Source organism: Sphingomonas sp. Leaf9, from assembly GCF_001421355.1.
GTDB lineage: Bacteria > Pseudomonadota > Alphaproteobacteria > Sphingomonadales > Sphingomonadaceae > Sphingomonas.
This window is the reverse complement of sequence record NZ_LMKC01000002.1, coordinates 572,290-799,441: the sequence shown is the minus strand read 5'-3', so window position 1 is coordinate 799,441 and position 227,152 is coordinate 572,290. Positions and strand designations below refer to the sequence as shown.

General features: G+C 66.9%; 218 protein-coding genes, 2 tRNA genes and 1 pseudogene (2 of these 221 running past the window's edge). 96 read left to right on the top strand and 125 right to left on the bottom strand.

From position 1 onward, the window contains the following. Together ASE58_RS07695 and ASE58_RS07690 are read right to left on the bottom strand one after the other, a co-directional pair. Window positions 1–1,213, bottom strand: the 5' portion of a protein-coding gene (locus ASE58_RS07695) for a 3-methyl-2-oxobutanoate dehydrogenase (2-methylpropanoyl-transferring) subunit alpha (RefSeq protein WP_055763512.1). Its footprint begins 80 nt before the window's first position; only the first 1,213 of its 1,293 coding nucleotides appear in the window; its start codon is at window positions 1,211–1,213; its stop codon lies beyond the left edge, outside the window. A 141-nt stretch (window positions 1,214–1,354) separates the two neighbouring features. Then, the gene (locus ASE58_RS07690; RefSeq protein WP_055819392.1) at window positions 1,355–3,487 is read right to left on the bottom strand and encodes a M3 family metallopeptidase; all 2,133 of its coding nucleotides are present in this window, start codon (window positions 3,485–3,487) and stop codon (window positions 1,355–1,357) included. A gap of 103 nt (window positions 3,488–3,590) precedes the next feature. Here ASE58_RS07690 and ASE58_RS07685 point away from each other — a divergent pair, with 103 nt between their 5' ends. After that, the gene (locus ASE58_RS07685) at window positions 3,591–4,052 is read left to right on the top strand and encodes a hypothetical protein (protein ID WP_055763508.1); all 462 of its coding nucleotides are present in this window, start codon (window positions 3,591–3,593) and stop codon (window positions 4,050–4,052) included. A 124-nt stretch (window positions 4,053–4,176) separates the two neighbouring features. Here ASE58_RS07685 and ASE58_RS07680 read toward each other — a convergent pair whose 3' ends face one another. Genes ASE58_RS07680 through ASE58_RS07670 form a run of 3 tightly spaced genes read right to left on the bottom strand, consistent with a single transcriptional unit; the run spans window position 4,177 to window position 6,778 of the window. Continuing rightward, window positions 4,177–4,851: a DUF4893 domain-containing protein gene (locus tag ASE58_RS07680; RefSeq protein ID WP_235511940.1), complete on the bottom strand. Its 675-nt coding sequence runs from the start codon at window positions 4,849–4,851 to the stop codon at window positions 4,177–4,179. Beyond that, entirely contained in the window at window positions 4,829–5,614 is a 786-nt protein-coding gene (locus ASE58_RS07675) for a 3-hydroxybutyrate dehydrogenase (protein ID WP_055819389.1), read from the bottom strand. Before ASE58_RS07675 ends, ASE58_RS07680 begins: the two co-directional genes overlap by 23 nt. Window positions 5,615–5,617: 3 nt before the next feature. Next, the gene (locus tag ASE58_RS07670; RefSeq protein WP_082467802.1) at window positions 5,618–6,778 is read right to left on the bottom strand and encodes a patatin-like phospholipase family protein; all 1,161 of its coding nucleotides are present in this window, start codon (window positions 6,776–6,778) and stop codon (window positions 5,618–5,620) included. Between the two features lie 128 nt (window positions 6,779–6,906). On the opposite strand from ASE58_RS07670, the gene ypfJ reads away from it, so the two are divergent. The 4 genes from ypfJ to ASE58_RS07650 are packed head-to-tail and all read left to right on the top strand — an operon-like array spanning window position 6,907 to window position 8,881. Continuing rightward, window positions 6,907–7,776: a KPN_02809 family neutral zinc metallopeptidase gene (ypfJ, locus tag ASE58_RS07665; protein WP_055819383.1), complete on the top strand. Its 870-nt coding sequence runs from the start codon at window positions 6,907–6,909 to the stop codon at window positions 7,774–7,776. Further along, window positions 7,776–8,243 carry a GreA/GreB family elongation factor gene (locus tag ASE58_RS07660; RefSeq protein WP_055819380.1) on the top strand — a complete coding sequence of 156 codons (468 nt, stop codon included), beginning with the start codon at window positions 7,776–7,778 and terminating at the stop codon, window positions 8,241–8,243. Before ypfJ ends, ASE58_RS07660 begins: the two co-directional genes overlap by 1 nt. Further along, the gene (locus tag ASE58_RS07655; protein ID WP_055819378.1) at window positions 8,240–8,692 is read left to right on the top strand and encodes a YaiI/YqxD family protein; all 453 of its coding nucleotides are present in this window, start codon (window positions 8,240–8,242) and stop codon (window positions 8,690–8,692) included. The genes ASE58_RS07660 and ASE58_RS07655 overlap by 4 nt, the downstream gene beginning before the upstream one ends. Before the next feature lie 9 nt (window positions 8,693–8,701). Next, entirely contained in the window at window positions 8,702–8,881 is a 180-nt protein-coding gene (locus ASE58_RS07650; protein ID WP_055763497.1) for a hypothetical protein, read from the top strand. 144 nt (window positions 8,882–9,025) lie between these two features. Here ASE58_RS07650 and ASE58_RS07645 read toward each other — a convergent pair whose 3' ends face one another. Both ASE58_RS07645 and ASE58_RS07640 read right to left on the bottom strand, forming a co-directional pair. Then, on the bottom strand, window positions 9,026–10,015 hold the full coding sequence (locus ASE58_RS07645) for an NADP-dependent oxidoreductase (protein WP_082467770.1): 990 nt from the start codon (window positions 10,013–10,015) through the stop codon (window positions 9,026–9,028). Between the two features lie 105 nt (window positions 10,016–10,120). Then, window positions 10,121–11,428 (bottom strand): DUF2171 domain-containing protein, encoded by a 1,308-nt coding sequence (locus tag ASE58_RS07640; RefSeq protein ID WP_055819373.1) that lies wholly within the window; start codon window positions 11,426–11,428, stop codon window positions 10,121–10,123. A gap of 185 nt (window positions 11,429–11,613) precedes the next feature. Between ASE58_RS07640 and ASE58_RS07635 the strand changes: the two genes are divergently transcribed. The 15 genes from ASE58_RS07635 (at window position 11,614) to ASE58_RS07565 (ending at window position 25,192) form a co-directional block, all read left to right on the top strand. Continuing rightward, window positions 11,614–11,689: transfer RNA gene (locus ASE58_RS07635), tRNA-Ala, on the top strand. 191 nt (window positions 11,690–11,880) lie between these two features. Beyond that, window positions 11,881–12,129 carry a hypothetical protein gene (locus tag ASE58_RS07630; RefSeq protein ID WP_156347651.1) on the top strand — a complete coding sequence of 83 codons (249 nt, stop codon included), beginning with the start codon at window positions 11,881–11,883 and terminating at the stop codon, window positions 12,127–12,129. 113 nt (window positions 12,130–12,242) lie between these two features. Next, window positions 12,243–13,160, top strand: coding sequence for a serine O-acetyltransferase EpsC (gene epsC / locus ASE58_RS07625; RefSeq protein WP_055819367.1), 918 nt, complete (start codon window positions 12,243–12,245; stop codon window positions 13,158–13,160). A gap of 67 nt (window positions 13,161–13,227) precedes the next feature. Beyond that, complete coding sequence (locus tag ASE58_RS07620) at window positions 13,228–13,923, top strand: endonuclease/exonuclease/phosphatase family protein (RefSeq protein ID WP_055819364.1); 696 nt, start codon at window positions 13,228–13,230, stop codon at window positions 13,921–13,923. Next, window positions 13,920–16,217: a patatin-like protein gene (locus tag ASE58_RS07615; RefSeq protein WP_055819361.1), complete on the top strand. Its 2,298-nt coding sequence runs from the start codon at window positions 13,920–13,922 to the stop codon at window positions 16,215–16,217. The genes ASE58_RS07620 and ASE58_RS07615 overlap by 4 nt, the downstream gene beginning before the upstream one ends. Before the next feature lie 170 nt (window positions 16,218–16,387). After that, window positions 16,388–16,747: a lipopolysaccharide assembly protein LapA domain-containing protein gene (locus tag ASE58_RS07610; RefSeq protein WP_055819358.1), complete on the top strand. Its 360-nt coding sequence runs from the start codon at window positions 16,388–16,390 to the stop codon at window positions 16,745–16,747. Beyond that, window positions 16,744–17,421, top strand: a complete 678-nt coding sequence (pyrF, locus tag ASE58_RS07605; protein ID WP_055819355.1) for an orotidine-5'-phosphate decarboxylase — start codon at window positions 16,744–16,746, stop codon at window positions 17,419–17,421. Before ASE58_RS07610 ends, pyrF begins: the two co-directional genes overlap by 4 nt. Before the next feature lie 440 nt (window positions 17,422–17,861). Further along, the gene (locus ASE58_RS07600; RefSeq protein ID WP_055819352.1) at window positions 17,862–18,629 is read left to right on the top strand and encodes an SDR family NAD(P)-dependent oxidoreductase; all 768 of its coding nucleotides are present in this window, start codon (window positions 17,862–17,864) and stop codon (window positions 18,627–18,629) included. Further along, window positions 18,626–19,582: a glycosidase gene (locus ASE58_RS07595; protein ID WP_235513532.1), complete on the top strand. Its 957-nt coding sequence runs from the start codon at window positions 18,626–18,628 to the stop codon at window positions 19,580–19,582. Before ASE58_RS07600 ends, ASE58_RS07595 begins: the two co-directional genes overlap by 4 nt. Window positions 19,583–19,752: 170 nt before the next feature. Then, window positions 19,753–20,388, top strand: coding sequence for a phosphoribosylanthranilate isomerase (locus ASE58_RS07590; RefSeq protein WP_055819350.1), 636 nt, complete (start codon window positions 19,753–19,755; stop codon window positions 20,386–20,388). Between the two features lie 41 nt (window positions 20,389–20,429). Next, window positions 20,430–21,659: a tryptophan synthase subunit beta gene (gene trpB, locus ASE58_RS07585; RefSeq protein WP_055819347.1), complete on the top strand. Its 1,230-nt coding sequence runs from the start codon at window positions 20,430–20,432 to the stop codon at window positions 21,657–21,659. Window positions 21,660–21,713: 54 nt separating this feature from the next. Next, on the top strand, window positions 21,714–22,094 hold the full coding sequence (locus ASE58_RS17885; RefSeq protein ID WP_235513531.1) for an endonuclease domain-containing protein: 381 nt from the start codon (window positions 21,714–21,716) through the stop codon (window positions 22,092–22,094). Next, the gene (gene trpA, locus ASE58_RS07575) at window positions 22,091–22,891 is read left to right on the top strand and encodes a tryptophan synthase subunit alpha (protein WP_055819341.1); all 801 of its coding nucleotides are present in this window, start codon (window positions 22,091–22,093) and stop codon (window positions 22,889–22,891) included. The genes ASE58_RS17885 and trpA overlap by 4 nt, the downstream gene beginning before the upstream one ends. Next, window positions 22,888–23,739, top strand: a complete 852-nt coding sequence (accD, locus tag ASE58_RS07570; protein WP_055819337.1) for an acetyl-CoA carboxylase, carboxyltransferase subunit beta — start codon at window positions 22,888–22,890, stop codon at window positions 23,737–23,739. Before trpA ends, accD begins: the two co-directional genes overlap by 4 nt. A gap of 148 nt (window positions 23,740–23,887) precedes the next feature. Further along, window positions 23,888–25,192: a bifunctional folylpolyglutamate synthase/dihydrofolate synthase gene (locus ASE58_RS07565; protein WP_055819333.1), complete on the top strand. Its 1,305-nt coding sequence runs from the start codon at window positions 23,888–23,890 to the stop codon at window positions 25,190–25,192. Here the strand turns inward: ASE58_RS07565 and ASE58_RS07560 are convergent. Both ASE58_RS07560 and ASE58_RS07555 read right to left on the bottom strand, forming a co-directional pair. Beyond that, a complete protein-coding gene (locus ASE58_RS07560) occupies window positions 25,189–26,826 on the bottom strand; it encodes an AmpG family muropeptide MFS transporter (RefSeq protein ID WP_055819329.1) in 1,638 nt (545 codons plus the stop codon). The two genes, ASE58_RS07565 and ASE58_RS07560, sit on opposite strands and share 4 nt — an antisense overlap. Before the next feature lie 113 nt (window positions 26,827–26,939). Further along, a complete protein-coding gene (locus ASE58_RS07555; RefSeq protein WP_055763465.1) occupies window positions 26,940–27,374 on the bottom strand; it encodes a response regulator in 435 nt (144 codons plus the stop codon). Window positions 27,375–27,559: 185 nt separating this feature from the next. On the opposite strand from ASE58_RS07555, the gene ASE58_RS07550 reads away from it, so the two are divergent. From ASE58_RS07550 to ASE58_RS07540, 3 genes are all read left to right on the top strand, one after another. Continuing rightward, entirely contained in the window at window positions 27,560–29,116 is a 1,557-nt protein-coding gene (locus tag ASE58_RS07550; RefSeq protein WP_235513530.1) for a pseudouridine synthase, read from the top strand. After that, window positions 29,116–29,655, top strand: coding sequence for a 16S rRNA (guanine(966)-N(2))-methyltransferase RsmD (rsmD, locus tag ASE58_RS07545; RefSeq protein WP_055819326.1), 540 nt, complete (start codon window positions 29,116–29,118; stop codon window positions 29,653–29,655). Before ASE58_RS07550 ends, rsmD begins: the two co-directional genes overlap by 1 nt. A gap of 83 nt (window positions 29,656–29,738) precedes the next feature. After that, the gene (locus tag ASE58_RS07540; protein ID WP_055819323.1) at window positions 29,739–30,920 is read left to right on the top strand and encodes a GGDEF domain-containing protein; all 1,182 of its coding nucleotides are present in this window, start codon (window positions 29,739–29,741) and stop codon (window positions 30,918–30,920) included. A gap of 1 nt (window position 30,921) precedes the next feature. On the opposite strand, the gene ASE58_RS07535 is transcribed toward ASE58_RS07540, so the two are convergent. Together ASE58_RS07535 and ASE58_RS07530 are read right to left on the bottom strand one after the other, a co-directional pair. Beyond that, window positions 30,922–32,169, bottom strand: coding sequence for an MFS transporter (locus ASE58_RS07535; RefSeq protein WP_156347650.1), 1,248 nt, complete (start codon window positions 32,167–32,169; stop codon window positions 30,922–30,924). A 153-nt stretch (window positions 32,170–32,322) separates the two neighbouring features. Then, window positions 32,323–32,625, bottom strand: coding sequence for a UrcA family protein (locus tag ASE58_RS07530; RefSeq protein ID WP_156347649.1), 303 nt, complete (start codon window positions 32,623–32,625; stop codon window positions 32,323–32,325). A gap of 188 nt (window positions 32,626–32,813) precedes the next feature. Here ASE58_RS07530 and ASE58_RS07525 point away from each other — a divergent pair, with 188 nt between their 5' ends. The 6 genes from ASE58_RS07525 (at window position 32,814) to ASE58_RS07500 (ending at window position 40,195) form a co-directional block, all read left to right on the top strand. Continuing rightward, window positions 32,814–35,102 carry an ATP-dependent helicase gene (locus ASE58_RS07525; protein WP_055819315.1) on the top strand — a complete coding sequence of 763 codons (2,289 nt, stop codon included), beginning with the start codon at window positions 32,814–32,816 and terminating at the stop codon, window positions 35,100–35,102. A gap of 101 nt (window positions 35,103–35,203) precedes the next feature. Continuing rightward, a complete protein-coding gene (locus ASE58_RS07520; protein WP_055819312.1) occupies window positions 35,204–35,386 on the top strand; it encodes a hypothetical protein in 183 nt (60 codons plus the stop codon). 85 nt (window positions 35,387–35,471) lie between these two features. After that, window positions 35,472–36,296, top strand: coding sequence for an alpha/beta fold hydrolase (locus ASE58_RS07515; RefSeq protein ID WP_055819309.1), 825 nt, complete (start codon window positions 35,472–35,474; stop codon window positions 36,294–36,296). 192 nt (window positions 36,297–36,488) lie between these two features. Further along, on the top strand, window positions 36,489–37,817 hold the full coding sequence (locus ASE58_RS07510; RefSeq protein WP_055819306.1) for an MFS transporter: 1,329 nt from the start codon (window positions 36,489–36,491) through the stop codon (window positions 37,815–37,817). After that, complete coding sequence (gene cysK, locus ASE58_RS07505) at window positions 37,814–38,734, top strand: cysteine synthase A (RefSeq protein WP_055819303.1); 921 nt, start codon at window positions 37,814–37,816, stop codon at window positions 38,732–38,734. Before ASE58_RS07510 ends, cysK begins: the two co-directional genes overlap by 4 nt. Window positions 38,735–38,890: 156 nt before the next feature. Beyond that, window positions 38,891–40,195 (top strand): cell wall hydrolase, encoded by a 1,305-nt coding sequence (locus tag ASE58_RS07500; RefSeq protein WP_156347648.1) that lies wholly within the window; start codon window positions 38,891–38,893, stop codon window positions 40,193–40,195. Here ASE58_RS07500 and ASE58_RS07495 read toward each other — a convergent pair. Together ASE58_RS07495 and ASE58_RS07490 are read right to left on the bottom strand one after the other, a co-directional pair. After that, window positions 40,178–41,611, bottom strand: a complete 1,434-nt coding sequence (locus ASE58_RS07495; protein ID WP_055819300.1) for a PH domain-containing protein — start codon at window positions 41,609–41,611, stop codon at window positions 40,178–40,180. The genes ASE58_RS07500 and ASE58_RS07495 overlap by 18 nt on opposite strands. Continuing rightward, a complete protein-coding gene (locus tag ASE58_RS07490; protein ID WP_055819297.1) occupies window positions 41,605–42,081 on the bottom strand; it encodes a PH domain-containing protein in 477 nt (158 codons plus the stop codon). The genes ASE58_RS07495 and ASE58_RS07490 overlap by 7 nt, the downstream gene beginning before the upstream one ends. 128 nt (window positions 42,082–42,209) lie before the next feature. Here ASE58_RS07490 and purS point away from each other — a divergent pair, with 128 nt between their 5' ends. Together purS and purQ are read left to right on the top strand one after the other, a co-directional pair. After that, window positions 42,210–42,440: a phosphoribosylformylglycinamidine synthase subunit PurS gene (gene purS, locus ASE58_RS07485; protein WP_055763443.1), complete on the top strand. Its 231-nt coding sequence runs from the start codon at window positions 42,210–42,212 to the stop codon at window positions 42,438–42,440. Further along, window positions 42,437–43,105: a phosphoribosylformylglycinamidine synthase subunit PurQ gene (gene purQ / locus ASE58_RS07480; protein ID WP_055819294.1), complete on the top strand. Its 669-nt coding sequence runs from the start codon at window positions 42,437–42,439 to the stop codon at window positions 43,103–43,105. Before purS ends, purQ begins: the two co-directional genes overlap by 4 nt. A gap of 6 nt (window positions 43,106–43,111) precedes the next feature. Here purQ and ASE58_RS07475 read toward each other — a convergent pair whose 3' ends face one another. Next, on the bottom strand, window positions 43,112–43,861 hold the full coding sequence (locus tag ASE58_RS07475; protein ID WP_055819290.1) for a queuosine precursor transporter: 750 nt from the start codon (window positions 43,859–43,861) through the stop codon (window positions 43,112–43,114). A 56-nt stretch (window positions 43,862–43,917) separates the two neighbouring features. Here ASE58_RS07475 and ASE58_RS07470 point away from each other — a divergent pair. Next, window positions 43,918–43,994: transfer RNA gene (locus tag ASE58_RS07470), tRNA-Arg, on the top strand. A gap of 183 nt (window positions 43,995–44,177) precedes the next feature. After that, a pseudogene (locus ASE58_RS17880) lies at window positions 44,178–44,303 on the top strand (IS5/IS1182 family transposase); the annotation flags it as partial. Between the two features lie 418 nt (window positions 44,304–44,721). Here ASE58_RS17880 and ASE58_RS07465 read toward each other — a convergent pair. The 3 genes from ASE58_RS07465 to ASE58_RS07455 form a co-directional block, all read right to left on the bottom strand. Continuing rightward, window positions 44,722–45,738, bottom strand: a complete 1,017-nt coding sequence (locus ASE58_RS07465) for a sugar kinase (protein ID WP_055819286.1) — start codon at window positions 45,736–45,738, stop codon at window positions 44,722–44,724. Then, on the bottom strand, window positions 45,735–46,934 hold the full coding sequence (gene uxuA, locus ASE58_RS07460; RefSeq protein ID WP_235513529.1) for a mannonate dehydratase: 1,200 nt from the start codon (window positions 46,932–46,934) through the stop codon (window positions 45,735–45,737). The genes ASE58_RS07465 and uxuA overlap by 4 nt, the downstream gene beginning before the upstream one ends. A 169-nt stretch (window positions 46,935–47,103) precedes the next feature. Further along, window positions 47,104–49,827: a TonB-dependent receptor gene (locus ASE58_RS07455; protein WP_082467766.1), complete on the bottom strand. Its 2,724-nt coding sequence runs from the start codon at window positions 49,825–49,827 to the stop codon at window positions 47,104–47,106. 170 nt (window positions 49,828–49,997) lie between these two features. On the opposite strand from ASE58_RS07455, the gene ASE58_RS07450 reads away from it, so the two are divergent. From ASE58_RS07450 to ASE58_RS07400, 11 genes are all read left to right on the top strand, one after another. After that, complete coding sequence (locus ASE58_RS07450) at window positions 49,998–50,807, top strand: IclR family transcriptional regulator (protein WP_055819278.1); 810 nt, start codon at window positions 49,998–50,000, stop codon at window positions 50,805–50,807. Beyond that, complete coding sequence (locus ASE58_RS07445; RefSeq protein ID WP_200909312.1) at window positions 50,807–51,706, top strand: DUF6772 family protein; 900 nt, start codon at window positions 50,807–50,809, stop codon at window positions 51,704–51,706. Before ASE58_RS07450 ends, ASE58_RS07445 begins: the two co-directional genes overlap by 1 nt. A 2-nt stretch (window positions 51,707–51,708) precedes the next feature. After that, on the top strand, window positions 51,709–52,056 hold the full coding sequence (locus tag ASE58_RS07440) for a hypothetical protein (protein ID WP_055819275.1): 348 nt from the start codon (window positions 51,709–51,711) through the stop codon (window positions 52,054–52,056). Window positions 52,057–52,058: 2 nt separating this feature from the next. Further along, window positions 52,059–52,838 carry an SMP-30/gluconolactonase/LRE family protein gene (locus tag ASE58_RS07435; RefSeq protein WP_162233516.1) on the top strand — a complete coding sequence of 260 codons (780 nt, stop codon included), beginning with the start codon at window positions 52,059–52,061 and terminating at the stop codon, window positions 52,836–52,838. Next, window positions 52,835–54,100 carry an MFS transporter gene (locus ASE58_RS07430; protein ID WP_055819270.1) on the top strand — a complete coding sequence of 422 codons (1,266 nt, stop codon included), beginning with the start codon at window positions 52,835–52,837 and terminating at the stop codon, window positions 54,098–54,100. The genes ASE58_RS07435 and ASE58_RS07430 overlap by 4 nt, the downstream gene beginning before the upstream one ends. Next, window positions 54,097–54,852 (top strand): SDR family NAD(P)-dependent oxidoreductase, encoded by a 756-nt coding sequence (locus tag ASE58_RS07425; protein WP_055819267.1) that lies wholly within the window; start codon window positions 54,097–54,099, stop codon window positions 54,850–54,852. Before ASE58_RS07430 ends, ASE58_RS07425 begins: the two co-directional genes overlap by 4 nt. A 312-nt stretch (window positions 54,853–55,164) precedes the next feature. Continuing rightward, window positions 55,165–57,798 carry a TonB-dependent receptor gene (locus ASE58_RS07420; RefSeq protein ID WP_162233515.1) on the top strand — a complete coding sequence of 878 codons (2,634 nt, stop codon included), beginning with the start codon at window positions 55,165–55,167 and terminating at the stop codon, window positions 57,796–57,798. After that, window positions 57,750–58,568, top strand: coding sequence for a DUF1868 domain-containing protein (locus tag ASE58_RS07415; RefSeq protein WP_200909311.1), 819 nt, complete (start codon window positions 57,750–57,752; stop codon window positions 58,566–58,568). Before ASE58_RS07420 ends, ASE58_RS07415 begins: the two co-directional genes overlap by 49 nt. Then, a complete protein-coding gene (locus ASE58_RS07410) occupies window positions 58,565–59,275 on the top strand; it encodes an acid phosphatase (protein ID WP_082467762.1) in 711 nt (236 codons plus the stop codon). Before ASE58_RS07415 ends, ASE58_RS07410 begins: the two co-directional genes overlap by 4 nt. Window positions 59,276–59,286: 11 nt before the next feature. After that, entirely contained in the window at window positions 59,287–60,558 is a 1,272-nt protein-coding gene (locus tag ASE58_RS07405) for an MFS transporter (RefSeq protein WP_162233514.1), read from the top strand. A 45-nt stretch (window positions 60,559–60,603) separates the two neighbouring features. Next, window positions 60,604–61,770, top strand: a complete 1,167-nt coding sequence (locus tag ASE58_RS07400) for an ROK family transcriptional regulator (RefSeq protein ID WP_055819252.1) — start codon at window positions 60,604–60,606, stop codon at window positions 61,768–61,770. Between the two features lie 72 nt (window positions 61,771–61,842). Here the strand turns inward: ASE58_RS07400 and ASE58_RS07395 are convergent, their stop codons facing one another. Both ASE58_RS07395 and ASE58_RS07390 read right to left on the bottom strand, forming a co-directional pair. Beyond that, on the bottom strand, window positions 61,843–62,787 hold the full coding sequence (locus ASE58_RS07395; RefSeq protein WP_235515901.1) for a 3-keto-disaccharide hydrolase: 945 nt from the start codon (window positions 62,785–62,787) through the stop codon (window positions 61,843–61,845). Between the two features lie 101 nt (window positions 62,788–62,888). Beyond that, window positions 62,889–64,685 (bottom strand): glycoside hydrolase family 127 protein, encoded by a 1,797-nt coding sequence (locus ASE58_RS07390; RefSeq protein ID WP_235513539.1) that lies wholly within the window; start codon window positions 64,683–64,685, stop codon window positions 62,889–62,891. A 329-nt stretch (window positions 64,686–65,014) separates the two neighbouring features. Here ASE58_RS07390 and ASE58_RS07385 point away from each other — a divergent pair, with 329 nt between their 5' ends. The 4 genes from ASE58_RS07385 to ASE58_RS18185 are packed head-to-tail and all read left to right on the top strand — an operon-like array spanning window position 65,015 to window position 69,363. Then, window positions 65,015–66,475: an SWIM zinc finger family protein gene (locus tag ASE58_RS07385; protein ID WP_082467756.1), complete on the top strand. Its 1,461-nt coding sequence runs from the start codon at window positions 65,015–65,017 to the stop codon at window positions 66,473–66,475. Then, on the top strand, window positions 66,367–68,196 hold the full coding sequence (locus tag ASE58_RS07380) for a DUF5682 family protein (protein ID WP_235513538.1): 1,830 nt from the start codon (window positions 66,367–66,369) through the stop codon (window positions 68,194–68,196). Before ASE58_RS07385 ends, ASE58_RS07380 begins: the two co-directional genes overlap by 109 nt. After that, complete coding sequence (locus tag ASE58_RS07375) at window positions 68,193–69,203, top strand: VWA domain-containing protein (RefSeq protein ID WP_200909310.1); 1,011 nt, start codon at window positions 68,193–68,195, stop codon at window positions 69,201–69,203. The genes ASE58_RS07380 and ASE58_RS07375 overlap by 4 nt, the downstream gene beginning before the upstream one ends. A gap of 22 nt (window positions 69,204–69,225) precedes the next feature. Continuing rightward, window positions 69,226–69,363 carry a hypothetical protein gene (locus tag ASE58_RS18185; protein ID WP_200909309.1) on the top strand — a complete coding sequence of 46 codons (138 nt, stop codon included), beginning with the start codon at window positions 69,226–69,228 and terminating at the stop codon, window positions 69,361–69,363. An 8-nt stretch (window positions 69,364–69,371) separates the two neighbouring features. Here ASE58_RS18185 and ASE58_RS07370 read toward each other — a convergent pair whose 3' ends face one another. From ASE58_RS07370 to ASE58_RS07360, 3 genes are read right to left on the bottom strand one after another with little or no spacing between them, the layout of a single operon-like run. Then, window positions 69,372–69,740: a response regulator gene (locus tag ASE58_RS07370; RefSeq protein WP_055763400.1), complete on the bottom strand. Its 369-nt coding sequence runs from the start codon at window positions 69,738–69,740 to the stop codon at window positions 69,372–69,374. Beyond that, complete coding sequence (locus tag ASE58_RS07365; protein WP_055819246.1) at window positions 69,733–73,179, bottom strand: CheR family methyltransferase; 3,447 nt, start codon at window positions 73,177–73,179, stop codon at window positions 69,733–69,735. Before ASE58_RS07365 ends, ASE58_RS07370 begins: the two co-directional genes overlap by 8 nt. Then, window positions 73,172–73,729, bottom strand: coding sequence for a PAS domain-containing protein (locus ASE58_RS07360; RefSeq protein WP_055819243.1), 558 nt, complete (start codon window positions 73,727–73,729; stop codon window positions 73,172–73,174). Before ASE58_RS07360 ends, ASE58_RS07365 begins: the two co-directional genes overlap by 8 nt. 359 nt (window positions 73,730–74,088) lie before the next feature. Between ASE58_RS07360 and ASE58_RS07355 the strand changes: the two genes are divergently transcribed. Continuing rightward, a complete protein-coding gene (locus ASE58_RS07355) occupies window positions 74,089–76,668 on the top strand; it encodes an ATP-binding protein (protein ID WP_055819240.1) in 2,580 nt (859 codons plus the stop codon). Here the strand turns inward: ASE58_RS07355 and ASE58_RS07350 are convergent. Next, window positions 76,635–77,036: a YbaN family protein gene (locus tag ASE58_RS07350; protein ID WP_055819237.1), complete on the bottom strand. Its 402-nt coding sequence runs from the start codon at window positions 77,034–77,036 to the stop codon at window positions 76,635–76,637. The genes ASE58_RS07355 and ASE58_RS07350 overlap by 34 nt on opposite strands. A 94-nt stretch (window positions 77,037–77,130) precedes the next feature. Here ASE58_RS07350 and ASE58_RS07345 point away from each other — a divergent pair, with 94 nt between their 5' ends. Then, complete coding sequence (locus tag ASE58_RS07345) at window positions 77,131–77,625, top strand: GNAT family N-acetyltransferase (protein WP_055819665.1); 495 nt, start codon at window positions 77,131–77,133, stop codon at window positions 77,623–77,625. 92 nt (window positions 77,626–77,717) lie between these two features. Here ASE58_RS07345 and bla read toward each other — a convergent pair whose 3' ends face one another. Beyond that, window positions 77,718–78,584 (bottom strand): subclass B3 metallo-beta-lactamase, encoded by an 867-nt coding sequence (gene bla / locus ASE58_RS07340; RefSeq protein WP_055819663.1) that lies wholly within the window; start codon window positions 78,582–78,584, stop codon window positions 77,718–77,720. 107 nt (window positions 78,585–78,691) lie between these two features. Here bla and ASE58_RS07335 point away from each other — a divergent pair, with 107 nt between their 5' ends. Next, on the top strand, window positions 78,692–79,582 hold the full coding sequence (locus ASE58_RS07335) for a LysR substrate-binding domain-containing protein (RefSeq protein WP_055819234.1): 891 nt from the start codon (window positions 78,692–78,694) through the stop codon (window positions 79,580–79,582). Window positions 79,583–79,993: 411 nt separating this feature from the next. Further along, complete coding sequence (locus ASE58_RS07330) at window positions 79,994–80,512, top strand: cell wall hydrolase (RefSeq protein ID WP_055819232.1); 519 nt, start codon at window positions 79,994–79,996, stop codon at window positions 80,510–80,512. Between the two features lie 143 nt (window positions 80,513–80,655). Here the strand turns inward: ASE58_RS07330 and ASE58_RS07325 are convergent, their stop codons facing one another. The 4 genes from ASE58_RS07325 to ASE58_RS07310 are packed head-to-tail and all read right to left on the bottom strand — an operon-like array spanning window position 80,656 to window position 84,690. Further along, window positions 80,656–81,000 (bottom strand): hypothetical protein, encoded by a 345-nt coding sequence (locus ASE58_RS07325; protein WP_055819229.1) that lies wholly within the window; start codon window positions 80,998–81,000, stop codon window positions 80,656–80,658. 13 nt (window positions 81,001–81,013) lie between these two features. Next, window positions 81,014–82,420, bottom strand: coding sequence for an MBOAT family O-acyltransferase (locus ASE58_RS07320; RefSeq protein ID WP_055819226.1), 1,407 nt, complete (start codon window positions 82,418–82,420; stop codon window positions 81,014–81,016). Further along, entirely contained in the window at window positions 82,421–83,689 is a 1,269-nt protein-coding gene (locus tag ASE58_RS07315) for a GDSL-type esterase/lipase family protein (protein ID WP_055819222.1), read from the bottom strand. Next, on the bottom strand, window positions 83,689–84,690 hold the full coding sequence (locus ASE58_RS07310; protein ID WP_235515900.1) for an SGNH/GDSL hydrolase family protein: 1,002 nt from the start codon (window positions 84,688–84,690) through the stop codon (window positions 83,689–83,691). The genes ASE58_RS07315 and ASE58_RS07310 overlap by 1 nt, the downstream gene beginning before the upstream one ends. 289 nt (window positions 84,691–84,979) lie before the next feature. On the opposite strand from ASE58_RS07310, the gene ASE58_RS07305 reads away from it, so the two are divergent. Both ASE58_RS07305 and ASE58_RS07300 read left to right on the top strand, forming a co-directional pair. Further along, window positions 84,980–85,516, top strand: coding sequence for a TadE/TadG family type IV pilus assembly protein (locus ASE58_RS07305; RefSeq protein WP_055819215.1), 537 nt, complete (start codon window positions 84,980–84,982; stop codon window positions 85,514–85,516). 16 nt (window positions 85,517–85,532) lie between these two features. Next, entirely contained in the window at window positions 85,533–87,161 is a 1,629-nt protein-coding gene (locus ASE58_RS07300) for a pilus assembly protein TadG-related protein (RefSeq protein ID WP_055819212.1), read from the top strand. Between the two features lie 19 nt (window positions 87,162–87,180). Here ASE58_RS07300 and ASE58_RS07295 read toward each other — a convergent pair whose 3' ends face one another. Beyond that, the gene (locus ASE58_RS07295; RefSeq protein ID WP_162233513.1) at window positions 87,181–88,071 is read right to left on the bottom strand and encodes a PAS domain-containing protein; all 891 of its coding nucleotides are present in this window, start codon (window positions 88,069–88,071) and stop codon (window positions 87,181–87,183) included. Window positions 88,072–88,373: 302 nt separating this feature from the next. Here ASE58_RS07295 and ASE58_RS07290 point away from each other — a divergent pair, with 302 nt between their 5' ends. From ASE58_RS07290 to ASE58_RS07270, 5 genes are all read left to right on the top strand, one after another. Beyond that, window positions 88,374–89,546, top strand: a complete 1,173-nt coding sequence (locus ASE58_RS07290) for an SGNH/GDSL hydrolase family protein (RefSeq protein WP_235515899.1) — start codon at window positions 88,374–88,376, stop codon at window positions 89,544–89,546. A gap of 63 nt (window positions 89,547–89,609) precedes the next feature. Beyond that, window positions 89,610–90,302 carry a glutathione binding-like protein gene (locus tag ASE58_RS07285; RefSeq protein ID WP_055819655.1) on the top strand — a complete coding sequence of 231 codons (693 nt, stop codon included), beginning with the start codon at window positions 89,610–89,612 and terminating at the stop codon, window positions 90,300–90,302. Between the two features lie 118 nt (window positions 90,303–90,420). Then, entirely contained in the window at window positions 90,421–90,879 is a 459-nt protein-coding gene (locus ASE58_RS07280; RefSeq protein ID WP_055819206.1) for an EF-hand domain-containing protein, read from the top strand. A 74-nt stretch (window positions 90,880–90,953) separates the two neighbouring features. Continuing rightward, window positions 90,954–91,673 carry a response regulator gene (locus ASE58_RS07275; RefSeq protein WP_055763368.1) on the top strand — a complete coding sequence of 240 codons (720 nt, stop codon included), beginning with the start codon at window positions 90,954–90,956 and terminating at the stop codon, window positions 91,671–91,673. Then, window positions 91,670–93,028: a sensor histidine kinase gene (locus ASE58_RS07270; RefSeq protein ID WP_055819203.1), complete on the top strand. Its 1,359-nt coding sequence runs from the start codon at window positions 91,670–91,672 to the stop codon at window positions 93,026–93,028. The genes ASE58_RS07275 and ASE58_RS07270 overlap by 4 nt, the downstream gene beginning before the upstream one ends. A gap of 173 nt (window positions 93,029–93,201) precedes the next feature. On the opposite strand, the gene guaA is transcribed toward ASE58_RS07270, so the two are convergent. The 35 genes from guaA to ASE58_RS07095 all read right to left on the bottom strand — a co-directional run bounded on the left by guaA (window position 93,202) and on the right by ASE58_RS07095 (window position 118,180). Then, window positions 93,202–94,758 carry a glutamine-hydrolyzing GMP synthase gene (guaA, locus tag ASE58_RS07265; protein WP_055819652.1) on the bottom strand — a complete coding sequence of 519 codons (1,557 nt, stop codon included), beginning with the start codon at window positions 94,756–94,758 and terminating at the stop codon, window positions 93,202–93,204. Between the two features lie 53 nt (window positions 94,759–94,811). Next, window positions 94,812–96,935 carry a prolyl oligopeptidase family serine peptidase gene (locus tag ASE58_RS07260; protein WP_055819200.1) on the bottom strand — a complete coding sequence of 708 codons (2,124 nt, stop codon included), beginning with the start codon at window positions 96,933–96,935 and terminating at the stop codon, window positions 94,812–94,814. A gap of 165 nt (window positions 96,936–97,100) precedes the next feature. Then, on the bottom strand, window positions 97,101–97,523 hold the full coding sequence (gene rplQ / locus ASE58_RS07255; RefSeq protein WP_055763356.1) for a 50S ribosomal protein L17: 423 nt from the start codon (window positions 97,521–97,523) through the stop codon (window positions 97,101–97,103). 230 nt (window positions 97,524–97,753) lie between these two features. Beyond that, window positions 97,754–98,818: a DNA-directed RNA polymerase subunit alpha gene (locus ASE58_RS07250; RefSeq protein ID WP_055763352.1), complete on the bottom strand. Its 1,065-nt coding sequence runs from the start codon at window positions 98,816–98,818 to the stop codon at window positions 97,754–97,756. 93 nt (window positions 98,819–98,911) lie between these two features. Further along, entirely contained in the window at window positions 98,912–99,301 is a 390-nt protein-coding gene (gene rpsK / locus ASE58_RS07245) for a 30S ribosomal protein S11 (RefSeq protein WP_055763349.1), read from the bottom strand. A gap of 106 nt (window positions 99,302–99,407) precedes the next feature. Beyond that, entirely contained in the window at window positions 99,408–99,776 is a 369-nt protein-coding gene (rpsM, locus tag ASE58_RS07240) for a 30S ribosomal protein S13 (protein ID WP_055763345.1), read from the bottom strand. A 324-nt stretch (window positions 99,777–100,100) separates the two neighbouring features. Next, window positions 100,101–100,745 (bottom strand): adenylate kinase, encoded by a 645-nt coding sequence (locus ASE58_RS07235; RefSeq protein WP_055763343.1) that lies wholly within the window; start codon window positions 100,743–100,745, stop codon window positions 100,101–100,103. A gap of 25 nt (window positions 100,746–100,770) precedes the next feature. Next, complete coding sequence (gene secY, locus ASE58_RS07230) at window positions 100,771–102,138, bottom strand: preprotein translocase subunit SecY (RefSeq protein ID WP_055763340.1); 1,368 nt, start codon at window positions 102,136–102,138, stop codon at window positions 100,771–100,773. A 235-nt stretch (window positions 102,139–102,373) separates the two neighbouring features. Then, window positions 102,374–102,904, bottom strand: coding sequence for a 50S ribosomal protein L15 (gene rplO / locus ASE58_RS07225; protein ID WP_055763337.1), 531 nt, complete (start codon window positions 102,902–102,904; stop codon window positions 102,374–102,376). A gap of 99 nt (window positions 102,905–103,003) precedes the next feature. After that, window positions 103,004–103,180 carry a 50S ribosomal protein L30 gene (gene rpmD / locus ASE58_RS07220; protein WP_055763335.1) on the bottom strand — a complete coding sequence of 59 codons (177 nt, stop codon included), beginning with the start codon at window positions 103,178–103,180 and terminating at the stop codon, window positions 103,004–103,006. Window positions 103,181–103,186: 6 nt separating this feature from the next. Beyond that, entirely contained in the window at window positions 103,187–103,918 is a 732-nt protein-coding gene (gene rpsE / locus ASE58_RS07215; RefSeq protein WP_055763332.1) for a 30S ribosomal protein S5, read from the bottom strand. Window positions 103,919–103,921: 3 nt separating this feature from the next. Continuing rightward, complete coding sequence (gene rplR / locus ASE58_RS07210) at window positions 103,922–104,278, bottom strand: 50S ribosomal protein L18 (protein WP_055763330.1); 357 nt, start codon at window positions 104,276–104,278, stop codon at window positions 103,922–103,924. After that, window positions 104,278–104,811 carry a 50S ribosomal protein L6 gene (gene rplF / locus ASE58_RS07205; RefSeq protein WP_055763327.1) on the bottom strand — a complete coding sequence of 178 codons (534 nt, stop codon included), beginning with the start codon at window positions 104,809–104,811 and terminating at the stop codon, window positions 104,278–104,280. Before rplF ends, rplR begins: the two co-directional genes overlap by 1 nt. Next, the gene (gene rpsH, locus ASE58_RS07200) at window positions 104,811–105,206 is read right to left on the bottom strand and encodes a 30S ribosomal protein S8 (RefSeq protein ID WP_033921102.1); all 396 of its coding nucleotides are present in this window, start codon (window positions 105,204–105,206) and stop codon (window positions 104,811–104,813) included. Before rpsH ends, rplF begins: the two co-directional genes overlap by 1 nt. A gap of 11 nt (window positions 105,207–105,217) precedes the next feature. Continuing rightward, the gene (gene rpsN / locus ASE58_RS07195) at window positions 105,218–105,523 is read right to left on the bottom strand and encodes a 30S ribosomal protein S14 (protein WP_055763324.1); all 306 of its coding nucleotides are present in this window, start codon (window positions 105,521–105,523) and stop codon (window positions 105,218–105,220) included. A 59-nt stretch (window positions 105,524–105,582) separates the two neighbouring features. Continuing rightward, a complete protein-coding gene (rplE, locus tag ASE58_RS07190) occupies window positions 105,583–106,167 on the bottom strand; it encodes a 50S ribosomal protein L5 (RefSeq protein WP_055763321.1) in 585 nt (194 codons plus the stop codon). After that, window positions 106,160–106,474, bottom strand: coding sequence for a 50S ribosomal protein L24 (rplX, locus tag ASE58_RS07185; RefSeq protein WP_055819198.1), 315 nt, complete (start codon window positions 106,472–106,474; stop codon window positions 106,160–106,162). The genes rplE and rplX overlap by 8 nt, the downstream gene beginning before the upstream one ends. Next, the gene (gene rplN, locus ASE58_RS07180) at window positions 106,474–106,842 is read right to left on the bottom strand and encodes a 50S ribosomal protein L14 (protein ID WP_055763315.1); all 369 of its coding nucleotides are present in this window, start codon (window positions 106,840–106,842) and stop codon (window positions 106,474–106,476) included. Before rplN ends, rplX begins: the two co-directional genes overlap by 1 nt. Window positions 106,843–107,055: 213 nt before the next feature. Beyond that, window positions 107,056–107,328, bottom strand: a complete 273-nt coding sequence (gene rpsQ / locus ASE58_RS07175) for a 30S ribosomal protein S17 (protein WP_055763313.1) — start codon at window positions 107,326–107,328, stop codon at window positions 107,056–107,058. An 11-nt stretch (window positions 107,329–107,339) separates the two neighbouring features. Beyond that, entirely contained in the window at window positions 107,340–107,543 is a 204-nt protein-coding gene (gene rpmC / locus ASE58_RS07170) for a 50S ribosomal protein L29 (RefSeq protein WP_055763310.1), read from the bottom strand. Between the two features lie 2 nt (window positions 107,544–107,545). Then, window positions 107,546–107,977, bottom strand: coding sequence for a 50S ribosomal protein L16 (rplP, locus tag ASE58_RS07165; protein ID WP_055756910.1), 432 nt, complete (start codon window positions 107,975–107,977; stop codon window positions 107,546–107,548). Window positions 107,978–107,989: 12 nt separating this feature from the next. Continuing rightward, window positions 107,990–108,700 carry a 30S ribosomal protein S3 gene (gene rpsC / locus ASE58_RS07160; RefSeq protein WP_055763307.1) on the bottom strand — a complete coding sequence of 237 codons (711 nt, stop codon included), beginning with the start codon at window positions 108,698–108,700 and terminating at the stop codon, window positions 107,990–107,992. Further along, entirely contained in the window at window positions 108,700–109,077 is a 378-nt protein-coding gene (gene rplV, locus ASE58_RS07155; protein ID WP_055763305.1) for a 50S ribosomal protein L22, read from the bottom strand. The genes rpsC and rplV overlap by 1 nt, the downstream gene beginning before the upstream one ends. Then, complete coding sequence (gene rpsS / locus ASE58_RS07150; RefSeq protein WP_055763302.1) at window positions 109,077–109,355, bottom strand: 30S ribosomal protein S19; 279 nt, start codon at window positions 109,353–109,355, stop codon at window positions 109,077–109,079. The genes rplV and rpsS overlap by 1 nt, the downstream gene beginning before the upstream one ends. Before the next feature lie 3 nt (window positions 109,356–109,358). After that, window positions 109,359–110,210 (bottom strand): 50S ribosomal protein L2, encoded by an 852-nt coding sequence (gene rplB, locus ASE58_RS07145; RefSeq protein WP_055763299.1) that lies wholly within the window; start codon window positions 110,208–110,210, stop codon window positions 109,359–109,361. 1 nt (window position 110,211) lies between these two features. After that, window positions 110,212–110,529, bottom strand: coding sequence for a 50S ribosomal protein L23 (locus tag ASE58_RS07140; protein ID WP_055763296.1), 318 nt, complete (start codon window positions 110,527–110,529; stop codon window positions 110,212–110,214). After that, window positions 110,522–111,148, bottom strand: a complete 627-nt coding sequence (rplD, locus tag ASE58_RS07135) for a 50S ribosomal protein L4 (RefSeq protein WP_055763293.1) — start codon at window positions 111,146–111,148, stop codon at window positions 110,522–110,524. The genes ASE58_RS07140 and rplD overlap by 8 nt, the downstream gene beginning before the upstream one ends. Window positions 111,149–111,150: 2 nt before the next feature. After that, window positions 111,151–111,876 carry a 50S ribosomal protein L3 gene (rplC, locus tag ASE58_RS07130; RefSeq protein WP_055763659.1) on the bottom strand — a complete coding sequence of 242 codons (726 nt, stop codon included), beginning with the start codon at window positions 111,874–111,876 and terminating at the stop codon, window positions 111,151–111,153. Window positions 111,877–112,197: 321 nt separating this feature from the next. After that, entirely contained in the window at window positions 112,198–112,506 is a 309-nt protein-coding gene (gene rpsJ / locus ASE58_RS07125) for a 30S ribosomal protein S10 (RefSeq protein WP_033921125.1), read from the bottom strand. A 152-nt stretch (window positions 112,507–112,658) separates the two neighbouring features. Next, window positions 112,659–113,852: an elongation factor Tu gene (tuf, locus tag ASE58_RS07120; RefSeq protein ID WP_055763289.1), complete on the bottom strand. Its 1,194-nt coding sequence runs from the start codon at window positions 113,850–113,852 to the stop codon at window positions 112,659–112,661. A 201-nt stretch (window positions 113,853–114,053) separates the two neighbouring features. Further along, window positions 114,054–116,147, bottom strand: a complete 2,094-nt coding sequence (gene fusA, locus ASE58_RS07115) for an elongation factor G (protein WP_055763285.1) — start codon at window positions 116,145–116,147, stop codon at window positions 114,054–114,056. 95 nt (window positions 116,148–116,242) lie between these two features. Further along, window positions 116,243–116,713: a 30S ribosomal protein S7 gene (gene rpsG, locus ASE58_RS07110; protein ID WP_055763657.1), complete on the bottom strand. Its 471-nt coding sequence runs from the start codon at window positions 116,711–116,713 to the stop codon at window positions 116,243–116,245. Between the two features lie 99 nt (window positions 116,714–116,812). Then, window positions 116,813–117,184 carry a 30S ribosomal protein S12 gene (rpsL, locus tag ASE58_RS07105; protein ID WP_055757399.1) on the bottom strand — a complete coding sequence of 124 codons (372 nt, stop codon included), beginning with the start codon at window positions 117,182–117,184 and terminating at the stop codon, window positions 116,813–116,815. Window positions 117,185–117,423: 239 nt separating this feature from the next. Then, window positions 117,424–117,690, bottom strand: coding sequence for a hypothetical protein (locus ASE58_RS07100; protein WP_055819195.1), 267 nt, complete (start codon window positions 117,688–117,690; stop codon window positions 117,424–117,426). Between the two features lie 58 nt (window positions 117,691–117,748). Continuing rightward, on the bottom strand, window positions 117,749–118,180 hold the full coding sequence (locus ASE58_RS07095; RefSeq protein WP_055819193.1) for an MAPEG family protein: 432 nt from the start codon (window positions 118,178–118,180) through the stop codon (window positions 117,749–117,751). 76 nt (window positions 118,181–118,256) lie between these two features. Here ASE58_RS07095 and ASE58_RS07090 point away from each other — a divergent pair, with 76 nt between their 5' ends. Both ASE58_RS07090 and ASE58_RS07085 read left to right on the top strand, forming a co-directional pair. Continuing rightward, window positions 118,257–118,712, top strand: a complete 456-nt coding sequence (locus ASE58_RS07090) for a GFA family protein (RefSeq protein WP_055819188.1) — start codon at window positions 118,257–118,259, stop codon at window positions 118,710–118,712. 37 nt (window positions 118,713–118,749) lie between these two features. Continuing rightward, complete coding sequence (locus tag ASE58_RS07085) at window positions 118,750–119,400, top strand: peptidylprolyl isomerase (protein ID WP_443024643.1); 651 nt, start codon at window positions 118,750–118,752, stop codon at window positions 119,398–119,400. Between the two features lie 72 nt (window positions 119,401–119,472). Here the strand turns inward: ASE58_RS07085 and ASE58_RS07080 are convergent, their stop codons facing one another. The 4 genes from ASE58_RS07080 to ASE58_RS07065 form a co-directional block, all read right to left on the bottom strand. Then, complete coding sequence (locus ASE58_RS07080) at window positions 119,473–120,096, bottom strand: glutathione S-transferase family protein (protein ID WP_055819182.1); 624 nt, start codon at window positions 120,094–120,096, stop codon at window positions 119,473–119,475. Window positions 120,097–120,144: 48 nt separating this feature from the next. Next, window positions 120,145–121,017 (bottom strand): dienelactone hydrolase family protein, encoded by an 873-nt coding sequence (locus ASE58_RS07075; RefSeq protein WP_055819179.1) that lies wholly within the window; start codon window positions 121,015–121,017, stop codon window positions 120,145–120,147. Window positions 121,018–121,130: 113 nt separating this feature from the next. Further along, the gene (locus tag ASE58_RS07070) at window positions 121,131–121,790 is read right to left on the bottom strand and encodes a DUF1013 domain-containing protein (RefSeq protein ID WP_200909324.1); all 660 of its coding nucleotides are present in this window, start codon (window positions 121,788–121,790) and stop codon (window positions 121,131–121,133) included. Between the two features lie 128 nt (window positions 121,791–121,918). Then, window positions 121,919–122,917: an NAD(P)H-quinone oxidoreductase gene (locus tag ASE58_RS07065; RefSeq protein WP_235513525.1), complete on the bottom strand. Its 999-nt coding sequence runs from the start codon at window positions 122,915–122,917 to the stop codon at window positions 121,919–121,921. A gap of 111 nt (window positions 122,918–123,028) precedes the next feature. Here ASE58_RS07065 and ASE58_RS07060 point away from each other — a divergent pair, with 111 nt between their 5' ends. The 3 genes from ASE58_RS07060 (at window position 123,029) to ASE58_RS07050 (ending at window position 126,634) form a co-directional block, all read left to right on the top strand. Beyond that, on the top strand, window positions 123,029–123,178 hold the full coding sequence (locus tag ASE58_RS07060; protein ID WP_327196330.1) for a DUF1192 domain-containing protein: 150 nt from the start codon (window positions 123,029–123,031) through the stop codon (window positions 123,176–123,178). A 109-nt stretch (window positions 123,179–123,287) separates the two neighbouring features. Further along, window positions 123,288–125,606, top strand: coding sequence for an ATP-dependent Clp protease ATP-binding subunit ClpA (gene clpA / locus ASE58_RS07055; protein ID WP_055819173.1), 2,319 nt, complete (start codon window positions 123,288–123,290; stop codon window positions 125,604–125,606). A 122-nt stretch (window positions 125,607–125,728) separates the two neighbouring features. Then, window positions 125,729–126,634: a sensor domain-containing diguanylate cyclase gene (locus ASE58_RS07050; RefSeq protein ID WP_200909308.1), complete on the top strand. Its 906-nt coding sequence runs from the start codon at window positions 125,729–125,731 to the stop codon at window positions 126,632–126,634. Window positions 126,635–126,677: 43 nt separating this feature from the next. On the opposite strand, the gene pal is transcribed toward ASE58_RS07050, so the two are convergent. The 15 genes from pal to ASE58_RS06975 form a co-directional block, all read right to left on the bottom strand. Next, on the bottom strand, window positions 126,678–127,208 hold the full coding sequence (pal, locus tag ASE58_RS07045; protein WP_055763260.1) for a peptidoglycan-associated lipoprotein Pal: 531 nt from the start codon (window positions 127,206–127,208) through the stop codon (window positions 126,678–126,680). 74 nt (window positions 127,209–127,282) lie between these two features. Further along, a complete protein-coding gene (gene tolB, locus ASE58_RS07040) occupies window positions 127,283–128,590 on the bottom strand; it encodes a Tol-Pal system beta propeller repeat protein TolB (RefSeq protein ID WP_443024648.1) in 1,308 nt (435 codons plus the stop codon). A 27-nt stretch (window positions 128,591–128,617) separates the two neighbouring features. After that, on the bottom strand, window positions 128,618–129,625 hold the full coding sequence (locus ASE58_RS07035; protein WP_055819166.1) for a hypothetical protein: 1,008 nt from the start codon (window positions 129,623–129,625) through the stop codon (window positions 128,618–128,620). Window positions 129,626–129,628: 3 nt separating this feature from the next. After that, window positions 129,629–130,060 (bottom strand): ExbD/TolR family protein, encoded by a 432-nt coding sequence (locus tag ASE58_RS07030; protein ID WP_055819163.1) that lies wholly within the window; start codon window positions 130,058–130,060, stop codon window positions 129,629–129,631. Window positions 130,061–130,063: 3 nt separating this feature from the next. Then, complete coding sequence (gene tolQ / locus ASE58_RS07025) at window positions 130,064–130,753, bottom strand: protein TolQ (protein ID WP_443024642.1); 690 nt, start codon at window positions 130,751–130,753, stop codon at window positions 130,064–130,066. Continuing rightward, window positions 130,753–131,217, bottom strand: a complete 465-nt coding sequence (locus ASE58_RS07020) for a YbgC/FadM family acyl-CoA thioesterase (protein ID WP_055819160.1) — start codon at window positions 131,215–131,217, stop codon at window positions 130,753–130,755. Before ASE58_RS07020 ends, tolQ begins: the two co-directional genes overlap by 1 nt. A gap of 59 nt (window positions 131,218–131,276) precedes the next feature. Further along, window positions 131,277–131,618 (bottom strand): hypothetical protein, encoded by a 342-nt coding sequence (locus ASE58_RS07015; RefSeq protein WP_156360538.1) that lies wholly within the window; start codon window positions 131,616–131,618, stop codon window positions 131,277–131,279. After that, entirely contained in the window at window positions 131,615–132,634 is a 1,020-nt protein-coding gene (ruvB, locus tag ASE58_RS07010; RefSeq protein ID WP_055819155.1) for a Holliday junction branch migration DNA helicase RuvB, read from the bottom strand. The genes ASE58_RS07015 and ruvB overlap by 4 nt, the downstream gene beginning before the upstream one ends. Window positions 132,635–132,690: 56 nt before the next feature. Then, a complete protein-coding gene (locus ASE58_RS07005; RefSeq protein ID WP_055819152.1) occupies window positions 132,691–133,416 on the bottom strand; it encodes a hypothetical protein in 726 nt (241 codons plus the stop codon). 2 nt (window positions 133,417–133,418) lie between these two features. Continuing rightward, window positions 133,419–134,018 carry a Holliday junction branch migration protein RuvA gene (ruvA, locus tag ASE58_RS07000; RefSeq protein ID WP_055819150.1) on the bottom strand — a complete coding sequence of 200 codons (600 nt, stop codon included), beginning with the start codon at window positions 134,016–134,018 and terminating at the stop codon, window positions 133,419–133,421. A gap of 60 nt (window positions 134,019–134,078) precedes the next feature. Next, a complete protein-coding gene (gene ruvC, locus ASE58_RS06995; protein ID WP_055819147.1) occupies window positions 134,079–134,588 on the bottom strand; it encodes a crossover junction endodeoxyribonuclease RuvC in 510 nt (169 codons plus the stop codon). A 145-nt stretch (window positions 134,589–134,733) separates the two neighbouring features. Continuing rightward, window positions 134,734–135,477: a YebC/PmpR family DNA-binding transcriptional regulator gene (locus tag ASE58_RS06990; protein WP_055763231.1), complete on the bottom strand. Its 744-nt coding sequence runs from the start codon at window positions 135,475–135,477 to the stop codon at window positions 134,734–134,736. Window positions 135,478–135,505: 28 nt separating this feature from the next. Continuing rightward, the gene (locus tag ASE58_RS06985) at window positions 135,506–136,039 is read right to left on the bottom strand and encodes a DUF1003 domain-containing protein (RefSeq protein ID WP_055819144.1); all 534 of its coding nucleotides are present in this window, start codon (window positions 136,037–136,039) and stop codon (window positions 135,506–135,508) included. A gap of 26 nt (window positions 136,040–136,065) precedes the next feature. Further along, a complete protein-coding gene (locus tag ASE58_RS06980; protein WP_055763225.1) occupies window positions 136,066–136,302 on the bottom strand; it encodes a DUF2312 domain-containing protein in 237 nt (78 codons plus the stop codon). A gap of 73 nt (window positions 136,303–136,375) precedes the next feature. Further along, window positions 136,376–136,705, bottom strand: a complete 330-nt coding sequence (locus ASE58_RS06975; RefSeq protein ID WP_055819141.1) for a DUF1244 domain-containing protein — start codon at window positions 136,703–136,705, stop codon at window positions 136,376–136,378. A 71-nt stretch (window positions 136,706–136,776) separates the two neighbouring features. Here ASE58_RS06975 and pyk point away from each other — a divergent pair, with 71 nt between their 5' ends. Next, complete coding sequence (gene pyk, locus ASE58_RS06970) at window positions 136,777–138,243, top strand: pyruvate kinase (protein WP_055819138.1); 1,467 nt, start codon at window positions 136,777–136,779, stop codon at window positions 138,241–138,243. Window positions 138,244–138,353: 110 nt separating this feature from the next. On the opposite strand, the gene ASE58_RS06965 is transcribed toward pyk, so the two are convergent. The 4 genes from ASE58_RS06965 to ASE58_RS06950 all read right to left on the bottom strand — a co-directional run bounded on the left by ASE58_RS06965 (window position 138,354) and on the right by ASE58_RS06950 (window position 143,660). Next, window positions 138,354–139,145 carry a transglutaminase family protein gene (locus ASE58_RS06965; RefSeq protein ID WP_055819135.1) on the bottom strand — a complete coding sequence of 264 codons (792 nt, stop codon included), beginning with the start codon at window positions 139,143–139,145 and terminating at the stop codon, window positions 138,354–138,356. Further along, window positions 139,145–140,077 carry an alpha-E domain-containing protein gene (locus ASE58_RS06960; RefSeq protein ID WP_200909323.1) on the bottom strand — a complete coding sequence of 311 codons (933 nt, stop codon included), beginning with the start codon at window positions 140,075–140,077 and terminating at the stop codon, window positions 139,145–139,147. The genes ASE58_RS06965 and ASE58_RS06960 overlap by 1 nt, the downstream gene beginning before the upstream one ends. Before the next feature lie 7 nt (window positions 140,078–140,084). Then, window positions 140,085–141,566, bottom strand: a complete 1,482-nt coding sequence (locus ASE58_RS06955; protein WP_055819133.1) for a circularly permuted type 2 ATP-grasp protein — start codon at window positions 141,564–141,566, stop codon at window positions 140,085–140,087. A gap of 78 nt (window positions 141,567–141,644) precedes the next feature. Further along, window positions 141,645–143,660, bottom strand: coding sequence for a protein-disulfide reductase DsbD family protein (locus ASE58_RS06950; protein WP_055819130.1), 2,016 nt, complete (start codon window positions 143,658–143,660; stop codon window positions 141,645–141,647). Between the two features lie 53 nt (window positions 143,661–143,713). Here ASE58_RS06950 and ASE58_RS06945 point away from each other — a divergent pair, with 53 nt between their 5' ends. Continuing rightward, window positions 143,714–145,384 carry an alkaline phosphatase family protein gene (locus ASE58_RS06945; RefSeq protein ID WP_055819127.1) on the top strand — a complete coding sequence of 557 codons (1,671 nt, stop codon included), beginning with the start codon at window positions 143,714–143,716 and terminating at the stop codon, window positions 145,382–145,384. A gap of 7 nt (window positions 145,385–145,391) precedes the next feature. Here ASE58_RS06945 and ASE58_RS06940 read toward each other — a convergent pair whose 3' ends face one another. From ASE58_RS06940 to ASE58_RS06920, 5 genes are all read right to left on the bottom strand, one after another. Next, window positions 145,392–146,621, bottom strand: a complete 1,230-nt coding sequence (locus tag ASE58_RS06940) for a hypothetical protein (protein WP_055819124.1) — start codon at window positions 146,619–146,621, stop codon at window positions 145,392–145,394. A 47-nt stretch (window positions 146,622–146,668) separates the two neighbouring features. After that, complete coding sequence (locus ASE58_RS06935; RefSeq protein WP_055819121.1) at window positions 146,669–147,610, bottom strand: right-handed parallel beta-helix repeat-containing protein; 942 nt, start codon at window positions 147,608–147,610, stop codon at window positions 146,669–146,671. 88 nt (window positions 147,611–147,698) lie between these two features. After that, the gene (locus ASE58_RS06930; protein WP_055819641.1) at window positions 147,699–147,977 is read right to left on the bottom strand and encodes an integration host factor subunit beta; all 279 of its coding nucleotides are present in this window, start codon (window positions 147,975–147,977) and stop codon (window positions 147,699–147,701) included. 171 nt (window positions 147,978–148,148) lie between these two features. Beyond that, entirely contained in the window at window positions 148,149–149,852 is a 1,704-nt protein-coding gene (rpsA, locus tag ASE58_RS06925; protein WP_055763195.1) for a 30S ribosomal protein S1, read from the bottom strand. 414 nt (window positions 149,853–150,266) lie between these two features. Further along, on the bottom strand, window positions 150,267–151,943 hold the full coding sequence (locus ASE58_RS06920; RefSeq protein ID WP_055819118.1) for a DEAD/DEAH box helicase: 1,677 nt from the start codon (window positions 151,941–151,943) through the stop codon (window positions 150,267–150,269). A 166-nt stretch (window positions 151,944–152,109) separates the two neighbouring features. Between ASE58_RS06920 and msrB the strand changes: the two genes are divergently transcribed. Continuing rightward, on the top strand, window positions 152,110–152,595 hold the full coding sequence (gene msrB, locus ASE58_RS06915; RefSeq protein ID WP_055819116.1) for a peptide-methionine (R)-S-oxide reductase MsrB: 486 nt from the start codon (window positions 152,110–152,112) through the stop codon (window positions 152,593–152,595). Between the two features lie 63 nt (window positions 152,596–152,658). Here msrB and ASE58_RS06910 read toward each other — a convergent pair whose 3' ends face one another. Further along, entirely contained in the window at window positions 152,659–153,237 is a 579-nt protein-coding gene (locus ASE58_RS06910; RefSeq protein ID WP_082467744.1) for a CHAP domain-containing protein, read from the bottom strand. Window positions 153,238–153,575: 338 nt separating this feature from the next. Between ASE58_RS06910 and ASE58_RS06905 the strand changes: the two genes are divergently transcribed. Then, the gene (locus tag ASE58_RS06905) at window positions 153,576–154,127 is read left to right on the top strand and encodes a hypothetical protein (protein ID WP_055763185.1); all 552 of its coding nucleotides are present in this window, start codon (window positions 153,576–153,578) and stop codon (window positions 154,125–154,127) included. Between the two features lie 21 nt (window positions 154,128–154,148). On the opposite strand, the gene ASE58_RS06900 is transcribed toward ASE58_RS06905, so the two are convergent. Genes ASE58_RS06900 through ASE58_RS06885 form a run of 4 tightly spaced genes read right to left on the bottom strand, consistent with a single transcriptional unit; the run spans window position 154,149 to window position 158,168 of the window. After that, a complete protein-coding gene (locus ASE58_RS06900; protein ID WP_055819113.1) occupies window positions 154,149–154,886 on the bottom strand; it encodes an extensin-like domain-containing protein in 738 nt (245 codons plus the stop codon). Next, complete coding sequence (locus ASE58_RS06895; protein WP_055819110.1) at window positions 154,883–155,596, bottom strand: NUDIX hydrolase; 714 nt, start codon at window positions 155,594–155,596, stop codon at window positions 154,883–154,885. The genes ASE58_RS06900 and ASE58_RS06895 overlap by 4 nt, the downstream gene beginning before the upstream one ends. Further along, window positions 155,593–156,831, bottom strand: a complete 1,239-nt coding sequence (locus tag ASE58_RS06890) for a hypothetical protein (RefSeq protein ID WP_055819638.1) — start codon at window positions 156,829–156,831, stop codon at window positions 155,593–155,595. Before ASE58_RS06890 ends, ASE58_RS06895 begins: the two co-directional genes overlap by 4 nt. 8 nt (window positions 156,832–156,839) lie before the next feature. Next, complete coding sequence (locus ASE58_RS06885) at window positions 156,840–158,168, bottom strand: MFS transporter (RefSeq protein ID WP_055763177.1); 1,329 nt, start codon at window positions 158,166–158,168, stop codon at window positions 156,840–156,842. A gap of 131 nt (window positions 158,169–158,299) precedes the next feature. Between ASE58_RS06885 and cyoA the strand changes: the two genes are divergently transcribed. From cyoA to ASE58_RS06840, 9 genes are all read left to right on the top strand, one after another. Then, window positions 158,300–159,445 carry a ubiquinol oxidase subunit II gene (cyoA, locus tag ASE58_RS06880; RefSeq protein WP_200909307.1) on the top strand — a complete coding sequence of 382 codons (1,146 nt, stop codon included), beginning with the start codon at window positions 158,300–158,302 and terminating at the stop codon, window positions 159,443–159,445. A gap of 11 nt (window positions 159,446–159,456) precedes the next feature. Continuing rightward, window positions 159,457–161,457: a cytochrome o ubiquinol oxidase subunit I gene (gene cyoB, locus ASE58_RS06875; RefSeq protein WP_200909306.1), complete on the top strand. Its 2,001-nt coding sequence runs from the start codon at window positions 159,457–159,459 to the stop codon at window positions 161,455–161,457. 3 nt (window positions 161,458–161,460) lie between these two features. Then, a complete protein-coding gene (gene cyoC, locus ASE58_RS06870) occupies window positions 161,461–162,090 on the top strand; it encodes a cytochrome o ubiquinol oxidase subunit III (RefSeq protein WP_055819105.1) in 630 nt (209 codons plus the stop codon). Next, window positions 162,090–162,497, top strand: coding sequence for a cytochrome o ubiquinol oxidase subunit IV (gene cyoD, locus ASE58_RS06865; RefSeq protein ID WP_055819103.1), 408 nt, complete (start codon window positions 162,090–162,092; stop codon window positions 162,495–162,497). Before cyoC ends, cyoD begins: the two co-directional genes overlap by 1 nt. Continuing rightward, window positions 162,494–163,192: an SURF1 family protein gene (locus tag ASE58_RS06860; RefSeq protein ID WP_200909305.1), complete on the top strand. Its 699-nt coding sequence runs from the start codon at window positions 162,494–162,496 to the stop codon at window positions 163,190–163,192. Before cyoD ends, ASE58_RS06860 begins: the two co-directional genes overlap by 4 nt. Before the next feature lies 1 nt (window position 163,193). Continuing rightward, window positions 163,194–164,501 (top strand): ATP-binding protein, encoded by a 1,308-nt coding sequence (locus ASE58_RS06855; RefSeq protein ID WP_327196329.1) that lies wholly within the window; start codon window positions 163,194–163,196, stop codon window positions 164,499–164,501. Beyond that, on the top strand, window positions 164,498–165,028 hold the full coding sequence (locus ASE58_RS06850; RefSeq protein ID WP_055763166.1) for a response regulator transcription factor: 531 nt from the start codon (window positions 164,498–164,500) through the stop codon (window positions 165,026–165,028). Before ASE58_RS06855 ends, ASE58_RS06850 begins: the two co-directional genes overlap by 4 nt. A gap of 116 nt (window positions 165,029–165,144) precedes the next feature. After that, window positions 165,145–166,644 carry a L,D-transpeptidase family protein gene (locus tag ASE58_RS06845; protein ID WP_082467740.1) on the top strand — a complete coding sequence of 500 codons (1,500 nt, stop codon included), beginning with the start codon at window positions 165,145–165,147 and terminating at the stop codon, window positions 166,642–166,644. Between the two features lie 11 nt (window positions 166,645–166,655). After that, window positions 166,656–167,039 carry a hypothetical protein gene (locus tag ASE58_RS06840; protein ID WP_156347645.1) on the top strand — a complete coding sequence of 128 codons (384 nt, stop codon included), beginning with the start codon at window positions 166,656–166,658 and terminating at the stop codon, window positions 167,037–167,039. 859 nt (window positions 167,040–167,898) lie between these two features. Here the strand turns inward: ASE58_RS06840 and ASE58_RS18180 are convergent. From ASE58_RS18180 to ASE58_RS06820, 5 genes are all read right to left on the bottom strand, one after another. After that, window positions 167,899–168,057 (bottom strand): hypothetical protein, encoded by a 159-nt coding sequence (locus ASE58_RS18180; protein ID WP_200909304.1) that lies wholly within the window; start codon window positions 168,055–168,057, stop codon window positions 167,899–167,901. Window positions 168,058–168,248: 191 nt separating this feature from the next. Beyond that, window positions 168,249–168,512 (bottom strand): hypothetical protein, encoded by a 264-nt coding sequence (locus ASE58_RS06835; protein WP_055763162.1) that lies wholly within the window; start codon window positions 168,510–168,512, stop codon window positions 168,249–168,251. 89 nt (window positions 168,513–168,601) lie between these two features. Continuing rightward, window positions 168,602–170,065 carry an efflux transporter outer membrane subunit gene (locus ASE58_RS06830; protein ID WP_235513524.1) on the bottom strand — a complete coding sequence of 488 codons (1,464 nt, stop codon included), beginning with the start codon at window positions 170,063–170,065 and terminating at the stop codon, window positions 168,602–168,604. Between the two features lie 2 nt (window positions 170,066–170,067). Next, on the bottom strand, window positions 170,068–173,271 hold the full coding sequence (locus ASE58_RS06825; RefSeq protein WP_055819098.1) for an efflux RND transporter permease subunit: 3,204 nt from the start codon (window positions 173,269–173,271) through the stop codon (window positions 170,068–170,070). A 6-nt stretch (window positions 173,272–173,277) separates the two neighbouring features. After that, window positions 173,278–174,489 (bottom strand): efflux RND transporter periplasmic adaptor subunit, encoded by a 1,212-nt coding sequence (locus ASE58_RS06820; RefSeq protein WP_055819094.1) that lies wholly within the window; start codon window positions 174,487–174,489, stop codon window positions 173,278–173,280. Between the two features lie 105 nt (window positions 174,490–174,594). Here ASE58_RS06820 and ASE58_RS06815 point away from each other — a divergent pair, with 105 nt between their 5' ends. Next, window positions 174,595–175,266: a TetR/AcrR family transcriptional regulator gene (locus tag ASE58_RS06815; RefSeq protein ID WP_162233511.1), complete on the top strand. Its 672-nt coding sequence runs from the start codon at window positions 174,595–174,597 to the stop codon at window positions 175,264–175,266. Between the two features lie 80 nt (window positions 175,267–175,346). On the opposite strand, the gene ASE58_RS06810 is transcribed toward ASE58_RS06815, so the two are convergent. The 4 genes from ASE58_RS06810 to ASE58_RS06795 are packed head-to-tail and all read right to left on the bottom strand — an operon-like array spanning window position 175,347 to window position 179,897. Next, window positions 175,347–175,862 (bottom strand): GNAT family N-acetyltransferase, encoded by a 516-nt coding sequence (locus ASE58_RS06810; protein ID WP_235513523.1) that lies wholly within the window; start codon window positions 175,860–175,862, stop codon window positions 175,347–175,349. Then, the gene (locus ASE58_RS06805; protein ID WP_055819089.1) at window positions 175,859–177,217 is read right to left on the bottom strand and encodes an efflux transporter outer membrane subunit; all 1,359 of its coding nucleotides are present in this window, start codon (window positions 177,215–177,217) and stop codon (window positions 175,859–175,861) included. Before ASE58_RS06805 ends, ASE58_RS06810 begins: the two co-directional genes overlap by 4 nt. Continuing rightward, on the bottom strand, window positions 177,214–178,362 hold the full coding sequence (locus ASE58_RS06800; RefSeq protein WP_055819086.1) for an HlyD family secretion protein: 1,149 nt from the start codon (window positions 178,360–178,362) through the stop codon (window positions 177,214–177,216). The genes ASE58_RS06805 and ASE58_RS06800 overlap by 4 nt, the downstream gene beginning before the upstream one ends. Then, a complete protein-coding gene (locus ASE58_RS06795) occupies window positions 178,359–179,897 on the bottom strand; it encodes an MFS transporter (protein WP_235513522.1) in 1,539 nt (512 codons plus the stop codon). Before ASE58_RS06795 ends, ASE58_RS06800 begins: the two co-directional genes overlap by 4 nt. A 280-nt stretch (window positions 179,898–180,177) precedes the next feature. Here ASE58_RS06795 and ASE58_RS06790 point away from each other — a divergent pair, with 280 nt between their 5' ends. From ASE58_RS06790 to ASE58_RS06765, 6 genes are all read left to right on the top strand, one after another. Further along, on the top strand, window positions 180,178–181,950 hold the full coding sequence (locus ASE58_RS06790) for a M14 family metallopeptidase (RefSeq protein WP_055819083.1): 1,773 nt from the start codon (window positions 180,178–180,180) through the stop codon (window positions 181,948–181,950). 220 nt (window positions 181,951–182,170) lie between these two features. After that, window positions 182,171–182,881, top strand: a complete 711-nt coding sequence (locus ASE58_RS06785) for a response regulator (RefSeq protein WP_055763130.1) — start codon at window positions 182,171–182,173, stop codon at window positions 182,879–182,881. Then, window positions 182,878–184,215, top strand: coding sequence for an ATP-binding protein (locus ASE58_RS06780; RefSeq protein WP_055819080.1), 1,338 nt, complete (start codon window positions 182,878–182,880; stop codon window positions 184,213–184,215). The genes ASE58_RS06785 and ASE58_RS06780 overlap by 4 nt, the downstream gene beginning before the upstream one ends. 99 nt (window positions 184,216–184,314) lie before the next feature. After that, entirely contained in the window at window positions 184,315–185,010 is a 696-nt protein-coding gene (locus ASE58_RS06775; RefSeq protein ID WP_055763126.1) for a carbonic anhydrase, read from the top strand. Between the two features lie 121 nt (window positions 185,011–185,131). Next, a complete protein-coding gene (locus ASE58_RS06770) occupies window positions 185,132–186,724 on the top strand; it encodes a SulP family inorganic anion transporter (protein WP_055819077.1) in 1,593 nt (530 codons plus the stop codon). Beyond that, entirely contained in the window at window positions 186,721–187,356 is a 636-nt protein-coding gene (locus tag ASE58_RS06765; RefSeq protein WP_055819074.1) for a carbonic anhydrase, read from the top strand. Before ASE58_RS06770 ends, ASE58_RS06765 begins: the two co-directional genes overlap by 4 nt. A 235-nt stretch (window positions 187,357–187,591) precedes the next feature. Here ASE58_RS06765 and ASE58_RS06760 read toward each other — a convergent pair whose 3' ends face one another. Beyond that, window positions 187,592–188,395 (bottom strand): SDR family NAD(P)-dependent oxidoreductase, encoded by an 804-nt coding sequence (locus ASE58_RS06760; RefSeq protein WP_055819071.1) that lies wholly within the window; start codon window positions 188,393–188,395, stop codon window positions 187,592–187,594. A gap of 88 nt (window positions 188,396–188,483) precedes the next feature. After that, window positions 188,484–190,310: a glycoside hydrolase family 15 protein gene (locus ASE58_RS06755; RefSeq protein WP_055819068.1), complete on the bottom strand. Its 1,827-nt coding sequence runs from the start codon at window positions 190,308–190,310 to the stop codon at window positions 188,484–188,486. A 103-nt stretch (window positions 190,311–190,413) separates the two neighbouring features. On the opposite strand from ASE58_RS06755, the gene ASE58_RS06750 reads away from it, so the two are divergent. Then, window positions 190,414–191,544 (top strand): Gfo/Idh/MocA family protein, encoded by a 1,131-nt coding sequence (locus ASE58_RS06750; protein WP_055819065.1) that lies wholly within the window; start codon window positions 190,414–190,416, stop codon window positions 191,542–191,544. A gap of 137 nt (window positions 191,545–191,681) precedes the next feature. Here ASE58_RS06750 and ASE58_RS06745 read toward each other — a convergent pair whose 3' ends face one another. Together ASE58_RS06745 and gloA are read right to left on the bottom strand one after the other, a co-directional pair. After that, on the bottom strand, window positions 191,682–192,689 hold the full coding sequence (locus tag ASE58_RS06745) for a zinc-dependent alcohol dehydrogenase family protein (protein WP_055819061.1): 1,008 nt from the start codon (window positions 192,687–192,689) through the stop codon (window positions 191,682–191,684). Next, the gene (gloA, locus tag ASE58_RS06740; protein ID WP_055819058.1) at window positions 192,686–193,207 is read right to left on the bottom strand and encodes a lactoylglutathione lyase; all 522 of its coding nucleotides are present in this window, start codon (window positions 193,205–193,207) and stop codon (window positions 192,686–192,688) included. The genes ASE58_RS06745 and gloA overlap by 4 nt, the downstream gene beginning before the upstream one ends. A 140-nt stretch (window positions 193,208–193,347) precedes the next feature. On the opposite strand from gloA, the gene ASE58_RS06735 reads away from it, so the two are divergent. Next, window positions 193,348–195,738 (top strand): M1 family metallopeptidase, encoded by a 2,391-nt coding sequence (locus tag ASE58_RS06735; RefSeq protein ID WP_235513521.1) that lies wholly within the window; start codon window positions 193,348–193,350, stop codon window positions 195,736–195,738. Next, window positions 195,735–196,211, top strand: a complete 477-nt coding sequence (locus ASE58_RS06730; protein WP_055763102.1) for a DUF6702 family protein — start codon at window positions 195,735–195,737, stop codon at window positions 196,209–196,211. Before ASE58_RS06735 ends, ASE58_RS06730 begins: the two co-directional genes overlap by 4 nt. A 104-nt stretch (window positions 196,212–196,315) precedes the next feature. On the opposite strand, the gene ASE58_RS18125 is transcribed toward ASE58_RS06730, so the two are convergent. Next, window positions 196,316–196,744, bottom strand: a complete 429-nt coding sequence (locus tag ASE58_RS18125) for a TlpA family protein disulfide reductase (RefSeq protein ID WP_156348641.1) — start codon at window positions 196,742–196,744, stop codon at window positions 196,316–196,318. A gap of 60 nt (window positions 196,745–196,804) precedes the next feature. Between ASE58_RS18125 and ASE58_RS06720 the strand changes: the two genes are divergently transcribed. Continuing rightward, window positions 196,805–198,763: an energy transducer TonB gene (locus ASE58_RS06720; protein ID WP_055819056.1), complete on the top strand. Its 1,959-nt coding sequence runs from the start codon at window positions 196,805–196,807 to the stop codon at window positions 198,761–198,763. Here ASE58_RS06720 and ASE58_RS06715 read toward each other — a convergent pair. Together ASE58_RS06715 and ASE58_RS06710 are read right to left on the bottom strand one after the other, a co-directional pair. Beyond that, window positions 198,741–200,054 (bottom strand): sensor histidine kinase, encoded by a 1,314-nt coding sequence (locus ASE58_RS06715; RefSeq protein ID WP_235513520.1) that lies wholly within the window; start codon window positions 200,052–200,054, stop codon window positions 198,741–198,743. The two genes, ASE58_RS06720 and ASE58_RS06715, sit on opposite strands and share 23 nt — an antisense overlap. A 2-nt stretch (window positions 200,055–200,056) precedes the next feature. Further along, complete coding sequence (locus tag ASE58_RS06710; RefSeq protein ID WP_055819052.1) at window positions 200,057–200,722, bottom strand: response regulator; 666 nt, start codon at window positions 200,720–200,722, stop codon at window positions 200,057–200,059. Window positions 200,723–200,973: 251 nt separating this feature from the next. On the opposite strand from ASE58_RS06710, the gene ASE58_RS17875 reads away from it, so the two are divergent. Both ASE58_RS17875 and ASE58_RS06700 read left to right on the top strand, forming a co-directional pair. Continuing rightward, entirely contained in the window at window positions 200,974–201,630 is a 657-nt protein-coding gene (locus ASE58_RS17875; protein ID WP_156347643.1) for a hypothetical protein, read from the top strand. Between the two features lie 339 nt (window positions 201,631–201,969). Then, a complete protein-coding gene (locus ASE58_RS06700; protein ID WP_055819047.1) occupies window positions 201,970–203,241 on the top strand; it encodes an Hsp70 family protein in 1,272 nt (423 codons plus the stop codon). Window positions 203,242–203,465: 224 nt separating this feature from the next. Here ASE58_RS06700 and treF read toward each other — a convergent pair whose 3' ends face one another. After that, the gene (gene treF, locus ASE58_RS06695; protein ID WP_082467732.1) at window positions 203,466–205,058 is read right to left on the bottom strand and encodes an alpha,alpha-trehalase TreF; all 1,593 of its coding nucleotides are present in this window, start codon (window positions 205,056–205,058) and stop codon (window positions 203,466–203,468) included. A 78-nt stretch (window positions 205,059–205,136) separates the two neighbouring features. Further along, window positions 205,137–206,138, bottom strand: a complete 1,002-nt coding sequence (locus ASE58_RS06690) for a fumarylacetoacetate hydrolase family protein (RefSeq protein ID WP_055819044.1) — start codon at window positions 206,136–206,138, stop codon at window positions 205,137–205,139. A gap of 126 nt (window positions 206,139–206,264) precedes the next feature. Here ASE58_RS06690 and ASE58_RS06685 point away from each other — a divergent pair, with 126 nt between their 5' ends. Both ASE58_RS06685 and ASE58_RS06680 read left to right on the top strand, forming a co-directional pair. Then, window positions 206,265–206,714 carry a hemerythrin domain-containing protein gene (locus tag ASE58_RS06685; protein WP_055819041.1) on the top strand — a complete coding sequence of 150 codons (450 nt, stop codon included), beginning with the start codon at window positions 206,265–206,267 and terminating at the stop codon, window positions 206,712–206,714. Window positions 206,715–206,751: 37 nt separating this feature from the next. Beyond that, the gene (locus ASE58_RS06680; RefSeq protein ID WP_055819616.1) at window positions 206,752–208,041 is read left to right on the top strand and encodes an adenylosuccinate synthase; all 1,290 of its coding nucleotides are present in this window, start codon (window positions 206,752–206,754) and stop codon (window positions 208,039–208,041) included. 235 nt (window positions 208,042–208,276) lie between these two features. On the opposite strand, the gene ASE58_RS06675 is transcribed toward ASE58_RS06680, so the two are convergent. The 6 genes from ASE58_RS06675 to ASE58_RS06650 all read right to left on the bottom strand — a co-directional run bounded on the left by ASE58_RS06675 (window position 208,277) and on the right by ASE58_RS06650 (window position 213,032). Beyond that, window positions 208,277–208,579 carry a hypothetical protein gene (locus tag ASE58_RS06675; RefSeq protein WP_055819038.1) on the bottom strand — a complete coding sequence of 101 codons (303 nt, stop codon included), beginning with the start codon at window positions 208,577–208,579 and terminating at the stop codon, window positions 208,277–208,279. Window positions 208,580–208,721: 142 nt separating this feature from the next. Beyond that, window positions 208,722–209,789, bottom strand: a complete 1,068-nt coding sequence (gene aroC / locus ASE58_RS06670; RefSeq protein WP_055819035.1) for a chorismate synthase — start codon at window positions 209,787–209,789, stop codon at window positions 208,722–208,724. Beyond that, window positions 209,786–210,301, bottom strand: a complete 516-nt coding sequence (locus ASE58_RS06665) for a GNAT family N-acetyltransferase (protein WP_055819034.1) — start codon at window positions 210,299–210,301, stop codon at window positions 209,786–209,788. Before ASE58_RS06665 ends, aroC begins: the two co-directional genes overlap by 4 nt. A gap of 4 nt (window positions 210,302–210,305) precedes the next feature. Next, complete coding sequence (gene fabI, locus ASE58_RS06660; RefSeq protein ID WP_055763069.1) at window positions 210,306–211,109, bottom strand: enoyl-ACP reductase FabI; 804 nt, start codon at window positions 211,107–211,109, stop codon at window positions 210,306–210,308. Next, window positions 211,106–212,047 carry a YihY/virulence factor BrkB family protein gene (locus ASE58_RS06655; RefSeq protein WP_055763066.1) on the bottom strand — a complete coding sequence of 314 codons (942 nt, stop codon included), beginning with the start codon at window positions 212,045–212,047 and terminating at the stop codon, window positions 211,106–211,108. The genes fabI and ASE58_RS06655 overlap by 4 nt, the downstream gene beginning before the upstream one ends. Window positions 212,048–212,078: 31 nt before the next feature. Beyond that, window positions 212,079–213,032, bottom strand: a complete 954-nt coding sequence (locus ASE58_RS06650; protein WP_055819031.1) for a DnaJ C-terminal domain-containing protein — start codon at window positions 213,030–213,032, stop codon at window positions 212,079–212,081. Window positions 213,033–213,188: 156 nt separating this feature from the next. On the opposite strand from ASE58_RS06650, the gene ASE58_RS06645 reads away from it, so the two are divergent. Further along, a complete protein-coding gene (locus ASE58_RS06645; RefSeq protein WP_055819028.1) occupies window positions 213,189–213,872 on the top strand; it encodes a DUF4197 domain-containing protein in 684 nt (227 codons plus the stop codon). Between the two features lie 46 nt (window positions 213,873–213,918). Then, window positions 213,919–215,406: a flavin-containing monooxygenase gene (locus ASE58_RS06640; RefSeq protein ID WP_055819025.1), complete on the top strand. Its 1,488-nt coding sequence runs from the start codon at window positions 213,919–213,921 to the stop codon at window positions 215,404–215,406. Here the strand turns inward: ASE58_RS06640 and ASE58_RS06635 are convergent. The 4 genes from ASE58_RS06635 to ASE58_RS06620 all read right to left on the bottom strand — a co-directional run bounded on the left by ASE58_RS06635 (window position 215,392) and on the right by ASE58_RS06620 (window position 224,047). Continuing rightward, window positions 215,392–218,367, bottom strand: a complete 2,976-nt coding sequence (locus ASE58_RS06635; protein WP_156347642.1) for a ligand-binding sensor domain-containing diguanylate cyclase — start codon at window positions 218,365–218,367, stop codon at window positions 215,392–215,394. The genes ASE58_RS06640 and ASE58_RS06635 overlap by 15 nt on opposite strands. A 96-nt stretch (window positions 218,368–218,463) precedes the next feature. Next, window positions 218,464–219,336, bottom strand: coding sequence for a BadF/BadG/BcrA/BcrD ATPase family protein (locus ASE58_RS06630; protein ID WP_055819021.1), 873 nt, complete (start codon window positions 219,334–219,336; stop codon window positions 218,464–218,466). Continuing rightward, the gene (gene dld / locus ASE58_RS06625; RefSeq protein WP_235513519.1) at window positions 219,333–221,033 is read right to left on the bottom strand and encodes a D-lactate dehydrogenase; all 1,701 of its coding nucleotides are present in this window, start codon (window positions 221,031–221,033) and stop codon (window positions 219,333–219,335) included. The genes ASE58_RS06630 and dld overlap by 4 nt, the downstream gene beginning before the upstream one ends. Before the next feature lie 86 nt (window positions 221,034–221,119). Then, window positions 221,120–224,047 (bottom strand): TonB-dependent receptor plug domain-containing protein, encoded by a 2,928-nt coding sequence (locus ASE58_RS06620; RefSeq protein ID WP_235513518.1) that lies wholly within the window; start codon window positions 224,045–224,047, stop codon window positions 221,120–221,122. A 288-nt stretch (window positions 224,048–224,335) separates the two neighbouring features. On the opposite strand from ASE58_RS06620, the gene ASE58_RS06615 reads away from it, so the two are divergent. Both ASE58_RS06615 and ASE58_RS06610 read left to right on the top strand, forming a co-directional pair. Beyond that, window positions 224,336–226,654, top strand: a complete 2,319-nt coding sequence (locus tag ASE58_RS06615) for a penicillin acylase family protein (RefSeq protein WP_327196328.1) — start codon at window positions 224,336–224,338, stop codon at window positions 226,652–226,654. Beyond that, window positions 226,651–227,152: the 5' portion of an N-acyl-D-amino-acid deacylase family protein gene (locus tag ASE58_RS06610; protein WP_055819015.1), read on the top strand. The gene runs 1,088 nt beyond the window's last position; the window shows 502 of its 1,590 coding nt (coding positions 1–502); its start codon is at window positions 226,651–226,653; its stop codon lies off the right edge, out of view. Before ASE58_RS06615 ends, ASE58_RS06610 begins: the two co-directional genes overlap by 4 nt.

Here is a 227,152-nt window from a genome sequence, read left to right as displayed (position 1 = left end):
GCCACGGCATGTCCTCGAACACGCCGTCGAACAGCGTATCGAGTGGCTGGTGCAGGCCGTGGCCGAGGATGCCGTTGGCCTCCGCCGCCTTCTGCGCGGTGCGGACCTGTTCGGCGACCTCGCGGTCCATCGCCGCGTGACGTTCGTCGTCCCACGCGCCGATGTTGACAAGATGCGCCTTCAACCGCGCGATCGGGTCGCCCAGCGGCCACGCCGTCGGCTCACCGGCCGAACGATATTGCGACGGATCGTCCGACGTCGAATGGCCTTCGGCGCGATAGGTGAAATGCTCGATCAGGGTCGGCCCCTGATTGGTCCGCGCGCGCTCGGCGGCCCAGGCGGTCGCGGCATAGACCGCCAGCGCGTCGTTGCCGTCGACGCGCAAACCGGCGATGCCATAGCCGATGGCGCGTGCGGCAAAGGTCGTCGCCTCCGCCCCCGCGAAACCGGAAAAGCTGCTGATCGCCCACTGGTTGTTGACGACGTTGAAGATCACCGGCGCGCGGTAGACGGTGGCGAAGGTCAGCGCCGAGTGGAAGTCGCCCTCCGCGGTGCTCCCCTCCCCGCACCATGTCGCCGCGATCCGGGTATCGCCCTTCGACGCCGACGCCATCGCCCAGCCCACCGCCTGCGGATATTGCGTCGTCAGATTGCCGGAGATCGAGAAGAAGCCGAAGTCCTTCGACGAATACATGATCGGCAGCTGCTTGCCCTGCAACTTGTCGGCAGTATTCGAATAGATCTGGTTCATCATTTCGATCAGCGGATAGTCGCGCGTGATCAGGATGCCCTGCTGACGATAGCTGGGGAAGGTCATGTCGTCGCGGTCGAGTGCCATGGTTCCGGCAACCGCGATCGCCTCTTCGCCGGTGCATTTCATGTAGAAGCTGGTCTTGCCCTGCCGCTGGGCGCGGAACATGCGTTCGTCGAACGCGCGCACCGTCGCCATCTTCAACAGCATCCGCCGCAGCATGTCGGGGTCGAGCCGCGGGTTCCACGGGCCGACCGCCTGCCCCTGTTCGTCCAGCACGCGGACCAGCGTGTAGCTGAGGTCGTGAAAACTGTCGGGCGCGGCGGCGGTATCGGGCCGGGTCTGCGCGCCGGCCGGCGGCACGGCGACGTCGGCGAAATCCACCGCGTCGCCGGGACGGAATTTGGGTTCGGGCACGTGCAGCGCCAGGCGCGGCAGATTCGTGCGGCTATCGCCGGTCATGCACTCTCCATGTCCGCTGCGCTAACCCAGACGGGCACGCAGACTCGTTACAAACGCTTGTTATATAATTTCAACACGCTTGGCGAGAGGCTGGGAGCAATTGTTACGGGGTTTCCCCCGGCATTGACCGGGGGAAACCGGTCAGTTCGTCGGAAAACCGCGCCGCTTGAACAACGCCGTCACGTCCGGGTCGCGGCCACGGAACGCACGATAGGCTTCCTTGCGATCGGTTTCGTTACCGGTCGACAGCAACGTCTTGCGGAACCGGTCCGCCGTCGCCTTGTCCCAGACATTGCCCGTGGCCGTGAACGCGGCCCAGGTGTCGGCGTCCATCGTTTCCGACCAGAGGTAGGAATAATAACCGGCGGAATAGGCGTCCGAGGAGAACAGGTGATTGAACTGCGGCAGGCGGTGCCGCATCACGATCTCCTTCGGCATGCCGAGCTTCGCCAGCGTGTCGCGTTCGAACGCCGCGACATCGGTCACCGGCGTCTCACGGTCATGCAGTTCCATGTCGACGATCGCCGAGGACAGATACTCGACGGTATCGAAGCCCTGGTTGAAGGTCGACGACTTCTCGATCTTGTCGACCAGCGCCTGCGGCATCGGCTGTCCGGTCTGGTAATGCTTGGCATAGCGGTCCAGCACGTCGCGGGTCAGCAGCCAGTTCTCGTTCACCTGGCTCGGATATTCCACGAAGTCGCGCGGCGTGCCGGCCAGCCCCGGATAGGTCACGTCCTGCAACAGCGAATGGATCGCATGGCCGAATTCGTGGAACAGCGTCGACGCATCGTCGAGGCTGATGAGCGTCGGCTGCCCGGCCGCGCCCTTCACGAAATTATTGTTGTTCGACGCCAGCACGTTCGTCTCGCCGCCCAGCTTCTGCTGCCCGCGATAGCGCGTCGCCCACGCCCCCGACCGCTTCCCGCTGCGCGCGAAGCCGTCGAAATAGAACACGCCGACATTCCGGCCCGTCCGCGCGTCGGTGACGACGAAGGTGCGGACATTCTTTTCGAACACCGGGATCTGCCCGGTATTCTCGGTGAACTTCAGGTCATACAGCCGCCCCGCCGCGTAGAACGCCCCGGCGAGGATGTTGTCGAGCTGAAGATACGGCTTCACCTCGCTCTCATCGAGGTCGTATTTCGCCTTGCGGACCTTCTCGGCATAGAAGCGATAGTCCCATGGCGCGATGGTGATGTTGGTGCCGTCCTTTGCGGCCAGCGCCTGCATGTCGGCCACTTCCTCGCGCACCCGCGCCACCGCGGCGGGCCAGACGCGCATCATCAGCGCCTTCGCATTGGCCGGCGTCTCGGCCATCGTATCGTCCATCCGCAGATAGGCATGGTTGCGGAAGCCGAGCAGCTTTGCGCGATCCTGTCGCAGCTTCAGGATGGTGGCGATCGTCGCCTTGGTATCGTTGGCATTGCCATTGTCGCCGCGCATAACGAACGCGCGCCACACCTTTTCGCGCAAGGCCCGGTCGGTGGCATAGGTCAGCACCGGCGCGACCGACGAACGCGTGTTCACGATCGCCCATTTGCCGGCCAGGCCGCGCTCGTCCGCCGCCGCCTTCAGCGAGGCGACGAAGCTGTCGGGCAGGCCGGCAAGCTGCTTCGCGTCATCGACGACGATCCACGTCTCCTCATCGGCCAGCACCTTCTGGCTGAAGTCGTTATAGGCGACCGACAATTGCTGGTTCAGGCCCGTCACCTGCTGGCGCTGCGCATCGGTCAACAGGCTGCCGCGACGCACGAAGCTGCGATAGGTCCGCTCCAGCAGGCGCAATTGCTGCGGGTTCAGCTTTTGCGTGGCGCGGGTGTCGTACGCCGCCTTTACCCGCGCGAACAATTTGGGGTCGAGAAACAGTTCGTCGTTGAACGCCGACAGTTTCGGCGACCATTCGCGGTCGATCGCCTGCACCTCTTTCGTCGCCAGGTTGCTGGTGTAGACGCCCCACATCGACCCCACCCGGTCCATCATGTCGCCGGCCAGTTGCAGCGGTTCGATGACGGTCTTGAACGTCGCCGGTCGCTTGTCGTCGCGGATCGCGTGAATGTCGCGGCGCATCTCCGCCATCGCCACGGGGAAGGCGACCGGGAACATCGCCGGCGTCACCTTGTCCCACGGCGGCACCCCCTGATACGGCCCCGGCCATTTTGCGGTCAGCGGCGTTGCGTCGCGCGTGGCGGCGGGCGCCTGCGGCATCGACGCGGCATGCGCCGCGGGAACGAACAAGGTGGTGGCGAGCAGGGTGCCGATGCGCAGGATCATGCAACTATCCGATTTTCGGGGCTAATTCGTAACGAGCGTAACCATCGGGAGCCGCTTGGCAAGATCGGCGTTGATGCGGCAACGAAACGACACGGGGCTTTCCATGAAGATCACTTCGCTGACCGAACTCGACCGCGTGCGCGACGAAGCGCGCAAGCTGGTGACCAAGCGCGCGCTGGTGTCGGCGGGGGCGTCGGCGGTGCCCGTCCCCGGTGCCGACCTGATCGTCGACGCCAATATCCTGACCAAGCTGCTGCCCGAAATCAGCAACCGGTTCGGGCTGGATGAAAAGCAGGTCGAGGCGCTGGAGCCCGACCGCGCCAAGCAGGTGCTGCTGATCGCCGCCAATCTGGGGAACGGCGTCATCGGCCGGTCGATCACCCGGCGGATCATCACGATGCTGATCCGCAAGGTCGGCGCGCGGTACGCCAGCAAGTCGCTGCTGCGCTTCGTACCCTTTGCGGGACAGATCGCGGCGGCCGGGATCAGCTTCGGCGCGATGAAGCTGGTCGGCAATTCGCATATCGACGATTGTTACGAGACGGTGCGGCGGACGCTGGCGTAGGGGCCACAGACCGGCACTTTCCGTCACCCCGGGCTTGATCCGGGGTCCTGCTTTTCGCCCGATGGCAGAAGAAGAAGCGGGACCCCGGATCAAGTCCGGGGTGACGTGTATGGGGTGATGTTCCCTACTCCGCCGGCACCAGCTCGATCACGTCCAGCATGGATTCGAACCGGGGATAGGGCAGGACGAGCCGCCAGCGCCGCTCGCCGATCCGCTCCAATACGCCCGCCATGTCGCGGTCGCGGTCCTGGCCATATTGCAGGGCCGCCCGCTCATCGCCGAGCAGCAGCGTGCCGAGAAACACGGTGCGGTCGCCATCGGCGAACAGCAGTCCCACCGGCCGCTGCGATCCGCTTTCCTTGTAGAAGCTGCGGACCTGCCCTTCGTCGCTGATCCGGCAGTCGAACGCGGGATAGGCGGTGAAGTCGCGCATCGCGCTGCCAAGGCCACCCAGCTTGAAAACCCGACAGCGATAGCGGCCGGCCGGCGCCATCGGCCCGGCCAGTGCCGCATCCGGCGCGAACAGCGCGCCCTGCGCCGCGATCGCCGCCGGGTCGGCGGCGCGGGCGCGCGGCAGTGCCGCCATCCACGCATCGCGCCAGCGCCGCAACCGGTCGCGGTCGGCCGACGTCGCGACCCGCCGCCAGTCGTCCGGCCCCTGTGCCGGCGGTGCCGCCGTGGCCGAAGCAGACGACGCCACCCGCGCCCCGCCACAGGCCGCAAGCGCGCAACCGGCGAATACCGTCGCCAGCGACAACAGGCGGATCATGCCGCGATCACGCCGCAGTCCAGCCGCCATCGATCGACAGGTTCGCACCCGTGATCGCCTTCGCCTCGTCGCGGCACAGGTACAGCGCGAGGCTGGCGACCTGTTCGGCGGTGACGAATTCCTTGGTCGGCTGTGCCGCCAGCAGCACGTCGTTCATCACCTGCTCGCGCGTCAGCCCGCGCGACGCCATCGTGTCGGGAATCTGCTGTTCGACCAGCGGCGTCCACACATAACCGGGCGAGATGCAGTTGGCGGTGATGCCGCAGGTCGCGACTTCCAGCGCGACCGTCTTGGTCAGGCCGGCAAGCCCGTGCTTGGCGGTGACATAGGCCGACTTGTTGGGGCTGGCGACCAGGCTGTGCGCCGATGCGGTGTTGATGATCCGGCCCCAGCCCACCTTCTTCATGTGCGGCACGGCGGCGCGGATCATGTGGAAGGCGGACGACAGGTTGATCGCCAGGATCGCGTCCCATTTGTCGATCGGAAACTCCTCGATCTTCGCCACATGCTGGATACCGGCATTGTTGACGATGATGTCGACCGACCCGAATTCGGCCGCCGCCTTGTCGACCATTGCCGCGATCTGGTCGGGCTTGGTCATGTCGGCGGCGTCGTAGCGCGCTTCGGCGCCGCTGGTCTCCGCCAGTGCGGCGCGTTCCTTCTCGATCGCGTCTGCATCGCCGAAGCCGTTGATGACGACGGTCGCCCCTTCGGCCGCGAACGCCTTTGCATAGGCGAGGCCGATGCCGGACGTGGAGCCGGTGACGATCGCAGTCTTGCCTTTGAGGAACATTGCTTATCCTTGGCGTTGGTGAAGATGGTGGGTCAGGTCGAACGCGGCGGTGCGCCCGTCGAGGATGTTTTCGGCGACGACGCGGGCATTGGCCATCGTCTCGGCGATGGCGGCGCGGCCGGCGGCCCAATGCTCCTCCATCGCGCGCGCCGAAAATTCGAAATCGCGCGCGCCGCCTTCCCAGCGGTTCGCGCGGTAGATCAGGTGGACGAGGCTCAAGGGGTGTTCGTCGGCCATCGCCTCCAGCGCACGGACATCGGCATCGTCGCGCAGGTCGGCGGGCAGCTTGCCGACCAGCCGGCGGATCAGTTCGCGTTCCTGCCGCAACCGCAGCCGTTCGGCGGTCACCTGTCGCGTGCGGCTGGAAAAGCGGATTTCCTTTTCGCGGGCCACGACGTCGCCGATGGTGCGCGGGAGGTCGGCCTCGGCGGAGAACAGGTCGACCTGAAACACCAGCATCGGATCGCGCTGATGGTCGAGGATGTGGGTCAGCGGCGTATTGCTGACCAGGCCGCCGTCCCAATACCAGCGCCCGTCGATCTCGACCGGGGGCAGCCCCGGCGGCAGCGCGCCCGACGCGATGACGTGGCGCGCGTCGATCCGTTCGCGCGCGCTGTCGAAATAGACGAAATTGCCGCTTTCGATGTCGACCGCCCCGACCGACAGCCGCACCGGGCCGTCGTTCACCAGATCCCAGTCGACCAGCGTGTCGAGCGTTTCGCGTAAGGGTGCCGTGTCGTAATAGCTAAGCGCGCCCGGCGTGCCCGGCGCGGCGAATTGCGGGGGAACTCCACGCGGGCGAAAGAAGCCGGGCACGCCGGTCGCCAGCACGACTCCGGCCGACCATTCATGCACCCATTCGCGCACCCGGTCATTGGGCAGGATCGGGAACCAGGGCAGCACGCCCGCCGCCGTCTGCCAGAATTGCCGCAGCCGTTCGACCCGGCGTTCGGGCGGGTTGCCCGCCACGATCGCAGCGTTGATCGCGCCGATCGAGATGCCGGCGACCCAGTCGATCTCGATCTGCGATTCCCCCAGACGGTCGATCACGCCCGCCTGATAACTGCCCAGCGCCCCACCACCCTGCAGCACCAGCGCAACGCAGTCGGGCAAGGGCAGTCCGGCGGGAGATTGTCGACGCAAACGGGGATCAGCTTCGGCCATCGACGATACTTTGCGCATTATACGAACCGGGTTCAACGCCCCTTCAACCGATTTCATCGCGGCAGGTTGCAACATCGTGACCGTTTCGCGCATTTCAGTACGCAGCTTCAACGATTGGACCGCCGCCCATGCGCCTCGACGATCTCGATCCATCCAGTAATGTCGACGACCTTGGCCGCGGCGGTGGCGGGGGCGGCGGGCTGAACCTGCTGGGGTTCCTGCCGCTGCTGCTCGGACGCGGCCTTGGCTGTGGCACGATCGGCATCATCGCGATCATCGGTGTCGCGTTCCTGATGTTTTCGGGCGGCGGGGGCCTGGTCGGCGGCGGATCGCAGGCACCGAGCACGCAGCAGGGTTCGGCGCAGAACGTGCCGTGCGACACCGCCGAGGAACTGTTCGCCTGTCGCGTGCTGAAATCGACCGAGCAGGTCTGGGGCCAGATCTATGCTGATCAGGGCGCGCGCTACACGCCGCCGCGCCTGCGCTTTTATGAACAGGGTGCGCAGTCGGGTTGCGGCGCGGCGCAATCGGCGATGGGGCCGTTCTATTGCCCGCCCGATCGCGGCGTCTATCTCGACACCGGCTTCTTCCGCGAATTGTCGCAGAAATACGGCGCGGGCGGCGACTTCGCGCAGGCCTATGTCGTCGCGCATGAGGTCGGCCATCATATCCAGAACCTGACCGGACAGGCCGAAGCGGTCAGCCGCGCGCAGCAGACGCTGCCGACGGAGCAAGGGAATGCCCAGTCGGTACGGCTGGAGCTGCAGGCGGATTGCTATGCCGGCGTGTGGGCAAAGCGTAGCGGTCGGATGGAGCCGGGCGATATCGAGGAAGGGCTGCGCGCCGCCGAAGCGATCGGCGACGACCGGTTGCAGGGCAATCGCGCCTCGCCCGAAAGCTTTACCCATGGCACGTCGGCCCAGCGCGCCTATTGGCTCAAGCGCGGCTATGAAACGGGCGATCCCGCCCGGTGCGATACGTTTTCAGGGACGATTTGATGAGCGTAGCGTTTCGTAGAGAGGATGACGACGAACATAAGGAGCCGCGGTTCGAGCTCCCCCTGCCGCCCGGCCCGAACCTGGTGACCCGGCGCGGGCTGGCGGCGATGGCGGCGCAGGTCGCGCGGCTGGAGGGCGAGCTGGACACGGCGGATGGCGATGCCGAGCGCATCACCGCGATCAAGCGCGACCTGCGCTATTGGCGGACGCGGCATTCGACGGCGCAGATCGCCCCGATCCCGACCGACGAGGTCGCGTTCGGATCGCGCGTCACCTATACGCTGAACGGGCAGCGCAAGACGATCGAGCTGGTCGGCAGCGACGAGGCCGATCCGGCGGCGGGGCGCATCCCCTTCACCGCGCCGCTGGCGCTGGCGATGACCGGGCTGATGGCGGGCGAGACGGCCGATTTCGGCGGGCGCAGCGACGCGATCGAAGTGATCGAGACCGGCCCGATCGAGCCATGACCCGTATCCTGGTCGACGCCGATGCCTGCCCGGTAAAGGAGGAGGTGTACCGCGTCGCCGAACGGCATGGCGCCAAGGTATCGGTCGTCAGCAACAGCCATTTCCGCGTGCCGGTGCTGCCATGGGTCGAGCGGGTGGTGGTGTCGGACGGGTTCGACGCGGCGGACGACTGGATCGCCGGAGCGGCGGGTGCCGACTGCGTGGTCATTACCGCCGATATCCTGCTGGCGGATCGATGCCTGAAGGCCGGGGCGACCGTGCTGGCACCCACTGGCAAGCCGTTTACCGGCGCGTCGATCGGCGGCGCGATCGCGACGCGGGCGATCATGGCCGATCTGCGCGCGGGCGGCGATCAGCTGGGCGGGCCGGCGCCGTTCGGCAAGAGCGACCGCTCGCGCTTCCTGCAAGCGCTCGACGCCGCGCTGGTGCGGCTGGCCCGCCAACGATAGGAGACGCCCATGGCCGAAAAATTCGAACGTCACCGCCAGCCCTGGCGCCCCGATGAAATCCAGAAGCTGCACCAGCTGGCCGGGAAAGGCATGGCGCTGAAGGCACTGGCGAAGGCGCTGACGCGGAGCGAGGAGTCGATCAAGGATCGGGCAAAGGAAGACGGACTGAAGATCGCGAAATTGCGGTGAGTCCGCGTCCTCCCCGGCACGGGGAGGGGGACCAGCGAAGCTGGTGGAGGGGGCGCTCCGCTGACGCTGCGGTTCCGTGTGCTGACACCCCCCTCCACCGTCCTGCGGACGGTCCCCCTCCCCGCGCAGCGGGGAGGAGTTTGGTTATAGCTTTACGAGCATCTTACCCTTGTTCTGGCCGCTGAACAGGCCGAGGAACGCGTCGGGCATCCGCTCCAGCCCTTCCACGACCGTTTCCTCGCGCTGGAAATTGCCGCTGGCGACGATTTCGCCCATGCCCTGCTGGAACTCGCCGATCTGGCCGAGATAGTCGCTGACGATGAAGCCCTGGATACGGATGCGCGCGGCGATGACGCGCATCAGGTAGCGCAAGGCCGTCGGCTGCGACGCGTTATAGCCATCGATCATGCCGCAGATCGCGAAGCGCGCATTCTGGTTCGCATGGGCCAGCGCCGCGTCGAGATGATCGCCGCCAACATTGTCGAAATAGACGTCGATTCCGTTCGGTGCGGCGGCACCCAGCGCCTTCACCAGCGGCACATCGCCCTTGTAATCGATCACGTGATCGGCGCCGAGCGAGCGGACCCATTCGACCTTTTCGGCGCCGCCGGCCGAGCCGATGACGGTCATGCCCTTGGCCTTGGCGATCTGCACCACGACTGATCCGACCGCACCCGCGGCCGCCGAGACGAACACCGTGTCGCCAGGCTTGGCCTCGGCAACCGTCAGCAGGCCGAACCATGCGGTCATGCCGGTCAGGCCCAGCGCACCGAGAAATGCCTGTTCGGGCAAATCGATATCGGGCAGTTTTTGCACGCCCTTGGCCGGCACGATTGCCTCGTCACGCCACCCGGCCATGTGCTGCACGCGGGTTCCGACCGGCACGTCGGCCGCGCGGCTCTCGATCACCTCGCCCACCGCGCCGCCGTCCATCGGCGCATCCAGCTGGAACGGCGGAACATAGCTTTTCACATCGTTCATCCGGCCGCGCATATAGGGGTCGACCGACAGCCAGCGATTGGCGATGCGGACCTCGCCCTCGGCCAGTTCGCGCTGCGGCAGCTCGCGAAACGCGAAATCCTCCATCACCGGCATACCCTGTGGACGCCGAACCAGATGCCACGCCTTCGCCATGTTCAATGCTCCATATCAGTTTCGTAGCGCAACTTAAGCAGCGACCGCCCAAAAGCAAAGGGGCCCGGTTTCCCGAGCCCCTCCACTGTCATCGCTGCGAGCCGGTCAGTAGGTGCCGGGGAAGCTGCGATTGAGGTTGGTGTCGCTATCGGTGGTCGAACCCGACAGCCCGGTGCCGGTCGTGGTACCCGACAGCCCAGTTCCCGTCGTGGTACCCGACACGCCGGTCCCGGCCGTGGTCGAGGTACCCGCGCCCAGCGCCTGGCCGGTCGTGGTCGACGCGCCGTAGCGGTTGGCTTCGCGCGTACGGTCTTCGTTGCCGGTCTGGCTACCGAAGCGGTCGCTGCCATAGCGGTCGCTGCCATAGCGCTGCTGCGACTGATTGCCGAACATCGCCTGCTGCTGTTCCTCGTCGCGCCATGCCTGCTTGGCTTCGCTGGCGGTTTTGCGCAGCTTCACCTTGCCGTCGACCGACGATACCCAGCGCGACGGGATCGAATGGTGATGGCCACCGGCGTCCTTGTCAGTCTTCGTCAGGATGATGCGGTCGCCGCGCACCTTGTCCACCGTGCCGACATGTTCGTCGTCCGAACCGACGACTTCCATATGCTCGGTCACCTGGTTCAGGCTGTCGCGCTGCGTCTGCCGTTCGGTGCGGAACGCGCTGAATTCGCTCTGGAAACGCTGCGAATTTTCCTGGCGATATTCGTCATAGTCGCGGTCGAACGCGCTGACCTGCGTATCGCGCCACGACCGATAGGCGTGGTCGCTGTGACGGTCGTCATAGCGCGCCATCTGTTCGTCATAGCGCTGGTCGCGTTCGCGGCGGCGCTCTGCGTCCTCATCGCCGAACCACGACCGGACTTCGTCGCCGGCACGGGCGAGGAAACCGCGATCGGCGGCATCATAGTCGAGATTGTCGCGCTGGCGATCGCGGTCACCGCGGAGGCGGTCATTACCATAGCGTGCGCTGCGTTCGCCCTGATCGCCGAAACGGTTGCCGTCGGTCGAATAGCCACCGCGATACCGGTCACCCTGCGTGCCGTAGCTGCTGCCCTGCGAGCCATAGCTGCGCGATCCGCGATCGGCATGATCGAAGTCGCGGCTGCCATAGCTCCGGTCACGATCGTTGCCATAGCCCCGGTCGCGATCGGTGCCGTAGCTCGACCCGTAGGACGAGCGGCCGCCATAATAGTCGCGATTGCCCTGTTCATCGCGCTGCTGCGATCCGCTGCCATAGCTCTGGCTACCGTAACCACCCTGGCCACGATCGTCCCGGTCCCGCCAGCGGCTATCGTCGTTGCGGTTGTTGCGCGACCAGTCGTCGTCGCGCGAATTGCGATCATAGGCCATGAAAATCTCCTGCAGATGGTTCATGTTATCGCGGCGCGGCAGCAAGTTGGCTGCTGCCATGTCGTCTCCCAAGAAGCACCGACCCGGCGGATGGTTCCGGCACATCCGGTACGCGCACGACGAAGGGGCCTGCCGCAGCGACCGGTTGCGGCACCATGATTTTGATCCGGAAATGCGCGAGACCCGTTGCATCCGCATTTTGGGGCCGCTAAGGGATCGGCCCCGGCGAAGTCCGGGCACGGGGCGGGGCTGTAGCTCAGATGGGAGAGCGCTGCAATCGCACTGCAGAGGTCAGGGGTTCGATTCCCCTCAGCTCCACCACCCCGCCATTTTCCGACATCGCCATGATCCGGCTGCGTGCCAACGCACCGTCTACGCATGGCCCGTTGCCGTCCGTTGATAGCGGAGCAATACCCCACTAAAGTAATGGGATTATTCCCCGCCCCGCCCCGATGCCTACAACGGGCATCGACATCGCCGCGATCGGCGATTTTGAAACGGGGAGATCGGGTTTGAAGCCATTTATCGCACCGCTCGCGGCTGTTGCGCTGCTGGGTCTGGCGGCATGTTCGGGCAATAGCGCCGTCGAGAATGCCGCGATCGACAACAGCACGGTCGAGACGAACCTGACCTCGCTCGACGAACCGCTGGCCAACGACACCGCGCTTGGCAACGACGTCGCCCTGCCCGGCGACAATGTGGTGCTGAACGACGCGGCCCCCAATGCGGCCGATCCGGTGGCGAACGCCGCGGGCCTTTGAGTTTCGCCGCGCCCCGCGCGCGGCCTTCCGCATCGCTTTGGTTAGCTCCCTAAGCGCAACTCGGGCCGGACGGTGCATGCCGCCCGGCCCTTTTTATTCTGCGAGCCTGTTCGATGACCCTGCCCGATGACGACCGACGCCGCGCGATCGACCATGCGACCCGTGCCCTGTCGAGCGCGCGCATGGCATGGCGACAGGCGCAGCCCAGCCGACGCCAGCCGGGCGACTTTCCGCGCCGGGCACCGTTGGCGCGCACAGTCGAGCTGTTGGCGGCGGCGCTGTTCCCGGCGCGGATCGGCGGGTTCGTCGGCGATCCGGCGGCGGAGGATCATTTCGTCGCCGAACGGCTGACCGAGGCGTTCGCGCTGCTCGATGCCGCGATCGTCGCCGAATTCGCCTACTGGCGCGATGCCGCCGGGATCGAGGCCGCTGCCGACCGTCCGGCGGAGATCGTGCGGTTGTTCGCGGGCACGCTGTCGCGGGTGCGGGCATTGCTCGATACCGATGTGGCGGCGATCTTTCGCGGCGATCCGGCCGCGCGCAGCGTCGATGAAATCCTGATCTGCTACCCCGGCGCCACCGCCATCCTGCACCACCGGCTGGCGCATGAGCTGGATTCGCTGGGCGCGCCGATCGTCGCGCGGATCGTGTCGGAAATCGCCAACGAACGCACCGGCATCGACATTCATCCCGGTGCCACGATCGGGCCGGGCTTCTTCATCGACCACGGCACCGGCGTCGTGATCGGCGAGACGGCGGTCATCGGCGCGCGGGTGCGGCTGTACCAGCATGTCACGCTGGGCGCGCGCACCCCGCACCGGTCGCAGCCGCGCGGCGACAGCGGCCCCTTTGCCGAGCGGATTCCCCGCCACCCGATCGTCGGCGACGACGTGGTGATCTATGCCGGCGCGACGATCCTCGGCCGGGTGAAGATCGGCGACCGTGCGGTGATCGGCGGCAATGTGTGGCTGTTGAAGGATGTCGCGCCGCACACCGTCATCGTCCAGCCGGAGGCGGTCGCGGCGTCCTGATCTTTTGACGGCCTTTCGGGGACGCAGGCGAAACGAAATCGACCGCCCTGACGTTGAGCGGTGAACGATGATAAAGGTAGCCAGCTACAATATGCGCAAAGCGATCGGGACCGATCGCCGCCGCATGCCCGGACGCACGCTGGAGGTGTTGCGCGAGGTCGATGCCGACATCATCGCGCTGCAGGAATGCGATCGGCGGCTGGGCGAGCGCGCCGGGGTCATCCCGCTCAACATGCTGGACGACCACAGCCCGTGGAAGCCGGTGCCGATCGCCATCCGCGCACAGTCGATGGGCTGGCACGGCAATGCCCTGCTGGTGCGCAAGGACGCGACGATCAGCGCCCCTCGGCGGATCGAGATTCCGGCGCTGGAGCCGCGCGGCGCAGTGCGGGCCGATGTGACGCTGAACGGCATGACGATCCGGGTCGTGGGCATGCATCTCGACCTGTCCGGGTTGTGGCGGCGCAAGCAGGCACATGCGATCCTGCACGACGTCGATGGGTGCCAGCCGCCGCTGCCCAGCGTCCTGATGGGCGACCTGAACGAATGGACGCCGCAATCGGGATGCCTGCGCGATTTCGGGCGGAACCATCGTTTCGCCGAGACCGGCCCCAGCTTCCATGCGCGGCACCCGGTCGGGCGGCTCGACCGGATCATGGTGTCAAGCGGGCTGCGTGTCGTCGATTCGGGCACCCATCACAGCGCCGCCGCGCGCAAGGCATCGGACCATTTGCCGATCTGGGCGACGCTCGACGCGGCATGAGCGACGCGCCGCCCCCGCTCCACGACCGCGAATTGCGACTGGCGCTGGTCTGCTACGGCGGGATCAGCCTTGCGGTCTATATGCACGGGGTGGTCAAGGAGGTGTGGCATATCGCCCGCGCCAGCCGCGCGATGCAGGACGATGGCGATGCGCTGGGCGGCAGTGCCGGGGTGTACCAGGCGATGCTGCACGAGTTGGCGGCGCTGAGCGGCATCCGGCTGCGGGTGCTGGTCGATATCGTCGCCGGGGCGAGTGCCGGCGGGATCAACGGCGTGTTCCTGGCGCATGCGGTCGCGACCGGACAGTCGCTCGACCCGCTGACCGAATTGTGGCTGGAGGGCGCGGACATCGAGGCGTTGATCGATCCGGCGCAGGCCCCGGCGAGCGCGCTGTCGCGCCCCTGGGCACGGCCGATCGCGTGGATGGCGCTGGGCCGCGAGGGCGAGGACGTGTCAAGCGTCGACGTCGCCGCGCGCGACGAACTGCGCGCCAAGCTCGACCGGTTCGTGCGGGCGCGGTGGTTCGAACCGCCTTTCGGCGGGCGGGCGATGGTCGACATGCTGCTGAACGCGTTCGAGGCGATGGCGGCTGGGCCGGTCGGACCACGGCTGTTGCCGCCGGGCCAGCCGCTCGACCTGTTCGTCACCGTCACCGACTTTGCCGGGCACCCCGAACTGCTGCGGCTCAATTCGCCGAAGGAGGTGGTCGAGACCGAGCACCGCATCGTCATCGGCTTTTCCGACCATGGCGACGGGCCGCTCGCCGATCCCGCCGAACTGGTGTTCGCGGCGCGGGCGACGTCGAGCTTTCCCGGCGCGTTCCCGCCGTTCCGGGTGGGGGAGCTGGATACGGCGCTCAAGGACCGGGGCACCGACTGGCCGGGGCGCGAGGCGTTCCTGCGCCGGGTGCTGCCGCGACAGGCGGCGGTGGGCATGGTCGAGCAGGCGGCGCTGATCGACGGTTCGGTGCTGGCCAACGCCCCGTTCCGCCCGGCGATTGATGCGCTGCGCGAACGCCCGGCGCGACGGCAGATCGACCGGCGCTTCGTCTATCTGGACCCCGCGCCCAACCACAAGTTCGGGATCGGCCCGGAGACCAAGGGGCCGCCGACCTTTTTCCAGACGATTCTGGGCGCGCTGTCCGAACTGCCGCGCAAGCAGCCGATCCGCGACAATCTGGACGCGATCCAGCGCCGGTCGGAGCGGATCGAGCGGATGCTGGCGATCGTCGAGAAGCTGCGCGCCGGGGTCGAGGCGGAGGTCGAGCAGCTGTTCGGCTATACGCTGTTCCTCGACTGGCCGACGCCTTCGCGGCTGGCCGGCTGGCGACAGCGGGCGCAGGTGCAGGCGGCCAGGCGCGCCGGATATGGCCATGCCGCGTACGGCCTGCTGAAGATCGATCAGGTGCTCGACCGACTGGCCGATCGTATCGCGACGCTGGCCGACGACCCCTCCCCCGATCGCCGGCGGCGGCTGCGCGCGGCGTTCCACCGGATCGTCGTCGAGCGCGGTGCCGACCAGTTCGACGGCGACGGCGCGGCCACGGCATCGATCGATTTCCTGCGGGCGCACGACCTGGCGTTTCGCATCCGGCGGCTGCGGCTGCTGGTCCGGACCGTTTCGGCGATGGAGCCGGAACAGGATGCGGCGGCGCTGGCCCCGGTGCGCGAGGCGATCTTTGCCAGCCTGACCCCCTATCTGGCGTGCGAACATGCCGACCATTTCGCCGCCGTCCGGCAACAGGCCGCCGACAAGCGTGCCGATCCGGCCGAGTTGCTGGCGGCGATGGCGGCGGCGATGGACCTGGCGACGCTCGACGCGCGTGCCGAGGAGCATTTGTCGGCGGCGCTGTCCGCCGCCCCGCGTGAGATCCGCCGGCCGGTGCTCCTCGCCTATCTGGGCTTTCCGTTCTTCGACATCGCGACGCTGCCGCTGCTGGGCGGCGAAGGGCTGGACGAATTCGATCCGGTGCGGGTCGACCGGATCGCCCCCGACGACGCCCCCTCGATCCGCGCGGGCGGGGCCGAGGCGACGCTGAAGGGCATCCGGTTCAACAATTTCGGGGCGTTCTTCAGCCGGTCGTACCGCGAGAACGACTATCTGTGGGGTCGCCTGCACGGGGCGGAGCGGATGATCGATATCGCGCTGTCGACGCTGCCGGGTGATGTCCGCCTGCCGCCGGGCTGGATCACCCGGCACAAGCGCGCCGCGTTCCTCGCCATTCTGGACGAGGAGGAGCCGCGGCTGACGACGATCCAGCCGCTGTTCGACGAATTGCGCTCCGAGATCGGTTAGCGGCGACGGGCAAACCCCGCACAGAAGAAGCGGGACCCCGGATCACGTCCGGGGTGACGGTTGAGGCTGGCGGTGGTGTCCGACGAGCCTGCCCGCCGCTATTGGAAATTCCTGACCGACCGGCGTAAGGATAGGCCCCAAGCGAGCATAACGACGAAGGCGCACACCGCATGCAATTCCTGAAAACCCTCTTCTGGGCCTTGCTGGTCGGGGTGATCGTCGCCTTTGCGCTGAACAACATGACGATGGTCCCGCTGAAGCTGTGGGGGTCGCTCTATGCCGATGTGAACCTGCCGCTGCTGCTGCTCGTCACGTTCCTTGCCGGGTTCCTGCCGACCTTCGTCGCGCTGCACCTGACGCGGTGGCGGCTGCGGCAGCGGATCGTGGCGACCGACCGGACGCTGGCGGCGCTGCACCGGGCCGAGCCGGTGTCGGTCCCGGCCGATCCCGCGCCCATCCCGTCGCAGGTCGCACCGGGGGCCATCGCCGCCCCCGTTCCTTCGCCCATCGCACCGGGAGCCGCATTGTGAGCCGTTCGCCCATCTATGTCGCGATCGACACCCCCGACCTCGACCGCGCCAAGGCGCTGGCGCAACAGGTGCGCGGCCATGTCGGCGGGCTGAAACTGGGCCTCGAATTCTTCATGGCCAATGGCCGGGCGGGGGTGCGGACCATGGCGGATCTCGGCCTGCCGATCTTTCTCGATCTGAAATTCCACGACATTCCCAATACGGTCGCCAAGGCGATCCAGGCGCTGGGCCCGATGAACCCGGCGATCCTGACCGTCCATGCTGCCGGCGGGCGGGCGATGCTGGAGGATGCGAAGGCCGCCGCACCGGTGGGGACGAAGGTCGTCGCGGTCACCATGCTGACCAGCCTCGACGCGCATGACCTGTTGTCGATCGGCCTTGCCCCCGACCCGCATGAGCAGGTCGTGCGGCTGACCGAACTGGCCAAGAGCGCCGGGATCGACGGCGTGGTGTGTTCGGGCGCCGAGGTGGCGGCGGCGAAGAAGGCGTGGCCGCAGGGGTTCTTCGTGGTGCCCGGCGTCCGCCCGGCGGACGGCCCGGTCGGCGACCAGAAGCGGGTGGTGACCCCGCGTGCCGCGCTGGATGCCGGGGCGTCGGTGCTGGTGATCGGGCGGCCGATTACGCAGGCGGCGGACCCGGATCAGGCAGCTCGGGCGATTGAGGGGACGTTGTAGGACGCGCCGGGCAAGGTCGAGCGAAGCTCGACCGAGCCGCACGAGGCGCGTCCGGCCGGCGGCGCGAACAGCGCCGTCCGACGACGCGAGCTTTGCCCGCGGCGGGGCCTTGGGTGGGGCTGAAATCGTCACGCTCAATTAGCCCGCTGTTCTCCGATCGTAGAAGAAGAAGCGGGACCCCGGATCAAGTCCGGGGTGACGCGGTATTATAGGGCAGCCGACCCCGCGCAAATCCGCCGTTTTCGCGCCCAAAGTTCACAAAGTTCACACTCGCCACAGTCTTTCGCGATGGCTGCGCCACCCTGTCAAAACGCCTGCCGCTCACGCAGGCGCGACCATCGCGGCCACGCTGGCAGATCGTCCGTTTGTAGGAAAGCCGTTGCGCCCCTGAACCTATCCGCGTGCCTGGCGTTGCGGGCAGGGATATCTGCGGAGGAACCATGGACCGGCGAACCATCTTCGTGACCGGCGGCGAATCGGGCATCGGTGCGGCCTGTGCGGCGGCGTTCGGCGCCTTGGGCGACCGTGTGGCGATCGGCTATTATTCGGATGCGACGGCGGCGGAGGCCAGCGCCGATGCGGTGCGTGCGGCCGGGGGTGAGGCGATGACGGTGCAGGCCGACGTCGCCGACGAGGCATCGGTCGATGCCGCCTTTGCGGCGGTCGAGCAGGCCTGGGGTCCGGCGGGTGTGCTGGTCAATTCGGCCGGGCTGAACATGTCGGGCGTGACGGTGCGCGACATGACGCTCGACCAGTGGCGGCGGTTGATAGACACCGACCTGACCGGGGCGTTCCTCACCTCGCGGCGGTTCCTGACCGGGCGGGGCACCGAGCCGGGCGATGCGGCGATCCTGCACATCTCGTCGATCCATGCCTATGCAGTGCGTGCGGGTGGTGCGGATTATTGCGCGGCGAAGGGCGGGCTGTCGAACCTGGTCGAGACGCTGGCGATCGAGGAGGCACCGCGCCGCATCCGGGTGAACGCGATCGAACCGGGCATGATCCTGACGCCGATGAATGCGAAGGCGAGTGCGGACGCGACCTATCGCGCGACGCTGGAGCGCAACATCCCGCTCGGCCGCGCAGGCCGGGCCGAGGAGGTCGCCGATCTGGCGGTGTTCCTGGCGTCGGACAAGGCGCGCTATATCACCGGTGCGCGGATCGTGATCGATGGCGGGCTATCGCTGATGCAAGCGCTGGGCGCGTGATCGCCGCCCCCTCCCCCGTCGCCGATCCGCATCGCAAGGATGCCGTCGCCGACAGCCCCGTAGCGCTCGATTTCAACGTGAAGGCGATCGAGGACGTCACGATCGAGGGGCCGCCCGAGCTGATGGCGCGCGACCTGATGAGTCCGTTCGTCTGGCGCGAGGGCGACGGGCGCTATGCGATGATGGTGCGCGCGGTGGTGCCGCCGGGGCAGGAACTGGTCGATACCGGCGTGATCTGGGCCGGGTGGAGCGACGACGGGCAGCATTTCCGGATGCTCGACCGGCCGTCGATCGTGCCGGGGCCGGGCGACCATGACGCGGGCGGCGTGGAGGACCCGACGGTGGTGCAAACCGATGCGGGCTATGTCGTCTATTATTCGGGGGTGCTGGCGGATCATTCGCATGGCGAACTGTCCTATGCCGCTGGGCCGACGCTGGATGCGCTGACCAAGAGCGGGGTCGCGCTGGCGTCGTCCAAGTCGGAGGGTAATACCAAGGAGGCGACGGTCGATCGCACCGCTGATGGCGGCTGGCGGTTGTTCTATGAATATGCCGCCGACGAAGCGTCGCGGATCGGGCTGGCAGTGGGTGCCGATGTGGCCGGGCCGTGGGACGAACAGCCGACGCCGTTCACCCCGCGCGAAAATAGCTGGGACGACTGGCATCTGTCGACCGGGCCGCTGTTAACCGATGATCCGGCGCGGCCGGTGATGTTCTATAACGGCGCGACCCGCGATGCGCGCTGGCGGATCGGGTGGGTGGCGTTCGATGCCGAATATTCTCGCGTCGTGGCGCGCGGCATCCAGCCGCTGGTGACGCCACCGCCGGTCGATGACCGCACCGCGACCGACATTGCGTTCGCGGCGTCGGTGGTGGTCGTCGATGGGGCGATCTGGCTGTATTATTCGCTGGAGGACCGGCGGCTGGCGCGGGCGTTGATCCGGCGGAGTTGAGGGGTTCCGACCGCCGTCACCCCGGGCTTGACCCGGGGTCCCGCTTTCTTGCGGCGGCCGGTCGGAAGAAGAAGCGGGACCCCGGATCAAGTCCGGGGTGACGTTGGGAAGGGAGCGCGCGCACCAACTGATGGTTCTCTTTCCGCCCGCAACCTTCTAAGCCACGCGCCATGACCCTCATCAAGATTTGCGGACTTTCCACCCCAGAAACCCTGTCCGCCGCGCTGGGTGCGGGGGSGAGCCATATCGGGCTGGTGTTCTTCGCCCCCTCCCCGCGCAATGTCGGGTTCGACGTTGCCAGCGGTCTGGCGCAAGGCGTGCCGGGGCGGGTGGCGAAGGTCGGGGTGTTCGTCGATCCCGACGATGCGCTGCTCGATGCGGCGAGGGCGGCGGCGCGGCTGGACGTGGTGCAGTTGCACAAGACCGCGCCGGATCGCGTCGCGGCGATCCGTGCGCGAACCGGTCGTGAGACGTGGGGCGCGGTGGCGGTAAAGACGCGGGCCGATCTGGACGGTGCGCGGGCGTTGGCCGGGGCGGCCGACCGGGTGCTGTACGATGCCAAGACGCCGCCGGGTGCGGCGCTGCCCGGTGGGATGGGGTTGCGGTTCGACTGGGGGCTGCTCGACGGGTTCCGCCATCCGCTCCCCTGGGCGCTGTCGGGCGGGCTGGATGCGGGGAACGTCGCCGAGGCGATCCGCGTGACGCGCGCGCCGCTGGTCGATGTATCGTCGGGCGTGGAAAGCGCGCCGGGTGTCAAGGACCCGCAGCGCATCCTAGCCTTTTGTGCAAGCGTGCGCAGTGCCTGATCGATAGACATGGGCGCGCGTGCGGCGTAACGAGCGTCGCCATGAACGCCCCCAACAGCTATCGCGCACAGCCCGACGACCGCGGGCATTTCGGTGATTTCGGCGGCCGCTATGTCGCAGAAACGCTGATGCCGCTGATCCTCGACCTCGACCGCGAATACAAGGCGGCGAAGGCCGACCCGGCCTTTGCGGCGCAGTTCGACGATCTGATGACCCATTATGTCGGTCGGCCCAGCCCGCTCTATCACGCCGAGCGGCTGTCGGAGACGCTGCGCGCGTCGGCCGAACCGGGCATGGGCGCGCAGGTGTGGTTCAAGCGCGACGAGCTGAACCATACCGGCGCGCACAAGATCAACAACTGCATCGGCCAGATCCTGTTGGCGATCCGCATGGGCAAGACGCGGATCATCGCCGAGACGGGCGCGGGCCAGCACGGCGTGGCGACGGCCGCCGTCTGTGCCCGCTTCGGCCTGCCCTGCGTCATCTACATGGGTGCGCGCGATATCGAGCGGCAGCAGCCCAATGTGTTCCGCATGAAGCTGTTGGGGGCCGAAGTCCGGCCGGTCACCTCGGGCGCGGCCACGCTGTCAGATGCGATGAACGAGGGCCTGCGCGACTGGGTCGCGAACGTCCACGACACCTTCTACATCATCGGCACCGCCGCCGGGCCGCATCCCTATCCGGAGCTGGTGCGCGATTTCCAGAGCATCATCGGCCGCGAGGCGCGCGCACAGATGATGGAGCGCACCGGCCGCCTGCCCGACCTGCTGGTCGCGGCGATCGGTGGCGGGTCGAACGCGATCGGGCTGTTCCATCCGTTCCTCGACGATGCCGACGTCGCGATGCTGGGCGTCGAGGCGGCGGGCCACGGGCTGGACAAGGACCATGCCGCATCGCTGGCGGGCGGGTTCCCCGGCATCCTGCATGGCAACAAGACCTATCTGCTGCAGGACGAGGACGGGCAGATCGCCGAGGGGCATTCGATCTCGGCCGGGCTCGACTATCCGGGGATCGGGCCGGAACATGCGTGGCTGCGCGATATCGGGCGCGTCGAATATGACAGCGCGACCGACAAGGAAGCGCTGGATGCGTTCCAGCTGCTATGCCGGACCGAGGGAATCATCCCCGCGCTGGAGCCGGCGCATGCGATCGCCGCTGTGGCGCGGCGGGCCAAGACCATGCGGTCGGACCAGATCATCCTGGCGAACCTGTGCGGGCGCGGGGACAAGGATATCTTCACCGTGGCCAGCGCGCTGGGGGTCGAAATCTAAAAAAGCCCTCTCCCCTTCATGGGAGAGGGTTGGGAGAGGGTTGGGAGAGGGGCAGTGCGCGACGCTTCGTTGATCGAGCGAGCCAAGGCGGCGCGCAAGGTTCCTACCCCCGCCGAGCAAAAGCTGTGGTTCGCGTTGCGGGCGGAACGCTTCGCTGGCGTCAAGTTTCGGCGGCAGAAGGTGATCGGGCCGTATATCGCGGACTTTGCCTCGAACGCACCGAAGCTCGTGGTCGAGGTGGATGGCCATTTGCACGGCGATACGGTCGATTACGATGCCGAGCGCACCGCCTATTTGACCGAGCTCGGCTATCGGGTAGTGCGGTTCACTAATGCTGACGTGATGCATAATTTGGAAGGCGTGTTGCGCTTGTTGGAAGATGTCGTGAACAACCCCCTCTCCCAACCCTCTCCCCTTCAGGGGAGAGGGCTTTGACTCGTCTCGCTGCCGCATTCAGCAAGGGTCGCCCGGCGCTCGTCTGTTTCGTGACCGCTGGAGATCCGACGCCTGACGCCACGCCGGCCATCCTCGACGCGCTGGTCGCCGGCGGGGCGGACGTGATCGAGCTTGGGATGCCGTTCACCGATCCGATGGCCGATGGCCCCGCGATCCAGTCGGCCAATATTCGCAGCCTCGACGCCGGCACGCGCACCGCCGACGTGCTGCGCATCGCGACCGGGTTTCGGGAGCGGCATCCGCAAGTGCCGCTGGTGCTGATGGGCTATGCCAATCCGATGGTCCGGCGCGGGGCGGAGTGGTTCGCGCAAGGCTGCGTGGCGGCGGGCGTCGACGGCGTGATCTGCGTCGACATTCCGCCCGAGGAAGACGATAGCCTTGGCGTGCAGTTGCGCGCGCATGGCATTGCGCCGATCCGGCTGGCCACGCCGACCACCGACGCCGCGCGGTTGCCGGCAGTGCTGGAGGGAGCCGGCGGCTTCCTTTATTACGTCTCGGTCGCCGGGATTACCGGCAAGCAGCAGGCGGTGCAGGCTTCGATCGACGAGGCGGTCGCCCGGCTGAAGGCCGCGACCACCCTGCCGATCGCGGTCGGCTTCGGCGTGCGCACGCCGGAACAGGCCGCCAATATCGCCCGCGTTGCGGACGGCGTGGTCGTCGGATCGGCGATCGTCGAGATCATTGCCGAGCACGGCGCCAACGCCGCCGAACCTGTCCGTAGCTATATCGAAACCCTCGCCACTGCCGTCGCGCAGGCGAGCAAGGAACCCGCATGAGCTGGCTCAATCGCGTCCGCAACGCCCTCCCCTTCGTCGCGCGCAAGGAAACGCCCGACCATCTCTGGCACAAGTGCAAGGGATGCGGGCAGATGATCTTCACCAAGGAATGGGAAGAGAATCTGCACGTCTGCCCGAAATGCGACCATCACGGGCGCATCGGGCCGAAGGAGCGGTTCCAGCAGCTGTTCGATGACGGCAGCGTCCAGATCCTGCCGAACCCGAAGGTCGCCGAAGACCCGCTGAAGTTCCGCGACAGCAAGCGCTATGTCGACCGGCTGAAGACCGCGCGTACCGATACCGGCGAGCAGGACGCGTATCAGAACGCCTATGGCACGATCAACGGCAAGCCTTGCGTGATCGGGGTCCAGAATTTCGCGTTCATGGGCGGATCGATGGGCCAGTTCGTGGGCGAGGCGTTCATCGCCGGGGTCGAGGCGGCGATCGCGCGCGGGGTGCCATACATCGTGTTCACCGCCAGCGGTGGTGCGCGGATGCAAGAGGGCATTTTGAGCCTGATGCAGATGCCGCGCACGACCGTCGCGATCGAGATGCTGCACGATGCCGGGCTGCCATATCTGGTGGTGCTGACCGATCCGACGTCGGGCGGGGTCATGGCGGCCTATGCGATGCTGGGCGACGTGCAGATTGCCGAGCCGAAGGCGACGCTGGCGTTCACCGGGCGGCGCGTGATCGAGAGCACGATCCGCGAAAAGCTGCCCGACGATTTCCAGACCAGCGAATATTATCGCGACCACGGCCTGATCGACCGCGTGACGCATCGCCGTGATTTGCCGGGCGAGCTGGCGCAACTGATCGAGTTTCTGGGGCGCAAGGAAGCGGCTTGAACGGTTAGTTCCTCCCCGCTCGCGGGGAGGGGGACCAGCCGCAGGCTGGTGGAGGGGGATCGCCTCCAGACGCAACCGTCGTGGAGGTGGATAGCCCCCTCCACCATGCTGCGCATGGTCCCCCTCCCCGTGCCGGGGAGGATTTGGTTTGCCCGATTTTGCGATTTCCGCCGATCCTGCCATGCAGGCGCAGCTCGACCGATTGGTGACGCTTTCCCCCGGAGCCGACATTCTCGGCCTCGAACGGATCACGCGGCTGCTCGCCCGGCTGGGCGATCCGCACCTGCGGCTGCCGCCGGTCTTCCATGTCGCGGGCACCAACGGCAAGGGGTCGACCTGCGCGTATCTGCGCGCGGCAATCGAGGCGGCGGGCCACCGCGTCCATGTCTATGCCAGCCCGCATCTGGTGCGGTTCAACGAACGTATCCGGCTGGCGGGCACGCTGATCGACGATGCGGCGCTGGCCGGGTTGCTGGCGGAGGTGCTGGACGTCGCCGAGGGGATCGGGGCGAGCTTCTTCGAGATCACCACCGCTGCCGCGTTCGTGGCGTTCGCGCGGACGCCGGCGGATGCGTGCGTGATCGAGGTGGGTCTGGGCGGGCGGCTGGACGCGACCAACGTCCTGCCCGCGCCGGCCGTCTGCGGGATCGCGGCGCTGGGCATCGATCACGAGGCGTTTCTGGGATCGTCGCTGGTCGGGATCGCGGGCGAGAAGGCGGGGATCGCCAAGCCGGGCGTACCGATCGTCACCCTCGCCTACCCGCACGACCTAGCCACGCGGGTGGCGGAGACGGTGGCGGCGGCGGGCGGGGTGTTGCTGGCGAGGGGTGCCGCGTGGGACGCCATCGACGGGCGATATCGCGATGCGCGGGGCACCATCGACCTGCCCGAACCGGCACTGGCCGGGCTGCACCAGCGCGACAATCTGGCCTTGGCGGCGGCGATGCTGCGGCATCAGTCGGCGGTCGACGTACCCGATGTCGCGATCGTCGCGGGGGCACGGGCGGCGCGCTGGCCGGCGCGGATGCAGCGGCTGGCGGCGCAGGGACCGCTGACCGGGCGGGTCGATCCGCGCCACGGGGTGTGGCTGGACGGCGCGCATAACGAATCGGCGGCGATCGAGGTGGCGCGGGTGTGGCCGCGGATCAGCCGGGGCGAGCGATCGGCGCTGGTGCTGGGGATGCTCGCCAACAAGGACGCGGGCGCGGTGCTGGCGCATCTGGCCGAGGTGATCGACCATGTCGTCGCGGTGCCGGTGCCGGGCCACGCCCATCATGCGCCAGCCGATCTGGCGCGGCAGGCGAAGGCGCTGGGCTTGAGCGCCGATGTGGCGACCGATCCGGCGGCGGCGCTGGATCTGCTGGCGCGGTCGGAGCCGGAGGCGGTGCTGATCGCCGGGTCGCTGTATCTGGCGGGGACGGTGTTGGCGGCGAACGACGAGGTGCCGGTTTAGGCGCCCGCCCGCGCGAGTTCGCGCCGCCAGCGTACCCATTCGAGCAGCACGAACACCACCGCGACCAGGCCCAGCGCGGCGGTGAAGCGGAACACGGGCGCATAACCCATTTGCTCGACCGCCTCGCCCAGCCCGGCGCGGCCGAGCGAGCCGACCAGTAGCGTCAGCGAGGACAGCAGCGCATATTGGACCGCGCTATATTCCTTGCTGGCGATCGAGGAGAGGTAGGCGACGAACGCCGCGCCGGCCAGACCGCCCGCGATATTCTCGCCCGAGATCGCGACCATCAGCCGCACCATGCGCGGTTCGACGCCGAAGCCGTGCAGGCCGAGCGCGCCCGCCACCGCATCGATCACCGGCGCGCCAGCGGCAAGGTCGGCGTAGAGCAGGTTGCTGGCCGCCGCGACGATCGCACCGATCAGCAGGGTCGGCATCCGCCCCAGCAGCGCGAACGACACGCCCCCCAGCGAGACGCCGATGATCGTCATGCCGACGCCGAAAATCTTGGACGCGAACGCCACCTCGTCGTTCGTGTACTTCAGTTCCTCCAGATAAAAGGGATAGGCGAACGGCCCCCAGATCGAATCGCACAGCCGGTAGCTGAGGATCAGGCCCAGCACGATCACCACGCCGAAGCCCAGCCGCCCGACCAGTTCGGCCATCGGCAGGATCAGCGCGCGATAGCCATGTTCGACGAAGCCGGTCGCAGGCGCCGCAGCCCCTTCGCCCCAGCCGAAATATTGCGCGTTGAGCGCGCGGCGGTTGAGCCATGCGGCGACCAGCGCGGGGACGACCACGGTCGCGATCACGATCCACGGGCCGGTCAGCCGGGTAAAATCGCCGACGCTGGGCGGCGTCTCGCCCACAGGCGTCCCCAGCACCCGCGCCATGAACGCGGCGATGGTAATGATTGCCCAGCCCCAGCACAGCCCGACGATGATGAGGCCGGTTCGCTTGTCCCTCGCACTGGGTCCGGCGACCGCCACGGCATCGTCCTCGATCGCCGGGCGCGGCGTGTCGGGGGCGAGCAAGGTGACCAGCAGCAGCACGCCCATCAGCACGCCCATGACCGCATAGACCGTCTGCCACCCGATCCGGGCGGCGAGCACCAGCGCCAGCGCGCCGCCGATCAGCGTCGCGAGGCGATATCCCAGCTGATAGATGGAAGACAGGATGCCGAGCGTCGCGCGTTCGTCGGCGACGTCGATCCGCCACGCATCGATCACCACGTCCTGCGTGGCGGCGGCGAACGCGCCGATCACCGCGACGAGTGCAAACCAGCCGATCGCAACCGCCGGGTCGCTGATCGCGAGCAGCAGGAAGGTGGCGGCCAGCGCCCCCTGACACAGCAGCAGCCACGATCGCCGCCGCCCGAAGCGTTCGAGCAGCGGCAGGCGCAGACGGTCGACGAGCGGCGACCACAGGAACTTGAACGCATAGACCAGCCCGATCCACGACAGCAGGCCGATGGTGGCAAGGTTTATCTTCGCCTCGCCCAGCCACGCGTTCAGCGTGCCGAGCAGCAACGTGAAGGGCAGCCCCGCCGCCAGGCCAAAGGCGAACATCGCCCCGGTCTTGCGGTTGTTCAGCCCCATACGGATCAGCGCCAGCCCCTTGGGCGCGGCTTCGGTCATGCAAGTCCTCCAGGAAGGGGCGCGACCGTAGAAGGGGTTGGCGATGGCGGCAAGGTGGGCGCGCGGCTACGCCCGACAGGCATTACGGGCGCTGTTCGACCGTCGCGCGGTGGTTACGCCACCGCGCGGAACAGGTTGAAGCCGCTGGGCAGGCGGCGGGGCAGCTTGGCACCGGCGACCACCGCATCGATCGCGTCGATCGCGCTCAGCAGGTCCTTTTGCGGATAGGGTTTGGCGAGGCAGCCGGCTGCGAAATCCTGTGCCCCCTGCGGACAACTGCCGGTCACCAGCAGCACCGGCACGCCGTGTTCGTGTGCACAGCGCGCGACGTCCAGCCCGCTGCCGTCGGACAGGTTGATGTCGACCAGCACGAGGTCGAGCTTGTCCCCCGCCGCGATCGACGCGCAGGCGGCGGCGACGGTATCGACGGTCGCGCAGATCTCGAATCCCGACGCGCCCAGGAAATGTTCGGTGTCGAACGCGACCAGCGGCTCGTCCTCGACCACCAGGATCCGGTTGATGTGCCGCTTCTTGCGCCCGAACAACATAGCCCCACTCGCTTTCCACCGGGATGCAACCAGCTTATACGAAGCCTCAAACTCGCGAAGGCGACGAAGGAACCGCTTCGGCTGAAACTTTCGTCACATCGCCGCAAACGGATACGCACATCATCGTTACGCCCCCTGAATCCCCGACCGAATCCCCCCGCGAAGGCCAGCGCATCGCCAAGCTGATGGCGCGTGCCGGCGTGGCGTCGCGCCGCGATGTCGAACGCATGATCACCGCCGGGCGCGTCGCGCTGAACGGCGTGGTCATCGAAACGCCCGCGACGATCCTGCCCAACCTGAAGGGCGTGACGGTCGACGGCGCGCCGGTCGCGGCGCCCGAACCCACCCGGCTGTTCCGGTTCCACAAGCCTGCCGGCACGCTGACCGCCGAGCGCGACGGCGCAGGGCGGCCGACGATCTATGACCGGTTGCCCGACGGCCTGCCGCGGCTGATCCCGGTCGGGCGGCTCGACCTGAATACCGAGGGGTTGTTGCTGATGACGACCGACGGCGAGTTCAAGCGCCGTCTGGAACTGCCCGCGACCGGGGTCGAGCGGACCTATCGCGCGCGTGCCTATGGCGAGATCAGCCAGCAGCAGCTCGAAGACCTGATGCTCGGCATCGAGATCGAGGGCGTGCGCTATGGCCCGATCAACGCGAACCTCGAACGGCGCACCGGGACCAACACCTGGATCGAAATGACGCTGACCGAGGGCAAGAACCGCGAGGTTCGCCGCGTGCTCGAACATCTGGGGCTGAAGGTGTCGCGCCTGATCCGCACGCGCTATGGCCCGTTCAACCTGCTCGACCTGGCCGAAGGCGAGGTCGACGAAATCCGCCAGCACGAACTGGTCGCGTTCCGCAAGACGCTGGCCAACAAGCCGACCAGCAAGCCGGCACCCGAGGGGGCCGATCCCGCCGCGCTGAAAAGCTGGAAGCGCGCGACGCCGCTGCCGCGTCCCGAACCGGTGGCGACCGGCGCGCGCTTCGGCGACGAACGCCGCCCGCGCACCGAACGCGACGGGCAGCGTTCGGGGTTCAGCGGGCGTCGCCCCGACCGCGACGCGCAGGACGGCGGCGAGCGGCGCAGCTTTGGCGCGCGGCCGCAGGGTGGCGAGCGCTCCGGCTTCGGTGCTCGGCCGCAGGGTGGCGAGCGCTCCGGCTTCGGTGCTCGGCCGCAGGGTGGCGAGCGCTCCGGCTTCGGTGCGCGGCCGCAGGGCGATGCGCGGCGCGTGGGTCCGCGCACCCATGCGACCGAACGGCCGGTCGAACCGCGCGAGGGCTTCGATCCGCTGGCGCAGGCGGGACAGACGCCGGCCGAGCGGCGGCAGCCGGGGCTGGGCGATCGACGTGCCTATGGCGATCGACCCACCGACAATCCCCGCGCCAGACGCGCGGCGGCCCATGCCGAGCGGCCGGGCTATGACGGGGTGGCGCGGGTATCGCGCAAACCCCGCGAGCAGGCGTCGGGCGACGACCGCCCGGCCCGGTCCAACAGCTTCCGGTCCAATCCCGTCCGGTCCAGTCCGGCGAGCACCGACGATGCGCGCGCACCGCGCGGGCCGGTCGACAAGCGGATGACGCAGGCGGAAGCGGCCGATGCCGATCGGGCGAGCTTCGTCGACCGGCCCAAGCGCAAGCCGAGCGGCTGGGCCAAGGCCGGTCCCGCGCCGCGTGTCGCCAAGGGCAAGCCGAAGGGCGGCCGCCCCGGCGGTGGCAAGCCGGGCGGGGGCAAGCGCTGATGCGGGTGATTTCGGGCCAATGGCGCGGCCGGCCGATCGTCGCGCCGAAGGGCGATGCGACCCGTCCCACCGCCGACCGCACGCGCGAGGCGCTGTTTTCGATGCTGGCCAGCCGGGTCGGCAGCTTCGACGAACTGGCGGTCGCCGACCTGTTCGCCGGATCGGGCGCGCTGGGGATCGAGGCGCTGTCGCGCGGGGCGTCCACCTGCCTGTTCGTCGAACAGGACAAGGCGGCACTCGATGCATTGCGCGCCAATCTGGCGAAGCTGGAGGTCGGCGGGGCCGATGTCCGCGCGACGTCGGTGCTGGCGCTCGGCCCCGCGCCGCGTCCGCTGGACATCGTGATGATGGACCCGCCCTATGGCAGCGGCGCCGGCGCGGTGGCGGCGGACAAGCTGGCGCGGCTGGGCTGGATCGGACCCGCGACATGGGTCAGCATCGAAACCGCCAAGAGCGAAGTGCTCGACCTGCCGCAATTCAGCGTCGATGCCGAACGTAGCTATGGCAAGGCGCGCGTGACCCTGCTCCGCCTCCTCTGAACCGGCAAAAAATCCGCGCTGTTCATATTTTCCCCGGAAAATGGTGATAACGATCCCGAATCGGCAATTTGGCGGGATCGGGAATGGACAGCGCGGTATATGCTCTGATCGTCAACGCCTGCATCGCCGGGCTGTTCGCCACGGCGTTTGCGATCGTCCGGGTATCCTATCCCGAACAGCGTCACGTATCGTGGTTCATCCTCGCCTATCTCGTCGGCGGGCTGACCCCGCTCAGCGAACTGGGCGTGCGGCTGACCGATCATCTCACGGCGTTCCTGATCCTGAGCTATGGGTCGTTCCTGCTCAGCATCACGTTGTTGCAGGCGGGGATGGCCGGGCTGGCCGGGCGGAAGATCCCGGTCGGGCCGTTGCTCGCGCTGGTGGCGTTCGGCGCGATCGATCGTGCGCTGATCTGGAACGGGCCGCGCAACGCGCTGTGGTACGAAATCGCCTATCAGGCACCGTTCCTGGTCGGAGCCGGGCTGTCGACCGTGATCGCGGTCGATGCGGTACGGCGCAAGCGGGGACCGTTGTGGCTGGCGCTGGGGATCGTGTCGGCGACGACCACGGCGCATTTCCTGGTCAAACCGTTTTTCGCCGCGACCTTCGGTTCCGGTTCGACGGCCAAGGCCTATGCCGGCAGCAGCTATGCGCTGTTTTCGCAGGCGACCGGCGGCGTGCTGATGGTTACGGCCGGATTGCTGGCGCTGTTGCTGGTCGTGCAGGCGGCGATGGGGCGGACGATATCCGAATCGGAAACCGATCCGTTGACCGCAGTCGCAAACCGGCGGGGGTTCGAGCGGCGGGCGGCACCGCTGGTCGATGCCGCGCGCGAAACGGACGAGCCGCTGGCCGTGATCCTGTTCGACATCGACCATTTCAAGCGGGTCAATGACGGCTATGGCCATGCTACCGGCGATGCGGTGCTGCAGGCATTTGCGCGCCTGTTGACCGGGCGGCTGCCGTCATCGGCGGTGGTTGCGCGGCTGGGCGGTGAGGAATTCGTCGCGATACTCGATCGCACGACCCTGCGTGGCGCATGGCTGGCGGCGCAAGCGGTGCGCGCGGGCATCCCGGCGATCGGCGGCCACCTGCCCCCGATCACGGTCAGCGCCGGGCTGGCGTTGCTGGAGCCGGGCGATACGCTGAACAGCCTGATCGATCGTGCCGATCGCTGGGTCTATGACGCCAAGCGCGCCGGCCGCAACCGCATCTGCCCGGTGCCAGACGCGGTCATCGACGCACAGGCGCTGCGTACCGCTTAGCCTATCGCGCGCGCGGGACCAGCAGCAGGCCGAGGATGCTGGCGATCCCCGCCGCGCCCAGCACAACGCCGACCGCGCCCAGCCCATGCGACACCGACAGCGCCTGCGCGATGCTGGGGGTCAGCCCGCCGCCGATCACCCCGCCGACGTTGAAGCCCATCGACGCGCCGGTGTAGCGCACCCGCGCCGGGAACAGCGCGGGCAGCCACGCGCCGAGCGGCCCATAGACGAACCCCATCATCAACAGCGCGAACGACAGCCACGCGCCGATCACGAACAGCGATCCCCCGCCGACCATCGGTGCCAGCAGCACACCCGCCAGCACGACTCCGACACAGCCGCCCGCCAGCACCCTTGCCGGGGTCGCGCGATCCGACAGCCATCCGGCCAGCGCAATGCCAGCGGCCATGAACAGGATCGCCACCAGCTGCGTCTGCAGGAACGCACTGCGGCTATAGCCGAGTGTGGTGGTGCCGTAGCCGAGCACGAAGGTGGTCGCGATATAGTAGAGCGCGAAACAGGCGACGACGCCGAACGTCCCGGCCAATGTCGCGCGCAGATGGGCACCGGCCAGTTCGGCGATCGGCACGGCGGCGGGCGCTTCCTGCGCCAGTGCGCGGGCAAAGGCGGGTGTTTCGTGCAGCTTGACCCGCACCCACAGCCCCAGCGCGACCAGCGCCGCGCTGAACAGGAAGGGCAGGCGCCAACCCCATGCGGCAAAATCCGCCTCCGACAGCGTGAGGCCGAGCAGCAGGAACAGCCCGTTGGCGGCGATGAACCCGACCGGCGCGCCCAGTTGCGGCACCATGCCGAACCGCCCGCGCCATCCCGGCGGGGCATTTTCCACCGCCAGCAGCGCCGCGCCGCCCCATTCGCCGCCCAGCCCCAGCCCCTGCGCGAACCGCAGCGCGCACAGCAGCAGCGGCGCGACCCAGCCGACCTGGGCATAGGTTGGCAGGAACGCGATCAGCAGCGTCGATCCGCCCATCAGCATCAGCGACGCGACGAGCGTCGACTTGCGCCCCAGCCGGTCGCCGAAATGCCCGAACACCACCGCGCCCAGCGGCCGGGCGATGAAGGCGAGGCCGATCGACAGATAGCTCGCCATCAGCCGTGCCGACGCGCTGTCGGACGGAAAGAACAGCGGCCCGAACACCAGCGTCGCGGCGGTGGCATAGATATAGAAGTCGTAGAATTCGACCGAAGTGCCGATCAGGCTGGCTATCAGGATGCGGCGATGGACGCGCATGGGATGCGGTTTGGTCATGCGCCCGCGTAGCAAGTTGCCGCTTTAAGGCAAGAAGCGTTCGCGCAAGCGCATTGTCACGTAATTATCGCATCTCAGCCGCCAATGTCTTCACCCCGGACCTGATCCGGGGTGACGTACCCTGGCATGATGAACTTACTTCGCGCTTGCCACCTCCACCGGGGTCAGCTGCGCGATCCGCACCTGCGCGTCGCGGTGCATTTCCTCGCGGCAGCGGCGTTCGTCGGTCACCCGGCGCAGGCCGGTCAGCTGCGACTGGCACCCGCGCTGCGCAGCGGCGTCGATGCGGGCGTCGAGCAGGCGGCGTCCTTCCGAAGAGGCGAGGTCGAGCCCGGCGACCGACACGCGTGCCGTCACCGGCTCACGCAGTTCGGCATGGGCGGCGGACGACAGGCAAGCGGCGGCGGTCGCTGCGAGGGCGAGGAAACGGATCGTCATGGGGTTGGCTCCTGCGAAAGCGTGCCCGTCGCGGCAGCGGTCGTCGGGCTTGACGCCGCCGTCCACCGGCACCCGCCAGATAACGCCGCCATGTTGCACCGCAGCGAAGGCGTGATGGCAATATGATGACGGTTGGGAAACGATTTCCTTGCTTGTCGCTTTACCGTTCGTTCCCTACCTGTTCGACGATGGCCGCTCTTAACCCCCCTGCCCCGAACCCCGTCGACGCCCCATATCTGCGCGGCCTGAACGAACCGCAGCGCGATGCGGTGCTGACCACCGACGGCCCGGTACTGGTGCTGGCGGGTGCCGGCACCGGCAAGACGGCGGCGTTAACCGCGCGGCTGGCGCACCTGCTCTACACGCGAAAGGCATATCCATCCGAAATCCTGTCGGTGACCTTCACCAACAAGGCGGCGAAGGAAATGCGCGAGCGGGTCGGTCGGCTGGTCGGCGATCTGGTCGAGGGGATGCCGTGGCTCGGCACGTTCCACGCGATCGGCGCCAAGATGCTGCGCCGACATGCCGAGCTGGTCGGGTTGCAGTCGAACTTCACCATTCTCGACACCGACGACCAGTTGCGCCTGCTCAAACAGCTGATCGTCGCCGCCAATCTGGATGAAAAGCGCTGGCCGGCGCGCAGCCTGGCCGGGCTGATCGACGGGTGGAAGAACAAGGGGATGACCCCGGCCGACGTCGATGCCGGGGAAAGCGAACGCTTCGCCAATGGGCGCGGCGGCGAGCTGTACCAGCAATATCAGGACCGGTTGCAGGCGGTGAACGCCTGCGACTTCGGCGACCTGTTGCTGCACGTCCTGACGATATTGCGGACGAACCGCGAGGTGTTGCAGCAATATCAGCAGCGTTTCCGCTACATCATGGTCGACGAATATCAGGACACGAACAGCGTCCAGTATCTGTGGCTGCGGTTGCTGGCGCAGGAGCGGCGCAACCTGTGCTGCGTCGGTGACGACGACCAGTCGATCTATTCGTGGCGCGGTGCGCAGGTCGAAAACATCCTGCGCTTCGAACGCGACTTTCCGGGCGCGAAGATCGTCAAGCTGGAACAGAATTACCGCTCGACGCCGCATATCCTGGGCGCGGCGTCGGGCGTCATCGCGCATAATGGCGGGCGGCTGGGCAAGACGTTGTGGACCGAAACCGACGTCGGCGAAAAAGTCCGCGTCATCGGCGTGTGGGACGGCCCGGAGGAAGCGCGCCGCGTCGGCGAGATGGTCGAACGCGGGCAGCGCGACGGCAATAATCTCGACAATTTCGCCATTCTCGTGCGCGCGCAGCACCAGACACGCGAATTCGAAGAACGCTTTATCGGCATCGGCATGCCGTACCGGATCGTCGGCGGCTTCCGCTTCTATGAGCGTGCCGAAATCCGCGATGCGCTGGCCTATCTGCGCGTCGTCAACCAGCCCGCCGACGACCTGGCGTTCGAACGGATCGTCAACGTGCCCAAGCGGGGCCTGGGCGACAAGGCGGTGCAGACCATCCACCGCTTCGCCCGCGCGACCGGCAGCTCGCTGATGACCGCCGCCGCGCGCATCCTCGATACCGACGAACTGACCGGCGCGGCGCGCAAGTCGCTGGGGCGGCTGGTCGGTGATTTCGCGCGCTGGCGCGACATGGCGCAGGGCCTGCCGCATGCCGAACTGGCGCGGCAGTTGCTGGACGAAAGCGGCTATACCGCCATGTATCAGGCGGAAAAGACCGCCGAGGCCGCCGGGCGGCTGGAGAACCTGACCGAACTCGTCCGCGCGATGGAGGAATATGAATCGCTCGGCGCGTTCCTCGAGCATGTCAGCCTGGTGATGGACAACGAGGCGTCGGCGGAGGAGCCGAAGGTCACGATCATGACGATCCACGCCGCCAAGGGGCTGGAGTTCGACACGGTGTTCTGTGTCGGGTGGGAGGAAGGGCTGTTCCCGTCGCAGCGATCGCTGGACGAAGGCGGCACCGCGTCGTTGGAAGAGGAGCGCCGCCTCGCCTATGTCGCGATCACCCGCGCGCGGCGGCTGGCCGTGATCTTCCACGCCGCCAATCGCCGCATCTATGGACAGTGGAATTCGTCACTCCCCTCGCGCTTCGTCGGCGAACTGCCACCCGAGCATATCGAGACCGAGACGACCATGTCGGGCGGCGAGAGCCTGTGGCGTGCGAACTGGAGCGAGCGGGCCGATCCGTTCGCCGATGTCGCGCGCGGCACCGGGCGCGGGCCGGGCTGGAAACGCGCGGCGTCGCAGGGGTCGGGCTTCACCCCCACCCCGTCGCGCGTGGTCGAGGCACGGGCGAGCGCGATCAGCCTCGGCAATAAAGGCCGCGGCGACCTGTCCACCGGACAGCGCGTATTCCACCAGAAATTCGGTTACGGGACGATCGAGACAATCGAAGGCAACAAGCTGGAAGTGTTGTTTGAGACCGCCGGACAGAAACGGGTCATCGACAGTTTCGTCACGCCCGGGTAACGGCCGGCCGTTTCTGAACCGATGCTTGATGTGGATCAGCGACGGATCGAAAACAACGGCATATGCATGGTCCGCCAAGTACGAAGTACGAAGAGGGCACCATGCCGATTGACAACATTACCTATTATCGCCGCCGTCTGGCCGAATCGCGCCACCGCGCGGATGAGGCGAGCCTGCCCGAAGTGCGTCGGGTCCATACCCAGATGGCGGAACGCTATTCGGCAATCCTGCGCGATGCCGAACGCGGCGTCGTCCGCCCGCTGCTGGGCATCGTCCCACGCTGACCGTACGGTAACGCCCGTATCGCACAGGCAACCGCACCACGGCTCGCTCGTTCACGGATCAGCAATTCCAGACGAGGACCGCGCCATGCCCTATGTAAAGACCCGTGACGGCACCAGCCTGTTCGTAAAGGATTGGGGACAGGGCCGCCCGGTCGTGTTGATCCATGGCTGGCCGCTGTCGGCCGACAGCTGGGACCCGCAGGCGATGGCGTTGGCCGATGCCGGGTACCGGGTCATCGCCTATGACCGGCGCGGGTTCGGCCGGTCGGACCAGCCGTGGTCGGGCTATGACTATGACACGCTGTCGGACGATCTGGCCGATGTGCTGAAGGAAACCGGCGTCACCGACGATATCGCGCTGGTCGGCTTCTCGATGGGCGGCGGCGAGGTCGCGCGGTACATGTCGCGCCATGGTGGCAAGGGCGTGACCCGCGCGGGCTTCATCGGATCGGTCGTGCCGTACATGCTCCAGACCGACGACAACCCCGACGGTGTGCCGCAGGACCAGCTTCAGGAGATCGCCGACAATATCAAGGCGGATCGCCCGAAGTTCTTCCGCACCTTCTTCGATCAATTTTATGGCGTCGGCTTCATCACCAGCCCGGTGAGCGAGGAAGTGCTCGACCTGTCGTGGAACACGGCGATGCTGGCCGGACTGAAGCCGACGTTGGCTTGCGCGGAATCGTTCGGGACGACCGATTTCCGGCCCGACCTGCCCTCGATCACCGTGCCGACGCTGGTCATCCACGGGACGTCGGACCAGACGGTGCCGATCGACGCCACCGGTCGCGCGCTTGCCAAGGCGCTGCCGAATGCGACGCTGGTCGAATATGACGGCGCGCCGCACGGGCTGTTCGCGACCGAAAGCGACCGGTTAACCGAGGATTTGCTGACGTTTCTGGCGCGGTAAGCCGCATCCCACCCCTCGTCATTCCCGCGAAGGCGGGAATCCATAGACGCTGACGATCATGATGAATCGTGAAGTTGGCGTATATGGACCCCCGCCTTCGCGGGGGTGACGAAATGGGGTGAAGCCACCGCCGAACACCCCCCAAGCCGATCTGCATTGCCCCGGCCCCTCCCCGGACCTAAACCCCAGCCCATGGTCGTCACCCCACACCCATTATCGATCGCGCCGTTCCGCGCCTATTTCCTCGCGCGTCTGTCGAACACGCTGGCGCAGATCGCGATGGTCGTGGTCATCGGGTGGCAGGTGTATGACATCGCGCGCGAGACGATGACCATCAAGCAATCGGCGTTTCAGCTCGGGCTGATCGGCGTTGCGCAGTTCCTGCCGTTGCTGGTGTTGTCGCTGGTCGCGGGCTGGGTCGCCGACCGGGTGGACCGGCGCTGGATCGCGCGCGGGTCGGTCGCGCTGGAGGGCGGATGCGCGCTGCTGCTCGCGTGGCTGACCTATAGCGGCCAGATCACCCTGCCCTGGCTGTTCTTCGTCGCCGCGATGCTGGGCGTGGCGCGCGCCTTTGCCGGGCCGGCGTTGCAGGCGCTTGCCCCCAACCTCGTGCCACCGGCCGTGCTGCCGACCGCGATCGCGATGAGTTCGATCGCGTGGCAGGGCGGATCGGTGCTGGGGCCGGCGATGGGCGGCTATCTCTATGCGTTCGGCCATTACCTGCCCTATGCGGTGTCGGCGGGGCTGTTCCTGTTCGGCCTCGTCATGCTGTTCCTGATCCCGCCGATCCCGCGCGCGGCGATCACCGGCAACATGAACCCGTGGCGGCAGATGCTCGACGGCCTGTCCTATGTCCGGCGCAACCGGCTGGTGTTCGGGGCAATCTCGCTCGACCTGTTCGCGGTGCTGCTGGGCGGAGCGACGGCGATGCTGCCCATCTATGCCCGCGACATTCTGCAGATCGGCGCGGACGGCCTGGGCCATCTGCGCGCCGCCCCGGCGCTGGGCGCGGTGACGGTCGCCGCCGTATTTGCGTTCAAGCCACTGTCGAAAGATGTCGGTGCCAAGATGCTGTTGTCGGTGATGGGCTTCGGCGCGGCGACCGCCTTGTTCGGGCTGTCGGCACCGTTGTTGATCCCGGTGTTCGGACAGGCGGCGATCGGCAGCGACTTCGCGCCGGCCGCGATCCTGGCGCTCATCTCTCTGTTCGTCGTCGGCGCGACCGACATGGTGTCGGTCTATGTCCGGCAATCGCTGATCCAGCTGCACACCCCCGATGCGATGCGCGGGCGGGTCGGTGCGGTGTCGACGCTGTTCGTGTCGGGATCGAACGAGCTGGGCGAGGCACGCTCCGGTTTCCTTGCCGCGCTGGTCGGCCCGGTCGTCGCCGTCGCCGGTGGCGGGGTGCTGGCGATCGGCGTCACGATGCTGTGGTCGCGCCTGTTCCCCGAACTGCGTGCCGCGCGCAGCTTCACGCCCCCTGAAGACCTAGAAGTCACCCCGAAGGAGACCCAGCCATGAAGGCCGATACCATCCTGCAAACGATCGGCAATACGCCGCACGTCCGCGTCCGCCGGCTGTTCGGCGATGCCGAGGTGTGGATCAAGTCCGAGCGGTCGAACCCCGGCGGGTCGATCAAGGACCGCATCGCGCTGGCCATGATCGAGGCGGCCGAGGCATCGGGCGACCTGAAGCCCGGCGGCACGATCATCGAACCGACCAGCGGTAATACCGGCGTCGGGCTGGCAATGGTCGCGGCGGTCAAGGGGTACCGGCTGATCCTGGTCATGCCCGAAAGCATGAGCATCGAGCGGCGTCGCCTGATGCTGGCCTATGGCGCGACCTTCGACCTGACGCCCCGTGAAAAGGGCATGAAGGGCGCGATCGAGCGGGCGCAGGAACTGGCAGCCAAGGTGCCCGATGCGTGGATTCCGCAGCAGTTCGAAAATCCGGCGAATGTCGACGTCCATGTGCGGACGACCGCGCAGGAAATCCTGCGCGACTTCGCCGACACGCCCATCGACGTCATCATCACCGGTGTCGGTACCGGCGGCCACATCACCGGCGTCGCCGAGGCGCTGAAGAAGGAATGGCCGGAGTTGAAGGTGTTCGCGGTCGAACCCGAACTGTCGCCGGTCATTTCGGGCGGACAGCCGGGCCCCCACCCGATCCAGGGCATCGGCGCCGGTTTCGTCCCCGCCAACCTGCACACCGGCGCGATCGATGGCGTCATCAAAGTCGATGCAGGCGTCGCCAAGGACATGGCACGGCGGTCGGCGCGTGAGGAAGGGATGCTGGTCGGCATCTCGTCGGGCGCGACGCTGGCGGCGATCCTGCAGAAGCTGCCCGACCTGCCCGAAGGGGTGCGCGTGCTGGGCTTCAACTACGACACCGGCGAACGCTATCTGTCGGTGCCGGACTTCCTGCCCGAGCAGTAAGCGGCTAGGCGCGCGTCCATTTCCAAACTCCGTTCGCTTCGAGCGGAGGATCGAGCCTGTCGAGATCCGCAGTCGAGAAGGCGCCTTCCGCGCACCGTTCTCGACGGACGTTTCTCGACAAGCTCGAAACTGCTCGAACCGACCGGATAGAAGTTAGTGGATCAGCGTCTGCAAACATCGTCGACACCGCGCGGCATCCGCAGCGGTTCGACCGCGATCGACGGCGTGCTGGTCGCGCTGTCGATCGCCGCCGCCGTGGTCCCGGCGGTGATCGTCGAGCGTGCGCCGCCGGTTCGCGTCGCGCCGCGCGTCGTTGCCGGGCAGCGTGGCGCGGCCGGTCCCACCGCCGGGCCGGCGATCCCCCCGCCCCCGGTCGAACCGGCCGAGTTCCGCAACCTGCCGCCCGACGAAGCGCGCGCGTTCAATGCGACGGTGCCGTTCTTCGATGGCCCCAACCCTGCCGCGCGTCCGTTCCGCTTTGCCGGGGACGCCGACAATCTTGCCCGCGCCACCGACTGCCTCGCCGCCGCCGTGCTGTATGAGGCAGGCGACGACAGCATCGGCCAGCGCGCGGTGGCGCAGGTCGTGCTGAACCGCGTCCGCCATCCCGCCTTTCCCGCCAGCGTGTGCGGCGTGGTGTTCCAGGGATCGGAACGCCGCACGGGTTGCCAGTTCACCTTCACCTGCGACGGCGCGCTCGCCCGCCGCTATCCCGACGCCTTCTGGGAACGCGCGCGCCGGGTGGCGGGCGCGGCGTTGTCGGGCAGCGTCTTTGCGGCCGTAGGCTATGCCACGCACTATCACACCGACTGGGTGGTGCCGTATTGGCAGTCGAGCCTGTCGAAGATCGCCCGGGTCGACACCCATCTGTTCTTCCGCTGGGCCGGATGGTGGGGCACGCCCGGCGCGTTCCGCCAGCGGGCGGCGGGCGAGGAACCGCGCATCCTGCAACTCGCGCCCTATGCGCCGGCGCACCAGCTGCCCGAAGTGCTGGCCATCGAACAGGAAGCGGGCTTGCTGACCGGGCGGTTCGCAGCCGGTGCGGGACCGCACCCCAGCAGCGACGATCCGGACACGTTCCTCGTCGCGCTCGACACCGCCGGGCCGCCGGACCAGTGGCCTGCGCTCGCCAGTGCCGCCTGTGGCGACCGGGTGCGGTGCAAGTTCCTCGGCTGGCGCGATCGCGCGGCGCTTCCCGCAAAGGCTGCGGCGGCGAGCGAACCGGCGGCGATCGCGGCGATGTCGTTCAGCTATCTGCGCGACCGGGCCCAGCCGCTCGAACGGCTGTTGTGGAATTGCCAGCAGGTGCCGCGCGCACCGGCCGAATGCATGCGGCGCGCCGTCGCCCCGCCCCTGCCGGCACCGCCCCGCGCCGAACCCGCCGGCCCGGCGGTGCTCAGCGGAGTCCGCCGCGGCGAAGCGCCGGCACCGGCGCCAACGCCCTCAACGCCCGCACAGTAACGCGCGGGCCAGCGGATAGGCATCCTCGACCGCAAGGTCGGTGATGTCGGGCCGGCCCAGCCCCTTGGCCCCGGCGGTATCGACCCGCACCGTCGCGATGCCCAGCAGCCGTTGCAGTGGCGAACGGGTAACCGACACGCTCTGGATACTCCGCAGCGGCACGATCCACGCCTGTTTCGCCAGCACGCCGCGCATCACCTGCAGCGTATCGCCAAGGATCGCATAGCGATGCCGCCGCCGCGCCAGCAGCGCGATCACCACCGGAACCGGCACCAGCAGCAGCGCAAATCCCATCAGCGGCACGAACCAGGTGGCGATGGCGACCCCGACCAGCGGCACCCCGCCCCGCAGCAGCGCGGCGCGCACGACATGGCCGAACGCCACCGGCCGCAGCGGCAGCGGATCGAACGCCGGATAGCCCGCCGCCGCCAGCACCCGCGTCACCTCTTCATCCCGCGCAAAGGGCGCGACCTGCTGCCGCCCGCCGGCATCGTCGCTGCCGCCGAGCGTCTGCAATCGCAACCCCGACCAGCCGAAGCGCCCGCTGACCATGCCGCGTTCGATCAGCGCCAATTGTATCCGGCGCAGGCTGACGACGACCTCGGTACGGGTGGTGAGGCCCCGGACGCGGCGCAGTCGCTCGCCCTCGCGCTCCAGCCGGAACCCATGGTCGATGAAGAAGGTGCGTGCGACCCCGCTGATCGCACCGATCACCAGCGCGGCGACGACGGCCATCAGCACGAACAGCGGCGTGGCGAGCGCCCATGCCTCCCGCCCGGCGATCCCGACCCAGCTCCACCAGCCCCTGCCGTCGAGGCCCATCAGGTCGCCGAGCTGGTTGATCGCCGCGAACAACACGCCGACCCACACCAGCGAAAAGCCGAACAGGCCCATCGTCAGCAGCCGCCGCGGGTCCATCGCGAAAAGCACGTCGCGGATCGGCGGCGGGGCGGTGACAGTCGCGGTCGGCGCGTCCCGCCCCCGCAGCACCGCGCGCAGCCGCGCGGCTTCGGCCAGCGACACGCTGTCCAGCGACGCCTCGTCCGCCTCGCCGCCGCCGGTTTCGATCCGCACGCGCGCCAGCCCGAAGATGCGCGCCAGCAGCTTCTGGTCGATCGACACGTCCTGGATGCGTTCGAACGGGATCGACCGGCGATTGCGGTGGAGGATGCCGTCGGCAATCACCAGTTCGCCATCGGCGATGCGATAGGTGAACGACCGCCACCGCAGCCACGTCACCACTGCCGCCCCAACCAGCACCAGCGCGGCGACCCCGGCCATCACCCACAGCCCGCCGCGCGATGCCGCCGCCGACAATGCGACCAGCCCCGCGACATTCTGCGGCGCCTTCACCACGATGCGCAGCGCGATGGTGCCGGGATGCAGCCGCCGCGCCGCATCGGGCGCGCCTACCATAGCGATGCGTCGATCGCGGCGCGGATGCGGTCGCGGACCCCCTCGGCGGCATCGCGCGACAGGCCGGGCACCGCGACGCGGCTATGGTCGGTGCCGGCGGTGTGCAACACGACCGTCGCGACGCCGCACGCCCGCTCGATCGGACCCTGCGACACGTCGATATGCTGCACCCGGCCGATCGGCACGATGGTATGCACCCGCATCAGCCAGCCATGGGCCACCTGCAGCTCGCGATCGTCGAGCGCGAAGCCCCAATGGCCGAACTTGCGGCCCGGCGCGACGAAGGTCAGCCATGCCCCGATCGCGAGGGCGGGCACGGCGGCCAGCCCGTTCGGCAACCCCTGATCGGCGAGGATCAGTTCGCCGACCCCCGCGACCGCCAGCACGGCCAGCGCCAGCACCGCCCCGCGCCAGCGCAGGACATTGACGAACCGACGATCGAGGGCGCCAAGCGCGGGGGGTGCATCCATAGTCGGTGTGATAGGGGCACAATACGCCCCGCTCAAGGGAATCCGGCGGGCGCGGCCCTATGCTCTTGTGCGCGAGCGCCGGCGGGGCCATAGCGCGCGCAAATATTCTGTGCAGTCGAGGGCAATCCATGAAACTCCGCATCGTCGTGACGCTCAAGAACGGCGTACTCGATCCGCAGGGCAAGGCGATCGAACATGCGCTCGCCTCGCTCGGCTTTGCGGGCGTGGGCGAAGCGCGCGTCGGCAAGCTGATCGAACTGGACGTTGCCGACGACACCGATGACGAAACGATCGACGCGATGTGCCGCAAGCTGCTGGCCAACACCGTCATCGAAAACTACCGGGTCGAACGGGCATGAAGACGGCGGTCATCGTCTTTCCGGGGTCGAACTGCGACCGCGACATCGCCGTCGCGCTGGAATCGGTCACCGGCACCGCGCCGACGATGGTGTGGCACCGCGACACCGACCTGCCGGACGATATCGGGCTGGTCGCCGTTCCCGGCGGCTTTTCCTATGGCGACTATCTGCGCTCCGGCGCGATCGCCGCGCGATCGCCCGTGATGCGTGCGGTGGTCGAGGCGGCGGGCCGGGGCCTGCCGGTGCTCGGCATCTGCAACGGGTTCCAGATCCTGACCGAAGCCGGGCTGTTGCCCGGCGCGCTGATGCGCAATCGCGGGCTGTCGTTCGTGTGCCGCGACGTCGCGCTGACCGTCGGCGACACCCGCTCGGCCTTTACCAGCGGCTACCGCGCGGGCGACACGATCAAGGTGCCGGTGGCGCATCACGACGGCAACTATACCGCCGACGACGCGACGCTCGACCGGATCGAGGGCGAGGGACAGGTCGCGTTTCGCTATGCCGAACCGGTCAACGGGTCGGCGCGCGACATCGCCGGTCTCGTCAACGATGCCGGCAATGTGCTCGGCATGATGCCCCACCCCGAACGCCGCATCGAAGCGGCCCATGGCGGCCGCGATGGGCGCGCCCTGTTCGAAGGACTGCTGGCAAAGGTCGGAGCCTGACCTTGCTCACCGCGACCGGCGCTCTCCCGCAAAGGGGGAAAAGTCGGTCGCGGTGTCGAACACCTCGACGCCCTCGCGCCGCTTCAGCCAGCCGACCACGGCGTAGGTGACCGGCGTCAGCACGACTTCCCACGCGACCTTCATCGCCCAGTTGGTGACCATCACCGTCACCACCTGCCCGGTTGGCCAGACGTAGAGGAAGGCGAGCGGATAGAAGATCGCGCTGTCGACCGCCTGCCCCACCACCGTCGACCCGATCGTCCGCGTCCACAGCGCGCGCCCCTCTGTCCACACCTTCATCCGGGCGAGGACATAGGCGTTGATGAACTCCCCGGCCCAGAAGGCAGCAATCGAGGCGAAGACGATGCGCGGCACCTGTCCGAACACCGCTTCATAGGCGCCCTGGCCCGTCCAGCCGGCGGCCGGCGGCATCGCGACAACCGCCCATGCCATGAACGCCATGAACAGCAGCGCCGCGAACCCGACCCAGATGCAGCGCCGCGCCCGGTCATAGCCATACACCTCGGTCAGCACGTCGCCCAGGACATAGGACACCGGAAAGAACAGGATGCCCGCGCCGAACACGAACGGCGTCCCGCCAATGTCCAGCGCCGCGACCTTCCCCGCGCCGATGATGTTCGACAGCAGCAGGATGGTGACGAACGCCGCCATCACCAGATCGAAATGGCGAAACCCGCGCGCCGGAACGGCGCCGGCATCGATACGGTCGAGGGGACGATCGGACGGTTCGTGCATGGATGCGTTATGATAGCGGTTCCGCTTCGCCGCAATGCACGCTAACGAAGCGGCGGGCACCCGTAGCTCAGCTGGATAGAGCAAGGAGCTTCTACCTCCTTGGTCGGGGGTTCGAATCCCTCCGGGTGCGCCATTGCCGCGATCTTATGGCGCAAATGCACCGGACGCCGAGCCGTTGATCCGACGACGGGGATGCCCCGGCTCGAAGAGCTGGTCCGCGCCTCCAAACTTCTCCCCCGCGATCTGGGTTCAAGACCTATCAGATAGCTTACGTGGCCGGGGCGGGCTTGATTCATTGGCGGTGGAGGAGCGCCCGATGGGCGACCTGTTCTGGCTAACGGACAAGCAGATGCAGCGGATCAAGCCGCATTTTCCGTTATCGTACGGCGTGCCGCGCGTGGATGATCGGCGGATCATTCTCGTGATCCGCAATGGCCTGCGCTAGCGGCTTACGGTTCGGCGAAGACGACCTGCATCCGCTTCATCCGCTCGCGCCCTCATGTCTGCCGTCGCTCTCGCAGCACCCATCATGTTCTGGGTCAATCAATGCGTCATGAGCCTGGTGAGGATCCGCTGCTCAAGCCTGTCTGCTACAGATGTTCGAATCATCTGCCCCTCTTGGATTTTACGCCAAGTATTGTAGCTAATTCCAAATTGGGCATGGGACGCTCCGCTGGAAACAGCCCCAGCGCTTTTAATCATGTATTGCACGACATTCTCGGAAACGCTCCGCATACCATTGCCGGTACCTTCACTCATAGTCCCCCCTACTCAATTCCGGACCAATCAAGCTCTCGACAATCAAAGAAAACGTCGACCGACTGCATCGCCGACCTTCCCCGTGCATCGACCAAGTCAATTCATCGCTGGACGTCACGCTTTCCGTCGCGGAAGCTTTGGACTTGTCCGGGATGAAATTGTGAGCCATCGCCCGCTACCGAATGCGCCAGTACGCCGAGCGCCAGGCCAGTCTCAGCAATGTCCCGAGCAGAAAAGCCCGACAAGATACCGCTGATGATTCCGGCGACGAAGGCGTCACCAGTCCCTATCCTGTCCACGATGCCAGGAACGTCGACATATTCGGTTCGGACGGCTTCCCGCCGAGTGCACAGATTTGCGCGAAGCGAATGATGATCCGCGCTGAACACCCGACGAGACGTCGCCGCGACCATCTTCAAATTGGGATACGCGTCGAATGCAGCAGCTGCGGCCGCTTCGAAGTCATCGCTCGGAGCGCTGGGCGGGCTACCCCCGTTGAGGAGCAGTCCGATGTCCCGGTGATCTCCGAACAATAGATCGACGTTGCAGACGATGCGATCGAGGATGCTCCGGGCATCGCCGTTCCAGCGGCTCCAAAGACGACCACGCCAATTCCCATCGAACGACACGGCGATTCCCCGGTCCGCGGCGGCTTTGGACGCCGCCACGGTCGCTTCTGCGGAAAGGGGCCCCAATGCAGGGGTTATTCCCGACAGGTGGAGACGGTCGACCCCTTCGAGCAGATGATCCCAATCCCAGGATTCCGGACTCGCCGTCGCGAAGGCCGAGTTCTCGCGATCGTAAAGAACCTCGGTCCCTCGAACCGACGCGCCCAGCGTCGCATAATATAGTCCGATCCTGTTTCCGCCGAACACGACCCGGCTCACGTCGATGCCGCGGCCACGCAACGCGGAGTACGCCGCCCGTCCCAGATCATCATCCGGCAGCCTCGTCACGATCGCGGCGGAATGGCCCAAGGCAGCCAACTGGCCCGCCACGTTCGCCTCGGCGCCTGCGATGCAGACGTTCAGCATCGGTGACTGGAGCAGGAGTTCTCCGCGTGGCGGCGACAGACGCAGCATCACTTCGCCGAAGGCGAGCAGGCTTCCGCCGCTCATCGTGAGGACAAGTCGCTTGGGAGCGCCCGTGCGATGCCGGTCTCCAGGCCGCGAAGTTCCGCCAGCCCGCGCATCCGGCCCAGGAGCGAATACCCTGGGGCGCTGGTCCGCTTGAGATCGTCCAGCATCTGGTGGCCGTGATCCGGACGCACCGGAATGCGGCGCCCTTCACGACGGGAAAGCGCGACGATTTCCAACATCAGGGACGGCATGTCCGCGTCTCCCTTGAGATGCTCCGCCTCATGGAACGCCCCGCCCTCCTCTCTCTGCACCGAACGGAGATGGAGGAACCCGATCCTGGACCCGAAACCGCGTAACATCGCTGCGAGGTCGTTGTCGGCTCGCGCTCCCAACGATCCGGCGCAGAAGCACAGTCCGTTCGCCGGCTCCGGCACAGCATCGAACAGACTGGCAAGGTCGCTCGCGCTGCTCACCACTCTCGGCAACCCGAACAGGGAGAATGGCGGGTCATCGGGGTGCACGACCATCTGAATCCCGCAGGACGCGGCAATGGGAGCGACCGCTTCCATGAATGCGTGATGGTTCGCTCGCAGCGCATCGGCGTCGATGCCGTCATACGTCGCCAACGCCTTGAGGAATCGACTGGAGGTATAGTGCTCCTCGGCTCCCGGTAGTCCGGCCAGAATGGTGCGCTCAAGGGTCGAACGCTCCGCATCCGTCATGCTCGAGAAGCGTATCTTCGCCCGATCGCGCGTAGCGTCATCATAATCGCCATGGGCGTTCGGTCGTTGGAGGATGAACAGGTCGTAGGCTGCCAGCGCATCCCATTCGAACCTCAGCGCCCTCGCCCCGTCCGGCAATCGCCACGCGAGGTCCGTCCGGGTCCAATCCAGCAGCGGCATGAAGTTGTACGTCACGACCTTGATGCCGCATGCCGCGAGATTGGAAATGCTCGCTACGTAATTCTCGATCAGGCGTGGCCAGTCGGACGATCTCGTCTTGATCCCTTCGTGTACCGGCAGGCTCTCGACCACCGACCATCCCAGCCCTGCCGCCGCGATCCTGTCCTTGTGGGCCTTAATCGCGTCGACCGACCAGACCGCGCCGTTGGACACATCGTGCAGCGCCGTCACGACCTCTTCTGCGCCGGCCTGCCGAATGCTCGCCAACGAGACCGCGTCATTTGGTCCGAACCAGCGTAACGCCTGGATCATGCGCGTCGTCGTATCGATCATGTCTGGAAGTTCCGTTTTCGATGAGCAGACAGGTTTCGGGTTGTCGAGCTGGCGGCGGAATCCCCTGAGCCTCGATGTCCCGGCTGCGTGTGATCCGCACCTTCCGAGCCCCCGGCGGCATGCTGCGATCCGCCGTCTCGAAGCGGCGGATCGCAGGAGACCCACGCTCTCAGAACGAAGCGATGATGCCAGCGAAGTAGCGCGTGTCGTGAACCGCGGTCAGGAAGGTGCGGGCATCGACACCGCTATATTGCCGTTCGAACTGCTTGGTCAGGTTCGTCGCGTCGAACGTCAGCCGGAACCGGCTGTCGAGATTGATGACAGCCGAAAGGTCGAGCTGACCATAGCCGTTCTGGTAGCGCGCTCCCCCCAATGCGGCGCTATCGACGGAAACCAGGAAGCGGCTGCGGTACGAATATGCGGCACGCAATTGAAACAGGCTGTTCTCGAAATATCCGACCAGATTGGCCGTGTGCTTGGACAGGTTGACGAGCGGCAGCGTACCGCCCCCGAGCGGGTCCGCGATCGGCGTACGGCTGTCGGCATAGGTGTAGTTCGCGTTGATGCCCAACCCGTCGAACGGCGCCGGCAGGAACCTGAGCGCATGCTGGTAACCCACCTCGACGCCCTGCACCCGACCGCCGGTCCCGTTGTCGGGTCGGCTCAGCTGGAACAGGCCCGATGGATTCACCGCGCTGGGCGGATAACCGTCGATCGTCGTCGATATGGTCGTGGGAACGATGAACGTACGAAGGTTCTTCTTGAACAACGCGACGTTCAACAGGCTTGCCTGACCGAAATACCACTCAAGGGAAATATCCGCCTGATCGGCCTGGATCGGATCGAGCGCGGCGTTACCGGACGCGGCCGTAAAGTTGGTCAGCGCGACGGTGATACCGGGCGCCACATCCCGAAGCGCCGGTCGTGCGATCGCCTTCGAGGACGCGAGGCGCAGAATAAGCTTGTCCGTAAGATCGAGCGACAGGTTTCCGCTTGGTAGCCAGTTGCCGAAGGTCCGCGTCACCTCGATCGGGGTTATCGAGCTTCCGGTCGCGCTCGTGGCCACGACGTTGCCCGATGCCGTCCGCCGCGTGTTGACGTACCGTACACCGACGTTGCCCTGGAACGGCACACCGACGTCGCCTTCGAAGTTCATCCTGACATAGCCGGCGAGCGAGCGCTGCACGACGCCGCGTTCCGATGCGGGTTGACGCGCCGGCTGCCCCAGACCGACGTCCGCACGCGCCTGAGCCACCGACAGCACGTCACCCGTCAGGAAATCTCGCGGGAAGTTCCCTCGCGCTTCGGGCAGGAAACCGCCGCTGAACTGATTGCGATAACTGACGGAGGGCAGCTCATCCAAGGTGATGATGCCGTCCCTGTTCCTGTCCGCGAACGCCAGCAGCGCCGCGGCGGCGGGTGTCGATTGCGGATCGGTCGACCGCAGGGTGATGTCGTCGTAGCGCACACCTGCCTGCAGGCTTTTGAAGGCACCGCCGCCGAGATCGTACACGGCATCCAGGCGTCCATCATATCCCCGGTTGTTGGACCGGGCCTCACCATCGAAGACCGAGAACAGCTGGTAGCTGCTCGGATCGTCCTGGTTGAAGTTGGTCCTGAGCGAGTAGTTCGGGAAATTTCGTCCAGCCGCGAAGTCGTAGCTGATGTCGGTCGTGTTGCCGGCTTTGGGCACGATCACGTAGGTGAAGGGTGCACCGGTGGACAGTCCCGCCTGGTTCTCCGTGCCGCTACCGGTGCTGTACGACGCGTCCGCCGTCAGCTTGAGCGGTCCCGACTCATGCTTGGCAGTAGCGCCGACATTGAACGACTTGAGCAGCGACGGCGCATCATAGGCGAGTGGACGGGGGGTTATGCCGGTCAGCGTCGCGCCAGTGATGGTCCCGTCGGAAGCGACCGTGGTGGAACCACGAACCGCGTTGTTGTTCAGGAGCAGCTGATAGTAGTTCAGGTCGCGCTTCCGGGAAAAACGGGACCAGGTCGCATCCAGCACGAACTCGTTCTCGTCATCCGGCTTCCACTGGACCGACCCGTTCAACGTGACGCGGTCATCCTTGCGGCGCTCGATCTGAGACGTGATCCGGTTCGGCCTGTAGAGATTCCGGTCGGCGACCCCGTCACCGTTCCCATCGATCGCATTGGTGCGGACCCAGCCGTTGGTGGTGAGCCCCTCGCTTTGCGAGAACAGGCGTGAATAGGCGACACCGGCGAGCACGCCGAAGGTGCCATCACCGTTCTGGATCGACGCCAGACCCGACGACCGAAGCCCCGCCTTCTCGGCCTTGTCCGCATAGACCCCCTGCAAGCGGGCCGAATACACGTTGCGGCGCGAATCGAGGGGACGCCTGGTGCGCAGGTTGATGGTCGCACCAATCGCACCTTCGACCTGATCGGCAGACGGCGACTTCGCGACGTCGATCCCGGAGAATATCTCCGGATTGACGGTTTCGAGCGCCGGCGTAGCGTCCTGCGTAGGGCCGACGAAGGAACGTCCGTTGATCTCGACGCGGTTGAGGGACAGCCCTCGAACCGTAAAACTGCTGCCTTCGCCGTCTTTGCGGGCGATGTTGACGCCGTTCACGCGGCCAATGGCTTCCGCGACGTTCTGATCGGGCAGCTTGCCGATATCCTCGGCGTTGATGGACTCGATGATCGTTCCCGCCGTCCGCTTGCGGTCGAGCGACTTGGCGATCGAGCTCCGGATACCGGTCACGACGATGTCGGACTCCGCGGCCTGAGCGGTGTCCGGCGCGGCCGGAACCTCCTGCACATCGGACGCAGCCGGCTGCTCCGGCCCGGTCTGCGCCGCACTGAGCGGCGCGAGCGCCAAGTGGCCAAGAGCCGCACCGGTATACCAGATTGCTCGCTTCTTCATGAATCCCTCCCAACCTCTTCAATCTTATTTCTCGCTTGTAAAAACGTTTCTCGAAATCTGGCAAGGTGATTCGATCTTCCCGCCAAATATTTTTCATTCCGGGGGTTTTCAATGACGTAAAGCTTGAGGTACGTCCATCAATTGAGAATGATTTTCTTGGGTGAGAAACAATGAGTGCCGATGATGACGGTGTCGCAGCGATCGCGCGGTACAATGTGCCAGCGTTGCAGAAGGGGTTGGACATCCTCGAACTGCTGGCTTCAGCGCCCGCCGGCCTGAACCTGACCGCGATCTCGGCGTCGCTCGGTCGGTCGACCGGCGAACTGTACCGCTTGATCCAGTTTCTGGAAGGCCGGGGTTATATCGAGCGGAGTCCGGGGGACGTCTATTCGCTCTCCATGCAGCTGTTTCATCTGTCTCATGAACACCCACCGCTGCGTTCGCTCGTCGCGCTCGCGGTGCCCTTCATGGAACAGTTCGCATCGGCCGCCGGGCAAAGCTGCCACCTGGGCGTTCTCAGCCGGACGAACGTCACGATCGTGGCGCAGATCGATTCGCCGCTGCCGATCCGGTACTCCGTCCGCCTCGGCGCTCAGTTCCCGGCCTGGGAAACCAGCTCGGGACTGCTTCTCTGTGCGATGCTGAGCGAAGCCGCCCGGCGGACGTTCATGACGCAGCTGTCCCGCCTGGTCGACGACGCTGCCATGGCCATGGTCGAGACCAAGATCGCCGAGATCGCTTCACGGGGTTACGAGGAAAGGGCGAGCTTGCGGATCGCCGGCATCGTCAATCTCAGCTTTCCGATCCTCGATCGTAACGATCAGATCGCAGCGGTACTCACCTCGCCCTACCTTCCGCAGCGCGGCAGCCTCGCGAGCCTCGATGACGTGCGCTCGCTCATCGCCGATGCCGCCCTCCGCCTCTCGGCCGCTCTCGGAAACCGTGCCGCACGCCTGTCCCTCAACGAGGATGTCGCCTGATGCCGAACACCGACGAACTCGCCGCCGCCGTGCGGCTCGGCATGACGTTGGCCGACCCACGTCTCAGCCGTTTCGATCCCCTCCCCCGGATCATCGCACTGGACGACTTCGATCGCGGACATTGCGGCTGGAGCCAACTGGTCGGAAACTACGAAGGCTCGCTCGATACGATATTGCCGGGGTACCGGGAGCTCAACGGACCGATGCTGTCCAGCATCAGCCACTGGGATGGCGGCACCCACGGTTCGATGGACGGCACCTATGCGTTGAAGGTACCCACCCGTGCCCGCCGAGACTCGCAGGCCGTAGCGATCAAGCGCCTGACCTTCCGGCGCCCCGGGCCCGTTCGCCTCGAATTTTACATGACGTTCAAACCGGAAGCCAGCGAACTGGCGCTCTCGGACAAGGACGTGAAGTCCGTGGGCTTCCTCCTCGACCTCCAGTCAAGCGACCGTTCGGGGTCCGATGCCGAACGGGTCATGCCGCACATCCGGTATCTCAACGCCCGCGACGGCGAACTGGTCGGCCAGTGGCAATTCAAGCCGGGTTCGCCGACGATACACGAAATCGGGGACAAGAGCGAAACGGTCAGTCACTTCCATCTGGGGGACGAGGGATGGCGTGACATCCCCGGAGCCGATCAACGGCTGTGCTACAACGAGATCGCGACCAAGGTTAACTGGCACTATGTCAGGTTCGACTTCGATCTCGAAAGCATGACGGCCCTTCGGCTGCAGTGCAACGACCGGGTCTTCGACCTCGACGGTTTCGAGCCCATCCGCATGCCGGCGATGAAGAACCTCTGGTGCATGCTGAACGTCGCCATGTTCGTCGAGACGGCGAGCGACAAGCGCGCGTTCCTGTATCTCGATTCCGTCTGCCTGTCGGGGGACTTCTGACCATGCTGCGCGAAACCTCGACGATCGTCGTCGCTCGAAACGAACGCTGGGAAGGGGTCTGTGCTACCGAGCCCGTCGAATGCGGTTGGGCGACGGAAGCGATCTTCTTCCTGCGACGACTGGACGCCCGGTCACACCAGAACACGCCCTCTTCTCTACCAGAAGTGCGTGTCGAGATTTCGCCGGACGGCATGCACTGGCTACCCGAAGGAACGACGGGCCGCCTACCGGCAGATACCGACGCGACCACCGCCATGCGGGTCCGGCATTTCGGCAACTGGCTGCGGGTGGTCGGCGAAGTGGCGGCCGGGGATAGCTGCCTCGTCCTGGTGACGCTGCATCTCAAATGACGATGATCGATACGCTCGTCGGGGGCCTCTCCTTTCCAGAGGGGCCGGCGGTCGCGTCGGATGGCGCCGTCTGGATCAGCGAGCTGCGGGCAGGCGCGATCCTCCGGATCGGTCGCGATCTGGCGATAACCCGCTACGCGACGGGAGGATCACCCAACGGACTGGCGCACGCCCCGGATGGAACGGTCTGGTTCTGTGACCAGGTCACGAATGCCGTCCGGCGACTGACCCCGGCGAGCAGTGAGATCAACACGATCCTCGACCGCATTGATGGCGAAGCGCTTGCGGCGCCGAACGATCTTGCATTCGGCCTCGAAGGCGACGTCTTCTTCACCTGCCCCGGCCAATCCCGACAAGACCCAACCGGCTATGTCTGCCGGCTGGACTCCGCCGGTGCGGCGGTCAAGATCGCGGACGGGCTGTTGTTCCCGAACGGCATCTGCCTGTCGCCCGATGGTCGCACGATCTACGTCGCCGAGACATATGGCTGTCGCGTCCTCGTCGGGGAAAGAAACGCTACCTCCCCGATAAGGCTGGAGCCGCTTTTCGAAACGCCTGGTCCGATCGGAGCAGATGGTGTCGCCCTACTCCCCGACGGAACCGTGGCGACCTGCGTGTACGGATCGGGACTGATCAGGCTCTACGATCCGGCTACGCGCACGATCAACGACATCGCCCTGCCCGATCGCCATCCCGCCGGCATCGCGACCGATCCGCTTGGCTACTGGCCGCTCATCGTGACCGGAACCGCAACGGGTGTCCTGCTTGGAGTCACGCTATGATGCATCACGATCAGCAGACCAAGGCGTCCTCCATCCGAGGGTGGGAAGTCGTTGCCCTGCTATGGGTAGCCTTCTTCCTGAACCAGGGCGATCGCCAGATCTTCGGCGTCACGCTGTCCCTGATCAGGTCCGAGTTCGGGCTCAGCGACCTGCAGATGGGACTGATCGCGACGACCTTCTCGGTAGTCTTCGGCCTGGCGGTACCCGTCGCCGGGGTACTGGGTGACCGCGGACGACGCGAACGGGTCGTGATCGCCAGCCTTCTCGTATTCAGCCTGGGTACGCTGCTTACCGGTCAAGCCGTCGGGCTGCTTTCGCTTCTCGTCTTTCGCGGCATCGCGACCGGGATGGGTGAAGCGCTATACGCGCCGGCAGCAAACACCCTGATCGCTCAACATCACACGCAGACGAGAACCAGGGCACTCGCGCTCCACCAGACAGCGAACTACACGGGCGTGGTGCTGGGCAGCCTCTTCGCCGGATGGATCGCCGACAAGTACGGCTGGCGCATGAGCTTCGTCACGTTCGGTGTCATCGGCTTGGCTTGGGCCGGCGTCATCGCGCTGCGGGTACGGCGTCTCGGCACCCCTGCACCCAGGGAACGATCCCACGCCCCCGAAGGCGAAAGCGCGTTCGCAAGCTCGCTCGCCGGGCTTCGGCTGGTCCTGTCGACGCCGGCGCTACTGGTGCAGGCGATAGGGTTCAGCGGCCTGGTGTTTGTTCTGGTCGGATACCTCACCTGGATGCCGACGATCCTGACCGAACGGTTCGGGCTGTCGTTGGCGAAAGCCGGGTTCGAGGCGGTGTTTCTCCATCACCTGCTGGGATATGGCGGACTGCTCGCGGCTGGTTGGGCCAGCGACCGCTGGCTTACCCGACGTCCCAAGGGCCGTCTCATGCTGATGGGACTCGCATTGATGCTCGCCGCACCGTGGATCTGGCTGTCCGGGCACGGTGGGAGCGAAAGTGTCGTCTACCTGTCGTTGGGAATCTTCGGGCTCATCCGCGGCGTCTATGATGCCAACCTGTACGCGGCGATTTTCGATCACGTACCCGATAGGCAGCGCGCGACGGTAACCAGCTGGATCGTGGCATTCGCCTACGTGGTAGCCGCCATAGCCCCCACTGCAATGGGCGCATTGAAGCAGGATTACGGCGTCGCCGCCGGCATGACCCTGCTCGCCATCGTGGCGGCGGTCAGCGGCCTCGTCATGTTCGCAACGATGCTCCTGCATGCCCGGAACGCCGGAGATGGCAAATGACCGCACAGGATCTGAAAGGACGCGTAGCCCTCGTGACCGGGTCCACCGCAGGCATCGGTCGCGCCGTCGCCGAGGAACTTGGGCGGCGGGGGGCGTCGCTCGTCTGCCATGGAGTCGATGCGGTCCGGCGCGCTTCCGTGATGCAGGCGTGGACGGAGCAAGGCTGGCCCGTCATCGCCTTCGACACCGATCTCTCGCGTCCCAATGCGGGTACGGAGCTGGTGCAGCAGGTAACCGTCGAACTGGGTCCGATCGACATCCTCGTCCTCAATGCATCGCTCGAACTGCCTGAGCGGCTCGAGGATCTGTCGGAGGCAGCCATCCTGAAACAGTTCGCTGTCAATATGACGGCCAGCCTGGACATGCTGCGCGTGTGTCTGCCGGACATGCGCGAACGAGGCTGGGGTCGTGTCGTCGCCATGGGATCTGTTCAGGAGGAGCGGCCCAACGCCAGCCATCTGTTCTACAACGCGACCAAGGCGGGGCTGACGAGCGTCATCCTGAACCTCGCGCGCCACGACGCGGCCCCCAGCGTGACCCTGAACGTCGTACGCCCGGGTGCCATTCTGACGGACCGTAACCGGCAACGGCTGCAAGACCCCGCATACGAGAAGGCGGTCCTCGAACGCATACCGGCGGGCCGCATCGGGACGCCGGAGGACTGCGTCGGCATTGTCTCGCTACTATGCTCAGAAGCAGGTGCGTACGTGAACGGCGCAGTCGTCGCGATCGACGGAGGCTTGCGTCTGTAGGAATCCGACGGGGCGACAGGAAGCTCCTACCTACTGATGTTTCTTATCCCGTCAGAACCTACGGTCACCGTTCACCGCTTCTGACATGCCCCCCCCGTTGCGTCATCCATCTGGGACTAGAAACCGGGCCTCTTTGAACGGGCGGACGGAATGCAGCGGAAGCAGCTTTCGGGAGAGCAGATCGCGAGCGTGCGGCAGCCCGCACGGCGGCTGATACGTAGCCGCTCCTCTGCCTCAACCAAAAACCGATGTCATACTATTGAAATAGTAACGCACCATAAGTTAGTCTCTCCCAAACATAAGGAGGGGATGATGATTCGGATCTATCGCCGGGCGCTGTTGCTTGGTTCGACGCTGCTCATGATGACGAACGTGCAGGCCGCATGGGCACAGGAAACACAGGCGCAGGAGCCTGCCACGGCGCCGGACGCTGGCGACATCGTCGTCACGGGCGTGCGCGCATCGAACCAGAAGGCTGTCCGCATCAAGCGGGCATCCGACCAGATCATCGACACCGTGTCGGCCAGCGAAATCGGTCAGCTTCCTGACTTCAACGCCGGAGACGCGTTGAAGCGGGTCACCGGCGTCAACACGCTCCTGTACCAGGGCGAACCGCGGTTCGTGATCGTCCGTGGGTTCAACCAAACCTATAACGACCTGCTGATCGATGGCTTCAGCCTCGCGTCGACAGACATAAACCTGGGACAGAGCAGCGCCGGCGGGCGGCAGATTTCGATGGAGGTACTCCCGTCGAACCTCGCTTCCCACATCGACGTCATCAAATCGGCCCTGCCGTCCAACGATGCCAATTTCATCGGCGGTCTGACAAACTTCGCGACCGCCAGCGCCTTCGATTTCCGCGACCCTACGCTCACCGCGTCGGTCAAGGGTGGCGCGGCTCTCGATGACAAGAAGAACGGTGGCAATCATTTCGGCGGCCAGGCCGAAGCTGCCGGCGCCACCCGGTTCGGTGCGGATCGTCAGTTCGGCCTCTACCTGTCCGCCACCTACTGGAAGCGGCAGATCAACGTGCCGCAGGTCGAAACGGGCGGCACCCGCAACTGGTACACGGCGGCTGGCGCACCGATGACGCCTTATGGTGGAACGGGCTTTGCGGTCCCTTCGCAGCGGCTCTACTATAATTACCAGAACGAACGCGAACGGCTCGGCTTCCAAGGTCGTTTCGACTGGAAGCCCGCTGACGGCCTGTCGGCCTTTCTCAGCGCCTATCATTTCGACCAGAGCGAACGATCGTTCCGCAACGACCTGAACGCGGCTGTGCAATCCTCGGCCACCGTGTCCAACCAGACGGCCACGAGCGGTACCCTGTCGAACGTCACGCAGACCGCGCAGCTGGGGCGGTACCGCTGGCAGCGAAACGTGACCGGCGTGTATGGCCGCGCCGATGCCGAGCTGAGCGATCGCTGGCGTACGGACGTCGGGGCGAGCTGGTCGCGTAGCCGGGTCGAGAATCCACAGACCGTCGACGCGTTTGCGCAGACCCATCTTCAGTACGCCTATGACACCAGCGCCGACGTCCCGCGGTTCACCCCGGTCAATGCGGCCGCCGCAGCCAACCAGGCCCTGTATCCCGCCACGCTCCACCGTGAGGAACGATACCGGCTGGGCGAGGACCGCTACGACCTGCAGGCGAACCTGGGTTACAACGCGCGCTCGGACGACCGTGGGTTCGGTGCGATCGCAGGCGCTCGCTTCACCGTCATTCGACAGGACGTGAGCCTCGCCCGGACGAACTACACCGGTCTGCGCTACACGCTGGCCGATGCAGCAGGCGGCACGCTGTGCGGCTTCCTCTGCGACACTGCGATCCCGACCATCGTCCCTTCCAAAGTCGACAGCCTGTTCGGAACGGCACGCGCCGCTGCCACGGCAACGATCGATGCGGCCGCACAGGCGGGTGGCACCTACGCGACGCGCGAAGACGTTGCCGCCGGGTTTCTGCAAGCGCAGTTCCGTAGCGACGCCATCTTCGTCGCAGGCGGATTGCGCGTCGAACATACGAAAGCCGGCTCCAGCAGCACGCAAGCGACGAACGGGATCTACTCCCCGGTTTCCGCAAACAACAGCTACACGAACGTCCTGCCGTCGATATCGGCCGTCATCAGCACCAGCGACAACAGCAAGCTGCGTGCTGGCGCCAGCATGACCGTCAGCCGTCCGAGCTTCGGTGCATCGTCGCTGCGTGGCGGGGTGCTGAACACGATCAGCAATCCCCCGTCGCTCACGACGGGCAATCCCGATCTGAAGCCACGACGGGCGACCAACCTGGACATCGGCCATGACTGGTACATCGACGGCGGACGCGGGATCATCTCGGTCGCTGCATACTATAAATGGATCAAGGACGACATCTTCACCTTCGGCACGCTGGAGACGCTGCCCAACGTATCCGTGCCCGTCCTCGTGACGCAGGCGCGCAACACCGACCGCACGGTGCGGGCCTACGGCGTCGAACTCGGGGCGTCCTACGACCTCACCTTCCTGCCAGCGCCACTGGACGGTTTTGGCGTGAGTGCGAACGCGTCGTTCGGACGGGCCTATTTCCCGATCACACTGTCCGACCGGTCCGTGCGGGTTTTCAATAACCTGCCCAACCAGCCTGCGCGGATCTTCAACGCGGCCCTGTCGTACGACAAGGAGCAGGTCCATGGTCGCCTGGCCTGGAACCATCTGAGCCAGTTGTGGGACGATCGCTTTCCCAACTTCACGCCCACCGGCTTCTACGCCAACCGCTTCCAGCAGCCGACCGACAACGTGGACCTGCAGCTTTCCTACGACGTCACCCCGAACGTGACCGTCAGCTTCGACGCGTTGAACCTTACGAAGCAGGGGATCGAGCAGCGCTACGGTCGGGATCAGGAACTGCTCCAATCGACTTGGAAGCTGCCGCGGCAGGTCCTCGTTGGCGCGAAGGTGAAGCTATGACGACGCGGAGAACGATATTGAAGGGAACCGGATTGGCGTTCGCGGGACTGATGGCATCGCGAGCAGCCGCGTCCGATCGCCGGCCGCCGGACGTCGGTCGCAAATTTGCGGCCGATGGCAGCGTGCTGCCGTTCGAAGGCAATACGATCATCTGCCACGTCCCCCAGCAGGGAAACGGGTCACAGACCTTCGACGCGCTGCTCGACGTGTACCGTGCGCTGCCCGGCGAACCCTGGGCGCGCAAGATGACCGCGCTGCCCCCGTCCAGTTACCATATGACGATCTTCGGCGGTGCGAACGACAAGGCCCGACGATATCCGTACTGGCCGGCGGGCATGCCGCTCGACACGCCGATCGAGGAATGCGACCGGATACTGGGCGAGCGATTGCGGACGTTTCGCCTCGGGGAGGACGCCGCTCCGTACCGGATGCGCGTCAACATGGACGAGCCGCCGGCGAACGAGACCCCCCTGACCGTCCGGCTGTTACCGGCCGACCAGGGCATGGAAACCCGCCTACGGCGGTTGCGCGACCGATTGGCCGAGGTGACCGGTATCCGGGAACCGGATCATGATCGCTACCGGTTCCACATCACGCTGGGATATCAGTTCGCCGCGCTCACGCCGGACGAGGAACGCGCCTGGCGGCGATCGCTTGCAGGTTGGAAGGCGATGATCGCGCTGCGATCCCCGGTCATCGAACTCGGCAATCCCGAATATTGCATTCTCAAGGACATGTTCGCGTTCAAGCGGGAGTTCTATCTGTCATGAGGGCCATTATCCGCAGAACGGTACCGATTATCTGCGCGGTCACCATGATCGGTGCCGCACCGGCTGCGGCACCCGAACGATATCTGGCGGGGCCGGGCATCGATCTTCTTCGGTTCCTGCCGCCGCCGCCTGCTCCGGGCTCACCCCTTGAGGATCGCGATCGCGCCATGTTTCGGGCGGGACGCCCTGCGGTCGACAGCGCTCGCTGGCAAATGGCGACGGGGGACGTCGATGAGGGCACGGCCGCGATGCTGAGCGACTATTCCGAAGCGATCGGCATGCCGCTGACGATGCAACGGTACCCTGCCCTGACCCGGCTGCTCATCGCGATGCGTCCCGACGTCGCCGCGGCGGTGAACGCGGTGAAACCCGTCTATGCCCGGAAACGTCCGTTCCTGAGGGATGACGGGCCGGTATGCGAAGACAAGATCCAGCTGTCGCATAGCTTCGACTATCCCTCGGGACATACCAGTTGGGGCACCACCGTAGCGCTGGTTCTTGCCGAGCTTCGTCCAGATCGTGCCGCTGCCATCCTGCAGCGCGGCTACGAATATGGTAACAGCCGTGTCATCTGCGGAGCGCACAGCGTAAGCGCGGTGGAAGCCGGACGACAGGCGGCGGCAGCAATCGTGGCGGTACTGCACGGTTCGGCACGGTTCAGAGCTGATGTAGAGGCGGCCCGTCGAGAACTCGCCCCCGCCCGGTAGGGGGTGTGATCTTGCAGAAATGCCGTGCCAGTCCAGTCGCTTCCTCCGGCACGGTTTCAGCTAAGGGAACACCCGTCTGGTCCTACGGCTTCGCGCACGGCGGCAAGACGCTGTTCTGGACCGTGAGCGATCTCTACTTTGCATTCTTCATGACGGAGGTGTGCGGCCTGCCTCCACTCCACACCGGAATGGTCGTTGGCGGTTCCCTTCTGTTCGCGGCCTTGGCGGACCTCGCCCTCGTTCGACTGCTGACCACGAGCCTGGCCGGTCGCGATCCAATCCGGCTTCAGCTCGTGGGAGCCGTCGCCAGCGCCGGTGCGCTCATGCTGTTCGCCGCCATCGCCTTTCTACCCCTGCCGTTTCGACTGGCCGGCGCCGTACTGACGTTGCTCGGCTTCCGGGCCACCTACGCGTTCGTGGACGTGCCGCAGAATGCGTTGCTCTCGCTTGCGGCGGCGGATGATCTTGAACGCCGTCGACTGACGGTGTCACGAAACGTCGCAGGTGGAGCCGCCCGCGTTCTGCTCGCCTTCGCCTTCGTCCCGATCATGGCGCGACAGGCACCGGCTGAGAGCGCTTCCTCCTTCCTGTCTCTGGTGATCGCGCTCTCTGTCCTGATGATCGCCGGGGCGTCGTTCCTCACGCGCTCCGTTGGCGTCCGTCGTCAGCGCGCCGGTTCGCCGATCCGCGATCGCAGGCCCCTCAAAGGGGTCTGGACCTTGACCGCGATGATGGGCGTGATGACGCTGGCAACGACGGTCTTCGGTCAGCTCGAACCGTATCTGGCATCGTACGGGATGGGCGGGCGTCTGTCGGCAACCGCCTTCATGGGATTGGTTGCGGTCGGTGGCGCAGCGTCGCAACCCGGATGGCTGAAGGTCAGCTCGCGCCTGAAGGCATCTGCACTGCTCGGCGTTGCGATGGCGGTCATGCTCGCCGGAAGCTCGGCCTTGATCCTGCTCGACCGGACCTCCTTGCTGAGCGCGCTCGTCATCGCGCTGCTTTACGGCACCGGCTCCGGCGGAGTTCTCTTCACGTTATGGTCGGGCATCGCGGGCCGAGCATCCGAAGGAAACGCCCTTGCCGTGCTGGGCCGATTTACCGCGTTCGCCAAGACCGCCCAGGGAATAGCGGTTCTCCTGGTCGGTGCGGCCCTCGACACCCGGATCGATCGCACCGATGGTCAGATGGTGTCGTCGCTGATGGTGGTGGCGACGGTCATCGGCGTGATCGTCGTGACCGGCCTGTTGGTCATCCGGCGTGGACAGCTGTTCCGGACTTGAACATAAGGACGTCCAGCAAGGGATGACCGCAGTTCGGAGAAAGCATTGACCGACCAGGGTCGTTCGTCGGAGCCGCGTTTCGGACACGCGGTCTGGCACCATAACAGGTTCCGGCCCCTCAGCGCCAATGAACGCGAACTGCTCGGCACGGTCCGCCGGGATGCGCCTGTCTCTCGGGCCGAACTGGCGCGTCGCTCCGGCCTCGCGCTCCCGACGGTCAGCCGCCTCGTCGATCAGATGATGCGCGACGGTCTTCTGATCGCAGAAGACAAGGTGATGATGAGCAGGACGGGCCAGCCCAGTCTTCCGTTATCACTCGCGCCACATGCAGCCTATGCGTTCGGGGTCGCGGTTCGCGCGGACATGATGACCGTCGATCTGGTCCATTTGTCGGGAAGCGTCGTCGCGTCGCTAGCCGCACCGACGGTGGGGGCCTCCCGTACGGATGTGGTGGAATCGATCGCCTCGTTGATCGATCGGCTCGTCGAAGCGGGCGACGTGCCCCCCGATCGCATCTGCGGCCTGGGCCTTGCGCTGCCCGGTTTCTTCATCCGCGATCCGGAACGGATCAATGCTCCCCTCGGGATGGAGGACTGGGCCGTTGCCGACCTGAAGCACGATCTCGAACGCTCGCTGGGGCTGGAGGTCATTCTGGACAACGACGGCAACGCCGCCGCGCTGGGCGAGTATCTCTACGGCCATGGCACGGACTATTCCGACTTCGCCTATCTCTACGTCGATGCCGGCCTTGGGGGCGGTCTCGTCCAGAACGGGCGGCTCGTGCGCGGCGCTCGCGGCAACGCGGGCGAGTTCACCGGCCTCCTGCCGCCCGCGATGCGACCTGACAGGCCGACACTGACCTCCCTGCGATCGATGCTTGCCCACGATGGCCTGACCTATGACAGCCTTGCCGAGATGCTCGACGAGATGGATCTGAATGCCGCTGCGATCGAGCGATGGCTGAACCGCTCCGTCCCTGCGACCGAAGCGATCATATCCGCTATCGGGGCAATCGCCGATCCCGACGCGATCGTGATCGGCGGACGTCTCCCCGCGGCACTGGGGGACCGGTTGGCGGAGCGGCTGACCTACTACAGCGTACCGGTGCGCGGACGCGATCGAGCCTTCCCCACCCTGGTCGCATCCCGGGTCAATGGCGATGCTGCGGCACTGGGCGCGAGCGCCCTGTGTTTCAACCTGAGCCTCCTTTAGCTCCGGATCAGGTTCAACGCTCTCCGGTTCGTCCAGATGGCTGGCGGGGAACGTGCCGCGTCGTCCGTCGCGCTACTTCGTCCTTGCCGAAACGATGCGGGGCAGCGTGCGGATCGGCTCCACGGTGATCTGGCGGAACCATGTCTCCGCCCCCTCGGACTGCAGCTGGATCTGGCCGTGCGTCAGCGGGCGGCGCACGCCGTCGGCGTCGATCGTCGCCAGGTCGCGCACATCGGCCACCGGAACACCGTTGACGACATGCACCGCGCGGTCGCCGACGACATACAGGTCCAGCGTGTTCCACTGCCCGACCGGACGTTCGGCATCGCTTGCCGCCTCGACGTTCCAGGTCGGCGTTCCGTTCACGATGTCGACCTCCCGGCCGCCCAGCCGGTACCGGAGATGCGGCGCGAGGATCGACGGGTCGAAGGCGACGTCGGTATGTCCGCGAACCTTGCCCCCGACCGCCACGATCATGCCGGTCGATCCGCCCATGATCTCGAATTCGACCGAGGGGCGCCAGGTCCCGAACACCTCCCCCGGAACGCCGTGGGTGTGATAGAGCAGGCCGTTGTTGCGCGGCAGCGTCTCGCGCGGTGCCCAGGTCCTGGCGCCCCATTTGAACTGCAGCCGCAGGTGATAGTCGCGCAGGTCCGCCCGGTGGACCAGGCTGCCCCAGGTCTGCCCCTTCACCCACAGGGCCGGTGCGCCATCGACGACGCGCACCGCGAAATCGCCGGTGGTGGGGCGCCCCGTCCCGATCGGCCGGATCGCCGGATCGGCGCGATAGGTCATGGCGGGGTCGGCATAGCCAAGCCACGCGGTCCAGCCATCGAAGCTGCGCCCGTCGAACAGCGCCACCGCCTTGCCGACCGGTTTGGGAATGTCGACCAGTTCCAGCCGCTGTCGCGCCGTGACGGGCGCCCCGGCGATCGCCCGCGCCTGCTCGTTCGACTCCTGCGCCATCGCATCGCCCGCCAGCAGCGCGAAGACCGTCAGCATCACCGTGCCGCGCATATCCATTCCCTCCCCATATGCCGCCTAATCAGCGACTTAAGGCAACAGCGTAGCGTGTTATCGCTATCACGGGAATGCAATTCGCGCGGTCGATGGTCGGATCAGGCAGGGGCCGCCGGCGCGACGTCCCAGTAGGTCGCGTACCGCTCATGCGCGATCCGGTGATAGGGGATCAGGCGGATCGGTGCGCCCTGTGCCGAAGCGATCGTGAATTCGAGCGGCGTGCCGGTCGCGCGGACACTTCGCGCGAGCGCCTCCGGATCACCGCGCAGCCGGGGCACGGTGAAGGGCGTGTCGTTATACTCGCCGTAGCGCCGTTCGCTCACGATGATATCGACACCGGGGGCCAGCCCCTCGCGTCCCAGCGCACCGGCCAGCACCAGCGGCCCATAGGTGAAGGCGACGATGGTCGACGACGCCGGCAACGGCACCGCCGCGACCGCCATCTCCATCCGCAGCTCGACCCGATCGCCATCGCGCCACACCCGCGTCAGATCGAGATAGCGGCCGGGCAGGTCCGACCGCGCGACCTCCGCCCCGTTGACCAGCACCGCCGCGCTCCGGCTCCACCCCGGATGCCGCAGCTTGAGCGTCGCCGATGTCGGCCGCTTCGATCGCCACTGGAGGGTCGTCGTGCCCTGCTCGGGAAAGCGCGTCACTTGCGTCAGCACAGCATCCTTCGCCCGCCAGCGCACCGCCGACGGCACGAACAGGTTCACGTACAGCGCCGACGCATCGTGGAAATAAATCGAGTCGCGATATTTGACATGGTTCTCCATGCCGGTCCCGGTGCAGCACCAGAAGCTGTCCTCGGGCGTGTGGTACAGCTTCATGTATCCCGGCCGCGCACCCTGGAAATAGGTCGCCATGCCGCTGTCGGGGTCCTGCGACGCGAGGATGCCGTTATACAGCGTGCGTTCGTAATAATCGGCATAGTCGACGCGCGGATCGTGCAGGAACAGCGCGCGGGTGAGCTTCAGCATATTGTGCTGGCCGCAGGTTTCCGATCCCTTCGCGCTGAACACATGCGCGGGCGTGTCGGCGACCGCAAAGAAATGCTCGCCATCGCCATGCCCGCCGGTCGCGAACGAGCGCGTGTCCACGACCGTCCGCCAGAAGAACGCCGCCGCGTCGCGATAGGCCGCGTCACCGGTCGCTTCGTAGACCCGCTGGAACCCGACGATCTTGGGCACCTGTGTATTGGCATGCAGCCCGTCGAGATGGTCGCGCGCCTGCGACAGCGGCACCAGCACCGCCTTGTGCGAGAAACGCTGCGCCAGCGTGCGATACTCGTCGTTGCCGGTCATGCCGTACAGATCGGCATAAACCTCGTTCATGCCGCCATGTTCGGTCGCCAGCATCGCTTCGAACGCGGTATCCGACAGCGGCCGACAGGCCGCGACGCCCCAGTCGGCCAGCCGCAACAACACCGCGCGCGCGGCGGCGCTGTCGGCCAGCACCACCGCATCGCGCAGGCCGGCATAGACCTTGTGCAGCGTGTACCACGGCACGCCGGTAATCGGTTCGCCGCGCAGATGCGCCGCGATCAGCGCCGCCCCCTTGGGAAATGCGCAGACCAGCCCGCTGCCCGCCGCCGTCTGACAGGCGGCAAGCTCGGTGGCGATATATTGGATGCGCTTGCGATAGCGGGCATCGCCGGTCGCGCGACCGGCCAGCGCACAGGCGGACAGATAATGGCCAAGGGTATGGCCATGGCAGTTGATCTCGTCCCACGCCGCTTCCGATTCCCAACCGCCATAGACCGGGGCCTTGGGGGGCAGCCCGGCATTGACCCGGAAATTGTGCAGCATCCGATCGGGTTGCAGCGACAGGAGATACGCCTCGGTCTTGCGCTGGGCGTGGAGGAACGGCCCCTCGCCCAGCGTCACATCGGCCATGTCGAACGCCTGCAGCCGGGCCACCGGCCGCCCCGCCACCGCCGGTTGCGCCGCGTGCGCCGATACCGGAAACGGTAGCGCCAGCCCCGCTGTCAGCGCGCCGGTCCTCAGGACGTCGCGGCGCGAATGGCATGCGCAGCCATGGTCGTGGGTCAAGCATCTTCTCCCCGAACGCGGCGCAACGCCGTCTTCTCTGGCCCGGACGCTACCACCGGAACGGCGCCCGACGCCATGCCCCTGTCGACCATGATACGCCGCCGATCCGAAGCGCATTGAGCTTTCGGCGGCACGCCGTATCATCGCCGCCGAAGCAACGGGTCGGGGATTGCGTGGCGATCGATGTGACGGCGGTGGAACAGCTCGCCACCGATCAGTCCTCGCTCAAGGCGGCGGCGGGGCTGGCGAAGCCGGGCAAATGGTCGGGACTGGGGACCAGTCACGACGCCGCGCTGATCTGGGGTGAGTGTGCCGGATCGGGCGCACACCCGTACCGCGTGACCGCCGACCTGCGCGACTTGGGCAGCAAATGCACCTGCCCGTCGCGCAAATTCCCGTGCAAGCATGCCCTTGCCTTGCTGTGGATGCAGGCGGAAGCCATCCTGCCCTTCCCCGCCGCCGACACCCCCGATTGGGTAGTCGAATGGCTCGGGCGCAGGCGACCGGCCAGCGGTGCGCCACAGTCCGCCGCAGCAGCAAGCGGCGTGCCCAGGACATCGGCAAAGGATCTACAGGCCGCGCAGGAGCTGGAACCTGCCGAAGACCCCAGGGCCGCCGTCAGGCGTGAGGCCGCCAACGCCAAACGCGCCGACGACACCGACCGTGCGATCCTCGGCGCGCTGGAGGCACTGGAGCAATGGATCGGCGACCAGCTTCGGCTGGGCCTTGCCGGGTTCGTCGACGATGCGACCGCGCGCTGTCGCCGGATCGGTGCGCGGCTGGTCGATGGCAAGGCGGCGGCGCTGGCGGGGCATGTCGATGAACTGCCCGCGCGGATATGGGCGCTGCCCCCCGGCGACCGGGTGCGCGGAGCGACGGTGGAGCTGGCGCGGCTGGTGACGCTCGCCCGCGCGTTTCGCGCGGCCCCCCGCGACGTCGAACTGCGCCGCGCGGTCGCCGCCGCCGAACGGCGCGAGGCATTGCTCGACGAACCGGCGGCGCTGCGCGTCACGGCGACGTGGGACGTGCTGGCCGAACAGGTGCGGACCCGCCGCGACGGGCTGATCGCGCAGACGACGTGGCTGCTCAACCTGGGCGACGGCCCGCGCTTTGCGATGCTGCTCGATTTCTTTCCCGCCAGCACCGGGCGGCGCGGATCGGCGTTCGTGCCCGGCGAGCAATTTGTCGGCGACATCCTCTTCTACCCCGCGCGCGCGCCGTTGCGCGCGCTGCTGATCCGGCGAGAAGCCGGCGCGATCGACGGCCCGCCGCGCGATTGGCCCCGCCCCGCCGCCCCGCTGGCGGAGCTGCTGACTGCGCCGTTCCTCGCCGAACCATGGGCGGCCGAGCGCCCGGTCCTGCTGCCGCCCGGCCGCGTCGGCATCGACCAAGCGGGCGCGCCGTGGTGGCTGCCCCACGGCGGCACCACACCGCTGCCGCTGGCGGGCGAGGCCGCGGGGCTTATTATCGGCACCGACCTGACCTGCACCGCCGCGCTCTGGTCGGGGCATCTGATCCCGTCGGCATACTCGCCACGGCGGCAGGCTATGCGGATGGCGAAAGCTGGTGGAGCGACGTCATCGAGGAGAACCCCGCCTCCACCTCTGTTTTCGCCGCCGTCGCCGAGGCGATGACCGCGCTGCGCAGCGAAGCCGGTCCCTTGTCCGCGCGCGAGGCGGCGCGGGAGGCGCATATGCGGATCGAGATCGCCCGCGCGGCGAAGGACAGCGAGGGGCCGATCGCGGTGGTGTGCGGCGCGTGGCATGTCCCCGCCTTGGCCGCGAAGATTAGTCTGGCCGCCGATCGCGCGCTGCTGAAGGGGCGGCCCAAGGCGAAGGTCAAGGCAACCTGGGCACCCTGGACCGCCCCCCGCCTCGCCCGCGCGAGCGGGTATGGCGCGGGCGTGGTCGCGCCCGGCTGGTGCGCGCATCTGTGGGACACACGCCATCGCGGCGACCGCGACGCCGTCTGGCTCGCCCGGATCGCACGGGTGATGCGCGATCGTGGCCATATGGTCTCCACCGCCTCGGTGATCGAGGCGCAGCGGCTGGGCCATGCGCTCGCCGCCCTGCGCGAGCGCCCGCATCCGGGGTTCGAGGAACTGCGCGAGGCCGCCATCGCCTGCCTGTGCCATGGCGAGCCTGCGCGGTGGGACGATATCGCCGCTGAACTGCTGGTCGGATCGGCGGTCGGCGTCATCCCCGCCGACACGCCGCTCGCCCCGCTGCTGGAGGATTTGCAGCGCCAGCAAAAGGCCACCCGGCTGAAGCCCGAGGCATTGGAGCGCACCCTAACGCTCGACCTGCGCAGCGACAGCGGGCTGGCGCGCTCGACCCTGCTCCACCGGCTACACGCGCTCGACGTGCCGTGGGGCGAACTGACCGACGCCGGGCGCAGTCGCGGCACCTTTCGCGAGAACTGGGTCCTCGCCTGGAACCCGGAATTCGCGGTGCGGCTGGTCGAGAACCTCGTCCACGGTTCGACCATCGCCGACGCCGCCGCCGGAAAGCTGGCCGAAGCGATGGCAGCGGAGCCCGATCTCGGCGAGCTGGCGACGCTGGTGCGCAGCGCGATGATCGCCGACCTGCCCGCCGCGATCACGACCGGCATCGCGCTGCTGGAGCGGCGCGCGGCACTCACCAGCGACTCGCAGTCGCTGCTCGCCGCGCTGCCGCCGATGGCCGATATCCTGCGCTATGGCGAGGCACGTAGCGGCACCGCGCGGCCGCTCGGCGACCTGATGCCGCGCATCGTGGTGCAGGCGGCGCTGACCTTCCGCTATGCCGCGCGCAATCTGGATGCCGAGGCGGCGGGAGCGTTACGCGCTGCGATCCTGGCGGCGGAGCGTGCGATCCAGCTGGCGCAGCTCGACGCGGAAGTCATCGCGACCTGGCACGACGCGCTGGCCCGGCTGTTCGACGACGATCAGGCGACACGACTGATCGCGGGCACCGCCGCGCGATTGCTGTACGAGGCGGAGAAGCTGGCCGCCGACGACGCCGCCACGCTGCTGGCCCGGATGCTGTCGCCGGGCACGCCGGTCGCAGAAGCGGCGGGTTTCTTCGAGGGATTTCTGGAGGGCGCGGGCGATCGGCTGATCCACGACGCGACGCTGCGGCAGGCAGTGGATGCGTGGCTGACCACGCTGGACGAGGAGACCTTCATCGCCAGCCTGCCCTTGTTCCGGCGTGTCTTCTCCGCGCTCGACCGCAGCGAACGGCGGCGGTTGATGGACGCCGCGCTCGACCGATCCGATACGGGCGCGCGGGGGTACACCGTGCTGCCGGGCGCTGAAACGCTCTGGCCGGCGCATGCAGCGCGCGTGCTCGCGCTGATGACGGGAGGCACGCGATGAACGATGACGAACGCGAACGCCGCTGGACGCTCGCGCTGGGCGTGGACGATGGCGAAGGCACGGCCCCGCTCTCCGACAGCGACCGCCGCATGAGCAAGGCGCTGTCCGCGCTATACGGCGATGGCGAGCCGGAAAAGAAGGGCCGCGGCGGGCTCGGCCAGTCCGCGCCGCGCGTCGCCAAATGGCTGGGCGACATCCGCGACTTCTTCCCCGCCAGCGTCGTGCAGGTGGTTCAGAAGGACGCGTTCGAGCGCAAGGGCCTGCGCCAGATGCTGCTGGAGCCCGAATTCCTCGCCACCGTCGAGGCGGACGTGAACCTCGTCGCCGATCTGGTCGCGCTGCGCGGGGTCATGCCCGAAAAGACGAAGGACACCGCGCGCGCCGTCATCACCAGGGTTGTCGCCGAGCTGATGGCACGGCTGGAGGCTCGCACGGCGGACGCGATCCGGGGCGCGCTCGACCGCGCGCGGCGGACCCATCGCCCGCGTTTCGCCGATATCGACTGGCCGCGCACGATCCGCGCGAACCTCGCCCACTACCAGCACGCGCACCGCACCATCGTCCCCGAACGCCTGATCGGCTTCCTGCGCCAGCAACGGCGGATCGTCGATCTGGACGAGGTGATCCTGTGCGTCGACCAGTCGGGATCGATGGCCAGTTCGGTGGTCTATGCCTCGATCTTCGCCGCGGTCATGGCCTCGCTGCCGGTCGTCGCAACGAAGCTGGTCTGTTTCGACACCGCCATAGTCGACCTGACCGAGGAGCTTGCCGATCCGGTCGAGGTGTTGTTCGGTATCCAGCTGGGCGGCGGCACCGACATCGATCAGGCGGTCGCCTATTGCGAGGATCGGATCGAGCGGCCGGGCAAGGCGCATCTGATACTCATCACCGACCTGTACGAGGGCGGCGATGCGCGGGCGCTGGTCGACCGGCTGGCACGGCTGGTGGTGTCGGGGGTCAATGTCATCGTGCTACTGGCACTGACCGACACCGGTCGCCCGTCCTAACGATCCGCACCTCGCCGCGCAGGTGGCGGCGCTGGGCATCCCCGTCTTCGCCTGCACCCCCGACCAATTTCCCGAGCTGATGGCGACCGCGCTACGCCGCGAGGACGTGCATGGCTGGGCCGCCGACCGCGATATCAAGCTGGTGCGCGCGGAGGGATAGCCCGCCGCTCAACCGCCGTTCAGCGCTGCGCAGCGGCGGATCGCCTCCGACAGCGCTTCGGGAGCGCTCGGCTTGGGACACACCATCGCGCGGGGATAGCGTTGCCGCAGGTCGGCATCGTCGGCGTGCCCCGAATGAAAGATCAGCGGGACCCCGGCAGCGTGCAGCCGGTCGGCCGCCGGGAACACCGTCCCATCGGCCAACCGCACGTCCAGCACGGCGGCGGCAAAGGCCGCGTTGTGACGCTCGACCGCCTCCTGCGCCTCGACCAGCGTCATGCACGGTCCCTCGACCGCGAAGCCCGCCGCCTCGATGGTGGCCTGCACGTCCAGCGCGATGAACAGCTCGTCCTCGACGAGCAATACGGGATCAGTCACGCAGCAACACGCCAGCCGGAAGCCGCACTTCCATCCGCAACTGCCCGTCCGCCATTCCGGCGGTCATCGTCCCGCGCAACTGCCGAACGCTGGTTTCGACCAGCACCGATCCGAACCCACGCTTGCCCGGCAATAGATCGCCCGTATCCTTCGCATCCTCGGTCCATGTCAGCACGATCCCGTCTTCCCCGACCTGCCAGCATACCCGCAGGCCCCGTTCCCCATCGCTGCCCAGCGCACCATATTTGATCGAATTGGTTGCCCATTCGTGGAGAATAAGCGCCAAAGGCGACAGACAGCTTCTGTCCAGTGCAACGACCGGACCATCGATTTCGATCCGTGCGTGGTCGCGATAGGGCGCCAGCGTGGTGGCGACGATATCGTCCAGCCCGACCGCATGGGGCTGTCCGGCGGGCGACGCCAGCGAATGCGCCGATCCGAGCGCGGCGATCCGGCGGCGGATATCGTCGGCAAAGGTGCGCAGGTCGTCGTGCGACCGCGCCGCCATGGTAATCATCCCGGCGATCACCGCGAACAGGTTCTTCACCCGGTGGTTCATCTCGCGCAGCATCAACTCGCGCGTTTCGGCCAGTGCATATTCGGGCGTCACGTCGATCGACACGCCGACCAGGCGCTGCGGCGCGCTGCCCCCGACGACCCGGCCAAAGCCCTTTACCCAGCGCGTCTGCCCGTCGCTGCGGCACACGCGGAACGTCGACTCATAATCGCCGCTGCGTTCGATCACGCGACGCAGGGCCGCCTCGACCTTTGGCAGATCGTCGGCGTCGATCCGGCCGAGCAGGTCCTCGATACGGGGCGTCGCGTCCGACGCGACCTCGAACAGCTGCCGTTCGGCCGGGTCGAGCACCAGCTCGCCATTTTCCGGGCAATATTCCCAGACCCCGATTCCCGCCGCCTTGATCGCCAGGTCGAGCCGTTCGCGCTCCGCCGCCAGTTGCCGCTCCAGCGCCAGCGCGTCGGTAATCTCGGTCAGCACCAGCGTCGCGCCGTCGACCTCGCCGGTCTGGGTGCGATAGGGCAGTACCCGGAGCGAAAAGACATGCTCGCCATCGCTGGTCCGCACCCGGCGCTGCACCGGCGATGCCCCGCCCGCGACGGCGCGTGCATCCGCCAGATGCGCCGCGTCCTCCAGCCGGTTGGCGACATCGGTCAGCGGGCGACCGCGATCGGTGGCCTTCAGTGGAAAGATGCGGGTCGCGGCGTCGGTGTAGCTGCGCACCTTCAGGTCGGCATCGAGCACCACGACCGCCAGTTCGGTCGATTCATAGAAATTGCGCAGGTCGGAATTGGCGACGGTCAGCTGGTCGACCTTGCTCTTCAGCTCGTCATTGACCGTCGACAGTTCCTCGTTGGTCGATTGAAGCTCCTCGTTCATCGACATCATTTCTTCGTTGGAGCTTTTCAACTCCTCGTTCGCCGTCTCCAGCTCCTCGATCGCCGAGCGCAGCCGGTGGCGGGTCAGGCGCAGCTCGTCTTCCAGCGATTCCAGATGGTCGTCGCTGGGTTCGAGGTCCTGCAACTCGCCCGGATCGGACGGCACGAACGGGCCGGTGTCGCGAAACACGAACAACAATGTGCCGTCGCCCAGCGGGTCACAGATCACCTCGACCGGCTGGGTGCCGTAATCGGTTTCGACCGCGACATCGCGCGCGATCACCCGGCGGCGTTCGTCGCGCGCCTGCCGCAGCAGCGGGCCGATGACGTTGCGCAGGCCCGGCCGGGCCAGGTTCACCGCGCTGCTGCCGCCGGTACGCGTCACCGGAAATTCGAAATAGCGGCTGAGCTTGCCATAGGCGGAGATGATCCCGCCATCCTGGTCGACGATCAGGCTGGGCGGGGCATAGCGTTCGACGACGCGCCGGGTCGCCAGCGCCTCGCTGCCCAGCGCCGTCGTGTCGCCGCGCGCATCCCGCTCGCGCCGTGGCAGCGGCTGACGCTGACTGCCGGGCAGGTCGATCGGATAGCTGGGCGCGCCGGGGCCGCGCTCGAACAGGCGGGCCTGCTGGTCGACGGACAGGAACAGATGCTCGAACCGCCCGACGCTTTCCGACGTGCCGAGGAACAGGAAGCCGCCGGGGCGCAGCGCGTAATGGAACAGCGGCAGCACCGCCTGCTGCAACCGGTCGTCGAAATAGATCAGCAGGTTGCGGCACGACACCAGGTCGAGCCGCGAAAAGGGCGGGTCCTTGACCAGGCTGTGGCTGGAAAAGCGGATCATGTCGCGGATCGGGGCGGCGATGGTGAACCGCTCGGCATGGGGCACGGTGTAGCGTTCGCGTAAGTGCGCCGGCACGTCGGCCATCGCGGCGGCGGGATAACTGCCTTCGCGCGCGATCCCCAGCATCTGTTCGTCGATATCGGTCGCGAAAATCTGCACCGCCAGCGGCGACCCCGATTTGCGCGCCGCCTCGGCGAACAGCATCGCGATGGTATAGGCTTCCTCTCCGCTCGAACAGCCGGGCACCCATACGCGGATATCCTCGTCCGCCGGGCGATCCGCCATCAACGGCTCGACCACCCGCGTCCGCAGTGCCTCGAACGCATCGGCATCGCGGAAGAAGCGCGTGACGTTGATGAGCAGGTCGCGAAACAGCGCCTCGCACTCGCCCGCATCGCTGCGGATGCGCGCCAGATAGGCACGCCCGGTATCGATGCCCAGCACATGCATCCGCCGTTCGACCCGGCGGACCAGCGTCGAGCGCTTGTAGCCCGAAAAATCATGGCCGATGGCGGTGCGCAGCACGCGGCACATTTCATCGACATGATCGGCGACGACATTCGCCTCCGGCTCGATCGGGTCGGAACCGCGCCGGCCAAAGAACGCCTGAAGGCAATGGAGGATTTCGCCCGGCGGCTTTACGAAATCGATCATGCCGGTGCCGACCGCCGACAGCGGCATGCCGTCATAGCGCGCGCTTTCGGGCTGCTGCACGACGCAGACGCCGCCATTTTCCTTGATCGCGCGCAGGCCGGTGGTGCCGTCGGCGCCGGTCCCCGACAGGATGACGCAGGCGGCATTCGCCTGCTGGTCGCCCGCCAGCGACAGGAAGAAATCGTCGATCGGCCGGCGGAGCCCGCGCGGCTGCTGGAAATCGGTCAGCTCCAGCACGCCGTCGCGAATGGCAAGGCCGCGGCCGGGCGGGATGATATAGACGGTATCGGCCTCGATCCGCTCGCCGCCCGAGCTTTGCAGCACGGCCAGCGTAGTATTGCGGTCGAGCAGCTGCGCCAGCATGCTTTCGTGGTTCGGATCGAGATGCTGGACCACGACGAAGGCGAGGCCGGTCGGCCGCTTGGCGGGCGCGAGCATTTCACGCAGCGCCTCCAGCCCCCCGGCCGACGCCCCAATGCCGACCACCGGCACGCTGGCGGGCGACGCCGGCATGGCCTCCGCCTTGGTCGAGACGACATCATGCATCGGGGGTGCCCTCGAGATCGGCGAGCATCATCTTTGCCTGCGCCACGATCGCCGCGCTGTTGGCAATGGTCATCAAGGTGCCCTCGACCACGATCCCCGCATCGTCGGCGATGGGGACCAGCCGGCCGAGCGTGGCGGCAAGCTGTGCGTCATAATCGGCCAGCATTTCGGGTTGCGACCGGCTGACGTCGAACTGCGATGCAAAGATATAGCGGGTCCGGCCGTCGATCGAGTTCAGTCGCGACATGTAGAGCAGGTTGACGAACGGGCTGCCGTCCTTGCGGAAATTCACGATCGGCGTACGCACATTGGGCTGGGTCGGCCGGGACAGGAACTCGCGCAGCCGCGCGCGCGGTTCGGCATTGGCCGCATCGCGCTGCAACATCCGGCAATTCCGGCCGACGACATCCTCGGGTTCGAACCCGGTCAGGCGGCTGAACGGCGGGTTCACCAGCACCAGGTGGTTGTCGCCCTCTGCCGCTGCCAGGGCCAGCGCGACCCGCGACTGCTCAAAATATTCGACAAGCGCTCTGGGCAGGTCCGACGGCACGCAAATTCCGATCTCTAAATCAACGACCCGATTACGCGCAAAATCGGCAGAATAACAAGCCGCCCGCCCCGATAAGTTGGGGTCCGCATCCGCCGTGCAAGACTGCCGTTGTACCTCAGCAGGACAGATCGCGAAGCAGTCGCCGGGCGACCGGCAAAACTGTTCCCCAAAAGCCGCAGGCGCGCAGGAACGATCGGTCCCGAAAAGATACGCGCGCCCGCAAGCGGTATTCCCGCGTTATCTGTTTCCGGCAGTTTGCTCAAAAGGACGTTTGCGTTATCATGCCACCCAACGTCTATGGCAATTCCGGCGCGGCCGGTCTTTCCGGGTCGACGTTATTGCAGGATATTTCGCTTCCCATGCCGGACCTACGCATCGTCGAAACCACGCCGCATCCGCGCCATTTCGCCTTTCTGGCAGGTGGCGGGGAATGTGCGGCGCTGATCGCGGCGCTCGATTGGGACGCAACGCCGCTGGGTCCGATCACCGGCTGGCCGCAAAGCCTGAAGACCGCCACCGCGCTGATGCTGCGCTCGCCGGTGCCGATGGTGATGCTGTGGGGCGTCGACGGGGTGATGCTCTACAACGATGCCTATTCAGCCTTTGCCCGCGGGCGGCACCCGCAGCTGCTGGGATCGAATTTCCGCGAAGGGTGGCCGGAAGCCGCCGCTTTCAACGACCATGTAATGCGGGTCGGACTGGCGGGCGGCACGCTGCGTTATCAGGATCAGGAAGTAACACTATACCGCAACGGCTCTCCGGAGCGGGTGTGGATGGACCTCGACTATTCGCCCGTCCTCGGCGAAGACGGCGAACCGGCGGGCGTCATCTGCATCCTGGCCGAGACGACCGATCGCGTCGCGCATGCCCGCCGGACGCACTTCCTGCTGTCGCTGGCCGACGCGCTGCGCCCGCTTGGCACCCGCAGCGAAATCATGCAGCTGGCCGCCGTCCGGCTGGGCCAGTGGTTGAACGTCAACCGCGCATTTTATGCCGAGATCGGCAGCGACCTGCGGATGCGGGTCGACCATGATTATTGCGATGGCGTGCATTCACTCACCGGCGCGCATTCGCTGGCACAGTTCGGGCCGGGGTTGCTCGACGCCTATCGCTCGGGCGCACCAATCGTCATGCCCGATGTACCGGCCAGCCCGCTGAGCGACACGACGCGCGCCGGCCTCGCCCAGCGCCGGGTCGGGGCGTTCATCGACGTGCTATTGTTCGACGAAACCGAATGGGTCGGCGTGCTGGCAGTGCAGTCCGCCACGCCCCGCGCCTGGACCGCCGCCGAGCAAAGCCTGGTCCAGGAGGTCGGGGAACGGGTCAAGACTGCCGTCGAACGCGCCCGCGCCGAAGAGGAACTGCGCCAGCTTAACGATACGCTGGAGGAACAGGTCGCGATCCGGTCGGCCGAGCGCGACCGGCTGTGGAACCTGTCGCAGGATATGCTGGCCCGCGCCGGCTATGACGGAATGATCTCGGCGGCCAGCCCGGCATGGACGCGGGTGTTGGGCTGGAGCGAGGGGGAACTGCTCTCGCGCGGCTATGTCAATTTCATGCATCCCGACGACGAACCGCACACCTCGGCCGCGATCGCGCAGATGGCCGCGACCCGTCGCCCGACCCGGTTCGAAAACCGGATCGCGACGCGCACCGGCGGGTGGAAGCACATCGAATGGACCGTCGCTCCCGAAGCCGACGGATTGAACTTCGTCGCGGTCGGCCGCGACCTGACCGAAGCGAAGGAGCGCGAGGCCGATCTGGAGGTCGCCCGCGACGCGCTGCGCCAGAGCCAGAAGATGGAGGCGATGGGCAGCCTGACCGGCGGCGTCGCGCATGATTTCAACAATCTGCTGACCCCGATCATTGGCTCGCTCGACATGCTGGTGCGCAAGGGCGTCGGCACCGATCGCGAACGCCGCCTGATCGAAGGGGCGCTGCAATCCGCCGAACGCGCCAAGATGCTGGTACAGCGGCTGCTGGCCTTTGCCCGGCGCCAGCCGCTGCAACCGACCGGCGTCGACGTGGCGAAGGTCATCGACAGCATGACCGGGCTGATCGCATCCACCCTGGGCCCGACCATCGCCGTCCGCATTGAACTGGACGACCTGCCACCGGCGCATGCCGATCTGAACCAGCTGGAAATGGCGCTGCTGAACCTTGCGGTGAATGCCCGCGACGCGATGCCCGATGGCGGCACGCTGACCATCGCCGCCGCCCGGCAGAATGTGCGTTCGGGCGAGATCGCCGGGCTGGCCCGCGGCCATTATATCCGGCTGCGGGTCGGCGACACCGGCTGCGGCATGGATCAGGACACGCTGCGCCGCGCGATCGAACCGTTTTTTTCGACCAAGGGCGTGGGCAAGGGCACCGGCCTTGGCCTATCGATGGTCCATGGCCTGACCGCGCAGCTGGGTGGCGGGCTGACCATCGACAGCACGCCCGGCGTCGGTACCACGATCTGCCTGTGGCTGCCGGTCAGCATGATCGCGCCGTGCGACGAGGAACGCCCGGCCGACAGCCAACCCTTCCCCGCCCGGCTCGGCACCGCGCTGCTGATCGATGACGAGGATCTGGTGCGGATGAGCACCGCGCACATGCTGGCCGACCTCAGCTACCATGTGGTGGAGGCGGCATCGGCCGAGGAGGCGCTGCGGCTGATCGACGAGGGGCTGGCGCCCGACGTGCTGATTACCGACCACCTGATGCCGGGCATGAGCGGTGCCGACCTCGCCCGTCGGCTGCGCCTCAGCCATCCGGCACTGCCGGTACTGATCGTGTCGGGCTATGCCGACGAAGACGGGGTCGACGCCGACATTCCGCGCCTGACGAAGCCGTTCCGCAATGCCGAGCTGGAAATCAGCCTGACCACCCTCACCGCGCCGTTGATCGTGACCGAAATCGCTCAGCCGGTCGGGGCGGGCCGGGTCACGATATAGGCGGCACAACCGGCCATCAACGCCGCGACCGCCAGCGCCAGCGCGACGCCCGGCCGCGCGCCGAACAGGAACAGCGCATAGCCGCTCACGATCCCGCCGCAGGCCATCGCCTTTGCCCGCCGCCCGATCGCGCGATCGCGCCGCCACGCCGTCAGCGTCGGCCCGAACCGGGGGTGATCGAGCAGCCAGCGCTCCAACCGGGGCGATCCGCGTGCGAAACAGCCCGCCGCCAAAATCAGAAAGATCGTCGTCGGCATCACCGGCAACAGCGCGCCGATAAAGCCGAGCAGCACGAACGACCAGCCGAGCACGACCCAGCCCCATCGCGTCAGGCGAAGGCGAACGGAAACGGGTGGGCGCGGCGTCATGGCCCCCACCCTATCGCGATCGGTTCGCAGCGGATACCGGCTTTGCGATCGCCCGGCCCTTGCCTGTCGCGCCGACAGCATGGAAGATGCCGTCATGACCGACCTGCTCGTCCGCCTGTACGACCTGCCCGCCATCGCCCCTCGCGCGGCACTGGCCGACCGCGGCATCGCGATCCGGCGGGCGATGGCGGCCGAACGACACCTCGTCCTGTCATGGGTCAAAGCACAGTTCGGCGATGCGTGGGAGAGCGAGGCCGCCCGCGCCTTTACCCGTCCGGTCACGACCTTGTGGATCGCGGTGCAGGAGACGGCGATCCTCGGCTTTGCCTGCTACGACTGCAGCATGCGCGGCTTTTTCGGCCCGACCGGCGTCGATCCCGCCGCGCGCGGGCTGGGCGTGGGAGAGGGATTGCTGTTCGCGACGCTGAACGACATGCGCGCCATGGAATATGGCTATGCGATCATCGGCGGCGTCGGGCCGGAAGCCTTTTACCGCCGATGGCTGGACGTGATCGCCATTCCCGGTTCGGATACCGGCATCTATGGCGACATGCTGCATTCGCCGGGCGACGGGCCGCCCGACGCCTGATCCCAGGGCGGTTTCCGACCATGTCGGATCACCGCCGCGTCAGCGGTCGCCCGCAGGGTGATGACGGTGGTGCAGGATGGTCGGAAACCGCTCTAGCGCGCGCCGCGCTGCGCGGTGCGCAACTCCGCCTCGAACGCTGTCCGTTTTTCCGCCACCATCCGGGGGAGCAGCCGGGGATCGACGAACGCGTCCGCCTGCCCCGCCCGGCGGCGCGCACCGCGTTCGATGACATCGGCGGCCTCCGGATGGCCCGGCAGCACGATGTCGGCACGCATCGTCGCCAGCTTGGCGAAGGTCCCCCGGAAATCGGCGACGATCCCGGGATAACCGCGATTGCCGACCAGCCGGTTGCCCGCCACGGTGATGCTGCACGGAAAGAACACCCGGCGCAGCTTGCCGGCATCGCGCGCGACCATCGACCAGCTGGTGCAGCCGGGCGTATGGCCGGGCGTCAGATGCGCGGTCAGCGCGATGTCGCCCATCCGCACGACCTCGCCATCGCGGATCACACCATCGACCTTGACCGCCGGATAGCGGCGCACGCCATAGTTGGTATCGCCCCGGGTGGTCCCATGCTCCAGCGCCCATCGATCCCCCGCGCTGGCCAGGAAACGCGCGCCGGTGTCCCGCTTGATCCGGGCGATGCCGCCGACATGGTCGTCATGGGCATGGTTGCTGACGATCACGCGCACCCGATCAAGCGGCACGCCGACCCGCCGGATATTGCGTTCGATCGACGCGACATTGCGATCCATCGGCCCGTCGATCAGGATCGCCCCGTCGCGCGACACGATCAGATAGGCCGCCAGCCCCTTTGTCCCGACATAATAGAGATTGTCGGCGATGCGGAACGGTTCGGTCGGCGTAGTCCATTCGGGCGGATCGGCCGCCAGCGCCGACCCGCTCGCCAGCACCGCGCCCAGCGCCAGCCATCCCCGGAAAAATGTGCGATATCCCATGCCGGCCATCCCCTCGCGCGCTTCGTATTAGCAGGGCAATTGACCGAAATCCGGCGGGGGGACAAAGGATCATATCTTGGTTCGATCCTTAGGAAATCTCAGTCTCGATGGCGCGCGCACCGGTCCCCCTCAATGCCCTGCGCGCGTTCGAGGCATCGGCACGCCACCTGTCCTTCACCCGCGCCGCCGACGAACTGTGCGTGACGCAGGCGGCGGTCAGTCACCAGATCAAGGCGCTGGAGGCGCGCCTCGGCGTCACGCTCTTCCGCCGGTCCAATCGCGGGTTGCTGCTGACCGACGAAGGCATGGCGCTGGCGCCGACGCTGGTCGAATCGTTCGGGGCGATCGACCGGCTGTTCGACCGGTTCGACAGTGGCATCGTGCGCGAGGTGCTGACGGTCAGTGCGGTCGGCACCTTTGCGGTCGGCGCGCTGCTCGAACGGCTACCGGCGTTTCGCGCCGCCTGTCCGGGGATCGACCTGCGCCTGCTGACCAACAACAACCAGGTCGATCTGGTCGCCGAGGGGCTGGACGGGGCGATCCGCTTCGGCGACGGCGCGTGGCATGGCGTGGCGGCGGATGCGATCTGCCCCGCGCCGCTGACGCCGCTATGTTCGCCCGCCGTCGCACAGAGCCTGCGCCACCCGGCCGACCTGCTGCGCACCACCCTGCTGCGCTCCTATCGCGCGCAGGACTGGCCGGCGTGGTTCGCAGCGGCCGGGTTGGAGGTCGGCGCGCTGCATGGGCCGTTGTTCGATTCATCGCTGGTGATGGTACAGGCGGCGATGCTCGGCGAAGGGGTCGCGCTCGCCCCGCCGGCGATGTTTCGCCGCGAACTGGACAGCGGACGGATCGTGCGGCCCTTCGCCACGCAGACGGCGACCGATGGCTATTGGCTGACGCGGCTGAAATCCCGGCCACCGGGGCGGGCAATGGTCGAATTTCGCCGATGGTTGCTCGACAGTTTTTCGGACGAACGCGCCGAACAGCCGCAATAGTCTGAACGAGCAGTGGCCGACCGATTCTAAAGACGATTCGCGACAATGCCGCGACAGGAACATGGTTTCTGCGCGTTTACGGTCGCTTGATTTGTCGTTTCGGCCGTGGATTGATCGGATGGAACCAACGGTTCGTCGCCGATGAACGGTGGTCGCGTTGACAGTTTGCCGCGCCGGCGCGAAGGGACGTCCAGTTTTCAGCCGATCCGGCGATCCGCCCTCTACCAAGAAGCGGAAGTTGGACGGCGAGACGTGGGGGTTCCCGACGGCCGCTTCCTTTTGTCCGCGTTTCTGCGGCCGATGGCGGGCACCCTTGCGCACAAAAGATGCGTTGGAATGAATAAGCGTTGGTCCGTATTGGTGTTGTGGAGCCTGACGGCGGCAAGTGGCGTAGCGAGCGCACATGTCGCGATGAACACGGATCCCGAACTCCCGGTCGTACAGCAACCGGCACCGATCGCCCCCGCTCCCGTTACCTTCGCATCGCCGACCCCGGTGGTGCAGCCGCTCCCCACCGAAAACGCTGCTGTCGAGGCAGCCCCGACCGAAACCGCCGATGCGGACGTCGCCAATCTCGACAAGTCTGAAGTCGAATGCGTCGCCAAGGTCGTGGTGCACGAAGCCGGCAACCAGCCGCACAAGGGCCAGCAGGCCGTCGCCCAGGTCATCCGCGCCCGCATGAAGAGCGGCCGCTTCGCCAGCAGCGCCTGTGGCGTCGTCAAGCAGCGTGGCCAGTTCTTCAACGTCGATGCCTATGACCCCCCGCGCAACAATGGCCGCTGGAACACCGCCGTCGACATCGCCAAGCGCACGCTGGCCGGCAAGGACGAAGACGTTGCTCCGGGCGCGCTGTTCTTCCATTCGGCCGGTGCATCGTTCCCGAAGCGCACCCGCGTCGCGCAGATCGCCGACCACACCTTCTACCGCTGAACCGCTCCTGCCCTTAGCAGGAACCCCGCAACGCCCGCGCTGAGCCCTGCTCGCGCGGGCGTTGCCGTTTGTGGCTTGTGCCTTTCCGCTCGGTTCGAGCAGCTTCGATCTTGCCGAGAGCGTTCTGTTTAAGGTGCCCGGTGTTACTGCGCGCCGTCCTCGCCCGGTTGCTCGCTCCCGAACCGCGCCGCCTGCGCCTTTTCCCAGCGGCTGCGTACCGCCGCACGCGGCGTATCCAGTCCCAGCCAGGCGGTCGTTGCTGCCCATGCCGCGATCGGCGCACGCAACGGTTCGGTATAGGGCGACGGCGGCAATTCGTCGAACCATGCCGCGATCGCATGGGCGTTGAACAGGCCCAGGAACAGCGTCGCGGTGGCGATGATCGTCGTCATCCATGCCCATGGCCGCACGCCGTCGACCGGATCGGACGCGACCTGCACCGGCGATCCGACCTCGACGATTTCGCCCTGTTCGGCGCCAGTGGTCACGCGGGGCCTCCCATCAGAACTGGTAATAGATGAACGGCGCGACCCCCTCGGGCCGCATCGCGTCGACGATCAGGATCAGCACGCCCAGCGAAAGGCCGATGACCGGTGCCGCCTGATGGCGCACCCGCGCCGCCAGCCGCTGGAGGATGCCCGCCGGCATCGCGTGGATGGCAAGGCCGATGACGACCAGCACCAGCGACAGCGGCGTGACCAGCGTGTTGCGCCAGTCGCCGGCGAACAGCTGCCCCAGATAGGCGAACGCCTCCCCCTCGCCCTGCGCGCGGAAGAATATCCAGCCGAGCACGACGATGTGGAAGGTCAGCAAGATACCGGCCCAGCGCGGTGCCATCGGCAGGCCGGCGGGACGGTGCCGCGCCCAAAACCGCTCGATCGCCAGCCACCCGCCGTGCAGCGCGCCCCAGATCACGAACGCCCAGCTGGCACCATGCCACAACCCGCCCAGCAACATCGTGAGGAACAGGTTGATATAGGTGCGCACCGGCCCCTTCCGGCTGCCGCCCAGCGGAATGTAGAGATAATCGCGCAGCCAGCTCGACAGGCTGATGTGCCAGCGCCGCCAGAAATCCTGGAGCGAGGCGGCGCGGTACGGCTGGTCGAAATTGCGCGGGAAGGTGTAGCCGAGCAGCGCCGCCAGCCCGATCGCCATGTCGGAATAGGCGGAAAAGTCGCAATAGATCTGCACCGCATAGCCGTACGCCCCGATCAGCAGGTCGAAGCTCGACCGGCTTGTCGGATCGAAGAACGCCGGATCGACCAGCGCCCCGGCCAGCTGCGACGCGATCACCGCCTTCTTGAACAGCCCCCACAGGATCAGCAGGAGCGCGGCGGCGACCGTCCCGCGATCGATCGTCGGCACGCGGCGGAACTGCGGCAACAGGTCGGCGCCGCGCACGATGGGTCCTGCGACCAGATGCGGGAAGAACGACATCAGCAGCGTCAGGTCGAGCAGGTTCGCCGCCGGAATCCGCCGCCGATGGACGTCGACCAGATAGGAGATCGCCTGAAAGGTGAAGAACGACACACCGACCGGCAACACCACCTGCAACAGCGGCAGGTCGCGCCCGAACCCGAGCGGGGTCAGCAAGGCGGTCAATTGTTCGAGGAAGAAGCCCGCATATTTGAAATAGCCGAGTACCCCCAGATTGGCGACGACACCGACCGTCACCAGCGCGCGGCCGGTGCGGTCGTCATCGCTGCGCACGATCCCCTGTGCCAGTGCCCAGTTGACGAAGGCGGAGACGAACAGCAGCGCGACGAACCGCGCGTCCCACGCGCCATAGAAGAACCAGCTGGCGAGCAGTAGCGCGATCTTGCGCCACTCGTTCGACGCCCCGAGCGACCAGACGACGCCATAGACGACAAGGAAGAACAGCCCGAAGCTGAGCGTAGGGAACAGCATTTAGCGCGCCGTCGTCGGATAGGCAGTGGCCGGATCGACCGATGGGGCCGTGCCGACGATCCGGGTCATCGCCGCGTCCAGATCGGCCTGCAGCAACCGCGCGATCTCCGCGCCGCCGCGGCTGGTGAAATGGACGTGATCGCCGCGCATCAGCGGGCTGGCCCCCTGCGTCCAGCCATCGGCGACACAGCGGCCGCCCATGCGCTGGCCCCAGTCCCAATAGGCGATGCCGAATGCCTTGGCCTGTCGCCGCTGGATCGCCTGCACCGATGACAGCGCGGCGGTGGGGCGCCATTCACCGCTGCCGGTGCACGGGCTGCTGGTACCGCTTTCGCCGCTTTGCAGCGCCGGCAGCTTGGTCGCGGAATCGGGCGCGACGACCAGCAGCATCGGCACGCCGGGCGCAAGGCGGCGCAGCCGCGTCAGGTCGGATCGCAGCGACGCTTCGTACACACTCGCCGAAAAGCCCGGCCGGAACGCTTCGTTCGTGCCATAGGCGACGACGATCAGGTCGGGGCGATACGCCGCCAGCTCGGTCGCGACCACGCGGTCGTCGGTACGGCCGAAATGCACGAACTGCGCACCGACCGTGCCCAGGTTGGACAGGATAACGCCACCGCCCGACTGGCGTTCGGTGCTCCACGACGTGATCGTGACCGGGCCGCCGATCACCGTCGCCGACGCGATCGTCGCCTCGCCATTCCCGTCCAGCGTACGGCACCGGCTGCCGGCTTCCGCCCCGGCCAGCGACCACGAAACCACCGCTGCGCCCAGACTCAGTTGCAGGCTGCCCTGCCCCGGCCCGCTCAGCGCGCAGACGGTCAACCGGTCGAAGGTCCGCCCGCTATCGGCGCTGAGCGTAAGCGTCGCACCCGGCTGTTCGCTGGTCAGGCTGTAGCCGCTCAGCCCAAGCCGGATGTTGCTGCTGGACGAATAGGCCGCACCGAAAATGCCGTTGACGCTCCACCCCATCGACTGTCCGGCGGTGATGTCGCGGGTCAGATAGCCGGCATAGGGCCGCCCCGGTGGCAGCGCGCCGCGTCCGGCGCGGCCATAGCGTGCCTGCAACGCGGTGCGCCAGCTCCCGGTAATCTGATCGCCGGCGGTATGGCTGTCGCCGATCTGCAAGATGCGGACAGGCTCGGGCGCGCCGCGCGCGGTCGACAGCTTTTCCAGAAACGGGCGCAGCCGTTCGGCATCGCACAGCCCGCCGATGCACGACTGGGCGGTCGCGGCCTGCGCCAGCGCGAGGGCGAACAGCGCGGACATCAGCGTGCGGCCCCGGCAGGAGTCGGGGTCGGCGTCGGCAGCGGGCGCCCCGCCTCGCGCCGGGCACGCTCGGCATAGCGGCGCAGGTCGGTGGCGACGCTGTTGGTCAGCCGCTGATAGCCGACGCCGATCATGTGCAGCCCGTCGCCGGTGCGCATCAGCATCGGCTTGCCGGTCTTCAGGTCGGGCAGATAGGCATTGTACTTGCCCTCCGCATCCAACGTCAGCGGACGGGAATCGAGGAACGGCACGCCCAGCCGGCGCATATGATCGGCATAGAAGGCATCCATCGCCTGCATCTCGGCATCCATCTTGGGATCGCGCATCACCGGCAACCCGACCCAGTAGACGACCGCCCCGGTCGAACGGATCGTCGCGACGAAGGCGTCGATCCGGTCGCCGATCACCTGTTTCCAGCCATCGCTCATCAACGGGTGGAGATGGCCGTCGGCAAACACCGCCTGTGCGTCGTTCGCGCCGAAGCTGATGACCGCCGCGTCGATTGGCTGTGCCTTCAGCTGTTCACGGGCGCGCTGTTCGAGGTCGAGGACGCGGTAACGGGTAAAGCCGGTCGCTTCCTTGGCGAACTTCAGCACCTCAAACCCGTCATCCTGGGGCAATTGGCGATACAGCGCGTCCCAGATGCCGTTGCCGAAGCTGTCGCCGAACACGCCCACCCGCAGCACGCCGTCGCGCTTCATGCGGGCGATGACCTGCGGGTCGATCGGCCCGTCGACCGTGCGCGCGGCGACCGTCGGCGCAACAGGCGTCGGTGCGGCAGGCGTCGGCAATGCCGTGTCGCTGCCGGTCGGGGCGGTCCCGGGCGTCCCCGGCGCTGCGGGTGCGGCACCCGGCGTCGGCGCTTCGGGCAACGCGATCCGCCCGCCGCCGGCAAAGGACAATCCGACGATGAACCCGGCGATCAGGCCGAGGACCAGCACCGCCATCCGGTCCCCCAGCCACCACAGCCTGGATTCCGTCGCTCGATTGGCAGCAGTCACGTATCGATACCCGTTCACATCTGGGACGACCCGCCTGTCGCGGGCCGATGGCGACAGCGGGTAACGCCTCGCGCCAACCTCGGCAAGACGCCTGCCCCTGCCGCGCGCCATGATGCCGCGTCACCATGACGGGCCGCATCGGCGGGGCGAACACCAGCCGCTCCCGCAAAATCGTATACCGTCGCCGGCTGGTCGTTTTTGTCCCGCAAAATGCGATATATTGCAATTATTTATCCGCAACCGGCGGGTCATCCGCGTCGCGCTATCCTTGTCATGGAAGGAGCGCAGTATGATCCCCACCACCTTCGCCAGCGTATCGGGTACCAGGGTCGCCGCCATCGCAAGGACGCCGCCGCATCGCCGCGTCGTGGGCAGCGCCGCTCCCGGACAAGCGTTGCGCAAATTGCGTATCGGGCGGTGGTGGCGGCACCTGGTGCGGGATCGGCGCGGCACGGCGGTGATCGAACTGGCGCTGGCGCTGCCGATCCTGACCATCTTCCTGTTCGGGATCGTCAGCGGCGGCAGCTGGCTGGCGATGGCGCATGTCGTGCAGGAAAGCGCCAACGAAGGGGCCCGTGCCGCGCTGGCCGGCATCACCACATCCGAACGCGCCTCGCTCGCCACCCAGGCGGCGTTGCAGACCCTGTCGCGCAGCTATGGCATCCGCAGCGAGGAAATCACGCTGAAGGTCGATGACGACGGGCGGCAACTGACGGTCAAGGTCGCCTATGACGGATCGGCCAATCCGTTGCTGAAACTGCCGATCGTGCCCGCCGCGACGACGACGATCCGGCGACAGGCCAGCGTCGTGCTGGCGGGGTTCTGACGCGATGCGGGGGCACATGATCCGGCGGCTGGCACGGGCGCGCGACGGCAATGTCGCGATGATCCTGGCCGGCGGGCTGACGATGCTGGCGGGCACGGCGGTACTGGGGATCGATACCGCCACGCTCTTTCTGGAAAAACGACGATTGCAGGGGGCGGCCGATGCTGCGGCACTGGCCGCGGCGGCCGACCTCGACAATGCGGCCGCGCGGGCGCAGGCGGCGGTGGCGCTGTCGCCGGACAATGCGACGCGACTGGTGACGATGACGCCCGGTCGCTTCACCCGCGATCCGCGACTGGCGGTCGATGCGCGATTCCTCGCCAATGGTGCGCCGGGCAATGCGGCGCAGGTCTCGCTGGAAAGCCGGGTCCAGCCGGTCTTTGCACAGGTGTTCGGCAATCGCGCGGTGACGATCGGCGCCCGCGCCACGGCGGCACGGATCGACCTTGCCGGATTTTCGATCGGTACCCGGCTGGCATCGGTGCAGGGCGGGTTGCCCGGCGCGCTGCTGTCGCAGCTGGCGGGCAGCGAATTGTCGCTGTCGGTGATGGATTACAACGCGCTGGTGTCGGCACAGGTCGACCTGCTCAAGACCGCCGAGCTGCTGCGGACCAGCGCCGGGATACAGGTGGCGAGTTTCGATGAGGTGCTGGCGACCGATATCGCCCTGCCGCAACTGGTGACGGCGATGGCCGGGTCGACGACCAACAGCGCGGCGGCCCAGATCCTGCGATCGGTCGCGGCGAAGCTGCCCAACCGCAACGTCCGGCTGGACACGATCATTGACCTCGGCCCGCTGGGCAGTCGCGCGGTCGCCGATCCGCTGCGCCCGGTAAACACCGATGCCTATGCGTTCCTGCGCGAAGCCCTGCAGATTTCCAGCGGCACGCGGCAGGTACAGAGCAATGTCGACCTGGGGATTCCCGGTATCGGCCAGACGCGGTTGTGGCTGCAGATCGGCGAGCGTCCGGCCAGCAGCCCGTGGCTGTCGGTCGGCGAAGCGGGGCAGACCGTCGTGCGCAGCGCGCAGACGCGGCTATGGATCGATATCCAGCTATTGAACGCGCCGCTGAGCCTCGGTTCGGTGCGCGTACCGATCTATGTCGAACTGGCCTCTGCGGAGGCGCGGCTGGCGCAGATCGGCTGTCGCGGCGGGCCTGCGAACGCCACCGTCGCGCTGGATGTCACGCCGTCGGTCGGACGCGCGGCGATCGCCGACCTCGACCCCGCCGCGCTCCCCTATTTCCAGCAGCCGATGACGCTGCGCCCTGCCCGCCTCGTCACCCTGCCGCTGGCGTCGCTGACCGGTCAGGCGGATGTGCAGCTGGGCGGCGTGCAGGCGCAACGCGTCGCTTTCTCGGCAGCGGAGATCAACGGCAATGTCATGAAGTCGGTGTCGACCAACGACATCGCTGCGGGCGTCGCCAGCAGCCTGCTGCGCAACGTCGACATTCGCGCCAATGTGCTCGGCATCGGGCTGTCGGGCGGGCTGCTCACCAGCACGCTCGGCAGTACTTTGAGTGCGGTCGCGCCGGCGCTGGACCTGGTGGTGGGACAGGTGAGCGCGCTGGCCGGGGTGCATGTCGGGCAGGCGGATGTGCGGATCGACGGCGTGCGGTGCGGCACGCCGGTCCTGGTCGGCTGACCACCGCACGGATCGTCCGCTACCGCCGGGTCAGCAGGACGATCGCGCCTTCATTGCCGTAAATGCCGCGCAGTTCGGCGATCGTGACACGCACCGCCACCGCCGCGCCATCGTTCGACAGCAGCGCGCTGTCGATCGTGCGCGCACCCTCGCCGCTCAGCACTTGGTCCAGCGCCTCGCGAAACGCCACGCGGTGCGCCACCGGCACCAGATCTGCCATGGCGACATGGTGCAGCCGTTCGTCGGACAGGCGGACCATCTCGCAAAAGGTCGGCTCCACCCGTTCGATATGCCCGCGTGTGTTCAGGCAGACATAACCGATCCCGTCATGCACCGCGATCGCCTCGCGCAGCGACTGGCGCGCATCGGCCAGCCGATGCCGCTTCATGTCCTCGGTGATATCGTGGACCAGGATCGTGATGTGGCTGACAAAGGGGTGGATATCGACCCGGATCCAGTTGTCGCGGCGGAACAGCGACGGAATCTCCGCCGAACTGGGTTCCCGGCTGGCGACGGCGCGCCGGGCATAGGTTTCGACCAGCGACCCCCGCAATGCCGGGATCGTTTCGAAGATGCGCTGCCCGACCAGTTCGCCCTCCTGCCGGTCGAGCTGCGCATGGGCGACATGATTGGCGGCAAGCACGCGCATGTCGTAATCGATCATGACCACGCCGATCGTCAGGCAATTGGCAAAGTCCTGCAGGCTGGGCGGGGCCGCGACCGGATCGCTGCGACCTTCGGCGCCGCCATCCTTCAGCGCGGTATAATGGCGCACCGTCGTCAGGACATGGGTGGCACGACCGTGATGCGTGACGAAGATCGCCTCGTCGTCCTGCATCTGGCGTAGCTGACCGAACCGTCGCGCGAAGTCCGCCGACGACACGGTCGGCTGGTCGGATTCGTTCCGCATGATCACGTCGCCACCCTGACCTGGCATAGTGGTTCTCCCTGTTGCCCGCTTGTCGTCCTGTTTCCTAATGATCGGCTACACACACCGATGCCCCATATTAGGTATTGAAATTGATCAGTAGCGGATCGGTTTCGGGTGATACAGTTGGAACCGCCAAGAAAAACAATGTTATACACTTGTGACCCTATCTCATGCGCGATAGCCTGTTCGTGATGTTGGGGGGAAGTAGCTTGCACGGACTTGGGATCGCGGCGGCCCTATTGTCGCTCGTCGCCGCCGCGCCTGCCGTATCGGCCAGGCCGGTGGCCCAGCCCCCACGCTGGGTCGCGAGCTGGACGACCTCCCCCATCCCCACGACCACCGCGCAATCCCTGCCGGTCACGGGGGGCGGGGTCGCCACGGTGCGCCAGATCGTCCGACTGACGCTGGGCGGCAGCGCGCTACGGGTGCGGTTCACCAACCGGTTCGGCACGACCCCGCTGCGCATCGCCGGTGCCCATATCGCGCTCGCCGCCGGCCCCGCCGCGCCCGCGATCCTGCCGGCGAGCGACCGGCCCCTGACCTTCGGCGGCCGCGCCGACGTGGACATCCCAGCCGGCGCGGATTTCTGGTCCGATCCGGTGCAATTTGTTGCCGAGCCCCTGTCCGATCTGGCCATCACCACCCGCTTCCCCAGCCCGCCGACCCAGCAGACTGGTCACCCCGGCGCACGCACCCGCAGTTGGATCGCGGCGGGCGACCGGCTGGCGGACGCCGCGCTGGCGGATGCGGCCCCGGTCGAACGGTGGTTCCAGATCGCCGCGGTCGAGGTTGCTGCGGCGCCTGCCGCCCGCGCCATCGTCGCACTCGGCGATTCGATCACCGATGGATACGGCGTAACCGACGGGCGCAACCTGCGCTGGACCGATGGCCTTGCCCGCCGCCTGTCCGCCACACCGCGCACCAAAGGGGTCGCGGTGCTCAACCACGGCATCGGCGGCAACTGCCTGCTGGCGGAATGCAGTGGTCCCAACGCGCTCGCCCGCTTCGACAGCGACGTCGCGAGCCAGCCGGGCGCCCGCTATGTCATCCTGTTCGAAGGGGTCAACGATCTCGGCCGACTGGGCCGCGAACGGCTAGCCAGTGTCGCGGAACGCCAGGCGCAGGTGCAGCAGATGATCGCAGGATACCGCCAGATCGTCGCGCGCGCGCGGGCGTTGAAGCTGACCGTGATCGGCGGCACGATCACCCCCTTCGCCGGCAACGATTATTACCACCCCGACGCCGCCGCCGAAGCCGCGCGACAGGCGATCAACGCGTGGATCCGCACCCCCGGCCATTTCGATGCGATGATCGATTTCGATGCGGTGGTGCGCGACCCGGCCCGGCCCGACCGGCTGCTGCCCGCCTATGACTCCGGCGACCATCTCCATCCGTCGATGGACGGGTATCGCGCCATGGCCGATGCGGTGCCGCTGACCTTGTTCGCCCGCTGACGCCTTGGCCGGCGGGCAGGCGCTCCCCATGTGGCGCAGGTCCTGAAGCATCGGAGCGATTCCATGATCGACCTGCACTACTGGCCCACGCCCAATGGCCACAAGATCACGCTGTTCCTCGAAGAAGCGGGCCTGCCCTACACCATCCACCCGGTCGATGTCGGGAAGGGCGAACAGTTCCGCCCCGAATTCCTCGCCATCGCCCCGAACAACCGGATGCCGGCGATCGTCGATCACGAACCGCTGGGCGGCGGCGCACCGCTGTCGATCTTCGAATCGGGCGCGATCCTGCTGTATCTGGCCGAAAAGACCGGGCGGTTCCTGCCCGCCGACGCCGTGGGCCGCTATGACGCGATCCAGTGGCTGATGTGGCAGATGGGCGGCCTTGGCCCGATGGCCGGGCAGAACCATCACTTCAACATCTATGCCCCCGAAAAAATCCCCTACGCGCAGGAGCGGTACGTCCGTGAGACCGCGCGGCTGTACGGCGTGCTCGACAAACGCCTCGCCGACCGCGACTTCATCGCCGGCGACTATTCGGTCGCCGACATGGCGGCCTATCCGTGGATCGTGCCGTACGAAGCGCAAGGGCAGAAGCTGGAAGACTTCCCCAACCTCAAGCGCTGGTTCGACGCCATCGCCGCCCGCCCGGCGACCGTCACCGCCTATGCGAAGGGCAAGGCGGTGAACGACGGCAGCAAGCCGATGACCGACGAACAGCGCCAGAACCTGTTCGGAACGCCGGCCAAGAACTGACGCTTGCGACACACTGCGACAAAGCAGTGGATCGCCGACAAAGGCTGGCGACAATTGGCGACGACAAGGGGCGCATTCTCCACCGGGGGTGCGCCCCCTTTGTCGAAAGGTTGCCCCCATGCGTTCGTTGATCGTCGCCGCGTCGCTCGCCGGTATTGCCCTCCCCACCATCGTCACCGCGCAGACCGCGCCGCAGCCGCCCCGGCCGATGGCCGATGGCGTGCTGACCCGTGAAGAGGCGCTGGCACGTGCCGACCGCCGCTTCGACGCGCTCGATACCGATCGCAACGGCAGGATCAGCGCCGCCGAACGCGCCGCCCAGCCCGAACGGCCGCGCGGCACCGCCGATGGCCAGACGCCGATGCCAGGGCGCGGCCATCACGGCGGCGGCGGACGGATGCTGGAGCGCGCCGATGCGAACAAGGACGGCGTGGTCACCCGCGAAGAGTTTCGCGCAGTCGCCACCCGCATGTTCGACCGGCAGGACGCAAATCACGACGGCCGGGTCGATGCCGCCGAACGCAAGCAGTGGCGCGACCAGCGCATGGCGCGGCGCGGCGGCGAACCGGCCGAATAATCCTTTGCCGGGCGACGTTACCACCACGTCGCCCGGTATTTCCTTGTCTGGAGGGGCCGCGTAGCATGTCCGACATGGCCGATATTCCCCATTTGCTGCTGGTCGACGACGAACGATCGATCCGCGAACCGCTTGCCCAATACCTGACCAAACAGGGCTTTCGCGTCACCCAGGCGGGCGATGCGGAGGGTGCGCGCGCGCGGTTGAACGCCTATGCGATCGATCTCGCGATCCTCGACATCATGATGCCGGGCGAGGACGGGCTGTCACTGTGCCGTCATATCCGCGAGACGAGCGAGACGCCGGTCATCCTGCTGACCGCGCGTACCGAGGAGACCGACCGCATCGTCGGGCTGGAAATGGGCGCCGACGATTATGTCGTGAAGCCTTTCTCCCCGCGCGAACTGGCGGCGCGGGTCAAGGTGGTACTGCGGCGGACGGCGGGCGGTTCGGTGCGGCAACACGCGCCGGAGGCCGGATCGTTCGCCTTTGCCGGATGGGTGCTGAAGACCGGCGAGCGCGCGCTGGTCGACCGCGAAGGCGTATCGGTCCCGCTGTCGACCGGCGAATATAATTTGCTCCACGCGCTGGTCACCCGCCCGCGCCAGGTGCTGACCCGCGACCAGCTGCTCGACCTGACCCAGGGGCGCGAAGCGGCGGCGTTTGACCGCGCGATCGACAATCAGGTCAGCCGCTTGCGCAAGAAGATCGAGAACGACGTCCGCAATCCGGAGATCATCAAGACCGTCTGGGGCGGCGGCTATACGCTGGCGACCGAGGTGACGCGCCTGTGAAGCGGTTGTGGCCGACCAGCCTGCCGGGGCAGATCGCGCTGCTGGTCGCGGTCGCGCTGTTCGTTGCGCAGGCGCTGAACTTCGGGTTGCTGCTGCGGGAGCGACGGGCATTCCGCTTCGCCGAAATCACCCTGCCCGCCGTCACCCGCCTGATCGACGCCGCCGAACGCCGCATCGCCCCGCGCCCCGGACAGCCGGTCGCGACGCCCCGTGACCGGATGCGCGGAGTGCGCCTCGTCACCGATCGCGCACCGGTACTGCGCGGCAATCCCGAACGCGATGTCGAGGATGCGATCCGGTCGGGCTTTGCCGAAGCGGGTATTCGCGTCGGCACCATCGCCGCGCATATCCGCCCGATCGACGAGGATGAGATTGCCGCGCGCGGCATCAACGGCCGCCGGGCGGAACGACTGCGGCGGATGGGCGCGGTGCTCGACGCGTCGGTCGAACTGCCTGGGCAAGGCTGGCTGGTATCGCACACCCCTTGGCCGATGGCCGAGCGCGGGCTGCTGTGGCAGCTGCTGGCGCAGACCTTCATCCTCTATGTCATCGTGCTGCTGCCGGTGCTGTGGATCGGACGCCGCATCGCCAAGCCGCTGCGCCTGCTCGCCGGGGCGGCGCGCGCCTTTCATCCCGCCCGGCCCCTGCCCGCGATCGAACCGTCGGGGCCGCAGGACGTGCGGCTGCTGATCTCCGCCTTCACCGACCTCGGCCAGCGGGTGAATGCGATGGTCGATGAAAAGGACCGGATGCTGGGCGCGATCGGCCATGACCTGCGCACCCCGCTCGCCGCGCTGCGCGTCCGCGTCGAATCGGTCGAGGACGATACCGACCGCGCGCGGATGGTCGAGACGATCGACGAGATGAACGCGACGCTCGACGATATCCTGTCGCTGGCGCGACTGGGCCGACCGAGCGAGGCGGCGACCGATGTCGATGTGGCGGCGCTGGTCGATGCGGTGGTCGATGACTTTCGCGACCTTGGCCACGACGTCGATTTCGTCGAGGCGGCGCGCGTGCCGCTACACCTGCGCCCCAATCTGATGCGGCGCGCGGTGCGCAACCTGATCGAGAATGCGATCAAATATGCCGGCGCGGCGGAGGTGCGGGTGGAGACGACTGCCCGGTCGGTGGCGATCGTGGTCGCCGACCATGGTCCGGGCATCCCGGCCGACCGGGTGGAGGCGGTGTTCGATCCGTTTACCCGGCTGGAAACCTCGCGCAACCGCGGCACCGGCGGGATCGGACTGGGCCTCGCGCTCGCCCGCGCGATCGTGCGCGATGCGGGCGGCGAGATCACGCTGGTGAACCGCGACGGCGGCGGGCTGAACGCGACGATCCGGTTGCCGCGATAGGGCTACCCCCGCCCCCCACGTCACCCCGGGCTTGACCCGGGGTCCCGCTTTTTCTCGACGGCAGCAGAAGAAGCGGGACCCCGGATCAAGTCCGGGGTGACGGCTTAGGCGGAGTCCCAGTCACCACCCCGCTTGCGCGGGGCGAATGAAGCGGGGACGATCGCCTCTCCGCTTCATTCCCACTCGATCGTACCCGGAGGCTTGCTCGTGTAGTCATAGGTGACGCGGTTGATGCCCTTCACCTCGTTGATGATCCGGGTCGCGACGCGCGGCAGGAAGTCGCCGGGGAACTGGAACGCCTGTGCGGTCATGCCGTCGGTCGACGTGACCGCCCGTAGCGCCAGCACATTGTCGTAGGTCCGCCCGTCGCCCATCACGCCGACGCTGCGCACCGGCAGCAGGACGGCGAACGCCTGCCAGATCGTGTCGTACAGCCCGGCGTTGCGGATTTCCTCGAGATAGATCGCGTCCGCCTTGCGCAGGATGTCGCAGCGTTCGCGGGTCACTTCGCCTGGAATGCGAATGGCAAGGCCGGGTCCGGGGAACGGGTGGCGGCCGACGAAGACGTCCGGCAGGCCCAGCTCGCGACCCAGCGCGCGCACCTCGTCCTTGAACAGTTCGCGCAACGGCTCGACCAACGCCATGTTCATCCGCTCGGGCAGGCCGCCGACATTGTGGTGGCTCTTGATCGTCACCGACGGGCCGCCGGTGAAGCTGACGCTTTCGATCACGTCCGGATACAGCGTACCTTGCGCCAGGAACTGCGCGCCGCCGATCTTCTTCGCCTCCGCCTCGAACACGTCGATGAAGGTCTTGCCGATGAACTTGCGCTTGGCTTCGGGATCGGTGACCCCGGCCAGCCCGTCCATGAACAGGTCCTGCGCGTCCACATGGACCAGCGGGATGTTGTAATGGCCACGGAATAGGCTGACGACCTGTTCGGCTTCGCCCGCGCGCAAAATGCCGCCATCGACGAATACGCAGGTCAGTTGGTCGCCGATCGCTTCGTGGATCAGCAGCGCCGCGACCGACGAATCGACCCCGCCCGACAGGCCGCAAATGACCTTGCCATCGCCCACCTGTGCGCGGATCTCGGCGATCTTGGCATCGCGGAACTCGGCCATGGTCCAGTCGCCGGCGAGGCCACAGACATGGCGCGCGAAGTTCGCGATCAGCTTGCCGCCATCGGGGGTATGCACCACCTCCGGATGGAACTGCGCGCCGTAATAGCGACGCTCGTCATCGGCGACGATGGCATAGGGGGCACCGGGGCTGGTCGCCACCGCGCGGAAACCGGGGGCGAGCGCGGTCACCTTGTCGCCATGGCTCATCCACACCTGGTGCCGCTCGGTCTTTTCCCACAGCCCGTCGAACATCGCGCAATCGTCGCCGACCTCGATATAGGCCTCGCCGAACTCGCCCGAATTGCCCTTGTCGACCTTCCCGCCCAGCTGCGCGGTCATCACCTGCTGGCCGTAGCAGATGCCGAACACGGGGACGCCGGAGTCAAAGATCGCCTGCGGTACGCGGGGGGACCCTTCGTCGCACACCGATGCCGGGCCGCCCGACAGGATCACGCCCTTCGGCTGCATCCGTTCGAACGCCTCTTCGGCCTTCTGGAACGGGGCGATTTCGGAATAGACTCCGGCCTCGCGCACGCGACGCGCGATCAGCTGCGTCACCTGGCTGCCAAAGTCGACGATGAGGATGGAATCGGGGGTCTCGTTCATGCCCCCCGATAGCAGAGCGCCGCGCGGGTGCCAGCCCCGCGCGGCGTCATTTGTCAGTTGATCGGCTTCACCGCCAGCCCGGTCCATTTGGCGATGAACGCCCACAGGTCGGCGGTTTCCTCGATCACCTTGTCGGTCGGCTTGCCCGATCCATGGCCCGCGCGGGTTTCGATGCGGACCAGATGCGGCTTCGGCCCGATGTCCTTCGACTGGAGCATCGCGGTGTACTTGAACGTATGCCCCGGCACGACGCGATCGTCGGTGTCGGCGGTGGTCGCCAGGATCGCCGGATAGGTCACCCCGGCCTTCACATTGTGATAGGGCGAATAGGTCAACAGGTTCCGGAAGTCCGCTTCCTTCGCCGGCACCCCGTAATCATCGACCCAGTAGCGCCCGGCGGTGAACCGGTCGAAGCGCAGCATGTCCATCACGCCCACCGCGGGCAGCGCGGCGGCAAACAGGTCGGGCCGCTGGTTGACGACCGCGCCGACCAGCAGGCCGCCGTTCGACCCGCCCTGGATCGCCAGTTGCCCCTTGCCCGTCACGCCCTGCGCGATCAGGTCTTCGCCCGCCGCGATGAAGTCGTCGAAGACGTTCTGCTTGTTCAGCAGCTTGCCGCCGTCGTGCCACGCCTTCCCATATTCGCTGCCGCCGCGAATGTTCGCGACCGCCAGCACGCCACCCTGTTCGAGCCATGCGATGCGACCGGGCGAGAAGCCGGGGAGGATCGGCACGTTGAACCCGCCATAAGCGTAGAGCAGCGTCGGTGCCGGCTTGGTCACGTCCTTGCGCTTGACGATGAACATCGGGACCTTCGTCCCGTCCTTCGACGTGTAGAAACGCTGGCGGACGTCGTACTGCGCCGGGTCGAACGCGACCTTGGGGCTGGCCCACGGCGTCACCTGGCGCGTGGCGACGTCGTAGCGGTAGATGGTGGTCGGCGTGGCAAAGCTGGAGAAGGCGAAGAAGCCTTCGTTGTTGTCCAGCTCCCCACCGACCCCGCCGACCGTGCCGATGCCCGGCAGCTCGATCGCGCCATCCGGCTTGCCGTCGAGGGTGAAGCGCTTCACCTCGGTCTTCGCATCGACGAGGTACGCGGCCATGATCCGGCCGCCGACCAGCGACGCGCCGTTCAGCACCGCCTTGTCCTCCGCCACCAATTCCTTTGGCTGGGGATTGGCCGCGGCCATGTCGAGCGTCACGATGCGCAGACGCGGTGCGCCCTGCGTCGTGGTCAGGTACAGCGTGGTATCCTTCGACCCCACCGTGTTCCAGTCGACATTGTCGGTGTTAACGATGGTGCGGGGCTTGTCGTTCGGCTTCGTCAGGTCGAGCACCGCGATCTCGGTATGATCGCCCGGACCACTGGTCGAAATGACCAGCCAGCGCCCGTTATCGGTAATGCCCGGATAGAAGGTGAAACGCGGCTGGTCGGGCCGTTCGTAGATCAGCCGGTCGGCGCTCTGTGGCGTGCCCAACTTGTGGAAATAGACCTTGGCGTTCAGGTTCTGGCTCTGGAACTCCTGCCCCTTTTCCGGGGTCGGGAAGCGGGCGTAATAGAAGCCCGAACCGTCCTTCACCCACGAGGCTGACAGGCCGTACTTCACCCAGTCGATCTGGTCGTCGAGCACCTTGCCGGTATCGACGTCCAGCACGCGCAGCTTGCGCCAGTCGCTGCCGCCGTCCTGGATCGAATAGAGCAGCCGCTTGCCGTCCTTCGACGGGGCCCATTCCGCGAGCGCGGTCGCGCCGTCCTTCGACCAGCCATTGGGGTCGATCAGCACCCGCCCCTGCCCGTTCAGGCTGTCGCGGACGTACAGCACCGACTGGTTCTGCAACCCCGAATTGCGGCTGTAGAAATAACGGCCGCCCTCGCGGTTGGGCACGCCGACACGCTCATAATCGAACAGCGCGGTCAGCCGGCGCTTGAAAACGTCGCGGCCGGGCAGCGTCGCCAGATAGGCATCCGTGACCTTGTTCTCCGATGCAACCCAGGCGGCGACTTCGGGATCGTTGCGGACGTCGTTCTCCAGCCAGCGATACGGATCGGCGACCTTCACCCCGAACTGTTCGTCGACCTGGTTGACGATGCGGGTCTGGGGATAGGCGATGGTCTGGGCAAGGGCGGTCGTGCTGGTCATCAGGCACAGGGTCGCGGCAAGGGCATGGCGGTACATTGTTGCTCCACGGGGCTTGCCGGACGGTATCCGGCGTTACCACCACGATACGCGAGCCGCTCGCCCGCGCAACCCCGTGGAGACACTGTAACCTTCACCAACGGAAAAGGGCGGCCGTACCGAAGTACGACCGCCCTTCCCTGTCTCTCTCGAGCGAAACGCCGATCAGGCGGCTTCGTCGAAATCCTCTTCGCTGATCACCGGGCCCGAATCCTGGCCCTTCGCCGACACGTCGCGGTCGACGAATTCGATGATCGCCATCGGCGAGGCGTCCGACGCGCGGATGCCGGCCTTGATGATGCGGGTGTAGCCGCCGTTGCGATCGGCGTAGCGGGTCGCCAGCACGTCGAACAGCTTCACCAGCTGCACGTCGTCGAGCAGACGGGCGTGCGCGAGACGACGGTTCGACAGGCCGCCCTTCTTCGCCAGCGTGATGAGCTTTTCGATGTAGGGACGCAGTTCCTTCGCCTTGGCGACGGTCGTCGTGATCTGCTCATGCTTGATGAGCGCGGCCGACATGTTGCGGAACAGCGCAATGCGGTGTGCCGAGGTACGCTGCAGCTTACGGCCGCCGACGCGATGACGCATGGTATTTCCTTCGTTCGTTAAGGGGCCGTGTCACGGAATCCCCAGAGCTGGTGGCGGTTTAGAGGCTGCCACCGGTGCGCCTGTTCGCGGCAAAGTTCACTAAGTTCACACTTGCCGCGATTTTAGAAACTGGCCCCACATGGGCAAAGCCCATGTCGTCGGACGAGCTGGAAGCTCGCCGGCCGGCCTGGTTTTGCCTCCGGGGCAGGCTCGCCTGCCCCGGTGCAAAATCAGCCCATAATTTCCTGCTCGAGCTTCTTCGCCATCTCTTCGATGTTCTCGGGCGGCCATCCGGGGATGTCCATGCCGAGGCGAAGGCCCATCGACGACAGCACTTCCTTGATTTCGTTCAGCGACTTGCGGCCGAAATTGGGGGTGCGCAGCATCTCGGCTTCGGTCTTCTGGACCAGATCGCCGATGTAGATGATGTTGTCGTTCTTGAGGCAGTTTGCCGAACGAACCGACAGTTCCAGCTCGTCGACCTTCTTGAGCAGGTAGCGATTGATCTGCGCGGTATCGCCCTGGCCTTCGCTCTGCGGTGCTGCGACCTGCGTGCCGGTGGCGGCAGCGCGGGGCAGCGTCGAATCGTCGAAGTGGACGAACAGCGCCAGCTGGTCCTGCAGGATGCGACCGGCATAGGCCAGTGCGTCCTCAGGGGTGACGGTGCCGTCGGTTTCGATGGTCAGCGTCAGCTTGTCGTAATCGAGTTCCTGCCCGACGCGGGTGTTCTCGACCTTGTAGCTGACCTGGCGCACCGGCGAATACAGCGCGTCGACCGGGATCAGGCCGATCGGCGCATCGGCCGGACGGTTGCCGGCGGCAGGCACATAGCCCTTACCGACGTCCGCGGTCAGTTCCATGTTCAGCGTCGCACCATCGTCGAGATGGCACAGCACCAGTTCCGGATTCATGACTTCGATATCGCCGGTGACGGCGATGTCGCCGGCCTTCACTTCGGCCGGGCCGGTAACCGACAGCTGCAGACGCTTCGGGCCTTCACCCTGCATCTTCAGTGCGATCTGCTTCACGTTCAGCACCATGTCGGTCACGTCCTCACGGACGCCGGCAAGGCTGGAAAATTCGTGAAGGACGTTCTCGATCTTGATCGAGGTGACGGCGGCGCCCTGCAGCGACGACAGCAGCACGCGACGCAGCGCGTTGCCGAGCGTCAGGCCGAACCCACGCTCCAGCGGCTCGGCCACGAAGGTCGAACGGCGCTTGGGATCGCCGCCCGGCTTCTTCTCGAGGCCGCTCGGCTTCTTGAGTTCCTGCCAGTTCTTAGCGTTGACGGACACGGGCTTCCCCTAGCTTGGCGGCGCGGAAAGGACGGGTCCGCGCCATGAAAGAACAGCCCCGCCGGACGAACCCGGCGGGGCGGCAGGCACGGATCAGACGCGGCGACGCTTCGAAGGGCGCACGCCGTTGTGCGGGATCGAGGTCACGTCGCGGATCGACGTGATCTGGAAACCGACGGCCTGCAGCGCGCGCAGCGCCGATTCACGGCCCGAACCCGGACCCTTCACTTCGACTTCGAGCGTGCGCACGCCGTGGTCGGCAGCCTTGCGGCCGGCGTCCTCGGCAGCGACCTGCGCGGCATACGGGGTCGACTTGCGCGAGCCCTTGAAGCCCATCATGCCGGCCGACGACCAGCTGATCGCATTGCCCTGCGCATCGGTGATGGTGATCATGGTGTTGTTGAAGCTGGCGTTCACATGCGCGACGCCGGCGGTGATGTTCTTGCGCTCGCGACGGCGAAGGCGCTGCGGTTCACGTGCCATTGTTGGAAATCCTGACCTGTATAGCGTGATGCGGAGGCCGGGAGGCGATCAGCCTCGAACCTGCCTCCGGCGGAGAAGAAGGAAAATCAGTCCGGCGGACTGATGTTTACTTCTTCTTGCCCGCGATCGGCTTCGCCTTGCCCTTGCGGGTGCGCGCATTGGTGTGCGTGCGCTGGCCGCGGACCGGCAGGCCCTTGCGGTGACGCAGGCCACGATAGCAGGCGAGATCCATCAGACGCTTGATGTTCATCGCGGTCTGGCGACGCAGGTCACCTTCCACGGTGTGGCTGGCGTCGATCGCTTCGCGGATCTGAAGGACTTCCTGGTCGCTCAGGTCCTGAACGCGACGCTCGGCGGCGATGCCCAGCTGCTCGGTCAGCTGCTTGGCCTTTGCCGGGCCGATGCCGTGGATGTACTGCAGCGCAATGACGACGCGCTTGTTGGTCGGGATATTAACACCCGCGATACGTGCCATGAACTAAATTCTCCCAGCTCCACGAGGCGCCGCATGGCAGCGGCCCCTCATCTCGTAGCGTTGCAACCCGTCACGCACGATCGCGGCGAACGCGCGAAAGCGCCGCCGGAACCGGTATGTCGGGGTGGATCGCTGATACGGATCGATTCCCACCCTGTCAACCGGTGGGCGGAACCAAATTCGGGATGGGGCGTGAGCGGCAGGCGCTCACTGCGCGAGGGTGCGATGCCCTCTCCCGCAACCTCGTCGTCACCCCGGCGCAAGCCCGAAGCGACGATCGCACATAGGGTAATGGAAAAGGGCGGACCGAAGCCCGCCCTCTCGTCACTTGTCGAGGATCGCCGCGACCTGCGCGGTTACCTGATCCATGTCGGCCATGCCGTCAACACGGTGCACAAGGCCGCGCGCTTCGTAGAGCGGCAGGATCGGCGCAGTTTTCGCGCGATATTCCACCATGCGCGTGCGCACGGTTTCCTCGTTATCGTCAGGGCGACGCTTGAACTCGGTCGCGCCGCACGCATCGCAGACGCCGGCGGCGGCGGGTTGCTTGAACGTGTCGTGATAGCCAGCGCCGCAATTGGCGCAGGTGAAGCGGCCGACGATGCGCTCGACCAGCGCATCTTCGTCCACCACCAGCTCGATCACATGGGTCAGTTGCCGCCCGCGATGTTCGAGCAGCAGGTCGAGCGCGTCGGCCTGTGCCGCCGTGCGCGGATAGCCGTCGAAGATCGCGCCCTGGTCGCCCAGCTGGTCGAGCCGCTCGCCGATCAGCGCCGACACGATCGCGTCGGACACCAGCTCACCGGCGTCCATCACGGCCTTGGCCTGTACGCCCACCGGGCTGCCAGCCTTGACCGCCGCACGCAGCATGTCGCCGGTCGACAGCTGTACCATGCCGCGCGCCGATTCGAGCCGCGCGGCCTGGGTTCCCTTGCCCGCCCCCGGCGGTCCGAGAAGGATGATGTCCATAGCTGCCCCCTTAGTCCTGTTACGCTCAGCCGCGCAGGCGTCCGCCCTTCAGCTTGGCCTTCTTGATGAGGTCGCCATACTGGTGTGCCAGCAGGTGCGACTGGATCTGCGTCACCGTGTCCATCGTGACGTTGACCACGATGAGCAGGCTGGTGCCGCCGAGATAGAAGGGAATCGACAGTGCCGATACCAGATATTCGGGCAGCAGGCAGATGATGACCAGATAGGCCGCGCCGATGACCGTGATCCGGGTCAGCACATAGTCGAAATAATTCTCGGTGTTCTTGCCCGGACGAATGCCGGGAATGAACCCGCCATAGCGCTTCAGGTTGTCAGCGGTCTCTTCAGGATTGAAGACGATCGCGGTGTAGAAGAACGAGAAGAAGACGATGCCCGCGCCGTACAGCAGCATGTACAGCGGCTGCCCATGCGCCAGATACTGGTTGAGCGACAGGATGAAGTCGCCCCAGCGGCTGTCCCCGGCGGTCGCCTTGCCAGCGAACTGGGTGATGGTGACCGGCATCAGCAGCAGCGACGACGCGAAGATCGGCGGGATGACGCCCGCGGTGTTGATCTTCAGCGGCAGGTGGCTGCGATCCGCCTGCACCCCGCGCGCCGTCTGGCGCTTGGGATACTGGATCAGGATGCGGCGCTGCGCGCGCTCCATGAAACAGATGAACAGGACCAGGCCGGCAACGGCGACGATGATGCCGATCAGGGTGATCGGGTTCATCGTGCCCGAACGGCTGCCCTCGAACAGCTGGACCAGCGTCGTCGGCAGGTGCGCGACGATCCCGGCCATGATGATGAGCGAAATGCCGTTGCCGATGCCGCGGCTGGTGATCTGCTCACCCAGCCACATCAGGAACATCGTGCCGCCGATCAGCGAAATGACCGCCGCGACGCGGAAGGTCATGCCAGGCTCGATCACCGCCTGCGCACCGGCCGAGGCACCGAACGCCTCCAGCCCGACGGCGATGGTATAGCCCTGGATCGCGGTCAGCAGCACCGTGCCGTAGCGGGTGTACTGGTTGAGCTTCTTGCGGCCCGATTCGCCTTCCTTCTTGATGGCGGCGAGCTGTGGGCTGAGCGAGGTCGCGAGCTGCACGACGATCGACGCGGTGATGTAGGGCATGACGCCCAGCGCGACGACCGACATGCGCGTCAGCGCACCGCCCGAAAAGGTATTGAAGAAGTCGAGAACGCCGCCCTGCGTCTGGTTCGCGAGCAGGCCGAGCTGCGTCGGGTCGATGCCCGGCAGCGGCACATAGCTCAGCATGCGGAACACGATCAGTGCCCCGAGCGTAAACCACAGGCGCTTCTTGAGTTCGGTCGCCTGACCGAATTTCGACAGATTGAGATTGGTCGCAAGACCGTCTGAGGCGGCTGCCATGGATATGTCCCGAATGATGCTGGCGGGCCATCAGCCCACCCCCCGGGCGACCATATAGGGGTTGCAGCCGGGATGTCTAAGGGGGAGCGACAGCTTGTCGCTCCGCCCGTTCATGCCAAGTAGGGACTGCGCGAAGTCGAAGGCCCGTATCGAGGTACGCCACAACGGGCGATCCCCCGATACGCCGCTTCGACTTCGCTCAGCAGCTACTCAGGAAGAACGGCAGTCCGCGGGATTACGCGTGCGCAGCCTTCTTGGCGGCGAGCGTCTTGCCCTTCTTGGCAGCGGCCTTTTCGTGCGCTGGCACGACTTCGATCACGTTGACCGAACCGCCAGCCTTTTCGACTGCTTCGATCGCCGACTTCGACGCGCCGGCGACGGTGAAGGCCAGCTTCACGTTCAGTTCGCCCTTGCCGAGCAGACGCACGCCGTCCTTGCCACCACGGGCCAGGTTCGCCGCCTTCAGTGCGGCGTGGTCGAGCGCCGCACCGGCTTCGATCTTGCCGGCATCGACCGCCTTCTGGATCGCACCGAGGTTCACTTCGGCGTAGTCCTTGGCGAAGATGTTGTTGAAGCCGCGCTTCGGGATGCGCATGTGCAGCGGCATCTGGCCGCCTTCGAAGCCGGCGATCGACACGCCTTCACGGCTCTTCTGGCCCTTCTGGCCACGACCGGCGGTCTTGCCCTTGCCCGAGCCGATGCCGCGTCCGACGCGCATCTTGCTCTTGCGGGCGCCTGCATTGTCGCGGATTTCGTTGAGTTTCATGTGTTGCACTCGCTTTCGCTATGTTCGCGCTGATAGAAATGAGGAAGGGGGCCGCTTAGCCCCCTTCCCCGCATTTGTCACCGGTAAAGGTAAAAGGCCTCAGCCTTCGACCGACACCATGTGCTGCACCTTGCGGATCATGCCACGCACCTCGGGGGTGTCGGCCAGTTCCACGGTCTTGTGCATCTTGTTGAGGCCGAGACCGATCAGCGTTGCGCGCTGATCCTTGGTCCGGCGGATCGGCGACCCGGTCTGGGTGATCTTCACGGTTGCCATCGCTCGTTACTCCACGATCGCCGCGGCATCAGCCTCGGCGGTCTGCGATCCACCACGACCCAGCAGGTCGGCGATCTTCTTGCCGCGACGCTGCGCCACCGACTTCGGCGACGACTGGTCGTTCAGCGCCTCGAAGGTCGCACGGATCATGTTGTACGGGTTCGACGTGCCGACCGACTTGGTCACGACGTCGGCCACGCCCAGCGATTCGAAGATGGCGCGCATCGGGCCACCCGCGATGATGCCGGTACCGGCCGGAGCCGAACGCACCGTCACGCGACCGGCACCGAAGTGGCCGTTGCCGTCATGGTGCAGCGTACGACCGTCCTTGAGCGGAACGCGAACCATCGCCTTCTTGGCAGCGGCGGTCGCCTTCGAGATGGCTTCCGGCACTTCGCGCGCCTTGCCATGCCCGAAACCGACGCGGCCCTTGCCGTCGCCGACGACGACGAGCGCTGCGAAACCGAAGCGCTTGCCGCCCTTCACGGTCTTCGAGACGCGGTTGATGTGGACGAGCTTTTCGATCAGCTCTTCGCCACCATCGTCCTGGCCCCCACGACGGTCGTCGCGACGTCCGCCACGGTTGCCGTCACGGCCACCACGACCACCGCCGCCGGGACCACCCGGACCGCCGCGACCACGGCCGCCACGCGGACCACGGCCCTGCGGCTGCTCGCCACCCGGCGCTGCCGACACGTCGGCGGCGGGGGTTTCGGCCTGATTGTTTTCGTCAGCCATGTCTTAGAACTCCAATCCGGCTTCGCGGGCGGCCTCGGCCAGCGCCTTGACGCGGCCGTGGAACAGGAAGCCGCCACGGTCGAACACGACCTGCGTCACGCCGGCGGCCTTCGCCGCTTCCGCAACGCGGGTACCGACTGCGGTAGCCGCATCGATGTTCGCGCCCGAGGTGCCACGCACGTCCTTTTCCAGCGTCGACGCCGAGGCAACGGTGCGACCCGCTGCGTCGTCGATGACCTGGGCATAGATGTGCTTGCCCGAACGATGGATCGACAGCCGCGCACGGCCGCCCGAACGCGCCTTGAGCGCGGTGCGATTGCGCCGACGGCGCTTCTCGAAGAGGGAGAGACCCTTGGTCATTACTTCTTCTTCCCTTCCTTGCGGAAGATGAACTCGCCGTCGTACTTGATGCCCTTGCCCTTGTACGGCTCGGGCTTACGCCAACGACGGATCTCGGCAGCGATCTGACCGACCTTCTGCTTGTCGATCCCGCTGATTTCGATCGTGGTCTGATCGGGCGTCTTGATCTCGATGCCTTCCGGCACGTCGATGTTGACGTCGTGGCTGTAGCCGAGCTGCAGCTTCAGGTTCTTGCCCTGCGCTGCGGCGCGATAGCCGACGCCGGTGATCAGCAGCTTCTTGGTGAAGCCGGTGGTCACGCCGGTGATCAGATTCTGCACGAGGGTGCGCTGCATGCCCCAGAACGCGCGAGCGCGCTTGGTGTCGTTCGCCGGCTGCACCGAAATGGTGTCGCCTTCGACGGCATAGGCGATGTCGTCCGCCAGCGGCAGCGTCAGCGTGCCCTTCGGGCCCTTAACGCTCAGCTCGCGCCCTGCGATGTTGGCGGTCACGCCGGCCGGAACCGGGACTGCCTTCTTACCGATGCGGCTCATCAGAAGACCTCCGCGAGGACTTCGCCACCGACATTCTGTTCGCGCGCTTCGGCGTCGGACAGAACGCCACGCGGCGTCGAGACGATGGTGATGCCAAGGCCGTTGCGCACCTTCGGCAGTTCCTGCGAACCCGAATAGACGCGGCGACCGGGCTTCGAGACGCGCGCGACGTGCTTGATCGCCGGCTGGCCTTCGAAATACTTCAGCTCGATGCGGATGCCGGCCGCGGGGCCCATCTGCTCTTCGCTGTAGCCACGGATATAGCCCTCGCGCTGCAACACGTCGAGGACACGGGCCCGCAACTTGCTGGCAGGCGTCAGGACGCTGTCCTTGCGCGCGCGCTGGCCGTTGCGGATGCGGGTGAGCATGTCACCCAGGGGATCGGTCAATGCCATTGCTGTGTTCCTTACCAGCTCGACTTCGTGACGCCGGGGATCAGGCCCTTGTTGGCCAGTTCACGCAGCATGACGCGGGCGAGACGGAACTTGCGATAATAGCCGCGGGGACGACCCGTCAGCTCGCAACGGTTGCGGATGCGGGTCGGATTCCCGTTGCGGGGAATCTCGGCCATCTTCAGCCGCGCGATCAGACGCTCGGTCTCGTCGAGCGACGTATCGGCTGCGATCGCCTTCAGCTTCGCATATTTGGGCGCGAACTTCTTGACGAGTGCGCGACGGCGCTCGTTCTTGTTCACGGAACTCAGTTTCGCCATGGACTTAAGCTCTCTTCGTTAAAGCGAACGGCCGCCCCCGTGGCCGGGGGCGGACCGGATTACGCCGCCTTCTGTTCCTCGGCGCCCTCTTCCTGCGGGAAGGGGAAACCGAAGAGACGGAGAAGCTCGCGAGCCTCTTCGTCGGTCTTGGCGGTGGTGGTCACGATCACATCCATGCCGCGCACCTTGTCGATGCGGTCATAGTTGATTTCGGGGAAAACGATCTGTTCCTTGATGCCGCAGGCATAGTTGCCACGGCCGTCGAACGACTTCGGGTTCAGGCCACGAAAGTCGCGGACGCGGGGAAGCGCGATAGTGATGAAGCGGTCGAGGAATTCGTACATCCGCTCGCGGCGCAGCGTGACCTTGCAACCGATCGCCATGCCTTCACGCAGCTTGAACTGCGCGATCGACTTCTTCGCCTTCGTGACGACAGGCTTCTGGCCGGCGATCAGCTCCATTTCGGAGCTGGCCTGCTCGACCTTCTTCTTGTCCTGCGTCGCTTCGCCAACGCCCATGTTCAGGACGATCTTGTCGAGACGCGGGATTTCCATCACGTTCTTGTAACCGAACTTGTCGGTCATCGCCTTCACGATGCGATCGTCATAGATCGCCTTCATGCGCGGCTTGTATGCATCAGCCATTGATGACCTCCCCGCCCTTCACGGCGACCCGAACCTTCTTGCCGTCGCGGATTTCGAAACGAACCCGGGTCGGCTTGCCGTCGACGACGTGCGCGACCTTGCTGACGTGCATCGGCGCTTCCGAGCGCACCAGACCACCCTGCGGGTCGGCCTGGTTCGGCTTCTTGTGGCGCACGGCGATGTTCACGCCAGCGACGACGACCTTGCCGTCCTTCGGCATCGACTGGGTGACCTGGCCGGTCTTGCCCTTGTCCTTGCCCGACAGGACGATCACGGTGTCGCCCTTCTTGATCTTGGCAGCAGCCATTACAGCACCTCAGGCGCGAGCGAGATGATCTTCATGAAGCCCTTCGAGCGCAGCTCGCGGACCACCGGACCAAAGATACGGGTGCCGATCGGCTCCTCGTTCTTGTTGACCAGCACGGCGGCATTGCCGTCGAAGCGGATCACCGAGCCGTCGCTGCGACGGATGTCCTTGGCGGTGCGAACGATGACGGCGCGGTGCACGTCACCCTTCTTCACGCGGCCGCGCGGAGCGGCTTCCTTGATGCTGACGACGATGACGTCGCCGACGCCCGCCACGCGGCGCTTGGACCCGCCAAGCACCTTGATGCACTGCACCCGCTTCGCGCCGCTGTTGTCAGCGACGTCGAGATTGGATTGCATCTGAATCATGGATGCGATTCCTTACCCTATGGGGCCGATTCCGACCGGACCCCGCCTGCTAAAATGAACCCCCGGCTGCGGGCATACCGCGCCGGGGGGAGCGGCCCATTAACCGCCCCATGGCGAAAAGGCAAGCGCCTCTCCGCAAATGTCCGTCATATCCGGGTCTGACCCCGGAATTGCATTTGGGGCGGAGGTTTTCACCCCCGCCCCTGCAAAGGCTTACGCCTCGGCTGCGACCTCTGCCGGCGTCGCGTGGGTGTTCACCCGCTCGATCACCTTCCAGGTCTTCAGCTTCGAGATCGGCGCGGTCTCTTCGATGCGCACGGTCTCGCCTTCGCGATACTCATTGCCCTCGTCATGGGCATGGTACTTCTTCGAACGGCGGATGATCTTGCCGTAGAGGGGGTGCTTAACCTTCCGCTCTACCTTGACCACCACCGTCTTGTCGGTCTTGTCCGAGACGATCATCCCGGTCAGCACGCGCTTCGGCATGTCTCTCGTCCTTACTTGTCGGACGAGCGCGAACGCTCGCCCTGCAGCGTCTTGATCCGCGCGATGTCGCGACGGACTTCCTTCACGCGAGTCGGCTTTTCCAGCTGGCTGGTCGCCGCCTGGAAACGGAGGTTGAACGCCTCACGCTTCAGGCTGGTCAGTTCCTCGACCAGCTGGTCGTCGTTCTTGCCGCGAAGATCGGTTGCCTTCGTCATAATCAACCCTCCAGGTGCGAGGTGTCGCCCAGACGGGCAACGACCTTGACCGCGATCGGCAGCTTCATCGCGGCGCGTTCGAACGCCTCCGCGGCGAGCGGGCCGGGCACGCCGTCCAGTTCGAACAGGATGCGACCCGGCTTGACGCGGGCGACCCAGAATTCGGGCGAACCCTTGCCCGAGCCCATGCGGACTTCGGCAGGCTTCGACGACACCGGCAGATCCGGGAAAATCCGGATCCACAAGCGGCCCTGGCGCTTGATGTGACGCGTGATCGCGCGGCGAGCCGCCTCGATCTGGCGGGCGGTGATCCGCTCCGGCTCCATCGCCTTCAGGCCATACGACCCGAAGTTCAGCGACGTACCGCCCTTGGCATCGCCATGGATGCGGCCCTTGAAGGCCTTGCGGAACTTGGTGCGCTTTGGTTGCAGCATCTCAAATTATCCTTAGCGGCGGTGATCGTCGCGCGCGGGGCGCACGCCGGAGGTCTGAGCCTCCATCATCAGCCGGTCCTGCGCCATCGGGTCATGGCCGAGGATCTCACCCTTGAAGATCCAGACCTTGACGCCGCAGACGCCGTACGCGGTGTGTGCTTCGGCCTCGGCATAGTCGAGGTTGGCACGCAGCGTGTGCAGCGGAACGCGACCTTCGCGATAGCCTTCCGAACGGGCGATTTCCGCACCGCCCAGACGACCGCCGCAAGCGACGCGGATGCCATCGGCACCCAGGCGCATCGCCGACTGCACCGCACGCTTCATGGCGCGGCGGAAGGCGATACGACGCTCGAGCTGATCGGCAATGCCCTGCGCGACGAGCTTCGCATCGATTTCCGGCTTGCGGATTTCGACGATGTTCAGCGACACGTCCGAGCCCGTCATCGTACCCAGCTTCTTGCGAAGCTTTTCGATGTCGGTGCCCTTCTTGCCGATGATCACGCCCGGACGGGCCGCGAAGATCGAGATGCGACACAGCTTGGCCGGACGCTCGATGACCACCTTGGAGATCGCGGCCTGCGGCAGCGTCTTCATGATGTACTGGCGAATCTTCAGATCCTCCAGCAGGAGACGGCCATAGTCGGCGCCTTCGGCATACCAACGGCTGTCCCAGGTGCGGTTGATCTGCAGACGCAGACCGATGGGATTGGACTTGTGACCCATTACGCTTCCTCCACCTCGGACACGACGATGCGCACGCGGCTGAACGGCTTCAGGATGCGCGTCGACTTACCGCGACCGCGGGTCGCGAAACGCTTCATCGTGATCGACTTGCCGACCGAGGCTTCCTTGACGACGAGTGCGTCGACGTCGAGGTTGTGGTTGTTTTCCGCATTCGCGATCGCCGAAGCGAGGCACTTGCGGACATCGACCGCCATCGCCTTCTTCGAGAAGGCGAGGATGTTCATCGCATCGCTCGCCGAGCGGTTGCGGATGAGCGCGGCGACGAGGTTCAGCTTCTGGGCCGAGCCGCGGACCTGAGTCGCGACTGCCAGGGCTTCCTTGTCACCAACGCGACGGGGTGCTGCCTGCTTGCTCATCAGCGCTTGCCCTTCTTGTCGGCGGCGTGGCCGGGGAAGAAGCGCGTCGGAGCGAACTCGCCAAGCTTCATGCCCACCATGTCTTCGTTGACCGAAACCGGCACGAACTTACGGCCATTGTAGACGTTGAACGTCAGGCCGACGAACTGCGGGAGAATGGTCGAACGGCGCGACCAGGTCTTGATCGGGCCGGCACGGGTGCCGGCGTCCTGCGCCACTTCTGCCTTCTTCAGCAGATTGAGGTCCACGAACGGACCCTTCCATACGGAACGAGCCATCGCTTAGCCCTTCTTCTTCGCGTGACGGCTACGGATAATCATCTTGTCCGTCGCCTTGTTGTGCCGCGTGCGCGCGCCCTTGGTCGGCTTGCCCCACGGGGTGACCGGGTGACGACCGCCCGAGGTCCGGCCTTCACCACCGCCGTGCGGGTGGTCGACCGGGTTCTTGGCGACGCCGCGCGTCAGCGGGCGGATGCCCTTCCAGCGGTTGCGGCCGGCCTTGCCCAGATTCTGGTTCTGGTTGTCGGGGTTCGACACCGCACCGATCGTCGCCATGCAGGCGGCGTGGATGTAGCGCTGCTCACCGGAGTTCAGGCGGACGATGACCATACCCTTGTCGCGGCCGACGACCTGCACGTACGTGCCGGCCGAACGAGCGATCTGACCGCCCTTGCCCGGCTTCATCTCGATGTTGTGGACGATCGTGCCGACCGGCACCTGGCCCAGTTCCATCGCGTTGCCCGGCTTCACGTCGGTCTTCTTGCCCGCGATCACCTTGTCGCCGACGTTCAGACGCTGCGGCGCGATGATGTAGGCGACGCGGTCCTTGCCCGCTTCGTCCGCACCATAGTTGATGAGCGCGATGAAGGCGGTGCGGTTGGGATCATATTCGATCCGGTCCACGGTACCTTCGACGTCCCACAGGCGACGCTTGAAGTCGATGATGCGGTAGCGCTGCTTGTGACCGCCGGCGATGCCGCGCGAGGTCACATGGCCCTTGTTGTTGCGACCGCCGGTCTTGGTCTTGCCTTCGGTCAGCGCCTTGACCGGACGGCCCTTGTACAGCGCCGAACGGTCGATCAGGACCAGGCCACGCTGCGACGGCGTGGTCGGATTATATTGCTTGAGTGCCATGTTACTTGGCCCCCTCGGTAATGTCGATCGACTGGCCTTCGGCCAGCGTCACGATCGCCTTCTTGAAGTCCGAGCGAGTGTAGGGCGCGCCCTTCCACTTCTTGGTCTTGCCCTTGGTCACGATCGTGTTGACGCCGGTGACGGTGACGTTGAACAGCGCTTCGACCGCTGCCTTGATCTCCGGCTTCGACGCCTTGTTCGCGACCTTGAAGACGACGGCGTTATGCTCGGAGAGCATCGTCGCCTTTTCGGTGATGTGGGGGCTAAGCACCACGTCGTAGTGACGGATGTCGATAGCCGACTGCTGCTGCTTAGCCATTGAAGCGGGCCTCCAGCTTTTCGATCGCCGCGCGGGTCAGGACCAGCGTGTCGTGCTTCAGGATGTCATAGACGTTGGCACCACCGGCCGGCAGGACATTGACCTGACGGAGGTTGCGCGCTGCCAGCGCGAAGGTGTTTTCCACCGCGTCGCCGTCGATGACCAGCGAGGTCTTGCCGAAGCCCAGCTTCGCGAGGTTGCCGAGCAGGACCTGGGTCTTGCCGTTCTCGACGGTCAGGCCGTCCAGAACCACCAGCGAGCCTGCCTTGGCATGGCTCGACAGCGCCATCTTCAGGCCCAGAGCGCGAACCTTCTTGTTCAGGCCCGGGTTGAAGTCGCGGACGCGGGCGCCGTGCGCCTTACCACCGCCGATGAACACCGGAGCGCGGCGATCGCCGTGACGAGCCACACCGCCGCCCTTCTGGCGACCCAGCTTCTTGCCCGAACGCGCGACATCGGCGCGCTCGCGGGTGCCGCGGGCGGTGCCGCGACGCTTCTCGAGCTGCCAGGTCACGACCCGGTGCAGGATGTCCGCACGCGGATCGAGGCCGAACACCTCGTCGTTCAGCTCGATATCGCCGCTTTCGACGGCATCGAGGGTCTGTACCTTGACCTTCATGATCAGCCCTCCTGGCCGTCGGTCGCTGCCGGTGCGGCCGCGTCGTTGCTGTTGGCGCTCTTCAGCCCTGCGGGATACGGCGCGTCGGCATGGCGCGCGACCTTCACCGCGTCCTTGACCGTCAGCCAGCTACCCTTGTGGCCGGGAACCGAACCCTTGATGAAGATCAGCCCACGCTCGACGTCGGTCGACACGACCTGCAGGTTCTGCTGCGTGCGGTTACGGTCGCCCATGTGGCCGGCCATCTTCTTGTTCTTGAAGACCTTGCCCGGATCCTGACGCTGACCGGTCGAACCGTGCGAACGGTGCGACACCGACACGCCGTGCGTGGCGCGCAGACCGCCGAAGTTCCAGCGCTTCATGGCGCCCGCAAAGCCCTTGCCCTGCGTACGGCCCGAAACGTCGACCAGCTGTCCGGCGACATAGTGGTCGGCACCGATGGTGGCACCGACATCCAGCAGCGCATCGTCCGCAACGCGGAACTCGACCACGCGCGCCTTCGGGGTCACTTCGGCCTTGCCGAAATGGCCGCGCTGCGGCTTGGCGACGTTCTTCGCCTTGGCAACGCCGGCGCCGAGCTGCACCGCGACGTAACCGTCACGGTCCATTTCACGACGGGCGACGACCTGCACGTCTTCCAGCTGCAGGACGGTGACGGGCACGTGGCGCCCGTCGTCCTGGAACAGCCGGGTCATACCCATTTTCTTCGCGATCACACCAGTACGCATGACCAACTCCTCCAACAGAGGCTCGTCTTGACGACGAGCTTGCCTAACGAAAAAGGCTCCGGTGCGCGGTCACCCGCCTCCGAAGCCCCAGCCCTTGCGATCTGCACGCCCCCGCCAGGGCCAGACATCGCCGATATTCCCCACCGAAGGGTTGCATCGACGATAGCGGGGACGCGGACAACAGCACTTGCCCGGAAGCGTCGTGCCGTTCGGTATCCCTTTGGTTGCTTTCCCGGCCTCTACCGTGTGGCCCTAAAGAACCCAACGGGAAGCGAAAGCGCGACGCAGGGCGGAATCACCCTACGTCGCGGCAAGCGGCTATTACGCCAGCTTGATCTCTACGTCCACCCCTGCCGCGAGGTCGAGCTTCATCAGCGCGTCCACGGTCTGGGGGGTCGGCTGCACGATGTCGAGCAGACGCTTGTAGGTGCGGGTCTCGAACTGCTCGCGCGACTTCTTGTCGATGTGCGGGCCGCGGTTGACCGTGAACTTGTCGATGTGCGTGGGCAGCGGGATCGGTCCACGGATCAGGGCGCCGGTGCGACGCGCGGTGTCGGCGATGTCGCCGGCCGCCTGGTCGAGCACGCGATGGTCGAACGCCTTCAGGCGAATGCGGATATTGTTGTCCATGGTCCTACCGATGCGAAAGAGCGGGCCGTCGGAACGGCTCTTGATTAACAACGAATGGCTTAGTGGAAACCCCAGCTACAAGCGAGGTGCCCTCATAAATAGCAAATGGCGGCCCCCGTCTCCGGGGACCGCCACCTGTTCGATTCGCTATATTACTTGTCGATGCCGCTGACAACCCCTGCGCCGACGGTACGACCGCCTTCACGGATGGTGAAGCGCTGGCCGACGTCCATGGCGATCGGTGCGATCAGCTTCACGCCGAGGGCAACTTCGTCGCCCGGCATGACCATTTCGGTGCCTTCCGGCAGTTCGATCGTGCCGGTGACGTCCGTGGTGCGGAAGTAGAACTGCGGACGATAGTTGGCGAAGAACGGCGTGTGACGGCCACCTTCGTCCTTCGACAGCACGTACACCGACGACTGGAAGTCGGTGTGCGGGGTGATCGAGCCCGGCTTCGCCAGAACCTGACCACGCTCCACTTCGTCACGGGCGACGCCGCGGATCAGCGCGCCGATGTTGTCGCCGGCCTGGCCCTGGTCGAGCAGCTTGCGGAACATTTCGACGCCGGTCACGACGGTCTTGCGGACCGATTCGTGGATGCCGACGATTTCGACTTCTTCGCCGACCTTCACGATGCCGGTTTCGACGCGGCCGGTCACGACCGTACCACGACCCGAGATCGAGAACACGTCTTCGATCGGCATCATGAACGGCTTGTCCAGCGGACGCTCCGGCTGCGGGATCGACTCGTCAACGGCCTTCATCAGTTCCAGGATGGCTTCCTGGCCCAGCTTCTGGTCCGAACCCGACAGGGCGCAGGTGGCCGAGCCGCGGATGATCGGAATGTTGTCGCCGTCGAATTCACGCTTCGACAGTTCTTCGCGGATTTCCATTTCGACGAGTTCGAGGATTTCCTCGTCGTCGACCAGATCGACCTTGTTCAGGAAGACGACCATGGTGGGAACGCCGACCTGCTTGGCGAGCAGGATGTGCTCCTTGGTCTGCGGCATCGGGCCGTCGGTGGCCGACACGACCAGGATCGCGCCGTCCATCTGCGCGGCACCGGTGATCATGTTCTTCACATAGTCGGCGTGACCCGGGCAATCGACGTGCGCGTAGTGGCGGGCGGCGGTCTCATACTCGACGTGCGCGGTCGAGATGGTGATGCCGCGCTCGCGCTCTTCCGGAGCCTTGTCGATGTTGGCGAAGTCGACGGCGACGCCGCCCATCGTGTCCGCCAGCACCTTGGTGATCGCGGCGGTCAGCGAGGTCTTGCCGTGGTCGACGTGACCGATGGTGCCGATGTTGAGGTGCGGCTTGTTCCGCTCGAATTTTGCCTTAGCCATTTTCCTACCTTCTGATTCGAATTCGGTGCCGCCGGGGCCACGCGAACGCGGCCCTTTAGCGGGTGTTGTTTCGTAATGCCAGCCCCCGAACCGGGGACAGGACGACGAAGTAAATTCGTCGTCGGACGGGACGGTCGTGCGACCGCCCCGCCGGCCGGCCTTTCGGCGTCTCGGGGCTAAGCTGGCTTAGCCCCGTGCGCCTCAGGCCATCTTAGCCTTCACTTCGTCGGCAACGTTCTGCGGCACTTCGTCATAGTGCGAGAACTGCATCGAGTATTGCGCGCGGCCCTGCGTGAACGAGCGGAGCTGGTTCACATAGCCGAACATGTTGGCCAGCGGGACCATCGCTTCGACGGTCTGCGCGTTGCCGCGGCTGTCGGTGCCCTGGATCTGGCCACGACGGCTGTTCATGTCGCCGATGACATCGCCCAGATAGTCTTCCGGGGTCACGACCTCGACCTTCATGATCGGCTCGAGCAGCTTGATGCCGGCCTTCTGGGCCGCTTCGCGCATCGCGCCACGGGCGCAGATTTCGAACGCCAGCGCCGACGAGTCGACATCGTGGTACTTGCCGTCGATCAGGTGCACTTCGAAGTCGATGATCGGAAAGCCGATCAGCGAACCGGTCTGTGCCGTCTCGCGCATGCCCTTTTCCACCGACGGGATATATTCGCGCGGGATGTTGCCGCCCTTGATCTCGTCGAAGAACTGGTAGCCGGTGCCACGCTCGCCCGGGATGACCTTCACCTTCACTTCGCCGAACTGGCCCGAACCACCCGACTGCTTCTTGTGGGTGTAGGTCAGCTCGACCGGCTTGGCGAGATATTCGCGATACGCCACCTGCGGCGCACCGACGTTCGCTTCCACCTTGAACTCGCGCTTCATGCGATCGACGAGGATTTCGAGGTGAAGTTCACCCATGCCCTTGATGATCGTCTGGCCCGATTCGTGATCGGTCGACACGCGGAACGAGGGATCCTCGGCAGCCAGGCGGTTGAGCGCGATGCCCATCTTTTCCTGGTCGGCCTTGGTCTTCGGTTCCACTGACAGCTCGATGACGGGTTCCGGGAACTCCATGCGCTCGAGGATGATCGGGTTCGAAGCGTCGCACAGCGTGTCGCCGGTCGTCGTTTCCTTCAGACCCGCGATGGCGACGATGTCACCGGCGCGCGCCTCGTCGATGTCCTCACGCGAGTTCGCGTGCATGAGGAGCATACGGCCGATCTTTTCCTTCTTGTCCTTCACCGAGTTCAGGTAGCCGCCCTTGGTCAGCGTACCCGAATAGATGCGGGCGAAGGTGAGCGAGCCGACGAACGGATCGTTCATGATCTTGAACGCCAGCAGCGACATCGGCGCATCGTCGGCGGCCGGACGCGAATCCGGGGTCTCGCCGTCGAGCTTCACGCCCTGCACGTCCGGAATGTCCAGCGGCGACGGCAGATAGTCGACCACGGCGTCGAGCAGCGGCTGCACGCCCTTGTTCTTGAACGCCGAACCGCAGACGATCGGCACGAACTGCATGCCAAGCGTGCCCTTGCGGATCAGCTTCTTCAGATCGGCGACCGACGGTTCATTGCCTTCGAGATAGGCTTCCATCAGGTCGTCGTCCTGCTCGACGGCCATTTCGATCAGGTCGCTGCGATACTTCGCAGCCTTTTCCTTCATGTCTTCCGGAATGTCCTGATATTCGAACTTCGCGCCCAGCGACTCTTCGAGCCAGATGATCGCGCGGTTCTCGACCAGGTCGACCAGGCCCTTGAAGCCACCTTCGATACCGATCGGGAGATATAGGACCGCCGGACGCGCACCGAGGCGTTCGATGATCGAGTCGACGCAGAAATAGAAGTCGGCGCCGGTACGGTCGAGCTTGTTGACGAAGCACATGCGCGGCACGCCGTACTTGTCGGCCTGACGCCACACGGTTTCCGACTGCGGCTCCACGCCGGCAACGCCGTCGAAACAGGCGACCGCACCGTCGAGCACGCGCAGCGAACGTTCGACTTCGATCGTGAAGTCGACGTGGCCGGGGGTGTCGATGATGTTGATCAGGTGCTCTTCACCCTTGCCCTCTTCAGCGCGCCACTTGCAGGTGGTTGCCGCCGAGGTGATGGTGATGCCGCGTTCCTGCTCCTGCTCCATCCAGTCCATGGTGGCGGTGCCTTCGTGCACTTCGCCGATCTTGTAGGACTTGCCGGTGTAGTAAAGAATACGCTCGGTGGTGGTCGTCTTGCCGGCGTCGATGTGCGCCATGATGCCGATGTTACGATACCGTTCGAGCGGATGGCTGCGGGCCATGATCGTGCTTCCTTAGCAATGTGGGGAGCGAGGCATGACGCCCGCTCCCCACGATATAGGCGGTTAGTTCAGCGGTGAAAAGCCACCGCCTGAGCTTACCAGCGGTAGTGCGAGAAGGCGCGGTTCGCTTCCGCCATGCGGTGCGTGTCTTCGCGCTTCTTAACGGCGTTGCCGCGGTTGTTGGCAGCGTCCATCAGCTCACCCGACAGGCGGGCCGACATGGTGTTCTCGCTGCGGTTGCGGGCCGAGGCGATCAGCCAGCGGATGGCGAGTGCCTGGGCGCGTTCGAAGCGGACTTCGACCGGGACCTGGTACGTCGCACCACCGACGCGGCGCGAACGCACTTCGATGTTCGGCTTCACGTTGTTCAGCGCATCGTGGAACACGCCCAGCGGGTCGCGCTTCGCGCGGCTCTCGACGGTTTCGAATGCCGAATAGACGATGCCTTCGGCGACGGACTTCTTGCCGTCCAGCATCACCGAATTCATGAACTTGGTCAGAACCTCATCCCCGTATACGGGATCAGGCAGGATTTCCCGCTTTTCGGGACGACGACGACGAGCCATCAGATATTCCTTCAATCTTCAGCCGGTTCCCGAACCCGTCGGGGGCTTACTGGGGGTAGATGGATCTCAGGCCGCGCTGGCGATCAGCGCGGCACAGGATCACTTCGGACGCTTGGCGCCGTACTTCGAACGCGACTGGCGGCGATCCTTGACACCCTGCGTATCGAGCACGCCGCGCAGGACGTGGTAGCGAACGCCGGGAAGATCGCGCACACGACCGCCGCGGATCAGCACGACCGAGTGTTCCTGAAGGTTGTGGCCTTCACCCGGAATGTAGCTGATGACTTCGCGCTGGTTGGTCAGGCGAACCTTGGCCACCTTGCGCAGTGCCGAGTTCGGCTTCTTCGGAGTCGTCGTGTAGACGCGGGTGCAGACACCGCGCTTCTGCGGGTTCTGGTCCATCGCAGGGACCTTCGACTTGGCCTTCTGCGGTTCGCGGCCCTTGCGGACCAGCTGGTTGATCGTCGGCATGAAGCCCTTCACCTTATCTTGCGGTTACTTTGCCGGAGCCGTTCCTGTCAGAAATGCGCAAAGGCCACGTGGGCGCAAACCCTCGGGGCCGATGTCTCCAGCAATGTTCAGCTCTTTGAACCCACATGCAGGCCGACGACGGCTAGGACGCCGACCCAGTGGGACGCGCGGCCTATACCGATGCGCCCCCGATCGGTCAATGGCACGCGGCGGACCTCCACAGGCCCATGCAGGCGCGATCAGTTCGCGGCGTTGCCCATGGTCGCGTTCATCCCGTCGGGCGTATTGCCCATCATCGCATCACCGGCGGTCGTCACCGAATTGGCCTCGGTCTCCATCGGGTTGATCGCGATCATCTCGTTGCCGACCTCGCCATCGTTGCGGAAGGCCGCGTTGGCATAGGCGTCGTTCGACGCGACGTTCGCATCGTTGGTCGTCACGATCTCCTGTCCACCACAGGCGCCGAGCAGGGCAAGGACGGGCAAGGCGGCGGCGAAACGGACCATGGCAAATCTCCAATAGGATGCGACTCCAACGTCGCGTAGCGCCCGCCGTTCCGGTGCGTCAGCGTGCCGAAAAGCCGATATCGATCGCAAATCCCACCCACATCGCGCCCAGCACCCCGTTCGACACAAGGAACAGGACGAAGCGTGGCCGCACCCGGCCGGTGATGTGCGCGATGCTGTACCCCGCACGGACGGCGACATAGGCCCAGGCAAGCGCCACCTGCGCCAGCGTGGCGAGGCCGGTGACCAGCAGCAGCGGCACCAGCGCAAAATACAGCACCGGCATCTCGAACAGATTCGCCAGATTGGCGGCAGGCCGTTCGACCGGGCGGAAATAGGCGCGAGTCGCATCACCACCGGCCAGGTCCGCCGCACGCGGACGCTGCCGCCGCATATGCCCGATCCGCGCCTGCAATAGCGTGATGCCGACCAGGAAAATCAGCGCGACCAGTGCAAAGGTCGGCCACAGGATCGCCCGCGCCATCATCATCGTTCGCCCACCCCTGTTGTCGCCCTCTATGCGCAGTCTATACCGGGGCGGTCTTTCACGCCAACGGAGTGATGCGATGCCCCCTGCCCTGCCGATCGAAGGCGGCTGCCGTTGCGGGCGGGTGCGCCTGCGGATCGATGCCGCGCCGATGATGACCATGGCGTGCCATTGTCGCGGATGCCGGCAGATGTCGGGCAGCGCCTTTTCATTGAGCGTCGCAGTGCCGAGTACCGCGTTGCACGTGACCGGCGCGACCGTGATCGGCGGACTGCACAGCGAACAGGTCCGGCATCATCATTGCGACCATTGCAAAAGCTGGCTGTTCACCCGGATCGAACCCGATCCCGGCTTCACCAATGTCCGTGTGGGTTCACTCGACCAGCCGGAGGGCTTCGCGCCGTTCATCGACACTTGGACCGACGAAGCGCTGCCATGGGCGACGACGCCGGCCCGACACCGCTATCCCGGTTTTCCGCCGACGGAGGCGTTCGGCCCGCTGCTGGCCGAATATGCCGCGATGCAGGCGGACTGACGCGCTTCCGCCCGGCGGCTTCGGGCGTTAGGGGGCGATGATGCGTATCCTGCTTGCCCTGTTCCTGCTGGCCTTTGCCGCGCCGGCGTCCGCCCAATCCGCCACCCGCGCCACGCCCGGCTATGTCCGGGTGAAGATCGACACCAACGTCGGATCGATCATCGTCGCGTTGGATCTAAGGCGCGCGCCGGCGACGTCGAAGAACTTCCTCGCTTATGTCGATGATGGCCGGTTCGACGATACCGATTTCTATCGGTCGGCGCGGCGCAAGGCCGATCCGAAGCTGGGGTTCGTGCAGGGCGGCATCCGCACCGATGCCCGCCGCATCCTGCCCCCCTTCCCCCATGAACGCACCGACAAGACCGGCGTCCGCCATGTCGACGGCGCGATCTCGATGGCCAGGCGACCCGAAGCCAATTCGGCGGGTGGCAATTTCGTCCTGCTGGTCGGCGCGATGCCCAGCATGGATGCGAAGGGCGACTTTGCCGGTTACGCCGCGTTCGGGCGGGTCGTCGGTGGCATGGACGTGGTCAAGCGCATCCTCGCCAAGCCGACCGGCGGCGGATCGGACGCGATGAAGGGCCAGATGATCCTCGATCCCGTCCGCATCCTGCGCGCGCGGCGTCTGGACGGGAAACCGCAGCCGACCGGTCAGCCGAAGGTCTGGCTGATCAATGTGCGGCGTTGAGCCACGCCGTCACCCCGGACTTGATCCGGGGTGACGGAGCTTGCCTAGCGCAGTTCTGCGGACAAACGCGCGTTACGCCGCCTGCATCTCCGCCACCGCCGCGTCGTCCAGCGCACTGGCGCGGGCATAGGCCGGCCGGTCCAACAGTCGTCCAAGATAGGCAGTGAACGCGTCCAGCTTCGGCAACGTCCCGAACTGCGTACCCCACATGACGTGCGACCCGACATAGACGTCCGCCGCCGTGAAGCGATCGCCCGCGATATAGGGATGCGCCGCAACCGCCGCCTCCAGCACCGTGACCACGCGATCGTAATCGCCATAGCCGACCATCCGCTGCTGGTCGTCGCTCGGCACCACGCCCAGCGAGCGGTTGGTGATCGCCTGCTCCAGCGGCCCGGCGGCAAAGAACATCCAGCGATAGTAATCCGCGCGCTCGGCCGCCGTCGGGGCCAGCCCCGCATCGGGGAAGGCGTCGGCCAGATAGGCGCAGATCGCGGCGCATTCGGTCACGACCCGCCCGTCATGGACGATCGCCGGCACCTTCCCCATCGGATTGATCGCGAGATAGGAGTCGGCCTTCATCGTGCTGCCATAGCCCAGCACCTCGACGGCATAGTCCGCGCCGACCTCCTCCAGCATCCAGCGGGCGATCCGCCCGCGCGACATCGGGTTGGTGTAGAGCGTCAGTCCGGCCATCGTGTTTCTCCCCCTGCGATTCGTTAGGAACGAAGGTGGAACATCCTCCTATTTCGCGTCAAGTTCGTGACGCAGAAACGCGATGGTGCGGTCCCATGCCAGCTTCGCCGCCGCCGCATCATAGCGCGCCGCCGAGGTGTCGTTGTTGAAGGCATGGTCGACGTTCGGATAGACATGGGTAGTCGCCCGCTTGCCCGCCTTGCGCAGCGCCTCCCCCCATGGCAGCGCGGTCGCATTCACCCGCGCGTCCTTGCCCGCGAGTTGCAGCAGCAGCGCGGCGCGGACCTTGGCCGCCTCGGTCGGATCGGGTGCCGGGCCGTAATAGCTGACCCCGGCGGTCAGTAGCGGGTCGGCCACCGCCAGCCGGTTGACGAACGCCCCGCCCCAGCAGAACCCGACGACGCCAGTGCGCAGCCCTTTGCGCTCGCCCCGCGCCTTGGCCAGATAGGCCTTCGCCTGGGCCAGCGCGACGTCGTAGTCGATCGTACCGATCATCGCGCGCGCCTTGTCCTCGTCGGTCGGCGTCCCGCCCTGGGGGGCGAGCAGGTCGGGGGCGATCACGCGGAACCCGGCAAGGGCGATCCGCCGCGCGACATCCTCGATATGCGCGTTCAGCCCGCGATTTTCGTGGATGACCAGCACCAGCGGCAGGGCGCGCCCGCCCTTGGGTGCCGCGAAATAGGCGCTGGCGGGATGGCCGGCTTCGGAGCCGTTCGCCTTTGCCACGTCGAGCCGCGGATCGTTCGCTGCCACCTGCTGCGCGGCGGCGGGGGATGCTGCGATGCCGGCGATCAGCACTTCGGCGGCCGCTGCCGATCCGGCGAGCGCCACCATCTGCGCCATGAACGTGCGACGGTCGTGATGGTCGTGGGTGAAGGCGTCGTACAGCGCGATCGCGCGGGCGGTCAGGTCGTCGGACATCGGCTTGGCACTCCGCTTCGGGAACGCGCAGCCTAAGCCATTGCCGCCGATACGCAAACGGCCCGACCATCCGAGGATGGCCGGGCCGGCAATGCGTCACCGGGTGGTATGGATCAGCGCTTGAACGGGTCGAAGAAGCTCGACGGTTCGGCGGTCTCGCCGCGCTCGGCCAGTTCGGCGTCGCGCGCCGCCTGGGTGCGTTCGTTGCGCAGCTGCTCGATCAGCGCCTCGCGGTCGCCTTCCAGGCGGGTGTCGGCCGGCGCCTCGATGCCGGCGGCCTTCGCCGCCTTGCCGACCAGCGCGTCCAGCTCACGCTGCGAACACAGGCCCAGCGTCACCGGGTCCTTCGGCGTGATGTTGCCGATGTTCCAGTGCGTCCGGTCACGGATCGCGGCGATGGTCGTGCGGGTGGTGCCGATCAGCTTGCCGATCGCGCCATCGCTGATTTCCGGGTGGTTGCGGATGATCCAGGCGATGCCGTCCGGCTTGTCCTGCCGCTTGCTGACCGGGGTGTAGCGCGGGCCCTTGGTCCGACGGACCTGTTCAGGGCCCTTCATCATCACCAGGCGGTAGTCGGGGTTCTTCTGCCCCTTCTCGATCTCTTCCATCGTCAGTTCGTGCGCGCGCACCGGATCGCGGCCGGTCAGCTTGGTCGCGGCGGTGTCGTCGGCGATCGCCTGCACCTCAAGGACGTGCAGGCCGCAGAAGTCGGCGATCTGCGAAAAGGACAAGGCGGTATTGTCGACCAGCCAGGAAGCGGTCGCGTGCGGCATCAGCGGCTGGGCCACGACGGGTCTCCGAAATAGAAAGGGCCGCCCAAACCGGGCGGCCACACTGGATACGGGCTTAGGACAGGTCGCCGCAAAGGGCAAGCGCCGGGGCACCTGCCCTGCATTCGCCTTTATTCCAGGGTCAGGACGATCTTGCCGACATGATCGCCAGCCTCCATCCGGCGATGCGCGTCGGCGGCCTGTTCCAGTGGAAAGGTCCGGTCCATCACCGGGCGCAGCTTGCCCGATGCGACATGGGGCCAGACGGTACGTGACAATTCGTCGGCGACCATTTCCTTGAACGCTGCATCGCGCGGGCGCAGCGTCGATCCGGTCAGCGTCAGGCGGCGGCGCATGATGTCCCACAGCGGCACCGTGGCGGTTGCCCCGCCCTGCACCGCGATCGAGACATGGCGACCATCCTCGCCGAGGCACTTCAGGTTGCGTGGCACATAGTCGCCACCCACCATGTCGAGCACGACGCTGACGCCGTTGCCGCCGGTGATGTCCGCCACCCGCTCGACGAAGTCCTCGGTACGGTAATTGATCGCATGCGCCGCGCCCAGGTCGCGCGCGGCCTGTGCCTTCGCATCACTGCCAACGGTGACGATGACCTCGATGCCAAAGAGCTTGCCGAGGAGGATCGCCATCGTGCCGATGCCGCTGGTGCCGCCATGGACCAGCACGCTGTCGCCCTCTGCCGCATAGCCGCGCTCGAACAGGTTGGTCCACACGGTGAAGAGCGTTTCGGGCAGCGCCGCCGCCTCGACCATCGACAGGCCATCGGGGATCGGCAGGCATTGTCCGGCCGACACCGCAACATATTCGGCATAGCCACCACCGGCGAGCAGCGCACATACCGGCTGGCCGATCAGGTGGCCATCGGCGTCATCGCCGACCGCGACGACATGGCCCGCGACTTCCAGGCCGGGAATGCTCGGCGCGCCGGGCGGCGGAGCATAGCCGCCGGTGCGCTGCAGCACGTCCGGGCGGTTCACCCCGGCCGCTGCGACACGGATCAGCACCTCGCCCTGCGCGGGGCGCGGAGTCGGGCGTTCGACCACGACCAGCACTTCCGGGCCACCCGGCTCCGTCGGATCGATCGCACGCATCGCCGCTGGTACGTCCATAAGCTCTTCCCCCTGTGTCCGGCGTTATTGACATCGCCAGCGGCAGGGTCAACGCTGCTGGCCATGGAACCCGACGAAAATGTTAACCATCTTCGTGGCAACCTGTTGCCCATGTTGCTCGCCGAGGATCTGGACCCGCTGTCGGTCGATGAACTGACCAGGCGTATCGCCGCGCTGGAGGGCGAGATCGCCCGGTGCCGCGCGCGGATCGACCGGGCGAACAACCACCGCGCCAGCGCCGACGCGCTGTTCCGGTCATGACATGTTCCGCCCCGCTTGATGCCGGGCGGCGGCATACCGACATTGGTGGAGACCCGAGCGATCGGGACGCAGGGCCGGCGCGTTTTCGCCGGCCGACCGGAGTGAAATAATGCCATCCTTCGCATCCGCACTGGAATCCACGCTGCACAAGGCGCTCGAGGCCGCATCCTCGCGCCGGCACGAATATGCGACCCTCGAACATCTGCTGTTCGCGCTGACCGATGACGTCGACGCGGCAAAGGTGATGACCGGCTGTGGCGTCGACCTCGACGAACTGCGCGCGACCGTCGCCCATTATCTCGACACCGAACTCGACACGTTCAAACTGGACGCCGCGACCGATCCGTCGCCGACCAGCAGCTTCCAGCGGGTCGTGCAGCGCGCGATCCTGCACGTACAGTCGTCGGGCCGTGACGAAGTAACCGGGGCCAACGTACTGGTCGCGATGTTCAGCGAGCGCGAGACCTATGCCGTCTATTTCCTGCAGCAGCAGGACATGAGCCGCCTCGATGCGGTCAGCTTCATCAGCCACGGCGTCGGCAAGGGCGGATCGACCGCGACCGAAACCCCGGCGCCCAAGGGGGCCGATGAGAAGGAAACCCCGAAAACGGCCGACAAGGGCAAGAACGAGAGCGCGCTGAAGCAATTCTGCGTAGACCTGAACGAAAAGGCGAAGACCGGGAAGGTCGACCCGCTGATCGGTCGTTCGGCCGAGGTCGATCGCACGGTGCAGATCCTGTGCCGCCGTTCGAAGAACAACCCGCTGTATGTCGGTGATCCCGGCGTCGGCAAGACCGCCATCGCGGAGGGGCTGGCGCGCAAGATCGTCGAAGGCGACGTGCCCGAGGTGCTGCTGCCCGCGGTTATCTATTCGCTCGACATGGGCGCGCTGCTCGCCGGCACCCGCTATCGCGGCGATTTCGAGGAACGGCTGAAGCAGGTCGTGACCGAGCTGGAGAAGTTGCCGCACGCGGTGCTGTTCATCGACGAAATCCACACCGTCATCGGCGCGGGTGCGACTAGTGGCGGGGCGATGGACGCATCGAACCTGCTCAAGCCCGCGCTGTCGGGCGGGCAGATTCGCTGCATCGGCTCGACAACCTACAAGGAGTTCCGCAACCACTTCGAAAAGGATCGCGCGCTGCTGCGCCGGTTCCAGAAGATCGACGTGAACGAACCCTCGGTCGAAGACACGATCAAGATCCTGACCGGCCTGCGTTCGGCTTTCGAGGAGCATCACAAGGTCAAGTACACCCCCGATTCGATCAAGTCGGCGGTGGAATTGTCGGCGCGCTACATCAACGACCGCAAGCTGCCGGACAAGGCGATCGACGTGATCGACGAAGTCGGCGCGATGCAGATGCTGGTGCCTGCGCCCAAGCGTAAGAAGACGATCACCGCCAAGGAGATCGAACAGGTCATCGCGACGATGGCGCGCATCCCGCCAAAGACGGTTTCGACCGATGATACGCGTGCGCTCGCCAATCTCGAACTCGACCTGAAGCGGGTCGTGTTCGGGCAGGACGACGCGATCAAGGCGCTGTCCTCGGCGATCAAGCTCAGCCGCGCGGGCCTGCGCGATCCCGACAAGCCGATCGGCAACTATCTGTTCACCGGCCCCACCGGCGTCGGCAAGACCGAGGTCGCGCGCCAGCTGGCAGAGATCATGGGCATTCCGCTCCAGCGGTTCGACATGTCGGAATATATGGAGCGCCATTCGGTCAGCCGGCTGATCGGTGCCCCTCCCGGCTATGTCGGCTATGACCAGGGCGGGTTGCTGACCGACGCGATCGACCAGCAGCCGCACTGCGTCGTGCTGCTCGATGAGATCGAGAAGGCGCATCCCGACCTGTTCAACATCCTGTTGCAGGTGATGGACAACGGCAAGCTGACCGACCACCACGGCAAGACCGTCGATTTCCGCAACGTCATCCTCATCATGACGACCAATGCGGGCGCGTCGGACATGGCCAAGGAATCGATCGGTTTCGGCCAGATCGACCGCGAGGACGTGCAGGAAGAGGCGGTGCGCAAGCTGTTCACGCCCGAATTCCGCAACCGGCTCGATGCGATCGTACCGTTCGGCTATCTGCCGACCGAAGTCGTGGCGCGGGTGGTGGACAAGTTCATCCTCCAGCTCGAACTGCAGCTGGCCGATCGCGGCGTCCATATCCGGCTGGACGACCCGGCGCGGACGTGGCTGACCGAAAAGGGCTATGACAAGCTGTATGGCGCGCGTCCGATGGGCCGCCTGATCCAGGACAAGATCAAGCAGCCGCTGGCCGAGGAACTGTTGTTCGGCAAGTTGGTCCATGGCGGCGAGGTCAATGTCGCGTTGAAGGACGGCGCGCTGACCTTCGAAATCACGCCTGCCGCGCCCAAGAAGCCGCGCAAGGGCGGCAAGGCGAAGGCGTCAGCCGAAGCCTGATCCGCTACGGCAAAGGGGCTGCGACCGTCGCGGTCGCAGCCCCTTTAATCAATATATCATGCATTACGGCATAACGGATCGGTAAGCCCCAAGCGCCGTTCCCGTCCCTTGCCGAAAGCACCATGCAGCCCGCCCATAGCCAACTGATCGAGACGTTCGACCATGCTGCGGCAATGGTTGCGCTATACGATCCGGCGGGCCGCATCCTGTTTGCCAATCCTGCCTATCGCCGGGCCTTCTTCCTCGATCCCGAAGAGACCCCCGACTGGATCGAGCTGATGCGACGCAATCACGCCTATCGACGCGGGCCGATCGTATCGCACGATGATTTCGAGGCGTGGCTGTCCTCATCCCTGTCGCGGCGGGGCAAGGTGCCGATGCTGTCGATCGAAACCGACATGCACGACGGCAGCTGGCTGCACATCGTCGAGCAGACGATGCCCGACGGGCATATCCTGTTCATCGCGCTCGACATCACCCATATGCGGCAATCGGATCGCGTGTTGCGGCAGGAACGCGACATCGCGGTCAAGACAGCCTCGACCGATCCGCTGACCGGCATTTCCAATCGCGGTCATATCATGGCGCTGCTGGGCGGCCGCATCGAGCGACGCCATGCGGAACCGCCACACAGCACGGTGGCGGTGCTGGTCGATCTGGATCATTTCAAGCGGGTCAACGACCGGTTCGGCCATGTCGGCGGAGACCGGGTACTGCGAGAGTTCGCCCGCCTCGTCCGCGCGCACCTGCGCACCTGCGACGGATTCGGCCGCATCGGCGGCGAGGAGTTTCTGATCCTGTTCCCCGACACCAGGATCACAAAAGCCGAGCGGGCGGTCCAGCGACTGCGGGAGCGCGTCGGCGGACAAATGATGTTTCCTGAGGACGCCGCGTTCCGGATCGATTTCTCCGCCGGGCTGACCGACGTTCGCCCCGGCGACACGATTTCCAGCGTCTACAGCCGCGCCGACGAAGCGCTGTATTTCGCCAAGTCCGCCGGGCGAGGCACCCTGCGGCTGGCCAGCTGATCCCCGCCCGGCCGCAGGTGGCGACCGGGCAGGCATCACGACCTTACTGGAGGACGACGGTCACCGCGCGCCGGTTCTGTGCCCAGGCCGCTTCGTCTGATCCCAGCGCCAGCGGGCGTTCCTTGCCATAACTGATCGTCGTGATCCGCGACGGCGAAATCCCGCGCGTCGCGAGGTAGCTGCTGGCCGCGTTCGCACGACGATCGCCCAGCGCGAGGTTGTATTCGCGGGTGCCGCGTTCGTCGGCATGCCCCTCGATCGTCACGCGGACATTGGGATAGCGCGTCAGCCACTGCGCCTGGCTGTCGAGGATCTGCCGCGCGGTGGCATCGATATCATATTGGTCGAGGCCGAAGTTGATCGTGTCGCTGGCAACCGACTGCTGGAAGTCCGCGCGCGACCCCGGCACAACGCCGTTGGTGCCCGTGCCGGTCCCGCCCGTGCCACCGGTGCCGGCGTTCGGATCGACCGTCTGGCCCGGTGCCGGCGGCAACACCGCCGGGCGCTTCTTGGCGCAGCCGGCAGTCGCCAGCAGGCCGATGGCGACGAACAGCGTCGCGGAAATCTTGGTCATGATAAACCTCCCTTGGTCGTTGCGCCTTCCGCTACAATGCCCCTGTAGCGGAAATGGCCCCCGTTGGTGAAAGGTCAGGGGCGCAAGGGCCCCCAGCTCGGGTCGGACCCGTCGAGCGCAGTCGGGATGCGGCGGATGTTCGAACCCGTCAGGTCGACCGACCAGATCTGCGTTTTCCCCGACCCCTGCGCACTGCGGAAGAAGGTCAGGACGCGGCCGTTGGGCGACCAGCTCGGCCCTTCGTCGCCCCATGCGTCGGACAACAGCTTTTCGCCGTTGCCGCTGGGCGACATGATGCCGATGCGGAAGCTGCCCCCACCCTGCCGGGTGAAGGCGATCAGGTCGCCACGCGGGCTCCATACCGGGGTCGCGTAGCGTCCACCGCCGAAGCTGATCCGCTGCTGGTTCGACCCGTCGGCGTTCATCACATAGAGTTGCTGCGATCCCGAACGGTCGCTTTCGAACACGATCTTCGACCCGTCGGGCGAATAGCTGCCGCCGGTGTCGATGCCGGGCGCGCTGGTCAGCCGTTGCGGGCTGCCGCCCGTTGCGGCCACGCGGTAGATGTCGGTATTGCCCGCCTGCGCCATCGAAAACAGCACATAGCGGCCATCGGGCGAGAAGCGCGGCGCGAAGGTCAACGACGCATTCTGCACCAGCAGCCGCTGCCGCCCGCTGTCGAGGTCGAGCACATAGATCGCCGGCCGCTCATTGGCGTAGGACATATATACGATCGACTGCTGGTTCGGTGCGAACCGCGGGGTCAGCACGATCGACTGGCCGTTGGTCAGGAAACGGTGATTGGCCCCGTCCTGATCCATGATCGCCAGCCGCTTGATGCGATTGCCCTTCGGCCCGGTCTCGCTGACATAGACGATGCGGCTGTCGAAATAGGCGCTTTCGCCCGACAGGCGGGTATAGACCGCATCGGCGCATTTATGCGCGGCGCGACGCCATTCGGCCGGGGCCACGTTGAATCCCTGCCGCGTCAATTCGGTACGGCCGAACGTGTCGTACAGATAGCAGCCGATGGTCAGCGTCCCGTTCGCCTCGGCGCGGACATAGCCCTGCACCAGCGCCTGCGCGTTGCTCCACGCGGCATAGTCGGGCACCTGCACCTGCGCCATCGCGACCGGCGGCAGGCCATCGGGGCCGGCAGGCTTGAACAGCCCCGAATTGCGCAGGTCGGTGGCCACAATCTCCGCCAACTGCCGCCCCAGCGCGTCGGTCGATCCGGCGGGCGTCGAGGCGACCTGCGGCGTCGGCATCACCGGCACCGCGATCGGCAGCGGTTCGGAAATGCCGCCCTCGATATCGACCTCGACCTGCGCGAACGCCGCCGGGGCCGCGAGCAGGCTGGCGAGTACCGCGCCCAGTGCCATCGTCAGTTTACGCATACATCCCTCCGGTCAGCCGGGCAGCTTGTAGTTGATGATGATGTCTTTCCACCCGCCTTCGTACAGGTCGGCGGGCAGTTCGTATGGCGCGCACTGCGTCAGCGCGGCGATCGCCAGTTCGGACACGCGCTGCGCATAGCGGCGGTTTTCGTCGTCGATCCCCGTCTGGCCGCGCAGTTCGGGCTTTGCGGCGAAGGTCCCGTCGGAACGCATCTGCAACCGGATACGCGAGCGAATCTGGTTGGCGCCGGGGCCGGGGTTCGGAATCTTGTTCGCACAGGGTTGCACCTGCCGCTGGATCGCGCTGGCAAGGCCCGCGACCGACTGCGCGCTGACCGCCGTGCCGCGTGGAGCCGGGGCCTTGCCCGGTGCCGGCGTGTCGGCGATGCCCTTGAGGAAATCATTGCCCAGCCGGCCACCCCGCGGACGCTGTGCCGTCGCCTGGGCATTGTCCCCCTGCCCGCGTGTCGCAGCAGGCTTCGCCGCCGGCTTCGCAGGCGCGGCGGAAGGCTTGGCCGCAGCAGCCTTTGGCGGTGCCTTCGCGACCGCCGTCGGCCGGGCAGGCGCCGGTCGTGCGGGTTGCCGCGCCGGGGCGGGCTTGGGTTCGGGTGCGGGCGCAGGTTTCGGGGCAGGCTTGGGCACCGGTTTCGGCACGGGCTTGGGCGCCGGCACGGGCTTCGGCGCAGGCTTTGGCTCCGGGCGCGGGGCCGGCTGCGGCTTGGGCGCGGGGGCCGGCGGCGCGGGTTCGGGTTCCGGCGCGGGCTCCGGCTCGCTCGCCGGCTCGCTGGGCGCGGCTTCCTCGGGCGCACCGGTTTCCGGGGCCTGGCTGATCGCCGGTGCATCGGTCTGTTCGGGCGCGCTCTGTTCGGCCGCGACCTCTTCGGCAAAGCTGACATCCATCGGCTGGGTGACCAGCTTCTTGGGGTTCGGCGTGGCGAGAAACCCGACCGACAGCAGGCCGAACAGGACGACATGTCCCGCGACCGCTACGCCAAGCCCGATCTTCTCCGCCTTCTGCATGCCTTACTGCGCCACGCTGATCAGCGACACGCGGTTCAGGCCGGCGCGGTTCAGTTCGCCCAGCACGGCATTGACCCGGCCATAGTCGAGGCTGCGGTCGGCGCGCAGCATCACCTGCCGCGGCTCGGTCGCCCCGGCACCTGCCGCCGCGATCTTTTCCAGTTCGCCGGGCAGGTTGTCGGACGATACTTCGAGGTCGTCGATAAACGTCCGCCCTTCGGCATCCATCGACAGCGTGACCGGCTGCTGCGTCTGTTCGACCGCCTTCGCGCGGCTGTCGGGCAGGTTCACCGCCACGCCGGCGGTCATCAGCGGGGCGGTCACCATGAAGATGATGAGCAGCACCAGCATCACGTCGACCAGCGGCGTGACGTTGATCTCCGCCATCGGCGCACGGCGCCCTTTTCCCTTTGCCGACGGCAGGTTGATGCCCATGGCTCAGACGCCTTCGAGCTGGCGCGACAGCGTGGCGTGGAACGCGTCGGCGAAACGGTTCAGCCGCGCCTCGATCCGGTTCACACGGTGGCTGAAGCGGTTATAGGCGATGACCGCCGGGATCGCGGCGAACAGGCCGATGGCGGTCGCGAACAGCGCCTCGGCGATGCCCGGCGCGACGACGGCCAGTGAGGTGTTCTGCTCCGACGCGATCGAGGTGAACGAGCGCATGATGCCCCATACCGTGCCGAACAGGCCGACGAACGGCGCAACCGACCCGACCGTCGCCAGGATGTTCAGCCGGTCGGCCAGCGTCTCACTCTCATCCGCGACGCTCGACGCCATCGCGGTGGCGAGGCGTTCGCGGGTGCCGTCGCGGTCGATCTGCTTGGAGGCGGTCGACCGACGCCATTCGCGCACCCCGGAGGAAAACACGCGGGCGATCACGGTATCGCGCGATCCCTGCAACCGGTGGAAGGCATCGATATCCTCGGCCTGTTCGAACTCCACCTCGAACCGGTCGATGTCGCGGCGGACCTTGCGGGCGCGCACCAGGAAGCCGACGATGATCGCCCAGGTCCAGACGCTGGCGGCCAGCAGGCCCAGCATCACCGCCTTCACTACCCAGTCGGCCTGAAGGAAGAGCGCGACCGGCGACATGGTCGCGGCGTCGGTGTTCACGAAAACGTCCATCATGCTCCTTTATCGGTTGCGACCAGCGCGGCGAAGGTTTCGATCCACGCCGCCGGTTGGCGACGCGGCCGCCCGCCGGGGGCCACGAACGCGACCTCCACCCGTGCCGACGCCAGTAGAAGATCGTCGCGGATGACTGATTGCTGAATGTCGACCGCCGCCGCCCGCACGCGCTCGACGGTGCTGACCACGACCAGCGCATCGTTCAGCCGCGCGGGCGCGCGCCAGTCGAGCTGCATCGACCGCACGGCATAGGCACCCTCGCCCGCTTCATGCGCGGCGCGCTGGTCGATGCCGGCGACCATCAGCATGTCGCTACGCGCGCGTTCGAAAAAACGCAGGTAATTGGCGTGGTAGACGACGCCCGACAGGTCGGTGTCCTCGAAATAGATCCGCAACGGAAAGCGATGCGTGCCGCCGACGAAGCGGCCGCCGGCCGGCTGGTCGGGGTCGGTCATGGCCATGGCTTTAACCATTGGCGGCGGCGGGGGAAAGGGGTGACCGGCTTAACCCCGCGTTATGGCTACGCGTCGTCGTTACGCAGCACAGTCACATTGTCGAACCCGGCCGATCCGATCAGGCGGACGATCGCGCTGACATGGCGTGCCGCCGCCCCGCCCCGGACGGCGAGCGTCAGCGGCCGGCCGGGGTTGGGCAAGGTGCCGAGCGCCGCGGCGAACGCCGGCGCAGCATCGGGCAGGACGAACTCCGCGCTGCCGATGGTGACCGAACAGCTGGCGTCGGCGGCGAACACCGCCTCGATCACCAGCGGCGCGACGGGCGCGGCCACCCGCCCCGCCTGTTGCGCGCCGATCGCCGCCGATGCCAGCAGATTGCCGCGCTGCTTGCCGTTTCGTTCCATCAATCGAACAACCCATCCTGCACGCCCGCGGGCGGTTCGAACCCCAGATGCTTCCACCCGCCGGCATTCAGGCAGCGCCCGCGCGCGGTGCGGGCGATCATGCCGATCTGGATCAGATACGGCTCGATCACCTCCTCGATCGTGTCGCGCGGTTCGCTGAGACCCGCCGCCAGCGTCTCGACGCCCACCGGGCCGCCGCGATAGACGTCGGCGATCATCGTCAGATAGCGGCGATCCATCGCGTCCAGCCCCTTGGCATCGACCTCCAGCCGGTTGAGCGCGGCGTCAGCGGTGCGGGCGTCGACGATCTCCACCCCCGCGACGTTCGCGAAGTCGCGCACGCGGCGCAGCAGCCGCCCGGCGATACGCGGCGTACCGCGCGCACGGCGGGCGACTTCGGTCGCGCCGTCGGTGGCGATGCCCAGGCCCAGCAACCCGGCGGCGCGGGTCACGACGCGGGTAAGTTCGTCGACCGTGTAGAATTGCAGGCGGATCGGAATGCCGAACCGGTCGCGAAGCGGTGTGGTCAGCAACCCTTGCCGCGTCGTCGCCCCGACCAGCGTGAAGCGCGGCAGGTCGATCCGCACGCTGCGCGCCGACGGCCCCTCCCCGATCATCAGGTCGAGCGCGCGGTCCTCCATCGCCGGGTACAGCACTTCCTCGACCGCCGGATTCAGGCGATGGATTTCGTCGATGAACAGGACGTCGCCGTCCTCCAGGTTGGTCAGCAGCGCGGCGAGGTCGCCCGACTTGGCAATGACCGGGCCGGAAGTAGCGCGGAACCCCACGCCCATTTCGCGCGCGACGATCTGCGCCAAGGTGGTCTTGCCGAGGCCGGGAGGTCCGAAAAACAGCACATGGTCGAGCACATCACCCCGCCCCCGCGCGGCATCGATGAAGACCCGCAAATTCTCGCGCGCCGCCCGCTGCCCGACAAATTCGTCGAGCGCCTTCGGACGCAGCGCGGCGTCGACATCCTCGGGGCGGCGAAGCGGGGTGGTCATACGGTCGTCGGTCACGCCCGTTCCCTAGCTGTTCGCATGCGGGCGGTCGAGGTGCGTCGCACGATCCGCCCTCAAAACCTGACATAGCGCGGTTTCAGCGCCGCCTTACCCGCCGGTGAAACCGTCTGCGTCCAGCAACGCAGCAGGTCGACCTGAAAGAATTGCGGGTCGCGACAACGCGGGATCTCCCGGACGCGCGAAAGGTCGCCGGCGCGGTAGATCACGGTGCGATAGACCGGCTGGCCGGCGATCTGCTCGACGGCGCAGGCGATGGCGATATGATCGACGCCGCGCGTCACTTCGGGGGCGGTGCAGTCGCGCTCGATCGGGCGACGGCGGCCCTCGGCCATATCCTCGACCGCCACGCGCAACCCTTCGCGCGGATCATTCGGCAGATCGACGAAATAGGGCCGGATCAGCAGGTTCGAACGTATGAAGCTGATGATATCGCCGCCATCGATATTGACCGGCCGCGCCCGCATCGCCGCGAAGCTTGGGTCGACCGACGCGATCCCGCGCCCCGTCGCGCTATAGGGTTGCGCGATACAGCGCCGGACATAGGCCCCGGCCGGATGCGGTGCCCGGTCGGGCTTCACGACCAGGATGAACAGCCCCGGACGCATGCCGTCGCATTCCTCGGTCGCAATAACCCGTGCGCCCGGCGCCCGCCTGGCAGCCGCCACACCGACCAGCGCCAGCGGATCGGCTGCGGTCTGCAGGATCAGCCATTCGTCGTCGCGGGGCGGTGACGCCGCTGCCTGCCCCGGCATGGCGGCGGCCAGCAGCAACGCGATCACGGTCAGCGCGACGCCTTGCGCAGCGCCAGCCGGACCAGCGCGTCGAGGCTGGTGCCCGCCCCCAGTTCTTCTGCCGCCTTGCCGACCGCCGTTGCCGCCTCGGCCGGCTTGAAGCCGAGGTTGAGGAGCGCCGATACCGCATCGCCCTCCACGCCATCGCCCCCCGCCGCCGGCGCAACTGCGCCGGGGCCGATGGCGATGCCGCCCACCTTGTCCTTCAATTCCATCGCGATGCGCTGCGCCAGTTTCGGGCCGACGCCGTTCGCGCGGGCGATGCTCGCCTTGTCCCCGCGCGCGATCGCGGTGCGGACTTCCTCGGGCGACAGGGTGGAGAGGATACCCAGCGCAACCCGCGCGCCGACGCCCTGCACCCCGGTCAGCAGGCGGAACCAGTCGCGCTCGTCCGCGCTGGCAAAGCCGACGAGGCGGATGAAATCCTCGGCGACCAGCATCTCGGTATGGATGGTGACGCTGCCGCCGACCGGCCCCAGCGCCTGCAAGGTGCGCGACGACGCGCCGACCAGATAGCCGACGCCGTTCACGTCGATGACCGCATGGTCGATGCCGGAGACGGACAGCGTGCCTTTAAGATGGGCGATCATGGTCAACTTCTCTCGATAGGCCGCATCCCCGCGCACGCAGGGAGATGATCGGGGCAGGCGTCACGCTCCGATCCCCGTCGAACGCCGTGCCCGCGCGTGCGCGCTGGCGAGATGATGTGCATGGGTGATCGCCACCGCCAGCGCGTCGGCCGCGTCCGGCCCGGACAGCTTAACGCCGGGCAGCAGATGGCCGACCATCGCCTGGATCTGCTTCTTGTCCGCGCCGCCGGTGCCGACCACCGCCTTCTTGACGATGCTCGGGTGATATTCGCCGATCGCCAGCCCTGCGGTCGAGGCGGAGAGCAGCACGACGCCGCGCGCCTGCCCCAGCTTCAGCGTCGATTGCGCGTTGCTGTTGCCCAGCACCTCCTCGACCGCCGCGCCATCGGGGCGTTCGGTGCGGATCACCTCGCCCAGTGCGCCGAACAGCAGGGCCAGGCGGCGGGGGAGCTGCATCGACGGGTCGGTGCGGATCTGGCCGTTGGCAATGTGGCTCAGGCGGTTGCCATCGGCGCGGATCATGCCCCATCCGGTGGTGCCGAGGCCGGGATCGAGGCCGAGGATCAGCACGAAACGCTCCTCCCCGGCACGGGGAGGGGGACCAGCCGCAGGCTGGTGGAGGGGGGCTTCCGCAAGCGCTGCGCTGCGGGGCACTCCCCCTCCACCACCGCTGCGCGGCGGTCCCCCTCCCCGCAGGCGGGGAGGATCAGGTTGATCAACCCAGCTTCTCCATTACCTCATCGGACACTTCGTAATTGCCCCACACGGTCTGCACGTCGTCGTCATCGTCGAGCGCGTCGAGCAGCTTGAACAGCGTCGCGGCGTCGTCTTCGCCGACCGACACCATCGTCTGCGGCCGCCACGCCAGCTTGGCACCTTCGGCCTCGCCCAGCACCGGCTCCAGCGCCTTGGCCACTTCGTGCAGATCGCCCTGCGCCGTCCAGATTTCGTGGCCGTCCTCGCTCGACGTCACGTCCTCGGCGCCGGCTTCCAGCGCCGCCTCGAACACCTTCTCGGCGTCACCGGCCTTGGCGGGATAGTTGATGAGGCCGACGCGGTCGAACCCGTGGCTGACCGATCCGGCGGTGCCGAGGTTGCCGCCATTCTTCGACACGGCAGTGCGCACGTTGGTCGCGGTGCGGTTGCGGTTGTCGGACAGCGCCTCGATGATGAGCGAAACCCCCGCAGGCCCGAAGCCTTCGTAGCGGATTTCCTCGTAATTCTCCATGTCGCCCTTCGACGCCTTGTCGACCGCGCGCTGGATATTGTCCTTGGGCATCGACTGCGCCTTCGCGGCGTTGATCGCCGCGCGCAGGCGCGGGTTCATGTCGGGATCGGGCAGGCCCATCTTTGCCGCGACGGTGATTTCGCGGCTGAGCTTCGAGAACATGCCCGACCGCTTCTTATCCTGCGCACCCTTGCGGTGCATGATGTTCTTGAATTTGCTATGGCCTGCCATCGGTGCCTCTTCAGGTTACTGCCCGCTCTTAAGCGGACGGCGCACGTTGCGCCAGCGCGTCGATCTTCGCCTCCAGCGCCGCCAGCCGGTCGATCACGTCGCTGTCCAGCTTGGCGTGCAGCGCGAGGATGTCGATCTCTGCGCGCAAATTGGTTTCATAGTCCAGCCGCGCGGCCAGCCGATCCTTTTCCGACTGCCGGTTCTGGCTCATCATGATGACCGGCGCCTGGATCGCGGCCAGCGTCGACAGCATCAGGTTGAGAAAGATGTAGGGGTAGGGATCGAACGCCAGCCCGAAATGCGACAGCACGTCGGAATTGAGCAGCATCCAGCCGAGCAATACCGCCGTGAAGGCGATGATGAACCCCCACGACCCGCCGACTGCCGCCACCCGATCCGCCAGCCGGTCGCCATAGGTCGACCGCGCGTCCGATTCGTCGGCGGCGTCGCGGGTGACGGGGGTGCCGCGTTCGATCGCGGACAGGACATGGGCTTCCTCCTCGCCCTGCGGGTCGCCATGCCCTTTCAGCAGACGGGTCGCGATGTGGAAGACGCTGGCCATGTCCCTGCCCCCTTTACCTCCGGTGATTAGATGCCGAGCGCCTGCTTATAGGTTTCGAGCAGCATGTCGGCTTCGTCGCGGTGATGCTTTTCCATGCGGCGCAGGCTGATGATCTTGCGCATGGTCTTCACGTCGAACCCGGTCGACTTGGCTTCGGCATAGACGTCCTTGATGTCGTCGCTGATGCCCTTCTTCTCTTCTTCCAGGCGCTCGATACGCTCGATAAGCAGGCGGAGCTGTTCCGCCGAAACATTGTCGGTCATGGGGGTCCCTCAACGATGGTCAAGAATTCGTGAACCGGCGCGCCTAGCCGATCCGCGCGCGCGCCTCAACCGATCAGCGGGGGTCGGTCGCCGTGCCGTTCCCGGCGATATCGGCACGATTCCGGGCGACGCTCTCCTCCATCCGCGCGATCTGTTCGGGAGTTGCGGGCATCTGGTGCTCCGACTTCCACTGCGCATAGGGCATACCGTACACCGCCTCGCGCCCTTCCTCCTTCGACAGCCCCGCCGCCTCGCCCAGCCAGTCGCCGAGGCAGTTGCGGCAGAAGCCGGCCTGCCCCATCAGGTCGACATTCTGCGCATCGGTGCGATGCTGCAGGTGGCGGAGCAGCCGGCGGAACGCGGCGGCCTGTGCCGCTTCGCTGATCGAATCGATTGTCGTCATGGGCGTGGTCCTAAAGGTTGATCGTTTTCGAATAAGGCTTAGAGGCAGGCGCGCAACGCCCGGAGACTATCATGACCAAGGCCATCAGCCCCCGTTCGCGCAAGGTTCGCGTCCTCGCCACGCTCGGCCCCGCGAGCAATACGTACGAAATGATCGCGAAGCTGTTCGAAGCGGGCGCCGATGCGTTCCGCGTCAACATGAGCCATGGCGACCAGCAATCCAAGGTCGCGGTGATCGAGGCGATTCGCGCGCTCGAACAGCAATATGGCCGTCCGACGACGATCCTCGCCGATCTTCAGGGGCCGAAGCTGCGCGTCGGTCGCTTCGCCGAGGGGCGGGTGATGCTCGAAGCCGGGCAGCGCTTCACGCTCGACCGGTCGAACGAGCCGGGCGACACGACCCGCGTCGAACTGCCGCACCCGGAGATTTTCGCGGCGATCGCCCGCGACGCGCGCCTGCTGCTGGACGATGGCAAGCTGGTGCTGCGCGTGCTCGACCATGACGACGACCGGATCGTGACCGAGGTCGTGGTCGGCGGCGCGCTGTCGAACTCGAAGGGGCTGAACGTCCCCGACGTCGTGCTGCCGATGGCCGCGCTGACGCCGAAGGACATTTCCGACCTCCACTTCGCGGTCGAACAGGGCGTCGACTGGATCGCGCTGTCGTTCGTGCAGCGGCCCGAGGATCTGGCCGAAGCGCGCAAGCTGATCCAGGGCCGGGCGGCGCTGCTCGCCAAGATCGAGAAGCCGTCGGCCGTCGCCCGGCTGGAGGAAATCGTCGAGCAGTGCGACGGCGTGATGGTCGCACGCGGCGACCTGGGCGTCGAACTGCCGCCGCAGTCGGTGCCGCCGCTGCAGAAGCGCATCGTCGAAACCGCCCGTCGCCTCGGCCGCCCCGTGGTCGTCGCGACGCAGATGCTCGAATCGATGATCACCTCGCCCTCGCCGACCCGCGCCGAAGTGTCGGACGTCGCGACCGCCGTCTATGACGGTGCCGATGCGATCATGCTGTCGGCGGAAAGCGCGGCGGGCAGCTGGCCGGTCGAATCGGTCACGATGATGAACGACATCTCGCATGCCGTCGAACGCGACCCGGCGCATGGCGACCGCGTGCACTTCACCGTGCTGCGTCCCGATCCCACCACCGCCGACGCGCTGGCCGAGGCCGCCAAGAACATCGCCACCACGGTCGATGCGAAGGCGATCCTGTGCTTCACCAAGTCCGGATCGACCGCCCGCCGCATCGCGCGCGAACGGCCCCCGGTGCCGATCATGGTGCTGACGCCGCAGATCGACACTGCGCGTCGCCTGGGCCTGCTGTGGGGCGTCCACGCCGTCCACACCCGCGACGTCGAATCGTTCGAGGAGATGGTGGCGAAGGCCAAGCGCATGGTGCTGCGTCACAACATGGCCGCGGCCGGCGACCGCGTGGTCGTCTGCGCCGGCGTACCGTTCGGGACGCCGGGATCGACCAACGTGCTGCACGTCGTGCAGATCGTCGGCGACGAGCTGAAGAACTACGGCGGCCACGAGGGCTGAGTTGAACTCCTCCCCGGCACGGGGAGGGCCGCCGCCGCAAAGCGGTGGTGGAGGGGGGCCGCCCCCTCCACCAGCCTGCGGCTGGTCCCCCTCCCCGCAAGCGGGGCGGATTATTCCACCTCGCTGCCTACCCGGACGTCGACGTCCAGTTCCTCGTCGCCCGCGCCCATCCGGACCCCGGCGATCGGCGCCGCGCCCGCCGCGTCCAGCGCAACCGCGACCCGGATATGGTCCAGCCCCGACCGCCCGCCGGTCGCCGGATCGAATGCATACCATCCGCCCGCGACATGCGCCTCGACCCAGGCATGGGGCGCGGCAGTACGGCGTTCGTCGTCACCGGACAGGCTGTAGCCCGATACATAGCGCGCTGGCACGCCACGTGCCCGTGCCCCCGCTAGGAATATCTGTGCCAGGTCGCGCGGGCCCAGCCGCTGGTCGGCCGCCGCCTCGATCGCCGGCCGGATCGTCGGCGTCGGCCGGCGGTCGAGCGGCCAGCGCGCATGGATCGCAGTGGCCAGCGCGGTCATGGCGTCGAGATCATCGCCCTGCCCCAACCCCTCGATCACCGCATCGGCGCGGGTCAGCGGCGTCACGCGGCGAAACAGCTCGGGCGGGAACGGCTCGTCCGTCCCTTCGATCGGGCCGTCATCCTCGGTCAACAACGCTTCGCCCGAAACGGTCAGCACCAGCGCGTCGACCGGCCCCTCGGCATAGAGCATGCGGGTGATGTTGCCATAACCGTCATACCCGTCGCGCAACCGCGCATCGCAATCGACATCGATGCGCCAGTTCACCACCGTTTGATGGCTGGTATCGCCAGGAAACAGCCGCAGCAGCTGGACGATGCGCGCCTGCGGCTTGGTGAAGCGGTAGCGCGTTTCGTGATGGACCGACAGCCGCATCAGATGAAGCGGAACTGGCGGGCGATGGCGGCGTCGAGCATCGCATTCTCCCGGATGAAGGCGGTAAGATATTCGTGCAGCCCGCTGACGATCACCTCGTGTGCGCGCGTCTTCTGCATCCGCGCCAGCCGGGCACGCGCCATGCGATCCGCCTCGCCCTGAAAACCGGTGCGCTTGCCCAGCAGGTTCAGCATCTCGACCGATTCATCGACACATGCCGCCAGGCTGCGCGGCACCTCTCCGCGCGACAGCAGCAGTTCGATGACGTTGGCGGGCTTCAACCCCTCGCTATAAAGCCAGCGATAGGCGGTGACCGCCGATACGGTCTGCAGGATCGTCGTCCACTGGTCGCGGTCGATCGCGCCACCGATCCGCTCGCCCTCGGGCAGCAGCAGGTGATATTTGACGTCGATCAGCCGAGCGGTATTGTCGGCCCGCTCGATCGCGGCGCCGAGCAGGATCAGCCACGTCGCCTCGTTCTTCATCATGCGCTGCACCGCGCCTTCGAACCCGCGCGCCTCGGCCTTGATCGCTTCGACGAGGTTGAGGATATCCTCGCCCTCCTCGCCACGCGGGGCGTTAAAGACGATCCATGCGCGGTTGATCGCGGTCCACGCGTCGCGGGTCAGTGCGGTGCGCACCGCCTTCGCATTGTTGCGCGCGGCGTCGAGGCACCACAGGATCGACCCGGCATGGCTACGATCGCAGGTCAGGAAGCGTGCGACCGACCCCTGCGAGACGCTCTGGCCCGTGGCGGCGAAGCTGTCCTCGGTATAGCTGACCGCCAGCGCGCTGGCCCAGGCGGCGTCGCCCGCCGGCCGCGACGACAGTGCGTCCAGCCGGACGGTCGCCTCGACCAGTCGCGCCAAGAAGTCGGCACGTTCGACATAGCGACCCAGCCAATAGAGTGAGGCGGCGGTGCGCGACAGCATCGCCATGTCAGCGCCCTCCCTGGGATTGGGTCAGGCCGCCCAGCGATTGCGACTGGACCGGGCCGTCGTCGAGCAACACGAAACTGTCCTTCGTCCCGCCACCCTGGCTGGAATTGACGACCAGCGATCCCTCCTTCAGCGCGACGCGGGTCAGGCCGCCCGGCACCACCTGAACCGTTTCCGCCCCGGTCAGTACGAACGGGCGGAAATCGACATGGCGCGGGGCCAGACCCGCCTCGGTCAGCGTCGGCACCGTCGACAACGCAAGCGTCGGCTGCGCGATGTAACGCTGCGGCTCGGCGATCAGCGCGCGGCGAAATTCCTCGATCTCCGCCTTCGAAGCGGTCGGGCCGACCAGCATCCCATAGCCGCCCGACCCGTCGACCAGCTTCACCACCACCTCGTCCAGATGGTCAAGGACGTATTTCAGCGCGTCGGGCTCACGGCAGCGCCACGTCTCGACATTGGGGAGCAGCGGCTCGCTCTCGGCATAGAAACGCACGATTTCGGGCATGTAGCTGTAGATCGCCTTGTCGTCGGCGATGCCGTTGCCCGGTGCGTTGACCAACGCGACATTGCCCGCACGATAAGCGCCGATCAGGCCCGGCACACCCAGCAGCGATTCGGGCCGGAACACGACCGGATCGATGAAGTCGTCGTCGATCCGGCGATAGATGACATCGACCCGCACCCGCCCGGCGATGGTCTGCATCCATACTACATCGTCATCGACCAACAGGTCGGCCGGCTCCACTAGTTCGACGCCCATCGAATCGGCGAGGAAGCTGTGTTCGTAATAGGCCGAATTGAAATGCCCCGGCGTCAGCACGACGCAGGTCGGATGCGCGCCGGCTCCCGGCGGGGCGACCGATCGCATCGTCTCCAGCAGCTTGTCGGGATAGCTGTCGACCGCTGCCACGCGAAACTTGCGGAACAGTTCGGGGCACAGCCGGATCATCGCCTCGCGATTTTCCAGCATGTACGACACACCCGACGGCGTGCGGGCATTGTCCTCCAGCACATAGAATTCGTCCGGGCCGGTGCGGACGAGATCGATTCCGCAGATATGCGCCCAGACACCGTGCGGCGGGCGGATGCCGGCGATTTCCGGGCGGAACTGGCTGTTGCAGAAGATCAGGTCGGGCGGCAGCACCCCGGCCTTCAGGATGCGGCGCTCGCCATAGATGTCGTCGAGAAAGGCGTTGATCGCCTGTGTCCGCTGAATCAGCCCCTGCGAAAGACGGGCCCATTCATCGGCCATGAACACGCGCGGCACGATATCGAATGGGATGATCCGCTCCGCCGCCTCGCTGTCGCCATAGACGGCGAAGGTGATGCCCAGCTGGCGAAAGGTCGCTTCGGCGGATTGCAGGCGGCGTTTCAGCTCATGGGGTGGCACCTCGCGCATCCATCGTGCCAGTGCCGCCAGGTCGGTACGCGGTTGATCCGGCCCGCCATGTCCCCAAATTTCGTCGAACGCCTGCCCCATTCAATCCCCAACGCCGCCTGACGGATAATGCTCCGTATGCTGCGCTGCGAAATCGGGGCTGGCAAGCGGGTATGCGCGCTATCGTACCAATTCGGTCAGGGTTGCCGGCGTCAGCACCTGCGGCAGCACGCGCGCGTCGTTCTGGCCCGGCGCATACCACAGATAGAGCGGCACCCCGGCGCGGTTATGCCCTTCGATGAAGCGGCCGAGCACGGGGTCGCCATCGGTCCAGTCGCCCACCAGCACCTTGACCCCGCCCTTGGCAAAGGCATCGGCGACCGCCTGCGTCTCGATCGCGGCACGTTCGTTGACCTTGCAGGTCAGGCACCAGTCGGCGGTGAAGTACGCGAAGACCGGCTTGCCCTCTGCCCGGAGCGCCGCCAGCCGTGCCTCGCTGAACGGCTCGGCCCCGGCGATGCCGGTCGACGCGGCCCCGGCGGGCGGTGCGCGCTGCACCAACGCGGCGCTCGCCACCGCCAGCACCAGCGCGGCGATCCCCGGCCACCATGCCCGGTCGCGCCCGCGCAGCTGCCGCCGCCCGGTCCACCACAGGCCCAGCCCGGCGAGCAGCAGCGCCGCCAGCCCCAGCGCCATGCCGTCGACCCCGGCCTGCCGCCCCAAGATCCATGCCAGCGCCAGCGCGGTCAGGAACATCGGCACCGACAGGCCTTTACGAAACACATCCATCCACGCGCCGGGCTTGGGCAGGCGACGGCGCAGCGCCGGCACGAACCCCAGCAACAGGAACGGCAGCGCGAGGCCGAGGCCCAGCCCGGCGAATACCGCCATCGCCGCAACCGGTGGCAGGACCAGCGCCGATCCCAGCGCCGCCCCCATGAACGGCCCGGTGCACGGCGTCGCGACGAACGCCGCCAGCGCGCCGGTGGCGAACGCCCCGCCCCGCCCGCTGCGGTTGCCGACCTGCGGCGTCGGCAGCTCGAACAGGCCAGCGAGGTTCAACGCGATCCCGCCGGTCAGCACCAGCAGCAGCAGCACGACGCGCGGATCGGTCAACTGGAACGCCCAGCCCGCCGCGACACCCGCCGCGCGGATTGCCAGCAGGATGCCGCCCAGCGCCATGCAGGTGACGATCGCCCCGGCGGTATAGGCCACGCCCTCCGCCCGCGCCTGCGCCGCCGACTCGCCCGACCGCGCCAGGCTCAGCGCCTTCAGGCTCAGGATCGGAAAGACGCAGGGCATGACGTTAAGCAGCAGCCCGCCCAGCAGCGCCCCGGCAAAGGCGATCAGCGCGGCACGAACCGGCGCCGGTTTGGCCGCCGCCGCGACCGTGCCGGGGGTCGCGCGAATGGCGAAGCCCTGCCCCGCGCCGGTCGCCAGCACGCCCTCGATCACCGCCGGCTTGCCTACCCCCTTTGTTTCGATAACCAGCGCGTCGCCGTCGCGCCGGATGAGCTGCGGTGCATCGTAATCGATCGCATTTTCGGTTTCGGGAAAGAAATAGGCGTCGCCGATCGCCTGCGATGCCGGGAACGGTACACGCAGTCGGAGCGGTTCGCCCGCCTGGAACACCGCCGGCGACCCCAGCGGCCGGGGCAGCGCGCGCCGCCATTTGTCGAACTCGGCACGGCGTTCGGCACCGACCGCCCCGTCACCGATGGTCAGCATCGTCGACAGCTCGGCTTTTTCGGGCACGCAGATTTCGCGGGTGCAGACCAGATAATCGATGGCGAGACGCACCGGCACCGTGCTTCCCTTGGCCAGTCCGGCGGGCAGCTCGAGGTCGGTCAGGATCGTCCAGGGGCGTTCATAGACATAGTTGATGATCCCGGCGACGGTCAGCCGTTCGGGTACGGGGTAGCGCAGCGGGGCGACCCGCGCGCCGGCCGGCAGTGTCCAGTCGAGTCGCGGCTGGGTCCCGACCGCGCCGGGATTCTTCCAGTATCCGTGCCAGCCCGCATCAGGCACCGACACCAGCGCCAGCGTGACGCGCGATCCAGCCGCTGGCGTATCGCTTTCCGCAACGATCCGCATCTGGACGTGCCGCTGCCCCGGCACCTGCGCCATGGCGGGCAGCGCCGCCAGGAAGGCTGAAAGGATGACGATGAGTCGCCACAGCGTTCTTGCCGGTGTCATGTACGCCCGGTAGCGGAGTTTGGAGACGGATGCACCGTCCGCGGAGTTCACCGATGCGTTTCCTGACCCTCGCCGCGCTGCTGCTCGGCACCGCCGCCCCCGCCCTGGCGCAGAGCACCGCGCCCGCCCCGGCGCCGACCGACGTGTCGGTACCGCCGACCTATCCGCCGACGCCCCCCAAGCTGATCGTCGCGATCTCGGTCGATCAATTCTCCGCCGACCTGTTCGCCGAATATCGCGCGCGCTTCACCGGCGGGTTTGTGCGAATGATGCAGGGCGCGGTGTTCCCCTCGGGCTATCAGAGCCATGCCGCGACCGAGACCTGCCCCGGCCATTCGACGATCCTGACCGGCGCGCGTCCGGCGCGCACCGGCATCATCGCCAACGACTGGATCGACCAGCGCAGCACGAACCGCCCGGACCACAAGGTCTATTGCGCCGAGGACGAGCGCGTGGCGGGTTCGACCTTCAAGGACTATACCGTGTCCGACACGCACCTGATTGTGCCGACGCTGGGCGAACGGATGAAAGCCGCCGACCCGCGCACCCGCGTCGTATCGGTCGCCGGAAAAGACCGCGCGGCGGTGATGATGGGCGGGCACAAGGTTGACGAGCTGTGGTGGTTCGGCAAGGACGGCTTCACCAGCTATGCCGGGCGCACGATGCCGCCGGTGGTCGCCCGCGCCAATGCCGCCGTGGCAAAGCAGATCGCGACCGCGCAGCCGCCAATGACGCTGCCAACCTTTTGCCAGCCGCTCGCCCGCGCCGTATCGGTCGCCGGCAAGACGATCGGCACCGGCCGCTTCGCGCGCGACGCGGGCGCCGTGAACAATTTCCGCCGCTCGCCCGAATATGACGCTGCCGTCCTCGCGCTCGCCGCCGGGCTTATCCAGGACATGAAGCTGGGCCGGGGACCGCAGACTGACATCATCTCGATCGGCGCGTCGGCCACCGATTATGTCGGCCATGGCTATGGCACCGAAGGCAGCGAGATGTGCCTGCAGCTGACCTCGCTCGACCAGAGTCTCGGCGAATTCTTCAAGGTGCTGGACGCAACCGGCGTCGATTATCAGGTCGTGCTGACCGCCGACCATGGCGGCAGCGATGCCAGCGAACGCCATGCCGAACACGCGATTCCGCAGGCGGTGCGGCAGGACGGCGAACTGACCGTCGAGGCGATCGGTGCAGCGATCGGCAAGAAGCTCGGCATCCCCGGCCCGATTCTGTTCGGCGCGGTCAATGGCGATGTCTGGTACGACATCAAGCTGACCCCGGCGCAAAAGGCCGCGGTCGAGCGCGAGGCGATCGCAATGTTCGCTGCGCATCCGCAGACGCAGGCGGTCTTCACCCGTGCGCAGATCCTCGCGACGACCGTGCCGAACACCCCGCCCGAAACCTGGTCGCTGATCGAGCGTGCCCGCGCCTCCTATTACCCGCCGCGCTCGGGCGACCTGCTGGTGGCGATGAAGCCGCGCGTGCTGACCCTGCCGCATCCGGTCGTGGGCAGCGCGGTCGCGACGCACGGCAGCTTCTGGGACTATGACCGGCGCGTGCCCATCCTGTTCTGGCGCAAGGGGGCCGGCGGGTTCGAGGAGCCGTTCGGCGTGGAGACGGTTGACATCCTGCCGACGCTAGCCGCGACGATCGGGCTGAACGTGCCGAAGAACGAGATCGACGGCCGCTGCCTCGACCTCAATCCGGGTACGGGATCGACCTGCAAGTAACTCCGCCTTATCGCAGGACCAGCAACGCTGTCGCCGCTGACGCCGCATCCATCCGTTCCTCCAGCGAACGGCGGATCGCGGCGGCGGTGCGCGGGACCTTGCCCGCAAACACCGACCGGCCATTAATGGTCACCCGCACCGGCCGATCGAGATCGACCAGTTTGTCGGACAGGAGCAGCGTCAGCCCAGCGGGCACCGCGCCGTCTATCGTGATCGCCTGCCCCTCGACCCGTGCGTCGATCCGGTCGTCCGCCTTGGCCAGATTCCCATTGGGAAGTTGCAGCCAGTAGAAGCGGTCATGGGTCACGTCGTCCTGCACCCACACGATCCGCTTCGGCCAAGGATTGCGGGTAAACTGCGCCATCCATGGCAAGGCTTCGGCATCCTTGCGGTTCATCCAATGCGGCAGCCCCGGATAGATGCGCGTCATCGACACATAGCCGCCCGGATCGGCCGCATGCAGCTTGTCCAGCTCCGCGCCCTTTTCCGCCGCGATCCGGTTGCGGTCATAGGCGGCGTCCGCCCCGCCCATGAAGATCGCGAACGGCAGGTTGCGAAGGCCCGCGACGCCGGCCTCGTTCGGATGGCCCGCCATCATCGCCGCCGCCGCGAACCGATCCGCCATGCGCGGCGCCAGCTGCCACACCCCGTCACCCCCGGCCGAATAGCCGAGCAGGTAGACGCGATTGGGATCGACGCCGTTGATCGCGACCTGCGCATCGATCAGCCGCTGGAACAGCGGGTCGATATGCGTCTCGTGCCACAAATTCCATGTATCGGTCGGCGCGCGCGGCGCGAGGTAGATGCCCTCTGCCGGTTGATAGAGCCCGATCTGGTTGCGCCATTGCTGGTCGTTCACCGCCGGTGCGGCATTGCCGCCGCCATGCATCGAAATCCACAGGCTGCGCTTGCCGAACGGCGCATTGCCGAACGTCCTGCTTTCCCACCGGAGCGTCTTGTCGCCGAGCGTGATCGCCTTTGCCGCCATCGCCTGACGGTCTTCGGTCGCAACGCTGCGCGCACGCGCGGCAGCCAGCAGGTCGACAGCGACGTCCGCCTCCGCCTTTGACAAGGATCGGCGAAGGACCGGCGCATCGTTCCGCCGCACGGCATCGGGCTGCATCGTCCATTGGGACAGTGCGTTCAGGACTTTCACAGGCGGCGACTGCCGCGGTGCGGATACCGCCGGCGTGGCAAGCAGGATCACGAGCGGCGCAAGGGCGAAACGATGATGCATGGATGCACGACTATCGCGGATCGGGCGGCACCCGAAGCGGAAAGCGGTCAGCGCGTCTCGAACTTTCTGACCCCCGGCCCCAACCGGTTCGCGCCGACCGCAACGCCATCGCCGGTATAGTCGGCGACGAACGCTGGGCTCTTGTCCATGCCGGGGGCCAGCCGCGCATCGTTATCCTCGACCTTCAGTCCCCGCGCCGGAAAGGTATGCTTTTCCGCGCCGACGACGATGAAGCCGGTCCAGTTCTCCTTTGCCTTGCCCTGGACAAAGGTATTGCGCGCGATCAGCCCGGTGGCCCCTTCGGGTAGGTCGATCATGTAATTGGTCTTGCTGCCCCGGCTGTCGTCGAAGCTGGAATCGGTGATCTCGATCCGGGGTGCGCGGATCTTTACATAATGACCGCCGGTGCCGCGTTCGAACCGCGAGCGGGTAATGGTGATCGATCCGTTATTGCCGAGATACACCGAATGCGAGCAATCGGTCGTCTCGTCGCACTGCCCCAGCCCGGCAAAGGTCGAACGGTCGATGACGATGCGCTGCTGCCCTTCCGGATTGCCGCCAAGGATACCCTCCTGGCTGTCGAGGAAGGTCGAATTGGTCACGGTCAGGTCACCGATCTCGGTTCGGATGCCCGCGCCATTGCCATCGGGTACGCGGATGCGGCGGAACACGATGCCGTCGACCGTCGAGCGCCGCCCGCGCAGGACGAAGGTCGCCTTTTCCTCGCACGCGCCGCCATCGAAGATCACCGTGCCGGGCGTGCGGGCGCGATAGGTGATGTCGCCGCCGGTCTGCACCGTGCAATCGCGATAGGTGCCCGGCGCGATGAGGATCGTCGCCGTCGCGTCGCGCACCGCCGTTACCGCCGCGTCGATCGTCGCAAAGCCCTCGCCGGTCTGTTCGATCACGAACGGGGCGCTGCGCTGTTGCGCGGGGAGCGGTGCGGCCAGCAGCACCAATGCGAAGGGCAGCAGTAAACGGGCGGTCATCGGCCGGTCCTTTGTCGGTTCCGGCCCTGACATGCGCCAGCGGCACCGCGCGCGAAAGGGGGCAAATCCGTCCCGGCGCGGTACGCCGTCAGACGTTCAGGCGGACGCGCATTTCCTTGCCCGGCTTGAAATAGGGAACGCGCTTGGCATCCACGTCGACCGCTTCGCCGGTGCGCGGGTTGCGTCCGGTGCGGGCATCGCGCGCACGGGTCGAAAACGCACCGAAACCGCGCAGCTCGACGCGCCCGCCGCTGCGCAGCTGTTCGGTGATCGCGTCGAAGAACGTCGCGACGATCCGCTCGACATCCCGCAGCGGCAATTCGGGATTTTCCTGTGCCACCTGCTGAACCAGTTCGGATCGGATCATCTTTTCCCCCGGCAATTCAAACGCATATCCCGCAACGGTGCGATCGGGACGCTCGGTTGCCCTAACCTATATTTATCAGACGGAACAATCCGCCTTTAGAATGAACGCAAAAACGGGGCGCTCCGATATGGAGCACCCCGTTCCTGCTTCCGCCTGGTCGGCGGCTAAGGCTTACTTCTGTTCGCCGCGCGCCTTCAGCGCTTCGCCCAGAATGTCGCCCAGCGACGCGCCCGAGTCGGACGAACCGTACTGCGCAACGGCCTGCTTCTCTTCGGCGATCTGCATCGCCTTGATCGAGAAGGTCGGCTTCTTCGAACGATCGAAGCCGGTGACCATCGCGTCGAACTTCTGGCCGACCTGGAAACGCTCCGGACGCTGCTCGTCGCGGTCGCGGCCGAGATCAGTGCGCTTGATGAAGCCGGTCGCGCCATCGTCGCCCTGCTGCACTTCGAGGCCCGCATCGCGGACTTCGAGCACGGTCACGGTCACGATCGCGTTCTTGTTCAGGCGATCACCCGCCTGCGCGGTGACCGGGCCACCACGCTCCAGCTGCTTCATGCCGAGCGAGATACGCTCCTTGTCGGGCTCGACCGCCAGCACGACGGCCTGAACCGTCTCGCCCTTGCGGTGCAGGTTGAGCGCGTCTTCGCCCGAAATGCCCCATGCGATGTCCGACATGTGGACCATGCCGTCGACGTCGCCGTCCAGACCGATGAACAGGCCGAATTCGGTGGCGTTCTTGACTTCGCCCTCGACGGTCGAACCGACGGGATGATCTTCCGCGAACTTCTCCCACGGATTCGCCTGTGCCTGCTTGAGGCCCAGCGAGATGCGGCGCTTGTCCTGATCGACTTCCAGAACGATCACGTCGACTTCCTGCGAGGTCGAGACGATCTTGCCCGGATGGACGTTCTTCTTGGTCCAGCTCATTTCCGACACGTGGACCAGGCCTTCGATGCCCGGCTCCAGTTCGACGAACGCACCATATTCGGTGATGTTCGTGACACGGCCCGACAGCTTCGCGCCGACCGGATACTTGGCACCGGCGCCATCCCACGGATCGCTCTCAAGCTGCTTCATGCCGAGCGAGATGCGCTGCGTGTCGCGGTTGATGCGGATGATCTGGACGCGGACGGTGTCGCCGATGTTCAGCACTTCCGACGGATGCCCGACGCGCTTGTACGACAGGTCGGTGACGTGCAGCAGGCCGTCGATGCCGCCCAGGTCCACGAACGCACCGTAATCGGTGATGTTCTTGACCACGCCGTCGATCACTTGGCCTTCGGCCAGCGACTGGATCAGGCCCGAACGCTGCTCGGCGCGGGTTTCTTCCAGCACGGCGCGACGCGACACGACGATGTTGCCGCGCTTGCGGTCCATCTTCAGGATCTGGAACGGCTGCGGGATGTCCATCAGCGGCGTGACGTCACGCACCGGACGGATATCGACCTGCGAACCCGGCAGGAACGCCACGGCGCCCGACAGGTCGACGGTGAAGCCGCCCTTGACGCGACCGAAGATCACGCCTTCGACGCGTGCGGTCTTGGCGAATTCGGTTTCCAGCTTGTCCCATGCGGCTTCGCGGCGGGCGCGGTCGCGGCTCAGCATCGCTTCGCCGTTCGCATTCTCGACGCGGTCGACATAGACTTCGACTTCGTCGCCAACCTTCAGGTCGGCCTTCTGGCCCGGCGCTGCGAATTCGCGCAGCGGCACGCGGCCTTCCGACTTCAGACCGACGTCGATGACCGCCAGGTCGTTTTCGATCCCGGTGACGGTGCCGATGACGACGCGGCCTTCGAAGCTTTCCGAAGCACCGAACATGTCGTCGAGCATCGACGCGAAATCGTCACGGGTGGGATTTGCCATGCTGGCCATATAACTCTTGGTTCCTAAACGTACTTGTTTCCGGCCGGCCGGTTGTCTCCGGCGGTCTTTGACCGGGATTGCCGCGCTCGCCGAATACGACGCGCGGCATCCGTCGAACCCGTCGTCACGAAAGGCTTGCCCCGGCTATGCGGAATGGGCGCGCACGCCCGGCCTTCGCGAGTCTGTGCTCGTCGAACCGGCGCGCCATACGCGTTTTCGGGTTGGCGCGCAACGGTAGAGGCCGGATCAGCCGAGCTTCGCGCAAGGGCGCGCAGGCACAGACAGGCTGCGTCAGCGGCCGCTGCTCGCCGAACCAGTGATCGTCATGACGGACAGAGATTTGAGCCGGACCAGCATCCGCTGTCCGGCCCTCACCCGCTCGATACCTGGACGTGAAAGAATCCCTTCACGCCAGGCGGAAGATCACCCGCGACGCTGCGGGCGGTACGGCTTGGCCGAATGGCGCGGCGGGGCGCCGTTCGTGCGACGCTGCGGTGCGGCCGGCGGACCCGCCATCTGTTCGAACATCAGATCGTCGTCGGGCGTCGCCGTCCGCTTGACCGATGCGATGAACTTGCCCGCGATCGCCTTGGGGATTTCAAAGGCCGATTCGTCGTTGGCGATGCGGATCGCGCCGATCTCACCCTTGGTAATGTGCCCGCGACGACACAGCAGCGGCAGCAGCCAGCGCGGATCGGCATTGTGACGACGGCCGACGTTCATACGGAACCACACGGTATCCTCGAACCCCGGACGCGGCCCTTCGGCACGCTCGCGACGCTCGGGCGCGCCACCGGCCGACAGTTCCTCGGGCGCCGGCAGCTTGGCGCGATAGGCACGCACCAGCAGCGCGGCGATATCTTCCGGCGTCTTTTCGGTCAGCAGGCGCGCACCCAGCTCGACATCGGCCTCGTCGAATTCGACCGGCTCGGCGAGCTTCGCGAGCAGTCGCTCGCGGTCGGCCGCATGGATTTCCTCGGGCGTCGGCACGCCGATCCACTCGGCGTTGATCTTCGCGTCGCGCAGCAGCCCCTCGACCCGGCGACGGCGCTGGAACGGCACGATCAGCGCGGCAATGCCCTTCTTGCCCGCGCGACCGGTGCGGCCCGAGCGGTGCTGGAGCGCCTCGGCGTCGCGCGGCAGTTCGACGTGCACGACGAGGCTAAGCGACGGCAGATCGATGCCGCGCGCGGCAACGTCGGTCGCGACACAGACGCGGGCACGGCGGTCGCGCAGCGCCTGCAGCGCATGGTTGCGCTCCGACTGCGAATGCTCGCCCGACAGTGCGACCGCATCGAAGCCGCGCTCGACCAGGTTGGCGTGTAGATGCCGCACCGCTTCGCGCGTGGCGCAGAACAGGAACGCGGTGTCCGGCTCATGCAGGCGCAGCAGGTTGACGACCGCATTCTCGATATCATTCGGCGCGACGGTCATCGCCTGATAGCTGATGTCGCCGTGACCGCGCTCGGCCTCGCGCGTGTCGATGCGGAACGCGTCCTTCTGGTACCGCTTGGCCAGCGCGACGATCGGCTTGGCCAGCGTTGCCGAGAACAGCATCGTGCGACGTTCGGCAGGCGTGCGGTCGAGAATCCCTTCGAGATCCTCGCGAAAGCCCATGTCGAGCATCTCGTCGGCTTCGTCGAGGATCGCGACCTTCAGGCCTGACAGGTCGAGCGCACCGCGCTCGATATGGTCGCGCAGACGGCCGGGCGTGCCGACGACGATATGCGCGCCATGGCTGAGGTTGCGGCGTTCGCGCGCCGCGTCCATGCCGCCGACGCACGACAAGATGCGCGCGCCGTTCTCGCCGTACAGCCATTGCAGTTCGCGCGCGACCTGCAGCGCCAGTTCGCGGGTCGGCGCGATGGCGAGGGCCAGCGGCGTGCCGGCGCGCGGCATCTTGTCCTCGGCGTCGAGCAGGTCGCGCGCCATGGCAAGGCCGAAGGCGACGGTCTTGCCCGAACCGGTCTGCGCGGACACCAGCAGGTCGCGCCCTTCGGCTTCGGGCGTGAGGACAGCCGCCTGGACGGCGGTCGGGGCTTCATAACCACGCGCGGAGAGCGCCGCGGCGAGCGGTTCGGGTAACGTCGAAAAAGGCATGGGGTGCCAAATGGCCCCAAATTGCGGCCACGGCAAGGCCGCGCGTATCGTTTACCATGCAACCGATACGGGAATTTGGCAAAAGATTTTCGTTTGTCGCGTTCCGTACCCCGATATTGCCGCCGGCCCGCGCCTTTCCCACATTCCGGTCGAAAGGATTCGCGCCATGTCGATCGATCGCCGCCGCCTGCTCGAACTGACCGGAATGTCGGCGCTTGCCGCGCTGATCGGCTGTGCGCCGGACGCGAGCGAGGCGGCATCGACCTTCCCGTTCAAGCTGAGCGATGCCCAGTGGAAGGCGCGCCTGACCCCCGCCCAATATAATGTATTGCGGCAGGAAGGGACCGAACGCCCGTACAGCAGCCCGCTGAACGACGAAAAGCGCAAGGGCCTCTTCGGCTGCGCCGGCTGCGGACAGCCGCTGTTCCTGTCGTCGACGAAGTTCGAAAGCGGCACCGGCTGGCCGAGCTTCTATGCGCCGCGCAAGGGCGCGGTTACGACCCGCACCGACCGATCACTGATGATGAGCCGCACCGAAGTGCTTTGCAGCCGCTGCGGCGGGCATCTCGGCCATGTGTTCGACGACGGGCCGCCGCCGACCGGCAAGCGCTATTGCATGAACGGCGTCGCGATGACCTTCCGCCATGCCTGAACGCGAAAAGGCCCGCCGCACTCTTCATGCCGCGGGCCTTATGGCAGATCGGCGGAGGATCGATCAGTTGTTGAGCGCGACGACCATACGCGCCTGGATCGGCTGACCGCTGGCGCCGCCCGGTGCGGGGGCCGGCGGATCGGTCTTCACGATGACCAGCGGCGCATCCAATTCGCTGCCGCGCGGCGCGTGCTTGGCATAGATGAAGCCGTTCGCATGGTAGGCCGAGGTACCGAGGTCACCCAGCGGGCCGAACCACACCTTCACTTCGCTCCAGTCGCCGGCAGCCGACACGTCGATTGCCCGAACGTCGCGCTCGATCCCGCCACGGCGCGACCAGTTGGCGTGGGTCAGCAGCACTTCGCGGTCGCTGACGACCTTCGACACCATCGCGACATGGCCGAGGCGCATCTTCGAGGTAGCGGCGAACGAAAGGACGGCGCCTTCCTGGGGCGCATGGCCGCGCTCATACTTGCCGGCGGCCTGGCCCCACCACGTATGGGCGTTGCCAAAGATTTCGACGCCCGAGATTTCGCGAGCATACGGGGCGCATTGCCAGAACCGAGCCTGGGCCGGAGCCACCATCGCCAGAGCGCACGAAATCACCAGCGCGAAACGCGCTGCCACAGCACCAAAACTCATCTGACCCCCAGGCCCCACGAATGTCTTGAGCGGCATTGAGCAGGGTTTGCCGGCGGCGGAAACCCCACCTTTGCCCAAAAGGGAACCAATTCCGACGAAGCGTGTTTGCCCGGCGATGACCGGCGGATGAACCGAGTATCGCCGTTCGTTGCTCCCCTTATTTCCGACGATCGCCCATTCCCGCGAATGCGACGAACCGCGTTACAGCAATATTGCAACGCAGCACGAAACCTGTTCGGATGTGTCGTCGATCGGGATTGCCGTGTTTCGTTCAGCAAGCCGTTAACTATTATCGGGCAATATCCGATCGGTTGTAATCTTGGGCGGGGAGTTCAGAGATGGCGATTGCACGCAGGCCGGCCGAAGGCGCGATGACGCTGGCGGAGATGAAGGAGTTCGCGACGTTTTCCTCCGCGACGCAGCGTTATATCCGCCGCTCGCTCGATATCGGGTTGGACCGCGACGACGCGATGCGCCGCTGGTCGCGCGATGTGGTGGAGGCCGCGAGCATCCGTGCACAGGCCCGCATCTACGATCGCCTGCCCGACATTCGCGCCTGCATTCCCGAGGATAGCGGACTGGATTCGGTCGAACCGTTCATGACGCCGCTGCTGACCGTCACCGCGTTCGATCTGGGCCAGGGGCGGCTGACGACCTTTGGCGCCTATCGTTTCCTCTACGAACGGCTGGTCGGGCCGGAAGCACGGCCATGGCTGCCCGCCGCCTTCTGCGCCTCGGCGGCGCTGCCGCACCTGCATCCCGAACTGCGCCGCAAGCTGTTGCAGTCGCTCAGCGAAGCGGCGGCGACCGCCTCGGGCTGGTCGATGCGTCAGCCCGCTTTCTATCCGGCATGGGTCGAAAAGGTCGAAGCCGGCGCTCCGATGCACTGATCGGGCACGGGATTGGCGGGGTCAGCGACAGGCCCCGCCATACCCGCGCTTCGCTTGGTCGAAATGGAAATGGTCGCGGTGCGCGGCGTTGTAGTCGGGCGACAGAACGGTCGAAAAGACGCCGCACGCGCCATCGCGCACGTCGCGCAGGAACGCCGCCTTTTTGGCATCGTCGCGCCCCTTCCCTGCCGTCCAGTCGCCGACGACGCTGACCCGTCGCCCATCGCGCAGGACGAATGCGGCAATATCGAGGGCATTGGCGGTCGCATGCTCGCTGAACGCGCCGGTGTCGCGCCCATACAGGCGGCGGCAATTATAGCTGCCGAAATTCTCGATACGGCTGACGGGCACGCCGAAATGCCGTTCTGCGGCGGGCTGCACGACCTGCCATTCCCACATCGCCATCGCCGTCGCCACCCGGCACGACACGCCGACATCGGGCGTGATGGCAATCGTCCGCGATCCGCCGCTGCGCATCCGCACCGCATCGTCATAGCCGCATTGCCCGCCGCCCTCGCGCGGCGGCAAGGTAGTAAAGCGCACCCCCGCCGCATCCAGCAATGTCCGGCAGCCGGCGAAATCCCCCGCCAGATCGCCGATCTTGGCGCGGGTAAACATGCCGACTGGCTGCGACAGGTCGAGCGGCGTCCACGGCACGTCCTGCGGCCGGCTGCGGGTGAAGGCGTATAATGCAAAAGCGATCGCGGCGAGAAAGGCCAGCCAGACGAGGGTACGGATACCGGCCGACAGCGCCCTCACCCGCGCACCGCGCGATCGGTCGGCTGGGCGGTGACTGGATAGCCCAGATCGTCGGGGATGCAGACGAAGCTGCCCTCGACCCGCTGCTCGATCCATGGCGTGATCGTTCGCACCGGCCAACGCCGGGCATCGGCCAGGACCCCGGCGACGTCCCCCTGCGCCGCAAGCCGGGCGAGCACGCAGCGCGTGGGGAACAGCAGGGTCGCCTCTCCCCGATCCGCCGCGCGCAACGCATCGCCGGCGGTGATCCACAGCGTCCGGACATTCTCGGTCGCATCGACCCGCGCGGGCGGCGCGTCGCCGGGCAGCCGCGCAACATAGAAGCAGGTATCGAACACCCGCACCGGCATATGGTCCGGTCGCCACCGGGCATAGGGGACGAGTGCTCCCGGATCGACCGGCGCCAGATCGCCGATCGTCGCGCCCCGTGCCAATGCCGCGCGCATCGCCGCCACATCGCCATCGACGCCGATCGCGATTCCCGCCTCCTCGATCGTCTCACGGATCGCGGCAAGTCGCGGTGCAAGATCGTCATCGCCCATCGTCACCGCCAACGCCCGGTCGCCGGGGTCGATCCGCCCACCGGGGAAGACCAGCGCCCCGCCGGCAAAGGCCATCGCCGCCGACCGTTCGACCATGAGGATTTCGGGCGGGCCCGCCGGACGGTCGCGCAGCACGATCAGCGTGGCGGCAGGAATGGCTTGCATCATCGGGGAGAGTTGGGAAGCGCCCCCGGCATTGTGAAGCCGCCCGGCGCGCGAACCAGTCGCCAGCCATCGGGCAGATAGTCGAGCGACATGTAATAATAGGAGACGCAGCTGCCGTCGGCACGATAGCTCGCACCCTTCAGCAGCCCGACCGCGGTGGTGCCGATGAACACCGGCCCGCCGCTGTCGCCGCCCTTGCACCCCGGCCCCGCCACCGCGACCCAGGTCGGCAGACAGGGACCGCCGCACAGGTCACCCGACGGCGCGAAGTCGACCATCTCGACCTCGGCACAGCTATAGCCGCTATGCTCGCCCCGGTGGCAGACGATATCGCCGACCCGCGTACCCGCCCGGCTGCGCTGCCCCTCGACCGATCGCGACATGATGCGCGCGGCGTCGGAAAAGAAACGCGGCTGCACCGCGTCCGGGCTGGCGTTCACCTGCACGTCTTGAAACCCCCAGCCCCATTGGCCGATAAAGGTCAGCGGCGTGCGCGTGCCATCTTTAGCGACATGCTCCAGCGTATCGGGACAATGCGCGGCGGTGGCGATGCCGGTCTGCACGCCATCGGTAACGACGAAGCCGGTGGTGCAATAGAAACGCCGCCCGCTCGCCGGGTCGGGACCGATCAGCCGCGATCCGCCGACAACCTCGCCCGACAGGTCCAGCTGGGGCTGGCCGCTGGTCGCGATGCGGATCGGAACACCGGTCAGCGCCTCGATCCGCCGCTTAAGGGCGGCGACATCGCCCGCCGCATCGCTCCCGCCGATCAGGACGAGCAGCTCGCCCCGCCGGGCATCGATTCCCAGCGCCGGCGGGCGCTGCACCATCGCCCGGATCGCAGCCTGGTGTCGGGTGATCGAGTCCAGCAATTGCGCGCGGGTGGCGGTCGCTCCGGTACGGAAACGGATCGGAATCGCCAGCCCGTCGATCGCGACCTGCCCGTCGGGAACCGGGCGCGTGCCGGTCAGCAGGACGCTGACCGCGCCATCGCCTTCGATCGCTGTACCGGCAACGCGATCGCGATATTCCCCCTCGATCCATTCGGTGACCGCGACGCTCGCTGCTTGCTTGCGCAACAGCGTCAGCGCCTCGGCCGGATCGATGCCGCGCTGCCGCGCGACCTCGGCGGCATCCTGCGCCAGAGCTGTGTCGCCGGAAACGACGACGGCGGCGTCCTGCGCGGCGGCGGGTTGCCCCACCGCCAGCGCAAGCGCCGCCGTCAACACGCGCAGCATCGACCGGATCAATCGAGTCGGCGTGCCAGTTCCTTGTTCAGTGCCAGCGCCGCCAGCGTGCCGATCGCACCCGATGCCAGATACAGGCCCGATGCGAACAGCCCCAGCTTGTCGGCCAGCGCCAGTGCGACGAACGGCGCGAACCCCGCCCCGAACAGCCAGGCAAGATCAGACGTCAGCGCCGCGCCGGTGTAGCGCGAATCCTTGGCGAAGTTCGCCGCCACCGTCCCCGACGACTGGCCGAACGACAGCCCGAGCAGGATGAAGCCGGTAATCATGAACGCGATCTCGCCCGCATCGCCACCGTTCAGCAGCAGCGGCGCCAGGCCGGAAAACAGCGCGATGGCGATCGCGCCGATGCCCAGCAGCGTACGCCGCCCGACATGATCGGCCAGCACGCCGGAGATGATGATCGCGAAGATGAAGAACAGTGCGCAGGCGGTCTCGATCCACAGGAAGCGTTCGATCGGCTGTTCGGTCTTCAGCAGAATCCACGACAGCGGGAACACGGTGACCATGTGGAACAGCGCGAAGCTGGCCAGCGGCACCAGCGCGCCGATCACGACCGTCTTCCATTCCCGCTTGACGGTCGGCAGCACCGGCGACGCCTTCAGCTCGCGATTCTCAAACAGCGCGGTATATTCCGGCGTCACGACGATGCGCAGCCGTGCGAACAGCGCCACGACGTTCAGCGCGAACGCGACGAAGAACGGATAGCGCCAGCCCCAGCTGATGAAATCCTCGGCACTCATATAGGCGGTGAAGAAGGCGAACAGCGCGCTCGCCACCATCAGGCCCAGCGGCGCGCCGAGCTGCGGGATCATCGCATACCAGCCACGCCGGTCCTGCGGCACGTTAAGCGCCAGCAGCGAGGCGAGGCCGTCCCATGCACCGCCGAGCGCAATTCCCTGCAGGATGCGGAGGCCCGCCAGCAGGATCGCCGACCACGCCCCGACCTGCGCATATCCGGGCAGGAAGCCCATCGCCACCGTCGCGGTACCCAGCATGAACAGCGCGATGGTCAGCTTCGTCCCCCGCCCGTGGCGGCGGTCGATCCACATGAACAGCAGCGTGCCCAGCGGCCGCGCAAAGAATGCCAGCGGGAAGAGTGCGAACGAATAGAGCGTGCCGGTCAGCCGGTCGACATAGGGGAACATCAACTGCGGGAACACGATCACCGATGCGATCGCGTACACGAAGAAGTCGAAAAATTCCGACGTGCGCCCGATGATGACGCCGATGGCGATCTCTTCGGACTGAACGTTCACCTCGCCCGAGGCGTTGACGGCGCGGGCGTCGGCCTCGAGTTCGTGGGAATGGACGAAGGCCTCGGCCATAGGGACTCCAAACATGGCGCGCTGCACGCGCGGATAGGCAGAATATGCGCCCGTTATCGCAATGCACCAAACGCGGGGATAGGACAAAATGTCCTATCGCAGTGCAGCATCGCACGGCATAGGTCGCGCCCATGATCCTGCCCCGCTCGCTTCCGTGGCACCGGCCACTGCGTTCGCTCCTCCCGCTGGCGGCCCTGCCGCTGCTGGGCGGTTGTAACCTGGTCGTGCTCAATCCCGCCGGCGACGTCGCGCGCCAACAGGCCGACGTCGTGCTCATCTCGACCGGCCTCATGTTGCTCATCATCATTCCGGTGATGGCACTGACCGTCTGGTTCGCGTGGAAATACCGCGCGAGCAACGAGAAGGCGACGTACAAGCCCGATTGGGACCATTCGACCGCGCTCGAACTGGTCATCTGGTCCGGCCCGCTGCTGATCGTCATTGCGCTGGGCGCGCTGACCTGGATCAGCACCCACCTGCTCGACCCGTATCGCCCGATCGGGCAGATTTCGGCGGGCAAGCCGGTGCCCGAGGACCAGAAGCCGCTGGAGATTCAGGTCGTCTCGCTCGACTGGAAGTGGCTGTTTATCTATCCCGAACAGGGGATCGCAACGGTCAACCGCCTCGTCGTGCCGGTCGACCGCCAGGTGCGGTTCCGCCTGTCGTCGTCGTCGGTGATGAACACCTTCTACGTCCCCGCGATGGCCGGCATGATCTACACGATGCCGGGCATGGAGACGAAGCTGCATGCCGTGCTGAACAAGCCCGGTACGTTCGAGGGCATGTCGGCGCACTATAGCGGCGCCGGCTTCTCCTACATGAACTTCAAGACGACCAGCACCGACGCCGCCGGCTTCGACAAGTTCGTCGCGGGCGTGCGGGCGATGCCGAACCGCCTGAATACCCAGCGTTACCTGGAGCTGGAAAAGCCCAGCGAAAAGGTACCGCCAATGGGCTTTGGCGGGGTCGAACAGGGCCTGTTCACCCGTATCGTCCAGATGTGCGTCCAGCCCGGCACGCCGTGCATGACCGAGAGCATGGGCCATGGCGGCCACGGCTCGGCGGTCAACAGCCGACTGCCCGAAGGGGAGCGTACCAAGGGCGCGCTGGAAAAGGCACCATCGGAATATGGCGTCAGCCCGCATAGCAGCGGCGACGCGCCGCAAGGATCGTCCGCCGCCCCCGGCGCCGCCGATCCGGGCAGTGACGCCAATCGCAACATGACCCGCATCGCGCCGCCCGCGATGCCGGGCCGTACCGCTCCGGCACTTGGCTGAGACAAGAGATCATGTCCGAAACCCTTACCAAGCTGATCTTCGGTCGCCTGACGATCGAGAGCTTCCCGATCCACGAACCGATCATCGTCATGACGTTCCTCGCGGTCGCCGTTGGCGGCGCAGCGGTGCTGGCGGCGCTGACCTATTTCAAACTGTGGGGCTATCTCTGGAAAGAGTGGTTCACCACGGTCGATCACAAGCGGATCGGGATCATGTACATGATCCTCGGCATCGTCATGCTGTTGCGCGGTTTCGCCGACGCGGTGATGATGCGCAGCCAGCAGGCGATCGCCTTCGGCCAGAATGAGGGGTTCCTGAACGCCCATCACTATGACCAGGTGTTCACCGCCCACGGCGTCATCATGATCTTCTTCGTGGCGATGCCGCTGGTCACGGGCCTGATGAACTACATCGTACCGCTCCAGATCGGTGCGCGCGACGTGTCGTTCCCATTCCTGAACAATTTCAGCTTCTGGATGACTGCCTCGGGCGTCGTGCTGGTCATGGCCAGCCTGTTCGTCGGCGAATTCGCGCGTACCGGCTGGCTGGCGTTCGCGCCGCTGTCGGGGCTGGATTATTCGCCGGATGTCGGGGTCGACTATTATATCTGGGCGCTCCAGCTGGCGGGCGTCGGGACATTGTTGTCGGGCGTCAACCTGATCGCGACCATCGTGAAGATGCGCGCGCCGGGCATGGGCCTGATGAAGATGCCGATCTTCACCTGGTCGGCACTGGTAACCAACATCCTGATCGTCGCCGCCTTCCCCGTGCTGACCGCCGTGCTCGCGCTGCTGTCGCTCGACCGCTATGTCGGGACGAACTTCTTCACGAACACGCTGGGCGGCAACCCGATGATGTACGTGAACATGATCTGGATCTGGGGCCACCCGGAGGTCTACATCCTGATCCTGCCGGCGTTCGGCGTGTTCTCGGAAATCGTGTCGACCTTCTCGGGCAAGCGGCTGTTCGGCTATACGTCGATGGTCTACGCGCTGCTGGTCATCACCATCCTGTCGTACCTCGTCTGGCTGCACCACTTCTTCACCATGGGGTCGGGGGCGAGCGTCAATTCGTTCTTCGGCATCACCACGATGATCATCTCGATCCCGACGGGCGCGAAGATCTTCAACTGGCTGTTCACCATGTATCGTGGCCGCATCCGCTACGAACTGCCGATGATGTGGGCGATCGCGTTCATGCTGACCTTCACGGTCGGTGGCATGACCGGGGTGCTGCTCGCGGTGCCGCCTGCCGACTTCGTGCTGCACAACTCGCTGTTCCTTGTTGCCCACTTCCACAACGTCATCATCGGCGGCGTGGTGTTCGGGATGTTCGCCGGCATCAACTACTGGTTCCCGAAGGCGTTCGGCTTCAAGCTGGACCGCAAGTGGGGCCTGGTCAGCTTCTGGTGCTGGTTCGTCGGCTTCTGGGTCGCCTTCACCCCGCTCTACGTGCTGGGCCTGATGGGCATCACGCGTCGCCTGCGCCACTTCGACGATCCGAGCCTGCAAATCTGGTTCGTCATCGCCGCAGTGGGTGCCGCGATCATCGCGGTCGGCATCGCCGCCTTCCTGGTGCAGATCGCCGTCAGCATCATGAACCGCGACAAGCTGCGCGACTTCACCGGCGATCCGTGGAACGGCCGCAGCCTCGAATGGGCCACCTCGTCACCGCCGCCGGACTATAACTTCGCGTTCACCCCGGTCGTCCACGACATGGACGCGTGGTACGACATGAAGAGCCACAAGTACGCACGCCCGGTGGACGGCTTCACCGCCATCCACATGCCCAGCAACACCTGGGCAGGGATCGTGCTAGCTGGCCTCTCGACCGTCTTCGGTCTGGCGATGGTCTGGTACATCTGGTGGCTGGCGGCATTGTCGTTCGTCGCGGTGATCGGTGTCGCGATCTTCCACACCTTCAACTACAATCGCGACTTCCACATTCCGGTCGAGGAAGTCATCGAGACGGAGCGGCAGCGCACTGCCGACCTCCAGGCCGCGGGGGCGTAAAACATGGGTTCGTCGGTACAAATCCCCGCAGGCGCGTCGGGACGCGCCTATCACCTGGCGGAGGAGCATGAGCATGAAGCCGGGTCGAGCACCATGCTCGGCTTCTGGCTCTACCTGATGAGCGACTGTCTCATCTTCGCCATGCTCTTCGCCGCGTACGGCGTCTATTCGGGCAGCACCGCGGGTGGCCCGGATGCCAAGGAACTGTTCGACCTGCCGCTCGTCGCGCTCAACACCGCGATGCTGCTGTTCTCGTCGATCACCTACGGCTTCGCGATGATTGCCGCCGAACAGGGCAAGAAGAGCGCGACGCTCAGTTGGCTCGCCATCACCGGCGTGTTCGGCCTGTGCTTCCTCGGCATCGAACTCTATGAATTCAGCCACCTGATCCATGAAGGCGCCGGGCCGCAGCGCAGCGCGTTCCTGTCCAGCTTCTTCACGCTGGTCGGCACCCACGGGCTGCACGTCACCTTCGGCTCGATCTGGCTGGTGACGCTGATGGTGCAGGTCGCCAAGTACGGCCTCGGTGCCGCGAACATGCGCCGGCTGATGTGCCTGTCGCTGTTCTGGCACTTCCTCGACGTCATCTGGATCGGCGTCTTCACCTTCGTCTATCTGCTGGGAGTCCTCTAATGGCCGGCCACGCCCATCACGACGCGCATGGCCACGATCATGCGCACGGCCGTGGCCATGGCGGTCACGGCGACGCGCCCGCGCACGGCTCGCGCAAGGACTATGTCATCGGCTTCCTGCTGTCGGTGCTGCTGACCGCGATCCCCTTCGCGCTGGTCATGACCAACGCCTTTGCCGACACGCGGATCACCGCCGGCATCGTGATGATCTGCGCGGTCGTGCAGATCGTCGTCCACATGATCTACTTCCTGCACATGAACACCAAGTCGGAAAGCGGCTGGACGCTGATGGCGCTGATCTTCACCGTCGTCCTGGTGGTGATCGTCCTGTCGGGTTCGCTGTGGGTCATGTACCATATGAACCTGAACATGATGCCCCAGATGTCCGGGGACATGGGGGCGATGTGACCTCCGGCCGGTCGATCCGACGCATCCTGATCGGGACCCTGATCGGATGCGTCGTCGCCGGCCTGATCGGGCTGGGCGTGTGGCAGTTGCAGCGGCGGGTGTGGAAGCTGGACCTGATCCGGCGCACCGAAGCCATGCTGCGCTCCCCGCCCGTCCCCGCCCCACCACCTTCCGGCTGGGGCGCGATCACGAAGGACGATGCCTATCGTCCCGTCATCGCCACCGGGCGTTATCGCGCCAATGCCGATACCTACACGCAGGCCGCAACCGCGCTGGGCGGTGGCTTCTGGGTCCTGACCCCGCTCGATACCGGGCGCTTTACCCTCCTCGTCAATCGTGGGTTCGTGCTGCCGGACAAGCGCGGCAAGGTTCCCGCCCCCACCGGCACGATCACCGTGCGCGGGCTGCTCCGCGTGACCGAGCCGGACGGCGGTTTCCTGCGCAGCAACGTGCCTGCCAAAGACCGCTGGTATTCGCGCGACGTCGCGGCGATCGCGGCCAAGCGCGGGCTGACCGACGTCGCCCCCTATTTCATCGACGCCGCCGCAGATCCAAAGGTCGAGTGGCCGCGCGGTGGGCTGACCGTCGTCACCTTTCGCAACAACCATCTCGTCTATGCCTTTACGTGGTTCGGCCTCGCGCTGCTGCTGGGCGGCATGACATGGTGGGTCGCCCGGCGCGAACCGCGGGCGTAACATGCGTCCGATGCAACCCGCCGCCCCCGCCCCGACTCCGCAGCCGCCACCGGCAGAGGGCGTCGGTCGCAACATGCTGTTGCTGGTGCAGCTGCGCTGGCTGGCGGTCGGCGGGCAGTTGGGTACGATCCTGGTGGTCGACGGATTGCTCGGCATCCGCCTGCCGCTGATCCCGATGGCGAGCGTGCTGGCGGCGCTGGTGTTGCTCAACCTCGTCACCCTCGCCCGCCGGTCGCGGTGGAGCGATACCAATCTGCCGCTGTTCGCCGCCCTCGTGCTCGATGTCGCGGCACTGACCGCGCAGCTTTATCTATCGGGCGGGGCGGGCAACCCGTTCGTCTCGCTCTATCTGTTGCAGGTCGTGATCGGCGCGATCCTGCTGAAGGTCTGGTCGAGTTGGGCCCTGGTCGCGATCACCAGCGGGGCGTTCGCGCTGCTGGGCCCCTTCCACCGCCCGCTCGACCTGCCGCCCGCCTATGCCAGCAGCCTGTCCGAAGCCTATCTGATCGGCAACTGGATCAATTTCGTGCTGGCGGCGACATTGCTCGTTGCGTTCGTCACGCGCATCGCCGCGAACCTGCGCGACCGCGATACGAAGGTCGCCCGCCTGCACCAGCGCGCGGTGGAGGAGGAACATATCGTTCGCATGGGGCTGCTCGCCAGCGGTGCGGCCCATGAACTGGGCACACCGCTGTCGTCGATCGCGGTGCTGCTCGGCGACTGGAAGAACGAACCCGCCATCCGCCGCGATCCCCGCTTCGTCGCCGAGGTCGACGACATGCGGGCAGAGGTCATGCGCTGCAAGGAAATCGTGTCGGGCATCCTGTTCGCCGCCGGCGAAGTCACCGGCGAGGCACCGACCCGCACGACCCTGCGCACCTTCCTGACCCATACGCTCGACCGCTGGCGCGGCAATGATCCCGCGCGGGCCATGTTCGAGGACCGCCTCGGCCCCGACGTGCCGATCGTCGCCGACCGTGCCCTAGCGCAGGCACTGACCAACCTGCTCGACAATGCCGTAGAGGCGGGCGGGCGGGATATCGCGCTCCTCGCGCTGCGCGACGGGGCGATGCTGCGCCTGACGGTGCGTGACGACGGCAACGGCTTTTCCGACCGTATTCTCTCGCAGCTCGGCAAACCCTATAATACCAGCAAGGACCGGCAAGGTGCCGGGCTGGGCCTCTATCTCGCCACCAATGTGCTGCGGCCGCTGGGCGGCACGATCGAGGCGCTGAACCGCGACGGCGGCGGGGCGGAGACGACGCTGATCCTGCCGATCGATTCGCTGGCGCTGGAGAAGACGCGATGACCGAGCGCCGATTGCTGATCGTCGAGGACGACGCGACCTTTGCCCGCACGCTGTGCCGGTCGTTCGAACGGCGCGGCTATGTGGCGAAGGTGACCGGCGGCCCCGACGGGCTGGAGGAACTGGCCCGCGCCTTTGCCCCCGACCATGCCGTGGTCGACCTGCGGCTGGGCGGCGCGTCGGGCCTTGCCTGCGTCTCCGCGCTGTCGGCGATCGATCCGGCGATGCGGATCGTGGTGCTGACCGGCTTCGCCAGCATCGCGACGGCAGTCGAGGCGATCAAGCTGGGCGCGACCAACTATCTGACGAAGCCCGCCAATACCGATGAAATCGAGGCCGCCTTCGCGCGGGTAGAGGGCAATCCGCAGGCCGACCTGACCGCCGCGCCGACCTCGATCAAGACGCTGGAGTGGGAGCATATCCACCAGACGCTGGCCGATACTGGGTTCAACATTTCGGAAGCGGCGCGCCGCCTGGGGATGCATCGCCGCACGCTGGCGCGCAAGCTCGACAAGCGGCATCTTTCCTGACGGCGGGGGTTCGAAACTACTACGTCCTTGTGGTAACAGGCGCGCAAGGGGAACGGTTCATCGTGCGGCAGGTTCGAATGCGATACAGCCTGCGTGCCGCACCGGAAGAGTATAGGATGAAGAGCATTACCGACCACCGCCATCGTTTCGACCGCTTCGCGCGCCGTACGCTGCTCGCCGGCATCGCCCTGACCAGCGCGACCGGTGCCATGGCGCAGGTGACGCCGCCGCCGGTCGTGCCGACGCTGCCGACCACCCCGCCGCTGGTGCAGGCCGTCCCGGTCGCTGCGCCGCTGCCGACACTGACCACGGCGCAGGAAAGCGAACTGGCGCGGTTGCTGGCGCGCGATGCCGTGGCGCAAGGGCTGAAGGATCGGGAGCCGTCGCTGGCCGGGCTGACCGGCCCCGCGCTGGTCCGTGCCGCGCTCGACCATGCCCATGCGGTGCGCGCCGGGCGGTTGGACAATGCCGATTTCCAGAAGGATTGGGCGATGCGCCCGCAGGCGTTCGACCCGCTGCCCTCGTTCCGCGATGCGGTGGCAACGAACAAGCTGTCGGCATGGATCGCCTCGCTCCCGCCGCCCTATGCCGGTTATGACACGCTGGTCGCCGGGCTGGCCCGCTATCGCAAGATCGCCGCGAACGGCGGCTGGCCGACGATCGGCGCAGGCTCCGAAATGCGGCTGGGCGGGCGCGGGCCACAGGTCGCGGCGCTGCGCAAGCGGCTGGCGATCGAGGACCCGGAATTGTCCGCCAGCGGCGACACGTTCGACCAGCCGATGCTCGACGCGGTACGCCGCGCGCAGCGCCGCTATGGCCTGAACCCCGCCGGGCAGGTCGGTGGACAGACGGTAGCCTCGCTGAACGTGCCGGTGAGCGAGCGCGTAAAGCAGATCAAGGCCAATATGGAGCGGTGGCGCTGGCTGCCGACCGAGCTGGAAAAGAACCGTATCCAGGTGAACATCGCCGCGGCGGTGTTGACCGTGTTCGACGGCGACCAGCCGGTCACGTCGATGAAGGCGGTGACGGGGCGGCCGGGCGACGAGACGCCGATGCTAACCTCGACGATCCATTCGATCGTGCTCAATCCGCCGTGGAACGTGCCGTCGTCGATCGCCGACAAGGAATTGTGGCCGAAGGAGCGGGCGAACCCCGGCTATCTGAAGCGCAACGGCTTCCGCGTGATCGAGATGGAGGGCGGCGGACGCCGGCTGCAGCAGGCGTCGGAGAACAGCGCGCTCGGCCGGTTCAAGTTCGATTTCGACAATCCGTTCGCGGTCTATCTGCACGATACGCCGGCGCAGGCGGGTTTCGCCAAGTTCGACCGACTGGCCAGCCATGGCTGCGTCCGCCTCGAAAAGCCGGAAGACCTTGCGCGCCTGTTGCTGCGGACCACGCCCGAATGGTCGGATACGCAGATCGACGCCACGCTGGCGTCGGGTAAGACGGTGCGCGCCAAGGTCGCCGATCCGGTGAAGGTGTACCTGCTCTATTGGACCGCCTTCGCCACGCCGAACGGTACGATGAGCTTCCGCGAGGATCCGTATAAATGGGACGGCGTGCTGGGGAACAAGATCGCCGCTCGCGCCGAAGCCAGCCAGATGGCGGCACGATAAAGGGGATGACGATGAAGAACGGATGGCGCGTGGCGCTGCTGGCCGGCAGCGGCCTGTTGCTGGCGACCGGCATGGCGGGATGTTCGGACAAGGCGCCCGAGGATGCCCCGATCGAAAACAGCGCGTTCGACGAGGGCGCACCGCCGCCCACGCCGCTGCCCGAAGAGAATATCGAGACCGCGCCGCCGCTGGTGACCGAGAATCTTTCGGCGGTTGCCCCGGCCGAAGTCCTGCCCCCGCCCCCGCCGGTCGAACCCGACCAGCAGGTACTGGACGACGCATCGGCCACCGGCATGACCTCCCGCTCGACGCGCGGGCAGAGCAGCAGCGATGACGATGCGCCGGTCGACGATACCATGTCGAACCAGCAAGAGGCGGATGCGCCCAACGGCTGACGCCGACCGCATGTGGTCACGCCGGGTGCGATCCGGCGGGGTCATGCTTTTTCGCCCCATCCAAGCGGGGGGGCAACAAAGTCGGAAGAGCCGTGCTGTTGTCGCTTGCTCGCTTGTCCTGACTATTCATCGAGATTGCCGAAGGGGCGTATCGATGGACCGTTGCAAGTGCTTCGATACGGGTCTTTGACAAGCTTAGTACCTGCCGAGCACGAACGGGCAGGTTTCAATTAAACCAAGGCCTAGGCCACGCCTGCTCGGTCTAGAGCTGCACATCGATCGGGCCTGAGGTCCGATTCTCCCAACAGACATCACTGCGTCAGCACAGGCCTGGCCTCGACCGGCAGCCGCTCGTCCTGCTCTCGCGAAACGCCATAGTAGTACTAAGGAAAGGCAGCTCTATTCCGACGAACTGCAACGCGCTTCCCTAACGGCGCGACGCCGCGCTGCTGTCCAGAATCTGGAAATCTATGCCGAGTGTCATCGGCGCAGCCTGGCGGATTGGCCCGACCATTGGGACGCGGCGATCGGCGATATCCTGTCTTGCCACTTGAGCAATCCGGACGAGGCGCTCGCCTATGCCATCCGGTTGTTGCACGACTCGATGATCTGGGTTTTCTCGCTACCCCCGGCTGCGGCTCAATGGGAGATATTCTGCGTGCGCCGTCGGAGAACCTACTCGCACGATCGTCGCGGAGGGACGAAAACAGGCACTGTTACATCGAATGCCGGCCTGCGCGTTCCAATCCGCCAACCCGCAGCAGGCGTGGGACACCATCGAGAAGTTTGGTAGCACCCCACCGCTTCGGGAAAGGCCCGTCGATGCCCCGTCGTCACGCCAATAACCGCCCTACAGAACTCATGCCGCCTGCGCGGCACTCTCCGTCGGCACGGTCGGCGCATAGGCGCGGTCGAGATACAGGTTCGCCAGCTCGTAATGCGCGCTGACGACCTGTTCGTGGTCGGCCCGCTGCGCGAGCTCCAGCTGCTGTTCGGCACGACGTACGAAGTAGGACATTTCGTCCGGACCAATCGAAGACACGACAACCTCTCAAGGACGTTACGCCGTCCGTTTTTGATACTCGTCCGGCCGAACCGGACATGCATCTAACGCACGACGATTGCCGGGGATGCGTGTGGCCGCAAATTCTGACGCCGTGATGACACCGCCCGCCGCATCGCATAGCCGGACAAACGGTGTCCAATCAATTACATACGACGGTGTTTTCCGCCATAGCGCCCACCGATATAGGCACCCAGCCGATTCATCTCGCTGGCGGCGGCCACTGCTACCTCGCTCTGGCACGGCAGCGGATCACGCTCGCGATCGGCAGCGCGGCTGGCGACCTTGGCCGCCAGTTCCTCGATATCCGCTCGCGACAGCAGGTTTTTCTCACGCAGGAGGCACAACAGGCTCTGCAGGATCACCATGCTCTTCTCGCCGGCGGCATCGCACGGTTCGATCGGATTCATCGTCCCTCTCCTTATGGTTATGCAGGAGAGCATATGCCGATCCTGTCCAGACGCAAGGGCCGCGTTCGGACAGGATCGGCTGACGGCGGCTAGTTCAGCCCGCCGCCCAGCGTCCGGTACAGCGTCACCAGGTTGGACGCACGGGCCAGCCGGGTCTGCACCAGCGCCTGTCGCGCGGTGTAGCTGGTCCGCTGGGCGTCAAGCGTGTTGAGGAAGGAATCGATGCCCGCACGATAGCGCGCGTCCGACAGGCGCTGTGCCGTAGCCGCCGAGCGCGCCTTGGCCGTCTGTGCCGACAGCTGTTCGTCGATGGTGCCGCGCGTCGCCAGCGCATCGGCCACTTCCTTGAACGCGGTCTGCAGCGTGCCTTCATAAGTGGCGACCGCCGCCAACTGCTGCGCGCGCGCGACCTCGACATTGCCGCGCCGCTGGCCGCCGTCGAACAGCGGCAGGGTGGCGGCGGGCGCGATCGAGAATTGCTGCGTGCCCGATCCGAAAAGCCCGCCCAGCGCGGTGCTGATCGTCCCCAGCGTCGCGGTCAGCGAGATGGTCGGGAACAGCGCCGCCCGCGCCGCACCGATATTGGCGTTGGCGGCATAGAGGCGACGTTCGGCCTGCAGCACGTCCGGCCGGCGCAGCAGCACCGTCGACGACACCCCGGTCGGCAGGTTCGACAGGATCGGGTCGCGATCGCCCAACTCGGTCGGCAGCTGGTCGAGCGGGACCGTCGTACCTGCCAGCAGGTTGATCGCATTCTGATCCTGCGCGATCTGCGCGGTCAGCGCGGCGATGTCGTTGCGCGCCTGCTGATAGCTGGTTTCCGCCTGCTGCACTTCGAGTTCCGAAATGACGCCGACCCGGAACTGCGCACGGGTCAGCTCCAGCGTGCGGCCGAAACTGGTCAGCGTCTCGCGCGACAGGCGCAGCTGGTCCTGATCCGCCGCCATCGTCAGCCATGCGGTGGCCACTTCGCCGACCAGGGAAATCCGCGCGGCGCGCTGGGCCTCCTCGGTCGCGAAATATTCCTGGAGCGCGGCCTGGCTGAGATTGCGCACCCGCCCGAACAGGTCGAGCTCGAACGCCGAGAACCCGACGGAGGCCTGATAAATTTCGAGGTTGCCGGTTTGCGCGGGCACACCGCCCGCGCCGCCGGCACCCCCTGCCCCGCCGGCACCACCCAGCGCGCCGAACGGGTTGTTGGTGTAGGTGACGCCGCCATTGGCGGACGTCGTCGGCACCTGGTTGGCGCGGGTCACGCGGTATTGCGCGCGGGCGGCCAGCACATTGGCCGCCGTGACCCGGTAATCGCGATTATTCTCCAGCGCGGTCGCGATCACCGTCTGCAATCGCGGATCGACGAAGAAATCGCGATAGCCGATCCGGGTCACATCGGCCTGTTCGGCCCCCTGCACCGGATAGGGCCCGCCTTGCGGCAGGGTGAGCGGGATCGCCCCCTCCGGCCGCACATTCTTGGGCGCGAGATTGCACCCTGCCAGCGCGGTGGTGGCGATCAGGAGGGTCAGGTTACGCAGCGTCATGGCGTTCTTGCTCATGGTCATGCTCCCTGCGGCGCGGGTTCGTCGCCGTGGGTGGAGCGGTTGCCGTCTTGGCGGTCATGGTCCCGCGTGTCGGCAGGGGTGTCCTTGCCGCCGTGCCCGAACAGGCGGAGCACGACGACGAAGAACATCGGTACGAAGAAGATCGCGAGGATCGTCGCCGACAACATGCCGCCGACCACCGCCCGGCCGATCGCGTTCTGACCGCCGGCACCGGCCCCGGTGCTGATCGCCAGCGGCAGCACGCCGAAGACGAAGGCGAGCGACGTCATCAGGATCGGGCGCAACCGCAACCGCGCCGCCTCCACCGCCGCATCGACCGCGTTCATCCCATCGGCCATCCGTTCCTCGGCGAACTCCACGATCAGGATCGCGTTCTTCGCCGACACGCCGATGGTCGTGATGAGGCCGACCTGCAGGTAGATGTCGTTGTTCAGCCCGGTCAGCCACGCCGCCAGCAGCGCGCCCAGAATGCCCAGCGGCACGACCAGCAGCACCGAAATCGGCACCGACCAGCTTTCGTACAGCGCGGCAAGGCACAGGAACACGATTAGCAGCGACAGCCCGTACAGCGCCGGCGCCTGCCCGCCCGATAGCCGTTCCTCGAACGACAGCCCGGTCCATTCGAGCGCGGTGCCCGGCGGCAGCTTGGCATGGATTTCCTCCATCGCCTGCATCGCCGCGCCCGTGCTGAGCCCCGGTCCCGGCGACCCCTGCAGCTGCATCGCCGACTGCCCGTTATAGCGGGTCAGCGAAACGGGGGCGTTGGCCCATTCGAGGGTCGAGAAGGCGGTGAAGGGCACCATCTGTCCGGTGGCGTTACGGACATACAGGTCGCCGACATCCTCCGGCGCAAGGCGATAGGGCGCGTCGGCCTGCACATACACGCGCTTCACCCGACCGCGATCGATGAAGTCGTTGATGTAGCCGCCACCCCATGCGGTCGCGATCGTCGAGTTGACGTCGGCCAGGTCGAGCCCGAGGGCACGCGCCTTGTCCTCGTCGATCTTGACCTTCAGCTGCGGCGCATCCTCCAGGCTGAGCGGACGGACCTGCGCCACGCGCGGGTCCTGCGCCGCCATGCCCAGCATCATGTTGCGCGCCTGCACCAGCCGTTCGTGGCCGATGCCGCCGGTATCGACCAGCTGCACGTCGAAGCCGGTCGCATTGCCCAGTTCCTGCACGGCGGGCGGGACCAGTGCGAAGATCAGCCCATCCTTATACTGGCTGAACGCGCCCATCGCCCGGCCGACGATCGCCTGCGCCTTGTTGTCGGCACCGCTGCGCTCTTCCCACGGCTTCAGGTTGACGAAGACCAGACCGGCATTCTGCCCCTGTCCCGCGAAGCTGAAGCCGTTGATGGTGAAGACCCCGGCGACGTTGCCCGATTCCTGCTTCAGGAAATGGTCGCGGACCAGGTTCAGGCCCTTTTCGGTCCGGCTGCTTGTCGCACCCGCCGGCCCCTGCACCAGCGCTAGCACCGTGCCCTGATCCTCGTCAGGCAGGAAGCCCGAGGGAAGGCGCACGAACACCAGCACCATGCCCGCCACGATCAGCAGATAGACGAGCATCGACCGCTTCCAGCTGCGCGTGGTGCGCCGGACGCCGCCTTCATATTTGTGCTGACCGCGTTCGAACCGGTCGTTGAACCAGCGGAAGAAGCGCGCAAGCGGGCCGTTGCCCTGCTCATGCTTGTGCGGGTCGTGCGGCTTCAGGATCGTCGCGCACAGCGCAGGCGTCAGGATCAGCGCGACCAGCACCGACAACACCATCGCCGAGACGATCGTGATCGAGAACTGGCGATAGATGACCCCGGTCGACCCGCCGAAGAACGCCATCGGCAGGAACACCGCCGACAGGACGAGGCCGATGCCCACCAGCGCGCTGGTGATCTCGTCCATCGACTTGCGCGCGGCTTCCTTCGGGCTCAGCCCCTCGGTCTGGATCAGACGTTCGACGTTTTCGACGACGACGATCGCGTCATCGACCAGCAACCCGATCGCCAGCACCATGCCGAACAGCGTCAGCGTGTTGATGGTGAACCCGGCGACCGCCATGACCGCGAAAGTGCCGAGCAGCACCACCGGCACTGCGATGGTCGGGATGATCGTCGCGCGCCAGTTCTGGAGGAACAGGAACATGACGAGGAAGACGAGGACGACCGCCTCGATCAGCGTGTGGATGACCTGTTCGACCGACAGGCGGACGAACGGCGTGGTGTCGTACGGATAGATGACCTTCACGTCGCCGGGCAGGCCGCGGCCGATCTCCTCGGCGCGCTGCTTGACCAGCTTCACCGTGTCGAGCGCGTTGGCACCGGCGGCAAGGCGCACGCCGAAGCCCGAGGCGGGCTTGCCGTTATACTGCACGTCGAAGCCGTAATTCTCCGCGCCCAGCTCGACCCGCGCGACATCACCCAGCCGGACGACCGCGCCATCGGCATTGGTCTTCAGGCGGATATTGGCGAATTGTTCAGGAGTTTGCAGGCGCGACTGGACGCTGACCGTGGCGTTCAGCATCTGCTCCTTGGGCGCCGGCAACGCGCCGATCTGCCCGGCGGATACCTGCGCGTTCTGCGCCTGCACGGCCGACGTCACGTCGCCGACGGTCAGCTGGTAGCTGTTCAGCTTGATCGGATCGACCCAGATACGCATCGCATATTGCGCGCCGAACACCTGCAATTCGCCCACGCCCGATACGCGGCTGATCGGGTCCTGAAACTGCGACACGACCATGTCGGACAGGTCGTTGTTGCTGTGCGATCCGTCGGTCGACACGAGACCGACGACCAGCAGGAAGCTGGCGGCGGACTTGGTAACCTGAATCCCCTGGCGCTGGACCTCCTGCGGCAACAGCGGGGTCGCCGCCTGCAGCTTGTTCTGGACCTGCACCTGCGCGATGTCGGGATCGGTGCCCTGTTCGAAGGTCAGCGTGATCGTCACCGTCCCGGCCGAGGAAGACGAGGACGAGAAATAGCGCAGGTTATCGATGCCCTTGAGCTGCTGCTCGATGATCTGGGTCGTCGTGCGCTCCAGCGTCTCGGCATCGGCACCCGGATAGATGGCAGTGATCGCGACGGCCGGCGGCGCGATTTCGGGGAACTGCGCGATCGGCAGGCTGCGGATCGCGATGGCGCCGGCCAGCATCATCACGATGGCGATGACCCATGCGAAGATGGGCCGGTCGATGAAATAGCGTGACATGGGCGGTTACTTTGCCTGTGCCTGCGGGCCGCCGGCACCGGCCGGGGCGGCACCCTGCGGTGCCTGCCCCCCTGCCTGCCCGGCCGCCTGCGGCTTCCACGGATAGCCCTTGACCGGGGTACCCGGCTGCAACATCTGCGCGCCCTCCACGACGATCTTGTCGCCGGGGTTCAGTCCGCCGGTCACCAGCCACGCATCGCCCACGGTGCGCTGCGTCTGGAGCGGACGCGGGGCCAGCTTGCCATCGGCACCAATGACGAGGACGGTCGCCGCCCCCTTCGGATCGCGCGTCACCGCGCGCTGCGGCACCAGAATGCCGTTGGACTTCGTACCCTCGACCAGTTCGGCGCGGACATACATGCCCGGCAGCAACAGCCCGCGCGGGTTGGAGAAGACGGCGCGGATCACCTGCGTGCCGGTCGCCGGATCGACGGTCACGTCGGTGAACTTCAGCGTACCTTCCATCGGATAGGTGCTGCCATCCTCCAGCTTCAGCCGGACGCGCGCGGCATTGCCGCCGCGCGACAGGTCCCCGTCCATGATCTGCTGCCGCAGCTTGAGCAGGTCGGCGCTCGACTGCTGGATATCGACATACATCGGGTCGAGCCGCTGGATCGTGACCAGCGCGTTCGTCTGCGCCGCCGATACCAGTGCGCCCGTGGTGAACACCGACCGGCCGATCCGGCCCGAAATCGGCGCGGTGATCGTCGTGCGCGACAGGTCGATCTGCGCCTGCCGCAATGCCGCGCGCTGGGCAGCGATATCCGCCTCGGCCTGCTGCGCAGTGGTCACCGCATTTTCATATTCCTGCCGGCTGATCGCGTTGATCTTGACCAGCTCGCCATAGCGGCGCGCAAGGTTGCGGGTCGAGGTGATCGACGCCTGCGCGCGGGCCAGTGCCGCACGCGCGCTGGCGACCGTCGCCTGATAGGGCGAGGGATCGATGCGATAGAGCGGCTGGCCCTGCCGCACATAATCGCCTTCCTGGAACAGGCGCGCCAGGATCAGCCCATTGACCTGCGGCCGGACGTCCGACGTCTCATAGGCGGCGGTGCGGCCGGGCAGTTCGGTGGTCAGCGTCACCGGCTGCGGCTGGACGGTCACGAAACCGACCTGCGGTGGTCCCTGTGGCGCCTGCTGCTGCTGTTGCGACTCGCCACCGCTCCCGCAAGCCGAGAGAAGGAGCGCCAGTGCCAGTGGGGCCATGCGATTTTTCATGAACGTCCTCGACGGATGTGCTAAACGTGAGTGATCGATCACTCACACTTTGGGGCGGGTACGCTGCCAGGGCAGACGTGGCAAGAGGGTATAGGTGAACTGGAAGTGAATTTGTTGCAGTGCGGAGAGGCAGGTCGGGCCGGCCGGGCGGCGGCCCGGCGCGAACAACTGGTCAGCGTGGCCCGGCGGCTGTTCGCCGAACAGGGGTTCCACGGCACCGGAGTCGCGCAGCTCGCTGCCGAGTCGGGAATCAAGGTTGGGCAGATCTATCGCGATTTCGCCGACAAGGAGGCGATCGTCGCCGCGATCGTCGAAAGCGACCTCGCCATCTTCCTGAACGACCAGGACATGACCCGCGCCATCCAGACCCGCGACATTCCCGTGCTGCGCGAATGGCTGCGCGAGTTCCTGCGCTGCGGCAGCGACGGCGAACCCGATCCGCTGTTCGCCGAGATCATGGCGGAGGCCGCGCGCAACGATCGCATCCGGGTCATCGCGCACTCCATCAACCGCAGCGTATCGGGCGCATTGATGCGGGTGCTGGTCGCGCTTGCGCCGGACGATTCGCAGGCGGAAGAGCGGTCGCGGCTGTGCGACATGATCCTGACGATGGGCGCCGGCGTACTGTATCGCCGGATCGGCGACCCGGATTTCGAAGAGGCCGCGACCTTTCGCCGCCTGATCGCCGTTCTCGACGCGCATGTCGATGCGCTGATCGCACCGGGACCGGACCCGATCTTCGAAAACAACCGTTGCGGATTTGTGACGCCGCGATAGAGTTACCTCGCGCACTCCCTTGCGCGGTCGTCGCAGGCCCCGTCCGAACCCTCGGGCGGGGCTTGTCGCATCGGCGGCGATCACGCGATGCTCCGATCCAGCACAATGAACGACAACGGCACGCGCGGCAGGCCGAACCGGGGATCATCCATCGGAAAAGGCCGGGTTTCTCCGGTGCGGCGATAACCCTGGCGCTCATACCATGCGATCAGTTCGGCACGCGCGGCGATGACCGTCATCTCCATCCGAGTTGCGCCGTGATGCGCCCGCGCATGGTCCTCCGCCGCCGCAACGAGTCGCCGCCCCAGCCCTTCCGCCTGTCGATCGGGCCGTACCGACAACAGGCCCAAGGCCGACCGTCCCGTTCCGGCACGCTTTACCTCGACACAGCCGATCGCCATAACCCCATCGAACGCGATCAGGATCGCATGGTCGGGGTCGGCCATCGCATCGGCCAGTGCCGCCGGGTCGGTGCGCTGCCCGCCCAGCAGGTCCGCCTCATGCGTCCACCCGCCCCGTGCACTGTCGCCGCGAAACGCCGATTCGACCAGCGCGTGCAGCGCGGGGATATCCGCCGCGGTCGCGGGCCGGATCACCGGCCCCAGCCCCCGCCCATCGCCTGATACAGCGCGACCAGCGCGTTCAGCTGGTCGGCGCGGGTCTGTTCCAGCGACAATTCGGCGCTGAACAATGCCCGCTGCGCATCCAGCTGCTCCAGATAGGGGCTGTAGCCGGCGCGATAGCGGTTGGTCGCGTGGCGCAGCGCCTCTGCGGTCGCCGTCCGCTGCGTCTCCAGCGCGCGCCGCTGCGCCGCCAGCCGGTCGACCCCGGCCAGCGCGTCCTCGACCTCGCGGAACGCGGTCAGCACGCTGCGTTGATAGGCGAACGCCGCCTGGTCGCGCCGCGCGGTCGCGCCGTCATAATTGCCGCGCAGCTGCCCGCCCCGGAACAGCGGCGCCAGCACGCTCGCCCCGATCGACCAGATGCCGACCGGATTGGGCAAGGCGCTCGACAATACCTCGCCGGTCGATCCGGTCAGGCGCAGCTGCGGCAGGAACTGCGCGCGTGCGGCTGCCAGCGACGCATCGCTTGCCGCCAATGTCGCCTCGGCCTGCGCGATATCGGGGCGGCGGCGCAGCAGGTCGCTCGGCAAGCCGGCCGGGATCGGCGGTGGCACCAGCGCCGTGAGCGCCCGCCCGCGCGCGATGGCACGTGGCGGCGTGCCGGTCAGCAGCGACAACGCGTTCTCCTGCCGCCGCGCCAGCAACTCCAGCTGTGGCAGCGTCTGGGTCACGGCGGCATATTCCGCCTCCGCCTGCCGCAATTCGAGCTGCGAGGTATAGCCCGCCTCGGCGCGCGACCGGGCGATGCGCAGTGCCTCCCCGCGCGAGGCGATGGTGGCGCGCACCGTCTCGATCCGCGCGTCCAGCCCACGCAGCGTCACGTAACCGCTGGCGGTGGCCGCCGCGACCGACAGTCGCGCGGTATCGGCGGCGGCGGCGGCGGCATCGCCGGTCAGCCGCGCGGCATCGATCGTGTTGCCGATCCGCCCGAACAGGTCGACTTCATAGGCCGATTGGAACACCGGTTGCAGCGAGGTACCGGTGCTGGCCGTGCCGAAAGCGTTGAGCGCGCGCTGCTCGATCAGCCCGACCCCGGCGTCGAGCGTGGGAAAGCGCGCCGCCCGTGCGACCCGCTCCGCCGCCCGTGCCTCCGCCACCCGCGCGACCGCGACGGCGATGTCGGGATTGTTGGCCAGCGCCGCCGTGACCAGCCGCGTGAGTTCGGGATCGCCGAACGCCTCCCACCAGCTTGCCGCGACAGGCGCGGTGCCGGGCAACGTCGTGCGCCATGCCGTCGGCGGGGTGACGCTCGCCGCCTCGGGGCGCGGCCGCTTCGCCGGGGTACAGGCCCCCAGCACCGCGACCGACAGGAGGAGGACCCGCTTCATCGCGCCGCCGGCGAAGCGCCGCCCCGCGTGTCGACCCGCGCCTCGACCGACATGCCCGGCCGCAGCCGCTGGAACAGCGGATCATTCCGGTCGATCGCGATCCGCACCGGAATACGCTGCGCGACCTTCACGAAATTGCCCGTCGCATTGTCCGCCCGGATCACGGCGAACTCGTTGGCGGCGGCGGGTGCGATCCGCTCGACCCGCCCGTGCAGTTCGGCACGGTCGAGCGCGTCGACGCGGATCGTCGCGGGCTGTCCCTGCGCCATCCGCGCGGTCTGCGCTTCCTTGAAATTGGCGGTGACCCAGACGGTCGGCGGCACCAGGAACATCATCTGCGTGCCGGCCGTAACATATTGGCCCAGCCGCACCCCGACCTCGCCCAGCCGCCCGTCCTGCGGCGCGCGGATGACCGTGTTGGCAAGGTCGATCTCGGCCAGCCGTACCGCGGCCTTCGCATTCTCGACCGCCGCGTTCAGCCCGCCGCGTCCGACCGTCACCGTGCGTACCTGTTCCTGCGCGACGCTACGCTGCGCCTGTGCCTGTGCCACGCCGGCCTCTGCTGCGCGCAACGCCGCCAGCGTCTGGTCGCGTTCGCGCAGCGACACCGATCCCTCGCGGACCAGATCGTTGACGCGCGCCATGTCGGCCTGCGCGCGGGCCAGCTGCGCCCGTGCATTCTGCACCGCCGCGTCCTGCCCGCCGAGGCTTGCCTCGCTGGAGCGCTGGCTCTGCTGCGAATTGGCGAGGTTCGCCTGTTGCGCCGCCAGCTGGGCGCGCGCCTGTTCGACCCGCTGGCGATAGATGCGGTCATCGATCCGGGCCAGCACCTGCCCGCCCTTCACATCCTGAAAGTCGCGGACCAGCACCTCCGTGACATAGCCGTTTACCTGCGGCGCGATGATCGTCGTCTGTCCGCGAACATAGGCGTTGTCGGTCGCCTGGATCGCGCTGCCGAACGGCCACAGCCCCCAGGCGTACAGCGCCAGTGCGACGCCGCCCAGCAGCAGCGCGACGAAGCCGATCGTCGATTTCAACCCGCCGCGCGGCGGTGCCCAGCCCCGTGCGCGGGTCGGTTCCTGCGGCACCTCGACCGGATCGGCCAGCCGTTCTGCTTCGTCTCGGGAAAGTTGGGTATCGGTCATGACATCTGCTTCTGTCGCATCTGCTGCACGGCGGCGAGATCGCCGGCCAGCGGGTTCACGCCCTTCAGGCGGTAGCGCAGCCACAGCGCGCCCAGCCACACCACCATCGCCGCCGACAGCACGGCGACGCCAAGGAACACATCGTTATAGGCAAGGATATTGGCCTCGCGCGTCACCTGCTGCCCCAGCAGCCCCGCGCCCGACGCCTGTCGCAGCGTGGCATCGCCCAGCACGCGGGCATAGGCGCCGCCCAGCTGCTGGATGCGCTGCACCACCTGCGGGTCGGTGGCGGTCAGGCTCTGGGTCAGTTCGAACGCGTGATATTTCTCGCGCACGATCTGGAACGACCCCAGCAGCGCGGTACCGGCAAGGCCGCCCATCGTCTGCGAAATGCTGAAGATCGCCGAAAAGCTGATGATGTGACTCGGCCCCCGCGCCAATGCGCGGAAAATGCCGATCATGATCATCGGCCCCAGGAAATAGAGCGCGGCAAAGGCGATGATGCCCTGGCTCAGATACAGGCTCGACGGTCGGGTCAGGTTGGTCGAATCCGAATCCATCCACGCGCCGATCCCGATCAGCGCGACGGCGATCACCACGGGCTTGTAGAGGTCCTGCATGTTCAGCGTCTTTAGGCTGACGACGACCCCGACGATCGACGCCAGCGTCATGACGAGGCTGAGCGTCACCAGCTGGTCGTTCCCCATGCCGACCACGGTCAGCAGCCCGACCGTGCCAAAAGTCTGTTCGGACAACAGGATGCGCAGGCTGGCCGCGACGATCGCGAACCGGATGATGTTGCGCCCCAGCATCCAGCGCGTGTTGAGCAGCGGGTTGGCACGGTTGTGCTCGATCAGCAGCGCCCCACCGATCAGCGGGACGGCGGCGGCCAGCGCGTATCCGAGCCACGGCGTCGACCACCATTGGATACGCCCCTGCACCAGCACTGCGCAAAGCAACGCGACGCCGGGCGCCAGCAGCGCAAAGGTCAGGAAATCGATCTTCTCGAACGCCGGAGTCCGCTCCGACGGCGGCAGGCGCAGCAGCGCGACCGAGCCGAGGCACATCAGCGTCAGCCCCAGCTCGAACCAGAACAGTGCCTCAATCCGGCCATCGGCCAGCAGCAGCGGCGACAGCGTACGCGCCAGCGGCAACGCGACCTGCGACGCGCCGAACCCGATAATCATTCCGGACAATCGCGCGGCAGCGGGCAGTGCCTGCATGATATACAGGAAGCACAACGTCGTCAGCGCGCTGGCGACGACACCCGACGCGCCGCGCACCATCAGCTGCACGCCGTAGCTGTGCACGACCAGCTGCAGCACGTTCAGGATCAGGAAGGCGACCAGGAAGACGCGGGTGAAGCGCTGCATGCCAAATTGCTGGCGGAACTTGATGAGCAGCATCGACATGCACACGCTGGTCATCGAATAGATCGCGGTCAGCCACCCGCCCTCGACCGGCGTCAGCCCCAGCGACCCTTGAATCTGCGGCAGGTTCGCGATCAGCAGGCCGTTGTTGAACCCGCCGGTCACGCCCAGCAGGATACCGATCGCGAAATAGCCGACCCGCCGCCCGAACGGATGGTCGGGCGTCGCGGGGGATCCGGGCAGGAACGGCCGCTCATGCGGCTTGAATTCATACGCCGGGGCGATCGCCGTGGCTCCATATGGGGATATTGGTCCAGCAATAACTTGTTACGAAGCGGATCGTTCCGGGTGAGGAATGGATATGCCGGGATAGTTGCCGTCACGCCACAAGCGCCGCTGCAACGCTTCCGCTGGCGTCCCCGGTAACATCCGCTACCATCGCACCATGCGTATCCTGATCCTCTCCGCCGCGCTCCTCGCCTCGACCGCCACCGCCCAGACACCGCTCGAAGCCCCGCTGCCCCCGGTTCGGCCGTGGCACGGCGCCAGCGAGAAGCTGGTTGCGAAACCGAACGACCCGTGGATCACCCCGGCGGAGGCGAGCGGCTTCGTCACCACCCCCGATTATGCCGCGACCCACGCGTGGATCGACCGGCTGGTCGCCGCATCGCCGCTGCTGTCGATCGAGACGTTCGGCAAAAGCCCGCAGGGTCGCGACCTCTATGCCGTCCGCGCGCATAAGGGCACGACGCCGAAGCCCGTCCTGCTGGTCCAGGCCGGCATCCATTCGGGTGAGATCGAGGGCAAGGATGCCGGGTTGATGCTGCTGCGCGACATCGCGCTACACGGCAAGGACCGGCTGCTCGATCGGGTCGATCTGGTGTTCGTGCCGATCTACAATGTCGACGGGCATGAGCGATCGTCGCCGTTCAACCGCCCGAACCAGCGGGGCCCCAAGGACATGGGCTGGCGCACCACCGCGCAGAATTTGAACCTCAACCGCGATTACCTGAAGGCGGACGCGCCGGAGACGCAGGCGATGATCGGCCTGATCCGCCGGGTAAATCCGATCCTCTATCTCGACCTGCACGTCACCGACGGCATCGACCATCGCTACGACGTGACCTACGCCTTTTCCGGCTGGCGGGGCTATTATGCACGCTCGGCGGCGATCGGCCGGTTCCTCGACACGCGGCTGCGCCCGGCGATGGATGCCGCACTGAAGCGGAACGGGCACGTCCCCGGCTATTATGTCAGCACGCTCGACAACCGCGCGCCGGAAAAGGGCATGACGCAGGACGTCGACACGCCGCGTTTCTCGACCGGCTATGGCGATATCGCGCATATCCCGACCGTGCTGGTCGAAACGCATTCGCTGAAACCCTATCGCCAGCGGGTGCTGGGCACCTATGTCTTCGTCGAGGAATCGCTGCGGCTGGCGGGCGAGCGTGCTGCGGAACTGCGCGCCGCGATCGACGCCGACCGCGCATCACGCCCGACCAGCGTCGTCACATCGTGGAAGCAGACGCCGGAGCCGATCTACCGTGTCGATTTCCTGGGTCTGGCGCACGACACCTATCGCTCCCCCGCCTCGGGCCGCGACGAACTGCGCTGGCTGTCCAAACCGGTGACGTTCAAGATGCCGGTCTATGGCAGCAATCCCGACAAGACCGTTACCCTGCCCAAAGCATGGTGGGTGCCCGCCACCCTGCCCCATGTCATCGACCTGCTGAAGCTGCACGGCGTGACGGTCGAACCGATCACCGCCCCGCGCACGCTCGACCTCGACATGGCGCGCGCAACCGATCCGAAGCTTGGCAATGCGAACGAAGGCCATATCCCGCTGGACGCGACGATCGTCCACGAACGCCGCCGCGAAACCATGCCCGCCGGGTCGGTGCGCGTGCCCGCCGACCAGCCGCTGGGCCTGCTCGCCGCGTTCCTGCTCGAACCCGAGAGCGAGGACGGCGTGCTGGCGTGGAACATGGCGCCTGAAATGCTCCAGCGAACCGAATATATCGAAGGCTATGCGATCGCCCCGCTCGCCGACCGGATGCTGGCGAGCGATCCGCAGCTGAAGGCGGCATTCGATGCAAAGGTCGCCGCCGACCCGGCCTTCGCCGCCGATCCGACCGCGCGGCTGCAATGGTTCTATGCCCGCACGCCCTATTACGACCAACGCTACCTGCTGTACCCGGTCGGGCGCGACGTGAATTGACCGGATGCCGGGTGCGGTGGACATTCCGGCCAAATTGAACGAACCCTGTGCGCCGACCATCGTCATCCCCGCGCAGGCGGGGATCCATAGACGCAACGATCGCGGAAAGAGCCGAAGCGGTCGCGCATATGGATTCCCGCCTGCGCGGGAATGACGAACCGGGCCTGTCGGACACAACGTGTTCGATGCCCCAGAAGAATGTGATGGAGAGCCTGACCCCATGACCGCCCCTTCGATCATCGTCGTCGAGGACGATCCCGCGCTGCGCACGCTGACTGCCCGCGCGTTGCAGGAAAACGGCTATCACGTCCGCACCTGTTCGGCCGCGCCTGAAATGTGGCTGGCGCTGGAACAGGGGCCGGTCGACCTGATCCTGCTCGACATCATGCTGCCGGGCACCAGCGGCATCGACCTGTGCCGCCAGATTCGTCAGAACAGCGCGGTGCCGATCATCTTCGTGTCGGCGAAGGGGAGCGAGGTCGACCGCGTCATCGGCCTCGAACTGGGTGCCGACGATTATCTGCCCAAGCCGTTCGGTACGCGCGAGCTGATCGCCCGTGTCCGCGCCGTGCTGCGCCGGGGTGAGCTGAACGCGCAGGCGGCGCAGCGCGAGGAGGGCATCTACAGCTTCGAAGGGTGGACCGCGAACGTGCCCCGGCGCGAGCTGACCTCGCCCACCGGCGCGCAGGTCGACCTGACCGGCGCCGAGTTCGACCTGCTGGTCGTGCTGCTCGACCATGCGCAGCGGGTGATCGCGCGCGAACGGCTGATCGAATTGTCGCGCACGCGGCTGGGCGACAGTTCGGATCGCAGCATCGACGTGCTCATCAGCCGGTTGCGTCGCAAGCTGTCGACCGCCGGCGGCACCCCGCCGATCGTCACCGTGCGCGGCGTCGGCTATATGCTGAACGTGCCGGTCGAACGCCGTTGAAGCGGTTCCGGGCGCTCCCGGTCGGGCTGATCGGGCGGATCGTTGCGATCCTGCTGCTGACGATCGTCCTCGAATTCGGCGTGTCGGTGCTGCTATACGAACGCGCCAGCCAGTTTTCGGTGCGCGACGACGAAGCCCGCCGCCTCGCCGAACATCTCGTCATCGCGAGGCGCATCGTCGAGGAGCGCCCGGTCGACCAGCGCGCCGGCATGGCGACCGAGCTGACCACCGAACGCTATGCCGTGCAATGGCGCAGCTCCGCGCCCGAACTGCCCGCCAGCGGCACCGAACTGCGCGAGATGGAGCAGCAGATCCTCGCGTGGGAGCCGAGCCTTGCCCCCACCGGCCTGCACCTGACGCTGATCGGTCAGGGGCGGCGATCGGTGGTCAGCGGCGCATTGCAGCTGGAGGATGGCAGCTGGCTGTACTTCCGCACGCTCGAACCGCTGCGCGCCTTCGACCTCGCGATCGGGCGCATCCTGCTGGCGCTGATCCCGGCCATCGCGCTGATGGTGGTCGGCGGGTTGCTGGTCCGCCGTACGCTCCGGCCGATGCGCCAGCTGGCCGATGCGGTCGATCGCTTTGGGCCGGGCGGTGGATCGACCCTGCCGACGATCGAGGAAGCAGGCCCCAGCGAAGTCCGTCGCCTCGTCGTCGCGTTCAACGGGCTGCAGGCGCGTATCCACCGGCTGATCGACGAACGCACCCGCGCGCTCGCCGCAGTCGGCCACGACCTGCGCACCCCGCTCGCCCGGCTCAGGCTGCGCACCGACGCCATCCCCGACCGCGACCTGCGCGATACCGTGCAGAACGACCTGGCCGAAATGGAGGCGATGGTGACCTCGCTCCTCGCCTTTCTGGGTGGGGAAAGCGAGCCGGAGCGCGCGGTGCTGGTCGATATCGCGGTGCTGTGCGCCAGCATCGTCGACGATGCCGCCGACCATGGCCATGCCGCGACCTATGTCGGGCCCGACCATTTCGAACGTGCCGTGCGCCGCTCCAGCTTTCGCCGCGCCGTCACCAATCTGGTCGAGAACGCGATCCATTATGGCGGCGGCGCCACCCTGACCCTCGCCATCGAACAGGGCGCGACCGTGATCCGGATCGAGGATGACGGCCCCGGCATTCCCGACGAATCGCTGGGCGACGTGCTCGAACCGTTCGTCCGGCTCGACACCGCGCGCAAACGCGACACAGTGGGCTTCGGTCTCGGTCTGTCGATCGTGCAGCGCGCGGTGGAGGCGGAGGGCGGCCGGCTGGAACTGCGCAACCGCGATGCCGGCGGGTTGTGCGCCGCGATCGTACTGCCCGCGCCTTTTGCAGCGCGGCAATAATTCGTTACACGGCCGTCGAACGCAGCAAGATTGCGTCGTTTATATCATTTCTACGAACCGGTGGCCTTGGCGCCGCCGTCACGGTTTGGAGGGAAGACGATGAACGACGTGATCGGCCGGGTATTCGGCTTTGAAAAGGATGTGTTCGGCAGCGATGCCGACCTGTATTCGAAGCTGGCGACGGACGGGCAAAGCCCGAAGGTCCTGATGATCTCCTGCTCGGATTCGCGCGTCGTCCCCGAACATATCCTGCAGGCGAAGCCGGGCGACGTGTTCGTCATCCGCAACGCCGGTAACATTGTCCCCCCCTTCACCCAGCAGAATGGCGGCACGACCTCGACGGTCGAATATGCCGTCGCCGTGCTCGGCGTCAGCGACATCATCGTGTCGGGCCATTCGGGCTGCGGCGCGATGGGCGCGCTGATGAAGCCGGAAACCCTCGACGGCCTGCCCAGCGTCGCTGCGTGGCTGCGCCATAGCCATGCCGCGCATTCGGTGGTCGAAAACAGCTATCCTGACCTCGACGATGCCGCGGCGGTGCGTGCCGCCAGCCTGGAAAACGTCGTGGTCCAGATTTCGCACCTGCGCACCCATCCGGCGGTCGCGTCGCGCATCGCCAAGGGTGAGCTGACGCTGCACGGCTGGTTCGTCGACATCCATGCCGGCACCATCCTGGCGCTGGACGGCACGACCGGCCGGTTCGCGCCGATCAATTCGGATCGTCCGCTGCCGGTGGCGCTGCCCGCCGCCAAGCGCCTTGCCGCGGATTTCGTGACGGCCGAGGCCGCCGAATAACCAGTTCCTGCGGGTTGGCGGGGCGATTCTTCCCTCCCCCGTCTCGCCGACCGTGGGTTCCGCGCCGGGCGTGCTTCCCCCAAGCACGTCCGGCGCACCCTTTTCAAAGGCTATCGACCGTATGTCGTCGCAACCTTCCCTGATCGCCAATCTACGACAGGATCTTCCCGCCTCGATCGTGGTCGCGCTGGTCGCCCTGCCGCTGTGCCTCGGCGTCGCGCTGGCATCGGGCGCCCCGCTTTTTTCCGGGCTGATCGCCGGGATCGTCGGCGGCATCGTCGTCGGTTCCTTGAGCAAATCACCACTGTCGGTCAGCGGCCCTGCCGCCGGCCTGACCGTGATCGTGCTCGACGCGATCACCAAGCTGCCGAGCTTCGAGGCGTTCCTGCTCGCCGTATTCCTCGCGGGCTGCATGCAGATCCTGCTGTCGTTCTCGCGCTCGGGCGTGCTGGGCGAATTCGTGCCCTCGTCGGTCATCACCGGCATGCTGGCGGCGATCGGCCTGATCCTGATCCTGAAGCAGGTGCCGCACGCCATCGGTTATGACGGCGATCCGGCGGGCGATTTCCAGTTCAATCAGGGCGATGGCCTCAACACCTTCAACACCATCCTGTTCGTGCTGCGCGAACAGGTCGTGTGGGGGGCGGCGATCATTGCGGCGATCAGCATCGCGTTCCTGTTCTGGTGGGACAAGAACAAGCCCAAGGACGGCCCCTTGCGCTTCGTCCCCGGCCCGCTGGTCGTCGTTGCCGGATCGGTCGCGATGAACGCGCTGTTCGGCGCGATCGCCCCGTCGATCCAGGTAAAGCCGACCCATCTGGTCAGCGTGCCGATCGCCGATGGCCTGGGAGGCTTTGTGAAGCTGTTCAGCCTTCCCGACTTCGGCCAGATCGGCAATGCGACCGTGTGGACCGTGGCGGTGACCCTCACCATCGTCGCCAGCCTCGAATCGCTGCTGTCGGTGAAGGCGGTCGATGAACTCGATCCCAAGCGCCGGGTGACCAACAAGAATCACGAGCTGCTGGCGCAGGGCGGCGGCAACATCATCTCCGGGCTGATCGGCGGCCTGCCGGTCACGTCGGTCATCGTGCGGTCGTCGGCCAACGTCGATTCGAACGCCGCGTCGAAGATGTCGACGATCCTGCACGGCACCTGGCTGCTGCTCAGCGTGCTGCTGATCCCGTTCCTGCTCAACCTGATCCCGCTGTCGGCGCTGGCCGCGGTGCTGATCCAGACCGGCTACAAGCTGACCAAGCCCGAATTGTTCACCAAGCGGTGGAAGCAGGGCATGACCCAGTTCGTGCCGTTCGTCGTCACCATCGCCGCGATCCTGTTCACCGATCTGCTCAAGGGCATCGTCGTCGGGCTGGTCGTCGGGTTCGTGTTCGTCATCGCCCGCAATTTCCGCCCGGCAGTGACGTTCGTGCAGGACGGCGAAGGCCCAGGCGCCAGCTGCATGGTCCGCGCCAAGCGCAACCTGTATTTCATCCACAAGGTCGAGCTGACCCGCGAGCTGGAAAAGGTGCCGGACGACTGCACCGTGGTGATCGACCTGTCGGCCACCAGCTATGTCGACCTGGATAATATCGACATCATCAACGGCTTCATCAAGAACGCGCAATATCGCGGCATCAACGTGCTGGTCCGCGGCGACATCGCCGACCGCACCGCCCCGCAGATCAAGGCGCCGCGCAAGGAGGTCGCCTACGCATGAGGGAATACAAGCACCTGCTCCTCGCCAACAAGGCATGGGCCGCCGAGCGGCTGGAGGACAATCCCGACTATTTCGCGCGGCAGACCGCCGGCCAGCAGCCCGAATTCCTGTGGATCGGCTGTTCCGACAGCCGCGTCGCGCCGGACCAGCTGACCAATACCGAACCGGGCGGCATGTTCATCCACCGCAACATCGCCAATCTGGTCGATCCGAACGACCAGAACCTGATGTCGGTCGTGCAGTTCGCGGTCGAAGTGCTGAAGGTCGGCCACATCATCCTGTGCGGCCATTATGCCTGTGGCGGCATCCAGGCGGCGTTGCAGGGCGGGGTCGATGGCCATGTCCATGACTGGCTCGCCAATGCGCGCACCGTCGTCGACAACCACCGCGACGAACTGGACGCCCTGCCCGAGGATCAGCGCGCGAACCGCCTGGTCGAACTGAACGTGCATGACCAGCTGGTCCAGCTGGCGCGTACCGACATCGTGCAGCGGGCGTTTGCTGCCGGCCAGCCGCTGGAGCTCCATGGCTGGGTCTACGACCTGCGCGACGGGCTGCTGAAACCGTTGATGGAAATCGACGCGACGACGCCGCTGGAGGAAGTGGCGAAGCCGGAGAAGGTGCTGGTCTAACCCTACCCCTACTGCAAACGTCACCCCGGGCTTGACCCGGGGTCCCGCTTCTTTTTCTACGTTCTAAGGAAAGCGGGACCCCGGATCAAGTCCGGGGTGACGTGTAGGGGGGAGCGGCCCGCCCAACAAACCTACCGTACCCCCGCGCAGGCGGGGGTCCAGAGCCACGAACGCCGACGCCCGTAACCCTGGATTCCCGCCTGCGCGGGAATACGCAGACCGCATGGCGGGAATCCTACCCCGCCATCGTCATCACCGACCCCGAATCCACCCGCAAATTCGCGCCGTTCACGAAGCTCGCCGGCTTCGACACCAGGAACAGGATCGCTGCCGCGACTTCCTCGGCCTTGCCACGCCGGCCCAGCGTCATGCCGGGGCGCTCTTCCTTCAGGAAACTCTGGATCGCGCCGTCGCGATCGGTGCCCTGTTCCTCGGCGCGCTTGTCCATCATCGCATCGGTCATCGGCGTCGCGATGAACGCGGGTGACACGCTGTTCACCAGCACATTGTCGCAGCCATAGGCCTTCGACAGCCCCTTGGCCAAATTCAGCACCCCGGCCTTCGACGCGCAATATGCCAGTTCATCGACATAAGGCTGCACCGCGTCCTCGGATGCGATCAGCACGATCCGGCCGCCGCCACCCTTGCGCATCGCCGGGATCGCCTCGCGCGTCACCCGCACCGCGCCCATCAGGTTGATGTCGAGCGTCGACTGCCATCCGGCATCGTCCACCTCCAGAAAATCACCAGTCGCCCCGGTCACGCCCGCAGTGTGGACCAGGATTGTCGGATCGCCCAATTTGCCGCGCACCTGTTCGAACATCGCCTTCACGCTCGACAGGTCGGTCACATCGGCGGCAATCGCCACCACATCACCATATTCGGCCAGTTCGGCGCGCACCTGTTCCAGAGACTCCGCATCCCTGTCGCTGATCGCGACCTTCGCGCCCTCCTGCAACAGCATCCGCGCCACCTCGCGCCCCATGCCGCCATCCGCGCCCGTCACCAGCGCCAGCGCGCCGCCCAGTCCGTAATCCATGGCTCTCTCCTGTAAGGAAGCGGATCAAGCTATTGAAAGCCCAAGCGGTTCCCTGCCCGAAGGTGGTCCAGCCACTTCGCCGTCATCCCTACAGCTCGGCCCCGCCCAGGGTCGCGATCGCCTGGATCAGTGCCAGATGGCTCAACCCCTGCGGGAGATTGCCAAGATACTCCCCGGTCTGCGGATCGATCATCTCCGGCAGGATTCCGGTGCCGTGCGCCAGCGCGTCCATCGCCGCCGCCAACGCCGCCTCGGCCCGGTCATGCTGCCCCAATATCGCCCGCGCCTCGACCATCCAGAAGGTGCAGGCGAGGAAACACCCTTCCTCGCGCTCCATGCCAGTGTAGCGATAATGGAACGCGCCCGCGCCAAGCTCGCGCTCGATCGCGTCCAGCGTCCGCGCCAGCCGATCCTGCCCGTCGAAGCGGAATCGCACTGCCAGCGCCAGCGACGCATCCAGCCCCTTGGCACCGGGATAGCAGAGATACGCCCCGCGCCGCTCGTCCCAGCAATGTTCGCCGATCCAGTCCATGATCCGGTCGCGCTCGCGTGCCCAGCGGTCGCGGCAGGTCGTCGGAATCTGCCCGGCATCGGCCAGTTCGACCGCACGTTGCAGCGCCTGCCAGCAACTAATCTTGGACATGGTGTAATGCTGCACCTCCTCCAGTTCCCAGATGCCGGCGTCCTTTTGTCGCCAGCGATCGGCGCACAAATCGGCTAGATGCGACAGGGTTGCGGCACTCTCACCATCAAGGATGTTGCCGCACGCCACGAACCGCTCGGCGGTCTCAAAGATATCGCCGTAAATGCCGTGCTGATGCTGGTCCGTCGCCAGATTGCCGGTCACCACCGGCTTTGACCCGCGATAGCCGGGAATGTCGATCTCGCGCACCTCCGACACCGGATCGCCGCCCAGCGTGTAGCAGACCTTCGGCACCCCCTGCCCCAGCCGCTTCAGCAGCCAGGTGAACCCCGCCTTCGCCTCGGCATGGGCGCCGATCCGCAGGAACGCCTTGATCGTGTAGCCCGCGTCGCGGATCCAGGCATAACGATAGTCCCAATTCTTGCGGCCCCCGATCTTCTCGGGCAGCGAGGTCGTGGCGGCGGCGACGATCGCCCCGGTCGGCGAATAGAGCAGCAGCTTGAGCGCCAATGCGCTGCGGATCGCCAGTGCCCGCCGCGCCCCGTCGCAGTGCAACTGCCCCGACCAGTCGAGCGCCTGCGTCCAGTCGCGCCATTCCTTGTCGGACAGGTCGATCCGCGCGTCGATCGCCTCGATCGGCGGCACCACCAGCGGCTCGTCGGCACCCGCGACGATGGCGATCGTCGCCCGCTCGCCCTGTGCAACGGCGATCCGCCCGTCGATGCCGTCATCGCCCTGCCGGTCGATCATCACCGTGTCGCTGCACCGGACCAGCCCCAGCACCGCACCGACATGGAACACGTCATGGCCTCCGGCACGCGCGAAATAGGGGCTGACCGTATCCGCCCGCCGCCCGAAGCGCAGCGTGACGGCAAAGGCGACATGCCCGTCCAGCCCCTCGACCCGCCGCGCCAGTTCGGCCCAGGGCAACCGCCCCGCCGTGCCGCTGTTGAGGCTTTCGGTCAGCTTCGCGCGGCCCTTCGCGGTGGTGAAGATCGTCTCCAGCACGTTGCTGTCGTCGCGGTAGCGCTGCTCGCTGGTGAACGCCTCCACCGGAGTGATCGCGAAATAACCGCCCAGCGTCCCGTCGAGCAGCCGGTCGAACAGCGCGGGCGAATCCATGTTCGGCACGCACCACCAGTCGATCGACCCGTCCGCCCCCGACAACACCACCGCCCGCCCGTCGCCCAGCGCGCCATAGCGGGCGAGCGGCAGATAGCCCTCCGTATCGCGGAGCAGGGCGGGATCGGCGGCGCGGGAGCGGAACAACATGGACGCGATAACCCATGATAAGGGCCAAATGTCCGGATTGGCGGGAGATTGTCGCGGCAACGTGCGTTGGCGCTCCATTCCCATCCCCACGGAGAAAAGCTTCATGAGCATCGCGTCCGCCTTCGGGCTAGGCAAGAAGGTCCGCTACGCCGTCGTCGGCGCGGGCGACATTACCCAGCGCTCGATGCTGCCGGGTATCAAGCATACCGGCAATTCCAAGCTGGTCGCGATCGTCACCGGCGATGCGGAGAAGGCGGCGGCGCTGGCCGAAATGTACGGCGTCGACGCGACCTACAACTACGACCAGTTCCACGAATTGCTGGCATCGGGCACGATCGACGCGATCTATCTCGGCACGCCCAACTGGCGCCATGCCGAGTTCGCCATTCCGGCGCTGGCCGCCGGCATCCATGTCCTGTGCGAAAAGCCGCTGGAAATCTCTGTCGAGCAGGGTCGCGCGATTGCTGCGGCACAGGCGGCTTCGTCGGCGAAGCTGATGACCGCGTACCGCCTGCATTTCGAACCCGGCACGCTGTCGGCGATCGAGATGGTGCGCGACGGCAAGCTCGGCGATCTGGTCACCTTCTCGGCAACGTTCAGCCAGTCGCTCGACCCCGACAACCACCGCGCCAAGCACGGCATCGTCGCGGGCCCACTGTTCGACATGGGGCCGTACCCGATCAACGCCATCCGCTACCTGTTCGGCGAGGAACCGGTCGCGGTGGAATCGGCGGTCGCGACTCGGCAGGCAGGCGCGGGTTTTGGCGACCTCGACGATACCTTTGCGGTCGTGCTGCGGATGCCCGGCGACCGGCTGGCGAGCTTCACCGTCAGCTATTATGCCGGCAATGTCGATCACCTGACCATCGCCGGGACTAAGGGCAGCATCCATATCGACCCCGCCTTCGGCTATGGCGATACCCAGCATCAGACGATCACGATCGGCACCGACAAGCGTGAGGAAAAGTTCAAGCCGACCGACCAGTTCGGCGGCGAGATGAAGTATTTCTCCGACTGCATTCTCAACGGCGACGATCCCGAACCCGATGCGGAGGAAGGCATTGCCGACCTGCGCGTGATCGAAGGGATCGTCGAGGCGCTGAAGACCGGCCGCCGCGTCGACCTGCCCCCCTTCGACCGCCGCCGCCGGATCAATACGGCGACGCAGAAGCAGACGCTCTCGCCGATCACCCCGCCGGAAACGGTGAAGGCGAAGACGCCCAGCGGGGAGTGAACCTGTTCCGGTAAGGTAACCGTACCCCCGCCTGCGCGGGGGTACGGCGTCGGCATCTGCGCGTCCGGCACCCGGCGATGGCGTACCCCCGCCTGCGCGGGGGTACGGCGATTATGGGTGAGGGCTAGACGATACCCTCACCATTCCACCCCGATCTTCCCGAAATGGTCGCCGCCTTCCTGAAACCGGAACGCGTCGGCCAATTCGTCCAGCGCAAACCGCCGATCCACCACCGGCCGGATGCCCGTCGCATCCAGCGCCGCCACGAATTCCTGCTGCTCGCGCCGGCTGCCGACGATCAGACCCTGCAAGCGCGCCTGCTTCGCCATCAGCGCCGCCGTCGGCACCTCGCCGCCCATGCCGGTCAGCACGCCGATCAGCGAGATGTGCCCGCCGACCCGTACCGCCGCGATCGACTGCGCCAGCGTCGCCGGCCCGCCGACCTCGACCACATGGTCCACCCCGCGCCCCCCGGCCCAGGTCGCGACCGTGGTGCCCCAGTCGGCATCGCGGCGATAATTGACGGTAAAGTCCACGCCCAACGCCTTGGCCCGCGCCAGTTTGTCGTCGCTGGACGAGGTGATGGCGACCATCGCCCCCATCGCCTTGGCAATCTGCAAGGCCCAGATCGACACGCCGCCGGTGCCGAGCAGCAGCACCCGATCGCCGGCCTTCAACCCGCCATCGACCACCAGCGCGCGCCATGCGGTGAGGCCGGCAGTGGTGATCGTCGCCGCCTCCACCGCGTCCCAGCCCGTCGGCGCGAGCGTAAAGGCGGTTGCCGGCAACACGACGATTTCCTGCGCAAAGCCGTCGATCCCGTCACCCGGCGTGCGGCTGAAATCGCCGACGGTCGGGCCGCCATCCTGCCAGTCGGGGAAGAAGCACGACACCACGCTGTCCCCGACCGCGAAGTCGGTGACACCCTCGCCCACCGCTTCGACGATACCGGCGCCATCGGCCATCGGCACCCGGCCGTCATCGGTGGGCGACTTGCCGCTCGCCACGATATAGTCGTGGAAGTTGAGCGAACTGCCATGCAGCGCGACGCGGATCTCGCCCGCCCCCGGCTGCCCCGGATCGGCGCGCTCGACGACCTCCAGCCGGTCCAGCCCGCCGGGCGCGCGCACGATCACCGCCTTCATGCATCGTCTCCCGCGTCGGTCACCGCCTGCGTCATGCCGTTCGGCGACAGGATTTCGATCCAATAGCCATCGGGATCGGTGATGAACGCGATGTCCTTCATCCGCCCCTCGTCCGGCCGCTTGCGAAACGTCACGCCCAGTTCCTCGAACCGCGCACACGCCTTGGCCACGTCGGGCACGCTGATGCCGATATGCCCGAACCCGCGCGGGTCGTCGTTGCCGCTGTGATAGCCGGCAAAGTCGGGGTCGTCCTCGGTTCCCCAGTTATGCGTCAGCTCCAGCGTGGTTTCGCGGGTGAAGACGAACCGCGCCCGCTCCTTCGGGTCGCTGGGCACGCGCTCGCCATCGCGCAGGAAGCCGAGGAAATAGAGCGAGAACGCCGCCTCCTCGAAATCCAGCTTCTGCAACAACGTCATGCCCAGCACGTCCTGATAGAAGGCCAGGCTGGCACTGGGATCGCGCACGCGCAGCATCGTCTGGTTCAGGGTAAAGCCTTCGGTGCCGGTCGGTCGGGTCATCGCAATTTCCTCGAAAATGGTCGCCGCCGCAAACGCACGGGAACCGATTTCGCCGCCTCCACCGCCGACGCTTATGGTTGACGCGCATCGTATCCCGCGCAACGATCAATGCCATGCATTCGTCCGAAAGGCCCGCCCGCTTGTCCGCTGCCCCCCGCCTCGCGCTGATCGCGCTGCTGCTCGGCACCACGCCCGCCCTCGCCGACCCGATCCGCCAGACCAAGGGCGACTGGCAGGACAAGTTCCGCCAGCTGGAGGGCGAGGACTGGCCGACCCCGACCGATTACCGCAACGCATCGGGGGCGCCGGGCTATCGCTACTGGCAGCAGAAGGTCGATTACGACGTCAAGGTGTCGCTGAACGAAACGACGAAGGTCGTAACCGGCACGGAAACGATTCGCTATCGCAACAACTCGCCCGACGCGCTGCCCTATCTGTGGCTGCTGCTCGACCAGAACCATTACAAGCGCAACTCGATCGCCTCGCTCAGCGCGACCGTGCCCGATTCCAAATCGATCAGCATTTCCGAAATCCGTCGCCTCGAAAAGCTGAAGGATTGGGAAGGCGGCTTCACCATTTCCGCCGTGCGCGGCCCCGATGGCCAGCCGCTCGGCCACCGCGTCACCGATACGCTGCTGCGCATCGAACTGCCGCAGCCGGTGGCGGGGGGTGGCGGCGAGGTCACGCTGTCGATCGACTGGTCGTTCCCGATGGCCGAGCAGAAGGTCGTCGACGGCCGCTCGGGCTATGAATGCTTCACCGGACGCGGCGAGGACGGCAACTGCATCTTCGAAGGGGCGCAGTGGTTCCCGCGCCTCGCCGTCTATTCGGACTATGAGGGCTGGCATAACAAGGCGTTCCTCGACGCCGGCGAATTCACGCTGGAATTCGGCGACTACAAGGTCGCGCTGACCGTGCCGTCGGATCACGTCGTCTCGGCGACCGGCATCCTCCAGAACCCCGATCAGGTACTGACCGCGACCCAGCGCCAGCGGCTGGAGCAGGCCAGGTCGGCGACCACGCCGATGTACATCGTCACCCCCGACGAAGCACTCGCCGCCGAACGCGGCCGTGCGTCGGGCACGAAAACGTGGACCTTCGCCGCGCAGAATGTCCGCGACTTCGGCTGGGCATCGTCGCGCAAGTTCGCGTGGGACGCGATGAACGTGCGGCAGGACTATGCCGCCAACCCCAACGTGATGGCGATGTCCTTCTTCCCGAAGGAAGCCCGCCCGCTGTGGGACGCCTTCTCGACCAAGGCGATCGCCCACACCATCGACGTGTATGGCAAGTTCGCCTTCCCCTACCCCTATCCGGTGGCGCAGTCGGTCAACGGACCCGTCGGCGGCATGGAATATCCGATGATTACCTTCAACGGGCCGCGCCCGGTGAAGGACGCCAAGACCGGCCAGCTGACCTATACCGAACGCGCCAAGACCGGGCTGATCGGCGTGGTGATCCACGAGGTCGGGCACGACTGGTTCCCGATGATCGTCAATTCCGACGAACGCCAGTGGACGTGGATGGACGAAGGGCTGAACACCTTCCTCCAGTTCCAGGCCGAAAAGCTGTGGGACAAGAACTTCCCCTCGCGGCGGGGCGAGCCGAAGGACATTGCCGAGTATATGCTGTCCGACAATCAGGTTCCCCTGATGACGCAGTCGGATTCGGTGCTGCAGTTCGGTGCCAACGGCTACGGCAAGCCGGCCACCGCGCTCACCATCCTGCGCGAGACGGTGCTGGGGCGCGAGCTGTTCGACCGCGCCTTCCGCGAATATGCCACCCGCTGGCGCTTCAAGCGGCCGACGCCCTACGACTTCTTCCGCACGATGGAGGAAAGCTCCGGCGTCGATCTCGACTGGTTCTGGCGTGGCTGGTTCTATTCGACCGATCATGTCGATATCGCATTGGACAAGGTGGTAGAGGGCCGCATCGCCGGCGGCGATCTGGAGGCGAATGCCCGCGAACGCCGTGCGCTCGACGCCGCCGACAACACCTCGCTGACGGTGCGCAACAATGCCGGGCAAAAGACGGTGACCGAACGCGATCCGGCGACCCGCGACTTCTACGACCGGCAGGACCGTTTCGCCGTCAGCCCGCAACAGCGCCGCGACCTGGCCGAAAAGCTCGAAAAGCTGACGCCGGAGGAACGCGCCGCGTTCCAGGTGAAGGACAAGTTCTACCGCTTCTCGTTCCGCAACATCGGCGGCCTCGTCATGCCGATCCCGCTGAAGCTGACCTTCAGCGACAACAGCACCGAGATCGTCCGCATCCCCGCCGAAGTGTGGCGCTACAATCCGAAGGCGGTGACGTGGCAGTATGTCACGGGCAAGACGATCACCGGTGCGGAGGTCGATCCGCTGCTGGAAATCGCCGATGCCGACCGGTCGAACAACGTCTATCGCGGGAGCATCCGCCCGGTCGTGCTGGAGATCGAGGATATCGAGGAACTGGAAAACCGGATGAAGGATTTCGACGTGCAGGTGAAACCCGGCTCGCTCCAGACCTATGCCGCGCCGGTGTCGAAGTGAGGGCGCCGCTCGCCCTCCTCGCCGCCGTGGCGGTGATCGCCCCGGCACAGGCGCATCGTGGGCATGATTCGCTCGCCGTCGTGACCCTGGCCGATGGCAAGGTCACCGTGTCACACCGGTTCGAGGCGCACGACATCGAACCGGCCCTGTCGAAGATCGCGCCGGACGCACAGGTCAGCCTCGACGATCCCCAGGCCGTCGCCGCGCTGCAGGCCTATGTCCTCAGCCACTTCGCGCTGACGATCGATGGCAAGCCGGTCGCGCTGACCCATGTCACGACCGACCTCACCCATTCGCAGGTCCGCATCGATTATGTGGGGAAGGCCCCCCGCAAGCCGAAGACGGTCGCGGTGCGCTCGACCGTGTTGACCGACGTGTACCGCGCGCAGGTCAACCAGGTGAATGTCCGCCAGGGCAATGTGGTGAAATCCCTCACCCTGCGCGGCGGTACCGGCGGCAGCGTGACGCTGTAACCTCCACTACGCCCGTCACCCCGGGCTTGACCCGGGGTCCCGCTTCTTCTGCTGCTGCAGCCTAGCCAACAACCGCGACCCCGGATCAAGTCCGGGGCGACGAATCACCGCGCGCACCCCGCCCGCAACGCCGCCACCCGCGCGGCGCTCAGCACCCCGCGATGCGCGCCGCACGGTCGCCCATCGCCACCGATCGCGACGCTGAACGGCAACCCCGCCGTCCCGCCGAACACATCCTCGCGGATCACCGCCATCGTCGCCGCGTCGGGCATCCAGCGTTCGGCGACCGGCACCCCGGCCATCATCGCCACCGTCGCCCGCCCGCGATCGACCGGCACGACCAGCATCCGCCACGGCCCCGCTGCGTCGCGCAGCGCGGGCAGGCCGGCGATCTCGCCATGGCATGGCGCGCACCACGACGCGACGAACAGCAGGATCGCACGCGGGGGATAGGCCGGCGTCGCCGCCCCCGCCGGCATCGCCGCCAGCATCAGCGCGACCGCCCAGCCGCCAAACCCCGCCCCACGCTTCATCGCATCCCCCATCGACGCTGTAATGATGCCGTGCTTTGTTCGCGTCGAACAGGGGGGAACATGCTCGAACCGATTCTGCACGGCCTGATGGCCATCGCCCAGGCGACGACGCCCGCCGCTCCGGCCAAGCCATTGCCATTGCAGGCGCAATTCGACGCCGCCAACGCCGCCTACGGCACCCGCAACTGTGCGGAGGCGGTGAAGCTGTACGAGGCGCTCGAACGGCGTACCACGACCAGCAGGAACGCGTTGCTGACCGGCGCGATCGCGGTGCGCGGCGGCATCTGCCGCATCCGGATCGGCGACCGCGAGGGCGGAATCGCCGCGATCCGGCGCGGCCTGCCCGCCCTGTCCGCCAAGCCGGAGGAGTTCACCGCCGATATCGGCGCGGCGAACATCGCGCTCGGCGATGCGGCGTTCGACGCCTTCGACTATGACGCGGCGACCACCGCGTACAAGACCGCGCTGGACCTGTCGAAAGGGGTCGAGCGTGTCATCCCGCTGCTCGCCCTCGCCCGCACGCTGGCGTTCGACCATGACGGGCGCGCGCTCGCCTATGCCGAGGAGGCGAAGCGGCTGGCCGAGGCCGAGCCGACGATCGACAAGACCACGCTGGCGGCGGTGCAGACCCGCTATGCCCGCGTCCTGCTGAACGACGGGCGCACCGCCGACGCCTATACCGTGCTGAAGGATTCGCTGAAGAAACAGGGCGGGCTGGACGACCGGGTAACCCTGTCCGAAATCGCCACCCGTGCCGATCTGGCGCAGGCCGCGCTGCTGACCGGCGACCGCCAGCGCGCGCGCACCTATCTCGCCTATACCGGCGCGGGGCGGCTGGAAAAGGCGCCCTTCGCCGGCGCGCGACAGATGGACCTGCCGCCGTGCGGCGCCGCCACCGGCCTGAAGCCCGCCGATGTCGCGGTCATCGAATTCTCGCTGGGCGACGACGGCATCGTCCGCAACGTGACGCCGGTCTACACCACCGGCAACCGCGCGGTCGCGCTCGCCTTTGCCCGCGCCGTCGGCGACTGGTCGTGGCTGCCGGCCGACGCCACCGCGATCCCCGCCTTCTGGCGGCAATCGGCGCGGGTCGAGCTGCGCTGTTCGACCGCCGCGTCACGCCCGTCGATCACCCAGCCGCTGGACGATGCGTTCGAGGCGTGGTTGGCATCGAAGGGATCGGCCCCCTTCGCCTGGGCCGACCTGCCCGCCGCCCGCGCGCTGCCGCTGGCGCAGGCCGAGGTGCAGCGCGCGCGTGCCGCCGGTGACCGCATCGCCGAACTGCGCGCGCTCGGCTGGCTGTTCAATTCACAACTGGTCAATGCCGAGGACTCGCGCCCGCTGATCGCCGAGGCGCTGTCGCTGGCGCAGGCGACGGGCGCCCCGGTCGCCGTCACCACCCGCTTCCGCCTGAGCGAAGCCTATGTCGCGGCGAAAAGCTATGCGCAGGTCGTCGACGGCTTCCGTGCGATCCTGCGCCGGCCGGAGGTGGCGGCCGATCCGCTGTCGGCCGCGACGGTGCGGATGATGCTCGCCAACAGTTCGAACGACGTGCGCGGTGCCGAACGCACGCAACTGGTCGATGCGGTGCTGGCCTCGCCGCTGCCTGATACCCATCCGCTGAAGGTCGCCGCGCTGCTCAACCGCGCCGACCTGTCGGCACAGGGCGGCGACACCGCCGCCGCGCAGGCCGCGTTCCGTCGCACCGGCCTCAGCAGCGACCAGTGCGCGCTGATCGCCCCGACCCCCGTCGTCGCCAGATCAGGGGCGACCAGCGGCGGTTATCCCCGGGCCGCGCTGGAAATGGGGTTCGAAGGCTGGGCAAAGGTCGAATTCGACATCGCCGCCGACGGCCATACGCTGACCCCGCGCACGATCGCCGCCTATCCGCCGTTCGTGTTCGGCGATGCCGCGCAGGAAATGGTGACCGCCACCCGCTTTCGCAGCAGCTATCGCCCCGACAACAACACCGCCTGCACCGGCAATACGCAGCGCTTCATGTTCCAGCTGCCGCGCTGACCGGCAGCGTGACGGCGGCGACCAGCCCGCCGCCGTCCGCCGCCTCCAGTTCCAGCCGCCCGCCATAGAGCACCGCCAGATCGCGAACGATGGCGAGGCCGAAACCATGCCCGTCGCCCCGCTCGTCCAGCCGCACGCCGGGATCGGTCGCCCGCACCCGGTCGGCGGCGGGGATGCCGGGGCCGTCATCACTGACCGACAGGCGGACCATCGCCCCGGCGCGCACCGCCTGCACGACGACGCTCGACCGGGCGTGGCGCGCCGCATTGTCGATCAGATTGCCGGCCAATTCGTCCAGATCGGCCGCATCGACCGCGACCGTCACCGCGACGATATCCGCCGTGACCGTCACCCCGCCGCCTCGATGCAGCGCACGCACCACGTCCACCAGCGCCTCGACTGCGGGCCTGAGCGCCGTCGCCGCCCGCCGGTCGACCACCCCGCCGCGCGCCCGCGACAAATGGTGGCGGATGGTCGCATCGATCCGCGCCACCTGGCCCGCCCTGGGATCGTCGCCCAGATCGAGCGCCAGCGTCGCCACCGGCGTCTTCAGCGCATGCGCCAGATTGGCCGCCGACGCCCGCGCCGTCTCCAGCGCCGCCGCATTCTCCCGCACCAGCGCGTTCAGCTCGACTGCCAGCGGCCGCAGTTCGTCGGGCTGGTCCTCCGGCACATCGCCCGCCACGCCAGTCCGCACCGCCGCCACCCGTTCGCGCAGGGTCCTGAGCGGCCGAAGCCCCAGCCGCAGCTGCACGAGGGTCGCCACCGCCAGCAGCAGCGCTACGATCGCCAGCGTCGCCAGCAGCGGCAGCATCGCCCCCCGCAACGGCTGCTCGATCGCCGCGCGCGGCACCGCGACGCCCAGCCGCACCGGCCCCGCCGGCGTCTCGCGCAGCTGGATCAGCCCGTGCATCCGCGAGCCATCGGCCAGTTCGGTATCGAACGGTGTTCCCTCCGCCCGGGCGAGCGGCGGACGCGGCCCGCGCGGCGGCGGCACCGCGATCGGCAGCATCGCACTGCCCAGCGCTCCGCCCGGCGCGTCGATCGTCCAAACCCCGCCCCGTGCAAAGCCGTCCTCCACCCCCGGCCGCGCCAACAGTGCGCCGTCGATGCTGCCATCGGGACGCACCACTGCGCCCAGCAACTGCAACCGGTCGGCCAGCCGTTCGTCGACACCATGCGTCACGAACCGCTCCAGCACCCCGCCGATCGCGACTCCCGCCACCGGCAGCGCGACCAGCGTCGTCACGACCGACAGCGCCAGCATCCGGGCGTGGATCGACCGCGGCACCCTCACGCCTCCCCCGCCGTCAGCCGATATCCCCGCCCGCGCACCGTCTCGATCAGCGACGCGCCGATCTTCTTGCGCAGCCGCCCGATGATGACCTCCAGACTGTTGGAATCGACATCGGCATCGCCCTCATAGACCCGCTCCATCAGGTCCAGCCGCTCGATCACCGCCTCCTTCGCCAGCATCAGCGCGGCCAGCACCCGGTGTTCCAGCGCGGTCAGCTTGATCGGCAGCCCGTCCAGCTCGAACACCCCGGTCTGCGTCTCGTACGCCAGCGGCCCGCACGCGATCCGCGTCGCGCCATGCCCGGCCGACCGCCGCACCAGCGCGCGCAGCCGCATCATCAGTTCCTCGATCCGGAACGGCTTGGTCAGGAAATCGTCGGCGCCGGCCTTGAACCCGGCCACCTTGTCCGACCACCCGTCGCGCGCGGTCAGCACCAGCACCGGCAGGTCGCGCCCACCCTCGCGCCAGCCTTTCAGCACCGCCGTCCCCTCGCGGTCGGGCAGCCCCAGGTCGAGCACCGCCACGTCATAGCGCTCGGTCTCGCCCAGATGCTGTGCATCGATCCCGCTGGCACACAGGTCGACCGCGCATTGTTCGCCGCGCAATGCCCGCGCGATGGCGGGGCCCAGATCGGGATCGTCCTCGACTAACAAGATGCGCATCGTTCTTATCTCTTCCCGCCACGCCCCCCCGTTCGTGCTGAGTAGGGACCGAGTTTGTCGAAGGCCCGTATCGAAGCATTCCCTCATCAGGGTCTTTCGATACGCCCTTTCGACGTTGCTCGATGGCTACGCAGGACGAACGGCAGTGCCAATGCCAACGCCGCTTAAACCGAAACTGAACCGCCGGGTTCAGCGTGGCGAGGGCGCGAATCGCTACAACGGCTTCATCGAACAACGAAGGAGTGAAGCACATGGCGAAATTGTCTTTGGGCAGCACCGGCAAGCTCGGCCTCGGCGTCGCAATTGGCCTTGCCATCGGCGCGGCGGGCGGGGCGAGCGCAGTGTCGCTGACCCGGCCCGGCGTCGAAATGGCCCCGACCATCGCGACCCCGGTCGCGCGCCTTGCCAGCAGCAGCGGCGTGGTGACGGTCAAGGGCCGCGTGGCGGAGGTCTATGGCGACCGCTTCGTGGTGCAGGACGGCAGCGGCAAGGCGATGGTCGACGGTGCCCGCGACGCGGGCGTGACGAAGGGCGCACCGGTGCAGGTGCAGGGCCGCTATGACGATGGACAGCTGCGCGCATCCTATGTCGTCGATGCGGCGGGCAAGGTGACGCCGGTCGGCCCGCCGCCGTCCCGCCCCGGCCACGGCCCCGAAGGTCGCGGCCCCGGCCCGCATGGTCCGGGTGGTCCCGACGCACGCGGTCCCGGTGGCCCCGGCGGTCCCGGCGGTCCGGGTTGCGCCCCGGGTGCGATGCCCCCGCCCCCGCCGCCCACCGATGGCGCAGCCCCGCCGCCCCCGCCGGCGAACGGGCAGCTCCCGCCGCCCCCGCCGGTTGGCGCCGCTCCGGCAGGAACCCCGCCGGTAGCCAATGCGCCGGCACCGGCTCCAGTCCGGGCAACCCGCTAACCCAACCCCAATCGTGCCTCTGCCTCCGCCGAGGTACGTCGGGGAAGAACAGCCCCCACCAACCAACTGCCGTACCCCCGCGCAGGCGGGGGTCCAGGGCCACATACGCAGGCGCTTGTTTGCGTGGCCCTGGATCCCCGCCTGCGCGGGGATACGCCTGACCGAGACGGATGCAACGTCCGCATCGCACCTGGATCCCCGCCTGCGCGGGGATACGCCCATGCGCGGTCCACCGGCCGGTACCCCCCGGCAACCGCCTTCGCAGCGATACCCCAACACCCCCAAGACAAACCGAACCAACCCGTGTAGGGCGACCCGCCGCTGCCCGGAGCCCTCCCCATGTCCCTCGGCCTAGATTTCGGCACCACCAATTCCGTCCTCGCCCGCGCCGATGCCGATGGCGCGACCCTCGTACCGCTCGACGGCCCCGATGGTGCCGACGCCGTGTTCCGCTCGGCGCTGTGCTTCTGGCAGGATGATGTGCCCGGCGGCATCGCGGTGGAGGCGGGCCCGTGGGCGATCGACGAATATCTGCAATTCCCCGAAGGCTGCCGGTTCCTGCAATCGTTCAAGTCGGTCGCCGCCAGCCCCAGCTTCGACACCGCGCCGATCTTCACCAAACGCTACCGGTTCGAAGACCTCGGCCGCGCCTTCCTCGACCGGCTCGCCGCCCGCGCGCATGGCGTGCTGAACGGGGCAAGGCGGATCGTCGTCGGCCGCCCGATCACCTATGCCGGCCACCGCCCCGACGAAGCGCTCGCGAGGACGCGCTACGATGCGATGTTCGCCGCGTTAGGTGCTGAAGTGGCCTATGTCTACGAGCCACTCGGCGCCGCATTCAGTCATGCCGCGACGCTGGAGGAGGCCGCGACCATCCTCGTCGCCGATTTCGGCGGCGGCACCAGCGACTTTTCAGTCGTGCGCCTCGAAACCCCCGGCAGCGAGCGCCGCGCCCGGCCGCTCGGCCATGCCGGCATCGGCATCGCCGGCGACCAGTTCGATCGCCGCATCCTCGACAAGCTCGTCCTGCCGCTCTTGGGCAAGGGCGGCACCTATCGTTCGTTCGACAAGGTGCTGGAGATTCCGGCGGGCCATTTCACCGACTTCACCGACTGGTCGCGCTTGGCGCTGATGCGCAATCGCAAGACGATGGCCGAACTCGACAAGCTCCGCCGCGCCGCGACCGATCCCGCCGCGATCGAACGGATGATCGCGGTGATCGAGGGTGAACAGGGCTACCCGCTCTACGACGCGGTCGGACAGGTGAAGCGCGCCCTGTCACGCGGCGACGAAGCGACCTTCGCGTTCGAAGGGGGCGGCATCGCTATCAAGGCGCAGGTGACGCGCGACCAGTTCGAACAATGGATCGCCGACGATCTCGCCCGGATCATGGCGACCGTCGACCGCGCGCTGGACGTGGCGGGGCTGGAGCCGGACGCGATCGACCGCGTGTTCCTGACCGGCGGCACCTCGCTCACCCCCGCCATCCGCCGCGCCTTTGCCGACCGGTTCGGGGAAGGCCGGCTGGCATCGGGCAACGAACTGACCTCGGTCGCCCACGGCCTCGCGCTGATCGGCCAGCAGGAGGACGTTGCGGCCTGGACGGCGTGAGCTTTCCTACACGCCGGCGGGATGGCAAACTCGGCATCGCTCTTTGAACCGTCCGTTTGAACCACGTCGCCTTATGAACGGCCGTGCCCCCGCGCAGGCGGGGGCCCAGAACCCAGCAGAACAATGGTTGCTTTTGACGCCCTGGACCCCCGCCTGCGCGGGGGCACAAAAGCTGCAATTTCGCCAAGGCACCGACACCACGCAAAACGCGCACGAGTGTGAACTTAGTGAACTTTGGCCCCATTCGTCACCGCCCCCCGCACCATCAGCGCCCGCGTGACGCCGTTGGTCCATCCGAACCCGTCCTGCAGCGGATATTCCCCGCCACCGCCCGGCTTCACCTCCTCGACGTCATATTTCTCGACCAGCTTGCCCGACGCGGCATATTCGCGCGCGACGCTCGCCAGGAAGCGCTGCGCGATCTTGTCGGCCAGCGCGCGGTTGCCGGTGCGGTCCAGCCCGGCGACCGCGATCCATTGCAGCGGTGCCCAGCCATTGGGCTTGTCCCATTGCTGCCCGGTATCGACCGTGGTGGTCCGCAAGCCCCCCGGTGCCAGCAACTGCCGCTCGATCGTGCCCGCCACCCGTGCCGCGCGTGGCCCCGTCGTCAGCCCGACGAACAGCGGATAGGCCGTCGCCGCCGTCACCCCGTCGCGCAGCAGCAGCCGCTTGACGTCATAGTCGCCATAACGCCCTTCCGCCTCGCTCCACAGCCAGCGATCGATCGCCGCACCCCGCTTCGCCGCCCGATCGGCAAAATCCCGTGCCGTCGCCGCGTCGCCCGCCTTTGCCGCGCCCTCGGCAATCGCCTGCTCCATGCCCCACAACAGGCTGTTCAGGTCGGCAGGCAATATGCTGGTCGTATCGATCGTCGCCAGCGTCCTGCCATCGGCCAGCCAGCGCGATGAGAAGTCCCAGCCGCTCTCCGCCCCGGCGCGCAGCTCACGATAGGTGTCGCCGGCCGGTCGCCCGGCGACATTCGCCGTCTCGACATCCTCGCGCCACGACTCGTCGCGGGGGGTGGTCCGCGCGTCCCAATAATGTTGCAGCACCGCCCCGCCGGGCAGGGTCACCGACCGTTCGGGCGAAGTGAAGAACGCATGTTCGCGCTTCAGCGCCGCCAGCCGCCGGGCGGCGACCTTCGGATCGCGGTTCTGCGACAACCCCATCATCAGGTACAGGAACGGCGGCTGCGACCGGCTGAGATAATAGCTGCGCGTGCCGTTGGGCACATGGCCATACCGCTCGACCAGATCGACGAAGCCGTCGAGCATCGATTCGACCAGATCCTGCCGCCCGTCGGCGACCAGCCCCAGCATCGTGAAATAGCTGTCCCAATAATACAGCTCGCGAAACCGCCCACCCGGCACGACGAACCGGTCGCCGACCGCCAGCGCGCTCGACCCGGTGGGTGGCGTCACCGGCTCCCGCGTCAGGTGTGGCCAAAGTCCGGCGATATGCCGCTCGATCGGCAGGCGCGGGCCATGATCGGACTCGGGCACCGGGGCTAGGCCGGGCACGTCGAAATTGGCCAGCACGAACGCCTTCAGCGCGGCGTCATCGAAATTACCCTTGCGGAAATCGGCCAGGATCGCGGCATCGGGCCGCCTGGGCACCGCATCGACAAAGGTTTTTCCGTCGGGAAAGATGCGCCGCATCTGGACCGCTTCGAACAACGGCCCGAACCGGTCGGCGGGCGTGGGCACCGCGGCGGAGCGCATCGCTTGGCCACCGGTCGCCGGGCGCGGCCCGTCCGCCATGGTGCAGCCCGCCAGCAGGGCCGGCATCAGCCAGCGACAGGTTCGAACGATGGACATGGCACCCCCGGATAGTTGCGATACCGGTTCAATCCGCAACCGCCGGGGGTGTTCCGTCTTGCTCAGAGGTCGTGCCCCTTACGCCACCGTCTGCTCGATCACGCCGAAGATCGGATGATGCCGGTCATCCTCGGCCCAGATGCGCACCGTGTCCCCGCTTTGCAGGAACGGCGTCTGCGCCTCGCCACCGCGGATCGTCTCGACCGTGCGGAGTTCCGCCAGGCAGGAATAGCCGACGCCGCCGTCCGCCACCGGCTTGCCCGGACCACCATCCCCGTCGCGGTTCGACACCGTGCCCGACCCGATGATCGTGCCCGCACCCAACGCGCGCGTCTTGGCGGCATGCGCGATCAGCGTGCCGAAATCGAACGTCATGTCCTCGCCCGCCTGCGCCCGCCCGAACGGCTTGCCGTTCAGGTCGACGCACATCCGCCGGTGCAGCTTGCCGTCCTGCCACCAGTCGCCCAGCGCGTCGGGCGTGACGAACACGGGCGAAAAGGCCGAAGCCGGCTTCGACTGGAAGAACCCGAACCCCTTGGCCAGCTCGCCCGGAATAAGGCCACGCAGCGACACGTCGTTGGTCAACCCGACCAGCCGCACCGCCGCCAGCGCCTCCTCGCGCGACGCACCCAGGGCAACGTCGCCGGTCACGACCACCACCTCGGCCTCGAAATCGCAGCCCCACGCCGCATCGCCGAGCGGGATCGGATCGCGCGGGGACAGGAAGCCGTCCGACCCGCCCTGATACATCAGCGGATCGTGCCAGAACGTCTCGGGCATCTCCGCCCCGCGCGCCTGTCGCACCAGCGCGACATGGTTCACATAGGCCGACCCGTCCGCCCACTGATACGCCCGCGGCAGCGGCGACGCGGCGTCGCGTTCATGGAAGCGTTCCTTGGGGATCACGTCATGGTCGAGGTCGGTCGCCAGATTGCGCAGGTCGCCCTCATAGGCGTCCCAATCGTCCAGCGCCGCCTGCAACGTCGGCACGATCCCGCTCGCATCGGCATACCAGGCAAGGTCGTTCGACACGACGACCAACCGGCCATCCCGGCCGTGCTTGAGGCTCGCGAGTTTCATGCGGCACACTCTCCTTTACTGTTCTGCCCCCGGTTTGCGCGCCGTCGCGCGTAATGTCGAGCCGCCGTCTACACGCTTCGTTAGGATGTGCCGATGCAGGGTCGAATGCCGAAGGGAGCGTCGCCCATGCAACTCGAACGCCACACGCTGATCGCGGAACACGCCGAACTGGGCGCGATGCTCGGCGACCTGTTGCGCCATGCCGCGCAGCGTCCGCCGCCCATCGCCGATATCGCGCAGGTCCGCTGGCGGATGAGCCGCCTGCTGCTCGCCCATCTGGCGAAGGAGGACCGGCTGCTCCACCCGCTGCTCCAGCGCAGCGGCGACCCGGCTGCCATCCGCCTCTCGCAACAATTCGAGGCGGAGATGGGCGGGCTGTCCGACGCTTTCAAAGCCTATATGCAGGATTGGGACGCCCGGCGGATCGAGGCGGACCCCGCCGCCTTCGAAGCGGCGTCGCGGGCGCTGGCGGCGGCGCTGGCCGACCGCATCCGGCGCGAGGAAACGCAACTCTATCGTCACATTCCCGCCGCGCCCCCTGCGCGCACGGTGGACGCGGGGCGCGTAGCGCCCTAGTGCAGCGCGGAAACGCGCATTGCATGAGGGTATGGACGTGGCGAACGTAGCGGTGATCGGCGCCCAATGGGGTGACGAGGGCAAGGGCAAGATCGTCGACTGGCTGGCGGAACGCGCCGACATGGTCGTCCGGTTTCAGGGCGGGCACAATGCCGGCCACACGCTGGTCGTCGGCGGCACCACCTATAAATTGTCGCTGCTCCCCTCGGGCATCGTGCGCGGCACGCCGTCGATCGTCGGCAACGGCGTCGTGCTCGATCCATGGGCACTGAAGGCGGAAGTCGAGCGTCTGCGCGAACAGGGCGTGTCGGTCACCCCGGACACGCTGATGATCGCCGAGACCTGTACGCTGATCCTCCCCTTCCACCGCGACCTCGACGGTCTGCGCGAGGATGCCAGCGGCGCGGGCAAGATCGGCACCACCCGCCGCGGCATCGGCCCGGCGTATGAGGACAAGGTCGGCCGCCGCGCGATCCGCGTGTGCGACCTCGCCCATCTCGACCAGCTGGAACCGCAGCTCGACCGCCTGACCGCGCATCACGACGCGCTGCGCGCCGGCTTCAACGAACCCGCTGTCGACCGCGCCGCGCTGATCGCCGAACTGCGCGAGATCGCCGATTTTGTGCTGCCCTATGCCCAGCCGGTGTGGCGCGTGCTGGCGCAGGCCAAGGCAAACGGCAAGCGCATCCTGTTCGAAGGGGCGCAGGGCGTGCTGCTCGACATCGACCACGGCACTTACCCGTTCGTCACCTCGTCCAACACCATCGCCGGCACCGCGGCGGGCGGGTCGGGCATGGGTCCGGGCGCGGTCGGCTTCGTGCTGGGCATCGCCAAGGCGTACACCACCCGCGTCGGCTCCGGCCCGTTCCCGACCGAGCTGGAGAACGACACCGGCGAGCGTTTGGGCGTGCGCGGCCATGAATTCGGCACCGTGACGGGGCGCAAGCGCCGCTGCGGCTGGTTCGACAGCGTGCTGGTGCGGCAGGCGGCGGCGGTCGGCGGCATCACTGGTATTGCGCTGACCAAGATCGACGTGCTCGACGGGTTCGAGGAAGTGGCGATCTGCACCGGTTATCGCCTCGGCGACCAGGTGCTCGACTATTTCCCCGCCCATGCCGCCGAACAGGCGAAGGTGGAGCCGATCTACGAAACCATGCCCGGCTGGTCGGAATCGACCGCAGGTGCGCGCAGCTGGGCCGAACTGCCGGCACAGGCGATCAAGTATATCCGCCGCATCGAGGAACTGATCCAGTGCCCGGTGACGCTGGTATCGACCAGCCCGGAACGCGACGACACGATCCTGGTCCGCGACCCCTTCGCGGATTGATAGGTCATTCCATTTGAACGGTCGGAAATCCCATTGAAACCGTTCGTGCTGAGTAGGGGCTGAGCGAAGTCGAAGACCCGTATCGAAGCACCTGCGCCTCAGGTCCTTCGATACGCCATTTCGACAGGCTCAATGGCTACTCAGGACGAACGGATTACGTGGAAGTTTTCCGACGTCGATAAGCAAAAGGCCCGCCCGGAGCGATCCGGGCGGGCCTTTTTTTTCACGCCACCGCTTATCGCGGCGTACCGGGCGCCGGCCGGGCTGTCGGCGTATCGCCCGTGGGGGCCGTCGTCGTGGTGTCGTCGGTCGTCGTGGTATCGGCCTTCGACTCACCCGGACGCGTCGGATCGGTCGGGGCGTCGACCGGGTTGGTCGGGCCGGTCGTCTGCGGTGCAGGCTGGGTCGGACGGCTGGGGTCGATCGGCCCCTGCGTCGTCGTCGGCGCGGTCGGGCTGGTCTGGGTCGGCGTCACCTGCGCGACGGCCGCGGTCGAACCGCACAGGATCAGCAGGCTCGTGACAATGGTCTTGCGCATCGAAAGTCTCCTTGCATCAAGCAGGACTTTCAATGCGTTACCTAAGCGATGGGTCCGCCAGTTCCCCACGGCTCATCCCGCGACAGCATCGGATCAGGGACCGGCCGTGGCGGGACAACGGCCGGCGGTTTGCTACGCTCGCTTACCCGACCTGCCCGCGATGGCGCAGCTTCTGGTCGGCCAGCACCAGCGCGACCATCGCCTCGACCACTGGCACCCCGCGAATGCCGACGCACGGGTCATGCCGCCCCTTGGTCGCGATCGTGGTCGCCTGCCCGTCCGGCCCGATCGTCTCGACCGGCGTCAGGATCGAGCTGGTCGGCTTGAACGCCACGCGCAGCGTCACCGGCTGCCCGGTCGAAATCCCGCCGGCAATGCCACCCGCATGGTTGGCGAGGAACTCGACACCCTCCGCACCCGGCCGCATCGGGTCGGCATTGGCCTCGCCCGACAGCGAAGCCGCTGCAAAGCCGTCGCCGATCTCCACGCCCTTGACCGCGTTGATCGACATGGTGGCACTGGCCAGTTCGGCATCCAGCTTGGCATAGAGCGGCGCGCCCCAGCCCGCCGGCACGCCCTCGGCCCGGCACGCGACGACCGCGCCCAGAGACGACCCGGCCTTGCGCGCGCCATCGACCAGCGTTTCCCAGCGCTGCGCGGCGGCGGCATCGGGGCAGAAGAACGGGTTACGGCCGATCTCCGCCGCATCGAAGTTCGCCGGATCGATCGCATCGCCGCCGATTGATTCGACCCAGGCGGTGATCGTCACCTCCGGGATCACCAGCCGCGCCACCGCGCCTGCCGCGACCCGCGCCGCGGTCTCGCGCGCCGACGACCGCCCGCCGCCGCGATAGTCGCGAAAGCCGTATTTCGCGTCATAGGCGTAATCGGCATGGCCGGGGCGATAGGCCTTGGCGACCTCCGAATAATCCTTCGACCGCTGGTCGACATTCTCGATCATCAGGCTGATCGGCGTGCCGGTCGTGCGCCCGTCGAACACCCCCGACAGGATGCGCACCGCATCCGGCTCGCGCCGCTGCGTCGTGAAGCGGCTGGTGCCCGGCCGCCGCGCATCGAGGAACGGCTGGATATCGCCCTCGCTCAAGGCCAGTCCCGGCGGACACCCGTCGACCACCGCGCCCAGCGCCGGCCCATGGCTCTCGCCCCAGGTTGTGAAGCGGAACAGATGCCCGAAGCTGTTGTGGCTCATGCGTCCTCCCCCAAAGCCGCAAAGGCGCGGGCATGGACCGCCGCGCCGGGTGTGTGGACGCAGGGTCCATCGTTCGGGCGAATGCCCAGCAAGTTCTCACCGGCATAAGGGCTGTCGAACCCGTGCGCCGTCGCCGCCTCGAACCCGAAGCGGCCATAATAATCCGGATCGCCCAGCACGAAGCCCAGCTCGACCCGCGCACTGCGCAGATGGGCGATGGCGGCGGCGACCAGCGCCTCGCCCACGCCCTGCCCGCGCGCGTCTCGCGCCACCGCCAGCGGCGCAAGCGCAACGGCGGCAATTTCGCGTGTGTCGGCGGTGACCTGCATCCGGCTGGCGGCGATCATGCCCACCAGCGCGCCCGCATCCTCGGCGACCAGCACCAGCACCAGATCACCGTCGATCGCAAGTTGCTGGACCAGCCGCGCCTCTTCGTCACGCGGGAAACAGGCGCGCAGCAACGCATCCACCGCCGGCGCATCCGCACCGGTCGCCGCCCGGATGACGCTCACGGACTTACGACAGCGCGATGTCGGGCGCGTCCTCGGCCTTCATGCCGATGACGTTGTAACCGGCATCGACATGATGGATTTCGCCGGTGACGCCGCTCGACAGGTCGCTCAGCAGGTACAGCCCCGCACCGCCCACATCGTCGATCGTGACGTTGCGGCGCAGCGGCGAATTCAGTTCGTTCCACTTCAGGATGTAGCGGAAATCGCCGATGCCGCTGGCGGCCAGCGTCTTGATCGGGCCGGCCGAAATGGCGTTCACCCGGATATTCTCCGGCCCCATGTCCATCGCCAGATACTTGACCGACATGTCGAGCGCGGCCTTGGCCACACCCATCACGTTGTAATGCGGCACGACCTTTTCCGACCCGTAATAGGTCAGCGTGACCAGCGACCCGCCGTTCGGCATCAGCGCCCGCGCCCGCTTGGCGACCGCCGTGAACGAATAGACGCTGATGTTCATCGTCATCAGGAAATTGTCGAGGCTGGTGTCGTAATAATGGCCGCGCAGCTCGTTCTTGTCCGAAAAGCCGATGGCATGGACGACGAAGTCGATCGTCGGCCAGCGCGCCGCGATGGTGTCAAACGCGGTATCCAGCGCGCCCATGTCCGACACGTCGCATTCGATCAGGAAGTCGGCGCCCAGCTCGGTCGCCAGCGGCCGTACGCGGCGCTCCAGCGCCTCACCCTGATAGGTGAAGGCCAGCTCTGCCCCCTGTGCGGCGAGCTGCTTGGCGATGCCCCAGGCCAGCGACCGATCGTTGGCGAGGCCCATGATGACCCCCCGCTTGCCCTGCATCAAACCGTTCACGCGACTGTCCCTCTTTCGTCTGTAGCCGCACCCTCTAGCGCAGGGTCGGGTGTTTCCGCCAGCGCCGCGTTCAATTCGCCGCCGATCACGACGCCCAGCCCGACGATGTAGAAGAAGAACAGCGCGATCATCACGCCGGCCAGGCTGCCATAGGTCCGGTCATATCCCCCCAGCGCATCGATCGCGAGCGGCAGCAGCTGGGTCGTGCCGATCCACACGCTGGCCGTCGCCACCGCGCCCGGCCATTTCGGGCAGTTCGACGTGCGATATTTCTTGGGGCTGAGCGTGTAGAACAGCGTGTAGAGCGCGATGAACAGCGCCAGCGCGGGGAACAGCTTCGCAATCGACAGATAGGCGGCATAGGGCTGCAGGAACGGCAGCAGGCGATAGATGACCTGCTCCACGCCGACCAGCACGACCTGAAGGCTGAACGCCAGCATCAGCATCACCACCGACCCAACGATCAGCCCGATCGACCCCAGCCGATATTCCCAGAACGGCCGCGAAAACGGGATGCCGTACGCCTGACGCAGGATCGATCGCACCGTTTCGATAAAGCCGGTCGTGGTCCACAACCCCACCAGCGCACCCAGCCAGAGCAGCGACCCCGACCGCGCCTGCAACACGTCGAGGATCGGTTGCTGCAGCACCACCGCCACGTCGCGCGGCACGGTGTCGAGGAATGCGGTCACCGCATGGATGCTGTCGCCGCTGCGCCCGACCGCGCGCGCGATCGCCGCCGCGACGATGAAGAACGGGAACAGCGTCAGCAGCGAGAGATAGGCGAGGTTGCCGGCATGGGTGAAGCCATCGTTGAACGTGCCGATCGCGACACGTTTGATAACCTCGATCGCACGCGCGGACGGGCGCAGCCGCGCGAGCGCAGGGCGCCCTTCACGCTGCCGGGCCTCGGGGGTGGTCGGGGACGGCTCGGTCATCAGCTTCGTTTCGATTGGTTTCGCAGGCGGATCAAACGCCCAGCTTCGCCCTCGGGTCCGTGTCCGCGGCGCTCCAACCTTCGACAAACGCCGTCAGCTCGGCATCGTCGGCCGGCAGGTCGATCATCAGCGTGACCAGCTGATCGCCGCGCGTGCCGTCTTTCCGGTGGAATCCCCGCCCCTTAAGCCGCAGCGTCTTGCCCGACGTCGCGCCCTTGGGCACGCTCAGCATCACCGCGCCCTCGACGGTCGGCACGCGCACTTTTCCGCCCAGCACCGCTTCAGCGAGGTTGATCGGCAGGTCGATCCGCACATCGTCGCCGTCGCGGGTATAGAAACGGTGCGGCTGCACCTCGACCGTGACGATCGCGTCGCCCGCACCGCCCGGCCCCGCATCGCCCTTGCCGGTCAGGCGCATCTGCGTGCCGGTATCGACGCCCGCGGGCAGTTTCAGGTCGATGGTCTTGCCGTCCGCCAGCGTGATCCGTTGCGGGCTGAGCGTCGCCGCATCCTCGAACGGCACCTTCAGCCGGTACGCGACATTGCCGCCCTTGGGCTGCGGCCGCCGACCGAAGCCGCTGGCAAAGCCGCCGCCACCGGCACCCGCACCCGCACCGCCGCGTCCGCCGAACAGCCCTTCGAAAATATCCGAAAAGTCGCCGCCCTGACCCTCGGACCCCATGTCGAACCCGCCGCGTCCGCCCGGACCAGGGCGAAAGCCGCCAGGGCCGCCACCGGTGCCGAACCCGAACGGCGATGCCGGATTGCCGTCGCCGTCGATCTCCCCCCGGTCGAACCGCGCACGCTTGTCCTTGTCGGTCAGCAGGTCATAGGCCTGCGTGACCTTGCTGAACCGGTCAGACGCGGCCTTGTTATCCTTGTTGCGGTCGGGGTGCAGCTCCTTGGCGAGCTTGCGATACGCCTTCTTGATGTCTGCTTCGGTCGCGCCGCGCGCGACGCCCAGGGTTGCATAGGGATCAGCCATGCCCCGGTAGCTAGGGCGCATAGCCTCCGGCGGCAATGCCCCCCGCCACGAAACGGAAGCAAAACGATGTCCGGTTCAACGTCGGTTCACGGCGGACACGGCACCGGAGGGCATCGCCTGCGTTGGCAGCACAAAGCGCATCCGGAGAGTCCCGTCATGATTCATACCCCGCTGTCGCGTCGCCGTATCCTCGGTGCCGCCGCCCTCGTCCTCCCCGTCGCCGTGCTCGGCGGCTGCGCCACCCCGCTCGGCAGCTACAGTGTCGAGGAAGGCGTGCGCCGCCTGCTCACACTGTCCAGCCAGCGCGCGTTCGAACGACTGATCCGTCCGGGCGGCTTTTACGAGGACCAGCTGACCCGCCTGACCCTGCCGGACACCGGTGGGCAGAACAACGTGCTGGCCGCCGTCCTGCGCACCAATGCGGTACGCGGGCGGATCGCCATGGCGCTGAACGATATCGCGGTCGATGCCGCCGACCGGGCGACGCCGGTCGTGCTCGATTCGATCCGCGGCCTGACGCTGGCCGATGCGGTCGCGGTGCTGCGTGGCGGCCCGACCGCCGCCACCGACCTGCTGGCACAATCGGCACGCGGCGCGGTGATCGAGGCGATGTTCCCCGAATTTTCCAGCGGCCTGCGATCGGACGCGACCGAAATCCTGTCGGCGATCGTCACCGCGCAGACCGGCATCGATTATACCGCCATTGCGCGGAGCGCCGCCGATCAGGCGGGCAATGCGATCTTCCGCGCGATCGGGCGGGAGGAAGCGGCGATCCGCGCCGATCCGCGCCGCACCGGCGATCCGGTGCTGACCGCGCTGTTGCTCGGCACGGGCCGCTGATACGCTCGGGCTTGGCAACGGGGCCGGCCGGGCGGATAAGCCGGCCATGCCGACCCCCGCCCCGCCCGCACCCGAACTCGACGTCGCGATCATCGGTGCCGGGCTGTCCGGCATCGATGCCGCATGGCACCTCCAGCATCGCTGCCCCGACCGCACCTATGCGATCTTCGAGGCGCGGGGCGCGATCGGCGGGACATGGGACCTGTTCCGCTATCCCGGTGTCCGCTCTGATTCTGACATGCACACGCTTGGCTTTCCCTTCCGCCCATGGCGCGGGGACAAGGCGATCGCCGATGGCAGCGACATTCGCGACTATATCGAGGATACGGCGCGCGCCTTCGGCATCGACCGGCATATCCGCTTTCGCCATCGCATCGTCGCCGCCGACTGGTCGTCCGACACCGCGCGCTGGACGCTGACCTGCGACGTCGACGGCGTCGTGTCGACGCTCCGCTGCCGGTTCCTGTTCATGGGTTGCGGCTATTACGACTATGCCCGCGGCCATGCCCCCGACTTTGCCGGACAGGGCGATTTCGCCGGGCCGATCGTCCACCCCCAGCACTGGCCACAGGCGCTGGACGTCGCGGGGAAGCGCGTCGCGGTGATCGGCAGCGGTGCGACCGCGGTGACGTTGGTCCCGGCGCTGGCCGCACGCGGCGCGCAGGTCACGATGGTCCAGCGCTCGCCCAGCCACATCGTCGCGCAACCCGCGCGCGATCGCGTCGCGCGGCTGCTCTATCGCCTGTTCCCCGAACGCCTTGCCGGGCGGATGGCGCGGTGGAAGAGCGCGGCGCTGGGCCTCGCCGCCTATCAGTTCGCGCGGCGCTGGCCACGGCGGATGGAGGCGCTGATCCTGAAGGGCGTGCGCGCCGAGCTGCCCGACATGGCCGATGTCGACCGCCACTTCACCCCGCGCTACGATCCGTGGGACCAGCGGCTGTGCCTGGTGCCCGATGCCGACCTGTTTGCCGCACTGCGCGACGGGTCGGCGATCATCGCCACCGACACCATCCGCCGCTTCACCCCGAACGGCATCGAGCTTGGATCGGGGGCACGGGTCGATGCCGACATCATCGTCACCGCGACGGGGCTGCGGCTGCACCTGCTGGGCGGCATCGCGCTGACCATCGACGGCGCGCCGTTCGTCCCCGCCGATCACCTGATCTATCGCGGCATGATGGCGTCGGGCGTGCCCAACCTCGTGCTGGCGCTCGGCTATACCAATGCGTCGTGGACGCTGAAGATCGATCTGGTGTCGCGCCGCATGTGCCGGATGCTGAACCATATGCGGCGGCATGGTCATGACATCTGCCTGCCCACCCCGCCCGGCCCCGATGTGGCGCGCCGCCCGCTCCTCGACTTCAGCTCGGGCTATGTCACCCGCGCCGCCGCCATCTCCCCGGCGCAGGGGTCGCGCGCGCCGTGGCGGCTGCGCCAGAACTATTTCCTCGATTATGCGACGTTGCGGTTCGGGAGCCTTGCCGATGGCGTGCTGCGGTTCGCACGGGCCGGTACGGGGTCAGCGCGCGACTGATCCCCCGGCATCGACCGCTTCGTCGAGGACCACGCGGTTGCGCCCGTCGCGCTTGGCCCGGTACAGCGCCAGATCGGCACGGTGCAGCAGTTCGGCGGGCGACGTCTCCCCCGTCGCCGCCGCGACCCCGCCGCTGACGGTCACGCGTACCTCCACCCCATTGGCCACGATCGGACGGTCGGCAACGGCGGCGCGGACCCGCTCGGCGGTGCGCATCGCCTCCTGCGATGATACCCCGGCGAACAGGATCGCGATCTCTTCCCCGCCATAGCGCGCGACCACATCCGCCCCGCGCACCGATCCGGCGATCCGGCCCGCGACCGCTTCGATCACCAGGTCGCCGATCTGGTGGCCGTGCGCGTCGTTGATCCGCTTGAACAGATCGATGTCGAGCATCGCGACGACATAGCTGCCGCCGCCGCGCAGCGCCGCCTCGCGCGCGGCATCCAGCATGGCGATCATCGTCCGCCGGTTGGCAAGGCCGGTCAGCGGATCGGTGCTGGCCAGCCGTTCCAGCCGGGCATTGGCCGCGCGCAGTTCCTGCGTCCGCTGCCCGATCACGGTTTCCAGCGCGCGGGTCCGCCGGCGCAGCACGACCGTCCGCAGCTGGACGATGCCGATGATCGCCAGCAGCGCGAGCAGCGCGAGCGCCAGGCGGACGAACCACCGTTCATGCCAAGCCTGTGCGACGATCAGGTCGATGGCGCTGGTGACCGTGCGCGGATGGACCCCCGGAATCTGCGCCTGCAGTTCGAGGACATAGCTGCCACCGGGCAGGTTGGTGTAGATCGCGGTCGCCGGGCTCGCAGGCGGGATCGCAACCCAATCCTGATCGAACCCGCGCAGGCGATAACGATAGCGGATTTCGTCCGGCGCGGCATATTCCCTGAGCGAAAAGGCGATGCGGATGCCATGGCCGTCGGATCGGATCGACCGGTATCCGCTGTCCGAATCATAGGGGACGACCTGCCCGTTTTCCTCCACCTCGCTCGGTGCCAGGACGGGTTGGACCGTCGGGCGCAGCGCCAGCATCCGTTCGGGCCGCAGGACCAGCAACCCGCCGGTCCCCCCGAACAACAGGTCGCCGCCCTGCGTGATCGCCGACACCCGCTGGTTGAAGGAATCGGCGGTCAACCCATCCCGCCGGCTGACCGCGTGCACCATTTCCCCGCGCGGATCGATCATCGAAATGCCGCTGGCCCCGGTCGTCCAGATGCGCCCGGCGCGGTCCATCTGCACCGCCGCCACATTGTCGTTGGCAAGGCCGCGCGCCTCGGTGATCGCATGGAAGCGCCACTGCCCGGCAACCTGCCGCCCGCGCGCGATCCCGCCATAGGTGCCGACCCACAGCGCATCGCCCGCCGGGACGATCGACCCGACGTAATTCTGCGGCAGGCTTGCCGGATCGGATGGGCTGTTGCGATAATTGACGAAGCGGCCGGTCGCCGGATCGAACCGGTCGATCCCGCGCGGCGTGGCGATCCACGCGCCGCCGCCAGGTGCCGCGACGATGTTGATGACCTCGTTATTGGCCAGCGACGCGTCATCGCCCGGCACATGGCGATAACGTTGCAGCCGCCCGGTGCGATCGTCCCGCACGAACAGCCCCTTATAGGTGCCGATCAGCAGCCGCCGGTCCAGATAGAGCAGCGAAATGACCGGCAGGTCGCCCAGTTCGGGCAGCGGCAGCGTCCGTTCGCTCAGCGTGTCGGGGTCGATCACCACCACGCCGCGCCCCCCGGCCAGAATCCTGCCGTCGGCGTCTTGCGCAAATGCCTTGATATCCTGTCCGGCGTGGTTGCCATCCAGCCGCAGGTGCCGGACCACCCCGTCCGTCCGGTCGATCCGGTCGATCAGCCCGTTCCCCATGCCGACCCAGATCCGGTCGCGCCGGTCGACCATCAGCCCGCGCACGTTGCGATCGGCCAGCGAATGGCGCGGATCGGGCATCGCATTGCCGATGGTGAAGATCGCCGGCAACGACGGGTCGGTGTGCGACGCGCCGACCTCGGTCGCGGCCCATAGCCGGCCGGTGCGGTCGATCGTCACGTCGCGCACGGTATCGCCGGCCAGCGAACCGGGATTGGCCTGGATGTTGCGGATCGGTCGTACCGAAAAGCTGCCGTGCGTCGTGATGCGCAGCACGCCTACCCCGTCCGTGCCGACCCACACCACGCCGTCCGGCCCGACCGCAAACGCGCGGATCGTGCGATGCGCGATCTGCGGCGCGGCCCCCGCCAGTGCCGCTGGCTGGACGAAGCGGCCGCTGCGCAACTGCACGAAGATGCCGTGCGATCCGGTCCCGACCCATAATCGTCCCGCCGTGTCGCGGGTGATCGCCCACACGTCACCGATATCGGGTGTCGCGATGGCGGTGAAATCCCGCGCGCCCCGGCGCAGAACGAACAGGCCGTTGTCGCCGCCGGCATAGAGCGTCCCGTCGGCATCGCGATGCACCGCAAACGCCCCCTCGGACAGCGCATTGCCCGGCCCGGCCACCGGCACCGCCCGGTCGCGCGCTGCGTCATAGCGGAACACCCCCTGGTCCGACGCGATATACGCCCCGCCCTGCCCGTCGCTTTCCAGCGCCATGATGCGCGTGCCCGGCCCCACCCCCTTGGCACCGGCGACGGCGACGAAGCGGTTGGACGACGGATCGAACCGTACCAGCCCGCCGACATTGGTCCCGACCAGCACCCCGCCACGCGACAGTTCCAGCAGCGACCGGATGTAATTGTCGGGCAACCCGCCCGGCGTGCCGATGGTCTGGCGGAACACCCGCAATCGCTGTCCGTCATAGCGCGCCAGCCCGCCGCGCGTGCCGATCCACATCAGCCCGTCGCTGCTCTGCACGATCGCCGTCGTCGTCGCGTGGTTCAGCCCGGCATCACTGTCCAGCGTCTGGAACCACGGCGTGCGCCATGCCGCCCATGCATCGGGCATCGCCGAAGCCGAAGCCATGCCCGGAAGCATCCCCGCCATCAGCAGGATCAAGAGGACCAGACGTCGCATTGCCAATTCCGGCGTCAAACCTCGCAGAAGGTGGTTTAAACAGCCTTAACGCTGGTTATGATTCAGAACGGTACCACCCGCCAGCCGCACCGCCCCGTCCACCGGATCGCCCAGCGCCGGGCACAGATGCGCCACCGTCCGCACGCGCAGCCACGGCTGCAACCGGGGCGCCAATCCGCCGACCAGCGTACAGCGCGTGACGCCGCGCGCCACGATCGTCTCGATGAAGCGCTCGACATGGCCCGCCGCGTCCTCGACGATCGACCGCGCGATCGGATCGTCCGCATCGGCATGGTCCATCACGATCGGGGCCAGCGCGCCGTAATCGCGTGGGGCAGCCTGCGCCATCCACGCCACCGCCTGCACCGTATCATGGTCGAACCGGGCGGAGATCGCATCGGCGAGCGGCGTCCACTGCGTCCGCCCGTCGAGCGCGCGCAGCGCATGACGCACCGCGCTCAACCCCAGTGCCGCGCCGCTCCCCTCGTCCGACACCGGAAAGCCATAGCCGCCCAGCGCGACCTCCTGCCCCTCGATCCGCAGCAACGCCGCGCTGCCGGTGCCCAGGATCAGGATCGCGCCGTCACCGCCGCCATGCGCGCCCAGATGCGCGATCTGCGCATCGCTCGCCAGCATGACCGAGGCGACCCCGAAATCGGTCGTCTCCAGCGCGGCGCGAACGCCCGGCCGGCGGATACCGGCGATGCCCATGCCGACCCGCAGCTGCGCACGCTCGCCAAGCGACAGGCCGGCGGTCGCCTGCGCGATCACGTCGCGCAATACGTCGCGCAGCGCCTCTACCCCGATCCCGGCATTGGCCGCGCCGCCCTGTCCGCTGCCGATCACCCGGCCCGCCGCATCGACCAGCCGCGCGCGGCAATTGCTGCCGCCGGCATCGATGCCCAGCGTCAGGCTCATGCGCCCCACCCCCGTTCGCGCGGCATATGACCGATCCCCGGATTCAGCTGGTTACGCGGGTCGAGCGTGCGATAGAATTCCGCCTGCGCCGGCCCGGCATGGTAGAGATGCCCAACATTATGCTCGGCGGGATATTGCGCGCCGACCGCATCCAGCCGCGCCCACAGCGCATGCTCGAACGCCAGCGGATCGACGCCCTTCCGCACGATATAGTCGCGGTGGAACACGTGGCAGAAGAAATGCCCGTAATAGAGCGTGTCGACGACCTGCCCGCCCAGGTCGTCGGGCAGCACCTCTGCCCAGTCGCGGGTGTTACGCGGCAACGCCACGTCCAGCGCGACGATATCCTCCACGCTGTCGGCATGCACCGCGCGGTACCGCACCGCCGCCCCCGCCGCGACGAAGCGATGCAGGAATGCCTTGGCCGCTTCCTCCGCCGAACATTCGAACCAGCCGCCGGGCAGCAGCGTGTCAAGCAACGCGGCGGTCGCGGCGCGGTCCTTGCCCGGCATCTTCAACAGCAGGTGATGTTCGAACCGGTCGCGAAACTCCCGCATCCGGGCCGGTAGGTGATCGCCCAGCAGCGCCCCGACCCGCTGCAGCACCCGGTCGCTGAAATGGCGCACGAACCGCCCGGTCACGCCATCGACCCACGCCTTCGCCGCGAACAGGCGCGGCAACCGGTCGGTGCCCAGCCGCTCGATCGCGCGGAACGTGTCGCGGCCATAACGGTCGGCAATGTCGAACGCCCCGCGATGCATATACTCGCCCGCGATCGGCAGTTCGGCGAAATCACGCAGCATCGTCCGGCGCAATTCGCTCAGCCGGTCGGGATCGTCGGTGCCGATATAGAAGGTGACCGTATCGTCCTCGCGCTCAAAACTATCCAGCCGCACCGCGAACACGATCAGCTTGCCCGCGCTCCCCGCCGCTTCGAACAGGCAACGCGGGTCGGCGTTGAACCGCGCCGGCACGTCGCTGTCGATATCGCGGACATGGGTGACGTAACGGTGGTCGTGCGCCGGCTTGTCCGCCGCCGGATCGACGTCGGCCGCCGTGAAGTCGCCCCGGTCCAGCCGCCCCAGCACCGCTTCGGGATCATCGCCAAGCGTGATGCCCAGATGATTGACCAGCCTGAGCGTGCCGTCCGCGCCAACGCTGCCGAACAGCGCCAGTTCGGTATAGGCCGGCCCCCGCCGGATCAGCGACCCGCCCGAATTGTTGCAGACCCCGCCAATCACCGACGCGCCCAGGCACGACGACCCGATCACCGAATGTGGCTCGCGCCCCAGCGGCTTCAGCGCCGCCTCCAGGGCGTACAGCGTGGTCCCCGGCAGGCACACGACCTGCTCGCCCCCACCCAGCAGGTGCAGCCGATCGAGCCGCGTCGTGCTGATGATGACCAGCCCGCCGGGATAGTAGTCGCCATCCGGGGTCGACCCGCCGGTCAGCCCGGTATTCGACGCCTGCATCAATATCGACACATCGGCGGCGACGCACGCCTGCGCCACCCGCCACAATTCGACCAGCGTGGCCGGCCGCACCACCGCGATCGCCGCGCCGCCGCCGGTGCGATACCCCTGCCGGAACCGCGCGGTGCGCCGCGGATCGGTCAGCACGTGCCGCCGCCCGACCGCTGCCCGCAGGGTGGCGATCAGTTGCCCGGTTTTCGAAGAGTCCGTCGTCACACCTGCCACTCCGGCTCTTTACCCGCTCCCACCGTCCCCCCGCGCAGGCGGGGGGACAGAGCCGAGCAGCGCACCCTTGGCGTTCGCCCCGCCCCTTACCGGGTCTGCATCCGAATCCCCACCCGGAACGACCGTCCCAGCAAATCCGAATAGGTGCTGTTGGCCGCCAGACCCGTCTCCGGCAACAGGATCGGTTCGCGGTTGAACAGGTTGGTGACGTTCAGGAACAATTCGGCCTTCGCCCCCGCGCCCATGTCGACCTTGCCGGTCAGGTTCAGGTCGAAATAGGTCGCGCCGTCGATCTTGTTGCTGTCGATCGTCGGGAATTGCGACACGATCCCCGCCGGCCGTCCGACCGGGCAATCGGTCGAGCACACGACATAGTTGTTCGAATAGGTGCCCCCGGCAACGCCGCGCGCGGTTCCGGTGATCGCGAAGCTTTCGGTGTCGTAGGTCGCGTTGAAGCGATAGATCCAGCTCGGCAGGCTCGCCCCGCCCAGCTGCCCGACAATGTCGACCGGCACGACGTTCGGCACGCCGCTGTCGGTGATGTTGTCGATATAGCGCGTCGCCAGCGCCTTCAGCGTGACGTTGCCCGGCGCACTGTCGAACACATCGGCCAGCGGCACACGGTACGTCGCATCGAAGTCCACCCCGCGCACCGTCTGCCGCGCGAAGTTGAACGGGCTGGCGCGAAAGAAGAATTCGCGGTCGCCCAGCGGATCGGGGCCGTACGCGGCGCAGAACTCCGCCCGCCCCTCGAAGCAGCGGTTGATGATATCCTGCGCGAAAAACTGCCCGATCGCATCCTGCAGCTTGATGAGGAACCCGTCGGCCGAAAAGGAGAAGCCGGGGATGAAGCGCGGCTGCAGCACCACGCCGACGCTGGTCGAATCGGCGATCTCGGGCTTCAGGTTGGTATTGCCGGTCGTCGTTTCACGGAAGGTGACGCCGGTGCGGTTCGTGAACGGATCGGTCAGCGTGTTGGTGCGCGACGTGCCCGCCTGGAACAGCTCGTTCAGGTTCGGTGCGCGGATATCGCGCGACCGGGTGACGCGGAAGCGGATATCGTCGATCGGCGCCCAGGTCGTGCCGACCTTCCACGTCGTGACATAGCCCGAGGTCGAATAATCGGTCGCGCGCACCGCACCGTTGAATTCGACCCCGGACCCCAGCGGGACCACGGTTTCGAGATACGCTTCTTTGACGTTGTAGCTGCCGAAGGTCGGCAGGAAATTGCCGACCGACCATCCGGTCTGGAACTCGGTCGGGACGGCACCCGACACCTCTTCCTTGCGATATTCGCCGCCCACCGCGACGCTGACATCGCCGGCCCAGGTGGCGAACGGCACGACCGACAAGTTGATGCCCGCCACCGTCTGCTTCAGCGTCTGGTCGCGATAGGGATCGCCCAGCGCATAATCGATCGCGCCCTGGCTGGTGACCCCGATACCGAGGCGATTCATCGGCACGCAGCCATTGGTCGGCGCGCTCAGGCTGGACCGGCACACGATCGTCCCCGCCGCGACGCCCAGCGCATTTCCGGCGGGCGCGAATACCGCATCGGTAGCATTCGCCATCCGCGTGACGTTCATGATGTCGCGCAGCTGCTCGCGCGCGTTCGTCTCGCCATATTGGCCGTACGCGCTCCACACCGCCTTGTTGCCGAACAGCTGGAAATCACCCTCCGCGCCGATCGCATAGCGCTGCACGTCGCGGCTGCTGTTGTTCTTGCGGTACGGCAGGTCGACGGCGGTGGTGCCGAGCGTGACGGTCTGGATTCCCGCCAGCCGCGCCGCGCCCAGCGTGTTGATGAGGTACGCATTGTCGGCGCGCAGCACCGTGCTGGTCGTCAGCTGCGGCCCGGCGTTGAACAGCGTCTTCTGCCAATTGTACGACGCTTCGCCGAACACCGTGATCCAGTCGGCCAGCTGATAGCTGACCCGCCCGAACACGCCATGCCGGTCGTCATCGGCGTCGAGGCCGATATTGCGCCCCTGGTCGTTCAGCTGCCAATCGCCACCCTGCGTTCGACTGGGCGCGGTGCTGCCGCCCAGTGCGGGCGAATTGAAGCTGCCATAGTTGAACTGGTTCACCGACCCGCCGGGGCCGAAATAAATCCCGCGCAGCCGGTTGGCGGTGCCACCGGTCGAATTGAGGATGATCCCGCCCGGCGTCGCATTGGCGACCCCGATCTGGTTCAGCGTCAGGAACTGCGGCACCCCGTTGGTATTGGTATAGGCCGGGTTGTTCACCACCACCCGTCCGCGCGCGTTCCATTCCCGATCGACCTGGAAGATGCCGTCGCGATGCGCGACCTCCCCGCTCAGCAGCACATGGCCGCGTCCGTCGGCAAAGCTGGCACCGCCCGCCACGCTGAACGAATAATTGAACCCGTCGCCATATTCGGTGATGCCGCTGTCGGCGGTGACCTTCAGCCCTTCATAGGTCTTGTCGAGCGCGAAATTGACCACGCCCGCGACCGCATCCGACCCATAGGCCGCCGATGCACCGCCGGTCACGATCTCGACGCTCTTCACCAATGCCTGCGGAAAGGTGTTGATGTCGACGAGGCCCGTGACGCTCGACCCGACCGAGCGCCGCCCGTCAAGCAGCACCAGCGTGCGGATCTCGCCCAGCGCGCGCAGGTTCAGCGCGTTGATGCCCGCCAGCCCCGAACTGATCGCGAGGCGCGAATTGGCCGGGCGCAGGCTGCCCGCAACCGCCGGGATCTGGTTCACGAAATCGGCCAGGTTGTTGGTCGGCGCGCTGTTCTGGATATCCTGCGCGGTCAGCACGGTCAGCGGCGTCGGCGACTGGAACCCGTCGCGCACCACGCGCGATCCGGTGACCAGGATTTCGCCCTCCGCCTGCGTCGCGGGGTCGGCGGCCTGCTCGGTTTTCGGCACGGCCTCTTGCGCGAACACCGGGGTCGCGATGCACGTCGCGATGCACAGGGCGGCAAGGCTGGTCGCGCGCGCCAGTGCCGGGATGGTCCGCCGGAAGGGCATGGTCGTCGTCATGGAATGCTCCCCATCGCCCGTAGGTCGGGCTGCATCTGTTACCGTGTTGGTTCCTGCGGCATCGCCGGATCGATCGAACGTCGCCCGTGTCGAACCCGAAAGCTGCGCGGTGGGAGGGACCAGCGTCAAGCGACGCACGGCTTCTAACGCTTCGCCAAACCATAGCCGCAGATTATGGGCGGCCGGCCATAAACGCGCCCTATGGGCCGGGGCGCGGTTGTCATACCCTGCGCGCGCGCCGCTGGCCTAGCCTCTGGCCGCCTGCAGTTTTGGGGACGCCAAGTGATAATGAACCGCCGTGCCTTCCTTCAGGGGTCGGCCGCCATGGTCGCCCTCGCGCCCGTCGCCACCCATGCCGCGCCCGAAACGCTGTCCGCATCCATCGAGATCGTCGACGACGTGTACGGCGTGCCCCATATCCGCGCCGCGACCATCCCCGATGCCTTTTACGGGCAGGGGTACGTCGTCGCCCGCGACCGGTTGTTCCAGATCGACCTGGGCCACCGGCGCGAACTGGGCCGGCTGGCCGAGGCGTTCGGGCCGGACTTCGCGAAGCACGACGCCGCCGCCCGCCTGTTCCACTATCGCGGCGACCTGAACGCCGAACTGCGCAAGGTGCCCGCCGACGTGCTGGCCTGCACCCGCGCCTATATCGCCGGGATCAACGCCCGCATCGACGAGGTGCTGGCCGATCCGACGCTGCGGCCACAGGAATATGCGATATTGGGCGTGCAGCCGATCAAATGGACGATCGAGGATTTCGTCCTCGCGCGCGGCGGCGCGATCGGCAATGCCGACGACGAAATCCGCCGCGCCCAATTGGCGGCGATCGGCCTGCTCGACCTCGACGCGATCGTCGCGCCTTTACGCCCCAGCTGGCAGATGACCGTGCCCGACGGCCTCGACACCGCCGCCGTCTCACCCGCCGACCTGGGCGTATTGCGGCAGGGCGGCCTGCCCTTCGGTCCCGACACCCCGACCCGCGATCCCGCCGAAGGCCCGATGGAGCGCGCCAACGCCGGCAGCAACGCCTGGACCGTCACGGGGAGCCGCACCGCGACCGGCCGCCCGATCCTGGCCAACGACCCGCATCTCGGCATCGGCGGTTTCGGCCCGCGCCACGTCGCGCACCTGAGCGCCCCCGGCCTCGACGTGATCGGCGGCGGCGCACCCGGCCTGCCCGGCATCATGCAGGGCCATACCGACCGTTTCGCGTTCGGCCGCACCAATTTCCATATCGACCAGCAGGACCTGTTCATCCTCGACCTCGATCCCGCCGACCCCGAACGCTACCGCTACAATGGCGGGTGGAAGCGCTTTGCGAAGATCGACGTCGCGATCCCGGTAATGGGCACCGCCCCCTATGTCGCGACGCTGCGCTATTCGGTGCAGGGGCCGGTCGTGTCGCACGATCCGGCGAAACGCCGCGCCAGCGTGCTGGCGTCGATCGCGATGCAGCCGGGCGGCGGTGGCGCGTTCGCGATGGTGGCGATCAACCTCGCCCGCGACTGGGCGTCGCTGCGCAAGGCGTTCCGCCTCCACCCCTCGCCCACCAATTTCCATTATGCCGATGTGGACGGCAATACCGGGTGGCAGGTGATCGGCTTCGCACCGGTGCGCAAGCGCGGCGACGGGTTGCTGCCGGTGCCGGGCGACGGGCGCTACGACTGGACCGGGATGCGCGACTTCGCGTCGCTGCCCAACGAGTACAACCCGAAGAAAGGCTGGTTCGCGTCGGCCAATCAGAACAACCTGCCCGCCGACTGGCCGCGTGACCGCATCCCGGCCTTCTCGTTCCGCGCGCCCTATCGCTACGAACGGATCGCCGACGTGCTGGCCGCCCAGCCGAAGCACAGCGTCGCCGACAGCGTGGCGTTGCAGTTCGACACGCTATCGACCCCCGCACGCCAGCTGCTGGCCGTCCTGCCCACTACCCCGTCACCGGCGGGCGACATGCTGCGCCGCTGGGACGGCCGGCTGAGTGCCGACAGCGGGGCGGCGGCGCTGTTCGAAATCCTGTGGCGCGACGTGTCGAAACGCGTGCTAGCGGATGTCGTCCCGGCGCGGGGCAAGCCGCTGATTACCGAGATCGATCCGTCGGTGCTGCTGACCATGCTTACCAATCCCCACGCCACGCTGCGCGAAACGATCCTCGCCCCCGCGCTGGTATCGGCATGGGCCACCGCGCAGTCGCTGCTCGGCCCCGATCCGGCCAAATGGCGCTGGGGCAATCTGCATCAGGTCCGCATCGCCCACCCCCTGTCGCGCATCCCCGCCATCGCCGCCGCCTTCCCGGCGATCGAGAGTATTGGCTCGGGCAATGGCTCGGGCGGCGACAGCTACACCGTCATGGCCCGCTGGCTGGGCGATGGTCCCGGCTGGCGCGTCGGCGGCGGGGCCAGCTATCTGCAGGTCATCGATGTCGGCGCATGGGACAATTCGGTGTTCCTGAACCTGCCCGGCCAGTCGAATGACCCGCGTTCGCCCCATTACCGGGATCAGGTCGCGCCGTGGATCGCCGGACAACCCCTGCCGCTGCTGTTCAGCCGGACGGCAATCGACGCTAAGCTCGCCCGCCGCATGACGTTGCAAGGACCTCGCCGATGACCCGCCTGCCGCTGATCGCCCTGTTCGCCGCGCTGGCCGGCGCCGCCCCTGCGCCAAAGGTCGACATCGTGATCCGGGGCGGCACCGTCTATAACGGTGCGAACGCAGCGCCGATCACCGGCGACGTCGAAATCGCCGGCGACCGCATCGTCTATGTCGGCCCCACCCGCCGGACGCAGGCGACGCAGGTGATCGACGCGACGGGCCAGATCGTCGCCCCCGGCTTCATCGACGCCCACACCCATCCCGACAGCTATATCCGCTCGACCGATTCCGGCGAGCGCCTCAACCTCCCCTGGCTGGCGCAGGGCGTGTCGACCATCGTCATCGGCGTCGACGGATACGGCACGCCCGACGTGGCCGACGATGCGCGCAAGCTGATGGCCGGCGGCATCGGCACCAATGTTGCCCCTTTCGTCGGCTTCGGCGCGGTGCGCGGCCGCGTATTGGGACAGGACGACCGCGCCCCCACCCCGACCGAACTGGCCCGCGAAAAGG

Bases quoted from the DNA above. Each gene is read 5' to 3' on its own strand.
- ASE58_RS07690 (WP_055819392.1), bottom strand. From the start codon at position 3,487: ATGATCCTGCGCATCGGCACCCTGCTCGCCACCACCTTGTTCGTTCCC.
- ASE58_RS07685 (WP_055763508.1), top strand. From the start codon at position 3,591: ATGAAGATCACTTCGCTGACCGAACTCGACCGCGTGCGCGACGAAGCG.
- ASE58_RS07680 (WP_235511940.1), bottom strand. From the start codon at position 4,851: ATGGCGGCTGGACTGCGGCGTGATCGCGGCATGATCCGCCTGTTGTCG.
- ASE58_RS07675 (WP_055819389.1), bottom strand. From the start codon at position 5,614: ATGTTCCTCAAAGGCAAGACTGCGATCGTCACCGGCTCCACGTCCGGC.
- ASE58_RS07670 (WP_082467802.1), bottom strand. From the start codon at position 6,778: ATGGCCGAAGCTGATCCCCGTTTGCGTCGACAATCTCCCGCCGGACTG.
- ypfJ (WP_055819383.1), top strand. From the start codon at position 6,907: ATGCGCCTCGACGATCTCGATCCATCCAGTAATGTCGACGACCTTGGC.
- ASE58_RS07660 (WP_055819380.1), top strand. From the start codon at position 7,776: ATGAGCGTAGCGTTTCGTAGAGAGGATGACGACGAACATAAGGAGCCG.
- ASE58_RS07655 (WP_055819378.1), top strand. From the start codon at position 8,240: ATGACCCGTATCCTGGTCGACGCCGATGCCTGCCCGGTAAAGGAGGAG.
- ASE58_RS07650 (WP_055763497.1), top strand. From the start codon at position 8,702: ATGGCCGAAAAATTCGAACGTCACCGCCAGCCCTGGCGCCCCGATGAA.
- ASE58_RS07645 (WP_082467770.1), bottom strand. From the start codon at position 10,015: ATGGCGAAGGCGTGGCATCTGGTTCGGCGTCCACAGGGTATGCCGGTG.
- ASE58_RS07640 (WP_055819373.1), bottom strand. From the start codon at position 11,428: ATGGCAGCAGCCAACTTGCTGCCGCGCCGCGATAACATGAACCATCTG.
- epsC (WP_055819367.1), top strand. From the start codon at position 12,243: ATGACCCTGCCCGATGACGACCGACGCCGCGCGATCGACCATGCGACC.
- ASE58_RS07620 (WP_055819364.1), top strand. From the start codon at position 13,228: ATGATAAAGGTAGCCAGCTACAATATGCGCAAAGCGATCGGGACCGAT.
- ASE58_RS07615 (WP_055819361.1), top strand. From the start codon at position 13,920: ATGAGCGACGCGCCGCCCCCGCTCCACGACCGCGAATTGCGACTGGCG.
- ASE58_RS07610 (WP_055819358.1), top strand. From the start codon at position 16,388: ATGCAATTCCTGAAAACCCTCTTCTGGGCCTTGCTGGTCGGGGTGATC.
- ASE58_RS07600 (WP_055819352.1), top strand. From the start codon at position 17,862: ATGGACCGGCGAACCATCTTCGTGACCGGCGGCGAATCGGGCATCGGT.
- trpB (WP_055819347.1), top strand. From the start codon at position 20,430: ATGAACGCCCCCAACAGCTATCGCGCACAGCCCGACGACCGCGGGCAT.
- accD (WP_055819337.1), top strand. From the start codon at position 22,888: ATGAGCTGGCTCAATCGCGTCCGCAACGCCCTCCCCTTCGTCGCGCGC.
- ASE58_RS07560 (WP_055819329.1), bottom strand. From the start codon at position 26,826: ATGACCGAAGCCGCGCCCAAGGGGCTGGCGCTGATCCGTATGGGGCTG.
- ASE58_RS07555 (WP_055763465.1), bottom strand. From the start codon at position 27,374: ATGTTGTTCGGGCGCAAGAAGCGGCACATCAACCGGATCCTGGTGGTC.
- ASE58_RS07550 (WP_235513530.1), top strand. From the start codon at position 27,560: ATGGCGCGTGCCGGCGTGGCGTCGCGCCGCGATGTCGAACGCATGATC.
- rsmD (WP_055819326.1), top strand. From the start codon at position 29,116: ATGCGGGTGATTTCGGGCCAATGGCGCGGCCGGCCGATCGTCGCGCCG.
- ASE58_RS07540 (WP_055819323.1), top strand. From the start codon at position 29,739: ATGGACAGCGCGGTATATGCTCTGATCGTCAACGCCTGCATCGCCGGG.
- ASE58_RS07535 (WP_156347650.1), bottom strand. From the start codon at position 32,169: ATGCGCGTCCATCGCCGCATCCTGATAGCCAGCCTGATCGGCACTTCG.
- ASE58_RS07530 (WP_156347649.1), bottom strand. From the start codon at position 32,625: ATGACGATCCGTTTCCTCGCCCTCGCAGCGACCGCCGCCGCTTGCCTG.
- ASE58_RS07525 (WP_055819315.1), top strand. From the start codon at position 32,814: ATGGCCGCTCTTAACCCCCCTGCCCCGAACCCCGTCGACGCCCCATAT.
- ASE58_RS07520 (WP_055819312.1), top strand. From the start codon at position 35,204: ATGCCGATTGACAACATTACCTATTATCGCCGCCGTCTGGCCGAATCG.
- ASE58_RS07515 (WP_055819309.1), top strand. From the start codon at position 35,472: ATGCCCTATGTAAAGACCCGTGACGGCACCAGCCTGTTCGTAAAGGAT.
- ASE58_RS07510 (WP_055819306.1), top strand. From the start codon at position 36,489: ATGGTCGTCACCCCACACCCATTATCGATCGCGCCGTTCCGCGCCTAT.
- cysK (WP_055819303.1), top strand. From the start codon at position 37,814: ATGAAGGCCGATACCATCCTGCAAACGATCGGCAATACGCCGCACGTC.
- ASE58_RS07495 (WP_055819300.1), bottom strand. From the start codon at position 41,611: ATGGTAGGCGCGCCCGATGCGGCGCGGCGGCTGCATCCCGGCACCATC.
- ASE58_RS07490 (WP_055819297.1), bottom strand. From the start codon at position 42,081: ATGGATGCACCCCCCGCGCTTGGCGCCCTCGATCGTCGGTTCGTCAAT.
- purS (WP_055763443.1), top strand. From the start codon at position 42,210: ATGAAACTCCGCATCGTCGTGACGCTCAAGAACGGCGTACTCGATCCG.
- purQ (WP_055819294.1), top strand. From the start codon at position 42,437: ATGAAGACGGCGGTCATCGTCTTTCCGGGGTCGAACTGCGACCGCGAC.
- ASE58_RS07475 (WP_055819290.1), bottom strand. From the start codon at position 43,861: ATGCACGAACCGTCCGATCGTCCCCTCGACCGTATCGATGCCGGCGCC.
- ASE58_RS07465 (WP_055819286.1), bottom strand. From the start codon at position 45,738: ATGAGCGGCGGAAGCCTGCTCGCCTTCGGCGAAGTGATGCTGCGTCTG.
- uxuA (WP_235513529.1), bottom strand. From the start codon at position 46,934: ATGATCGATACGACGACGCGCATGATCCAGGCGTTACGCTGGTTCGGA.
- ASE58_RS07455 (WP_082467766.1), bottom strand. From the start codon at position 49,827: ATGAAGAAGCGAGCAATCTGGTATACCGGTGCGGCTCTTGGCCACTTG.
- ASE58_RS07450 (WP_055819278.1), top strand. From the start codon at position 49,998: ATGAGTGCCGATGATGACGGTGTCGCAGCGATCGCGCGGTACAATGTG.
- ASE58_RS07445 (WP_200909312.1), top strand. From the start codon at position 50,807: ATGCCGAACACCGACGAACTCGCCGCCGCCGTGCGGCTCGGCATGACG.
- ASE58_RS07440 (WP_055819275.1), top strand. From the start codon at position 51,709: ATGCTGCGCGAAACCTCGACGATCGTCGTCGCTCGAAACGAACGCTGG.
- ASE58_RS07435 (WP_162233516.1), top strand. From the start codon at position 52,059: ATGATCGATACGCTCGTCGGGGGCCTCTCCTTTCCAGAGGGGCCGGCG.
- ASE58_RS07430 (WP_055819270.1), top strand. From the start codon at position 52,835: ATGATGCATCACGATCAGCAGACCAAGGCGTCCTCCATCCGAGGGTGG.
- ASE58_RS07425 (WP_055819267.1), top strand. From the start codon at position 54,097: ATGACCGCACAGGATCTGAAAGGACGCGTAGCCCTCGTGACCGGGTCC.
- ASE58_RS07420 (WP_162233515.1), top strand. From the start codon at position 55,165: ATGATTCGGATCTATCGCCGGGCGCTGTTGCTTGGTTCGACGCTGCTC.
- ASE58_RS07410 (WP_082467762.1), top strand. From the start codon at position 58,565: ATGAGGGCCATTATCCGCAGAACGGTACCGATTATCTGCGCGGTCACC.
- ASE58_RS07395 (WP_235515901.1), bottom strand. From the start codon at position 62,787: ATGCGCGGCACGGTGATGCTGACGGTCTTCGCGCTGCTGGCGGGCGAT.
- ASE58_RS07390 (WP_235513539.1), bottom strand. From the start codon at position 64,685: ATGGCCGATGTGACGCTGGGCGAGGGGCCGTTCCTCCACGCCCAGCGC.
- ASE58_RS07375 (WP_200909310.1), top strand. From the start codon at position 68,193: ATGAACGATGACGAACGCGAACGCCGCTGGACGCTCGCGCTGGGCGTG.
- ASE58_RS07365 (WP_055819246.1), bottom strand. From the start codon at position 73,179: ATGCATGATGTCGTCTCGACCAAGGCGGAGGCCATGCCGGCGTCGCCC.
- ASE58_RS07355 (WP_055819240.1), top strand. From the start codon at position 74,089: ATGCCGGACCTACGCATCGTCGAAACCACGCCGCATCCGCGCCATTTC.
- ASE58_RS07350 (WP_055819237.1), bottom strand. From the start codon at position 77,036: ATGACGCCGCGCCCACCCGTTTCCGTTCGCCTTCGCCTGACGCGATGG.
- ASE58_RS07345 (WP_055819665.1), top strand. From the start codon at position 77,131: ATGACCGACCTGCTCGTCCGCCTGTACGACCTGCCCGCCATCGCCCCT.
- bla (WP_055819663.1), bottom strand. From the start codon at position 78,584: ATGGGATATCGCACATTTTTCCGGGGATGGCTGGCGCTGGGCGCGGTG.
- ASE58_RS07335 (WP_055819234.1), top strand. From the start codon at position 78,692: ATGGCGCGCGCACCGGTCCCCCTCAATGCCCTGCGCGCGTTCGAGGCA.
- ASE58_RS07330 (WP_055819232.1), top strand. From the start codon at position 79,994: ATGAACACGGATCCCGAACTCCCGGTCGTACAGCAACCGGCACCGATC.
- ASE58_RS07320 (WP_055819226.1), bottom strand. From the start codon at position 82,420: ATGCTGTTCCCTACGCTCAGCTTCGGGCTGTTCTTCCTTGTCGTCTAT.
- ASE58_RS07315 (WP_055819222.1), bottom strand. From the start codon at position 83,689: ATGTCCGCGCTGTTCGCCCTCGCGCTGGCGCAGGCCGCGACCGCCCAG.
- ASE58_RS07305 (WP_055819215.1), top strand. From the start codon at position 84,980: ATGATCCCCACCACCTTCGCCAGCGTATCGGGTACCAGGGTCGCCGCC.
- ASE58_RS07300 (WP_055819212.1), top strand. From the start codon at position 85,533: ATGATCCGGCGGCTGGCACGGGCGCGCGACGGCAATGTCGCGATGATC.
- ASE58_RS07295 (WP_162233513.1), bottom strand. From the start codon at position 88,071: ATGCGGAACGAATCCGACCAGCCGACCGTGTCGTCGGCGGACTTCGCG.
- ASE58_RS07285 (WP_055819655.1), top strand. From the start codon at position 89,610: ATGATCGACCTGCACTACTGGCCCACGCCCAATGGCCACAAGATCACG.
- ASE58_RS07280 (WP_055819206.1), top strand. From the start codon at position 90,421: ATGCGTTCGTTGATCGTCGCCGCGTCGCTCGCCGGTATTGCCCTCCCC.
- ASE58_RS07275 (WP_055763368.1), top strand. From the start codon at position 90,954: ATGGCCGATATTCCCCATTTGCTGCTGGTCGACGACGAACGATCGATC.
- guaA (WP_055819652.1), bottom strand. From the start codon at position 94,758: ATGAACGAGACCCCCGATTCCATCCTCATCGTCGACTTTGGCAGCCAG.
- ASE58_RS07260 (WP_055819200.1), bottom strand. From the start codon at position 96,935: ATGTACCGCCATGCCCTTGCCGCGACCCTGTGCCTGATGACCAGCACG.
- rplQ (WP_055763356.1), bottom strand. From the start codon at position 97,523: ATGCGTCATCGCGTCGGCGGCCGTAAGCTGCAGCGTACCTCGGCACAC.
- rpsK (WP_055763349.1), bottom strand. From the start codon at position 99,301: ATGGCACGTGAACCGCAGCGCCTTCGCCGTCGCGAGCGCAAGAACATC.
- rpsM (WP_055763345.1), bottom strand. From the start codon at position 99,776: ATGGCACGTATCGCGGGTGTTAATATCCCGACCAACAAGCGCGTCGTC.
- ASE58_RS07235 (WP_055763343.1), bottom strand. From the start codon at position 100,745: ATGGACATCATCCTTCTCGGACCGCCGGGGGCGGGCAAGGGAACCCAG.
- secY (WP_055763340.1), bottom strand. From the start codon at position 102,138: ATGGCAGCCGCCTCAGACGGTCTTGCGACCAATCTCAATCTGTCGAAA.
- rplO (WP_055763337.1), bottom strand. From the start codon at position 102,904: ATGAAACTCAACGAAATCCGCGACAATGCAGGCGCCCGCAAGAGCAAG.
- rpmD (WP_055763335.1), bottom strand. From the start codon at position 103,180: ATGGCAACCGTGAAGATCACCCAGACCGGGTCGCCGATCCGCCGGACC.
- rpsE (WP_055763332.1), bottom strand. From the start codon at position 103,918: ATGGCTGACGAAAACAATCAGGCCGAAACCCCCGCCGCCGACGTGTCG.
- rplR (WP_055763330.1), bottom strand. From the start codon at position 104,278: ATGACCAAGGGTCTCTCCCTCTTCGAGAAGCGCCGTCGGCGCAATCGC.
- rplF (WP_055763327.1), bottom strand. From the start codon at position 104,811: ATGAGCCGCATCGGTAAGAAGGCAGTCCCGGTTCCGGCCGGCGTGACC.
- rpsH (WP_033921102.1), bottom strand. From the start codon at position 105,206: ATGGCATTGACCGATCCCCTGGGTGACATGCTCACCCGCATCCGCAAC.
- rpsN (WP_055763324.1), bottom strand. From the start codon at position 105,523: ATGGCGAAACTGAGTTCCGTGAACAAGAACGAGCGCCGTCGCGCACTC.
- rplE (WP_055763321.1), bottom strand. From the start codon at position 106,167: ATGGCTGATGCATACAAGCCGCGCATGAAGGCGATCTATGACGATCGC.
- rplX (WP_055819198.1), bottom strand. From the start codon at position 106,474: ATGGCTGCTGCCAAGATCAAGAAGGGCGACACCGTGATCGTCCTGTCG.
- rplN (WP_055763315.1), bottom strand. From the start codon at position 106,842: ATGATTCAGATGCAATCCAATCTCGACGTCGCTGACAACAGCGGCGCG.
- rpsQ (WP_055763313.1), bottom strand. From the start codon at position 107,328: ATGCCGAAGCGCGTGCTGACCGGGATGATCGTCTCGGACAAGACCGAC.
- rpmC (WP_055763310.1), bottom strand. From the start codon at position 107,543: ATGACGAAGGCAACCGATCTTCGCGGCAAGAACGACGACCAGCTGGTC.
- rplP (WP_055756910.1), bottom strand. From the start codon at position 107,977: ATGCTGCAACCAAAGCGCACCAAGTTCCGCAAGGCCTTCAAGGGCCGC.
- rpsC (WP_055763307.1), bottom strand. From the start codon at position 108,700: ATGGGTCACAAGTCCAATCCCATCGGTCTGCGTCTGCAGATCAACCGC.
- rplV (WP_055763305.1), bottom strand. From the start codon at position 109,077: ATGAGCAAGCAGGCAGCACCCCGTCGCGTTGGTGACAAGGAAGCCCTG.
- rpsS (WP_055763302.1), bottom strand. From the start codon at position 109,355: ATGGCTCGTTCCGTATGGAAGGGTCCGTTCGTGGACCTCAATCTGCTG.
- rplB (WP_055763299.1), bottom strand. From the start codon at position 110,210: ATGGCACTCAAGCAATATAATCCGACCACGCCGTCGCAGCGTGGCCTG.
- ASE58_RS07140 (WP_055763296.1), bottom strand. From the start codon at position 110,529: ATGGCTAAGCAGCAGCAGTCGGCTATCGACATCCGTCACTACGACGTG.
- rplD (WP_055763293.1), bottom strand. From the start codon at position 111,148: ATGAAGGTCAAGGTACAGACCCTCGATGCCGTCGAAAGCGGCGATATC.
- rplC (WP_055763659.1), bottom strand. From the start codon at position 111,876: ATGCGTACTGGTGTGATCGCGAAGAAAATGGGTATGACCCGGCTGTTC.
- rpsJ (WP_033921125.1), bottom strand. From the start codon at position 112,506: ATGGACAACAATATCCGCATTCGCCTGAAGGCGTTCGACCATCGCGTG.
- tuf (WP_055763289.1), bottom strand. From the start codon at position 113,852: ATGGCTAAGGCAAAATTCGAGCGGAACAAGCCGCACCTCAACATCGGC.
- fusA (WP_055763285.1), bottom strand. From the start codon at position 116,147: ATGGCCCGCAGCCATCCGCTCGAACGGTATCGTAACATCGGCATCATG.
- rpsG (WP_055763657.1), bottom strand. From the start codon at position 116,713: ATGGCTCGTCGTCGTCGTCCCGAAAAGCGGGAAATCCTGCCTGATCCC.
- rpsL (WP_055757399.1), bottom strand. From the start codon at position 117,184: ATGCCGACGATCAACCAGCTGGTCCGCAAGGGCCGCGAACCGCAGAAG.
- ASE58_RS07100 (WP_055819195.1), bottom strand. From the start codon at position 117,690: ATGGTCCGTTTCGCCGCCGCCTTGCCCGTCCTTGCCCTGCTCGGCGCC.
- ASE58_RS07095 (WP_055819193.1), bottom strand. From the start codon at position 118,180: ATGATGATGGCGCGGGCGATCCTGTGGCCGACCTTTGCACTGGTCGCG.
- ASE58_RS07090 (WP_055819188.1), top strand. From the start codon at position 118,257: ATGCCCCCTGCCCTGCCGATCGAAGGCGGCTGCCGTTGCGGGCGGGTG.
- ASE58_RS07085 (WP_443024643.1), top strand. From the start codon at position 118,750: ATGATGCGTATCCTGCTTGCCCTGTTCCTGCTGGCCTTTGCCGCGCCG.
- ASE58_RS07080 (WP_055819182.1), bottom strand. From the start codon at position 120,096: ATGGCCGGACTGACGCTCTACACCAACCCGATGTCGCGCGGGCGGATC.
- ASE58_RS07075 (WP_055819179.1), bottom strand. From the start codon at position 121,017: ATGTCCGACGACCTGACCGCCCGCGCGATCGCGCTGTACGACGCCTTC.
- ASE58_RS07070 (WP_200909324.1), bottom strand. From the start codon at position 121,790: ATGCCGCACGCGACCGCTTCCTGGCTGGTCGACAATACCGCCTTGTCC.
- ASE58_RS07065 (WP_235513525.1), bottom strand. From the start codon at position 122,917: ATGGACGTACCAGCGGCGATGCGTGCGATCGATCCGACGGAGCCGGGT.
- ASE58_RS07060 (WP_327196330.1), top strand. From the start codon at position 123,029: ATGTTGCTCGCCGAGGATCTGGACCCGCTGTCGGTCGATGAACTGACC.
- clpA (WP_055819173.1), top strand. From the start codon at position 123,288: ATGCCATCCTTCGCATCCGCACTGGAATCCACGCTGCACAAGGCGCTC.
- ASE58_RS07050 (WP_200909308.1), top strand. From the start codon at position 125,729: ATGCAGCCCGCCCATAGCCAACTGATCGAGACGTTCGACCATGCTGCG.
- pal (WP_055763260.1), bottom strand. From the start codon at position 127,208: ATGACCAAGATTTCCGCGACGCTGTTCGTCGCCATCGGCCTGCTGGCG.
- tolB (WP_443024648.1), bottom strand. From the start codon at position 128,590: ATGGCACTGGGCGCGGTACTCGCCAGCCTGCTCGCGGCCCCGGCGGCG.
- ASE58_RS07035 (WP_055819166.1), bottom strand. From the start codon at position 129,625: ATGCAGAAGGCGGAGAAGATCGGGCTTGGCGTAGCGGTCGCGGGACAT.
- ASE58_RS07030 (WP_055819163.1), bottom strand. From the start codon at position 130,060: ATGGGCATCAACCTGCCGTCGGCAAAGGGAAAAGGGCGCCGTGCGCCG.
- tolQ (WP_443024642.1), bottom strand. From the start codon at position 130,753: ATGGACGTTTTCGTGAACACCGACGCCGCGACCATGTCGCCGGTCGCG.
- ASE58_RS07020 (WP_055819160.1), bottom strand. From the start codon at position 131,217: ATGGCCATGACCGACCCCGACCAGCCGGCCGGCGGCCGCTTCGTCGGC.
- ruvA (WP_055819150.1), bottom strand. From the start codon at position 134,018: ATGATCGCCCATCTTAAAGGCACGCTGTCCGTCTCCGGCATCGACCAT.
- ASE58_RS06990 (WP_055763231.1), bottom strand. From the start codon at position 135,477: ATGGCAGGCCATAGCAAATTCAAGAACATCATGCACCGCAAGGGTGCG.
- ASE58_RS06985 (WP_055819144.1), bottom strand. From the start codon at position 136,039: ATGGCCAGCGTCTTCCACATCGCGACCCGTCTGCTGAAAGGGCATGGC.
- ASE58_RS06980 (WP_055763225.1), bottom strand. From the start codon at position 136,302: ATGACCGACAATGTTTCGGCGGAACAGCTCCGCCTGCTTATCGAGCGT.
- ASE58_RS06975 (WP_055819141.1), bottom strand. From the start codon at position 136,705: ATGACGACAATCGATTCGATCAGCGAAGCGGCACAGGCCGCCGCGTTC.
- pyk (WP_055819138.1), top strand. From the start codon at position 136,777: ATGACCAAGGCCATCAGCCCCCGTTCGCGCAAGGTTCGCGTCCTCGCC.
- ASE58_RS06965 (WP_055819135.1), bottom strand. From the start codon at position 139,145: ATGCGGCTGTCGGTCCATCACGAAACGCGCTACCGCTTCACCAAGCCG.
- ASE58_RS06960 (WP_200909323.1), bottom strand. From the start codon at position 140,077: ATGCTGTCGCGCACCGCCGCCTCACTCTATTGGCTGGGTCGCTATGTC.
- ASE58_RS06955 (WP_055819133.1), bottom strand. From the start codon at position 141,566: ATGGGGCAGGCGTTCGACGAAATTTGGGGACATGGCGGGCCGGATCAA.
- ASE58_RS06950 (WP_055819130.1), bottom strand. From the start codon at position 143,660: ATGACACCGGCAAGAACGCTGTGGCGACTCATCGTCATCCTTTCAGCC.
- ASE58_RS06945 (WP_055819127.1), top strand. From the start codon at position 143,714: ATGCGTTTCCTGACCCTCGCCGCGCTGCTGCTCGGCACCGCCGCCCCC.
- ASE58_RS06940 (WP_055819124.1), bottom strand. From the start codon at position 146,621: ATGCATCATCGTTTCGCCCTTGCGCCGCTCGTGATCCTGCTTGCCACG.
- ASE58_RS06935 (WP_055819121.1), bottom strand. From the start codon at position 147,610: ATGACCGCCCGTTTACTGCTGCCCTTCGCATTGGTGCTGCTGGCCGCA.
- ASE58_RS06930 (WP_055819641.1), bottom strand. From the start codon at position 147,977: ATGATCCGATCCGAACTGGTTCAGCAGGTGGCACAGGAAAATCCCGAA.
- rpsA (WP_055763195.1), bottom strand. From the start codon at position 149,852: ATGGCCAGCATGGCAAATCCCACCCGTGACGATTTCGCGTCGATGCTC.
- ASE58_RS06920 (WP_055819118.1), bottom strand. From the start codon at position 151,943: ATGCCTTTTTCGACGTTACCCGAACCGCTCGCCGCGGCGCTCTCCGCG.
- msrB (WP_055819116.1), top strand. From the start codon at position 152,110: ATGTCGATCGATCGCCGCCGCCTGCTCGAACTGACCGGAATGTCGGCG.
- ASE58_RS06910 (WP_082467744.1), bottom strand. From the start codon at position 153,237: ATGAGTTTTGGTGCTGTGGCAGCGCGTTTCGCGCTGGTGATTTCGTGC.
- ASE58_RS06905 (WP_055763185.1), top strand. From the start codon at position 153,576: ATGGCGATTGCACGCAGGCCGGCCGAAGGCGCGATGACGCTGGCGGAG.
- ASE58_RS06895 (WP_055819110.1), bottom strand. From the start codon at position 155,596: ATGATGCAAGCCATTCCTGCCGCCACGCTGATCGTGCTGCGCGACCGT.
- ASE58_RS06890 (WP_055819638.1), bottom strand. From the start codon at position 156,831: ATGCTGCGCGTGTTGACGGCGGCGCTTGCGCTGGCGGTGGGGCAACCC.
- ASE58_RS06885 (WP_055763177.1), bottom strand. From the start codon at position 158,168: ATGGCCGAGGCCTTCGTCCATTCCCACGAACTCGAGGCCGACGCCCGC.
- cyoA (WP_200909307.1), top strand. From the start codon at position 158,300: ATGATCCTGCCCCGCTCGCTTCCGTGGCACCGGCCACTGCGTTCGCTC.
- cyoB (WP_200909306.1), top strand. From the start codon at position 159,457: ATGTCCGAAACCCTTACCAAGCTGATCTTCGGTCGCCTGACGATCGAG.
- cyoC (WP_055819105.1), top strand. From the start codon at position 161,461: ATGGGTTCGTCGGTACAAATCCCCGCAGGCGCGTCGGGACGCGCCTAT.
- cyoD (WP_055819103.1), top strand. From the start codon at position 162,090: ATGGCCGGCCACGCCCATCACGACGCGCATGGCCACGATCATGCGCAC.
- ASE58_RS06855 (WP_327196329.1), top strand. From the start codon at position 163,194: ATGCGTCCGATGCAACCCGCCGCCCCCGCCCCGACTCCGCAGCCGCCA.
- ASE58_RS06850 (WP_055763166.1), top strand. From the start codon at position 164,498: ATGACCGAGCGCCGATTGCTGATCGTCGAGGACGACGCGACCTTTGCC.
- ASE58_RS06845 (WP_082467740.1), top strand. From the start codon at position 165,145: ATGAAGAGCATTACCGACCACCGCCATCGTTTCGACCGCTTCGCGCGC.
- ASE58_RS06840 (WP_156347645.1), top strand. From the start codon at position 166,656: ATGAAGAACGGATGGCGCGTGGCGCTGCTGGCCGGCAGCGGCCTGTTG.
- ASE58_RS18180 (WP_200909304.1), bottom strand. From the start codon at position 168,057: ATGTCCTACTTCGTACGTCGTGCCGAACAGCAGCTGGAGCTCGCGCAG.
- ASE58_RS06835 (WP_055763162.1), bottom strand. From the start codon at position 168,512: ATGAATCCGATCGAACCGTGCGATGCCGCCGGCGAGAAGAGCATGGTG.
- ASE58_RS06830 (WP_235513524.1), bottom strand. From the start codon at position 170,065: ATGAGCAAGAACGCCATGACGCTGCGTAACCTGACCCTCCTGATCGCC.
- ASE58_RS06825 (WP_055819098.1), bottom strand. From the start codon at position 173,271: ATGTCACGCTATTTCATCGACCGGCCCATCTTCGCATGGGTCATCGCC.
- ASE58_RS06820 (WP_055819094.1), bottom strand. From the start codon at position 174,489: ATGAAAAATCGCATGGCCCCACTGGCACTGGCGCTCCTTCTCTCGGCT.
- ASE58_RS06805 (WP_055819089.1), bottom strand. From the start codon at position 177,217: ATGAAGCGGGTCCTCCTCCTGTCGGTCGCGGTGCTGGGGGCCTGTACC.
- ASE58_RS06800 (WP_055819086.1), bottom strand. From the start codon at position 178,362: ATGACCGATACCCAACTTTCCCGAGACGAAGCAGAACGGCTGGCCGAT.
- ASE58_RS06790 (WP_055819083.1), top strand. From the start codon at position 180,178: ATGCGTATCCTGATCCTCTCCGCCGCGCTCCTCGCCTCGACCGCCACC.
- ASE58_RS06785 (WP_055763130.1), top strand. From the start codon at position 182,171: ATGACCGCCCCTTCGATCATCGTCGTCGAGGACGATCCCGCGCTGCGC.
- ASE58_RS06775 (WP_055763126.1), top strand. From the start codon at position 184,315: ATGAACGACGTGATCGGCCGGGTATTCGGCTTTGAAAAGGATGTGTTC.
- ASE58_RS06770 (WP_055819077.1), top strand. From the start codon at position 185,132: ATGTCGTCGCAACCTTCCCTGATCGCCAATCTACGACAGGATCTTCCC.
- ASE58_RS06765 (WP_055819074.1), top strand. From the start codon at position 186,721: ATGAGGGAATACAAGCACCTGCTCCTCGCCAACAAGGCATGGGCCGCC.
- ASE58_RS06760 (WP_055819071.1), bottom strand. From the start codon at position 188,395: ATGGATTACGGACTGGGCGGCGCGCTGGCGCTGGTGACGGGCGCGGAT.
- ASE58_RS06755 (WP_055819068.1), bottom strand. From the start codon at position 190,310: ATGTTGTTCCGCTCCCGCGCCGCCGATCCCGCCCTGCTCCGCGATACG.
- ASE58_RS06750 (WP_055819065.1), top strand. From the start codon at position 190,414: ATGAGCATCGCGTCCGCCTTCGGGCTAGGCAAGAAGGTCCGCTACGCC.
- ASE58_RS06745 (WP_055819061.1), bottom strand. From the start codon at position 192,689: ATGAAGGCGGTGATCGTGCGCGCGCCCGGCGGGCTGGACCGGCTGGAG.
- gloA (WP_055819058.1), bottom strand. From the start codon at position 193,207: ATGACCCGACCGACCGGCACCGAAGGCTTTACCCTGAACCAGACGATG.
- ASE58_RS18125 (WP_156348641.1), bottom strand. From the start codon at position 196,744: ATGAAGCGTGGGGCGGGGTTTGGCGGCTGGGCGGTCGCGCTGATGCTG.
- ASE58_RS06720 (WP_055819056.1), top strand. From the start codon at position 196,805: ATGCTCGAACCGATTCTGCACGGCCTGATGGCCATCGCCCAGGCGACG.
- ASE58_RS06710 (WP_055819052.1), bottom strand. From the start codon at position 200,722: ATGCGCATCTTGTTAGTCGAGGACGATCCCGATCTGGGCCCCGCCATC.
- ASE58_RS17875 (WP_156347643.1), top strand. From the start codon at position 200,974: ATGGCGAAATTGTCTTTGGGCAGCACCGGCAAGCTCGGCCTCGGCGTC.
- ASE58_RS06700 (WP_055819047.1), top strand. From the start codon at position 201,970: ATGTCCCTCGGCCTAGATTTCGGCACCACCAATTCCGTCCTCGCCCGC.
- treF (WP_082467732.1), bottom strand. From the start codon at position 205,058: ATGTCCATCGTTCGAACCTGTCGCTGGCTGATGCCGGCCCTGCTGGCG.
- ASE58_RS06690 (WP_055819044.1), bottom strand. From the start codon at position 206,138: ATGAAACTCGCGAGCCTCAAGCACGGCCGGGATGGCCGGTTGGTCGTC.
- ASE58_RS06685 (WP_055819041.1), top strand. From the start codon at position 206,265: ATGCAACTCGAACGCCACACGCTGATCGCGGAACACGCCGAACTGGGC.
- ASE58_RS06675 (WP_055819038.1), bottom strand. From the start codon at position 208,579: ATGCGCAAGACCATTGTCACGAGCCTGCTGATCCTGTGCGGTTCGACC.
- aroC (WP_055819035.1), bottom strand. From the start codon at position 209,789: ATGAGCCACAACAGCTTCGGGCATCTGTTCCGCTTCACAACCTGGGGC.
- ASE58_RS06655 (WP_055763066.1), bottom strand. From the start codon at position 212,047: ATGACCGAGCCGTCCCCGACCACCCCCGAGGCCCGGCAGCGTGAAGGG.
- ASE58_RS06650 (WP_055819031.1), bottom strand. From the start codon at position 213,032: ATGGCTGATCCCTATGCAACCCTGGGCGTCGCGCGCGGCGCGACCGAA.
- ASE58_RS06645 (WP_055819028.1), top strand. From the start codon at position 213,189: ATGATTCATACCCCGCTGTCGCGTCGCCGTATCCTCGGTGCCGCCGCC.
- ASE58_RS06640 (WP_055819025.1), top strand. From the start codon at position 213,919: ATGCCGACCCCCGCCCCGCCCGCACCCGAACTCGACGTCGCGATCATC.
- ASE58_RS06635 (WP_156347642.1), bottom strand. From the start codon at position 218,367: ATGGCTTCGGCTTCGGCGATGCCCGATGCATGGGCGGCATGGCGCACG.
- ASE58_RS06630 (WP_055819021.1), bottom strand. From the start codon at position 219,336: ATGAGCCTGACGCTGGGCATCGATGCCGGCGGCAGCAATTGCCGCGCG.
- ASE58_RS06620 (WP_235513518.1), bottom strand. From the start codon at position 224,047: ATGACGACGACCATGCCCTTCCGGCGGACCATCCCGGCACTGGCGCGC.
- ASE58_RS06615 (WP_327196328.1), top strand. From the start codon at position 224,336: ATGAACCGCCGTGCCTTCCTTCAGGGGTCGGCCGCCATGGTCGCCCTC.